The organism is Streptomyces sp. NPDC057950 (assembly GCF_042887295.1).
GTDB classification, from domain to species: Bacteria; Actinomycetota; Actinomycetes; order Streptomycetales; family Streptomycetaceae; genus Streptomyces; species Streptomyces kaempferi.
The window spans coordinates 1-229,669 of sequence record NZ_JBHVPP010000002.1; the positions used below are offsets into that span (position 1 = coordinate 1).

The 229,669-nt window shown below is 71.5% G+C and carries 195 protein-coding genes, 1 pseudogene and 2 riboswitches (1 of these 198 cut by a window edge); of the genes and pseudogenes, 106 read left to right on the top strand and 90 right to left on the bottom strand.

Features of this window, described 5'->3' with window-relative positions; translation table 11 throughout:
• Nucleotides 1–220 precede the first annotated feature (220 nt).
• On the top strand, nt 221–1,207 hold the full coding sequence (locus ACFVTC_RS04250; RefSeq protein WP_390123788.1) for a small ribosomal subunit Rsm22 family protein: 987 nt from the start codon (nt 221–223) through the stop codon (nt 1,205–1,207).
• 138 nt (nt 1,208–1,345) lie between these two features.
• Here the strand turns inward: ACFVTC_RS04250 and ddaH are convergent, their stop codons facing one another.
• Complete coding sequence (ddaH, locus tag ACFVTC_RS04255) at nt 1,346–2,203, bottom strand: dimethylargininase (RefSeq protein WP_390124686.1); 858 nt, start codon at nt 2,201–2,203, stop codon at nt 1,346–1,348.
• 295 nt (nt 2,204–2,498) lie between these two features.
• Here ddaH and ACFVTC_RS04260 point away from each other — a divergent pair, with 295 nt between their 5' ends.
• Entirely contained in the window at nt 2,499–3,146 is a 648-nt protein-coding gene (locus ACFVTC_RS04260; RefSeq protein ID WP_390123790.1) for a TetR/AcrR family transcriptional regulator, read from the top strand.
• Between the two features lie 198 nt (nt 3,147–3,344).
• A complete protein-coding gene (locus ACFVTC_RS04265) occupies nt 3,345–4,073 on the top strand; it encodes a bifunctional DNA primase/polymerase (RefSeq protein ID WP_390123792.1) in 729 nt (242 codons plus the stop codon).
• Nucleotides 4,074–4,172: 99 nt separating this feature from the next.
• Here the strand turns inward: ACFVTC_RS04265 and ACFVTC_RS04270 are convergent, their stop codons facing one another.
• The 5 genes and pseudogenes from ACFVTC_RS04270 to ACFVTC_RS04290 all read right to left on the bottom strand — a co-directional run bounded on the left by ACFVTC_RS04270 (nt 4,173) and on the right by ACFVTC_RS04290 (nt 9,511).
• On the bottom strand, nt 4,173–5,225 hold the full coding sequence (locus tag ACFVTC_RS04270; RefSeq protein WP_390123794.1) for a hypothetical protein: 1,053 nt from the start codon (nt 5,223–5,225) through the stop codon (nt 4,173–4,175).
• Nucleotides 5,182–6,057 carry an iron uptake transporter permease EfeU gene (efeU, locus tag ACFVTC_RS04275; protein ID WP_390123796.1) on the bottom strand — a complete coding sequence of 292 codons (876 nt, stop codon included), beginning with the start codon at nt 6,055–6,057 and terminating at the stop codon, nt 5,182–5,184. Before efeU ends, ACFVTC_RS04270 begins: the two co-directional genes overlap by 44 nt.
• A gap of 3 nt (nt 6,058–6,060) precedes the next feature.
• A complete protein-coding gene (gene efeB / locus ACFVTC_RS04280) occupies nt 6,061–7,326 on the bottom strand; it encodes an iron uptake transporter deferrochelatase/peroxidase subunit (RefSeq protein ID WP_390123798.1) in 1,266 nt (421 codons plus the stop codon).
• Between the two features lie 11 nt (nt 7,327–7,337).
• Nucleotides 7,338–8,486, bottom strand: coding sequence for an iron uptake system protein EfeO (efeO, locus tag ACFVTC_RS04285; protein WP_390123800.1), 1,149 nt, complete (start codon nt 8,484–8,486; stop codon nt 7,338–7,340).
• A gap of 209 nt (nt 8,487–8,695) precedes the next feature.
• A pseudogene (locus ACFVTC_RS04290) lies at nt 8,696–9,511 on the bottom strand (heme ABC transporter ATP-binding protein).
• Between ACFVTC_RS04290 and ACFVTC_RS04295 the strand changes: the two are divergent.
• The 3 genes from ACFVTC_RS04295 (at nt 9,510) to ACFVTC_RS04305 (ending at nt 10,860) form a co-directional block, all read left to right on the top strand.
• The gene (locus ACFVTC_RS04295; protein WP_390123802.1) at nt 9,510–9,734 is read left to right on the top strand and encodes an HtaA domain-containing protein; all 225 of its coding nucleotides are present in this window, start codon (nt 9,510–9,512) and stop codon (nt 9,732–9,734) included. The pseudogene ACFVTC_RS04290 and the gene ACFVTC_RS04295 sit on opposite strands and share 2 nt — an antisense overlap.
• On the top strand, nt 9,731–10,060 hold the full coding sequence (locus tag ACFVTC_RS04300; protein WP_390123804.1) for a hypothetical protein: 330 nt from the start codon (nt 9,731–9,733) through the stop codon (nt 10,058–10,060). The genes ACFVTC_RS04295 and ACFVTC_RS04300 overlap by 4 nt, the downstream gene beginning before the upstream one ends.
• A 155-nt stretch (nt 10,061–10,215) precedes the next feature.
• Nucleotides 10,216–10,860 (top strand): PhzF family phenazine biosynthesis protein, encoded by a 645-nt coding sequence (locus tag ACFVTC_RS04305; RefSeq protein WP_390123806.1) that lies wholly within the window; start codon nt 10,216–10,218, stop codon nt 10,858–10,860.
• A gap of 113 nt (nt 10,861–10,973) precedes the next feature.
• On the opposite strand, the gene ACFVTC_RS04310 is transcribed toward ACFVTC_RS04305, so the two are convergent.
• On the bottom strand, nt 10,974–11,621 hold the full coding sequence (locus tag ACFVTC_RS04310) for a heme oxygenase (biliverdin-producing) (RefSeq protein ID WP_390123808.1): 648 nt from the start codon (nt 11,619–11,621) through the stop codon (nt 10,974–10,976).
• A gap of 252 nt (nt 11,622–11,873) precedes the next feature.
• A complete protein-coding gene (gene map / locus ACFVTC_RS04315) occupies nt 11,874–12,731 on the bottom strand; it encodes a type I methionyl aminopeptidase (protein WP_390123810.1) in 858 nt (285 codons plus the stop codon).
• Nucleotides 12,732–12,790: 59 nt separating this feature from the next.
• Here map and ACFVTC_RS04320 point away from each other — a divergent pair, with 59 nt between their 5' ends.
• A complete protein-coding gene (locus ACFVTC_RS04320; RefSeq protein ID WP_390123812.1) occupies nt 12,791–13,021 on the top strand; it encodes a hypothetical protein in 231 nt (76 codons plus the stop codon).
• 55 nt (nt 13,022–13,076) lie between these two features.
• Here the strand turns inward: ACFVTC_RS04320 and ACFVTC_RS04325 are convergent, their stop codons facing one another.
• Nucleotides 13,077–13,679 carry a hypothetical protein gene (locus tag ACFVTC_RS04325; RefSeq protein ID WP_390123814.1) on the bottom strand — a complete coding sequence of 201 codons (603 nt, stop codon included), beginning with the start codon at nt 13,677–13,679 and terminating at the stop codon, nt 13,077–13,079.
• A 79-nt stretch (nt 13,680–13,758) separates the two neighbouring features.
• On the opposite strand from ACFVTC_RS04325, the gene ACFVTC_RS04330 reads away from it, so the two are divergent.
• From ACFVTC_RS04330 to ACFVTC_RS04340, 3 genes are all read left to right on the top strand, one after another.
• Nucleotides 13,759–14,844 (top strand): exo-alpha-sialidase, encoded by a 1,086-nt coding sequence (locus tag ACFVTC_RS04330; RefSeq protein WP_390123816.1) that lies wholly within the window; start codon nt 13,759–13,761, stop codon nt 14,842–14,844.
• Between the two features lie 47 nt (nt 14,845–14,891).
• Nucleotides 14,892–15,596, top strand: a complete 705-nt coding sequence (gene npdG, locus ACFVTC_RS04335; RefSeq protein WP_390123818.1) for an NADPH-dependent F420 reductase — start codon at nt 14,892–14,894, stop codon at nt 15,594–15,596.
• 180 nt (nt 15,597–15,776) lie between these two features.
• A complete protein-coding gene (locus ACFVTC_RS04340) occupies nt 15,777–15,992 on the top strand; it encodes a hypothetical protein (protein ID WP_385083563.1) in 216 nt (71 codons plus the stop codon).
• Here ACFVTC_RS04340 and ACFVTC_RS04345 read toward each other — a convergent pair.
• The gene (locus ACFVTC_RS04345) at nt 15,982–16,782 is read right to left on the bottom strand and encodes a site-2 protease family protein (protein WP_390123820.1); all 801 of its coding nucleotides are present in this window, start codon (nt 16,780–16,782) and stop codon (nt 15,982–15,984) included. The genes ACFVTC_RS04340 and ACFVTC_RS04345 overlap by 11 nt on opposite strands.
• A gap of 203 nt (nt 16,783–16,985) precedes the next feature.
• Between ACFVTC_RS04345 and ACFVTC_RS04350 the strand changes: the two genes are divergently transcribed.
• Nucleotides 16,986–20,384, top strand: a complete 3,399-nt coding sequence (locus ACFVTC_RS04350; protein WP_390124688.1) for a BTAD domain-containing putative transcriptional regulator — start codon at nt 16,986–16,988, stop codon at nt 20,382–20,384.
• A 36-nt stretch (nt 20,385–20,420) separates the two neighbouring features.
• On the opposite strand, the gene ACFVTC_RS04355 is transcribed toward ACFVTC_RS04350, so the two are convergent.
• The 3 genes from ACFVTC_RS04355 to panB form a co-directional block, all read right to left on the bottom strand.
• Nucleotides 20,421–21,245, bottom strand: coding sequence for an ABC transporter permease (locus ACFVTC_RS04355; RefSeq protein ID WP_390123822.1), 825 nt, complete (start codon nt 21,243–21,245; stop codon nt 20,421–20,423).
• A complete protein-coding gene (locus tag ACFVTC_RS04360) occupies nt 21,242–22,270 on the bottom strand; it encodes an ATP-binding cassette domain-containing protein (RefSeq protein WP_390123824.1) in 1,029 nt (342 codons plus the stop codon). The genes ACFVTC_RS04355 and ACFVTC_RS04360 overlap by 4 nt, the downstream gene beginning before the upstream one ends.
• Before the next feature lie 229 nt (nt 22,271–22,499).
• Nucleotides 22,500–23,387 carry a 3-methyl-2-oxobutanoate hydroxymethyltransferase gene (gene panB / locus ACFVTC_RS04365; RefSeq protein WP_390123826.1) on the bottom strand — a complete coding sequence of 296 codons (888 nt, stop codon included), beginning with the start codon at nt 23,385–23,387 and terminating at the stop codon, nt 22,500–22,502.
• Between the two features lie 382 nt (nt 23,388–23,769).
• Here panB and ACFVTC_RS04370 point away from each other — a divergent pair, with 382 nt between their 5' ends.
• From ACFVTC_RS04370 to ACFVTC_RS04385, 4 genes are all read left to right on the top strand, one after another.
• Nucleotides 23,770–25,362 (top strand): DHA2 family efflux MFS transporter permease subunit, encoded by a 1,593-nt coding sequence (locus ACFVTC_RS04370; protein WP_390123828.1) that lies wholly within the window; start codon nt 23,770–23,772, stop codon nt 25,360–25,362.
• A gap of 102 nt (nt 25,363–25,464) precedes the next feature.
• Nucleotides 25,465–26,085, top strand: coding sequence for a TetR/AcrR family transcriptional regulator (locus ACFVTC_RS04375; protein WP_390123830.1), 621 nt, complete (start codon nt 25,465–25,467; stop codon nt 26,083–26,085).
• Nucleotides 26,086–26,305: 220 nt separating this feature from the next.
• Nucleotides 26,306–27,343, top strand: coding sequence for an endonuclease/exonuclease/phosphatase family protein (locus ACFVTC_RS04380; protein ID WP_390123832.1), 1,038 nt, complete (start codon nt 26,306–26,308; stop codon nt 27,341–27,343).
• A 203-nt stretch (nt 27,344–27,546) separates the two neighbouring features.
• A complete protein-coding gene (locus ACFVTC_RS04385) occupies nt 27,547–28,770 on the top strand; it encodes an MFS transporter (protein WP_390123834.1) in 1,224 nt (407 codons plus the stop codon).
• 4 nt (nt 28,771–28,774) lie between these two features.
• Here ACFVTC_RS04385 and ACFVTC_RS04390 read toward each other — a convergent pair whose 3' ends face one another.
• From ACFVTC_RS04390 to ACFVTC_RS04405, 4 genes are all read right to left on the bottom strand, one after another.
• Nucleotides 28,775–30,820, bottom strand: coding sequence for an NAD(+) synthase (locus ACFVTC_RS04390; RefSeq protein WP_390124690.1), 2,046 nt, complete (start codon nt 30,818–30,820; stop codon nt 28,775–28,777).
• A gap of 181 nt (nt 30,821–31,001) precedes the next feature.
• Nucleotides 31,002–32,942: a protease pro-enzyme activation domain-containing protein gene (locus ACFVTC_RS04395; protein ID WP_390123836.1), complete on the bottom strand. Its 1,941-nt coding sequence runs from the start codon at nt 32,940–32,942 to the stop codon at nt 31,002–31,004.
• A gap of 338 nt (nt 32,943–33,280) precedes the next feature.
• Nucleotides 33,281–33,904, bottom strand: coding sequence for a DUF305 domain-containing protein (locus ACFVTC_RS04400; protein WP_390123838.1), 624 nt, complete (start codon nt 33,902–33,904; stop codon nt 33,281–33,283).
• A 14-nt stretch (nt 33,905–33,918) separates the two neighbouring features.
• Entirely contained in the window at nt 33,919–34,590 is a 672-nt protein-coding gene (locus ACFVTC_RS04405) for a DUF3105 domain-containing protein (protein ID WP_390123840.1), read from the bottom strand.
• Nucleotides 34,591–34,769: 179 nt separating this feature from the next.
• On the opposite strand from ACFVTC_RS04405, the gene ACFVTC_RS04410 reads away from it, so the two are divergent.
• Nucleotides 34,770–35,204, top strand: coding sequence for an RrF2 family transcriptional regulator (locus tag ACFVTC_RS04410; RefSeq protein WP_390123842.1), 435 nt, complete (start codon nt 34,770–34,772; stop codon nt 35,202–35,204).
• Between the two features lie 102 nt (nt 35,205–35,306).
• Here the strand turns inward: ACFVTC_RS04410 and ACFVTC_RS04415 are convergent, their stop codons facing one another.
• Nucleotides 35,307–36,500 (bottom strand): globin domain-containing protein, encoded by a 1,194-nt coding sequence (locus ACFVTC_RS04415; RefSeq protein ID WP_390123844.1) that lies wholly within the window; start codon nt 36,498–36,500, stop codon nt 35,307–35,309.
• 331 nt (nt 36,501–36,831) lie between these two features.
• Here ACFVTC_RS04415 and glnA (ACFVTC_RS04420) point away from each other — a divergent pair, with 331 nt between their 5' ends.
• Together glnA (ACFVTC_RS04420) and ACFVTC_RS04425 are read left to right on the top strand one after the other, a co-directional pair.
• The gene (gene glnA, locus ACFVTC_RS04420) at nt 36,832–38,193 is read left to right on the top strand and encodes a type I glutamate--ammonia ligase (RefSeq protein WP_390123846.1); all 1,362 of its coding nucleotides are present in this window, start codon (nt 36,832–36,834) and stop codon (nt 38,191–38,193) included.
• Between the two features lie 261 nt (nt 38,194–38,454).
• Complete coding sequence (locus ACFVTC_RS04425; protein WP_390123848.1) at nt 38,455–39,063, top strand: GNAT family N-acetyltransferase; 609 nt, start codon at nt 38,455–38,457, stop codon at nt 39,061–39,063.
• Between the two features lie 193 nt (nt 39,064–39,256).
• Here ACFVTC_RS04425 and ACFVTC_RS04430 read toward each other — a convergent pair whose 3' ends face one another.
• Nucleotides 39,257–39,811: a DUF4760 domain-containing protein gene (locus ACFVTC_RS04430; protein WP_390123849.1), complete on the bottom strand. Its 555-nt coding sequence runs from the start codon at nt 39,809–39,811 to the stop codon at nt 39,257–39,259.
• Between the two features lie 469 nt (nt 39,812–40,280).
• On the opposite strand from ACFVTC_RS04430, the gene ACFVTC_RS04435 reads away from it, so the two are divergent.
• The gene (locus tag ACFVTC_RS04435; RefSeq protein ID WP_390123851.1) at nt 40,281–40,631 is read left to right on the top strand and encodes a peptidase inhibitor family I36 protein; all 351 of its coding nucleotides are present in this window, start codon (nt 40,281–40,283) and stop codon (nt 40,629–40,631) included.
• Between the two features lie 123 nt (nt 40,632–40,754).
• Here ACFVTC_RS04435 and ACFVTC_RS04440 read toward each other — a convergent pair whose 3' ends face one another.
• From ACFVTC_RS04440 to ACFVTC_RS04450, 3 genes are read right to left on the bottom strand one after another with little or no spacing between them, the layout of a single operon-like run.
• Nucleotides 40,755–41,789 (bottom strand): TolB family protein, encoded by a 1,035-nt coding sequence (locus ACFVTC_RS04440; protein WP_390123853.1) that lies wholly within the window; start codon nt 41,787–41,789, stop codon nt 40,755–40,757.
• Entirely contained in the window at nt 41,786–43,198 is a 1,413-nt protein-coding gene (locus ACFVTC_RS04445; protein ID WP_390123855.1) for an MFS transporter, read from the bottom strand. The genes ACFVTC_RS04440 and ACFVTC_RS04445 overlap by 4 nt, the downstream gene beginning before the upstream one ends.
• Before the next feature lies 1 nt (nt 43,199).
• Nucleotides 43,200–44,087, bottom strand: coding sequence for an alkaline phosphatase family protein (locus ACFVTC_RS04450; RefSeq protein ID WP_390123857.1), 888 nt, complete (start codon nt 44,085–44,087; stop codon nt 43,200–43,202).
• 468 nt (nt 44,088–44,555) lie between these two features.
• On the opposite strand from ACFVTC_RS04450, the gene ACFVTC_RS04455 reads away from it, so the two are divergent.
• Entirely contained in the window at nt 44,556–47,552 is a 2,997-nt protein-coding gene (locus ACFVTC_RS04455) for a bifunctional [glutamine synthetase] adenylyltransferase/[glutamine synthetase]-adenylyl-L-tyrosine phosphorylase (protein WP_390123859.1), read from the top strand.
• Nucleotides 47,553–48,004: 452 nt separating this feature from the next.
• On the opposite strand, the gene ACFVTC_RS04460 is transcribed toward ACFVTC_RS04455, so the two are convergent.
• Both ACFVTC_RS04460 and ACFVTC_RS04465 read right to left on the bottom strand, forming a co-directional pair.
• Nucleotides 48,005–48,865, bottom strand: a complete 861-nt coding sequence (locus ACFVTC_RS04460) for a phosphatase PAP2 family protein (protein WP_390123861.1) — start codon at nt 48,863–48,865, stop codon at nt 48,005–48,007.
• A 110-nt stretch (nt 48,866–48,975) separates the two neighbouring features.
• Nucleotides 48,976–50,010 (bottom strand): LacI family DNA-binding transcriptional regulator, encoded by a 1,035-nt coding sequence (locus ACFVTC_RS04465; protein ID WP_381919864.1) that lies wholly within the window; start codon nt 50,008–50,010, stop codon nt 48,976–48,978.
• A 467-nt stretch (nt 50,011–50,477) separates the two neighbouring features.
• Between ACFVTC_RS04465 and ACFVTC_RS04470 the strand changes: the two genes are divergently transcribed.
• The 8 genes from ACFVTC_RS04470 (at nt 50,478) to ACFVTC_RS04505 (ending at nt 64,946) form a co-directional block, all read left to right on the top strand.
• The gene (locus ACFVTC_RS04470) at nt 50,478–51,752 is read left to right on the top strand and encodes an extracellular solute-binding protein (protein ID WP_390123863.1); all 1,275 of its coding nucleotides are present in this window, start codon (nt 50,478–50,480) and stop codon (nt 51,750–51,752) included.
• Between the two features lie 109 nt (nt 51,753–51,861).
• A complete protein-coding gene (locus tag ACFVTC_RS04475) occupies nt 51,862–52,866 on the top strand; it encodes a carbohydrate ABC transporter permease (protein ID WP_390123865.1) in 1,005 nt (334 codons plus the stop codon).
• A 13-nt stretch (nt 52,867–52,879) separates the two neighbouring features.
• Complete coding sequence (locus tag ACFVTC_RS04480) at nt 52,880–53,788, top strand: sugar ABC transporter permease (RefSeq protein WP_390123867.1); 909 nt, start codon at nt 52,880–52,882, stop codon at nt 53,786–53,788.
• Between the two features lie 230 nt (nt 53,789–54,018).
• A complete protein-coding gene (locus ACFVTC_RS04485; protein WP_390123869.1) occupies nt 54,019–55,698 on the top strand; it encodes a glycoside hydrolase family 13 protein in 1,680 nt (559 codons plus the stop codon).
• Nucleotides 55,699–55,928: 230 nt separating this feature from the next.
• Nucleotides 55,929–57,311, top strand: coding sequence for an alpha-amylase family protein (locus ACFVTC_RS04490; protein ID WP_390123871.1), 1,383 nt, complete (start codon nt 55,929–55,931; stop codon nt 57,309–57,311).
• Nucleotides 57,312–57,455: 144 nt separating this feature from the next.
• The gene (gene pulA, locus ACFVTC_RS04495; protein WP_390124693.1) at nt 57,456–62,852 is read left to right on the top strand and encodes a pullulanase-type alpha-1,6-glucosidase; all 5,397 of its coding nucleotides are present in this window, start codon (nt 57,456–57,458) and stop codon (nt 62,850–62,852) included.
• Between the two features lie 105 nt (nt 62,853–62,957).
• A complete protein-coding gene (locus ACFVTC_RS04500) occupies nt 62,958–64,562 on the top strand; it encodes a SpoIIE family protein phosphatase (RefSeq protein WP_390123873.1) in 1,605 nt (534 codons plus the stop codon).
• Between the two features lie 27 nt (nt 64,563–64,589).
• Nucleotides 64,590–64,946 (top strand): 5-carboxymethyl-2-hydroxymuconate Delta-isomerase, encoded by a 357-nt coding sequence (locus tag ACFVTC_RS04505; protein WP_329287448.1) that lies wholly within the window; start codon nt 64,590–64,592, stop codon nt 64,944–64,946.
• A gap of 20 nt (nt 64,947–64,966) precedes the next feature.
• On the opposite strand, the gene ACFVTC_RS04510 is transcribed toward ACFVTC_RS04505, so the two are convergent.
• The 5 genes from ACFVTC_RS04510 to ACFVTC_RS04530 form a co-directional block, all read right to left on the bottom strand.
• Nucleotides 64,967–65,668 carry a TetR/AcrR family transcriptional regulator gene (locus ACFVTC_RS04510; RefSeq protein ID WP_390123875.1) on the bottom strand — a complete coding sequence of 234 codons (702 nt, stop codon included), beginning with the start codon at nt 65,666–65,668 and terminating at the stop codon, nt 64,967–64,969.
• 56 nt (nt 65,669–65,724) lie between these two features.
• On the bottom strand, nt 65,725–66,783 hold the full coding sequence (locus tag ACFVTC_RS04515) for a PDR/VanB family oxidoreductase (RefSeq protein WP_390123877.1): 1,059 nt from the start codon (nt 66,781–66,783) through the stop codon (nt 65,725–65,727).
• Nucleotides 66,780–67,691, bottom strand: coding sequence for a metal-dependent hydrolase (locus ACFVTC_RS04520; RefSeq protein ID WP_390123879.1), 912 nt, complete (start codon nt 67,689–67,691; stop codon nt 66,780–66,782). The genes ACFVTC_RS04515 and ACFVTC_RS04520 overlap by 4 nt, the downstream gene beginning before the upstream one ends.
• 114 nt (nt 67,692–67,805) lie before the next feature.
• A complete protein-coding gene (locus ACFVTC_RS04525; protein ID WP_390123881.1) occupies nt 67,806–69,722 on the bottom strand; it encodes a hypothetical protein in 1,917 nt (638 codons plus the stop codon).
• 49 nt (nt 69,723–69,771) lie between these two features.
• Complete coding sequence (locus ACFVTC_RS04530; RefSeq protein ID WP_168527797.1) at nt 69,772–70,272, bottom strand: tetratricopeptide repeat protein; 501 nt, start codon at nt 70,270–70,272, stop codon at nt 69,772–69,774.
• 156 nt (nt 70,273–70,428) lie between these two features.
• On the opposite strand from ACFVTC_RS04530, the gene ACFVTC_RS04535 reads away from it, so the two are divergent.
• Nucleotides 70,429–70,866: a hypothetical protein gene (locus ACFVTC_RS04535; protein WP_390123883.1), complete on the top strand. Its 438-nt coding sequence runs from the start codon at nt 70,429–70,431 to the stop codon at nt 70,864–70,866.
• Nucleotides 70,867–70,959: 93 nt separating this feature from the next.
• Here the strand turns inward: ACFVTC_RS04535 and ACFVTC_RS04540 are convergent, their stop codons facing one another.
• From ACFVTC_RS04540 to ACFVTC_RS04565, 6 genes are all read right to left on the bottom strand, one after another.
• On the bottom strand, nt 70,960–72,522 hold the full coding sequence (locus tag ACFVTC_RS04540) for a DUF1996 domain-containing protein (RefSeq protein ID WP_390123885.1): 1,563 nt from the start codon (nt 72,520–72,522) through the stop codon (nt 70,960–70,962).
• Between the two features lie 303 nt (nt 72,523–72,825).
• Nucleotides 72,826–73,830 carry an NAD-dependent epimerase/dehydratase family protein gene (locus tag ACFVTC_RS04545; protein WP_390123887.1) on the bottom strand — a complete coding sequence of 335 codons (1,005 nt, stop codon included), beginning with the start codon at nt 73,828–73,830 and terminating at the stop codon, nt 72,826–72,828.
• A 109-nt stretch (nt 73,831–73,939) separates the two neighbouring features.
• Nucleotides 73,940–74,527, bottom strand: a complete 588-nt coding sequence (locus ACFVTC_RS04550) for a winged helix-turn-helix domain-containing protein (protein ID WP_390123889.1) — start codon at nt 74,525–74,527, stop codon at nt 73,940–73,942.
• Nucleotides 74,528–74,954: 427 nt separating this feature from the next.
• Nucleotides 74,955–75,992: a glutamine synthetase gene (glnII, locus tag ACFVTC_RS04555; protein ID WP_390123891.1), complete on the bottom strand. Its 1,038-nt coding sequence runs from the start codon at nt 75,990–75,992 to the stop codon at nt 74,955–74,957.
• Between the two features lie 591 nt (nt 75,993–76,583).
• Entirely contained in the window at nt 76,584–77,276 is a 693-nt protein-coding gene (locus tag ACFVTC_RS04560; protein WP_390123893.1) for a hypothetical protein, read from the bottom strand.
• Nucleotides 77,277–77,457: 181 nt separating this feature from the next.
• Nucleotides 77,458–77,817 (bottom strand): arsenate reductase family protein, encoded by a 360-nt coding sequence (locus ACFVTC_RS04565; protein ID WP_390123895.1) that lies wholly within the window; start codon nt 77,815–77,817, stop codon nt 77,458–77,460.
• Nucleotides 77,818–78,035: 218 nt separating this feature from the next.
• On the opposite strand from ACFVTC_RS04565, the gene ACFVTC_RS04570 reads away from it, so the two are divergent.
• Nucleotides 78,036–78,344, top strand: coding sequence for a hypothetical protein (locus ACFVTC_RS04570; RefSeq protein ID WP_390123897.1), 309 nt, complete (start codon nt 78,036–78,038; stop codon nt 78,342–78,344).
• A gap of 293 nt (nt 78,345–78,637) precedes the next feature.
• On the opposite strand, the gene ACFVTC_RS04575 is transcribed toward ACFVTC_RS04570, so the two are convergent.
• Nucleotides 78,638–79,834, bottom strand: a complete 1,197-nt coding sequence (locus ACFVTC_RS04575) for a winged helix DNA-binding domain-containing protein (RefSeq protein WP_390123899.1) — start codon at nt 79,832–79,834, stop codon at nt 78,638–78,640.
• 144 nt (nt 79,835–79,978) lie between these two features.
• On the opposite strand from ACFVTC_RS04575, the gene ACFVTC_RS04580 reads away from it, so the two are divergent.
• Both ACFVTC_RS04580 and ACFVTC_RS04585 read left to right on the top strand, forming a co-directional pair.
• Nucleotides 79,979–80,518: a hypothetical protein gene (locus tag ACFVTC_RS04580; protein ID WP_390123901.1), complete on the top strand. Its 540-nt coding sequence runs from the start codon at nt 79,979–79,981 to the stop codon at nt 80,516–80,518.
• Nucleotides 80,519–80,523: 5 nt separating this feature from the next.
• Complete coding sequence (locus ACFVTC_RS04585; protein ID WP_390123903.1) at nt 80,524–81,882, top strand: DUF2252 domain-containing protein; 1,359 nt, start codon at nt 80,524–80,526, stop codon at nt 81,880–81,882.
• A 24-nt stretch (nt 81,883–81,906) separates the two neighbouring features.
• Here ACFVTC_RS04585 and ACFVTC_RS04590 read toward each other — a convergent pair whose 3' ends face one another.
• The 3 genes from ACFVTC_RS04590 to glnA (ACFVTC_RS04600) all read right to left on the bottom strand — a co-directional run bounded on the left by ACFVTC_RS04590 (nt 81,907) and on the right by glnA (ACFVTC_RS04600) (nt 85,181).
• Nucleotides 81,907–82,536, bottom strand: a complete 630-nt coding sequence (locus ACFVTC_RS04590) for a hypothetical protein (RefSeq protein WP_390123904.1) — start codon at nt 82,534–82,536, stop codon at nt 81,907–81,909.
• 36 nt (nt 82,537–82,572) lie between these two features.
• On the bottom strand, nt 82,573–83,496 hold the full coding sequence (gene htpX, locus ACFVTC_RS04595; protein ID WP_390123905.1) for a zinc metalloprotease HtpX: 924 nt from the start codon (nt 83,494–83,496) through the stop codon (nt 82,573–82,575).
• 275 nt (nt 83,497–83,771) lie between these two features.
• Entirely contained in the window at nt 83,772–85,181 is a 1,410-nt protein-coding gene (gene glnA / locus ACFVTC_RS04600; RefSeq protein ID WP_385088741.1) for a type I glutamate--ammonia ligase, read from the bottom strand.
• 200 nt (nt 85,182–85,381) lie between these two features.
• Here glnA (ACFVTC_RS04600) and ACFVTC_RS04605 point away from each other — a divergent pair, with 200 nt between their 5' ends.
• Nucleotides 85,382–85,849, top strand: a complete 468-nt coding sequence (locus tag ACFVTC_RS04605; RefSeq protein WP_390123907.1) for an RDD family protein — start codon at nt 85,382–85,384, stop codon at nt 85,847–85,849.
• 232 nt (nt 85,850–86,081) lie between these two features.
• On the opposite strand, the gene ACFVTC_RS04610 is transcribed toward ACFVTC_RS04605, so the two are convergent.
• The 4 genes from ACFVTC_RS04610 to lipB form a co-directional block, all read right to left on the bottom strand.
• Nucleotides 86,082–86,783: a DUF4191 domain-containing protein gene (locus tag ACFVTC_RS04610; protein WP_168527782.1), complete on the bottom strand. Its 702-nt coding sequence runs from the start codon at nt 86,781–86,783 to the stop codon at nt 86,082–86,084.
• A gap of 112 nt (nt 86,784–86,895) precedes the next feature.
• The gene (locus ACFVTC_RS04615) at nt 86,896–87,093 is read right to left on the bottom strand and encodes a hypothetical protein (protein WP_148013661.1); all 198 of its coding nucleotides are present in this window, start codon (nt 87,091–87,093) and stop codon (nt 86,896–86,898) included.
• Nucleotides 87,094–87,411: 318 nt separating this feature from the next.
• Nucleotides 87,412–88,377, bottom strand: coding sequence for a lipoyl synthase (gene lipA / locus ACFVTC_RS04620; protein ID WP_168527781.1), 966 nt, complete (start codon nt 88,375–88,377; stop codon nt 87,412–87,414).
• Between the two features lie 156 nt (nt 88,378–88,533).
• Entirely contained in the window at nt 88,534–89,328 is a 795-nt protein-coding gene (gene lipB, locus ACFVTC_RS04625) for a lipoyl(octanoyl) transferase LipB (RefSeq protein ID WP_390123909.1), read from the bottom strand.
• A gap of 287 nt (nt 89,329–89,615) precedes the next feature.
• Here lipB and ACFVTC_RS04630 point away from each other — a divergent pair, with 287 nt between their 5' ends.
• Nucleotides 89,616–91,097, top strand: a complete 1,482-nt coding sequence (locus tag ACFVTC_RS04630; RefSeq protein ID WP_390123911.1) for a regulator — start codon at nt 89,616–89,618, stop codon at nt 91,095–91,097.
• Nucleotides 91,098–91,105: 8 nt separating this feature from the next.
• Here the strand turns inward: ACFVTC_RS04630 and ACFVTC_RS04635 are convergent, their stop codons facing one another.
• Together ACFVTC_RS04635 and ACFVTC_RS04640 are read right to left on the bottom strand one after the other, a co-directional pair.
• Nucleotides 91,106–92,497 (bottom strand): NAD(P)/FAD-dependent oxidoreductase, encoded by a 1,392-nt coding sequence (locus tag ACFVTC_RS04635; RefSeq protein WP_390123913.1) that lies wholly within the window; start codon nt 92,495–92,497, stop codon nt 91,106–91,108.
• A gap of 439 nt (nt 92,498–92,936) precedes the next feature.
• Nucleotides 92,937–93,854, bottom strand: coding sequence for a TIGR01777 family oxidoreductase (locus ACFVTC_RS04640; protein WP_390123915.1), 918 nt, complete (start codon nt 93,852–93,854; stop codon nt 92,937–92,939).
• Nucleotides 93,855–93,925: 71 nt separating this feature from the next.
• Between ACFVTC_RS04640 and ACFVTC_RS04645 the strand changes: the two genes are divergently transcribed.
• Nucleotides 93,926–94,414 (top strand): GNAT family N-acetyltransferase, encoded by a 489-nt coding sequence (locus ACFVTC_RS04645; RefSeq protein WP_390123917.1) that lies wholly within the window; start codon nt 93,926–93,928, stop codon nt 94,412–94,414.
• Nucleotides 94,415–94,450: 36 nt separating this feature from the next.
• Here ACFVTC_RS04645 and ACFVTC_RS04650 read toward each other — a convergent pair whose 3' ends face one another.
• Nucleotides 94,451–95,635 (bottom strand): MarP family serine protease, encoded by a 1,185-nt coding sequence (locus tag ACFVTC_RS04650; RefSeq protein ID WP_390123919.1) that lies wholly within the window; start codon nt 95,633–95,635, stop codon nt 94,451–94,453.
• Between the two features lie 556 nt (nt 95,636–96,191).
• Here ACFVTC_RS04650 and ACFVTC_RS04655 point away from each other — a divergent pair.
• Nucleotides 96,192–96,968, top strand: coding sequence for a peptidoglycan recognition protein (locus ACFVTC_RS04655; RefSeq protein WP_390124695.1), 777 nt, complete (start codon nt 96,192–96,194; stop codon nt 96,966–96,968).
• Between the two features lie 310 nt (nt 96,969–97,278).
• On the opposite strand, the gene ACFVTC_RS04660 is transcribed toward ACFVTC_RS04655, so the two are convergent.
• From ACFVTC_RS04660 to ACFVTC_RS04695, 8 genes are all read right to left on the bottom strand, one after another.
• Entirely contained in the window at nt 97,279–97,797 is a 519-nt protein-coding gene (locus ACFVTC_RS04660; RefSeq protein ID WP_390124697.1) for a DUF4240 domain-containing protein, read from the bottom strand.
• A gap of 115 nt (nt 97,798–97,912) precedes the next feature.
• Nucleotides 97,913–98,884, bottom strand: coding sequence for a helix-turn-helix transcriptional regulator (locus tag ACFVTC_RS04665; RefSeq protein WP_390123921.1), 972 nt, complete (start codon nt 98,882–98,884; stop codon nt 97,913–97,915).
• A gap of 103 nt (nt 98,885–98,987) precedes the next feature.
• Nucleotides 98,988–101,690 carry a pyruvate dehydrogenase (acetyl-transferring), homodimeric type gene (gene aceE / locus ACFVTC_RS04670; protein ID WP_390123923.1) on the bottom strand — a complete coding sequence of 901 codons (2,703 nt, stop codon included), beginning with the start codon at nt 101,688–101,690 and terminating at the stop codon, nt 98,988–98,990.
• Between the two features lie 259 nt (nt 101,691–101,949).
• Nucleotides 101,950–102,573 (bottom strand): GntR family transcriptional regulator, encoded by a 624-nt coding sequence (locus ACFVTC_RS04675; RefSeq protein WP_168527773.1) that lies wholly within the window; start codon nt 102,571–102,573, stop codon nt 101,950–101,952.
• A gap of 357 nt (nt 102,574–102,930) precedes the next feature.
• On the bottom strand, nt 102,931–104,745 hold the full coding sequence (gene sucB, locus ACFVTC_RS04680; RefSeq protein WP_390123925.1) for a 2-oxoglutarate dehydrogenase, E2 component, dihydrolipoamide succinyltransferase: 1,815 nt from the start codon (nt 104,743–104,745) through the stop codon (nt 102,931–102,933).
• Between the two features lie 130 nt (nt 104,746–104,875).
• Nucleotides 104,876–106,264 (bottom strand): dihydrolipoyl dehydrogenase, encoded by a 1,389-nt coding sequence (gene lpdA, locus ACFVTC_RS04685; protein WP_168527772.1) that lies wholly within the window; start codon nt 106,262–106,264, stop codon nt 104,876–104,878.
• A 290-nt stretch (nt 106,265–106,554) separates the two neighbouring features.
• Complete coding sequence (locus ACFVTC_RS04690) at nt 106,555–108,084, bottom strand: leucyl aminopeptidase (RefSeq protein WP_390123927.1); 1,530 nt, start codon at nt 108,082–108,084, stop codon at nt 106,555–106,557.
• A gap of 512 nt (nt 108,085–108,596) precedes the next feature.
• The gene (locus ACFVTC_RS04695) at nt 108,597–109,379 is read right to left on the bottom strand and encodes an adenosylcobinamide-GDP ribazoletransferase (RefSeq protein ID WP_390123929.1); all 783 of its coding nucleotides are present in this window, start codon (nt 109,377–109,379) and stop codon (nt 108,597–108,599) included.
• 74 nt (nt 109,380–109,453) lie between these two features.
• Between ACFVTC_RS04695 and ACFVTC_RS04700 the strand changes: the two genes are divergently transcribed.
• The gene (locus ACFVTC_RS04700; RefSeq protein ID WP_390123931.1) at nt 109,454–110,221 is read left to right on the top strand and encodes a hypothetical protein; all 768 of its coding nucleotides are present in this window, start codon (nt 109,454–109,456) and stop codon (nt 110,219–110,221) included.
• Here ACFVTC_RS04700 and ACFVTC_RS04705 read toward each other — a convergent pair.
• From ACFVTC_RS04705 to cobT, 3 genes are all read right to left on the bottom strand, one after another.
• Nucleotides 110,158–110,877 carry a hypothetical protein gene (locus ACFVTC_RS04705; protein ID WP_390123933.1) on the bottom strand — a complete coding sequence of 240 codons (720 nt, stop codon included), beginning with the start codon at nt 110,875–110,877 and terminating at the stop codon, nt 110,158–110,160. The genes ACFVTC_RS04700 and ACFVTC_RS04705 overlap by 64 nt on opposite strands.
• Nucleotides 110,874–112,670 (bottom strand): phosphatidylglycerol lysyltransferase domain-containing protein, encoded by a 1,797-nt coding sequence (locus ACFVTC_RS04710; RefSeq protein WP_390123935.1) that lies wholly within the window; start codon nt 112,668–112,670, stop codon nt 110,874–110,876. The genes ACFVTC_RS04705 and ACFVTC_RS04710 overlap by 4 nt, the downstream gene beginning before the upstream one ends.
• Nucleotides 112,671–112,963: 293 nt before the next feature.
• Entirely contained in the window at nt 112,964–114,082 is a 1,119-nt protein-coding gene (cobT, locus tag ACFVTC_RS04715) for a nicotinate-nucleotide--dimethylbenzimidazole phosphoribosyltransferase (RefSeq protein WP_390123937.1), read from the bottom strand.
• 137 nt (nt 114,083–114,219) lie between these two features.
• Between cobT and ACFVTC_RS04720 the strand changes: the two genes are divergently transcribed.
• Nucleotides 114,220–115,284 carry a class I SAM-dependent methyltransferase gene (locus ACFVTC_RS04720; RefSeq protein ID WP_390123939.1) on the top strand — a complete coding sequence of 355 codons (1,065 nt, stop codon included), beginning with the start codon at nt 114,220–114,222 and terminating at the stop codon, nt 115,282–115,284.
• Between the two features lie 19 nt (nt 115,285–115,303).
• Here the strand turns inward: ACFVTC_RS04720 and ACFVTC_RS04725 are convergent, their stop codons facing one another.
• Nucleotides 115,304–116,503 (bottom strand): bifunctional adenosylcobinamide kinase/adenosylcobinamide-phosphate guanylyltransferase, encoded by a 1,200-nt coding sequence (locus tag ACFVTC_RS04725; protein ID WP_390123941.1) that lies wholly within the window; start codon nt 116,501–116,503, stop codon nt 115,304–115,306.
• Nucleotides 116,504–116,616: 113 nt separating this feature from the next.
• On the opposite strand from ACFVTC_RS04725, the gene ACFVTC_RS04730 reads away from it, so the two are divergent.
• Nucleotides 116,617–116,829, top strand: coding sequence for a hypothetical protein (locus tag ACFVTC_RS04730; protein WP_168527766.1), 213 nt, complete (start codon nt 116,617–116,619; stop codon nt 116,827–116,829).
• A gap of 55 nt (nt 116,830–116,884) precedes the next feature.
• Here ACFVTC_RS04730 and ACFVTC_RS04735 read toward each other — a convergent pair whose 3' ends face one another.
• Nucleotides 116,885–117,586 (bottom strand): bifunctional 2-polyprenyl-6-hydroxyphenol methylase/3-demethylubiquinol 3-O-methyltransferase UbiG, encoded by a 702-nt coding sequence (locus tag ACFVTC_RS04735; protein ID WP_168527765.1) that lies wholly within the window; start codon nt 117,584–117,586, stop codon nt 116,885–116,887.
• Nucleotides 117,587–117,669: 83 nt separating this feature from the next.
• A complete protein-coding gene (locus ACFVTC_RS04740; protein WP_390123943.1) occupies nt 117,670–118,296 on the bottom strand; it encodes a DUF3043 domain-containing protein in 627 nt (208 codons plus the stop codon).
• 269 nt (nt 118,297–118,565) lie between these two features.
• Between ACFVTC_RS04740 and ACFVTC_RS04745 the strand changes: the two genes are divergently transcribed.
• The 5 genes from ACFVTC_RS04745 (at nt 118,566) to ACFVTC_RS04765 (ending at nt 125,339) form a co-directional block, all read left to right on the top strand.
• Nucleotides 118,566–119,357 (top strand): PspA/IM30 family protein, encoded by a 792-nt coding sequence (locus ACFVTC_RS04745; protein WP_390124700.1) that lies wholly within the window; start codon nt 118,566–118,568, stop codon nt 119,355–119,357.
• Nucleotides 119,358–119,412: 55 nt separating this feature from the next.
• Entirely contained in the window at nt 119,413–119,691 is a 279-nt protein-coding gene (locus ACFVTC_RS04750) for a hypothetical protein (RefSeq protein ID WP_153291000.1), read from the top strand.
• A gap of 344 nt (nt 119,692–120,035) precedes the next feature.
• On the top strand, nt 120,036–121,256 hold the full coding sequence (locus ACFVTC_RS04755) for a sensor histidine kinase (protein ID WP_390123946.1): 1,221 nt from the start codon (nt 120,036–120,038) through the stop codon (nt 121,254–121,256).
• A complete protein-coding gene (locus tag ACFVTC_RS04760; protein ID WP_390123948.1) occupies nt 121,253–121,936 on the top strand; it encodes a response regulator in 684 nt (227 codons plus the stop codon). Before ACFVTC_RS04755 ends, ACFVTC_RS04760 begins: the two co-directional genes overlap by 4 nt.
• Nucleotides 121,937–122,207: 271 nt before the next feature.
• Entirely contained in the window at nt 122,208–125,339 is a 3,132-nt protein-coding gene (locus tag ACFVTC_RS04765; protein ID WP_390123950.1) for an efflux RND transporter permease subunit, read from the top strand.
• A gap of 97 nt (nt 125,340–125,436) precedes the next feature.
• On the opposite strand, the gene nadA is transcribed toward ACFVTC_RS04765, so the two are convergent.
• The gene (gene nadA, locus ACFVTC_RS04770) at nt 125,437–126,621 is read right to left on the bottom strand and encodes a quinolinate synthase NadA (protein ID WP_390123952.1); all 1,185 of its coding nucleotides are present in this window, start codon (nt 126,619–126,621) and stop codon (nt 125,437–125,439) included.
• A 308-nt stretch (nt 126,622–126,929) separates the two neighbouring features.
• Between nadA and ACFVTC_RS04775 the strand changes: the two genes are divergently transcribed.
• Nucleotides 126,930–127,286: an iron-sulfur cluster assembly accessory protein gene (locus tag ACFVTC_RS04775; protein WP_148013634.1), complete on the top strand. Its 357-nt coding sequence runs from the start codon at nt 126,930–126,932 to the stop codon at nt 127,284–127,286.
• A gap of 119 nt (nt 127,287–127,405) precedes the next feature.
• Here ACFVTC_RS04775 and ACFVTC_RS04780 read toward each other — a convergent pair whose 3' ends face one another.
• Both ACFVTC_RS04780 and ACFVTC_RS04785 read right to left on the bottom strand, forming a co-directional pair.
• On the bottom strand, nt 127,406–128,962 hold the full coding sequence (locus tag ACFVTC_RS04780; protein ID WP_390123954.1) for a hypothetical protein: 1,557 nt from the start codon (nt 128,960–128,962) through the stop codon (nt 127,406–127,408).
• 202 nt (nt 128,963–129,164) lie between these two features.
• A complete protein-coding gene (locus ACFVTC_RS04785; protein ID WP_390123955.1) occupies nt 129,165–129,374 on the bottom strand; it encodes a hypothetical protein in 210 nt (69 codons plus the stop codon).
• Between the two features lie 134 nt (nt 129,375–129,508).
• On the opposite strand from ACFVTC_RS04785, the gene ACFVTC_RS04790 reads away from it, so the two are divergent.
• Nucleotides 129,509–130,483: a carbohydrate kinase family protein gene (locus ACFVTC_RS04790; RefSeq protein WP_390123957.1), complete on the top strand. Its 975-nt coding sequence runs from the start codon at nt 129,509–129,511 to the stop codon at nt 130,481–130,483.
• A 22-nt stretch (nt 130,484–130,505) separates the two neighbouring features.
• Here the strand turns inward: ACFVTC_RS04790 and ACFVTC_RS04795 are convergent, their stop codons facing one another.
• Entirely contained in the window at nt 130,506–131,888 is a 1,383-nt protein-coding gene (locus ACFVTC_RS04795) for a cysteine desulfurase/sulfurtransferase TusA family protein (protein WP_390123959.1), read from the bottom strand.
• A 336-nt stretch (nt 131,889–132,224) separates the two neighbouring features.
• Between ACFVTC_RS04795 and coxB the strand changes: the two genes are divergently transcribed.
• The 4 genes from coxB (at nt 132,225) to ACFVTC_RS04815 (ending at nt 136,733) form a co-directional block, all read left to right on the top strand.
• Nucleotides 132,225–133,184: a cytochrome c oxidase subunit II gene (coxB, locus tag ACFVTC_RS04800; protein ID WP_390123961.1), complete on the top strand. Its 960-nt coding sequence runs from the start codon at nt 132,225–132,227 to the stop codon at nt 133,182–133,184.
• Nucleotides 133,181–134,917, top strand: coding sequence for a cytochrome c oxidase subunit I (ctaD, locus tag ACFVTC_RS04805; protein ID WP_168527752.1), 1,737 nt, complete (start codon nt 133,181–133,183; stop codon nt 134,915–134,917). Before coxB ends, ctaD begins: the two co-directional genes overlap by 4 nt.
• Nucleotides 134,914–135,312: a cytochrome c oxidase subunit 4 gene (locus ACFVTC_RS04810; RefSeq protein ID WP_168527751.1), complete on the top strand. Its 399-nt coding sequence runs from the start codon at nt 134,914–134,916 to the stop codon at nt 135,310–135,312. The genes ctaD and ACFVTC_RS04810 overlap by 4 nt, the downstream gene beginning before the upstream one ends.
• Before the next feature lie 155 nt (nt 135,313–135,467).
• Nucleotides 135,468–136,733 carry an Ig-like domain-containing protein gene (locus ACFVTC_RS04815; protein ID WP_390123963.1) on the top strand — a complete coding sequence of 422 codons (1,266 nt, stop codon included), beginning with the start codon at nt 135,468–135,470 and terminating at the stop codon, nt 136,731–136,733.
• Nucleotides 136,734–136,831: 98 nt separating this feature from the next.
• On the opposite strand, the gene ACFVTC_RS04820 is transcribed toward ACFVTC_RS04815, so the two are convergent.
• On the bottom strand, nt 136,832–137,233 hold the full coding sequence (locus tag ACFVTC_RS04820; protein WP_168527749.1) for a hypothetical protein: 402 nt from the start codon (nt 137,231–137,233) through the stop codon (nt 136,832–136,834).
• Nucleotides 137,234–137,426: 193 nt separating this feature from the next.
• On the opposite strand from ACFVTC_RS04820, the gene ACFVTC_RS04825 reads away from it, so the two are divergent.
• The 6 genes from ACFVTC_RS04825 to ACFVTC_RS04850 all read left to right on the top strand — a co-directional run bounded on the left by ACFVTC_RS04825 (nt 137,427) and on the right by ACFVTC_RS04850 (nt 144,693).
• Nucleotides 137,427–138,047, top strand: a complete 621-nt coding sequence (locus ACFVTC_RS04825) for a heme-copper oxidase subunit III (protein WP_168527748.1) — start codon at nt 137,427–137,429, stop codon at nt 138,045–138,047.
• A gap of 64 nt (nt 138,048–138,111) precedes the next feature.
• The gene (locus ACFVTC_RS04830; protein ID WP_266698637.1) at nt 138,112–138,921 is read left to right on the top strand and encodes a c-type cytochrome; all 810 of its coding nucleotides are present in this window, start codon (nt 138,112–138,114) and stop codon (nt 138,919–138,921) included.
• The gene (locus tag ACFVTC_RS04835) at nt 138,918–139,982 is read left to right on the top strand and encodes a Rieske 2Fe-2S domain-containing protein (protein WP_390123967.1); all 1,065 of its coding nucleotides are present in this window, start codon (nt 138,918–138,920) and stop codon (nt 139,980–139,982) included. Before ACFVTC_RS04830 ends, ACFVTC_RS04835 begins: the two co-directional genes overlap by 4 nt.
• Nucleotides 139,979–141,616, top strand: a complete 1,638-nt coding sequence (locus ACFVTC_RS04840) for a cytochrome bc complex cytochrome b subunit (RefSeq protein WP_390123969.1) — start codon at nt 139,979–139,981, stop codon at nt 141,614–141,616. The genes ACFVTC_RS04835 and ACFVTC_RS04840 overlap by 4 nt, the downstream gene beginning before the upstream one ends.
• Before the next feature lie 136 nt (nt 141,617–141,752).
• Complete coding sequence (trpD, locus tag ACFVTC_RS04845) at nt 141,753–142,817, top strand: anthranilate phosphoribosyltransferase (RefSeq protein ID WP_390123971.1); 1,065 nt, start codon at nt 141,753–141,755, stop codon at nt 142,815–142,817.
• A gap of 206 nt (nt 142,818–143,023) precedes the next feature.
• A riboswitch (SAM riboswitch) is annotated at nt 143,024–143,140 on the top strand.
• 191 nt (nt 143,141–143,331) lie between these two features.
• On the top strand, nt 143,332–144,693 hold the full coding sequence (locus ACFVTC_RS04850; protein ID WP_390123973.1) for an aminotransferase class V-fold PLP-dependent enzyme: 1,362 nt from the start codon (nt 143,332–143,334) through the stop codon (nt 144,691–144,693).
• A gap of 159 nt (nt 144,694–144,852) precedes the next feature.
• Here ACFVTC_RS04850 and ACFVTC_RS04855 read toward each other — a convergent pair whose 3' ends face one another.
• On the bottom strand, nt 144,853–145,134 hold the full coding sequence (locus tag ACFVTC_RS04855) for an Lrp/AsnC family transcriptional regulator (protein ID WP_148013620.1): 282 nt from the start codon (nt 145,132–145,134) through the stop codon (nt 144,853–144,855).
• A complete protein-coding gene (locus ACFVTC_RS04860; RefSeq protein WP_390123975.1) occupies nt 145,131–145,862 on the bottom strand; it encodes a rhomboid family intramembrane serine protease in 732 nt (243 codons plus the stop codon). Before ACFVTC_RS04860 ends, ACFVTC_RS04855 begins: the two co-directional genes overlap by 4 nt.
• A gap of 130 nt (nt 145,863–145,992) precedes the next feature.
• Here ACFVTC_RS04860 and ACFVTC_RS04865 point away from each other — a divergent pair, with 130 nt between their 5' ends.
• The 5 genes from ACFVTC_RS04865 to ACFVTC_RS04885 all read left to right on the top strand — a co-directional run bounded on the left by ACFVTC_RS04865 (nt 145,993) and on the right by ACFVTC_RS04885 (nt 151,635).
• Nucleotides 145,993–146,232 carry a hypothetical protein gene (locus ACFVTC_RS04865; protein WP_168527743.1) on the top strand — a complete coding sequence of 80 codons (240 nt, stop codon included), beginning with the start codon at nt 145,993–145,995 and terminating at the stop codon, nt 146,230–146,232.
• A gap of 34 nt (nt 146,233–146,266) precedes the next feature.
• Complete coding sequence (locus ACFVTC_RS04870) at nt 146,267–147,616, top strand: NYN domain-containing protein (RefSeq protein WP_390123977.1); 1,350 nt, start codon at nt 146,267–146,269, stop codon at nt 147,614–147,616.
• A gap of 493 nt (nt 147,617–148,109) precedes the next feature.
• Nucleotides 148,110–149,150, top strand: a complete 1,041-nt coding sequence (locus ACFVTC_RS04875) for an NlpC/P60 family protein (RefSeq protein ID WP_390123979.1) — start codon at nt 148,110–148,112, stop codon at nt 149,148–149,150.
• 224 nt (nt 149,151–149,374) lie between these two features.
• Entirely contained in the window at nt 149,375–150,406 is a 1,032-nt protein-coding gene (locus ACFVTC_RS04880) for an NlpC/P60 family protein (RefSeq protein WP_390123981.1), read from the top strand.
• Between the two features lie 32 nt (nt 150,407–150,438).
• Nucleotides 150,439–151,635, top strand: a complete 1,197-nt coding sequence (locus ACFVTC_RS04885; RefSeq protein WP_390123984.1) for a hypothetical protein — start codon at nt 150,439–150,441, stop codon at nt 151,633–151,635.
• Between the two features lie 31 nt (nt 151,636–151,666).
• On the opposite strand, the gene ACFVTC_RS04890 is transcribed toward ACFVTC_RS04885, so the two are convergent.
• Nucleotides 151,667–152,899 (bottom strand): glycosyltransferase family 87 protein, encoded by a 1,233-nt coding sequence (locus tag ACFVTC_RS04890; RefSeq protein WP_390123986.1) that lies wholly within the window; start codon nt 152,897–152,899, stop codon nt 151,667–151,669.
• Nucleotides 152,900–153,051: 152 nt separating this feature from the next.
• Here ACFVTC_RS04890 and ACFVTC_RS04895 point away from each other — a divergent pair, with 152 nt between their 5' ends.
• Together ACFVTC_RS04895 and ACFVTC_RS04900 are read left to right on the top strand one after the other, a co-directional pair.
• Complete coding sequence (locus tag ACFVTC_RS04895) at nt 153,052–154,194, top strand: glycosyltransferase family 4 protein (RefSeq protein WP_390123988.1); 1,143 nt, start codon at nt 153,052–153,054, stop codon at nt 154,192–154,194.
• Nucleotides 154,195–154,393: 199 nt separating this feature from the next.
• Nucleotides 154,394–155,977, top strand: coding sequence for a GMC oxidoreductase (locus ACFVTC_RS04900; protein ID WP_390123990.1), 1,584 nt, complete (start codon nt 154,394–154,396; stop codon nt 155,975–155,977).
• Nucleotides 155,978–156,016: 39 nt separating this feature from the next.
• On the opposite strand, the gene ACFVTC_RS04905 is transcribed toward ACFVTC_RS04900, so the two are convergent.
• Nucleotides 156,017–157,813, bottom strand: a complete 1,797-nt coding sequence (locus ACFVTC_RS04905) for an AMP-dependent synthetase/ligase (RefSeq protein ID WP_390123991.1) — start codon at nt 157,811–157,813, stop codon at nt 156,017–156,019.
• A gap of 296 nt (nt 157,814–158,109) precedes the next feature.
• On the opposite strand from ACFVTC_RS04905, the gene ACFVTC_RS04910 reads away from it, so the two are divergent.
• The 6 genes from ACFVTC_RS04910 to ACFVTC_RS04935 all read left to right on the top strand — a co-directional run bounded on the left by ACFVTC_RS04910 (nt 158,110) and on the right by ACFVTC_RS04935 (nt 163,444).
• Entirely contained in the window at nt 158,110–158,907 is a 798-nt protein-coding gene (locus ACFVTC_RS04910) for a metallophosphoesterase (protein ID WP_390123993.1), read from the top strand.
• 107 nt (nt 158,908–159,014) lie between these two features.
• The gene (locus ACFVTC_RS04915) at nt 159,015–159,461 is read left to right on the top strand and encodes an SRPBCC family protein (protein WP_266698619.1); all 447 of its coding nucleotides are present in this window, start codon (nt 159,015–159,017) and stop codon (nt 159,459–159,461) included.
• 313 nt (nt 159,462–159,774) lie between these two features.
• Complete coding sequence (locus ACFVTC_RS04920; protein ID WP_390123995.1) at nt 159,775–160,944, top strand: ArsA family ATPase; 1,170 nt, start codon at nt 159,775–159,777, stop codon at nt 160,942–160,944.
• A gap of 57 nt (nt 160,945–161,001) precedes the next feature.
• The gene (locus tag ACFVTC_RS04925; protein ID WP_390123997.1) at nt 161,002–161,472 is read left to right on the top strand and encodes a DUF5304 domain-containing protein; all 471 of its coding nucleotides are present in this window, start codon (nt 161,002–161,004) and stop codon (nt 161,470–161,472) included.
• Between the two features lie 54 nt (nt 161,473–161,526).
• Complete coding sequence (locus ACFVTC_RS04930; protein ID WP_390123999.1) at nt 161,527–162,480, top strand: ROK family glucokinase; 954 nt, start codon at nt 161,527–161,529, stop codon at nt 162,478–162,480.
• Between the two features lie 211 nt (nt 162,481–162,691).
• Nucleotides 162,692–163,444 (top strand): endonuclease/exonuclease/phosphatase family protein, encoded by a 753-nt coding sequence (locus ACFVTC_RS04935; RefSeq protein WP_390124001.1) that lies wholly within the window; start codon nt 162,692–162,694, stop codon nt 163,442–163,444.
• Nucleotides 163,445–163,564: 120 nt separating this feature from the next.
• Here the strand turns inward: ACFVTC_RS04935 and ACFVTC_RS04940 are convergent, their stop codons facing one another.
• Both ACFVTC_RS04940 and ACFVTC_RS04945 read right to left on the bottom strand, forming a co-directional pair.
• Nucleotides 163,565–164,269, bottom strand: coding sequence for a hypothetical protein (locus ACFVTC_RS04940; RefSeq protein ID WP_390124002.1), 705 nt, complete (start codon nt 164,267–164,269; stop codon nt 163,565–163,567).
• A complete protein-coding gene (locus tag ACFVTC_RS04945; RefSeq protein WP_390124004.1) occupies nt 164,262–165,071 on the bottom strand; it encodes an alpha/beta hydrolase in 810 nt (269 codons plus the stop codon). The genes ACFVTC_RS04940 and ACFVTC_RS04945 overlap by 8 nt, the downstream gene beginning before the upstream one ends.
• Before the next feature lie 227 nt (nt 165,072–165,298).
• On the opposite strand from ACFVTC_RS04945, the gene ACFVTC_RS04950 reads away from it, so the two are divergent.
• The 4 genes from ACFVTC_RS04950 to ACFVTC_RS04965 all read left to right on the top strand — a co-directional run bounded on the left by ACFVTC_RS04950 (nt 165,299) and on the right by ACFVTC_RS04965 (nt 169,198).
• Entirely contained in the window at nt 165,299–166,066 is a 768-nt protein-coding gene (locus tag ACFVTC_RS04950) for a lysophospholipid acyltransferase family protein (RefSeq protein ID WP_390124007.1), read from the top strand.
• A 33-nt stretch (nt 166,067–166,099) separates the two neighbouring features.
• The gene (gene macS / locus ACFVTC_RS04955; protein WP_390124010.1) at nt 166,100–167,293 is read left to right on the top strand and encodes a MacS family sensor histidine kinase; all 1,194 of its coding nucleotides are present in this window, start codon (nt 166,100–166,102) and stop codon (nt 167,291–167,293) included.
• 83 nt (nt 167,294–167,376) lie between these two features.
• Nucleotides 167,377–168,024, top strand: a complete 648-nt coding sequence (locus ACFVTC_RS04960; RefSeq protein WP_390124702.1) for a response regulator — start codon at nt 167,377–167,379, stop codon at nt 168,022–168,024.
• A gap of 145 nt (nt 168,025–168,169) precedes the next feature.
• Nucleotides 168,170–169,198, top strand: a complete 1,029-nt coding sequence (locus ACFVTC_RS04965; protein WP_153291037.1) for a 6-phosphofructokinase — start codon at nt 168,170–168,172, stop codon at nt 169,196–169,198.
• A gap of 74 nt (nt 169,199–169,272) precedes the next feature.
• Here the strand turns inward: ACFVTC_RS04965 and ACFVTC_RS04970 are convergent, their stop codons facing one another.
• The gene (locus ACFVTC_RS04970) at nt 169,273–171,177 is read right to left on the bottom strand and encodes an anthranilate synthase family protein (protein WP_390124012.1); all 1,905 of its coding nucleotides are present in this window, start codon (nt 171,175–171,177) and stop codon (nt 169,273–169,275) included.
• Nucleotides 171,178–171,272: 95 nt separating this feature from the next.
• Entirely contained in the window at nt 171,273–171,329 is a 57-nt protein-coding gene (locus ACFVTC_RS04975; RefSeq protein WP_148014101.1) for a trp operon leader peptide, read from the bottom strand.
• 292 nt (nt 171,330–171,621) lie between these two features.
• Between ACFVTC_RS04975 and ACFVTC_RS04980 the strand changes: the two genes are divergently transcribed.
• A complete protein-coding gene (locus ACFVTC_RS04980; RefSeq protein WP_266698605.1) occupies nt 171,622–172,974 on the top strand; it encodes a class II 3-deoxy-7-phosphoheptulonate synthase in 1,353 nt (450 codons plus the stop codon).
• Between the two features lie 170 nt (nt 172,975–173,144).
• On the top strand, nt 173,145–173,414 hold the full coding sequence (locus ACFVTC_RS04985) for a bacterioferritin-associated ferredoxin (protein ID WP_390124014.1): 270 nt from the start codon (nt 173,145–173,147) through the stop codon (nt 173,412–173,414).
• Nucleotides 173,415–173,439: 25 nt separating this feature from the next.
• Here the strand turns inward: ACFVTC_RS04985 and bfr are convergent, their stop codons facing one another.
• Nucleotides 173,440–173,919, bottom strand: coding sequence for a bacterioferritin (gene bfr, locus ACFVTC_RS04990; protein WP_390124016.1), 480 nt, complete (start codon nt 173,917–173,919; stop codon nt 173,440–173,442).
• A 157-nt stretch (nt 173,920–174,076) separates the two neighbouring features.
• Between bfr and ACFVTC_RS04995 the strand changes: the two genes are divergently transcribed.
• Nucleotides 174,077–174,709 (top strand): sulfite oxidase-like oxidoreductase, encoded by a 633-nt coding sequence (locus tag ACFVTC_RS04995; RefSeq protein WP_390124018.1) that lies wholly within the window; start codon nt 174,077–174,079, stop codon nt 174,707–174,709.
• Nucleotides 174,710–174,729: 20 nt separating this feature from the next.
• Here the strand turns inward: ACFVTC_RS04995 and ACFVTC_RS05000 are convergent, their stop codons facing one another.
• The 5 genes from ACFVTC_RS05000 to thiO all read right to left on the bottom strand — a co-directional run bounded on the left by ACFVTC_RS05000 (nt 174,730) and on the right by thiO (nt 180,116).
• A complete protein-coding gene (locus tag ACFVTC_RS05000; protein ID WP_390124019.1) occupies nt 174,730–175,599 on the bottom strand; it encodes a deoxyribonuclease IV in 870 nt (289 codons plus the stop codon).
• A 100-nt stretch (nt 175,600–175,699) separates the two neighbouring features.
• Nucleotides 175,700–177,646, bottom strand: coding sequence for a Stk1 family PASTA domain-containing Ser/Thr kinase (gene pknB / locus ACFVTC_RS05005; RefSeq protein WP_390124021.1), 1,947 nt, complete (start codon nt 177,644–177,646; stop codon nt 175,700–175,702).
• A gap of 296 nt (nt 177,647–177,942) precedes the next feature.
• A complete protein-coding gene (locus ACFVTC_RS05010) occupies nt 177,943–178,737 on the bottom strand; it encodes a thiazole synthase (RefSeq protein ID WP_390124023.1) in 795 nt (264 codons plus the stop codon).
• Between the two features lie 3 nt (nt 178,738–178,740).
• Nucleotides 178,741–178,941, bottom strand: a complete 201-nt coding sequence (gene thiS, locus ACFVTC_RS05015) for a sulfur carrier protein ThiS (RefSeq protein ID WP_168527718.1) — start codon at nt 178,939–178,941, stop codon at nt 178,741–178,743.
• On the bottom strand, nt 178,938–180,116 hold the full coding sequence (gene thiO / locus ACFVTC_RS05020) for a glycine oxidase ThiO (protein WP_390124025.1): 1,179 nt from the start codon (nt 180,114–180,116) through the stop codon (nt 178,938–178,940). Before thiO ends, thiS begins: the two co-directional genes overlap by 4 nt.
• Nucleotides 180,114–180,225: riboswitch (TPP riboswitch) on the bottom strand. Its footprint overlaps the gene before it by 3 nt.
• Before the next feature lie 287 nt (nt 180,226–180,512).
• On the opposite strand from thiO, the gene ACFVTC_RS05025 reads away from it, so the two are divergent.
• From ACFVTC_RS05025 to ACFVTC_RS05045, 5 genes are all read left to right on the top strand, one after another.
• Entirely contained in the window at nt 180,513–181,745 is a 1,233-nt protein-coding gene (locus tag ACFVTC_RS05025) for an NAD(P)/FAD-dependent oxidoreductase (protein WP_390124027.1), read from the top strand.
• 385 nt (nt 181,746–182,130) lie between these two features.
• Nucleotides 182,131–182,496: an Rv2175c family DNA-binding protein gene (locus ACFVTC_RS05030; RefSeq protein ID WP_153291051.1), complete on the top strand. Its 366-nt coding sequence runs from the start codon at nt 182,131–182,133 to the stop codon at nt 182,494–182,496.
• Nucleotides 182,497–182,591: 95 nt separating this feature from the next.
• Nucleotides 182,592–183,236, top strand: coding sequence for a thiamine phosphate synthase (gene thiE, locus ACFVTC_RS05035; protein ID WP_390124030.1), 645 nt, complete (start codon nt 182,592–182,594; stop codon nt 183,234–183,236).
• A 183-nt stretch (nt 183,237–183,419) separates the two neighbouring features.
• Nucleotides 183,420–184,343, top strand: coding sequence for a methylenetetrahydrofolate reductase [NAD(P)H] (metF, locus tag ACFVTC_RS05040; RefSeq protein ID WP_390124032.1), 924 nt, complete (start codon nt 183,420–183,422; stop codon nt 184,341–184,343).
• A gap of 56 nt (nt 184,344–184,399) precedes the next feature.
• Complete coding sequence (locus ACFVTC_RS05045; RefSeq protein WP_390124034.1) at nt 184,400–185,410, top strand: hypothetical protein; 1,011 nt, start codon at nt 184,400–184,402, stop codon at nt 185,408–185,410.
• A 110-nt stretch (nt 185,411–185,520) separates the two neighbouring features.
• Here the strand turns inward: ACFVTC_RS05045 and ACFVTC_RS05050 are convergent, their stop codons facing one another.
• The 5 genes from ACFVTC_RS05050 to ACFVTC_RS05070 all read right to left on the bottom strand — a co-directional run bounded on the left by ACFVTC_RS05050 (nt 185,521) and on the right by ACFVTC_RS05070 (nt 191,743).
• Nucleotides 185,521–187,044, bottom strand: coding sequence for a phytoene desaturase family protein (locus ACFVTC_RS05050; protein WP_390124036.1), 1,524 nt, complete (start codon nt 187,042–187,044; stop codon nt 185,521–185,523).
• 53 nt (nt 187,045–187,097) lie between these two features.
• Nucleotides 187,098–187,712 carry a DUF4126 domain-containing protein gene (locus ACFVTC_RS05055; protein WP_390124038.1) on the bottom strand — a complete coding sequence of 205 codons (615 nt, stop codon included), beginning with the start codon at nt 187,710–187,712 and terminating at the stop codon, nt 187,098–187,100.
• A gap of 428 nt (nt 187,713–188,140) precedes the next feature.
• The gene (locus tag ACFVTC_RS05060) at nt 188,141–188,767 is read right to left on the bottom strand and encodes a helix-turn-helix domain-containing protein (protein ID WP_329526161.1); all 627 of its coding nucleotides are present in this window, start codon (nt 188,765–188,767) and stop codon (nt 188,141–188,143) included.
• Between the two features lie 11 nt (nt 188,768–188,778).
• Complete coding sequence (locus ACFVTC_RS05065; protein WP_390124040.1) at nt 188,779–190,863, bottom strand: YhgE/Pip family protein; 2,085 nt, start codon at nt 190,861–190,863, stop codon at nt 188,779–188,781.
• Complete coding sequence (locus ACFVTC_RS05070; protein WP_390124042.1) at nt 190,835–191,743, bottom strand: ATP-binding cassette domain-containing protein; 909 nt, start codon at nt 191,741–191,743, stop codon at nt 190,835–190,837. Before ACFVTC_RS05070 ends, ACFVTC_RS05065 begins: the two co-directional genes overlap by 29 nt.
• Nucleotides 191,744–191,909: 166 nt before the next feature.
• Here ACFVTC_RS05070 and ACFVTC_RS05075 point away from each other — a divergent pair, with 166 nt between their 5' ends.
• The 3 genes from ACFVTC_RS05075 (at nt 191,910) to ACFVTC_RS05085 (ending at nt 194,083) form a co-directional block, all read left to right on the top strand.
• The gene (locus tag ACFVTC_RS05075) at nt 191,910–192,449 is read left to right on the top strand and encodes an SAV_6107 family HEPN domain-containing protein (protein ID WP_390124045.1); all 540 of its coding nucleotides are present in this window, start codon (nt 191,910–191,912) and stop codon (nt 192,447–192,449) included.
• A gap of 192 nt (nt 192,450–192,641) precedes the next feature.
• The gene (locus ACFVTC_RS05080) at nt 192,642–193,412 is read left to right on the top strand and encodes a methyltransferase (protein WP_390124047.1); all 771 of its coding nucleotides are present in this window, start codon (nt 192,642–192,644) and stop codon (nt 193,410–193,412) included.
• Nucleotides 193,413–193,687: 275 nt separating this feature from the next.
• Nucleotides 193,688–194,083 carry a DUF3040 domain-containing protein gene (locus tag ACFVTC_RS05085; RefSeq protein ID WP_390124050.1) on the top strand — a complete coding sequence of 132 codons (396 nt, stop codon included), beginning with the start codon at nt 193,688–193,690 and terminating at the stop codon, nt 194,081–194,083.
• 413 nt (nt 194,084–194,496) lie between these two features.
• Here ACFVTC_RS05085 and ACFVTC_RS05090 read toward each other — a convergent pair whose 3' ends face one another.
• From ACFVTC_RS05090 to ACFVTC_RS05105, 4 genes are all read right to left on the bottom strand, one after another.
• Entirely contained in the window at nt 194,497–196,887 is a 2,391-nt protein-coding gene (locus ACFVTC_RS05090; RefSeq protein WP_390124053.1) for a DUF3488 and DUF4129 domain-containing transglutaminase family protein, read from the bottom strand.
• The gene (locus ACFVTC_RS05095) at nt 196,884–198,251 is read right to left on the bottom strand and encodes a DUF58 domain-containing protein (protein WP_390124056.1); all 1,368 of its coding nucleotides are present in this window, start codon (nt 198,249–198,251) and stop codon (nt 196,884–196,886) included. The genes ACFVTC_RS05090 and ACFVTC_RS05095 overlap by 4 nt, the downstream gene beginning before the upstream one ends.
• On the bottom strand, nt 198,251–199,294 hold the full coding sequence (locus ACFVTC_RS05100) for an AAA family ATPase (protein WP_390124058.1): 1,044 nt from the start codon (nt 199,292–199,294) through the stop codon (nt 198,251–198,253). Before ACFVTC_RS05100 ends, ACFVTC_RS05095 begins: the two co-directional genes overlap by 1 nt.
• Nucleotides 199,295–199,557: 263 nt before the next feature.
• Nucleotides 199,558–200,121: a beta-class carbonic anhydrase gene (locus ACFVTC_RS05105; protein ID WP_390124060.1), complete on the bottom strand. Its 564-nt coding sequence runs from the start codon at nt 200,119–200,121 to the stop codon at nt 199,558–199,560.
• A gap of 433 nt (nt 200,122–200,554) precedes the next feature.
• Between ACFVTC_RS05105 and rsmH the strand changes: the two genes are divergently transcribed.
• From rsmH to ACFVTC_RS05185, 16 genes are all read left to right on the top strand, one after another.
• Nucleotides 200,555–201,511: a 16S rRNA (cytosine(1402)-N(4))-methyltransferase RsmH gene (gene rsmH, locus ACFVTC_RS05110; protein ID WP_390124062.1), complete on the top strand. Its 957-nt coding sequence runs from the start codon at nt 200,555–200,557 to the stop codon at nt 201,509–201,511.
• A 120-nt stretch (nt 201,512–201,631) separates the two neighbouring features.
• Nucleotides 201,632–202,306, top strand: coding sequence for a septum formation initiator family protein (locus ACFVTC_RS05115; protein WP_390124064.1), 675 nt, complete (start codon nt 201,632–201,634; stop codon nt 202,304–202,306).
• Nucleotides 202,307–202,311: 5 nt separating this feature from the next.
• Nucleotides 202,312–204,264 carry a peptidoglycan D,D-transpeptidase FtsI family protein gene (locus ACFVTC_RS05120; RefSeq protein WP_390124065.1) on the top strand — a complete coding sequence of 651 codons (1,953 nt, stop codon included), beginning with the start codon at nt 202,312–202,314 and terminating at the stop codon, nt 204,262–204,264.
• 210 nt (nt 204,265–204,474) lie between these two features.
• On the top strand, nt 204,475–205,995 hold the full coding sequence (locus ACFVTC_RS05125) for a UDP-N-acetylmuramoyl-L-alanyl-D-glutamate--2,6-diaminopimelate ligase (protein ID WP_390124067.1): 1,521 nt from the start codon (nt 204,475–204,477) through the stop codon (nt 205,993–205,995).
• A 4-nt stretch (nt 205,996–205,999) separates the two neighbouring features.
• On the top strand, nt 206,000–207,406 hold the full coding sequence (gene murF / locus ACFVTC_RS05130; RefSeq protein ID WP_390124069.1) for a UDP-N-acetylmuramoyl-tripeptide--D-alanyl-D-alanine ligase: 1,407 nt from the start codon (nt 206,000–206,002) through the stop codon (nt 207,404–207,406).
• A complete protein-coding gene (gene mraY, locus ACFVTC_RS05135; RefSeq protein WP_153291070.1) occupies nt 207,403–208,476 on the top strand; it encodes a phospho-N-acetylmuramoyl-pentapeptide-transferase in 1,074 nt (357 codons plus the stop codon). Before murF ends, mraY begins: the two co-directional genes overlap by 4 nt.
• On the top strand, nt 208,458–209,900 hold the full coding sequence (gene murD, locus ACFVTC_RS05140; RefSeq protein ID WP_390124071.1) for a UDP-N-acetylmuramoyl-L-alanine--D-glutamate ligase: 1,443 nt from the start codon (nt 208,458–208,460) through the stop codon (nt 209,898–209,900). Before mraY ends, murD begins: the two co-directional genes overlap by 19 nt.
• A gap of 185 nt (nt 209,901–210,085) precedes the next feature.
• Entirely contained in the window at nt 210,086–211,447 is a 1,362-nt protein-coding gene (ftsW, locus tag ACFVTC_RS05145) for a putative lipid II flippase FtsW (RefSeq protein ID WP_329287268.1), read from the top strand.
• Between the two features lie 6 nt (nt 211,448–211,453).
• Nucleotides 211,454–212,545 carry an undecaprenyldiphospho-muramoylpentapeptide beta-N-acetylglucosaminyltransferase gene (murG, locus tag ACFVTC_RS05150; RefSeq protein WP_168527698.1) on the top strand — a complete coding sequence of 364 codons (1,092 nt, stop codon included), beginning with the start codon at nt 211,454–211,456 and terminating at the stop codon, nt 212,543–212,545.
• A 25-nt stretch (nt 212,546–212,570) separates the two neighbouring features.
• Nucleotides 212,571–213,365, top strand: a complete 795-nt coding sequence (locus tag ACFVTC_RS05155) for a cell division protein FtsQ/DivIB (RefSeq protein ID WP_390124074.1) — start codon at nt 212,571–212,573, stop codon at nt 213,363–213,365.
• A gap of 275 nt (nt 213,366–213,640) precedes the next feature.
• Complete coding sequence (gene ftsZ / locus ACFVTC_RS05160; protein ID WP_168527696.1) at nt 213,641–214,834, top strand: cell division protein FtsZ; 1,194 nt, start codon at nt 213,641–213,643, stop codon at nt 214,832–214,834.
• Entirely contained in the window at nt 214,831–215,568 is a 738-nt protein-coding gene (gene pgeF / locus ACFVTC_RS05165; RefSeq protein WP_390124076.1) for a peptidoglycan editing factor PgeF, read from the top strand. The genes ftsZ and pgeF overlap by 4 nt, the downstream gene beginning before the upstream one ends.
• A gap of 6 nt (nt 215,569–215,574) precedes the next feature.
• Nucleotides 215,575–216,294 (top strand): YggS family pyridoxal phosphate-dependent enzyme, encoded by a 720-nt coding sequence (locus tag ACFVTC_RS05170; RefSeq protein WP_390124078.1) that lies wholly within the window; start codon nt 215,575–215,577, stop codon nt 216,292–216,294.
• Nucleotides 216,295–216,425: 131 nt separating this feature from the next.
• Nucleotides 216,426–217,067, top strand: a complete 642-nt coding sequence (locus tag ACFVTC_RS05175; protein WP_153291078.1) for a cell division protein SepF — start codon at nt 216,426–216,428, stop codon at nt 217,065–217,067.
• 50 nt (nt 217,068–217,117) lie between these two features.
• Nucleotides 217,118–217,402, top strand: a complete 285-nt coding sequence (locus tag ACFVTC_RS05180) for a YggT family protein (protein WP_028803186.1) — start codon at nt 217,118–217,120, stop codon at nt 217,400–217,402.
• Nucleotides 217,403–217,448: 46 nt separating this feature from the next.
• Nucleotides 217,449–218,729 (top strand): DivIVA domain-containing protein, encoded by a 1,281-nt coding sequence (locus ACFVTC_RS05185; protein ID WP_390124080.1) that lies wholly within the window; start codon nt 217,449–217,451, stop codon nt 218,727–218,729.
• Between the two features lie 313 nt (nt 218,730–219,042).
• Here ACFVTC_RS05185 and ileS read toward each other — a convergent pair whose 3' ends face one another.
• Complete coding sequence (gene ileS, locus ACFVTC_RS05190; protein ID WP_390124082.1) at nt 219,043–222,180, bottom strand: isoleucine--tRNA ligase; 3,138 nt, start codon at nt 222,178–222,180, stop codon at nt 219,043–219,045.
• Between the two features lie 630 nt (nt 222,181–222,810).
• On the opposite strand from ileS, the gene ACFVTC_RS05195 reads away from it, so the two are divergent.
• From ACFVTC_RS05195 to ACFVTC_RS05215, 5 genes are all read left to right on the top strand, one after another.
• Nucleotides 222,811–223,764: a TraR/DksA C4-type zinc finger protein gene (locus tag ACFVTC_RS05195; protein WP_390124084.1), complete on the top strand. Its 954-nt coding sequence runs from the start codon at nt 222,811–222,813 to the stop codon at nt 223,762–223,764.
• A gap of 92 nt (nt 223,765–223,856) precedes the next feature.
• The gene (gene lspA / locus ACFVTC_RS05200; RefSeq protein ID WP_390124086.1) at nt 223,857–224,513 is read left to right on the top strand and encodes a signal peptidase II; all 657 of its coding nucleotides are present in this window, start codon (nt 223,857–223,859) and stop codon (nt 224,511–224,513) included.
• Between the two features lie 143 nt (nt 224,514–224,656).
• On the top strand, nt 224,657–225,601 hold the full coding sequence (locus ACFVTC_RS05205) for an RluA family pseudouridine synthase (protein ID WP_390124089.1): 945 nt from the start codon (nt 224,657–224,659) through the stop codon (nt 225,599–225,601).
• Nucleotides 225,598–226,065: a GNAT family N-acetyltransferase gene (locus tag ACFVTC_RS05210; protein ID WP_390124091.1), complete on the top strand. Its 468-nt coding sequence runs from the start codon at nt 225,598–225,600 to the stop codon at nt 226,063–226,065. Before ACFVTC_RS05205 ends, ACFVTC_RS05210 begins: the two co-directional genes overlap by 4 nt.
• A gap of 106 nt (nt 226,066–226,171) precedes the next feature.
• The gene (locus ACFVTC_RS05215; protein WP_168527688.1) at nt 226,172–227,758 is read left to right on the top strand and encodes a Na+/H+ antiporter; all 1,587 of its coding nucleotides are present in this window, start codon (nt 226,172–226,174) and stop codon (nt 227,756–227,758) included.
• 175 nt (nt 227,759–227,933) lie between these two features.
• On the opposite strand, the gene ACFVTC_RS05220 is transcribed toward ACFVTC_RS05215, so the two are convergent.
• Nucleotides 227,934–229,076 (bottom strand): mechanosensitive ion channel family protein, encoded by a 1,143-nt coding sequence (locus tag ACFVTC_RS05220; protein ID WP_390124093.1) that lies wholly within the window; start codon nt 229,074–229,076, stop codon nt 227,934–227,936.
• A 108-nt stretch (nt 229,077–229,184) separates the two neighbouring features.
• On the opposite strand from ACFVTC_RS05220, the gene ACFVTC_RS05225 reads away from it, so the two are divergent.
• Nucleotides 229,185–229,669, top strand: the 5' portion of a protein-coding gene (locus tag ACFVTC_RS05225; RefSeq protein ID WP_390124095.1) for a dienelactone hydrolase family protein. The gene runs 91 nt beyond the window's last position; only the first 485 of its 576 coding nucleotides appear in the window; the start codon lies at nt 229,185–229,187; its stop codon lies beyond the right edge, outside the window.

Here is a 229,669-nt window from a genome sequence, read left to right on the forward strand (position 1 = left end):
CGAAGCTCGTCCTCGAACGCCGGACGGGCTGAAATGCCCGCCCTGGGCGTCAGCCTTTCAGGGCGGGCCCGCGCCATCAGCCCGTCCGGCGTTCGAGGACGAGGCCGTTCAGGTCGGAGCGGGGGTCTGGGGGCGGCAGCCCCCAGGTACGGGACGGGTCGGGCAGGGGCGGCGGGGGAGAGGATACGGGCGGGTCGCTCCACCCCCGTAGAATCACCGCGTGAACGCCGCCGACACCCTGCGCACCGCCCTCGCCGGCCTTCTCGACGGGCTGCCGCCGAAGGCCGCCGCCCAGGCCGTCGAGCGGCTGATCGCGAACTACCGGGGGACCACTCCGACCCACACACCGATCCTCCGCGACCGCTCGGATGTGGTCGCCTACGCCGCCTACCGGATGCCGGCGACGTTCGAGGCGGTGCGCGCCGCGCTGGAGGCGTTCGCGGACGCGGTGCCGGACTGGGCACCGACCAGCCACGTGGACATCGGCGGCGGCACGGGCGCAGCGACCTGGGCGGTGAACGCGACCTGGCCGGGCGCCCGCCCGGTGACCGTGCTCGACTGGGCCGAGCCCGCGCTCGCGCTGGGCCGTGAGATCGCCGCCACGAACCCGGAGCTGAAGCCCGCGGAGTGGCACCGCACCCGCATCGGAGCGGCGCTCACTCTCGAGAGCACTGATCTCGTGACGGTGTCGTACGTCCTCGGCGAGCTCACCCCCGCCGACCGCGCCTCCGTCGTGACGGCCGCGGCCGCCGCCGCACGGGCCGTCGTGATCATCGAGCCGGGCACCCCCGACGGATACGCTCGGGTGATCGAGGCCCGCGACCGCCTGATCGGCGCGGGGTTCCACGTCGCCGCCCCCTGTCCGCACAGCGCGGCCTGCCCCATCGTGCCCGGCGAGGACTGGTGCCACTTCTCCGCCAGGGTCAGCCGTTCCTCCCTGCACCGGCAGGTCAAGGGCGGCTCCCTGGCGTACGAGGACGAGAAGTTCAGCTACGTCGCCGCCACCCGCCTCCCGGCGGACCCGGCCGCCACCCGCGTGGTGCGCAAGCCGCAGATCCGCAAGGGCCAGGTGCTGCTGGACCTGTGCGGCCCGGACGAGTCCCTGCACCGTGAGACGGTGACCAAGCGCCACGGACCGCTCTACCGTGCGGCCCGGGACGCGGACTGGGGCGACGCCTGGCCGCCGCCCCCGGCCGACGAGGACTGACACCCCGTACGTTCACGGCCGACGAGGACTGACACCCCGTACGTTCACGGCCGACGAGGACTGACACCCCGTACGTTCACGGCCGACGAGGACTGACACCCGTACGTTCACGGCCGCCCGGTTCCTGGTCCCACCGCCTCACCTCAGTTCCTGCGTGCAGCACTTCACGCTGCCGCCGCCCTTGAGGAGTTCGCTCAGATCGATGCCGACGGGTTCGAACCCCCGGTCGCGGAGCGGCTCGAACAGGCCGGTCGCGGCCTGTGGCAGCAGCACGTGCAGGCCGTCCGAGACGCCGTTCAGACCGAACGCCGCGGCGTCCTCGTCGCCGGCGGTCAACGCGTCGGGGAACAGCCGGCGCAGCACCTCGCGGCTGCCGGGGGAGAACGCGGGCGGGTAATACATGATCTCGTCCGTCGTGTCGTCGAGGACGGTGAGGGCCGTGTCGAGGTGGTAGTAGCGGGGATCGACCAGGTCGAGCCCGAGCACCGGGCGGCCGAAGAACTCCTGGGCCTCGCCGTGCGAGAGCGGGCTCGCCCGGAAGCCGCGCCCGGCGAGCAGGTACGAGGCGGTGACCGCGAAGTCGCCCTCGCCCTCGTTGATGTGCACCGGCTCGCGCACGGACGGGAAGCCGTGGGCGCGGAACCACTCCAGGTGCGCCGCCGCCTCCGCCTCCCGTTCCCGGTGCGCGAACCGCGCGCCGAGCACCCGGCCGTCCACGACCGTCGCCCCGTTCGCGGCGAACACCATGTCCGGCAGGCCGCGGCGCGGGACGAGCTCGTCGACCGTGTGGCCCAGTGAGCGGTAGCGGTCCCGCAGGTCCTCCCACTGGGCGACGGCGAGCGCCACGTCGACCGGCTTGGCCGGATCCATCCAGGGGTTGATGGTGTAGGTGACGCCGAAGTGCTCGGGCGGGCACATCAGATAGCGCCGGGGTGTGGCGCTGCGCAGAGGGTGCAAGGAGGGCTCCTCACGTACCGCGGGGCAGATGATGCCCATGGTGCGCCGAGCGGCACCGTCCGGCGCGGTGGCGAACGGGTGGTCCTCCCGCGAGCCGCCCGCGAACCACTCACGAGCCGCCGTCCGCGAACCACTCACGAGCCGCCGCCCGCCAGCCACCCGTGAGCCGCCCGCGAACCACTCATGAGCCGCCGCCCGCCAGCCACCCATGAGCCGTCCGCGAACCACTCATGAGCCGCCGTCTCCCCGGCGACGACAGCACAGCCCCGCACGCCACCCGTCGGGCCGAACGGCAGCGAGACGCCCCGTCTTGCCGACCTGTTAGGTTCGCCCCATGGCCCCGACGTCTCCCCAGCCCGCCCCGCCCGCCGGCAGGTCCGCACCCGACTCCTCGCGCCGCAGCGAGAAGTCCCGTCGCGCGATCTTCGACGCGGCCCTCGCCCTCGTCGGCGAGGTCGGCTACCCCCGGACCACGATCGAGGGCGTCGCCGCCCGCGCCGGAGTCGGCAAGCAGACGATCTACCGGTGGTGGCCCTCGAAGGCGGCGGTGCTCCTGGACGCCTTCATGGACCTCGCGGAGCGGGCGGCCCGGGAGGCGGGACAGGAGTCGTACGAGATCCCGGACACCGGCGACCTGGCCGCCGACCTCAAACAGGTCCTGCGCGCTACCGTCGACGAGCTGCTGAACCCCGCCTTCGAGATCCCCTCGCGGGCCCTGGCCGCCGAAGGTCTGGTGAACGAGACGCTCGGCGCCGAGTTCGTCACCAAGCTCCTCGAACCCCAGCTCCAGCTCTACGTGAAGCGGCTCGGATCCGCCCAGGACGGGGGCGAGCTGCGGCCCGACCTCGACCTCCGGATCGCCCTGGAGCTCTTCGTCTCGCCGCTCGCCCAGCGCTGGCTCCAGCGCACCGGCCCGATTTCGTACGCGTACACGGACACCCTGGTCGACTACGCCCTGTACGGGCTCGCTCCACGGAGATAAATCACACCAAAATCGCCCGTCCTGCCTGATTCCGGCGGGTGGAGTCCTGGTCCCACCCACCCCGGATGCGAGCTCTGTCCACCCGGGGCGCAGGATGGTGGGACCATAGGGCTTGTCGGATGCCGGTCGCGAAGGCGTCCGCCGGTACGACCGCATCGACACGACCGCTGTCGGCACCACTGGTAGGCGAGGAGATTGATGAGCGCAGAGTTCGGCCGCCGCTCCGGCGCGCAGGGCAGGATCTCCCAGTGGCTGCGTGGTCGCCGTCCCAAGGAGATCGCCGACGACGGCGGGCGTGAGGGCCTGCTGCTCGCCGCTGCCGCCGCTGGGCTGCCGCTCGCGCAGGCCGCGTACCCCTCCGGCTACCGATGTTCCTGTGACCGCGTCGGCTGTCCCACCCCCGCGCGCCATCCCGTGTCCTTCGCCTGGCAGACCCAGTCCACGACCGACCGCGCCCAGATCGAGCGGTGGGTACGGCATCAGCCCCAGGCCAACTTCATCACCGCCACCGGCATGGTGCACGACGTGCTCGACGTGCCGGTCGACGCGGGCCGCGAGGCCCTGGAGCGGCTGCTCGCCTCCGGCGTCGAGGTCGGACCCGTCGCGGAGAGCGGTGACGGACGCATGTTCTTCTTCACGCTCACCCGCGGTACGCCCGAGGACGAGGACGAGTGGTGGCCCTGCGAGCTGGACTCGCACCCCGAGACGACGGACGAACACCCGGGCCTGCGCTGGCACTGCCGCGGTTCCTATGTGCTCGTCCCGCCGGCCCAGCTGCCCGGTGACCTGACCGTCGACTGGCTGCGCGGCCCCGAGCACCCGCTGCCCGACCCGCTGAGCCTGCTCGAGGCCCTGACGGACGCCTGCGCCCGCTACGTGGGAGACAACGAGTCCGACCAGCTGGCCGCCTGGCCCCACCGCGGCTAGGCACCATCGCCCGACCCGCCGCGGCGGAACCCGCCGGGGCAGGACCCGCGACGGCCGAACCCGCCGGGGCGGCCCCGGCGGGTGCAGCGGGCCGAGCCGTCAGCCGCCCTTCGCCGCCGTCAGCCCCTCGACCCGGCCCAGCACCGTCACCCGCTGGTCCTGGGCACCCTTCGCCGGGTCCAGGGCCGCCTGGTTGGAGACGAACCCCAGGGTGAGGGACTGCTTGACGTCACCGGTCGTCAGCGCCTTGACGTCCGCGCTCTGCGCGGGAAGTTCGGTGCCCTGTGCGGCGGTCAGCTTCTCGTAGCGCTGCGTGACGAAGAAGACCAGTGCCCCGCCGTCCGCGGTGCGCAGCCCGACCGGGGCGTAGTCGTGCGAGGTCAGCGGCTCGTCGATGTACTGCCGGGCGAGACCGGGTCTGCTGGCGTTCCTGCCGCGCAGCGCCCGCCACTGCGAGGTGTGGATGCCCGGGGCGAAGGCATCGCCGCCACTCCTCAGATATGTCGCGTAGGACTGGCTCAGCTTCCCAGGACCCACGGCGAGCGCCGCGTCGTCGGCCGTGACCGGCTGCGCCCAACCGTCCTCGCCCTGCTGGAACTTCGGCACGTCGGTACCGGCCAGCACGGTCAGGTACGAGGCCTGCCACACGTCGTTCGCGCTGCCGCGCGTGAAGACGAGAAGCCAACGGCTGCCCGCCAGGCCCTTGTTGGCCGCGGTGTCCGCCACGAACCAGCGCGGCCAGCCCGCCTTGGCGGGTATGGCGAACTTCGCGTCGCTCAGTTCCAGCGGCGAGTACCCCGGGTTGCCGCCCGGGTTGTTCTGCCGGCCGGCCCTCAGCTTCGCGCCGTCGATGGCCCCGAGGGCGCCCGTGACGCGGTCCGCGTCCAGGGAACGGTCGTTGGCCTTGTCCGCCTTGTTGTACGCGGTGGTGAAGTCCTCGAGGGCGCGGGCGGCCTCGCCCCGCGTGGCCGCCGGGACGACCTCCCGCTCCCCGTGCACCACCACGCAGCCGCTCGCCGCCACGGACAGCGCGGTCACCGCGCCCGTCGCCAGGGCGAGTCGGTGGCGACCAGCAGATCCGGGACGGCGAAGAGCCGCCCGTGCGAGGCTAAGAAGTCTTCGAGGGCTGCGACCCGTGCGATCCCTGCTCATCAGGTACCTTCACCTTCCCCTTCCCGGAGGCGAACCCTACCGGGGCGAGGAAGATCGCGAGGGTCGGCACCAGGTAGAGCGCCCACACCGTGATCTGCAGGACGGTCGGATCGGGCTGGAAGTTGAAGACGCCCTTGAGGAGAGTGCCGTACCAACTGTCCGGCGGAATCGCTCCGCTGATGTCGAAGGCCAGGTTCCGCAGCCCCGGGATCCAGTCGGCCTCCTGCAGGTCGTGCACGCCGTACGCGATCACGCCCGCGGCGACCACGACCAGCATGCCGCCGGTCCAGGTGAAGAACTTGGCGAGGTTGATCCGCAGGGCACCCCGGTAGAACAGCCAGCCAAGGAGCACCGCGGTCGCCAGCCCCAGCGCGACACCGATCAGCGGGCGTGGCGTGCCGTCGCTCGCCGCGTGCACCGACGCCCACACGAACAGCGCGGTCTCCAGGCCCTCCCGGCCGACCGCCAGGAACGCGGTCGCGACCAGCGCGCCGGTACCCATCGCCAGCGCGGCGTCCAGCTTCCCGTGCAGTTCGGACTTCAGATGCCGGGCGGTGCGCCGCATCCAGAAGACCATCCAGGTCACCAGGCCCACCGCGACGATCGACAGCGAACCGCCGAGCGCCTCCTGCGCCTCGAACGTCATCTCCTGGGAGCCGAACTCGAGCGCGCAGCCGAAGCCGAGCGCCAGCAGGACCGCGACGGCGATGCCGATCCAGATGGGCCGCAGGGCGTCCCGGCGGCCCGTCTTCACCAGGTAGGCGATGAGGATGCAGACGACGAGACTGGCTTCCAGCCCCTCGCGCAGGCCGATCAGATAGTTGCCGAACACGGGCTACGCCTCCTTGGCGAACAGCGTGCGCCCCCACCAGTCGTCCTTGTCGCGGACGCCGGGCGGGGCGGCGAAGACCGCCGAACTCACGTGCTGGATGTACTCGTTGAGGGCGTCGGAGTGCGAGAGCCGGCGCTGCACGGGGATGAACCCCTTGCGTACGTCCCGCTGGTAGGCGAGGAAGAACAGCCCCGCCTCCAGCCGGCCCAGACCGTCGGTGCCGTCCGTGAAGGAGTAGCCGCGGCGCAGCAGGGTGATCCCGTCGTTGGACTCGGGGTGCGCGAGCCGGACGTGCGCGTCCGGCTTCATCGCCTTCAGGAACGGCTTGTCGCGCTCCTTGGCCTTGCCGGCCGGCGCGCCCTCGCCCTTGTCCCGGCCGAACACGTCCTCCTGCTCCTGGAGCGAAGTGCGGTCCCAGGTCTCGATGTTCATCCGGATACGGCGCGCCACGAGGTACGAGCCACCGGTCATCCAGGCCGGACCGTCGCCCTCACCCACCCACACGAACTTCTTCAGCCGCTCCGGCTCGGTGCCCGCGATGTTGCGGGTGCCGTCCTTGAAGCCCATCAGGTTGCGGGGGGTCTGCGCGTCCGGCGTCGTCGACGAGGTCTTGCCGAAGCCGAGCTGCGACCAGCGGATGGCGACCTTGCCGAAACCGATCCGGGCCAGGTTGCGGATGGCGTGCACCGCGACCTGTGGATCGTCCGCGCACGCCTGGATGCACAGGTCGCCGTTGCTGCGCGCCGGCTCCAGGTTGTCGCCCGGGAACTTCGGCAGGTCGACGAGTGCCTGCGGCCGCTGCTCCGCCAGGCCGAACTTCTCGAAGAGCGACGGCCCGAAGCCGATGGTCAGCGTGAGCCGCGACGGCTTGAGACCCAGTGCCTCCCCGGTGTCGTCCGGCGGCGCCTCGGCCAGGCCGCCGTAGGCGCCCTCGCCGACCGTGTGGCCGCCGGTCATCCGGCGGGCGGCGGCCGTCCACTCCTTCAGCATCTGGACGAACTCGGCGCGGTCGTCGGTCTTCACGTCGAACGCGGCGAAGTGCAGCCGGTCCTGCACCGGCGTGGCGATGCCCGCCTGGTGCGTGCCGTGGAAGGCGACCGCGGCGCCGGTCTCGGCGCCCGCCGGGTCCACGTCGTTCCCGGTACGGGTCATCGCCACCGCGCCCCCGGCCGCGGCGGCACCGAGCGCGAGCCCGGCACCGCCCCAGCCGATCAGTGAACGCCGTGACGGTGTGGGCCCGTCGGTGGATTCGGTCCTGTCGGTCGTCACGATCGCCTCGCTTACTTGACCACGGCCGCGGCGAGCTTGGAGAGCGGCTCGGCGAGCGCGTTGACCGCGTCCGAGAGCTCCTTGCGCTGGTCCTTGGTGACCTTGTCGTAGGACACGAAGCCGTTCTGCGCCTTGTCCTTCGCATCGGTCGAGCGGTACTTGTCGAGCACCGTGTTCAGCGCCGTGAACTGCTTGTCGAGTTCGGCGGTCAGGGCCTTGTCGTTCTCCTGCGCGACCGGCTTGAGCAGCTCGTACGACTTCTGCGCACCGTCGACGTTGCCCTTGAAGTCACTGAGGTCGGTGTGCGAGTAGCGGTCCTCCTCGCCGGTGACCTTGCCGGTGGCGACCTCGTCGAGCAGCTCCTTGGCGCCGTTGGCCATGGAGGTCGGGGTGATCTCGGCCTTGCCGACCCGCTTCTGCCAGTCCTTCAGGTCGGTGACCAGCTGGTCGGCGAGGGTCTTCTGCTCGGCGCCGATCTTCTTGTCCGCCCAGAGGGACTTCTCCAGCGCGTGCCAGCCGGTCCACTTCTGGCCCTTCTCCAGGCCGTCGGCGCGGGTGTCGGTCTTGGGGTCGATGTCGCCGAAGGACTCGGCGATCGGCTCGGTGCTCTCCCAGCCCACGCGCGAGGCGGCGAAGGTGTTCTTGGCGGCCTCGATGTCACCGGCCTTGACGGCGTCGGCGAACGTCTGCACCTTCGGGATCGTCGCGTCGGCCTGCTCCTGCGCGTACTCGCGGTAGGCGGCGACGGCCTTGTCCAGGCGCGGGTCGCGCTTGGCGACCTTGCCGCCGGTGACCGCGAGCTTCTGGCGGACGCCGAGGCCCTTCATGCCGGGGCGGCAGGCGATCTGGTACGAACCGGCCTTGACCTCGGCGGTCAGCGTGTACTTGGTGCCAGGACCGATGTTCTCCTTCTCGGAGACGATCCGGTCGTCCGGGAAGAGGATCTCGACCTCGGTGGCCTGCGAGCCCTTGTTCTCTATCTTCAGCGTGACCTGGCCCGCCGGGACCGACTTCGTCGAGGTGGTGCACTTCGAGTCGGCGGCGGTCACCTGGATCGCGTCGCCGTTCCCGGCTTCACTCTTCTCTGTGCAGCCCGTGACGGCGGCCAGAGCCGCCGCGGTGGCGGCGGCGGTGACAACTGAGAGTCGGACGGCTCGCATTCAGGCTCCAGGAGAACGAGGGACGAACGCGCGGAAGGGACCGCGCCATTTGGGTAGGCTGGCCTAACTTACCTGAGGCTTACCTCAGTGATACCCACCCGTCCAGTGATTCAGCTCTCACGTTTGTCCCACTGGCACGGCCTGATCACGATGGCTCAAAGCAGTTGCCACCGAGGGGTCAAGGGGCGGTCAAAGGTCGCGGCGGGGGGTCACAGGACGGCGCCGGTCCGCGGATGCGAGAGCACGTCGACCGGCCGGCGATAGACCCCGCTCAGCAACTCGCCGGTGAACACCGCGGCCGGCGGGCCGCCCGCCGCGACCCGGCCGGCGCTCAGCACGGCCACCCGGTGCGCGTACGCGGCGGCGAGTCCGAGATCGTGCAGGACCACGACCACCGCGTCCCCGGCGCGTGCTCTCTCCCGGCAGACCCGCAGCACCAACTCCTGGTGTCCGAGGTCGAGGGCGGCGGTCGGCTCGTCGAGCAGCAGCAGCGGAGCGTGCTGGCGAGCACCCGGGCGAACGCCACCCGGGCCCGCTCACCGCCGCTGAGCGCGGAGAAGGGCCGGGCGGCGAACTCCGCGACCCCCGTGGCCGCCACGGCCCCGGCGACGGCCGCGTCGTCGTCCACCCCGGCGCCCCCGGCCCAGGGCGCGCGACCCATCCGTACGACCTCCTCGACCGTGAACGGGAAGGAGAGCGAAGCGGACTGGGGGAGCGGACTGGGGGAGCACGGCCCGGCGCAGGGCGAGTTCCGGCGCCGTCCAGTCCGCTGCCGGACGCCCGTGGATCCGTACGACTCCCGCACTGGCGCGCAGATCGGCGGCGAGGGCGGCCAGCAGTGTCGACTTCCCCGCCCCGTTGGGGCCGACCAGCGCGAGGACCTCGCCCGCGCGAGCGCTGACGTGCACCCCGCGCGGCACCTCCCGGGTGCCGAGGCGGACATGGAGCCCCTCCGCCTGCGCGAGCACGTCCCCGGCGGTGGCCGGGGCGGGAGGCGCGGCGCGCGCCGTACGCGGGAACCTCATGCCGCCTCCCTGTCGCCACGAGAGCGGCGGCACTTATGGTCTCGACCTCACCCTCAGCGATCTCAGGGCGAGGCTGGACGGCGGCACGGGCGAACCGACCGCCGACGTCGACAGCCTCGGGGAGAAGTCCGACAACGTGGTCCTCGCCGACCTCAGGGTCGCGTCAGCCGTTCTGACGGTGAAGGACGACGTGATCACGCTCGACGACGCACGGCCACCTTGACCGAGGCGGGGGCGGAGGCGTTCGGCGGGTTCTACGCGGCAGGCGCCGAACGGGACCCGGTGGACCTCTCGGTCACCGTGAGCGAGGACGCCCAACTGCCGGGCGGGAACGGCGGGTCGGACACGGGCGGCGCGCCAGGCCCGGGAGGTTCGGGCACCGCCGGTGGCGCGGGCACGACGGGCTCCACGACCGGCGGCGCCGACGGGGCGCTGGCCTCCATCGGCTCCGGCGCGCCTCTCGGCGCGCTCGGCGCGGCGGCCGCGGTGACGGCCGCCGCGGGCGCGGGAGTCGTCGTCGCGGTACGCAGGCGGCGCGCTCTGGGCTGACGCCCGTCGTGGGGTCCGCGGCAGAGGACGGGACCGGAGCCGGTGCCGGAACGCGCGGCCGCCGTCGGGACCGACGCCGGCCGCGCGGCTGTCGTGACCGCCCGCAGGGTCCGGCCCACGGGCGATCGCCGTTCCTATGATGTTTCAATGCCCGCGTGACTGATTACGACGTGCTGCGGGTGTTCTGCGGACCCGACGGCGGATACGGCAACGAACTCGGTGTCGTGCGTGAGGGCTCGGTGCTGCCGGACCCCGACGACCGTCAGGCCCTCGCGGCCAAACTCGGTTTCAGCGAGACCGTCTTCGTCGACGACCCCGAACGCGGGGTCGTCGACATCTACACCCCGACCCTGCGGCTGCCCTTCGCCGGGCATCCGTGCGTCGGGACGGGATGGCTGCTGGACGTGCCCGAACTGGTCACACCCGCCGGAGTGGTGGGGGTCAGGCTCGACGGCGAGTTCAGCTGGATCGAGGCGCGGCCCGAATGGGCGCCGCCCCGCACCCTGCGCCGGTACGCGTCGGCGGCCGAGGTGGACGCCCTGCCCGTCCCGCCGCCGGGCGAGTGGATCTACGCCTGGGCCTGGGAGGACGAATCGGCGGGACGGGTGCGCGCCCGCGCCTTCCCCGGCCGTGACGACGGCATCGACGAGGACGAGGCGACCGGGGCGGCGGCCCTCCTGCTGACGGCCCGGCTCGGCCGCGCGCTCAACATCGTCCAGGGCAGGGGCTCCCAGATCCTCACGGCGCCGCAGCCGGAGGGATGGGTGGAGGTCGGCGGCCGGGTGTTCCTGGAACAGTGATACGACCGGCCCGGTGACCCCGGTGACCCCGGTGACCCCGGTGACCCCGGTGACCCCGGTGACCGCACGGCGGACCCGCCCGGTGACCTGGTGGGCGGGCCCGTACGCGAGGGTCAGGCGCTCAGCCGGAACTCCTCGCCCAGCGCTGCGAACACCGCCGAGTTCAGCGCGAACGCCCGCTTGCACTCCGCGATGATGCGCTGCCGCTCCAGGTCGTCCGCGGGGACCGCGTCCAGGAGTTCGCGGTATCCGCGCTTGAACGCGGCCGGGTTGGCGATGTCCTCGAAGACGTAGAAGCGGACTCCGTCGCCCTTGCGGGCGAAGCCCCAGGTGCGCTCGGCCCTGTCGCGGATGATCTGGCCGCCGGAGAGGTCGCCGAGGTAACGGGTGTAGTGGTGGGCGACGTAGCCGCCCGGCCACGCGCGGGCGCATTCCGCGACACGCGCCGCGTACGCCTCGGTGGCCGGAAGCGCGGTGAGCGTCGAGCGCCAGCCGGCGCCCCGCAGATGTGTCAGGTCCCGTTCCAGCGCGGCGCGGCGCAGCAGGCCGGGCTGGATGAAGGGCCCGGCGACCGGATCGGCGGCCAGTGTCCCGGCGTCCGCCTCCAGGGCCTCGTACACGAACCACAGCTGCTCGGTGTAGCGCGCGTACGCGTCGACGCCGAGCCTGCCGCCGAGCAGGTCACTCATGAACGTCGAGGTCTCCGCCTCCGTGTGCTGCTCGTGCGAGGCGGTGCGGATGAGCGTCGAGAAAGGGTCCATGGGACCTCCGGGGCCGAGGGGGCGCGGAACGAGAGCCACTCGGATTTTGTATGGTTAGCCTTACCTAAGTCAACGACGTTGTCGACTCCCTGTCGGTAAAGTTTCCGACACGCTGTCGGTAAAACCGTACACCGGATCCGGACGGGCCCCCAGGTGAGGCCCGTGGCGGCACGCACACGAAAGCCCGCCCTGTCCGGCGGGACAGGGCGGGCTTCACGGAAGAGGGCCGACGGGGGCGGCGGGGCGGGCGGACTACGGCAGCGTCAGGATCTCCGCGCCGGACTCCGTCACCACCAGGGTGTGCTCGAACTGGGCCGTCCGCCTGCGGTCCTTCGTCACGACCGTCCAGCCGTCGTCCCACTGGTCGTACTCGTGCGTGCCGAGCGTGAGCATCGGCTCGATCGTGAAGGTCATCCCGGGCTGGATGACGGTCGTGGCGTGCGGGCTGTCGTAATGCGGAACGATCAGTCCGGAGTGGAACGAGGAGTTGATCCCGTGCCCCGTGAAGTCCCGCACGACCCCGTACCCGAAGCGCTTGGCGTACGACTCGATGACGCGGCCGATGACGTTGATCTGGCGGCCGGGCCTGACCGCCTTGATCGCACGGTCGAGAGATTCCCGGGTCCGCTCGACCAGCAGCCTCGACTCCTCGTCAACGTCGCCGACCAGGTACGTCGCGTTGTTGTCGCCGTGCACCCCACCGATGTACGCCGTCACGTCGAGGTTGATGATGTCGCCGTCCCGCAGGACCGTGGAGTCGGGGATGCCGTGGCAGATCACCTCGTTGAGGGAGGTGCACAGGGACTTGGGGAAACCGCGGTAGCCGAGGGTCGAGGGGTAGGCGCCGTGATCGCACATGTACGCGTGCGCGACGCGGTCCAGCTCGTCCGTGGTGACGCCGGGCGCGATCAGCTTGGCGGCCTCGGCCATCGCCTGCGCGGCGATCCGGCCGGCGATCCGCATCGCCTCGATCGTCTCGGCGTTCTGCACCTCCGGACCGGTGTACGGCGTCGGGGCGGGCTTGCCCACATACTCGGGACGCCTGATGTTTCCCGGGACGGGACGGGTGGGAGAGAGCTCTCCTGGTACGAGCAGCGACTGGCCAGACATGCCAGCGAGTCTAACCAGCGGGCATGGGGGCACTATGTCCGTGGCGAAAGGAGCAGGTCATGGCCCTCTTCAAGAAGCGGACCGTCGGCAAACCCGGCGAGTGGTACTACTGCCTCGTCCACCAGAAGGTCGAGGAGGGGCCGGACTGCCCCGCCAAGGACCGTTTCGGGCCCTACACCACCCGTGCGGAGGCCGAACACGCGATGGAGACCGCCCAGGAACGCAACCTGGAGTGGGAGACGGACCCCAAGTGGCACGACGCCCAGGCCCAGAATCCGGACGACGACTGATCCCGGCCGCCGAGGGCGACGGCCTCGGATCGGCGCGAGCACGGCAGGGCGGCGGCTACCACCGTGCCGCGGGCGGGGCCGTCAGCTGGTCCGCGAGCCGGGAGAGCCGGTCGCGCAGACGGCGGCGCCCCCGCTGCGCGGGCAGGGTGTTCTCCCCGGCCGCCGCGCTGACGAGGTGCTGGACGGTGTCCAGGTCGAGCTCGTGCTCGGGCGGCACGGTCAGGGCCTCGTGCGCCATCGCCCCCAGTTCACGGTCGCCCGTGTCGAGCGCGAGCACGGTCGCCCCGGCCCGCCGGGCGTCGTGGACCCGCTCCAGGAGCGGCGCCCCGGGAGCGGACGGCGCCACCACGAGCAGGGTCTCCCCGCGCCGCGCGGCCTCGATACGGCCGAGGCCCACGGCGAGGTGGGCCGGGTCCGAGGCCCGCGCCCCGTGCCTCACCAGCGTCGGGGACAGCTCCGGCGTGCCCGACCACGCGGCCTCGTCCACCAGGTGCGCGGCCAGGTGCCACGGCTCGTACTCCGCCGTGCCCACGAGCAGCAGCCCGCCCCCGTACGGCACCACGGACCCCCGCAGGGCCCCCGCGAACCGCCGGGTGGCCCCCGGCCACTCCGTCCCGGCCAGGACCTCGCGCAACAACGCGACCCGTACGGCATCCATGCGCAGGCATCCTGCCGCAACCGACGACTCGTCAGGCGGAGTTCACCATGAATTCGCCCGAGTGGGGCAGAGCCCGCCCATGACCGAACCGAACGCGGCGACCAGCGTCCCCTTCCGCGCCGGTGGTGAAGGCCGGGCGAGCTACCGGATTCCCGCCCTCGTCGTCACCCAGGCGGGCACCCTGCTCGCCTTCTGCGAGGGCCGGGTCGACTCCGCCCAGGACCACGGCCGCATCGCCGTCGTCCTGAAACGGTCCACGGACGGCGGCCGCACCTGGGGCGCCCTGCGGACCGTGGCCGAGAACGGGGACGACCTCGCGGGCAACCCCGCCCCCGTCGTCCTCGACACCGGCCGCATCCTGCTCGTGCACGTCCGTGCCGCGGCCACCGCCACCGAGGACGCCGTCCTGCGCGGCAGGGTGAGCGCCGCCGACGGCCGTCGCGTGTGGGTGCAGTACAGCGACGACGACGGCCTCACCTGGTCCGCGCCGCAGGAGATCACCTCGCGGGTGAAGAGAGCGGGATGGCGGTGGTACGCGACCACGCCGGGGCACGCGATCCAGCTCACCACCGGCCGGGTGGTCGTGCCCGGCAACCACACCCTGCCGCCCACCGGCACCGACAACGGCACCGAGGCCAGGTACAACAGCGGCCACTGCCTCCTCAGCGACGACCGCGGCGCGAACTGGTACCTCGGCTACCTCGACGAGAACACCGACGGATACGTCAACGCGAACGAGACGACGGCCGCCGAACTCCCCGACGGGCGGGTCTACTTCAACACCCGCAACGACTCCCCGTCGCCGGGCTGCCGCGCCGACGCGCACTCCGCGGACGGCGGGCGGACCCTGCTGAAACCCTTCCGTCCGCAGGCGGGGCTCGTCACCCCGGTGGTCCAGGGCAGCGTCCTCCAGCTCCGCGATCCCGACCTGCTCCTGTACGCGGGCCCGGCCGACCCCGCCGCCCGCGCCCTGATGACGGTCCGCGCCTCCGCGGACGGCGGCACCACCTGGCGGCCCGTCCACACCGTCGACGGACTGCCCGCCGCGTACTGCGATCTGGCCCGCGTCGACCCGCAGACCGTGGGACTCCTCTACGAGACCGGCGACTTCGGCCCGTACGAGACGATCACCTTCCGGCGCATCCCGGTGACCGCCCTCACCTGAGCCCCCGCGGCCCCCCGGGGCGGGATCCGCGCACGTAAGGTCGGCCCATGACCTCTACTGACAGCGCACAGAAGGCCCCCGCCAAGGACCCCTGGGACCTGCCCGACGTGTCCGGGCTCGTCGTGGGCGTGCTCGGCGGCACCGGTCCCCAGGGCAAGGGCCTGGCCTACCGCCTCGCCAAGGCGGGCCAGAAGGTGATCATCGGTTCGCGTGCCGCGGAGCGGGCGCGGGCCGCCGCCGCGGAACTGGGGCACGGTGTCGAGGGCGCCGACAACGCCGAGTGCGCCCGGCGCAGCGACCTCGTGATCGTCGCCGTGCCGTGGGACGGGCACGGCAAGACCCTGGAAGCCCTGCGCGAGGAACTGGCGGGCAAGCTCGTCGTCGATTGTGTCAACCCGCTCGGCTTCGACAAGAAGGGCGCGTACGCCCTGAAGCCGGAGGAGGGCAGCGCCGCCGAGCAGGCCGCGGCCCTGCTGCCGGACTCGCGGGTCACGGCCGCCTTCCACCACCTCTCCGCGGTGCTCCTCCAGGACCCGGAGATCGAGGAGATCGACACCGATGTGATGGTCCTCGGCGAGGAGCGCGCGGACGTCGAGCTCGTACAGGCGCTCGCCGGGCGCGTCCCCGGCATGCGCGGGGTCTTCGCGGGCCGGCTGCGCAACGCCCACCAGGTCGAGTCGCTGGTCGCGAACCTGATCTCGGTGAACCGGCGCTACAAGGCCCACGCGGGCCTGCGGGTGACGGACGTATAAGGGACGGACGTACGGATGGCGGCCGTACGCATGGCGGACGTACGGGTGACGGACGCGTGGACGCGCGGCGGCCGCACAGGCCCGGGTCGGGCGTGGGGCAAGGGGCAGGGGGACACGGACATGAGGGACACTGGACGCCGCAGCACCAGCGATCCGTCCGTCTGTCAGGAGCCGTCCCCCATGTCCGCCTCGCCCTCCTCCGACCCGACCCGGCGCCTCGCGTTCTACGCCCTCGCGGTCTGCGTCCTCTCCGTCGCCGCGGCCGTGGTCTCCTTCGTCCAGGGCAGCTGGCTGGGGATCGTGTGGGTGCTGCTGGCCGGTCTCTCGTCCAACATGACCTGGTACTACGCGCGGCGCGGCCGGCTGCGCCGCCGGTCCGGGTCCGTCACCGGCTGACGGTGCAGAACTGGTCGGCGCTGTCCCAGAAGCGGTAGAGGTTCTGGCCGCAGTAGCGGTGCAGGTCGTCGATGCCGAGGCCGCCCAGGACGGAGTAGATCGCGTCGAAGAACACGGTGTTCACCGACGGGATCCACAGCACCGCGAACACGGCGAGCAGGCCGAACGGCGCGAAGGGCTCCACCTGACGGCGGACGCCGTACGACAGCCACGGCTCGATCACGCCGTAGCCGTCCAGGCCCGGGACCGGCAGGAAGTTCAGGATCGCGGCCGTGACCTGGAGCAGCGCGAGGAACGCCAGCGCGTACTGGAAGGCGACCGGCACACCGTCCAGCGCGTGCAGCCAGAACGGCGCCGTGCACACCACCGCGAACAGCACGTTGGTCAGCGGGCCCGCCGCCGAGATCAGGCTGTGCTTCCAGCGGCCCTGGATACGGCCCCGCTCGATGAAGACCGCGCCGCCCGGCAGCCCGATCCCGCCCATGATCACGAAGATCACCGGCAGCACGATGCTCAGCAGCGCGTGCGTGTACTTCAGCGGGTTGAGCGTCAGATAGCCCTTCGCGCCGATCGAGATGTCACCGCTGTGCAGGGCGGTGCGCGCGTGCGCGTACTCGTGCAGGCAGAGCGAGACGATCCACGCGGCCGTCACGAACAGGAACACGGCCACACCGGGCTGCTCGGCGAACCCGGTCCAGGTCGCCCACCCCGTCACCGCCGTCACGGCCACGATCCCGACGAAGACGGGGCTGATCCTCCGGTCGCTGCGACGGGACGCGGCGGTGGTCATGGGACTCCCTGGACTGGTACGCGTGTGCTGGGCCTGCCCGACCGTACCGGGCTCGGACGGAAAACGTCTCGCGATCGGCCGTTGGTTCCGGAGAGGGTGGGGCCGTCGCCGTACGGGGACGACGGAGCCCCGACTCCCGGACTGGGCCGGAGTCCCGGCCGGCTCGCGGTACCCGACACCCGCACTTGATGTCACCGGAGACAATGGACCCCGTGCGCTACCGCATCCTCGGAACCACCCAGGCACTCCGCACCGACGGCACGGCCGTCCCGGTCGGCGGGGCGCGACTGCGTGCCCTGCTGACCGTGCTCGCGCTCCGGCCGGGCCGGACCGTGCCCGCCGCCGTCCTGGTCGACGAGGTGTGGGACGCCGACCCGCCCGCCGACGCGCCCGCGGCGCTGCAGGCGCTGGTCGGGAGGCTGCGCCGGGCGCTCGGCGCGGGCGTGGTGGACTCGGTGGGCGGGGGCTACCGGCTCGTCGCGTCCGCGGACGACATCGACCTGCACCGTTTCGAGCGGCTCGCGGGAGAGGGCGCACGCGCGCTCGCCGACGGCGACCCGGCGAAGGCGGCCGTGATCCTCGACGACGCCCTCGCGCTGTGGCACGGGCCGGCCCTGGCCGACCTCCCGGACCGCACCGCCGAGTCGGCCCGCTGGGAGACCCGCCGCCTCGACGTGCGCCGCGCCCGCCTCGGCGCGGCCCTGGCACTCGGCGACGCGGAACAGTCCCTGCCCGAGCTCACCGCCCTGTGCGACCTCCACCCCCTGGACGAGCCACTGCACGTCCTGCGGCTGCGCGCCCTGCGCGACGCGGGCCGCCCCGCCGAGGCCCTGGCCGCCTACGAGTCGCTGCGCGCGCTGCTGGCCGACCGGCTGGGCTCCGACCCCGGCCCGGAGCTCCGGGCGCTGCACGGAGAGCTGCTCCGCTCGGACGGCCCGACGGCGTCCCCCCGCCCGACGGCGCACACGGACGGCACCGAGGCCCGTACCGCACCCCCACGACACACCCCGGCGCCGGCCCCGCACACCTCCGTGTCCGCGCCGCTGCCTCCTCCGGCCGGGGGAGGCCCCGGTGCCCCCGTCGCGTCCGCGCCCCCCGGCAACCTCCGCGCCCGGCTCACCTCGTTCGTCGGGCGTCAGGCCGACATCGACACCATCCGGGGCGACCTCGCCTCGGCACGGCTGGTGACACTGCTCGGCCCAGGCGGCGCCGGGAAGACCCGGCTGTCGCAGGAGGCGGCGGAGGCCGTCGCGTCCGGGGCCAGGGACGGGGTGTGGCTGGCCGAACTCGCGCCCGTCGACGATCCGTTGGCCGTGCCCGACGCCGTGCTCACCGCGGTCGGAGCCCGGGAGACGGTGCTGCGCGGCGCCGGCGCCGAGGAGATGCGGGCCGCCTCCGACCGGCACGACGATCCCCTCCACCGGCTCGCCGAGTACTGCTCCAAGCGCAGCATGCTGCTCATCCTCGACAACTGCGAGCATGTCGTGGACGCCGCGGCGCAGCTGGCGGAGGAGCTTCTGGAGCGGTGCCCGGGGCTGACCGTACTGGCCACCAGCCGTGAACCCCTCGGCGTGCCGGGGGAGTTGCTGCGGCCCGTGGAGCCGCTGCCGGAGCCGTTCGCGCTGCGGCTGTTCGCCGACCGCGGGGCCTCCGCCCGGCCGGGCTTCCGGATCGACGCCGACGCCGGGACCGCCGAGGCCGCGGCGGAGATCTGCCGCCGGCTGGACGGCCTGCCGCTCGCCATCGAACTCGCCGCGGCCCGGCTGCGGATGCTCACCCCGCGGCAGATCGCCGACCGGCTCGACGACCGGTTCCGGCTGCTGACCTCGGGCAGCCGCACGGTGCTGCCGCGCCAGCAGACCCTGCGGGCCGTCGTCGACTGGTCCTGGGACCTGCTCGACGGGGACGAGCGGGACGTCCTGCGGCGGCTGTCGGTGTTCGCGGGCGGCTGCGACCTCGCCGCCGCCGAGGCCGTCTGCGGCCCGGTGGCCCTGGAGTCGCTCGGCTCGCTCGTCGACAAGTCCCTCGTCGTCGCGGCCCACTCCGGCGACGGCGCGATGCGCTACCGGCTCCTGGAGACCGTCGCCGAGTACGCCGGTGAACGGCTCGACGAGTCCGGGCAGCGCTCCGCCGCCGAGCGCGACCACCTGACGTACTACCGGGAACTCGCCCGTACCACCGACCCGCAGCTGCGCGGCACCGGTCAGCGCGCCGCGATCGAGCGGATGGAACGGGAGTCGGAGAACCTCAGAGCCGCCCTTCAGCGTGCCGTCGCCACCGGCGACGAACAGGAGGCGCTCTGCCTCGTCCTCTCGCTGGCCTGGTACTGGCAGATGCGCGACCTGCGGCTGATGGCCCGCCACTGGTCCGGTGAGGTCATGGCCCTCGGCCCGGACCCCTTCGCCGAACCCCTGCGGCCGGTCCCCCCGCTGGCCGAGAGCTGCACGGACGCCCCGCCGCCGATGCGCCCCGAGATCCTCGACGAGGCCCGCCGCGGCCTGCACCTCGTGCACCTCGCCTGCATGGACATGGACATGGGCGCCTGGGAGACCCCCGAGGCCCAGGAGAAACTGCGCGCCATCAGCCGGGCCTACAGCCCGGGGCTGCCGCAGACCTGCCGCAGCCCCGGCAACCTCTGGTTCTACGCCGTGATCATGACGGGTGACATGGACCGGATGCGCGCCGTCATCGACGAGACCGTCCGCACCTGCCGCGGGCTCGGCTACGCGTGGGAGCTGGGCGTCGCCCTCCAGATGCGCGCCAACGTCCTCGCCAACCGGGCCACCTGGGCGGGCGACGCGGTCCGGGACGCGGACGAGGCGCTGGAGATCTTCACCCGGATCGGAGACGCCTGGGGCGCCGCCGAGGCGCTCTCGGCGCGCGGCGAGGCCCATGAACGGCGGGGCGCCTACCGGCTCGCGGCCGACGACTACGCCGAGGCGATGGAGCACGCGGAAGGGCTCGGGGCGCACGCGCAGACGGCGGTGCTGAGCACCCGGCTCGGCGGCGTCCTCATCGAGTCCGGCGAGAGCGAGCGCGGTGAGCGGATGCTGAGGGAGGTGCTGGCCAAGGGCGAGGGCACACTGAACGAGGCCATGCCCGCCTCCCGGCTCTTCCTGTCGATGTGGCTGGCCCGAAGCGGCCGGGTCCCGGAGGCGCGCGAGCAGATGCGGCTGCTGCGCGCGGACTTCGAGGCCGTCACCTTCGTGGTCTTCGACGGCTTCGTGCTGGGCATCGAGGCATGGCTGGACGCGCTGGAGGGACTGTACGAGGCCGCCCTGGTGAAGGTGCGCAAGGCGCTTGAGCGGGCGGGCGATCCGCTGTCGCAGGTCATCGCGCCGCACATGACCTCCGCGCATCTGACCACCGCCGCTGTCGCCCTCACCGGTCTGGACGGCGGCCGTCGGGTGCGGGACGCGGCCGTGCTGCTCGGCGCGGCCGACCGGCTGCTGCCGCCGGGCCACTTCGTGGGCCCGATGGAGGACGAGGTGCGGGTCCGGGCCGAGGCCGGCGTACGGGCCCTGCTGGACGAGCGGGCGTACGAGGCCGCGTACGCCGAGGGCGGCGCGCTCTCCGTGGAGGAGGCCGCCGCCCTCGTGTGACGCGAGCCGGGGTCCCGGTCATGACCCGGGCGGACGTCAGCTCTTGGTACGGAACTTGTGGATCGCGATCGGCGCCATGACCACGGTGAGCCCGGCCGTCCAGGCGAGGGTCACCCACAGGCTGTGGGTGACCGGGCCGCCCACCATCAGGCCGCGCGTGGTGTCCGCGAGCGAGGACAGCGGGTTGTAGTCGGTGAAGGCGCGCAGCCAGCCGGGCATGGTGCCGGTCGGCGAGAAGATCGACGAACCGAACTGCAGGGGCATCAGGACGAGGAAGCCCATCGCCTGTACCGACTGCGCGTTCTTCATGGTCACACCGAGGACCAGGAAGATCCACATCAGGGCGGAGCCGAAGAGGACGGAGAGCCCCACCGAGGCGAACAGGCCCGGCCAGTTGGTGATGTCGAAGCCGACCAGCACGCCGACGACCAGGAGGATCGTCGTCGCGACGAGCATCCGCATCAGCTCCACCACGATCTTGGCGAAGAGCACGGAGCCCTGGCCGATCGGCAGGGTGCGGAAGCGGTCCATCACACCGGTCTGGAAGTCCTGGTTGAAGCCGGTGCCGACGGCCGTCGCGATGTTCATGGCCGTCATCGCCATCAGACCGGGCACCACGTACTGCACGTACCTGTCCTGGCCGCCGCCGAGCGACTGCCCGATGGAGCCGCCGAAGACGTACACGAACAGCAGGGTGAAGACGACCGGCATCAGGACGGCGTCGAACATCGACTCCGGGTCCTGACGGATCCACAGCAGGTTGCGGCGGACGAGGGCGCCGATGTGGCGCGCGTGCGCCCGGGGCGAGATGCGCGGGTCGCCCTGGGCGGCGAGGGGGGCTTCGGCGACAGCGGTGGTCATACGGAGACCTCCTCGTAGGCGCGGGCGGGGGCCTGGTCCTGCGGGGCACTGGCCTTGTGGCCGGTGAGGGACAGGAAGACCTCGTCCAGACTGGGCAGTTCGGTGGAGATGGAGGCGATCGTGATGCCGCGCGCGCTGACCGCGCCGACCACGGCCGTGAGCTGTTCGTCGCTGAGGATCGGCACCACGACGGTGCCGGTCTCGATGTCCACGGCCGAGGAGGCGAGACCGGTGAGGCCCAGCTCGTCGAAGAGGGCGGCCAGCGGACGCAGCTCCAGCGGGTCCAGCGGGCGGATGCGCAGCGTACGGCCGCCGACCCGTGCCTTCAGGTCGTCGATCCGGCCGTTCGCGATGACCTTGCCGCGGTCGATGACCGTCAGTTCGGAGGCCAGCTGCTCCGCCTCCTCCATGTACTGGGTGGTGAGCAGCACGGTCGCGCCGTCCGCCACCATCCGCTTGACCTCCTTCCACACCTCGTTGCGGGTGCGCGGGTCGAGGCCGGTGGTCGGCTCGTCCAGATAGAGGACGGACGGGTGGCCGATCATGGAGGCGGCGAGGTCGAGACGGCGGCGCATGCCGCCGGAGTACGTCGACGCGGGGCGCTTGGCGGCGTCGGTGAGGGAGAAGCGCTCCAGGAGCTCGTCGGCGCGCCGGCGGGCCTCCTTGCGGGGCAGGTCGAGCAGCCGCCCGATCATGTACAGGTTCTCCCAGCCGGGGAGCTTCTCGTCGACCGAGGCGTACTGGCCGGTGAGGCCTATCACCCGGCGGAGCTGGCGGGGCTGGGTGAGCACGTCGTAGCCGGCCACCGTCGCCCGGCCGGCGTCGGGGGTGACCAGGGTGGACAGGATGCGGACGAGGGTGGTCTTGCCGGCGCCGTTGGGTCCGAGCACGCCGAGGACGGTGCCTTCGTGGACGTCCAGGTCCACGCCGTCCAGTGCCTTGGTCTCGCCGTAGTGCTTGACCAGTCCCCGCACGGTGACGGCGCTGCGGGCGCCGGTGCCGGGGTTCTTGTCGATTCGCGTCATGCCCACAAGATGTCAGTGCCCACCGACAAACCGCCTACAGGGTGCCTACAGTCCTCCGCGGTCACCGACAGGCCGCCGACAGCGGCCGCCGGGTCGCTGACGGGCGTGCGCACCCCGCCGTCCGTCCCCGCCGTCCGTCCCCGCCGTCCGGGAACGGCGACAGCCCGCCGACGGGGGAAGTTCGGCGGGCTGTCTTCGTGCCGCAATGGCTCGGTGGGGCCTGGTGACGCTAGTGGACGGAGTGCTCCTCGACGGGGAACGTTCCGCCGACGACGTCGTCGGCGAACGCGCGGGCCGCGTCACCCATGACCGCGCGCAGATCGGCGTACTGCTTCACGAACTTCGGCACCTTGCCACCGGTGAGGCCGAGCATGTCGGTCCACACCAGGACCTGCGCGTCGGTCTCCGGTCCGGCGCCGATACCGACGGTCGGGATGTGCAGGGTGCGGGTCACCTCGGCGGCGAGCTCCGCCGGGACCAGCTCCAGGACGACGGCGAACGCGCCCGCGTCCTGGACCGCCTTGGCGTCGCGCAGCAGCTGCTGGGCGGCTTCCTCGCCGCGGCCCTGGACGCGGTAGCCCATGGAGTTCACGGACTGCGGGGTCAGGCCGATGTGCGCCATGACGGGGATGCCGGACTCCACGAGCAGCTCGATCTGGCGGTGCGAGCGCTCGCCGCCCTCCAGCTTCACCGCGCCGACCCCGGCCTCCTTGACCAGCCGGGTGGCGGAGCGCAGGGCCTGGACCGGGCCCTCCTGGTACGAGCCGAAGGGCAGGTCGCCGACGATGAGGGCGCGGCTGGTGCCGCGGACGACCGCGGCGGACAGCATCGTCATCTCGTCGAGGGTGACGGGCACGGTCGTCTCGTACCCGAGGTGGCAGTTGCCGGCCGAGTCGCCGACGAGCATCACCGGGATACCGGCCTCGTCGAAGACGGACGCGGTCATCGCGTCGTAGGCGGTGAGCATGGGCCACTTCTCGCCGCGCTCCTTGGCCGCGGTGATGTCGCGGACCGTGATGCGGCGGGTGCTCTTGCCTCCGTACAGCGCCCTGCCGCTGTCGGTGGTGGCCCGCGCACCGTCGGCGGGCTGGTTCGGGGCAGCCGAGAGCTGCGTCATCGCAACGGCTCCTTCTGTCATCTCGAGGCGCCCTGACGGCGTCCCCGGATCCCCTCCATGGTGGCACCTCGTGCCAACGGGGGCCAGACCAGGTCGAGCGACACGCGTCTCATCCTCCGCCCCGGGGGTCCCCCTCTCCATGGATTCGTCCCCCGCGGCCCAGCGCTCCGGGGCCGGTGACAGGGGGCCGGGGGCCGGTTCCCGGGGGTTCGGCTCTCCGGGCCGGACTCGCGCCGGCCGCCCGCCGTCCCGCCCGCCGGTTCACCCGTCAGGCGGTGCGTACGCCCCATCCGTCCGGTTGGTCCGGATCGCTTCGCAAGGTCTCCGTAAAGGATTTACGATACGATACGGTTCCGTATCGAATTTCGTTAGGCTCCCGCACATGACAACTCCCGCTGCCCCCGCCGAACGGCGTGTGCCCGAAGCGGTGCATCGGCGCCGCTGGGCCATTCTCGGCGTGCTCATGCTCAGCCTGTTGATCGTGGTGCTGGACAACTCGATCCTCAACGTCGCGATCAAGACGATCTCCACCCCGGCGCCCACCGGACTCGGCGCCACGCAGAGCGAGCTGGAGTGGGCGATCAACGCCTACACGCTCGTCTTCGCCGGGCTGCTCTTCACCGCGGGCCTCCTCGGTGACCGGCTCGGCCGCAAGAAGGTCCTGCTCGCCGGTCTGGCCGTCTTCGGCGTGGGCTCGGCACTGGCGGCGGAGTCGGGCTCGCCCGTACAGCTCATCGTCTTCCGTGCCGTCATGGGCTTCGGCGCGGCCTTCGTGATGCCCGCCACCCTCGCCGTCCTCATGAACGTCTTCGAGCGCGAGGAGCAGCCCAAGGCCATCGGCATCTGGGCCGGCGGCGTCGGTCTCGCCATCGCCATCGGCCCGATCACCGGCGGTGTGCTGCTCGCCCACTTCTGGTGGGGCTCGGTCTTCCTGATCAACGTGCCGATCGTGATTCTCGCGCTCGTCCTGATGTTCTGGCTGGTCCCCGACTCCCGCGACCCGAGCCCCGGCCGCGTCGACCTGGTCGGTGTCGTCCTGTCCGTCATCGGGCTCGTACTGCTCGTCTACGGCATCATCAAGGGAGGCCAGCTTGCCTCCTTCACCGACGCGACGGTCCTCGCCACGATCGGGGCCGGAGTCGCCGTCCTGGTCGCCTTCGTCGTCTACGAGAAGCGCAGCGACCATCCGTCCATCGACGTCACGTACTTCAAGAACAAGGTCTTCTCGGCCGCCATCGCCGCCATCGCGCTCGTCTTCTTCGCGCTGATGGGCGTGACCTTCTTCTCCGTCTTCTACACGCAGAGCGTGCGCGGCTACTCGCCGCTGAAGACCGGTGTGCTGATGCTGCCGCTCGCCGCCGCCCAGCTCATCTTCGCGCCGCGCGCCCGCCTGGTCGTCGACCGCATCGGCAACCGGGCCACATGCACGGGGGGCCTGCTGCTGCTCGCCGCGATGCTCGGCGCGTTCGCGACACTGAAGGCGGACACCCCGATCTGGCTCCTCGAGGTCATCTTCTTCCTGATGGGCACCGGTATGGCGCACATCATGACCCCGACGAGCGTCGTCATAATGCAGGCCCTGCCGCGCGAGAAGGCCGGCTCCGCCTCCGCCCTCAGCAACGTCTTCCGCCAGGTCGGCGGCGCCCTGGGCATCGCGGTCCTCGGTTCGGTCCTCTCCTCGGCCTACCGCAACGGCATCGAGGACAAGCTCTCCCTCCTGCCGCCCGGCCTGCGCCACACCGCGGGCGAGTCCATCGAGGCCACCCTCGGGGTCGCCGCCAAACTCGGCCCCCGGGGCGACGCCCTGGTCACCCCGGCCAACGACGCCTTCCTGCACGCCATGCACGTGACCGCCCTGTGCGGCGCGGGAGTGGCGATCGTGGGCGCCGTCGTCGTGGCCCTCTTCCTGCCGGGCCGTCCGCCCACCCCGCAACAGGACGAGGACCGGACGGAGTTGGTGACCGCGGAGCACTGACGGAGGGACGCGGCGGGGCACCCCCTTGCATCGGCACCGGGTGCCCCACACGCCGTGGGCCGGCAAGAACCACCAGGGCAGGACGAAGGAACGGAGCGACACGTGAACCTCGCTGACAGCCGGGAAAGGCAAGAGGGTTCCCCCCGGGGGCGCCCCCGCAGCGAGGCCGTGGAACGCTCCATCATCGAGGGCGCGGTGAAGCTCCTGGAGGACGGTGTCCCGCTCGCGGACATCTCCATCGAGCGTCTGGCGCGCACCGCGGGCGTCGGCAAGGCGACCATCTACCGCCGTTGGAGCGGCAAGGAGGAACTCTTCGTCGACGTCATGCGCGCCACCGAGCCGCCGGACGCCGAACTCCCGGGCACCTCCATGCGCGACGATCTGATCGCCCTTCTGGAGCCGCTGCGCCGGCGGGGCCTGGCCAGCCGCTCGTCGGCGCTCCTGCACAACGTGTACGCCCAGATAAAGACCAGCCCGAAGATCTGGGCGGCCTACCAGGCCACCGTCATCGAACCGCGGCGCCGGACCACCTTCGAAGTCCTGCGCCGCGGACAACGCGACGGCGAACTCCGCGACGACGTGGACATAGAGGTCATCAACGACCTCTTCGTCGGACCCATGCTGGTGCGCGCCGTGATGCGCCCGGAGGCCGAACTCCCCGAGGACCTCGCGGAGCAGATCGTCGACGCGGTGCTCACGGGGCTCCGCCCGCCCGGACGTTAGCCCATCTGTTCGGCGTTGGTTCACCTGGCCGACCCGTAGGCCGAATGTGCGCGTTTCGTCACAGAGGGCGCGCTTCGCTCCCGATTCGGAACTCCGGACACCGAGTTGTTCGTCCTCGTGCCCGTACGGCCGTCATGGGACGGCAGGAACGGCACCGATCATCCCCTAGGGTCGTAACCGCGGGGCTGACGGTGTGCACGGCAGGTTGTGAGGCGACGGTATGGCGCAGGCGTATATGACGGAGACGGGCAGTGGCGACTCGGGGCCCGAGCGCCGAGGCCCCCGTTTTCGGCGCCTGCTGGACAGATGGCGCGGCGACCGCGGCATCTGGCGCCGGGGCCTGATCCTCGCCGCGCTCGCGCTGCTCCTGGCGCTGGTGATGCTGCTGCACGCGCAGATCCCCAACCGGATCGGCAACCTCGGCAGCCTCACAGAGACGTTCCTGCCGTGGCTGGGCCTGTTCGTCCCGGTCCTGCTCGCTCTCGCGCTGGTACGGAAGTCCGCGACCGCCCTGATCGCCGTGCTGCTCCCCGCGATCGTCTGGCTGAACCTCTTCGGCGGACTGCTCGTCGACAGGACCGGAAGCGGCGGCGACCTCACCGTCGCCACGCACAACGTCAACGCGGAGAACCCCGATCCGTCCGGCACCGCACGCGACGTGGCCGCCTCGGGCGCCGACGTGGTGGCCCTGGAGGAACTGACGGCCACGGCGGTCCCGACGTACGAGAAGGCGCTGGCGGCCACGTACAGGTACCACTCCGTGCAGGGCACCGTCGGGCTGTGGAGCAAGTACCCGCTGACCCGGGCCAGGCCCGTGGACATCAAGCTGGGCTGGACGCGGGCGATGCGGGCGACGGTGACCACGCCGGACGGCGCCGTCGCCGTGTACGTCGCCCACCTGCCCTCGGTACGGGTGAAGCTGGAGGCCGGGTTCACCGCCCGCCAGCGCGACCGCAGCGCCGACGCGCTGGGCGAGGCGATCGCCGACGAGCCGCTGAAGCGGGTCGTCCTGCTCGGCGACCTGAACGGCACGATGAACGACCGCGCGCTGAACGGCGTCACCTCGCAGATGCGCTCCACGCAGGGCGCGGCGGGCAGCGGCTTCGGGTTCAGCTGGCCGGCGTCGTTCCCGATGGCCCGGATCGACCAGATCATGGTCAAGGGCGTCGAGCCGGTGACCTCCTGGACGTTGCCCGGGACCACCAGCGACCATCTCCCGATCGCCGCCCGTGTAAAGGTCGCGGCAACCGGGTCTTAACCTGCTGGAATACTGGGCCTGAGAGACTTTGTTCCATAGTTGAACTTACAAAGCCCGTGCACACCGGTGTGCACGGGCGTCTCCGTGCGTGCCGAACGGCCCGCCGGCCGGTCCGGTCTCGTCCGCGCCACGCCGCCCGTAGGCCCGCCCCCGTTCCACTCGGCCCGGCTGTCGCACCCTCCGCTCCATTGAAAGGCCCCTTCATGCCCCTGGCCCTGCTCGCCCTCGCCGTGGGCGCCTTCGGCATCGGCACCACCGAGTTCGTGATGATGGGCCTGCTGCCCGACATCGCGGACGACCTCCACATATCCGTCCCCGCCGCGGGACACCTGGTCTCGGCGTACGCGCTCGGCGTGGTGGTCGGCGCCCCGCTGCTCGCGGCGGCCACCTCCCGTATGTCCCGCCGCAAGGTCCTCATCGGCCTCATGGTCCTCTTCGTCGCGGGCAACGCGCTCTCGGCGCTCGCCCCCGACCAGCACTGGCTGCTCGCCGCCCGCTTCCTCAGCGGTCTGCCGCACGGCGCCTTCTTCGGCGTCGGCGCCGTCGTCGCCACCGGCCTCGTCGCCCCCGAGCGCAAGGCGCGCTCCGTCTCGCTGATGTTCCTCGGGCTGACCGTCGCGAACATCGCGGGAGTGCCGGCGGCCACGTTCATCGGCCAGCACTTCGGCTGGCGGGCCGCCTTCCTCGGGGTCGGCGTGATCGGTCTGGCGGCGATCGCCTCGCTGGCGCTGCTCGTCCCGCACGACCACACCCATGCCGCCACCGGCGGCCTGCGCGGCGAACTGGCGGCCCTGCGTTCACTCCCCGTCTGGCTTGCCCTGGGGACGACGGTGGCCGGCTTCGGCGCGCTGTTCTCCGCGTACAGCTACGTCACGCCGATGCTCACCGGGTCCGCCGGGTACGCCGAGTCCAGCGTCACGCTGCTGCTCGCGCTGTTCGGCGTCGGCGCGACGGTGGGCAACCTGGCGGGCGGACGGCTGGCGGACCACTCCCTGCGCGGCACGCTCTTCGGCGGTCTCGCGTCCCTGGTCGCGGTGCTCGCCCTCTTCCCCCTGCTGATGTCGGCGCAGTGGAGTGCCGCTCTCGCCGTCACCCTGCTCGGCACGGCCGCCTTCGTCACCGGCTCGCCGCTCCAGCTGATGGTCATGGAGAAGGCATCCGCTGCCCCGTCGCTGGCCTCGTCCGCGAACCAGGCCGCGTTCAACCTCGCGAACGCGGGAGGTGCGTGGATCGGGGGGCTCGCGCTGGCCGCGGGGTTCGGCGCCACCTCCCCGGCGCTCGCCGGAGCCGCCCTCGCCGTGCTCGGCCTGGCCGTCGCCGGGACGGCGTACACGGTCGACCGCCGCCGTGTGACCGCCCGGGTGGTCACCCCCGGCCGTCTGGTCGCCGCTCACGTCCCCGACCGGCCGGAGGCCCTGCGCCGCTGAACGGTCAGCCCTGCGTCTCCGGCGGGTCGAAGCGGGCCAGGTCACGCAGCCAGGTGCGGGCCGAACCGTCGGACGGCGCGCGCCAGTCGCCGCGCGGCGAGAGCGAACCGCCCGCCGAGACCTTCGGCCCGTTCGGCATCGCCGAGCGCTTGAACTGCGCGAACCCGAAGAAGCGGCGGCAGAACACCTCCAGCCAGCGCCGGATCTCCGGCAGGTCGTACGCGACCCGCTCGGCCTCGGGGAAACCGGGCGGCCAGGCGCCCGCGTCCGGGTCGTGCCACGCGTGCCGGGCGAGGAAGGCGATCTTCGACGGCCTGAACCCGTAGCGCAGCAGGTGGAAGAGCGTGAAGTCGTGCAGCGCGTACGGGCCGATCTTCGACTCGGTCGACTGCATCTCCTCGCCCGGGACCAGCTCAGGGCTGATCTCCGTGTCGAGGATCGCGGCGAGCGTCCGGTCGGTGTCCTCGCCGAACTGACGGCTCGCGATGACCCAGCGGATCAGATGCTGGATCAGGGTCTTGGGCACACCCGAGTTGACGTTGTAGTGACTCATCTGGTCGCCCACGCCGTACGTGGACCAGCCGAGCGCCAGCTCCGACAGGTCGCCGGTCCCGAGCACGATGCCGCCGCGCTGGTTGGCGAGCCGGAACAGGTAGTCGGTGCGCAGTCCGGCCTGCACGTTCTCGAAGGTGACGTCGTACACGGGCTCGCCGGACGCGAAGGGATGCTCCATCTCCTTCAGCATCAGCCGGGCGGTCGGCGTGATGTCCAGTTCGGCCGCGGTGACGCCGAGGGAGCGCATCAGCTCGTGCGCGTTGCCCTTGGTGTGGTCGCTGGTGGCGAAGCCGGGCAGGGTGAAGGCGAGGATGTCACTGCGCGGGCGGCCGGCCCGGTCCATCGCGCGGGCCGCGACGATCAGCGCGTGCGTGGAGTCAAGACCGCCGGACACCCCGATGACCACCTTCGGGCCACCGATCGCGGCGAGCCGCTGCTGGAGTCCCGCGACCTGGATGTTGTACGCCTCGTAGCAGTCCTGGGCCAGCCGGTCGGGGTCCGCGGGCACGAACGGGAAGCGCTCGACGCGACGCCGCAGGCCCAGGTCGCCGGCCGGCGGGTCGAGCCGGAACGCCACCGTCCGGAAATCGGCGGTGCGGGGGGTGTGGGTGCGCCGGTTGTCGTCGAAGCTGCCGGTCCGCAGCCGCTCCTGCCGCAGCAGGTCGAGGTCGACGTCCGCGACGGCGCACTGGTCGTCGAGCGGGAAGCGGTCGGACTCGGCCAGCAGCGTCCCGTTCTCGTAGATCATGGTCTGTCCGTCCCAGGACAGGTCGGTGGTCGACTCGCCCAGGCCGGCCGCCGCGTAGACGTACGCGGCGATGCAGCGCGACGACGCCGAGCGGCACATCAGCTTGCGGTCCTCGGCCCGGCCGACGGTGATCGGACTGCCGGAGAGGTTGGCGAGGACGGTGGCGCCCGCCAGCGCCGCCTCGGCGCTCGGGGGCACCGGCACCCACATGTCCTCGCAGATCTCCGTGTGCAGGACCAGGCCCGGGACGTCGTCCGCGGCGAACAGCAGGTCCACACCGAACGGCACGGACTCCCCGTCGACCCGGATCGTGCCACCGCGCTCGTCGTCGCCCGCGGCGATCTGCCGACGCTCGTAGAACTCCCGGTAGTTGGGCGGGTACGACTTGGGTACGACACCGAGGACCCGGCCGCGGTGCACGATCACCGCGCAGTTGTAGACCCGGTTGCGGTGGCGCAGCGGGGCGCCCACGACCAGGACCGGCAGGAGTTCCGCCGACCCTGCCACCACGGTCCGGAGCGCCTCCTCGACCTGGTCGAGCAGCGCGTCCTGGAGCAGCAGGTCCTCGATCGAGTAGCCGCACAGTCCCAGCTCCGGGAAGACGGCGACGGCGACACCCTCCCCGGCGCACCTGCGCGCCTGGCGCAGGACCGCCTCGGCGTTGGCGGGCGGGTCCGCGATGACGGTGTGGCCCGTGCAGGCGGCGACGCGTGCGAAGCCGTGCTGATAGAGCGACCGGAAGTTCAGAGAAGGCACCCGCCCAGTGTAATCGTCAGAGCGACACGATGGGGTGCGGGGCGCCCCACGGGCCCACCCCGCGAGAGACGGGGAAGGGCCGGGCCCACCCCGCGCGAGACGGGGAAGGGCCGGGCCCACCCCGCGCGAGGCGGAGCGGGCCCGGCCCCTCAGGCCAGAGCCGGGATCGGGCTCAGTGGCGACGGTACGACTCGACGTAGCCGGGGGCGGGCGAGCCCACTCCGGTGACGTCGTCGTAGCCGCGTACGGCCGACAGCGAGCTGTCCTTGCCGAGGCTGCGCACGGAGATCAGCAGACCCCCGGACGCGTCGAACGAGTTGGCGAAGTCCACACGCGCCACGGCGAGTCCGGAACCCTTGGGGTTGTCCGTGACGTCGTGGTACGCCTTGGAGCCGTACTTCGCGTAGATCGACGGGTTGGCGAAACCGATCGCCTTGCCGCCGCGCGCCTCCTGGGCCAGGGCCTGGACGGCCGCGATCACCGGCGCGGCGAGCGAGGTGCCGCCGATCCGGTACTCGCTGTACTGCTGCGACCCGTCCGGGAAGGTCTGCGTCTGGCCGACGCGGAAACCGGTGTTGGGGTCGGCGATCGCCGCGATGTCCGGCACGGTGCGCATGGCCGTGGTGCCGTTGGCCTTGGCGAGCGCGCCCGGTACGACGCCCTTCTGGTAGAAGGGCTGCGCCACGGTCTTGCTGGTGCCGCCGCCCGCGCCCGAGGTGAACGCGCCCGGGAAGCCGGTCCAGCTCTTGCCGTCGGCCGCGAGGGCGGCCTTCTCGGTGCCCCAGCCGGTCTCGAACTGGTACTTGTCACCCTTGCCGACCGCCAGCGAGGTACCGCCGACCGCCGTCACCCAGGCCGAGTTGGCCGGGGTGTCGACCTGCTTCGTACCGGTGTTGGCGACCTCGTCGCCGTTGTCACCGGAGGAGAAGTAGAAGCCGATGCCCTCGACCGCGCCGAACTGGAAGACCTGGTCGTACGCGGCGGCGAGGTCCGGGGTCTGGTTGGCCTCGATGTCGCCCCACGAGTTGGAGACGATGTCGGCCAGGTGCCCGTCGACGATCTTGCTGAGCGAGTCGAGCAGGTCGTCGTCGTAGCAGGAGGCGGCACCCACGTACGTGATGCTCGCCCCGGGCGCGACGGCGTGCACGGCCTGGACGTCGAGGGTCTCCTCGCCGTACCAGCCGGCCGCGCCGCACTCCTCGGTCTTCGTGTAGGTGCCGGGCAGCACCTGACGCAGCTGACTGGTGGAGTACTTCGCGTCACCGTGGTTCTTGGCGTACTTCGCCGCGTCGTACGCGATGGTCGGCGAGGCGTACGCGTCGGTGATGGCGACGCGGACACCCTTGCCGGTGCGCTTGCCCGCACCGTAGGCGGCGCGCAGCTGCTTGCCGGTGTATCCCTGCACCGCGTACGGGATCTTCTTGCCGTACGCGTTCGGCAGCGTGCTCGCGGTGTTCGAGCCGTAGTACGAGGAGAACGGCCCGGCGTTGCGGAACACCGCGTCCGGAGGCGGCAGGGTGTCGCTGTGCGTCGCCTTGTGCGGGGCGTTGTCCAGGCCGGTGACGGTCAGGACGGCGCCGTTCAGGGCGGACGGGACGGAGGCCGACCCGGCCGGAGCCCGGTAGGTCTTCCCGCCCTTGGTGTAGTTGTGCAGCTGGGTGCCGAACGCCTTCTCGGCGGCGGCGACGTCACCGGTGACGGAGACGTAGTGCTGCGTGCTGCCGGTGACCTTCAGGCCGGCCGACTTCAGCCACGAGGTCACCTCGGTGACCTGTGCCTTGGTGGCGCCGAAGCGGGCCCGCGTCTGCTCGGCGGAGAGGTACTTCCCGTACGAGGCAGACGCCGGGTCGGCGACGGCCTTGGCATACGCGGCAAGGCCGGCGGCGTCGCGGCCCGCGAAGTAGACCCGGGCGGAGACCTGGGAGCCGTCGGACGTGGCCCCCTTGTCCGCCTTCGGCGTGGCCCACGCGGGCTTGGTGCCCGCGAGGGTGTGCCGGCTCGGGCCCGTCGCGGCGTGGGCCGCGGGTATGCCGAGCGCCAGCGCGCCGGCGAGCATCGGCAGCGCCGCTGCCATGCTCACTCCGGCGCGTACTGCAGCGCGATTGGATCTCATAAAACCCCCTGCGATGCGGTTCGTCGCATGTGCGGTCGTCCGTGATGTGCGAGACCGTGCGCCGAACGCAGGGCACACGGAATGGATCACGCTGGGGTCACTCTGGCGATGAACCGTTCATGCAAGGGGAATGAGAAGGCCAAGGAAACGCCAAGTGGCTGTGATTGAAGGTCATTTGGGCCGGTTTGGAGAGAGCCCTCCGACGGCCGTAGGGATATCCCTCGACTTCGCGCGAAGGGGTTCCCCGCCCCGGGTGCGGCGCTGGGGCGTGTTACGGGAGCCCCGCCTGCCGCCTGCCGCCTGCCGCCGGGCGGCCGACGGGGCTTCCGCAACACGCCCTAGTCGCGCGCCTTCGCGCCGCGTGCCTTCAACAGGTCGGCCATCAGCTTGATTTCGGACTGCTGCGCGTCGACCATGCCCTGCGCGAGCTTCTTCTCCACGCCGACCGTGCACTTCTGGACGCAGCCCTCGGCCATGTGGATACCGCCCTTGTGGTGGTCGGTCATCAGCTGCAGGTACAGGATCTCGGCCCGCTTGCCCTTCAGCGTGTTCAGCTTCTTCAGCTCGGTGTTGGTCGCCATGCCCGGCATCAGCGCGCCGTCCTTGCCGGAGGCCATGTCGCCCATGCCCATCCAGGTCATGGGCGGGTCCGCGGACACCTTCGGCAGCTCCCACAGGTCGAGCCAGCCCAGCAGCATGCCGCGCTGGTTGGCCTGCGTCTGCGCGATGTCGTACGCGAGCCGCCGTACCTCCTCGTCGCCCGTGCGGTCGCGCACGAGGTAGGACATCTCGACGGCCTGCTGGTGGTGGACCGCCATGTCCCGCGCGAAGCCCGCGTCCGCGGAGTCCGCGGCGGGCGTCCTGGTCCCGGGGTCGTCGCTCTCGGCGACCGCGTACGTGATGGCGCCGGCGGCGACCAGCACCGCCGCCGTGGTGCCCGCGATCCAGCCCACCTGCCTCATCTGCCTCAACCGGCTCACTGCGCCAGGCCGTTGGTGCAGGCGGCACCCGGCTCGGGCGTCTGCTTGCCCTGCACGAACTCGGAGAAGAACGTGTCGACGGCCGGGTCGCTCGCACTCGTCACCGTGCGCTGCTTGCCCCAGGCGCTGAGCATGATCGGGTCCTTCTGGTCCTCGACAGGGCTCATCAGGGTGTACGGGGTCTTCTTGACCTTCTCCGAGAGCGCCTTCACGTCGGCGTCCGAGGCCTTGCCGTTGTACGTCACCCAGACCGCGCCGTGCTCCAGCGAGTGCACGGCGTTCATGTTGCCGACCGGCTTGGCGTAGACGTCGCCGTTGCAGTTCATCCACACCTGGTTGTGGTCACCGCCGACCGGGGGCTCCATCGGGTACTTCACGGTCTTGGTGACGTGGTTGCGGGACAGCTTCCCCGACCACGTCCGCACGCCGTCCTTGCCCGAGACGAAGTGCCCGGAGCCGCCGCCCTTGGAGTCGCTCGCCGAGGTGTCGCTCTTGTCGGACTGCGACCTGACCAGGACGACACCGCCGACCACGAGACCGACGACGACGACCGTGCCGGCCGTGATCGCGAGGATCCGGTTGCGACGCTCCCGGGAACGTTCGGTCTTGCGCATCTCTTCTATGCGCGCCTTGCGCTGCGCGGAGGTGGTGTTCTTGGCGGAACCCATGGCGAGTCCTTATGGGGATGGGACGGTCGGGTCCGCTGATCGTAATGGGGAGAGGGTGCCCCACAGGCGATCAGGGCACAGAATGTCCGAACGCGGGCGCTCCGCGACAACGGCGCCGACGGTTCCGTGCGCCCCGCAGATAATTTGAACCTCGGATGCGCATTATTTACGCTGGCGTCATGAGGCTGCTCCGCTCCACCGACCTGGCCCTGCGTGTGCTGATGCGGCTCGCCGTCGCGGGCGACTCGACGCCCACGACCCGGGAGGTCGCGGCGGACATGGACGTCCCCTACACGCATGCCGCGAAGGTCGTCGCCGAGCTCCAGCACCTCGGGCTGCTCGCGGCCCGCCGAGGCCGGGGCGGGGGTCTCACCCTCACCGAGGCGGGCCGTACGGCCTCGGTCGGCGCCATCGTCCGGACCTTCGAGGGGGACGGTGACGTCGTCGACTGCGAGGGTGCCGCGCCCTGCCCGCTGCACTCCGCGTGCCGGCTGCGGGGTGCGCTGCGGCGGGCCCAGGAGGCGTTCTTCGCCTCGCTGGACCCGCTGACGGTAGGGGACATGGTCGCGGCACCGACCGGCCCGCTGCTGCTGGGAATCTCCAGCCGGCCCTGAGGGTCCCGTCTCCTTGCCGGTGCCCGCGAGTGCCCGCGTGTGCCCGCGTGTGCCTGCCGGTGCCTGCCGGAACGGGACCGGCGGTCCTGCCGCGCGCTCCGTTCAGTCCTGTGCGAGCCAGAGGTCGGGTCCGAACACCTCGTAGTGGATGTCGGCGGCGGCCACGCCCTTGCCGAGGAGCTGGGCGCGCACCGCCCGCATGAAGGGCAGCGGGCCGCACAGGTACGCCCGGGTGCCCGAGGCGACCGGCACCGAGGAGAGGTCCGCGCGGCCGGGCAGGCCGGTTTCCACCCTCTCGGAGTCCCGCTCGTACCAGAAGTGGACCGACGCGTCGGCGAGCTTCGCCGCGTACGCCTCGTGGTCGGCGCGCAGCGCGTGGTCGGCGGGGGAGCGGTCGGCGTGCACGACCGTGACCGGGGCGCGGTGTCCGGTGAGCACGAGCTGTTCCAGCATGGCGATCATCGGGGTGACGCCGATGCCGGCGGAGGCCAGCAGCACGGGGGCGTCGAGGTCGTCGAGCACCAGATCGCCGTACGGGGCGGAGACCTCCAGGGTGGAGCCGACTCCCACGTCGGTGTGCAGGTGGTTCGAGACCTCCCCCTCGGGGCTTCCGGCGTCGCGCACCCGTTTGACACCGATCCGGCGGTCCGGCGAGCCCGGGGCGCCGGCCAGGCTGTACTGGCGTATCTGGCGGGCGCCGTCCGGCAGCGTCACGCGGACCGAGACGTACTGGCCCGCCCGGAAGTCCGGCAGCGGCCCGCCGTCTGCCGGGCGCATCCGGAAGGTGGCGACATCGGCGGTCTCCTCGTCGCGGCCCACGACCTCCCACGTCCGCCAGCCGGAGCGACCGTCCGCGTGCTGGGCGTACAGCCGCTTCTCCAGGGCGATCAGGGCGTTCGCCATCAGCCAGTAGACCTCGTCCCAGGCGGCCGCGACCTCGGGGGTGACCGCGTCGCCGAGGACCTCGGCGATGGCCGCGAAGAGGTGTTCGTGCACGACCGCGTACTGCTCGGGAGCGATCCCCAGCGAGGCGTGCTTGTGCGCGATGCGGCTCAGCATGACGTCGGGGCGCTCGTCCGGCCGCTCGACGAGGTGGCCGGCGAAGGCGGCGATGGATCCCGCCAGTGCCTGGCGCTGGATGCCCGAGGCCTGGTTGCCACGGTTGAAGAGGTCGCGCAGCAGTTCCGGGTGGGCGGCGAACAGCCCCTCGTAGAAGCGGTCGGCGATCTCGCCGATGGCCGCGCCGACCGCGGGGAGGGTGGCGCGCACGGTGATGGTGGACTGCTCGGACAGCATCGGAACTCCTCGAGGTCATGACGGAAGCGGAGGGCCGCGGTCGCGGCTCCCTGGTCCTGTGAGGCACGGTAGTTAAAGTTGCATCTGAGATGCAAATTAAAGTGCGGAGAGAGCGCGGAGGCGGGGCATTACAAGGAGGCGGGTGAGCAGGCAGTATGGGCAACGGAGCGGGACACCTTCCGTATGCGAGGCGTTCACTCCGTGGTCGGCGGGCCGATCATGGTCGGCAACGCGCACGAAATGGTGTTGTGGTGGGATGCTCAGGTGCGCCGACCGTCTTCGAGGCGTGGGAGCAGGCGGCCTGACCAGCAAGGATGGGTGGAAGCGGAAGATGGACAAGCAGCAGGAGTTCGTGCTCCGGACACTGGAGGAGCGGGACATCCGGTTCGTACGGCTGTGGTTCACGGACGTGCTGGGCTTCCTCAAGTCGGTGGCCGTCGCCCCGGCCGAACTCGAGCAGGCCTTCGACGAGGGCATCGGCTTCGACGGCTCGGCGATCGAGGGCTTCGCCCGCGTCTACGAGTCCGACATGATCGCCAAGCCCGACCCGTCGACGTTCCAGGTGCTGCCGTGGCGCGCCGAGGCCCCCGGCACGGCGCGCATGTTCTGCGACATCCTGATGCCGGACGGCTCCCCGTCCTTCGCCGACCCGCGCTACGTCCTCAAGCGCGCCCTCGCGAAGACCTCCGACCTGGGCTTCACCTTCTACACCCACCCGGAGATCGAGTTCTTCCTGCTGAAGGACCGCCCGCTGGACGGCTCCCGCCCCACCCCCGCCGACAACTCGGGCTACTTCGACCACACCCCCCAGAACGTCGGCATGGACTTCCGCCGCCAGGCGATCACCATGCTGGAGTCGATGGGCATCTCGGTCGAGTTCTCCCACCACGAGGGCGCGCCCGGTCAGCAGGAGATCGACCTCCGCTACGCCGACGCCCTCTCCACGGCGGACAACATCATGACCTTCCGCCTGGTCATGAAGCAGGTGGCGCTGGAACAGGGCGTGCAGGCGACCTTCATGCCCAAGCCCTTCTCCGAGCACCCCGGCTCCGGCATGCACACCCACCTCTCGCTCTTCGAGGGCGACCGAAACGCCTTCTACGAGTCCGGCTCGGAGTACCAGCTCTCCAAGGTCGGCCGCTCCTTCATCGCGGGTCTGCTCAAGCACGCCGCGGAGATCTCGGCCGTCACCAACCAGTGGGTCAACTCCTACAAGCGCATCTGGGGCGGCTCGGAGCGCACGGCGGGCGCCGGCGGCGAGGCCCCCTCGTACATCTGCTGGGGTCACAACAACCGCTCCGCCCTCGTGCGCGTGCCGATGTACAAGCCCGGCAAGACCGGCTCCGCGCGGGTGGAGGTCCGCTCCATCGACTCGGGCGCGAACCCTTACCTGGCGTACGCGCTGCTCCTGGCCGCGGGCCTGAAGGGCATCGAGGAGGGCTACGAGCTCCCGCCGGGCGCCGACGACGACGTCTGGGCCCTCACCGACGCCGAGCGCCGCGCGATGGGCATCGAGCCGCTGCCCCAGAACCTCGGCGAGGCCCTCGCGCTCATGCAGCGCAGCGAACTGGTCGCCGAGACCCTCGGCGAACACGTCTTCGACTTCTTCCTGCGCAACAAGAAGGCGGAGTGGGAGGAGTACCGCTCCGAGGTGACCGCCTTCGAGCTGCGGAAGAACCTGCCGGTGCTGTAAGGGCAGGTCAGGGACGTCCGCGGGGACGTCTTCCGGTGTGCGGAACGGGGGCCCGCGGTCGTCGGCGGAGGGCCCCATGGCTGTCCTCACTGGCCCTGGGCCGTCCGGGAGCAGGGGTGTCGGTGCTGCTCCGGACACGTACGGGCTTCTCGTCGTTCGTCGGGCAGGCCCATTCGATGCACCACCACGACGTTCCGGGGGCTTGAGTCAGATGAACCACGAGATCGCCGACCTGTCCGCCCGAAGTGAGAACGAGCCCCGGTGAGGATCGTCCCCGCCCGACCGGGCGACGTGGCCAAGCTGCTGGCCTTCCGATCGGAGGCCGCGGCGTGGCTCTCGGGCCTCGGAACCGACCAGTGGCAGTTGCCTTACCCGGCGGCCAGGCTGCTGGAGACCATCGAGGACGGCACTGTCTTCATGGTCCTGGACGGTTCGGTGACGGCAGCGACCATCACCGTGACCCCGGACGCGGAAGCGGGCCTCTGGGCGGAGCGAGAACTCTCCGAGCCGTCCATGTTCATCAACAAGCTCTCCGTCGCACGGACGCACGCTGGGCGGAACATCGGTGGCCGGCTGCTCGACTGGGCCGGAGACCGGGCCCGTCGAGCCGGGGCCGAGTGGCTCCGGCTCGACGCGTGGACGACGAACAAGGACCTGCAGGCGTACTACCTCCGTCAGGGCTTTGAGCACGTCCGTACGGTCCTCGACGGGGGAGCGGTCAACGGAGGCCCACGGGTGTCGGGTTGGCTGGCGCAGCGGTCGACGGAACGGACCGAACACGGCTTCGTGGACGAGACTCCGGAGCCGGAACGACCAGGTGGTGTCCAGGGCGTGTCGCGAGGCGGGCGGGACTTTCGCGACACGCGCTAAGGGCTGTCCCGTAATCCCCGGTGGATCAGCGCGCGGCGTCAGATGCGGCGCATCGCAAGGCTGAGGGTCGTCCTCATACTGGGCGTATTCGGGCGATCCGACAACGCGGCGAGGTGCCGTAGCTGTCGTCGTGCGCCCGCCGGGGATTACGGGACAGCCCTTAGGACGAGCAGTGCCCCCGTACGGGAGCTCCCTACCGCACCGGCTGTCCCTGCGAGGGCAGCGGTCCCGCGTCGCCGTCGGGGGCGATGTTCCGGCGCGGGGTCATCTCGGCGGCCAGCCACTCCAGGTTCTCCCACACGCGGGGCTCACCGTGCCGGCGCCGCTGTTCCACGACCCAGGGCCGGTAGTTGTTCCAGACGGAGATGATGAGACCGCCCCATGCTTCGTCGATGACATGCCGGTCGAAGGCGTCCGTCTGCGCACCGACGGCGAGGAAGTTGAACGTGGTGAGGTAGGACGCGACCAGCTTCGTGGCTCGGTCGTCGCCGGACAGCGAGAGACCGACCAGGGTCGTGATGGCCCCGTGATCCCGCTCGTGCGGTATGCCCTCGTCGAACAGAGCCTTCCGGCGATCCATGTTGGCCGTGAGGTACTCCATGGTTGCCTGCTTGCGACGTCTGTCGTGGTCCTGGTCCGTGCCGCGCGACAGCATGAGGAGCTGCCACGCGACCGCGCCGAAGGCGACGACGCTGACGAGCAGGGAGCCGAACGAAGCAATCAGGGACCACCGCTCATACGACGTCACGGCCGGATACGTTACGGAAGACACGCTGCCGGCGGGGGCTGATTCCGACATCTCGGTGCACGTGCGGAGGTGTACGGCCGGGCAGTCCGCGCTTGCTCATGGGTTCCACGCGATCTGACGGTCGTCACCGCATCTGGAACTCCACCATGAACCCGGTCGTAACCCGGTCGGACCGAGGAAGCGGGGGCGGCGTGCGCCGGCATCTGGGCCCGCGAGGGCAGGATCGACCGGGACCTCTTCCCCGAGCCCCGCGGGACGGTCCTGGACGAGGTGGCCGGCCTCCTCGGAGCCCGGGGCGACGCGCTCTCCGAAGAACTGCTGCGGGCCGCGCGTACGGCCCTCGCCGGCGTCCTGTGCCTGCAAGTGCCGTGCGCTGCTTGGTAGATGACGGCACGTCAAGCACTGGTGCGACCGTGTCCCGCGGGTTAGCATCCCGAAGTCTGTCGATCAAGGATTGAGGGAGCCTCACATGAGCGTGCTCAGGAAAAGCCTGACGACGGTGGCTGTGGCCGGTGCGTTGCTGGGCGGTGCCTTCGCCACGCCTGCTGCGGCGGCTGACCCCAATACCTGCCCGAAGGGAAAGGTCTGCGGATGGTCGGGGACGAACAGGACCGGAACCAGGACCGTCTACTCTGAAACGCCCGGCTGCGACACTTTCACCCCTGCTCGCTCCGTCTCGAACCAGACGTCCTACCGCATAGTGTTCTGGCACGTCACCACCGGCTGCGGCTACGGCACCAAGCTGCTCACCCTGGATCCGGGCCACTACTCCGACAACCCCGGGGGCACCGTCACGGGGATCGAGGTCTACAAGATCTAGCGCCGTGTCCTTCGCGGCTGCGGCCGAGCCCAGGCGTGCCGGCCAACACGGAGCAGGGGCAAGCCCGTCGTCGTGCCCGGCGGACGGTCCGTCGCCGGTCCGCGGGCGGTGGTTCCGTGGGGTTCAGCCCGTCGGCCCGTTCACGTACGCGGGGGACACCGCCGCGGTGCTGATGCGCCGCGGCTTTCCCGTGCCGTCGGACGGGACGGTGTACAGGTCGGCTCCGTAGTCACCGGGGAGGGCGTAGACGAGGGTGTGGTCGTCGCGCCAGACGGCCTGGTCGTCGACGCTGCGGGGCTCGGCGAGAGGGGTTTCGCGCAGGGTGCGGAGGTCCAGGACGTACAGACGCCAGGGGGCGTCCTTCGGGAGGCCCTTCACCCGCTTCTTGTAGGCGACGCGGGTGCCGTCGGGGGAGAGCGAGGGGCACTCGACGTTCGGGTGGACGGTGGTCAGGGTGCGGGCGCGCAGATCGCCCCGGACCAGGTACGTACTGCCGTGGGTGGCGAGCGTCGCGTAGAACGTGCGGTCGTCGGCGGCGAAGGTGACACCCCAGAAGTTGGCGTCCGCCGCGTGGTAGGCCCTGCCGTCCTTCACGACGCGGAACGCCTCCAGGGACGGGGTCAGCCGCCCCGTGCGGGTGTCGACGACCGCCGCGCGGGTCGAGAAGTTCGTGCCCGCGTACGAGTCGCCGCCCACGAACGCGGTCCAGGCGGCGTAGCGGCCGCTGGGGGAGACGCGGGCGCGGGACGGGATGCCGGGGACGTCGTAGCGGGCCGTCACCCGGAGGCGGGAGTCGAGGACGACGGCTCGGTAGGTGTCCTGGACCGGGCCGTGCTGCGACTGCAGACAGACCCCGGTGCCCCCGGCCGCGTAGAAGCGCAGGCACTTCACCTTCGAAGCCGTCCGCGGGCCCGACGGGTCCGACGCCGGGACCGACGTCAGTTCGTCGCGGTGCGGTCCCCACGCCATGTTCCGGAAGATCATGCGGCCCCGCGTGCTGAGCGCCACCTGCCCCGCGGCGATCCGCGGGCCACCCGGTACGGCATGGTCGCGGCGGTCGGCGCGGGCCGAGGCGTGCAGGACGGACGCCGTGCCGACGCCCGCCAGCACGACGAGGGCCGAGACGAGCACCAGGAGACGGGTACGGAGGGTGGTCATGCGGGGCCTTCCGAGGGGGCGGGACGCAGGGCGAGCGAGACCAGGACCCCGAGCGCGAGCAGCACGGCCGACACGGTGAGGGCCGTACGGTCGCCCCAGGCCGTCCAGACGGCGCCGAAGCCGAGCGAGCAGACGAAGCGGGCCAGCGCCTGGCCGGTCTGGACGAGGGCGAGCCCGGACGAGCGCAGCGCCTCCGGCACGCTCTCGGAGGCCGCGGCCATCAGCACGCCGTCGGTGGCCGCGTAGAAACCGCCGTGCAGGAGCAGGACCACGTACGGCAGCGCCGTGCCGTGCCAGGCCGAGAGCAGCAGGGCGTACACGAGCAGCAGGGCGCCGTGGCCGGCCAGGAACAGCCGACGGCTGCCGATCCGGTCGGCGAGGCGGCCCAGCGGGACGGCCAGCAGGAGGAACGCGGCGGCCGTACCCAGGGGGAGGAGCGCGAACCAGCGGTCCGGTACCCCCAGGCGCCGCTGGAGGAGCAGGAAGACGAAGGCGTCGCTGACCGTCGCGAGACCCAGCAGGAGGGCGCACAGGGTGATGCGGCGTACGGCCGGAGTGGCGAGCAGGGACAGGGCCGCGCGGAGGGTGGGGGGCGCGGTGGTGCCCGCGGGGTTCTCGCCGGACGGGGGGTTCTCGCCGGACGGCGGCGGCCCGGACTCGGACTCCGTCGCCTCCCCCGTGGACCGCCGCGTCGTCCCGCCGGGCCGCGTGGACCTCGTCGCCTCCGCGGACCGCGAGGACCGTGCCCCGGCCTTCGTGCGGGTGTCTCCCGGCACGAACAGCACCAGCACCAGTACTCCCACCACCGCCACGCAGAAGCTCACCGTGAACACCGCGTCGTAGCCGTCCACCGTCGCCCGCAGGATCAGGAAGGCGACCAGCGGGCCCAGCAGCGCGCCCGCCGTGTCCATGGCCCGGTGCACGCCGAAGGCACGGCCGCGCGTCGCGGGAGTGCTGGACAGGGAGATCAGCGCGTCGCGCGGGGCGGTGCGCAGGCCCTTGCCGGTGCGGTCGGCGGCCAGGACGAGGCCGATCGGGGTGAGCGAGTGTGCCAGCAGGAGCAGGGGTTTGCAGGCCGCCGAGAGCGCGTAGCCGAAGCCCGCCACCCACTTGTGGCGGCCGCCGCCGCGGTCGGCCAGATGGCCCCCGACCAGCCGGACGAGCGCCGAGAAGCCGTTGTAGACGCCGTCCAGCAGACCGAAACCCAGCGGTGACAGGCCGAGGCCCGCCACCAGGTACAGCGGGAGCACCGCGGTGACCATCTCGGACGAGACGTCGGTGATCAGACTGACCGTGCCGAGCGCCAGCACCGTGGGCGCGACCGCGGCGCGGCGCCGCCCGGCACGGGGCCGGGCGGCGCCTTCCGCGGACGCCGCACGCGCACCGGCGCGGCTGTCCGCCACGTACATCTCAGGACGTCCAGATGCCGGTGATGTCCTTGCCGGAGGCGGCGTTGCCGGCGTGCGGCAGGCCGTGCATGTCCTCCAGGGTGCGCAGCAGGTCGTAGTGGTTGTAGGTGGTGGAGGAGGAGGATCCGGCCGTCACCTGCTGGCCGTAGAGCACCGTGGGGATCTTGTTGCCGCTGAGCCGGTTGTCCTCGTCGAAGGTGACGACGAGCAGGCTGTTGTGGGTCTTGGCCCAGGTGGCGTAGGCACCCAGGTTGTTCTTCAGCCAGGTGTCCCCGGAGGACACCGAGCAGTCGTGCATGTCGCTGCACAGGTTCGGGACGACGAAGGAGACCTGCGGCAGCGTCGTGTAGTCGGCCGGGAACTGCGTGAAGGTCTTCGCGCTCGACGTCGGCACGTTGCCGAAGCCGAACCACGGGTTGTGCTTCTGCGCGTACTTGCCGCTGCTGCACGTCGTGGAGCCCTGGCTGGGCAGCGTCTCGTTGTAGCTCGCCCAGGTCTTGCCGGCGGCGATCAGTTCGGAGGCGAGGTTCGGCGCGGAGGAGAAGCCGGGCCTGACGCAGCTGTCGTCCGTGACGCCCTGGGTGGACCCGGAGAACAGGGCGTAGTAGTTGGGCTGGCTCGGGTGCGTCTGGGCGTAGGACTGGGAGAGGTTGGCGCCCCCGGTCTTGAGCGAGTTGATGTACGGGGCGCTGGAGGAGCCGATCACCTGGCTGTACGCGTGGTTCTCGAAGACCACGACGACCACGTGGTCCGGGGTCGGGACCCCGGCCGCGGCATGTGCGGTGGTGGATCCGCCGAGCCCGGTCCACAGTCCCACCGCGGCCGCGGTGAAGGCGAGGGCGGACGCCACGACGGCACGGCGGCGGCGGTACACGTTTCTGCCGGACACTTCAGACCTCCGGTGGGGGAGAGGCGACGGTGACGATAACAGTGCGAACAGAGCATGTACACGCCAGCGTTCGACCGCCTCACAGCACCCGGCCCGGGGGGTGAAGACCTGGTGAACTGCCCGCTTCGCCGACCCTTCAGCGCCCCCCTTGCGCCGGTCCCGCTGCCCTTGCCCTCCGCCGCCCGACGCACGTCAGGTGAAACACCGGCGCGTCTGGCCGAACGGCTCGCCCTTCCCGAGACCGAACTCCGTCACGGGCTCCACTCCTGCGACGGCCATGGGCGGTCGCCCCGCGACGGCCACGGGCTCTCGTCCCACGACGCCATGGTCCCGCCCGGGAGGAGTCACCGCACGCCCCGGCGCTTCCGCACGCCTCTCCGGCTAGGCTCGGGCTCGTACGACCTTGATCGGACCGGCTGTGCGACGCTGACCGGACCGGGTGCGACTTCGATCCGAGGGAGGCCGAGGATGACGGCGCCGGGGCGCAGAAGCAGTACCTTCACACGGCTGCTGCGGCACGGCTTCACCGATCCCTCGGCGGCCGAGCGGCTCCTGGAGAGCGACCAGCTCGCACCCATAAAAGCCGATCCGGTCCTCCTCGAGGCACTCGGGACGACCGCCGACCCGGATCTCGCACTGCTCGGACTGGTCCGGCTGGTCGAAGCGCAGGACGGGCACACGGCCGAGCGCGAACTCCTCGACACACTGGTCGCCGCCAAACCGCTGCGCGACCGGCTGCTCGGCGTGCTCGGCGCCTCCGCCGCCCTCGCCGACCACCTCGCCCGCCACCCGGGCGACTGGCAGGAGCTCGTCACCTACGAGCCGCAGGACCTGCACCCCGGAGTGGCGGAGTTCGAGCGCGGCCTCGCGGAGGCGGACGACCCCGTCTCGCTGCGCGTCGCCTACCGGCGCTGTCTGCTGTCCATCGCCGCACGCGACGTCTGCGGCACCACCGACCTCGCCCAGACCGCCGCCGAACTCGCCGACCTCGCCACCGCCACCCTGCGCGCCGCGCTCGCCATCGCCCGGGGCGCCGCGCCCGGCGACGCCGCGCTGTGCCGGCTCGCCGTCGTCGCGATGGGCAAGTGCGGCGGACACGAGCTCAACTACGTGTCCGACGTCGACGTGATCTTCGTGGGGGAGGCGGCCGACGGGGCCGACGAGGGCAAGGCGATCCAGGCCGCCACCCGGCTCGCCGCCCACATGATGCGGATCTGCTCCGAGACGACCGTCGAGGGCAGCATCTGGCCCGTCGACGCCAACCTGCGGCCCGAGGGGCGCAACGGCCCCCTGGTCCGCACGCTCAGCAGCCATCTCGCCTACTACCAGCGATGGGCCAAGACCTGGGAGTTCCAGGCGCTGCTCAAGGCGCGCCCGGTCGCCGGGGACATCGAACTCGGCACGGAGTACGTGAACACGCTCGCGCCGCTCGTCTGGCACGCCGCCGAGCGCGAGAACTTCGTCGCCGACGTGCAGAAGATGCGGCGCCGGGTGGTCGAGAACATCCCCGTCGCCGAGGTCGACCGGGAGCTGAAGCTCGGGCCGGGAGGGCTGAGGGACGTCGAATTCGCCGTGCAGCTCCTGCAGTTGGTACACGGTCGGGCCGACTCCTCGCTCCGCAGCGGCACCACGCTCGACGCCTTGAAGGCACTCGCCGCGGGCGGGTACGTGGGGCGTGCCGACGCCGTCCAGCTCGACGACTCCTACCGGTTCCTGAGACTGATGGAACACCGCATCCAGCTGTACCGGCTGCGGCGCACCCATCTGGTGCCCGAGGACAGCGCCGATCTGCGCCGCATCGGACGGTCGTTGGGACTGCGCGTCGATCCGGTCGTCGAGCTGAAGCGCGAGTGGAAGCGGCACCGGGCCGTGGTGCGGCGCCTGCACGAGAAGCTCTTCTACCGGCCGCTGCTCGACGCCGTCGCCCAACTCGCCACCGGCGAGGCCCGGCTGAGCGCGGACGCGGCCCGGGAGCGGCTCGTCGCGCTCGGATACGCCGACCCGGCCGCCGCGCTGCGGCACCTGGAGGCGCTGGCCTCCGGCGTCTCGCGCAAGGCGGCCATCCAACGGACCCTGCTGCCCGTGCTGTTGGGATGGTTCGCGGACTCCGCCGAACCCGACGCCGGCCTGCTCAACTTCCGCAAGGTGTCGGACGCGCTGGGCAAGACCCCCTGGTACCTGCGCCTGTTGAGGGACGAAGGCGCGGCGGCCGAGAACCTCGCACGCGTGCTGTCCGCGGGGCGGCTCGCCCCCGACCTGCTGATGCGCGCCCCGGAGGCGGTCGCGCTGCTCGGCGACGGGGACGGCGGCGGGCTGGAGCCGCGCGTCCGGGCGCATCTGGAACAGGAGGTGCTCGCGGCGGTCGGGCGGGCCGCCGGGGGTGAACAGGCGGTCACCGCCGCGCGCGGGGTGCGGCGGCGGGAGCTCTTCCGTACCGCCGCGGCCGACATCGTCGCCTCCTACGGCACCGAGGAGACGCCCGTCGTCGCCGACCAGGGCGCCCTGGTGGATCAGGTCGGCGGAGCGGTCTCCGACCTGACCGCGGCGACGCTCGCGGGGACGCTGCGGGCCGTGGTGCGGGACGGATGGGGGGACACCCTGCCCACCCGGTTCGCGGTGATCGCGATGGGACGGTTCGGGGGGCACGAGCTCGGTTACGGGTCCGACGCGGACGTACTGTTCGTGCACGAGCCCCGGGAGGGCGTGGACGAGCACGAGGCGTCCCGGGCCGCCAACGCCGTGGTGTCCGAGATGCGGCGGCTGCTCCAGGTGTCCAGCGCGGATCCGCCGCTGCTGATCGACGCGGATCTGCGGCCCGAGGGGAAGTCCGGGCCGCTCGTACGGTCGCTGAAGTCGTACGAGGCGTACTACCGGCGGTGGTCGCTGGTGTGGGAGTCGCAGGCGCTGCTGAGGGCCGAGTTCGTGGCCGGGGACGAGGACCTGGGGCGCCGGTTCATCGAGCTCGTCGATCCGCTGCGGTATCCGGCGGAGGGGCTGGGCGAGGACGCCGTACGGGAGATACGGCGGCTGAAGGCCCGGATGGAGTCGGAGCGGATGCCTCGCGGGGCGGATCCGACGCTGCACACCAAGCTGGGGCGGGGCGGGCTGTCCGACGTGGAGTGGACGGTGCAGTTGTTCCAGCTGCGGCACGGGTGGGACGAACCGGGGCTGCGGACCACGCGGACGCGGGAGGCGCTGGCGGCCGCGTGTGCGGCGGGGCTGGTGTCGGGGGAGGACGCGGCGATCCTCGACGAGGCGTGGGTGCTGGCTACGCGGGTGCGCAACGCGGTGATGCTGGTGCGGGGGCGGGCCGGGGACACGTTTCCGTCCGACGGTCGGGAGCTGGCTGCCGTGGGGCGGTACCTGGGGTACGGGCCCGGCCATGTGGGCGACATGCTCGACGACTATCGGCGGACCACTCGGCGGGCTCGGGCCGTGGTGGACGAATTGTTCTACGGAGCGTGAGATCGCCCGGGTGCGGGTGCGGGGGCGTCCGCGGGCTCGGGCGTGCGGGTGGCGCGGTGCGGGCGTGCGTGCGGCGCGGTGCGGGCGTGCGGGTGGGGCGGGGCTGTGCCGGTACGTCGAGCCCGTCGCCGTTGGATCAGGCGTGGGACTGGTGGGGAGCCGTTGTTCGATCCGGGCGTAAGCGACGGGCTGTGACGTACCGGCACGGCCCCTCGCGTGCGTCGCCGGGTGCGGGTATGTGGTGGGTCGGGGCCTGGGCGGCTTCGGGCTGCGACCTACCGGCACGGCCCCTCGCGTGCGTCGCCTGGTGCGGGTACGTGCTGGGTCGGGGCGGTGGTGGGGCGCCCCTCGCGTGCGTCGCCGGGTGCGGGGGCGTGGTGGGTCGGGGCCTGGGTGGCTTCGGGCTGTGAGGTACCGGCACGGCCCCTCGCGTGCGTCGTCGGGTGGTGTGGTCAGGCCTTCAGGGGGAGCATCGGGGCGCCGCGTGTTCCGGGGACCCAGCGGGGCAGCTCGTACGGCAGGGCGCCGTACCAGAGGCGCGTCATCGTGAAGCCGAAGGCCAGGCAGAGCAGGCCGCCCACCGCGTCGAGCCAGAAGTGGTTCGCGGTGGAGACGATGACCAGCAGGGTGGCCGCCGGGTAGAGGAGGCCCAGGATGCGGGCCCACGGTGCCGAGGCCAGGGCGAAGATCGTCAGGCCGCACCAGAGCGACCAGCCGATGTGCATCGACGGCATCGCGGCGTACTGGTTCGACATGTGCTTGAGGTCGCCGGAGGCCATCGAGCCCCAGGTGTGGTGGACGACGACCGTGTCCACGAAGTGGCCGCCGTTCATCAGGCGGGGCGGGGCGAGCGGGAAGAAGTAGTAGCCGACCAGGGCCACCGCCGTCGTGGCGAACAGGGCCAGGCGCGCCGCCGCGTAGCGGCCTGGATGGCTGTGGTAGAGCCAGACCAGGACGGCCAGCGTCACCACGAAGTGCAGCGTCGCGTAGTAGTAGTTCATCCCGACGATCAGCCATGTCGCCGAGTTGACGGCATGGTTGACCGACTGCTCGACCGCGATCCCGAGGTGGTGCTCCGTGCGCCAGATCCAGTCCGCGTTGCGCAGCGCCTTGCCCCGCTGTTCCGGCACGGCGTTGCGGATCAGCGAGTACGTCCAGTAACTCGCCGCGATGAGGAGGATCTCGAACCAGAAGCGGGGGCGACGCGGAGTCCGCAGACGGTGCAGGAAGCCCTTACCCGCACGGTCCTCCGCGACGGGGCGTGGAGCGGCCCGGTCCTGGCCTTCCAGTGTCGTCACGGTCGTCTCACCCATAGGCGCAAAGTCTGCCAGAAAAGCGTTCCGCGACCGATCATCCCTTGGTCGGGTCCTGGCCGCACGTTCTACACCGAACGGACCGCTACGAGTGGCGCGGGGAATCCTCCCTAGGGACGATTCCGGTCCCCAGGGGCCGAAGCGGTCGAACCGCGCACCACCAGTTCCGGCATGAACACGAACTCACTGTGCGGTGCGGGAGTCCCCCCGATCTCCTCCAGCAGCGTCCGCACCGCCGCCTGGCCCATGGCCGGCACCGGCTTGCGGATCGTCGTCAGGGGCGGGTCGGTGAAGGCGATCAGCGGCGAGTCGTCGAAGCCCACGACGGATATGTCCTTCGGTACGTCCAGACCGCGTCCGCGAGCCGCCCGTATCGCCCCGAGGGCCATCATGTCGCTGGCGCAGACGACCGCCGTGCAGTCCCGTTCGATGAGCGCGGCCGCCGCGGCCTGCCCGCCCTCCAGGGTGTACAGCGAGTGCTGGACCAGTCGCTCCTCGACGTCGGCGGGAGCGAGTCCCAGCTGCTCCTGCATCGTGCGCACGAAGCCCTCGATCTTGCGCTGCACGGGCACGAACCGCTTCGGACCGAGGGCGAGCCCGATGTTGGTGTGCCCCAGCGAGACGAGGTGCGTGACCGCCAGGTCCATCGCCGCGCGGTCGTCGGGCGAGATGAACGGCGCCTGCACCTTCGGCGAGAACCCGTCGACCAGGACGAAGGGGACCCCCTGCGCGCGCAGCTGCTCGTAGCGCTGCATGTCCGCCGAGGTGTCCGCGTGCAGTCCGGAGACGAAGATGATGCCCGCGACGCCGCGGTCCACCAGCATCTCGGTCAGCTCGTCCTCGGTGGAGCCGCCCGGGGTCTGGGTCGCGAGGACGGGGGTGTACCCCTGGCGGGTCAGGGCCTGCCCGATGACCTGCGCCAGCGCGGGGAATATCGGGTTCTCCAGCTCGGGGGTGATCAGGCCGACCAGGCCCTCGCTGCGCTGCCGCAGCCGGACCGGGCGCTCGTAGCCCAGTACGTCGAGCGCGGCCAGGACGGACTGGCGGGTCGTCGCGGCGACACCGGGCTTCCCGTTCAGGACGCGGCTGACAGTCGCCTCACTGACCCCCGCCTGGGCTGCGATGTCGGCAAGCCGTGTGGTCACGGGATGGGACTGTACCTGCCGGTTCTCGCCCTGCCCACCAACCAGACGCCGTGTGCGGGCGGTTGATCGGCCCGCTCCGGGCTGCTGCGTCATCGCGCTCCCTCGTGTTCTGGTCGGCTCGGCGTCCCGTGCGTGCGCCGCGGGAAGGGGTGGCTCCTGCAAGGCGCTGACGGGCCGATGATCCCCGTACCGGGCGGGTATGGCAAGAGCTTGCAGAGTCTTGCACAGGGGCCTCGCCGCCCGCTGAGCGGCCTCGGACAAGGGTTTCCGTACCATCGCCCCCGGGTCACGGGCGAGTAACTCTCGGCAGTCCTTGCACTTTTTTGCTGCAAGGTCTTTCGCGTCGCTTTCAACGCTGTTACGTTCACGTCGCCCGGCGGACGCAACGGCGCAGTCGGCAAGTCGGCAAGGGGAGCGGGCGGGACCGCTTCCTCACCCACTCGGGCTTTCACCCTCAAGGAGATCTCATGCGGCGTGGCATAGCGGCCACCGCGCTGGTGGCGTCCCTCGCCCTCGCGGCGACGGCCTGCGGCGGCAGTGACAGCGGCAGCGACAAGTCGGACGGCCCCACCACCATCACCTGGTGGGACACCTCCAACGCCACCAATGAGGCGCCGACGTACAAGGCACTGGCCCAGCAGTTCGAGAAGGCCAACCCGGACATCAAGGTCAAGTACGTCAACGTCCCCTTCGACCAGGCGCAGAACAAGTTCGACACGGCCGCCGGCTCCAAGGGCGCCCCGGACATCCTGCGCTCGGAGGTGGGCTGGACCCCGGCGTTCGCGAAGAAGGGCTTCTTCCTGCCGCTGGACGGCACCGAGGCCCTCGCGGACCAGGCCAAGTTCCAGCCCAGCCTGATCGAGCAGGCCAAGTTCGACGGCAAGACGTACGGTGTCCCGCTGGTGACCGACACCCTCGCGCTCGTCTACAACAAGGCGCTGTACAAGAAGGCCGGCATCACCGAGGCCCCCAAGACCTGGGACGACCTGAAGAAGGCCGCCGCCACGATCAAGCAGAAGACGGGCTTCGACGGCTACTGGGGCTCGACACAGGCGTACTACGCGCAGTCGTTCCTCTACGGCGAGGGCACCGACACCGTCGACGCCTCCGCGAAGAAGATCACCGTGAACTCGGCCGCGGCGCAGAAGGCGTACGGGACCTGGCAGGGCCTGTTCTCCGGCAAGGGACTGCACAAGGCCGACACCACCGCCGACGCCTACGCCCACATCCAGGACGCGTTCGTCAACGGCAAGGTCGCCTCGATCGTCCAGGGCCCCTGGGAGATCACCAACTTCTACAAGGGCTCGGCCTTCACGGACAAGACCAACCTCGGTATCGCCACCGTCCCGGCCGGCTCCACCGGCAAGGCGGGCGCCCCGACCGGCGGCCACAACCTCTCGGTCTACGCCGGGTCCGACAAGGCCCACCAGACGGCGTCGCTGAAGTTCGTGAAGTTCATGACCTCGGCAGCCTCGCAGGCCACGATCGCGCTCAAGAACTCCACGCTGCCGACCCGTGACGACGCCTACACCAGCGCCGTCAAGGCCGACCCGGGCATCGCCGGCTACCAGACGGTGCTCGCCGCCGCCCAGCCGCGGCCGGCGCTGCCCGAGTACAGCTCGCTGTGGGGCCCGCTCGACACCGAGCTGCCGAAGATCGCGGGTGGCAAGGAGTCCCTGGACAAGGGCCTGAGCAACGCCGAACTGGCGATCGCCAAGCTGGTCCCGGACTTCAGCAAGTGAGTCCGTGTGGCCGTCGGGTTCCCTCCCGTCCCCCGGGGTCCGGGAGGGAACCCGACGGCCACCGGCGTGCGCACGGCCCCAACCCTGATCTTCCAGAAGGTGTCGAACCATGACAGTCGCCATCGACCGAGCGACCGGAAAGCGTGTCGGTGACCGCGGGTCACGCCCCGGTCCGCTCCAGCGTCTCAAGCGCGGGTACCAGAAGTACTGGTACGCGTACGCGATGATCGCCCCGGTGGTCGTCGTGCTCGGCGGACTGGTGCTGTATCCGCTGGTGCGGGGCCTCTACCTGACGCTCACGGACGCCAACAGCCTCAACTCCGCCCGCACGATCGGCGTCAACCACATCGACGCCACCTACAAGTTCATCGGCCTCGACAACTACAAGGACATCCTGTGGGGCCCGACGTCGTACGACCGCTTCTGGTCGCACTTCATCTGGACCATCGTGTGGACGGCGCTCTGTGTCGCCCTCCACTACTGCGTGGGGCTCGGCCTCGCCCTGCTGCTCAACCAGAAGCTGCGCGGCCGTACGTTCTACCGGCTGATCCTGGTGCTGCCGTGGGCCGTGCCCACCTTCGTCACCGTCTTCGGCTGGCGCTTCATGCTCGCCGACGGCGGCATCATCAACTCCATGCTCGACGCGGTGCACCTGCCGTCGCCGCTGTGGCTGGAGGACACCTTCTGGCAGCGGTTCGCGGCGATCATGGTCAACACCTGGTGCGGTGTGCCCTTCATGATGGTCTCGCTCCTCGGCGGCCTGCAGTCCATCGACGGCACGCTGTACGAGGCCGCGGAGATGGACGGCGCGAGCGCCTGGCAGCGGTTCCGCTACGTCACCCTGCCGGGGCTGCGGTCGGTCAGCTCGACCGTCGTGCTCCTCGGCATCATCTGGACCTTCAACCAGTTCGCCGTGATCTTCATCCTGTTCGGCAACACCGCGCCGGACGCGCAGATCCTCGTCACCTGGGCCTACTACCTCGGCTTCGGACAGCAGCCGCGCGACTTCGCGCAGTCGGCGGCCTACGGCATGCTGCTGCTGGCCATCCTCGTCGTCTTCACCTCCTTCTACCGCCGCTGGCTGAACCGCAATGACCAGCAGCTCGCGATCTGAGGCGGGAGTCTCCATGAGTACCAGCACCCTTCGGACGTCTCCGGCCGAGCAGGTCCCCGTACCCGCGGAGCCGTCGGTCCGGCCCCGCCGGCGCGGGGAGCGCGGGCTCCTCGGCTCGCTCACCTCCCACGGCGTCCTCATCGTCGCGAGCCTGATCGCGCTGTTCCCGATCGCCTGGCTCGTCTTCCTGTCCCTCGGCCCGGACAAGGACGACTATCTGCACCCCGGACGCATCTGGCACACGATGACGTTCACCAACTACTCCTTCGTGCTCCAGCACACGAACTTCTTCGAGTGGATGAAGAGCTCGCTCATCGTGTCGCTCGGCACCACGGTGGTCGGTGTGATGATCGCGGCCACCACCGGCTACGCGGTCTCGCGCATGCGCTTCCCCGGGTACAAGAAGTTCATGTGGGTCCTGCTGGTCACCCAGATGTTCCCGATCGCCGTACTGATCGTGCCGATGTACCAGATCCTCTCGGACCTGCAGCTCATCGACTCCTACCTCGGCCTGATCATCGTCTACTGCTCGACGGCGGTGCCCTACAGCGCCTGGCTGCTCAAGGGCTACTTCGACACCATCCCGTTCGAGATCGACGAGGCCGGACGCGTCGACGGACTGAGCCCCTTCGGCACCTTCTTCCGGCTGATCCTGCCGCTCGCCAAGCCGGGCCTGGCGGTCGCCGCCTTCTACAACTTCATCACCGCGTTCGGTGAGGTCGCGTTCGCCTCCACGTTCATGCTCGACGACTCGAAGTACACCTTCGCGGTCGGCCTGCAGAGCTTCGTCAGCGAGCACGACGCGCAGCGCAACCTGATGGCCGCCACGGCGGTGCTCATCGCGATACCCGTCTCGGCGTTCTTCTACCTCGTGCAGAAGAACCTCGTCACCGGTCTCACCGCCGGCGGAACGAAGGGCTGACCGCGCCCGGACAGCCCCCAGGCTCCCGCGCGCTCGTCGCGCGCGGGTGGCGGCCGCGGTGCCCATCCGACCCCGCCGGCACCGCGGCCGCCTCGTTCCGCCGACCCGACGACGCACCTCCCTCCCCGAGCCCCGGGCCCCGCCCGGACGGAGGGGGAGATCCCACCTCGAACTCCTCTCCCACTCTCGGCCTCGCCCGAGCGGGGGACCCCCACCGCATCAAGGACGCCATGAGCCAGCACTCCGCCGACCAGGCCCCGAACTCCGCCCTCGCCACCGTCGCCACCCGTCGCGACTGGTGGCGCGACGCGGTGATCTACCAGGTCTATCCGCGCAGCTTCGCCGACAGCAACGGCGACGGCATGGGCGACCTGGAGGGCGTACGTTCCCGACTGCCCTACCTGCGCGACCTCGGTGTGGACGCCGTGTGGCTCAGCCCCTTCTACGCCTCGCCGCAGGCCGACGCCGGATACGACGTGGCGGACTACCGGGCCGTCGACCCGATGTTCGGCAGTCTCCTGGACGCCGACTCCCTCATCCGTGACGCCCACGACCTCGGCCTGCGGATCATCGTCGACCTCGTTCCCAACCACTCCTCCGACCAGCACGAGTGGTTCAAGCGCGCCCTGCGGGAGGGCCCCGGCTCCGATCTGCGGGACCGCTACCACTTCCGCCCCGGCAAGGGCGCGGACGGCGAACTGCCGCCCAACGACTGGGAGTCGATCTTCGGCGGGCCCGCCTGGACCCGGGTCACCGAGCCGGACGGCACCCCCGGCGAGTGGTACCTGCACCTCTTCGCGCCCGAGCAGCCGGACTTCAACTGGGAACACCCGGCCGTGGGCGACGAGTTCCGCTCGATCCTGCGGTTCTGGCTCGACATGGGCGTCGACGGCTTCCGTATCGACGTCGCGCACGGGCTGGTGAAGGCGGAGGGCCTGCCGGACCTCGGCGACCACGACCAGCTGAAGCTGCTGGGCAACGATGTCATGCCGTTCTTCGACCAGGACGGCGTGCACGACGTGTACCGGCAGTGGCGCACGATCCTCGACGAGTACTCGGGCGAGCGCATCTTCGTCGCGGAGGCGTGGACCCCGACGATCGAGCGCACCGCGAACTACGTCCGCCCCGACGAGCTGCACCAGGCCTTCAACTTCCAGTACCTGGGCACCCACTGGGACGCGGCCGAGCTGCGCTCGGTGATCGACCGCACCCTCGACGCGATGCGCCCGGTCGGCGCCCCCTCCACCTGGGTGCTGTCCAACCACGACGTGACCCGGCACGCCACGCGGTTCGCCAACGAGGCCGGCCTCGGCACCCAGATCCGCACGGCGGGCGACCGGGAGCTCGGGCTGCGCCGGGCCCGCGCGGCGACCCTGCTGATGCTGGCGCTGCCCGGCTCCGCCTACCTCTACCAGGGCGAGGAGCTCGGCCTGCCCGACGTCGTCGACCTGCCCGACGAGGTGCGCCAGGACCCCGCCTACTTCCGGGGCGCCGGCCAGGACGGTTTCCGCGACGGCTGCCGGGTGCCGATCCCGTGGACCCGGGCGGGTTCCTCGTACGGCTTCGGTGACGGCGGCAGCTGGCTGCCGCAGCCCGCCGAGTGGGCGGAGCTGAGCATCGAGGCGCAGTCCGGCGTGGCGGGCTCCACGCTGGAGCTGTACCGCGACGCGCTCGCCGTGCGGCGCGAGCGGTCCGACCTCGGGGCGGGCGACACCGTCGACTGGCTGGACGCGCCGGACGGTGTGCTCGCCTTCCGCCGGGGCGCGTTCGTCTGCACCGCGAACACCGGGAGCGAGTCCGTGACCGTCCCGGCGTACGGCAGGGTGCTCGTCGCGAGCGGCGAGGTGACCCTGTCCCGGGACGGCGAGGCGAAGCTGCCCGCCGATACGACCGTGTGGTGGGCAGCCTGACCCTCCCGCCACGACGGCTGAGCGGTGCCCCGGTCCTTCTGGACCGGGGCACCGCTTTTTTACGCGTTGAAATCCCTTACGACATCTTGCTGAAACTTGGCGGCAAGGGATACGTTCCGGCTCACGCCCGACTGATTCACTGGGCAACTTCCTTCCAGGGCCCCCCACTTGCACCCCGGAGCCCCGGTCACCCGCACACCCCCACCGCACAATGACGTGCAGGAGATGACATGGCCAAGAGAACTCTTGCCACCGCGCTCGCGCTCGCCGCGGGCATGGCGGCCTCGGTGGTCCTGCCCACCGGCACCGCCCAGGCATCCCCGCCCGGGACCAAGGACGTCACCGCCGTTCTGTTCGAGTGGAAATTCGACTCCGTCGCCAAGGAGTGCACCAACACCCTCGGCCCCGCCGGATACGGCTACGTCCAGGTGTCCCCGCCCGCCGAGCACGTACAGGGCTCGCAGTGGTGGACCTCCTACCAGCCCGTGAGCTACAGGATCGCCGGGCGGCTCGGTGACGCCACCGCCTTCAGGAACATGGTCGGCACCTGCCACGCGGCCGGCGTGAAGGTCGTCACGGACACGGTGATCAACCACATGTCGGCCGGTTCCGGCACCGGAACCGGCGGGTCGTCGTACACGAAGTACAACTACCCGGGCCTGTACTCCTCCTACGACATGGACGACTGCACGGCGACGATCAGCGACTACACCAACCGCGCCAACGTCCAGAACTGCGAACTCGTCGGCCTCGCCGACCTGGACACCGGTGAGGAGTACGTCCGGTCCACCATCGCCGGGTACCTGAACACCCTCCTCGGGTACGGCGTCGACGGCTTCCGCATCGACGCGGCCAAGCACATACCGGCGGCCGACCTCGCCAACATCAAGTCCCGGCTCGCCAATCCGTCCGTGTACTGGAAGCAGGAGGTCATCTACGGCTCCGGCGAGGCGGTCCAGCCCACCGAGTACACGGGCAACGGGGACGTCCAGGAGTTCCGGTACGCGTACGACCTCAAGCGGGTCTTCAACAACGAGAACCTCGCCTATCTGAAGAACTACGGCGAGGGCTGGGGCTACATGAGCAGCTCCGTCGCGGCCGTCTTCGTCGACAACCACGACACCGAGCGCAACGGCTCGACCCTGAACTACAAGGACGGGGCGAACTACACGCTCGCCAACGTCTTCATGCTGGCCCACCCGTACGGCGCACCGGACATCAACTCCGGCTACGAGTGGTCCGACGCGGACGCGGGACCGCCCAACGGCGGCACCGTCAACGCGTGCTGGCAGGACGGCTGGAAGTGCCAGCACGCCTGGCCGGAGATCAAGTCGATGGTCGCCTTCCGCAACGCCACCCGCGGGCAGGCGCTGAGCAACTGGTGGGACGACGGCAACGACGCCATCGCCTTCGGGCGCGGCAGCAAGGGCTTCGTCGCCATCAACCACGAGACCTCCACGCTGAGCCGGACGTACACGACGTCCCTCGCGGCGGGCACCTACTGCAACGTGCAGAACAACACGCAGGTCACGGTGAACGGTTCGGGGCAGTTCACGGCGACGCTGGGCGCCAACACGGCACTCGCCCTCTATGCGGGCAAGTCCAGCTGCTGAAAAGACTTTCCGCATGTTGCAAGACTCTTGCTGTAAACCTTGCGTGAGCGATACGGTCACGCGGGCGTTCGGCACCGGAGCCGGAACGCAGCGCGGGGTCGGACCCATATGCGCCGTAATCGCTAGGAGTTCACACCGGTGGACCTGATACCGAGAGGGCCGGCGGTTCGCCCCGGCCGTTCCAGGCTGCGCGCGGCGGTCCTCGCCGCCGCGCTCGCCGTATCGCTCGCGCAACCCCTCGCGGCGCGGGCCGAGACCCCGCCCGCGCCCCCGTCCGACGCGAAGCTCGCGGCCGAGCCCGCGCGGCACGACGCCACCCGCGACCAGTTCTACTTCGTGATGCCGGACCGCTTCGCCAACGGCGACACCTCCAACGACGAGGGCGGGCTGACCGGCTCACGGCTGTCGACCGGATACGACCCGACCGACAAGGGCTTCTACCAGGGCGGCGACCTCAAGGGCCTCACCAAGCGGCTCGACTACATCAAGGGCCTCGGCACCACCGCCATCTGGATGGCGCCGATCTTCAAGAACCAGCCCGTGCAGGGCACCGGCAAGGACGCCTCGGCCGGCTACCACGGTTACTGGATCACCGACTTCACCCGCGTCGACCCGCACTTCGGCACCAACAAGGACCTGGAGACCCTCATCTCCAAGGCCCACGCCAAGGGCATGAAGGTCTTCTTCGACGTCATCACCAACCACACGGCCGACGTCGTGGACTACCGGGAGAAGTCCTACGACTACCTCTCCAAGGGCGCCTTCCCCTATCTGACCGAGGACGGCCGGCCCTTCGACGACGCGGACTACGCGGACGGCACCCACGGCTTCCCGTCCGTGGACACCGACTCCTTCCCGCGCACGCCGACCGTGCCCGCCGCGAAGAAGAACGCCAAGGTCCCGTCCTGGCTCAACGACCCGGCCATGTACAGCAACCGGGGCGACTCCACCTACGCGGGCGAGTCCACCACCTACGGCGACTTCTCCGGTCTCGACGACCTGTGGACCGAGCGTCCCGAGGTGGTCGGCGGCATGGAGAAGATCTACGAGCGGTGGGTGCGGGACTTCGGCGTCGACGGCTTCCGGATCGACACCGTGAAGCACGTGGACATGCCGTTCTGGACGCAGTGGGCCACCGCCCTGGACCGCTACGCGGCCGAGCGCGGCCGGAAGAACTTCTTCATGTTCGGCGAGGTCTACTCCGCCGATACCTCGGTCACCTCGCCGTACGTCACCCAGGGCCGGCTCGACGCGACCCTCGACTTCCCCTTCCAGGACGCGGCGCGCTCCTACGCCTCCCAGGGCGCCAGCGCGAAGAAGCTGGCGTCCGTGTTCGGGGACGACTACAAGTACACGACCGACAAGGCCAACGCGTACGAGCAGGTCACCTTCCTCGGCAACCACGACATGGGCCGCATCGGATCCTTCCTGAGGCAGGACGACCCGAAGGGCACGGACGCGGAGCTGGTGAAGAAGGACCGGCTCGCCAACGAGCTGATGTTCCTCAGCCGCGGCAACCCCGTCGTCTACTACGGCGACGAACAGGGCTTCACCGGCGCCGGCGGCGACAAGGACGCCCGTCAGACGATGTTCGCCTCCAAGGTCGCCGACTACCTCGACGACGACGAGCTCGGCACCGATCGCACGCACGCGAGCGACGCCTACGACACGAGCGCACCGCTCTACAAGGAGATCGCCGCTCTCTCGAAGCTCCGCAAGGACAACCCGGCCCTCGCGGACGGGGTGCAGACGGAGCGGTACGCGGCCGACGGGGCGGGCATCTACGCCTTCTCCCGTACCGGCGGCGACAGGACCGAGTACCTCGTCGCCCTCAACAACGCGGGCGAGGCGAGGACGGCGACCTTCGCGACCGGCTCCGCGGGCACGACCTTCCGGGGGATCTACGGGACCTCCTCCCATCCGACCAGCGACGCCGACCGGAACGTCACCGTCACCGTCCCGGCCGGTTCCGCCGTCGTCCTCAAGGCGGGCCGTCCACTCGGCGCCCCCGCCGCGAAGCCCTCGCTCACCCTGAAGGCGCCGGACGCGGGCGCGACGGGCACCGTCGAGCTCGGCGCCGACGTCACCGGCGGTCAACTGGACCGGGTCGTCTTCGCCGCCCAGGTCGGAGACGGAAAATGGCGGACCCTCGGCTCCGCCGACCACGCCCCGTACAAGGTCACCCAGGTCATCGGCGAGAACGTACCGGCCGGAACGACCCTGCGCTACAAGGCGGTGGTCGTCGACTCGGCCGGGCGGACCGCCAGTGCGACGGCGACGACCACCACCGGGACCCCGCCCGCCCCGGAGGTCCCCACCGCCTCCTCGCGCGACTACGCGGTCGTCCACTACAAGCGCACCGACGGCGACTACACCGACTGGCGGCTGTACGCCTGGGGCGACCTCGCCGACGGCGAGGCCACGACCTGGCCCGTCGGCCACGACTTCGTCGGCCGCGACGCCTACGGGGCCTTCGCCTACGTCAAGCTGAAGCCCGGTGCCTCCAGCGTCGGCTTCCTCGTCATCGACAAGGACGGCAACAAGGACGTAGCCACCGACCGCACCATCGACGTCACGAAGACCGGCGAGGTCTGGCTCGAGCAGGGCAAGGAGCCGGTCCTCACCGAACGGCCCGACCACCCCGCCCAGGACAAGTCCAAGGCGGTGCTGCACTACCACCGCGCCGACGGCGACTACACCGGCTGGGGCCTGCACACCTGGACCGGGGCCGCGACGCCCACGGACTGGACCAAGCCCCTGCAGCCGGTGCGCACCGACGCCTACGGAGCCGTCTACGAGGTGCCGCTCGCCGAGGGCGCGACCAGCCTCAGCTACATCCTCCACAAGGGCGACGAGAAGGACCTGCCCACCGACCAGTCCCTCGACCTGACCGCGAACGGTCACGAGGTGTGGCTGCTGAACGGCCAGGAGAAGTACCTGCTCCCGCAGCCCGCGGGCAGCGCGGCCGCACTCGACCCGACCACCTCCAAGGCGGTCTGGATCGACCGGGACACGGTCGCCTGGAACGGCTCCGACGCCGCCGTGTCCACCCAGCTCCTGTCCTCCCGCGACGGCTCGATCGCCGTCAAGGACGGGACGCTGACCAGCGACGACGAGCGCTGGCTGCGGCTGGAGAAGACCACCCTGACCGACGCCCAGAAGGCCGCGTTCCCGCACCTGAGGACGTACACCGCCTGGTCGGTCGACCCGCGCGACCGCGACCGGGTCCGCGCGTCGCTCGGCGGCCAGCTCGTCGCCACGCAACGCGCGGCGAACGGCGCCGTGCTGGCGGCGACCGGCGTGCAGACCGCCGGCGTCCTGGACGACCTCTACGACGCGGGGAAGGCGCGGCTCGGGCCGGTCTTCCACGACGGAGTCCCCACCCTGTCCGTATGGGCCCCGACCGCCCAGTCGGTGAGCCTCGACCTCGACGGCACCACCGTCGCGATGCGACGGAACGACACCACCGGCGTCTGGTCCGTCACGGGCAGGCGGTCCTGGACGGGCAAGCCCTACCGCTACGTCGTGAAGGTGTGGGCGCCGACCGTCGGCGAGGTCGTCACCAACAAGGTCACCGACCCGTACTCGGTCGCCCTGACCACCGACTCCGAGCGCAGCCTGGTCGTCGACCTGGACGCCAGGTCCCTCGCCCCGTCCGGCTGGTCCTCGCTGAAGAAGCCGAAGGCCGTGCCGCTGCGGGACGCGCAGATCCAGGAACTGCACATCCGCGACTTCTCGGTGGAGGACAAGACCGTCCCAGCCAAGGACAAGGGCACCTATCTCGCCTTCACCGACAAGAACAGCGACGGCTCGAAGCACCTGAGGAAGCTGGCCGCGTCCGGCACCTCGTACGTGCACCTGCTACCCGCCTTCGACCTCGCGACCGTTCCCGAGAAGAAGGCGGACCGGGCGAGCACCGACTGTGATCTGGCCTCCTACCCGGCCGACTCCGAGAAGCAGCAGGAGTGCGTCGCGAAGACCGCCGCGAAGGACGCGTACAACTGGGGCTACGACCCGTACCACTACACGGTGCCGGAAGGCTCGTACGCCACCGACCCCGACGGCACCGGACGCACGGTCGAGTTCCGGAAGATGGTCAAGTCACTGAACGAGGACGGCCTCAGGGTCGTCATGGACGTCGTCTACAACCACACCGCCGCGAGCGGCCAGGCCGACACCAGCGTCCTCGACCGGATCGTCCCCGGCTACTACCAACGGCTCATGGCCGACGGCAGTGTGGCCACCTCCACCTGCTGCGCGGGCACGGCTCCCGAGAACGCCATGATGGGCAAGCTCGTCGTCGACTCGATCGTCACCTGGGCCAAGGAGTACAAGGTCGACGGCTTCCGCTTCGACCTCATGGGACACCACCCCAAGGCCAACATCCTGGCGGTCAGGAAGGCCCTCGACGCGCTCACGGTCGCGAGGGACGGCGTCGACGGCAAGAAGATCATCCTGTACGGGGAGGGCTGGAACTTCGGTGAGGTCGCCGACGACGCCCGCTTCGTCCAGGCCACCCAGAAGAACATGGCCGGGACCGGCATCGCGACCTTCTCCGACCGGGCCCGCGACGCGGTGCGCGGCGGAAGCCCCTTCGACGAGGACCCCGGCGTCCAGGGCTTCGCGTCGGGTCTGTTCACCGATCCCAACTCCTCCACCGCCAACGGCACCCCGGCCGAGCAGAAGGCCCGCCTGCTGCATTACCAGGACCTCATCAAGGTCGGTCTGACCGGCAACCTGGCCGCGTACCGTTTCACCGACTCCGCGGGCAAGGAGGTCACCGGCTCCGGGGTCGACTACAACGGCGGGCCGGCCGGGTACGCCGTGGCGCCGGGCGACGCGCTGGCCTACGCCGACGCGCACGACAACGAGTCCCTGTACGACGCCCTCACCTACAAGCTGCCGGCCACCACGAGTGCGGACGACCGGGCGCGCATGCAGGTGCTCGCCATGGCGACGGCCACCCTCTCGCAGGGCCCGTCCCTCTCCCAGGCAGGATCCGACCTGCTGCGCTCCAAGTCCCTCGACCGCAACTCGTTCGACAGCGGCGACTGGTTCAACGCCGTCCACTGGGACTGCAGGGACGGCAACGGATTCGGGCGCGGGCTCCCCATGGCCGCCGACAACCAGTCCAAGTGGCCCTACGCCAAACCCCTGTTGAGCACCGTCAAGGTCGGGTGCGGACAGATCGAGGGCAGCTCGGCCGCGTACCAGGACCTGCTGAGGATCCGCACCACCGAGAGCGTCTTCTCGCTCGCCACGGCCGGCCAGGTGCAGTCGAAGCTGTCCTTCCCGCTGTCCGGGAAGGACGAGACACCCGGGGTGATCACCATGAAGCTCGGCGGCCTCGTCGTCGTCCTCAACGCGACACCCCAGCGCCAGGAACAGCGGATCGGCTCGCTGTCCGGGACGCCCTACGCGCTGCACCCGGTGCAACGGGCGGGTGCCGACCCCGTCGTCAAGTCCGCCGCCTACCAGAAGGAGACGGGAACCTTCACCGTTCCGGCACGGACTGTGGCCGTCTTCTCCCTGACCTCCTGAAAAGGGCATTACCTTGGTGGGGCGGACCGGGCACCCGGTCCGCCCCACCGGCAGGCCCGAGGCTTTCAGTTGGACGGCAACAGCAGAAGGAACGGGTCGACCACCGTGCTGGTCGTCGACGACGTGGCGGACGACCGGCTCGCCATGAGCGCGCTGCTGCGCGGCGCCGGTCACGAGGTCCTTCCCGTCGCCACCGCCGCGGACGCGCTGCGCGAACTCGGCACCCGGCTGCGCGAGGGCACCCTGCCGGACGTGCTTCTCGTCCGGGTGGATCTGCCGGACATGACCGGCTTCGAACTCTGCCGCCGGCTCAAGACACATCAGGTGCTGGGCGATCTGCCCGTGGTGCACCTCTCGGGCGCCGGTACGGCCCCGGGCGACCGACGCCGCAGCCTGGACTCCGGCGCCGAGGCATGTCTGAAGGTGCCGGCCGAGCCGGAGGAGATCCAGACCGTCGTACGGGCCGTGGTGCGCGCGGCCCGGCTGCGCACGGACGACCAGGCGCTGATACGGCGGCTGACGCTGCTGTCCGAGACGATCGTCACCGTGCAGGCCGCGCGCAGCCTCGACGAACTCGTCGACGCGGCCGCCGAGGGCACCGCCCGGCTCACCGGCCTCCCGGCCGTCGTGTTCGTCCTCGGCCCGGAGGGCGAGCTGTACCGGGGCATGTCCCCGAAGCGGATCGCCCTCGCGCTGCCCGACCGCGGCGCGCACGAGGCCGTGGCCCGGCTGATCGGCAGGCTCGGGGCGGACCGGGCCGTGGTCCACCGCACCGTCGTCCACTCGCCGCTGTGGCCCGCCGGGTTCTTCCGGCCCGGCGTCCAGGACGACGCCCGGCTGGTGTTGGCCCAGGGCGGCAAGGCGCCGGTGTGCCTGGCGACTCCGGTACGCGACTCACGCCCCCAGAGCCCCGCCGACGAGGCCGGGGTGGCACGGCTCGCCCAGGCCACCGCGCTCGCCGCCGAGCCGCTGCTGATGTACCAGGTCGAGCGCCATGTCGCCCTCACCCTGCAGCGCAGCTTCCTGCCCGAGCCGGACAAGCTGCCCGACCTGCCCGGTGTCGACATCGCGGTGCGCTACGAACCCGCGTCCCAACAGGCCGAGATCGGCGGCGACTTCTACGCGGCGCTGCGCGCCGGCGACGGTGTCCTCGCCGCGGTCGGCGACGTCGTCGGTCACTCGCTGGAGGCGGCCACCGTGATGGTCGAGATCCGGCACGCGCTGCGCGCCTACTGCGTCGAGGACAGCGACCCGGCCGTCCTCGCCGAGCGCCTCGACCGGATGCTCCAGCGCTACCACCCCGAGGTCACCGCGACCGTCTGCCTGATCCTGGTCGAGCCGGAGACCGGGCGGGTACGCGTCGCCAACGCGGGCCACATCCCGCCACTGATCGTGCACGGTGCGGGCGGCGCCGAATACGCCAAGGTCCACGGGCCGCTGCTCGGCCTCGGTCTCGCGGTGAACCGGCCGACGCCCACCGAACTGTTCCTGGAGCCCTCGGACCGGCTCCTCGTGGTCACCGACGGCCTGATCGAGACCCGCGGCACGGACCTCGCGATCTCCATGGAACGCCTGCGCGCGGCCGTCGCCGACGCCCCGCCCGGGGTCCGGCCGCTGTGCGACATGCTCCTGGACCGCTTCGGGCAGGACCGGGAGGACGACGTCGCGATGCTCGCGCTCCAGCTCAGGCCGGGGCAGGCCCTAAGGTGAGTTCGTTGACCTAGAACAGGAGTGCTCATGCCGCAGATCACCGTCGACTACTCCGCCGCCCTCGACGAATCCTTCGACCGGCGCGGATTCGCGCTCGCGCTGCACCCGGTGGTGGTCGAGACGGCGGCCGCACGGATCGAGGCGTGCAAGACGCGGTTCCGGCCGACCGGGGACAACGTGGTGGGAGCGGAGGCGGACGGACACGCGGTGGTGCACGTCACGCTCGCCCTGCTGGCGGGCCGCAGCGAGGAGACCAAGGTCCGGCTCACCGAGTCGGTGCTGGAGTTGCTGCGCAAGTACGTCGAGCCCGTCGCCGGTCTCGCCCTGCACGTCTCGGCCGAGGTCCGGGATCTCGACCCGTCGTACCGCAAGTTCGAGGAGTAGGACAGCGCGGGAAGGGGCGCCTACGCCTTCGGGGGCGTGGCCAGCGCGATGAGCCGGACGGCGAGGTCGGTGAACGGCCCGTCGCCCGGCTCGCCCTCGAGCGCACCGCGCAGCAGCGCGCCCAGCTCCTCGTCCCGGGCGGCGCTCACCGCGGCCAGCGCCGCGAAGTCGTGCACGAGCTGCACCTCCAGCTCGCCGCGCGGAATCCGCCGGCCGTCCAGCCAGATCAGCGCCGTCGACTCCACCAGCGAGATCCACGAGCGGATCACCAGCTCCAGCCGGACGGGCGGGCTCTCGACCTTCAGGTGCGACAGGATCTGGACATACGCGGCCTGCCGCACCGCGTCGACGAGCGCGTTCGTCTTCGAGGAGCCGACCGCGGGACCGCCCCGCATCAACGCCGAGAAACCGGGCCCGTGGTCGTCCACGAAGTCGAAGAACCGGCGCATGACCCGCAGCAGCCGCGCGCCCAGAGGTCCCTGGGGCGGCTCCACGAACCGACTCGCGAGATCGTCGGCGGCGCGCTGCAACGCGGCTTCGTACAGGCTGAGTTTGCCGGGGAAGTAGTGGTAGACCAACGGCCGTGAGATGCCCGCCGCGGAGGCTATCTCGTCGATGGAGACCTCGTCGGGCGAGCGTCGGCTGAACAGCTCGAGGGCGACGCCGATCAGCTGCTGCCGCCGCTCCTCGACACCCATCCTGCGGCGTACCCCGGTTGTCATGCGAACACCTTACCGATCGGATCCGGCCGGGAACGGGCCGGAGCGACCATGGTCGTTCACATGTCGAGGACGAGGCGGTCGCCGCGCGCCCGTGACACGCAGATCAGCATCGAGTCGCCACGTTCCGTGTCCGTGAGCAGTTCGTCCCGGTGGTCGATCTCGCCCTCCAGGACGCGTTGTTGGCAGGTCCCGCAGAAGCCCCGCTCACAGGAGTAGAGGGTGTCGGGCAGTTCGGCCCGTACGGCGGCGAGCAGCGTGGAGCCGGCCGGCACGGTCACGGTCCGTGCGCTGCGGCGCAATTCGACCTCGAAGGCGCTGTCGCCGTCACCCGCGGCCGGGGTGCGAGGGGTGAAGCGCTCCAGGTGCAGTGCGGCCCCCTCCGGCAGCCGCTCCTCGACCGCCGCCATCAGCCCCTCCGGCCCGCAGCAGTGGACCGCCGTTCCCTCGGGCAGGCCCGCGAACAGCGTGCCGAGGTCGGGCCGCCCGTCCACGTCCTCGGCCACGACGGTGACCCGCGCCGGGTCCAGCCGCTCGATCTCCTCCAGGAACGGCATTGACGCCCGGGTGCGCCCGCCGTACAACAGCCGCCAGTCCGCCCGGCCCTGGACCGCCCGCAGCATCGGCAGGAGGGGTGTGATCCCGATGCCGCCGGCGACGAAGACGTACCCGGGCGCCTGGGCGAGCGGGAACCGGTTGCGCGGTCCGCGCGCCTCGACCGCCATGCCCTCCCGCAGCCGTTCGTGGACCTCGCGCGAGCCGCCCCGCCCGTCCTCGGCCAGGCGCGCCGCGACGGTGTACGACGAGGTGTCCGCGGGATCGCCGCACAGCGAGTAGTGCCGGACGCGTCCGGACGGCAGCACCAGTTCGAGGTGGGCGCCGGGTTCCCAGCGCGGCAGACCGTGTCCCTCCAGGCGCAGTTGTACGACACCGTCGGCGATCCGCTCGTGTCCGGTGACCGTCAGCCGCAGAGCACGGGAGCGAGGGCGGCCGGAGACCGGCTCCTCCAGGGCGGGCAGCGGCCACAGCGGTGAGGCCCCGATCCGGCGGCGCAGCGCGCGCCGGACGAGCAGGGCCGTACCCGCGACGGCCGCGACGGTCCGCAGTCGGGGCGTCACACGCCCTCCCCGGCCGTGGCCGCGGCTCTCGCGGCGGGGGAGCTGGCCAGATAGGCGACGGCCTGCGCGGTGGACCCTTCCTGGGAGGGGTGGTAGGAGCGGCTGAGGTAGCGGGGGATGGACTTGAGCATGTCCCCGGTCGCCGGCAGCACGCCCTGCTGTCCGCTCCGGTAGAAGTCCTTGAAGCCGGCCCGGCCCGCCGGCAGGGTCGGGTCGTTCTCCATGAAGAAGCGCGCCCCGCGCTGCCACAGGAAGACGAGCGCGGTGAAGGCGGTGGCCCAGGTCCGCGCGCGCCGCCGGTAGCCCCCGTCGACGTGCATGAACAGCTCGAAGGCGACCGAGCGGTGCTCGACCTCCTCCGCGCCGTGCCAGCGCAGCAGGTCCAGCATGGTCGGATCGGCGCCGCGCCGGTCCAGCTCCTCGGCGTTCAGCACCCAGTCGCCGAGGAAGGCGGTGCAGTGCTCGATCGCGGCGATGATCGCGACCCGCTCCATCAGCCACCATCTGCGGGCCCGGCCCGGGGGGAGGGTGCGGTCGCCGAGCAGCTTCTCGAAGAGCCAGTCGACCTGCGCGGTGTAGGGCGTGGGGTCGAGCCCGAGTTCCCTGAGGTGGGGGAGGACCTCGTCGTGGGCCTGTGAGTGCATCGCCTCCTGCCCGATGAACCCGATCACGTCCTCGCGCAGCCGCTCGTCCGTGATGCAGGGCAGCACCTGCCGGTAGACGTGGACGAACCAGCGTTCACCGGCGGGCAGCAGCAGGTGCAGCACGTTGATCGTGTGCCCGGCGAACGGATCTCCCGGGACCCAGTGCAGCGGAGTGTCGTCCCAGGAGAACGACACCTTCCGCGCCTTGAGCGGGGTCCGCTCCGACGCGACCGGCCGGGGCGGTCGGGCATGCGTGTGAGACATGGCGTCAATGTACTGACGAGTAGGGCAGGGGGAGAACCCCTCGGCGCCCACTTGTTGACATGAACGTCAACTAGGGCCTTCCCCCTGTCCGCCGGGCCGCCCACTGGTCCGGCACTAGCGCAGCCCGGTGACCGACCTGCCGTCCGTCAGGTCGCCCCGCAGTCCGGCCTGGGCACCCTGCCTGGTCCGTACGGCGAGCAGGGGACCCTGGGCAGATCCGGTCACCCCGCCGGTGGCGGTGACCGACGCGGTGCCCTTGCTGCCGGCCGCGAGCAGATACCAGGCACCCCTCCCCGACTTCCACAGCACGCCCGCCAGCACATGGGAGTCGCGGGCGCCGCACGCGGGCGAGTTCTCGGCCTTCGCCGCGACCGCCCCGTACGTCCCGCCCGGGGTGTGGAACTGGGCCAGCACACGGGTGCCGTCGCCCCGCCAGGTGTCGGCCCGCGTGCACACCCACGCCGCTTCGCCGCCGGCGTCCGGCAGCGGCTGGCGCGCGTACTGCCACGCGTTCACCGACCGCACGCCCTCGGAGCGCATGGCGGTCAGGGAGCAGGCGAACGGCGCCCAGTTCGCCAGTGCCGCCGCACCCGTGGCCTCGTGGGGCGCCGAGGGCGGTCCGGAGGTCAGATGGGCCGGGACCAGCTCGCCGAGGTCGGTCATCAGCCGGGTGCCGGTGGCGTCGGTCAGCTGCAGCGCGTTCCACGACGTGCACGCGCCCGTCCGGGCGGGACCCGCCAGCGGGGAGGTGGCACCGTCGGCCGACAGGGTGAGGGCGGTCGAGCCCGCGGCCGGCTTCATCAGGTCGCGCTCGGCGGCCCCGGTCACCCAGGGGGCGGTCAGGTAGCGGACGTTGCCGTCGGCACGGTCCAGGACGACCGCGCTCGCCTCGGCCCCCCGCGCGCCGTCGACCCGCGCGAAGTCGAGGGCCGCCCCGCCGGTGCCGTCGCGCGGCTCGGCGTACCGGGCGATGCGCAGCCCGTCGTGGAACAGCACCACCCGGGCCTGGTCCACGTCACCGGCGTACAGCAGCTGGGGCGGTCCCGGCGGGGCGCCCGCCGGGGTGCCCGGGGTCGCCGAGACCTGCACGGACCCGCCGGGGCGGGCCCAGACGGCGAGGGCGCGGCGCAGCAGCGCGCTGTCCCCGGCGAGGTTTCCGCGCGCGGGCCACACCGAGAGGTCCGTGCGGGCGGACGTCCGCCAGGCCGCCGGGGGGACCCGGGTCACCTTCCCCGGGTCGAGCGCGGCCACGGCGGCCGGGTTCTGCGCGTACGAGGGGGCCGCGGGACCCTCGGGGCCCCAGCCGTCGCCGGGCAGGGCGAGCAGCGCGCCGCAGACGACGACCGCCGCACCGGCGGCGAGCGCGGCCTTCATGTGCTGTCTGCGCCGCATCAGATCGGTGGGCCGGGCGTGCAGCGCGCAGGGGTCGAACTCCGGGGAATGGAGCAGCGGGTCCCGGGCCTCGACCCGATCGGCCTCCGCGAGTGCCGCTCGGGGATCGCCGACTCCCGCCGCCGCGAGCACCCTGCGCACGTCGGCGTCGGCCAGCTTCTCCAGCCCGCGCAGCACATACGCGGCGCGGGCCGCCCCGGACAACGCGGACAGCCGCTGGTCCAGGGCGAGTTCGTCGGCGCCGCCCGAGCGCGGGAACAGCCGCAGGCCCCACACGTGGGGCAGCAGTGGCGGCAGCTGGGACCGCTTCGGCCACGCGGTGCGCCGCAGCGGCAGACCGGCCTCCAGTGCCGTACGCACGACCGTGAGGCGTACGAAGGCGTAGCCCGGGTCGCCGTCGCGGCCGGTGGCCTGGGCCGGGATCACGGACGAGGGAGTGCGGCGCCGGGGCAGCGCGCGCTGCGTGAGGGCGTGCGCCGTCAGCACCCGCCGGTTGCGGCCGAGGCTCGGCGGCAGTACCAGGTAGGCGAGCCGGACGAGCCGCGGGTAGTGCTCGACGAGCGCGGCCTCGGCCTGGGCGACGTCGACGACCGGTCCGGAGGAGGCGGTGGGGCGCGGGGCTACATCCTGTGACTGCACATTCAGCAGAACGAGCGAATCGGTGGATGGTCACCTCGGTCCGGCGGACTCAGCCCTCGGGCTCGACGAGCAGCCGCGCGTAGTTGGCCATCGACCGCTGGTAGCGCGGCAGATGGGGCGCGAGGGCGCCGATCACCAGCGCCAGACCCTCGCGTTCGCGGCCCAGGTCGGCCAGGCACAGCGCGAGGCAGGCGCGTACGGCGTCGTCCAACTCGTCCGACGGGGCGACGAGTTCGGGGGTGAGGAGCTTCACGCCTTCCTCGGCCTGCCCGATGTTCCGCAGCGAGCTGGCGAGTTGGATCCTGGTGCGGCGCCCTCGGTAGCCGTCGAGTCCGCGGGACAGCGCCTCCCGGTACAGCGGCACGGCCTGGTCGGAGTGGCCCGTCGAGTCCCAGGCGCAGGCCCGCTCGAACGGGCCGAGCGGACTGTCCGCGGGCAGCTCGGCGACCAGTGCGTCGATCACCGCCCGGAAGTCCGCCGCGTCCGCTTCCTCGTAGTCGTCGAAAGTGGCCCAGGCCGCCGCCGTACGCTCTTCCCAGTCTTCGTTCACGCGGCACACTTTCGCATACGTGTACTGGTGACGGCATCGGCTTTCCCGCGCCCCGCGGTGGCCGATTGAGTGCTGAGCGCCTCGGAGCCGTATCGAAGACCAGGGCCCTCGCCGGGGCTCTCCATGGCGCGGGCGCCGACGGTACCGGAGGAACGTATGAGGTTGACACGCGAAAAGCTCGTCGCGGGAGCCGCCGTGGCGCTGTTGGCGCTGACCGGCTGCGGAGGGTCGGACGACGGCGGGACCAAGGCCGGCACGGCGGACAGGGTGCCCGCCACGGCGACCGGCAGCCTGGAGGATCTGGCGGCCGAGGTGAAGTGCCGTCCGGACATCCAGACCGACGCGGACGAGATCCGCCAGGGGGTCTGCAAGGTCGATGCCGGCAAGTTCATCCTGGCGACCTTCGCCACCGACCGCGGTCAGCGCGAGTGGCTCAACGGTGCGAAGGACTACGGCGGCTCGTACCTCGTGGGCGCCAAGTGGGTGGCCGTGGGCGACCAGAAGATGGTCACGTCCCTGCGCGGCCGTCTCGGCGGGACCCTGGAGGAGGGGGCCTCGCACGGCGCGCACGCCGGTCACGAGCACAGCGGCTGAGCGCGCGAAGCCTCCCCGTCCGGCGGGCCGGGGACGTGAGGACACAAGAAAGCCGGTGGCGGGAGAATCCCGCCACCGGCTTCCTCATGGGGGTCACTTACAACGCTGGCCCTTGTTGATGCAGTTGACCATCTTGTTCATCAGGTTCTCGTCGAAGACGTTGATGAAGTCGTCGTGGTCGGTGGCCGCCTTGTGCAGCTGCTCGGGGAATCCGTCCACCGCGTAGGCGTTCTTGATCTGCCCGTTCTGCAGGGTCGGTGCCCGGAAGCCGTAGACGAGGCGCATCGTCAGCTGCGGAATGGCCTTGAAGCCATTGGCGCAGTTGCCCTGGGCGTCCGCGAAGGCCACGTGCGTACGGTGGTTCGCGCTGTCGATGTTCACCCCGTCCCAGCAGCTCTGGAAGGCGAAGGTGCGTACCACGGTGCTGCCCCGCGGGCAGATCGGGTACTGCTGCGTGAGCTGCACCTTGTTCTCGAAGCCGGTGCAGGACCAGTGGGCGTTGGCGTTCGCGAGACCGTTGGTCGTGGTCTTCGCGTCACCCGTGATGATGCGCAGGAACTTCGGCATCGCGACGACCTGGCTCTTCGCGCTGCCGACGAACTTGATCTGCGCCTGCTTGACCTGCTGGATCTGGCCGACGTTTCCTTCCTTGCCACCGCCGTCGTTGTTCTGGTCGAAGTCCTGCGTACCGTTCTGGATACGCACGACCGGCCAGTAGTACGTCGACTTGTCGCCCTGGTTGGCGCAGGTGGTCTTGGCCGCGGCGAACGTGTCGTTGTTGGCGAACGCGTCGTTCGACTGGTTGCCGACGTAGTCGTGCAGGTGGTGCGCGCCGTTGCTGACGCCGGGCGCCACGATCACGTTGTCGGTGTTGAACTTCTTGTTCGCGTTCACGCCGCAGGACGTGGTGAACGTGCCCGTCGAACCGCCGGCCCGGGTCCGTGCCTTGCGGGGCACGTTCGCCTGGACCTTCGTGATGTCGACGAAGTCCGAGGCGAGCGGACCGTTGCCGGCCTGACCGCCGTTGCCCGTCTGCTGGCCGCCGCCCTGCTGGCCGCCGCCCTGCTGGCCGCCGCCCTGCTGGCCGCCGCCCTGCTGGCCGCCGGCGCTCGCGCTGGCCGAGGGAGCCGGACTGGCCGTCCCGCCGTTGTTCTGACCGCCGTTGTTCTGACCGGCGTTGGTCTGGTTGGCGGGCGTCCCCGTGCAGGAGGACAGGCCGTCGAGCGAGGACGGTGTCGAACCGCCGACCCGGCTGATCTCCAGCTTGATCCGGTCGATGATCACCGCCCGGTTGTTCTTCAGCGGTCCGAGGATGGAGTTCTGGACGAAGCTCGGGTCCCTCGTCTGCGCGTCACGGGTCGTGGCGAGCCGCTGGTAGGCGGCGGTGATCTGCTGGTCCAGCGTGGCGAGTTCGCCGTCGACCTCACTGCGGGCCTTGTCCGGCACGTTGGTCAGCTTCTGACCGACGTCCGGACAACTGATGGTGGCCACCTGAGCGGTGGCGGCCTTCGTGGTGTTGGGAGACGAGTTCTCCTCGTGCGCCGAGGCGTAGAAGTTCGCCCAGACCAGTCCACCCCCGCCGATCGCGAGTGCTGCCGACGCGGCGATGGCCCGAACGGCCAGCGGCGAACGGCGTTTTCGTACGTTGCGTCCCATGGAACTCCTCTGACTTCCTTGCGGGGCATCGAGGGCGCCCGACAGGAGTGAAGCGGCTCCCATCCATACGCAGGTGACGTGTGAGGCGTTCAGAAACCTCGGAAAATCTTAGAAGTTCGTGAGGCCATTTCCGGCACAATGGGCTCAGAAGCGCACGATTTTCGGGGAGTTGATCTCCGAAAACGGGTTTGAACAATATTCAGTGCGCTCTGAAGGGGTTTCTTTCCCGGGCGTCGGCACGACTCTCGGGGCTCCGCCCCGAACCCCCGCCAGGGGGCGCGGCCTCCAGGAGGGCGGGACCGGTCACCGGGAGAGCAACCTGGCCTCCGCTTCCGGAGGCAGCCCGACCGGTGGGCGGTCCGGACGCCGCGGAGCCGTACCGCCCACGGCCTGGAGCCACGCCCACGTGTCGGCGACCGTCTCCGAGACGTCCCGGCACCGAAGCCCGGCCTCCACCGCCCGCGAGACATCCGCTCCGTACAGCGCATCGTGCAGGTCACTCCCCGGCGGCACCCACACCGGCAGCTGCGTCCACGGTTCGACCCCGGCGCCCAGAATCACCTCCGGCTCGATCCACCGCAGTTCCGCGCCGCTCCCCGTCACCCGCACGCACGCGTCGAGCAGCTCCCCCATCGTCGCGTGACCCGGCGGACCCGTCAGGTTGTGGGCCCCGCTCGCTCCCCGCTCCACCGCCCCGAGGATCCACTCGGCGAGGTCACGGACATCGAGGTACCGGAGGGGAAGGTCCCGGGGTCCGGGCGCCGGCACGGGCCCGCCCCGCGCGATCCGGCCCAGCCACCACGGCAGGCGGCCGATGTTCTCGTACGGCCCGAGGATCAGCCCGGACCGCACGAGCAGCGAACGCTCCGCGCCGAACGCGGAGACGGCGGCCAGCTCGCCGCCCAGCTTGTCCCGCGCGTAGTCGGTCCGCCCGGCGTCCTTCGCCGCCCCCGTCACGAGCGGCGCGTCCTCGGTGTACCCGGCGGGCGGAGCCCACGCGTAGACCGAGCAACTCGACACGTACACATGGCGCGCGGCCCGGTCCGCCAGCAGCCGGGCCGCGTCGAGGACGGGCCGCGGCGCCGCTGACCAGGTGTCGACGACGACGTCCCAGTCACCTTCGGCGGCGGCGCCCGCGAGCGCGGCGAGCCCGTCCGGAGCGGTGCGGTCACCGAGCAACGACCTCACCCCGGAGGGAGGTTCATGCCGTCCCCGGTGGAAGACGGTCACCTCCCAGCCGCGTCGCACAGCCGCCCGCGCCACGGCGCGCCCCGCGAACTCCGTACCGCCCATCACCAGAAGTCTCATGGTGACGACTCTGCACGGTCGGCGCACCGGACGGAACGGGAATCTGCTGACAGAAGATCCGCCCGAAGGTGTCGCGGACGCGGGACGGGCCGACCGGCCGACGGACCGGTCAGCGGCCGGTCGGGGGCGCGTACTTGTAGCCGACTCGTCGTACCGTCTGGATCGACTGCCGGTGCTGCACCCCGAGCTTGCGGCGCAGCCGCGCGACATGCACGTCGACGGTCCGTCCGTCGCCCACGTGTCCGTAGCCCCACACGGTGGTGACCAACTGGTCCCGGGTGTGCACCCGGTGCGGGTGCGCGACGAGATGCGCGAGCAGCTCGAACTCCAGGTAGGTGAGGTCGAGCGTCCGCCCGTCGACCTCGGCGGTGCGCTGCACGGAGTCGATACGGACGAGCGCGTCGCCTCCGGCGGGGGCGGGCGTCCCCGCCGGGTCAGGGGCGACGGCGACCGGCAGCAGGGGCTGCTGGTCGGCCGGCACGAGGAGCAGGTAGCCGATCATCGGCGGCCGGCCGGGCAGCACCGGCAGCGTGTGCGGGGGCGCGGGCAGCCAGGTGGCGCCCGGCGGCAGGAAGTCCGCCACGTTCACCACCTCGTCCCGGTCGACGGCACGGAGCCGGTGGCGCCCGGTGCCGGGCGCGGGCGTGGCCGGGGCGGGGGAGGTCGCGACGGAAGTGAAGGAACGTGTGTTCGCCATGAGGGGTCAGCTCTTTCGCGCGAGGAGTTCGTCGGGAGGGTCGACGACCGCGAGTTCGTGGTCGGGGCCGTCGAGGACGTACGTCGTGCGCGCTGGCCGAAGGCCGGGGTGTACGGCTTTAGAGGGCCGGCGCGTTCGTCGCGCGGCAACACACCCGGTCGAAGTCGTGATGCTGACGGGAAGGCCAGAAGGGCTCCAGGTCGTGGCGACCCGTCGCGGTGCACTTCTGGTGGCTGGCCATGTCTCCATTGAAGCAGAAGCCGGGGCCGGGCAGGAGTCCTGGTTCAAAGGTCGGACGCGCCCTTGACGCGAACGAGGGCGCGCAGCGCCCGCCCGGGGTCCGCACGCCGGGCCGACGTACGGGGCGCGCCACGCCGAAGGGGCGCCCACCGGAATGGTGGGCGCCCCTTCGCGGGCAGGGGGTGGGTCAGACCTGGCCGGCCTTGTCCAGCGCGGCGCAGCAGGTGTCGACGAGCAGCCGCGTGACCACGTACGGGTCGACGTTGGCGTTCGGACGGCGGTCCTCGATGTACCCCTTGCCGTCCTTCTCGACCTGCCACGGGATACGGACCGAGGCACCGCGGTCGGAGACGCCGTACGAGTACTCGTTCCACGGAGCGGTCTCGTGCAGGCCGGTCAGGCGGTCGTCGATGCCGGCGCCGTAGTTCTTGACGTGGTCGAGCGGCTTCGAGCCCTCGCCCAGTGACTCGCACGCGGTGATGATCGCGGCATAGCCCTCGGGCCCTTCGCGCATCGCCCTGGTGGAGAAGTTGGTGTGCGCGCCCGCGCCGTTCCAGTCGCCCTTGACCGGCTTGGGGTCGAGGGTGGCGGAGACGTTGAAGTCCTCGGCGGTGCGGTAGAGCAGCCAGCGGGCCACCCACAGCTGGTCGGAGACCTCCAGCGGGGCGAGCGGGCCGACCTGGAACTCCCACTGGCCGGGCATGACCTCGGCGTTGATGCCGGAGATGCCGAGGCCCGCCTTCAGGCAGTTCTCCAGGTGCGCCTCGACGATGTCACGGCCGAAGATCTCGTCGGCGCCGACACCGCAGTAGTAGCCGCCCTGGGGGGCCGGGAAGCCGCCGACGGGGAAACCGAGCGGGCGCTCCCCGTCGAAGAAGGTGTACTCCTGCTCGATACCGAAGATCGGCTCCTGAGCGGCGAACCTCTCCGCGACCTCGGCCAGCGCGGCACGGGTGTTGGACTCGTGCGGCGTCATGTCGATGTCGAGGACCTCGCACATGACGAGGACGTGGTCCCCGCCGCGGATCGGGTCGGGGTAGCTGGCGACCGGCTTGAGTACGCGGTCCGAGGCGTGGCCCTCGGCCTGGTTCGTGGAGGACCCGTCGAAGCCCCAGATCGGCAGCTCGGCACCCTTGGCGTCGTCGGCCAGAATCTTCGTCTTCGAACGGAGCTTGGCCGTCGGCTCGGTGCCGTCGATCCAGATGTACTCAGCCTTGAAGGTCACGGGCCACATCCTTCGGGTGGGTCTCCAGGCGCACCGCGGGTGCTGCGGCGCTCGCGGCACCTTGGCGCCGCGTCATGCCAGGCAGCCTGTCAACAGGCGATTTCCCGATCATTGCCCGAGCATGAACCCCGTGTTACCTGATGCCCCTGTGTCGCACCTCACCGGCCGAGAGCGATGCGCGACCGCCGGCAGGGGCCCCTTCGCCAAGGCCGCGAGTGGGGCGCGCCGGCCACCGTGATCCGCCCGGGGTGGCCGCGGCGGCTCGTATGCGATGGGTTTGCGCGCGCGGTCCGTTTGCCGGCCGCCGCGGCCCCTGTCCCGGCGGGGAGGCCGAGTGCCCGTGGCACGGCTCTCCGCTCGATACCGGGGCGCCGGGTGCGCCGGGTGTTCTGGAGGTGCCGGTCCTGCTGCTCGTGGCCGCGAACAGCAGGACCCATGACCCGTGCCGGGTGGCGGCACGGGCCCCGCCGCGGTGCTGCCGCGCGTACGGAGCCGTCCTCCCGGACGTCTCGCCGCAGGCGCCGCCCAACACCGCGTCGGCCGAACTCACCTTCGGGCTCGTGGAGTTCCCGGATCGTCAGCCGTCGGCCCTCACCCCACCTTCTCGATCAGGGCCCGGCGGATCAGGAACTTGCCCGGCTCGCGGACCTGTTCGAACGCGGCGTTGTTCAGCAGCGCGCAACTGCCGGACACTGACGTGACCTGCACGGTGGTGGACTTGTTGTTGTCCAGGTTCGTGACCTTGAGCTTCGTCCCGGCGGGGAACTGGTTGCTGGAGGCGGCCGGTGCGCCGCCCTCGCCGGAGAGGGTGACGGTCGAGCCGGCACAGACCTGCCGGCCGGTGGCCGCGCCGCCACCCGCCCCCTGCGCGGGCGGGGTGGTCTGCTGCTTCCCCGGCGCGCTCGGCGCGGGCTTTGCGGGCTGGGCGGGCTGGGCGGGCTGCGCGGGCTGCGCGGGCTGGGCGGCCTGGGGGCCCTGAGCCGACTCCCCGACCTGGCAGTTCGACGCCGCCTGCTGGACCTTGATCTGCGCGATGACCGCCTCGCGGTTGGCGATCCGGGCCTGCGACTGGGCGTCGGGCTTGGCCCGCTGCCCGTCGATGAACGTCTGGTTGTTGCCCAGCGCGGTGGCCAGTCCCTGGCAGACCGTCGAGTTGGACGCGTTCTGGACCGGGGCCGCGTTGGAGGTGGTCGCCATGACGAAGGCGCCGCCTCCCGCCACGGCCGCGGCACTGACCAGCAGCGCGAGCTTCTTCTTGGGACTGAGAGTTCTCCTACGCGACATGCGCGCCTCCTGTCCCCGGCCGCCGCCATGGGCGGCCGGATGCGATCCGTATGCCGCTATGTACGAGATACCGAACGGGGCTGCTCAACAGTTCACCCAAGTCACTGAAGTGACGTGTGTCACGCGGGAGTTGGGGGAGGGGTCGGACAGCCGGGACGTGAGGTGGCCGGGGAGGCAGGCCCTAGCGGGACAGGGCCTCGCGCACGGCGTCGTCGGTGCGCGCCACGACGGCCGTGCCGTCGTCCGCGGTGATGATCGGCCGCTGGATGAGTTTCGGGTGCTCTGCCAGCGCCGTGATCCAGCGTTCCCGTGAGTCGTCGTCCCGGGGCCACGACTTCACCCCGAGCTCCTTGGCGTCGGCCTCCTGGGTGCGGGTGATGTCCCACGGTTCGAGGCCGAGCCGCTCCAGTACGGCCCTGATCTCGTCCGGCGTCGGTACGTCCTCCAGGTAGCGGCGCACGGTGTAGTCCGCGCCCTCCGCGTCGAGCAGGGCGACGGCGCCGCGGCATTTCGAACAGGCCGGGTTGATCCAGATCTCCATGCCGGACACGGTACATCGATGAGTCTGTTCGAATTTCTGGCGTCACACGCGCACCGCTGGAACCTGGTGTGACAGGACGTCAATTATGGCCTTCACCTCGGTGTTTGTCGGGCCTCACGCTCTCCCCGGATGTCAGTGGCGGGCAGTAGACTGGAGGAAGTGTTCGAGGGGGTCGCCGGGAGGGCCGGCGGTGCCCCGACCGCGACAGGAGGATGCCGGTGCCCGCTGCCGCACTGAAGCCGCTGCCCACCCAGTCCACATCGAAGAGGGCGGTCCTGATGGACCTGCCGTACGAGCCCGTGGCGAAGCGCCCGCTGCCGCCGGGGCGTCCCCGCGAGTGGTACGTCACGCACAACCGTCGGCTCAAGGCGATGCGTCTTGCGATCGCTCTGCTCGACTCCGGTGTGTACGTGCCGAATCAGGCCCGCAACGACGTGATACGCGACACCGCCGCGGTCATCGGGGTGCATCCGCCGTCGGACACCACGTGTCACATGGTGCGGGCGTTGTTGCGGTACGCGCGCTGAGCGGGGGATGCCCGGTGCCGGGACTCTCGTTCCCGGCACCGGCGTCTCTCGTCCCCGCCGTCCCCGTTCCCGGAGCTCCGCGCCCAGACCCCCGTATCGGCCTTGAGGGCCTTGTCCTCGAACGCCGGACGGGCTGATGGCGCGGGCCTGGGGTGCGGATGTTCAGCCCGTCCGGCGTTCGAGGCCGAGCCTTTCGGGCGATGCGGGGTCCAGGGGGCGCGGCCCCTTGGCGGAGCCCCAGGCAGAGGACGGGCCGGGCAGGGGCGGCGGGGGCGGGAAGCGGGCCGGTGACCTCACGGAGTGGTCAGTTCGCGTTCCAGCGGTGTGCGGAAGCGCGGGGTGACGCGGGTCGGGCCCAACCAGCCCCGCAGACGCGCGGCCTCCGCCTCGATCGCCGCCATCCCCTCCCGCCCCACTCCCTCCGGCTCCAGCACCCGCCACACCACCTCACCGTCACCCCGCTGAGCCCACCCCCCGACCACCCGCCCGTCCCACCACACCGTCGGCCCGACATTCCCGCTGCGGTCGAACAACGCGGGCCGCATCGAGGGCGCGAGATACCAGTCCCGCTCCTGCCATCCCATGGCCGTCGGGTCGAGTGCGGGCAGCAGCGCGGCCCACGGCGCGCCGGGGTCGTCGACCGGACCGGCGTCGCCGGCCATGACGTACCCGCTCACCCCGCCGTCGAGCGACACGGCCTCCGCCCCGATCGCCTCCAGCGCCCGCCGCACGTCCGTCACCTTCCACCCCGTCCACCACTTGAGGTCCGCCTCCGAGGCGGGCCCGCACGCCGTGAGCCAGCGGCGCAGCAGCTCGCGCTGGGCCTCACCGGCCGGGAGCTCGGGGTACGGCGGGGCGACGGCCCAGCGGAACTGCGTCGAGGTCCAGGAGCCGAGCGGACGCCCCCGCACGACCCGCCCCTCGATGCCGAGCACCCGCATCAGACGTGAGGACACGGTCTGCGCACTCTCGTACCCCCGGCCCGCGCCGTAGGTGAACTGCTCCTTCAACCGTGGCTCGTCGCCCGTGAGTTCGTTCACGGTGGCCTGCCCGCGCCGGGCCAGTGCGGCGAGCGCGGACGCCTCGACCTCCGTGAGCCACTCCTCGGTCAGCCGCCCGTCACTGCCGGTGGTCACGTCCTTGATCAGTCCGGTCCGCGCCTTCGCCGCGATCGCCAGGCCGGTCGATGCGTGCACCACGGCGGCCAGTTCGGTGGGGAACACGAACACGGTGTGCCGCATGCCGTGCATCCGCACCAGGGTCCGGTCCCCGTACAGCGCCCGGTCGAGCTCCCCCACCGTCCGCCCGGCCTCCGCGAGGCGCGCGCCCACCGCCAGGTACACCGTCGCCGGATCGGTCCCGTGCAGCGCGACCAGTGACCCGGCGACCTCCTCGGGGCCCGCCGCGCGCCGTGGCCCCGCGAGCCGGTGCCGCAGCGCGAGCCGGGCCCGCCGCTCCGTCACCCCGATGTGCCGCCGCTGCTCGTCCACGCCGCCTCCGCCTCATAGCCGTCGTTCCCGGCATCCTCTCGCGCCTCACCCGATTGCCGCCTCCCACATGCGTATGCCCTGCTCAGAATCTTGACTGTGGAGAACGCGAGGCAGCGAATCCGCAGCGGAACGCCGGGAGGCGAGATGGCGAGGAACGGGATACGGGGGCTTCGGGTACGGGGGCCGCTGCTGCGGCCGGCCGGTGCCGTGCTGCTGGGCGCTCTCTCCCTCACCGGCTGTTCGGGCGACGGAAATCCCGCCGGTACCGCCTCGCAGGCCGCCTCCGCCGCCGCCTCCCTCGCCTCGGCGGCGAGCAGCGCCCTGGCCTCCGCGACCGCCGGGGCCGGCAACTCCCTCGCCTCCGCCACCGCCGAGGCGGGCCGGCGGTTCGACGAGTTCAGGAGCGGCCTGAACGCGAAGGGCGAGGTGAAGGCCGGCGACCGGGTGCGCACCGACTCCGACGGCCGTTCGATCATCGAGGTCACCGCCACCAACCCCACCTCCACGTCCCGGACGTACGTGGTCCAGGTCGATTTCCGCGACGAGGGAGGCACCCTCCTCGACACGGTCGTCGTCAAGGTGGACGACGTTCCGGCGGACGGCTCCAGGAACGCCACGGCCCGCAGCACCCGTAGCCTCTCCGGAGCCGTCAGCGGCGACGTCGCCCGCGCAGTGCGGACCTGACGGCCGTGGCCCCGACCGGCGCCACCGCCACCCCCGCCGCACGGGCCGCCCACGGCAGGGCCGCCCGCAAGCGCGCCCCCCGTTCCTCGCACGCCGTCTGGATCCCCGGCGTCGACCGCCCCGACCCCGTCGCCGTCCTGGAACGGCAGGGCAGGGACCGACTGCAGGAACTGCTGCCGATCCGGTACGGGCGGATGACCGCCTCGCCGTTCGCGTTCCTGCGCGGAGCCGCCGCCGTGATGGCCGCCGACCTCGCCTCCCAGCCCCACACCGGCCTCACGGTCCAGCTGTGCGGTGACGCCCACCTCCTCAACTTCGGCCTGTTCGCCTCACCGGAACGCGCGCTGCACTTCGACCTGAACGACTTCGACGAGACCCATCCGGGCCCCTTCGAGTGGGACGTCAAACGGCTCGCGGCCAGCGTCGCGGTGGCCGCCCGCGAGAACGGGTACGCCGAGACGCGGGTGCGCCGCGCGGCGGAGGCCGCCGCGGCCGAGTACCGCAAGGGCATACGACGGCTCGCGGACCGGGGCGAACTGGCCGTCTGGTACGAGCGCATCGACCCCGACCGGCTGCTCCCGCTCGTCCGCTCCGCCGGCCGGCGCCGACGCGTCGAGTCGAGCCTCACCCGCGCCCGGCGCCGCACCAGCCTGCACGCCCTCGGCAAACTCACCGAGACCGTCGACGGACGGCGGCGCATCGTGCGCGACCCACCGCTCCTCGAACCGGCCGGAGCCTCCGACATGGCGGCCCTGCGCAAGATCTTCAGCGACTACCGCTCCACCCTCGCCGAGGAGCGCCGCCTGCTGCTGGACCGCTACCGTTTCGCGGACGCCGCGCGCAAGGTCGTCGGCGTCGGCAGTGTCGGCACCCGCTGCTTCATCGTGCTGCTCACCGGCCGGGACACGGACGACCCGCTGTTCCTGCAGATCAAGGAAGCCACCAGATCCGTACTGGAGGAGCATCTGCCCGGCGGTCCGTACGTCCATCCCGGCCACCGGATCGTCGCCGGGCAGCGGCTGCTGCAGTCGGCGAGCGACATCTTCCTCGGCTGGATGACCGGGCCGCAGGGCCGCGCCTTCTACTGGCGGCAACTGCGCGACATGAAGGGCTCCGCGAACGTCTCCGGAATGACGCCGGACGAGCTGGTGGCCTACGCCCGGCTGTGCGGCACCGCGCTGGCCCGCGCGCACGCGCGCTCCGGCGACCGGGTCGCCATCGCCGCCTACCTGGGCGGCGCCGAGACCTTCGAACACGCCGTCGCCGACTTCGCCCTGCGCTACGCGGACCAGAACACGAAAGACCACGCGGCACTGGAATCGGCGGTGGCGGCCGGAGTGGTCACGGCCGCACGCGGGGTCTGAGGCCGCGGACGGCCCGCGGGGGCGTCACAGACCCGGGGCGCCCCACACGGGGAACCACCGGCCGAGATCCTGCTCGATGCGCAGGTCGTCGCCGAGAGCGGCCTTGATCCGCAGTTCGAGCGCGTTGTCGCGTCGCCCGCCGCCATCCGCCGACGGCGCGAACGGGTAGAAGGTGCCGCGCTTGTAGAGATACACGAGCCCGAGCCGCCGCCCGGCCTGCTCGGGGTCCTCGGTCTCCGCGAAGGCCACCACCGAGCACAGCAGTTGAGGGCCGAAACCGCTGCCCTCCAGCGTGCTGTTGACCGCGTGCAGATCGCTCACCAGCGCGGCCAGGTCGTCCGGCGCGCGCCGCGAGACCAGCCAGGAGTACCCGTATTCGTCCCGCGTCACCTCCACCGGTGGCCCCGCGCCCGGCTGCCCGGAGGGCGCGGACTCCGCACGGGCCGTGTCCGCCTCCAGCAGCTCCCGTACCTCGCGGTGGGCCTCCGCGAAGGCCGCGCCCTCTACGGAGGCGAAACACACCGCGCCCGTCCCGGTCGGGGTGAACCCGGCGGCCGCCTGCAGGGTCACGGCGGCCGACGGCAGCCCGAAGAGCTGGTCGAGATCGGGTGCGACGGCCTTGGTGCGCCCGAGCAGGATGTCCAGGAACCCCATGCGGACGGCTGCCTTTCGAAGAGCGGCGAAGTACGGTCAGGTGATTGTGCCGGGAGTCGCCGCCTCGCCCAACTCGGCCGAGATACGGCCCAGTTGTTCGAGCCGCTGTTCCAGGCTCGGGTGGGTGGAGAAGAGCTTGCCGAGACTGGGCCCGGCGCCCAGGGCGGGCGTGAAGTAGAAGGCGTTGAATGCCTGTGCCGTCCGCAGGTCCTTCGTCGGGATCCGCGCGATGTCCCCGGAGACCTTCGTCAGCGCGGAGGCGAGCGCCGAGGGCCGGCCGGTGAGCAGGGCCGCGGACCGGTCGGCGGCCAGTTCGCGGTACCGGGACAGGGCCCGGATGAGCAGGAAGCTGATCGTGTACACGGCCGCGGAGACGGCCATCACCGCCATGAAGATCGCCAGCGTGTTCTGGTCCTTGCGCCCGCGCCCGCCGAAGAGCTGGGAGTAGAAGGCGAACCGCACGATGAGCCCGGCGATCACCCCGAGGAACGAGGCCACGGTGATCACGGCGACGTCCTTGTGCGCCACGTGCGACAGCTCGTGCGCGAGGACGCCCTCCAGCTCGTCGGGCTCCAGCCGGCGCAGCAGCCCGGTCGTCACGCACAGCACCGCGTGGTCGGCGTTCCGTCCGGTCGCGAACGCGTTGGGCATGTCCAGGTCGGAGACGGCGACGAGCGGCTTCGGCATGTCGGCGACGGCACACAGCCGGTCCACGACCCCGTGCAGCTGCGGATGCTCCTCCCGCTCCACGATCCGCCCGTGCATCGCGTACAGGGCGATGCGGTCCGAGAACCAGTACTGGGCGCCGAGCATCGCGGCGGCGACGACCACGACCAGGACCCAGGACTTCAGCAGCACGATCAACGCGGCGACGAAGGCCACGTACAGCAATCCGAGCAGGAACAGCGTGACCGTCATCCGCACGGTCAGGCGCCGATCGCTCCGGAACCGGCTCTGCATTCTGCATCACCCCGAACTCAGGCACTCACGCACTCCGGCACTCGTCCCGCTTCCATTGTGCGCCCGTGCCCGCCCAAGAACCGGTGCCGAACGGCCCCGCGGGAGGCAAAGAACAGCCCTGTCGAACGTCACCTCCTTATGCGCCGCACACACCGTCCAGCACCGCGCGCGACGGCCCACCCGCCGTGTACGACGACCCGGGTGCCGGGCATCACGACGGAGCCCCGCCACCACCCGAGGGCGGTGACGGGGCTCCGTACGGAAGCCGGGCCGGCTCACACGTCGTAGTACAGCTCGAACTCGTGCGGGTGCGGACGCAGCTGCAGCGGCGCGATCTCGTTCGTGCGCTTGTAGTCGATCCACGTCTCGATCAGGTCGGACGTGAAGACGTCACCCGCGAGCAGGAACTCGTGGTCGGCCTCGAGACGGTCGAGGACGGCCGGGAGCGAGGTCGGGACCTGCGCGACACCCGCGTGCTCCTCGGGGGCCAGCTCGTACAGGTCCTTGTCGATCGGCTCGGCCGGCTCGACCTTGTTCTTGATGCCGTCGAGGCCCGCCAGCAGCAGCGCCGAGAAGGCGAGGTACGGGTTGCCGGAGGAGTCGGGCGCGCGGAACTCGACGCGCTTGGCCTTCGGGTTGGAGCCCGTGATCGGGATGCGCATGGCCGCGGAGCGGTTGCGCTGCGAGTACACCAGGTTGACCGGGGCCTCGAAGCCGGGGACCAGGCGGTGGTAGGAGTTCACCGTCGGGTTGGTGAAGGCGAGCAGGGAGGGGGCGTGCTTGAGGATGCCGCCGATGTAGTAGCGGGCGGTGTCCGAGAGGCCCGCGTAGCCCGCCTCGTCGTAGAACAGCGGGTCGCCGTTGGCCCACAGCGACTGGTGCACGTGCATGCCCGAGCCGTTGTCACCGAAGATCGGCTTCGGCATGAAGGTCGCGGTCTTGCCGTTGCGCCAGGCGACGTTCTTCACGATGTACTTGAAGAGCTGGAGGTCGTCGGCGGCGGCGAGCAGCGTGTTGAACTTGTAGTTGATCTCGGCCTGGCCGGCGGTGCCCACCTCGTGGTGCTGGCGCTCGACCTGGAGGCCGGACTTGGCCAGCTCCAGGGAGATCTCGGCACGCAGGTCGGCGAAGTGGTCGACCGGCGGGGTGGGGAAGTAACCGCCCTTGTAGCGGACCTTGTAGCCGCGGTTGTCCTCGATCGCACCGGTGTTCCAGGCGCCCGCCTCGGAATCGATGTGGTAGAACGCCTCGTTCGCCTTGGTGTCGAAGCGCACGCTGTCGAAGACGTAGAACTCGGCCTCGGGGCCGAAGAACGCGGTGTCGGCGATGCCGGTCGAGGCGAGGTATGCCTCGGCCTTCTTCGCGACGTTGCGCGGGTCACGGGAGTACTGCTCGCCCGTGATCGGGTCGTGGATGAAGAAGTTGATGTTGACCGTCTTGTCGCGGCGGAAGGGGTCGACGCGCGCGGTGGACAGGTCGGCGCGGAGCGCCATGTCGGACTCGTGGATGGCCTGGAAGCCGCGGATCGAGGAGCCGTCGAACGCGAGCTCCTCGGCCGGGTCGAAGGCCTCGGCCGGGATCGTGAAGTGCTGCATCACACCCGGCAGGTCGCAGAATCGTACGTCGACGAACTTGACGTCCTCGTCCGCGATGAACTTCTTGGCCTCGTCGGCGTTCTGGAACATCCAGCTCCTCCTACTCCCGCCCACTGTGGACCGGGGTGGTAGTTCGTTCGTGCGGCCAGTGCGGTGGCACACGCTGGGGCCTGACCATAGGGACGGGGGATTTCTCCAGCGTGACCCATTTGTTTCGCCCAAGTTAACCGACCGGGGCTGCCCGGGCCCCTCGTGTCCGTATGCCAAAACGGGCGCAGTACCGTTGACGGGTGGACAACAGGCAAGCAATCGGATCGTGGCTCTCCGGACCCCGGGCGGCCATGGAGGACTCCGGCGCGGAACTGGGGTACCGGGGCGAGCAGCTCGGTCTGCCGGAGCACGGGCCCGGCTCCATCGCCCGTCCGGGACGCCGCCTCGGCGCCCTCGCCGTCGACTGGGCCCTGTGCATGGTGATCGCATACGGGCTGCTCACCGACGGCTACGGCCAGGCGACCGGGAACTGGGCACTGCTCGTCTTCTTCGCCCTCGGTGTCCTGACCGTCGGCACTGTCGGCTTCACGCCGGGCAAGCGGCTGTTCGGCCTGCGCATCGTGCCCGAGGGCGGCGGGCGGCTCAACCCGCTGCGCGCCCTGCTGCGCACCGCCCTGCTGTGCGTCGCCGTCCCCGCCCTGATCTGGGACCGCGACGGCCGGGGCCTGCACGACCGCCTCGCCCGGACCGTCGAGGTCCGCGCCTAGCCGTCCGGCGGCCTCGGTACACCTCGGGGCACGACGTCCGGACGGACGGACGGGTGCACGGACGGTGGGACCGACCCGGGCACGGACCCGGGGCACGGGCACGGCGTTCGGACCCGGGAAGCCGGACACGCCGTTCGGACCAGGGAAGCCGGGCACGACGTCCGCAGACGACGAAGGGGGCGACCGGAGAGATCCGGTCGCCCCCTTCGTCGTACGCACGTAGGAGGGGTGTTCAGCGGGCCTTCGGACCGCCGCGCGGCATCCGCATGCCCTTGGGCATCGGGCCCTTCGGCAGCGGCATGTTGCTCATCAGGTCGCCCATCGCCCGCAGCCGGTCGTTGGTGGCGGTCACCTGCGCGCCGGTCAGGACGCGGGGGAACTTCAGCATCGTGGTGCGGAGCTTCTTGAGCCCCACCTGCCCGTCGCCGGTGCCCACCAGTACGTCGTGCACCGGTACGTCCGCGACGATCCGCGCCATCTTCTTCTTCTCGGCCGCCAGCAGGCTCTTCACCCGGTTTGGGTTGCCCTCGGCCACCAGCACGATGCCGGCCTTGCCGACCGCGCGGTGCACCACGTCCTGGCTGCGGTTCATCGCCACCGCGGGGGTGGTGGTCCAGCCCCGGCCGATGTTGTCGAGCACGGCCGCGGCGGCGCCGGGCTGGCCCTCCATCTGTCCGAACGCGGCCCGCTCGGCCCTGCGCCCGAAGACGATCGCCGTCGCGAGGAAGGCGAGCAGAAGGCCGAGAATGCCCAGATAGACCGGGTGGCCGATCAGGAAGCCGATCGCGAGGAAGACACCGAGGGTGACGATTCCGACTGCCGCGAGTACAAGACCGATCTTGGAATCGGCCTTGCGAGTCATCTTGTAGGTCAGGACGATCTGCTTGAGTCGCCCGGGGTTCGCAGCGTCCGCTGCAGGTTCCTTCCTCGCCATGCCCCGAAGTCTACGTGGCCCGGCAAGGCCCGACGACGGCAGTGTCCGGGCGGACGGCGGCAGCGCCCGCGGCCGGGGCACGCGGCGAGGCGTGCGACGGGTCGTGCGACGGCTACGGACGCGTCGCCACGGACTCCAGCACGCGCTGCGCCTCGACCCGGTCCTTGGCGCGACGGCGGTCCTCCAGGACGGAGGTCCAGGCGTTGCGGCGGGCGGTGCGCTGGCCGCTGCTCATGAGCAGCGACTCGACGGCACGGAGTGCATCGGTGAACGACGGGATCGCGGTGGCGCGTACGGGCGCGGCCTGCATGATGGGAGGTCCCCCCTCGGGATGACGGCTCGTGGGACGGGGCGGTACGTGGTGCAAGACCAGGGTCACTGATTGGTGTTACCAGGGCGTGACCGACCGGTCAAACACCAATGAAGCCTTGATGCAGCAGGTCTCCAGCCTGACGCGATCCTGACGGGGGTCCCCAACTGCGCGGACGGCCGTGAGGGTGCCGAATTGGCCACTACCGGGCGGTAGTTGCTTGTGCGCCGACTCACACGCGAGCGGTGGCACTCAGTGCCACCGCTCGGGTCGAACCGTTTTCCCCCGACTGCTCCGTCCGGGGGTGCCGCGCGTCGGTCAGACGGCCTGCGAGGCGACGTACGCGCCGCGCTTCTCGACGGCCATCCGGTACAGCCGGCCGGCGCGGTACGAGGAGCGGACCAGGGGGCCCGACATGACGCCGGAGAAGCCGATCTGCTCGGCCTCCTCCTTGAGCTCCACGAACTCGTGCGGCTTGACCCAGCGCTCCACGGGGTGGTGGCGCACGGACGGGCGCAGGTACTGGGTGATGGTCACCAGCTCGCAGCCCGCCTCGTGCAGCTGCCGCAGCGCCTCACCGACCTCCTCGCGGGTCTCGCCCATGCCGAGGATCAGGTTCGATTTCGTGACCAGACCGTAGTCCCGGGCCTCCGTGATGACCTTCAGCGAGCGCTCGTAGCGGAAGCCGGGGCGGATGCGCTTGAAGATCCGGGGGACCGTCTCCACGTTGTGCGCGAAGACCTCCGGCCGCGAGGAGAAGACCTCGGCGAGCTGGGCGGGCTCGGCGTTGAAGTCCGGGGCGAGCAGTTCGACCTTGGTGCGGCCCTCCGCGCGCTCGGCGGTCTGGGCGTGGATCTGGCGGACCGTCTCCGCGTACAGCCAGGCGCCGCCGTCCTCCAGGTCGTCGCGGGCGACGCCGGTGATGGTGGCGTAGTTCAGGTCCATGGTGACCACGGACTCGCCCACGCGACGGGGCTCGTCACGGTCGAGGGCCTCCGGCTTGCCCGTGTCGATCTGGCAGAAGTCACAGCGCCGGGTGCACTGGTCCCCACCGATCAGGAACGTGGCCTCCCGGTCCTCCCAGCATTCGTAGATGTTGGGGCAGCCCGCCTCCTGGCAGACCGTGTGCAGCCCCTCGCTCTTCACGAGGCTCTGCATCTTCGTGTACTCGGGGCCCATTTTCGCCCGGGTCTTGATCCACTCGGGCTTGCGCTCGATGGGGGTCTGGGCGTTCCGGACCTCCAGGCGCAGCATCTTGCGTCCGTCGGGTGCGACTGCGGACACATCGGCTCCCTGTAGCTTCGATTCTTCGGCGTACACCAGGGTACGCCCGTGCGGTGCTTGCTCCCCGGGGTGGGCAACCTTGGGGAGCAAGGGTGCATTCCCGGGGCCGGTCGAGCGGTTCCCCGCGCTGCGGGGGGTCCCCCGGAGGGGGACGCGTCAGGCGGACGCCCGCTCCACCTCGCGCGGCCTGAGGTCGGCGTTCGCCAGTACGTCGCCCAGGTGCTTCTCCACGACGGGCAGTACCTCGTCGATGGTGAGCTCGCGGCCCAGCTCGTACGCCAGTGACGTCACGCCCGCGTCCCGGATGCCGCACGGGATGATCTTGTCGAAGGACGAGGTGTCCGGGTTCACGTTCAGGGCGAACCCGTGCATGGTGACGCCCTTGGCGACCCGGATGCCCATGGCGCAGATCTTGCGGTCCTCGCGCCGCTGGCCGGCGTTGGAGGGCGCGTACTGCGGTCCGTCCAGCCGCGGGTCGAACTCCTCGTCGGCGAGGCGGGGGTCGAAGTCGAGGGAGAGCCCGCCGGAGGGGCGCTGCTCGACCGGGTCGCCGAGGACCCAGACGCCCGCCCGGCCCTCCACCCGGCTGGTCCCGACGCCGAACTCCGCGCAGACCCGGATCATCGCCTCCTCCAGGCGCCGCAGGTGCGCCACCACGTCCACGGGGCGCGGAAGCTTCTGGATGGGGTAGCCCACGAGCTGGCCCGGTCCGTGCCAGGTGATCTTGCCGCCGCGGTCCACGTCGACGACGGGCGTGCCGTCGAGCGGGCGCTCGCTGTCCGCCGTGCGCCGGCCCGCCGTGTAGACCGGCGGGTGTTCGAGGAGCAGGCAGGTGTCGGGGATCTCGTCCAGGAAGCGGGCGTTGTGCACCCGGCGCTGCTCGTCCCACGCCTCCTGGTAGTCCACGGCATCGGCACCGAATCCCATGCGGACGAACCGCAGCTCACTCACGGCAAGCGCCTCCCTCGAAGTCCACGACCGCGGTCCGGCACATCCGCGGAACCGTTGTCCGGTACGCGAAAGAACCTTTCGTCAGGTACGTAACGCGCCCACGCCACTGTACGTCCGGGCCCTCCGCGTCAGCCCAAAGGGCAATCCTCACACGATCGGATGAATGTATGGCGAAAGGTGCGATCGAGTGCTCACGCTCAGCTACATTCGCGCCGTTCACGAGGCCATAAGGGCTGCTCACAGACGGGCACGCACTGGTGCCCGAAAGGCAGGAGACCGCACCGCAGATGACGGAACGACCCGCGCAGCGCACTCCCAACCGCCAGCTCGCCGCGCTCATCGCAGAAGCGGGGTTCTCCAACGCCGGTCTCGCCCGCCGCGTGGACCAGCTCGGCCTCGAACACGGACTCGATCTGAGATATGACAAGACATCGGTGACCCGGTGGCTGCGCGGGCAGCAGCCAAGGGGCACGACCCCCGCGCTCATCGCCGAGGTGTTCACCCGCCGCCTCGGACGACGGCTCACCGCGCAGGACCTCGGGCTCGACGCCTGCGCTCCCGTCTACGCGGGACTGGAGTTCGCGGCGACCCCCGAGGAGGCCGTCGACATCGTCAGCGGGCTGTGGCGCAAGGACTCCGGCAGCCACGCCGAGCTGCGCAAGATCGCCTTCACCCCGGCGGGACTCGTCGTCCCCAGCCGGGACTGGCTGATCGGCCGGGCCGACGACCGGGTCGGCCGCGGCGACCAGGCCGCCGGCGCGCGCATCCCCGCACAGGTGCGTCCCGCCCCTCCCAGGTTCCCGGCCCCGCTGGAACCGGGAGATCCGCCGGCCCGCCGGCGCAACCAGACCGAGCGCGGCCCCGGCCAGCGGGTCACCGGCGGCGACATCGCCGCGCTGCGCTCCGTCGGCGAGCTGTTCCGTGCCCTCGACCACGCCTACGGCGGCGGCCACGCCCGGCAGGCGCTGGTCCGCTACCTGGAGCACGAGGCCGAGCCGATGCTGCGCGGTGTCTACGGCGAGCAGACCGGACGGCGTCTGTTCGCCGCCGCGGCCGACCTCACCCGCCTGGCCGGCTGGACCTCGTACGACATCGCCGCGCACGGGCTCGCGCAGCGCTACTTCGTTCAGGCGCTGCGGCTGTCGCAGGCGGCCGGGGACCGGGCGTACGGCTCCTACGTGCTGGTGACCATGAGCCGGCAGGCCGTCTATCTCGGCCACGGGCGCGAGGCCGTACAGCTCGCCCGGGTCGCCCAGCAGGGCGTCGGCTCCTCCGCGCCGCCCGTCGTGCAGGCTCTGCTGCACTCCGTCGAGGCGCGCGGGCACGGAGTGCTCGGGGAGGTGCGGGCCTGCACGGCGTCGCTGGTGCGCGCCGAGCGGGCGCTCGAGACCGCCCGGCCCGGGGACGACGCGCCGCACTGGGCGCGGTTCTTCGACGAGGGGCAGCTCGCCGACGAGTTCGGGCACTGCCACCGGGATCTGCAGCAGTACCGGGCCGCGGCGCAGCACGCCGAGCGCTCGCTGCAGTTGCGGGCGCCCGGGTACGCGCGCAGCCGGCTCTTCTGCCGGGTCGTGCTCGCCACCGCGCGGCTCGGGCTCGGAGAGCTCGACCAGGCCTGCCAGCTGGGCGCGGAGGCGGCGGGGCAGGCGGCGGAGATGCGTTCGGTACGGGCCGTCGAGTACGTACGGGACTTCGAGCGCCGGCTCGAACCGTACCGGGACGCCGCACCCGTGCGCGGCTACCGGGACCGGGTGGCCGCGCTCGGGTGACCCGGGGGTCAGGCGGCTTCCTCCAGCGGTTGCTCGGCCCCGGCGGTCCGACGGGCGCCCAGGTCCGCGATCAGGGCGCGGGCGGCCCTGCGGCCCGAATGGAGGGCGCCCTGGAGCGTTCCGGTGTCGCGATGGTCCCCGCAGACGTACAGGCCCGCCAGGAGGCGTACCGGGCGCCGCAGATCGTGCGGCGGGGACATCGCGGGGACGGCGTCGGGGGTGTGGTGGACGGCGAGGAGTTCCCAGCGGCCCGTCGGCGTCCCGTACAGGCGGGCCAGCTGGGCGCGGACCGCCGCGTCCAGGGGGGCGTCGGACGGGGGGACTCCCAGCACCGTCGAGGAGATCAGGACGCGCCCGGCCGGGGCACGGCTCGGATCGACCTGGCTCACCACGGCCGTGTGCGCCACCGGGCCGCCGCGGTCGGCGTCCAGGAGCAGGGCGGGCTCGGCGAGCGGCGGCTCGTCCGTGGTGTGGTGCAGGACCGTCACCGGGTGGAAGGCCGGGACGCGCAGTCCGGGCAGCAGCCGGGCGGCGTCGCGGGCCCCGGTGGCCAGGAGGATGGCGCGGCAGGTGAGCCGGCCGTGGTCGCGTGTGGTCACGGTGGTCGTGGAGACCGCGGTGACCTGGACGCCGGTGCGGACGGTGCCCGGGGGGAGAGAGGCCGCGAGGAGCTCCGGCAGGGTGTCCGCGCCGCCCTCCGGCAGGCAGAGCCGGCCCGACGCGAACGAGTGCAGGGCCAGGTCGGCGGCCCGGCTGGAGGCGGTGAGGCCCGGATCGCACAGGAGCGCGGCGAGCAGGGGGCGCAGGAAGCCGTCGACCGTACGGGGCGACAGCCCCCGGGCGGCCAGTGCCCGCGCGGCGGGGAGCTCGGGGCGGGCCAGGAGACGCTCGGGCGGGGTGGCCGCGAGGCGGGCCAGGGCGGCGGTGAGACGGGTCTGGTCGAGGGGACCGCCCAGCGGGCCGGGACGCGGGACCCCGCCGTGGCTCCGGGAAGGGCGCGAGGAACCCCGGGTGGCGGCCCGGGGGAGTCGGGGGGCGCTTGCGAGGGCGCGCGCTGCGGTGAGTGCGCCCCTTGCGCTCCGGGGGGTGAGGGCGCCGGCGCGGTGGTGGCGGCCGTCGCTGTGCAGCAGGACGCCCGGGGAGAACGGGCGCAGGGTCAGGCCGTCCAGGCCGGGGGTGCGGCGTAGTTCCGGGTACGACGTGGACAGCAGCCGGCCGATGCGGTCGAGCCGGAATCCGTCCACTTTCTCCGTCGACATGCGGCCGCCCACGGTGGGGGCGGCCTCCAGGACCACGGTGGTGAGCCCCGCCCTGGTCAGGTGCTGGGCGGCCGCGAGGCCCGCGGCTCCGGCCCCGACGATGACGACGTCCACGTCCGCTTGACATACGGGCTCTAGCACATGCCCCTCCTCGAGGTTGTGCGGCCGGTGGGGACGTCATGCCCCCAACATGCCCTGGGAATACCCGAGTTCGGGTCGAGAGTAGGGGTGTGGGCGGCGTGGGGGAGTCGCGCGTCGGGTGTGCACGGTCGCATGGGGGTGCATACGGTTCCGTGTCCGACCGGGTGTTCCTCGCCCCCGCCGCCCGTACCCGACCCGTCCTGTCCCTGGGGCTCCGCCCCAGACCCCGCCAGGGGCGCTGCGCCCCCTGGACCCCCGCTTCGCCCGAAGGGCTCGTCCTCAAACGCCGGACGGGCTGAAAACCCGCAGTCCAGGCCCGCACCATCAGCCCGTCCGGCGTTTGAGGACGAGGCTGTTCAGGCCGATACGGGGGTCTGGGGGCGGAGCCCCCAGGTACGGGTCGGGTCGGGCAGGGGCGGCGGGGGCGAAGAACCGCGGGTCAGCGCAGGGCCGCTCGGAGCGTGTCCTCGATCGACGGGAACGTGAAGGCGAAGCCGGACTCCAGGAGGCGGCCGGGCAGGACCCGCTGACTGCCGAGGATGTCCCCGGACATGCCACCGAGAGCCACCCGCAGCACCCCCGCGGGAGTGGCCAGTACCGTGGGCCGCTGCATCACCCGCCCCATGGCCGCCGTGATCTCACGGTTGGTCAGCGGCTGAGGCGCGGTCAGATTGACCGGTCCGGACAGCGACGGCGTGTCGATGAGGTGCCTGATCGCGGCCACCTCGTCGTGCACGGAGATGAAACTCCAGTACTGACGGCCGTCCCCCATACGCCCGCCGAGCCCCGCCCTGAAGAGGGGGAACAGCCTCCCCCACGCCCCGCCCTCCCGCGCCACCACCAGCCCCGTACGGGCGAGCACGGTACGGACACCCGCCTCACGCGCCGCGGCGGCCGCCCCCTCCCACGCCACGCACACGGAGGGCAGGAACCCGTCCCCGGCCGGCGCCGACTCGTCCACCGCCCGCTCGCCCGTGTCGCCGTAGAACCCGATCGCGCTGCCGTTGACGAACACCGCGGGCCGCTCGTCGAGGGACGCCACCGCCTCGGCGAGCACCGTGGTCCCGCGCACCCGGCTCTCCCGGATCGTCCGCTTGTACGACTCCGTCCACCGTCGCGAGGCCACGCCCGCCCCCGCGAGGTTCACCACCGCCGCGCACCCGGCGAGCGCCCCCGCGTCCACCCCGCGCCCCTCCGGATCCCACCGCACCTCGTTCGGGGTGCGGGGGGCCCGCCGTACCAGGCGGACCACCTCGTACCCGTCCGCGGTCAGGGAGCGCGTCAGCGCCGAACCGATCAGGCCGGACGCACCGGCGATCACCACGCGGGAACCCGGAGCAAGCGGTGAGTCGTTCATGCGCCCATCCTGCCCCGCGACCCGCGAAAAGTCGGGCGGGAGCTCCGTGGCGCCGCCGTACAGTGATCCTCATGCCGGTACCGCACATACGCTTCGCCACCCCGGACGACGAGGACGCACTCGGCCGTCTCGACCGCGCGACCTGGTCCACGCTGCACGCGGTGATGCCCCGCCCCCAGCCGCCGTACGAGCCCTTCTACAACGACCGGTTCGGACCGCGCGACCATCTGGTCGCCGAACTCGACGGCGTCCTGGTCGGTTACGTCAGGCTCGGCCACCCGACCACTCTCGCCTGCAACTCCCACGTCCGGCAGATCCAGGGACTCGCCGTCTCCGACGCGGCCCGCGGCACCGGCGTCGGGCGGGCGCTGCTCCGGGCGGTGCAGGACGAGGCCCGCCGACAGGGCGCCCGGCGGATCTCGCTGCGGGTGCTCGGGCACAACACCCCGGCGCGGAAGCTGTACGAGTCCGAGGGGTTCGTGGTGGAGGGGGTCCTGCCCGAGGAGTTCCTGCTCGACGGCGAGTACGTCGACGACGTGTTCATGGGCCGCGGTCTCTGACCCCGCTGCCGCGCCCCCGACCGGGCTCGGCCCGCCTCACGAGGTGACCAGGTCCCCCGTGTCCACCGGCGTCGTCGCCCGCGCCGCCCGCCGCGCGTCGCCGCCGACCTCGTCCGCCGTCAGGACGTAGCCGGTCTCGTTGTCCGAGGTCGAGCGGGCGAAGACCACCCCGTACACCCTGCCCTCGGTGGTGAGGAGCGGACCTCCGGAGTTGCCGGGGCGGACGGTGGAGCGGATCGAGTAGATCTCCCGGGTGACGGTGCCGGTGTTGTAGATGTTCTGGCCCCGCGCGTTGATCTGGTTCGCGACCGTCGCCGCCTGGAGGTCGAGACCGCCGTCCTGCGGATAGCCCGCGACGACGGCCGAGTCGCCGCGCGCGGCGCTCGTGTCGAAGCGGAGGACCGGCGCCCGGAGACCGGGGACGTACAGGACCGCGACGTCCTTCCGCGGGTCGAAGAACACCACACGAGCCGAGTACACCCGGCCCACGCCGCCCACCCGCACCGTCGGGTTGTCGATGCCCGCCACCACATGGGCGTTGGTCATCACGTGCTGCGCCGCGTACGCGAACCCGCTGCCCTCCCGGCCCTGGGTGCCCGCCGCGCCCTCGATCTTCACCGTGCTCAGCTTGGCGGCGGTCGACGCGGACTCGGTCACGCTGTCCCCGGAGGGCTTGGCGACACCCGCCGTCGGCTCGTTCTCGAACGGGTTGAAGACCTGCGGGAAGCCCGCTTCCGTGAGCGCCGAGGTCGCCCGCGAGAACCAGGTGGGCGTGGTGTCCGGCATCGCCTTCTGCACCGCTCCCAGCAGGGCCGAACCGCGGATCGACTGCGTGATCAGGGTGGACGAGGAGGCGCCCAGGACGCTCGCCGCCACCCAGGCCACCAGCAGCACGGCCAGTGTGTTCGCCGCGGCGCCGCCGATCCCGTCCGCCACCCGCAGTGGTCCCCGGTCCAGCTCGCGGCGCAGTTTCAGCGCGAGCCGGCCCGCCAGCTCGTGGCCCGTCACGGCCGGTACCAGCACCGTCAGCACCGCCGTCACCGTCGCCGCCGACGTCCCCGGCGTCACCAGGTCCATCATCCAGGGCAGCACCCATACGCCGATGACCGCGCCGCCCACGAACCCGGCCAGCGAGACGCAGCCGGCGACCAGGCCGCGCCGGTAGCCGGACGCCGCGTAGGCAAGGATCACCAGCATCAGCAGGATGTCGAGCAGGTCCACGGAGCCGCCTTTCTCTAGGGCCCCTTAGTACGCGCGGGGCGGGCTCAGTGATCAGGCACGCGCGCGTGGTCCCGCGAGGGGACCACGCGTGCGTCGGACTGTGAAAACGCTCCGGACCAGGGAGATGGTTCCACCGGGTGGCACAGTGCACATCGCGAGGCGGGCGGATCCGGGCGAGGGTGAGGGCATGCGTGTCGTCCGGAGGGCGCGAGGGGCATCGCGGGAATCAGGCGGGGAGCGACTTCGCCATGTGCTGGGGTGGGTGCCGCTGTGGCTGCGGTGGTGGCTGCCGCGGCGACCGGTGTGGACCGGGAACTGGTGGGCCTGGTGGGTGACGTGCCGCCCGGTGCGGGGCCTGGCCGTGACGGGGCGAGCGGTGTGGGTGCGGGGCCTGGCGGTGACGTCGCGGACGGTGTGGGTACGGGAACGGTCGGTGAGGTCGCGGGCGGTGTGGGTGCGGGGCCTGGCGGTGATGCGGCGAGCGGTGTCGATACGGGGACAATCGGTGACGTCGCGGCCGGTGTGGAGCGGGAACTGGTGGGCGACGTTCCGCCCGGTGCGGGGCCGGTGGGCGACACGGCCCACGCTGATCGTGCTCGGGTGTGTCTCCGGGCTGCTCGCCGTGCTCGCACTCGTCCTGTGCGCCCTCGGAGTGGACGGCGCGGTGGGCCGCTCCCGCACCGCCGCGCCTCCGGCCGCCGTGCGGCCCGCCGCCCACACAGCCGTGCGGCCGACCATCGTGCCGCGGTGGCGCTGGCTGGACGCCCGGACCGCGCACAGCCAGCCGCCGCCGCGTTACGACGACCGGGTCGTCGCGGTCTTCGTCCACCACACCGACTCGCCGAACGCGTACGACTGCGCCGACGTGCCCCGCATCATCCGGTACCTCTACGCCGGGCAGACCGGCGCCCGGAACTGGGACGACATCGGCTACAACTTCCTCGTCGACCGGTGCGGGACGATCTACGAGGGGCGCGCGGGCGGGGTCGACCGGGCCGTCACCGGTGCCCACACCCAGGGCTTCAACCACCGGACCGCGGGGATCGCGGCCATCGGTACGTTCACCGAGGGGGCGGTGGTGCCGCCGGCGATGACCGAGGCGATCGCCGCGCTCGCCGCGTGGAAGCTGGGGCTCGCGGACGTGGATCCGCGGGGCACCGTGCGGCTGGTGTCCAGCAACAGTCTCAGTCGGTACGCCGTGGGTACCGCGGCGGTGCTGCCGACGCTGGCCGGTCACAACGCCGGGTTCATGACCACGTGTCCGGGTGCGGCGCTGACGGCTCGCCTGCCGGCGATCCGTACGAGGGCCGCCGTTCTGCAGGGCCGGCGCTGAGGCTCCGCCGGGTTTCCTCGCGCTTGTTGCTTGTTGCTTGTTGCCCGTTGTCCGGCCCGTCCGTTCCCGGGGCACCGCCCCGGACCCCGCCAAGGAGCTGCGCCCCCTGGACCCCGCATCGCCCGAAGGGCTCGTCCTCAAACGCCGGACGGGCTGGATGTGCGGGCCCGCGCCGGATGGTTCCGGTCCGGGGGGCCGGGGGGCCGGGGGCGGCAGCCCCCAGGTACGGCGGGTACGGCGGCTGTGGCGGGTACGGCAGGTATGGCGGGTACGACAGGTACGTCGCAGGCAAGCACCCCCACCCTGCCGCTCACCCCCTGAAGCGCTCCCACAGCCTGGGATACCGCTCGGCGAGAATCCCCTCGTTCTCGAAGTCGAGCGGCGTCCCCTCCGGCTCCGGCGACGCCGGAGGAATCCCGAGGTCGGGCGCGACGACCCCGGTGAGCTGCTCGTACGCCTCGTCCGCCGCGTACCCCAGCTCCTCGCCGTCCCCGTCGAGATCCTCGTCGAAGTCGTCCAGCAGCTCGGCGAGGGTGTCCGGGTCGTGCATGGCCCCCTCGAAGACCTCACGTCCCTGGCCGATCAGCCAGCACCGGAAGAAGTCGAAGGCGTCGTCGCTCGCCCCGTCGAGCAGCACCCACGCCGCGCCCCACAGATCCCAGCGGTAGGCGCGGTTGTAGCGGGCCTCGAAGTGACGGGCGAAGTCGAGCACGACGTCCGGGTCCCGCTGGACGAGCCGTTCGACGATCAGGTCGGCGTGGTCCTCGGGGTCGCCCTCGACGGCCTCGCGGGTCGTGTCCACCAGCTCCCAGAACTCCGTCTCGTCCATCACGGGTCAAGCATCGGGCCTGAACGGGAGTGACGCACGCGGAGTGCCGCAGATTGTTATGCGCGCACATGCCGACGGTAAAACCGGCAGGTGCGGCGTGCTTTCGCGGGCCCCGTCACGCGTAGAGCGCCGCCAGCCGCGCCGCGTCCGCGGTGAAGCGCTCGCGCAGGGCCGCGGGGGCGAGCACCTCCACCTCCGGCCCGAGCCCCGTGAGCTGCGTATGGGCGACCTCCTCGGACTCGACGGGGAGAGTGACGGTCACCCACCCCCGTTCGTCGGGGGAACCGCACCCGCCCAGGGCGGCCCTCGCCGCCGTGGGATCGACGGCGTACGGCAGACGCCGTACGCCGTCCGGGGAGAGCCGTACGACGGCCTCGGCCCGCAGGATGGACCGGGCGAACTGCTCGGCCCGCTCCTCCCAGAACGCGGGCAGGTCGAAACCCTCGTCCCGCCGGAACCGCTCCTCGCCGGGACGGACCTCGGTGAACCGGTCGATCCGGTACACCCGGAAGGTCCCCGCCTCCGGCACCCGCGCGCACAGGTACCAGACCCCCGCCTTCAGCACGAGCCCGTACGGCTCCAGCGTCCGCTCCACCTCCGCCCCGGCGCGCCCGTAACGCGCCACGACCGGCCGGTCGTCCCACACCGCGTCCGCGACCGGCGGCAGCAGCTCGGGCGCCCTGGGCTCGCTGAACCAGGCGGGCGCGTCCAGATGGAAGCGCTGCGCCGCCGTCCGTGAGGCGTCCCGCAGGGAGGGCAGCAGGGCCGCGGAGACCTTCAGGCGGGCCGCGGACGCGGTGTCCTCCAGACCCATCTCACGCAGCGCCCCGGGTACCCCGCTCAGGAAGAGCGCCTCCGCCTCGCCGCGTGCCAGGCCGGTGAGCCGGGTGCGGTAGCCGCCGATCAGCCGGTAGCCCCCCGCCCGCCCCCGGTCCGCGTACACCGGGACGCCCGCCTCCGAGAGTGCCTCGGCGTCCCGCGCGACGGTCCGCTCGGACACCTCCAGCTCCCGCGCCAGCTCGGCGGCGGTCATCGACGCCCGTGACTGGAGCAGCAGCACCATCTTGATCAGGCGGGCAGCACGCATGGGTTCATCATGCCGGGCGCCACCGACAGCGAGCCGGGGGCGGAAACGACGGCGAGGGGGTACGGCGTCCGCCGTACCCCCTCGCCGGGAGGAACCACAGGTCCTACAGGCCGTAGCGCTCCCGGGCTTCCTTCACCGCGGACGTCTTGACCTCACCGCGGCGGGCGAGCTGCGCCAGGGCCGCGACGACGATCGACTGCGCGTCGACGCCGAAGTGACGGCGGGCCGCCACCCGGGTGTCCGAGAGACCGAAGCCGTCGGCACCGAGCGAGGACCAGTCCTGCTCGACCCACTGCGCGATCTGGTCCGGTACCTGGCGCATGTAGTCGGAGACCGCGAGCACCGGGCCCTCGGCGCCGTGCAGCGCCTGGCGGACGAACGGCACCCGCTCCTCGCCGCGCAGCAGCGCCGCGTCGGCCTCCAGCGCGTCGCGCCGCAGCTCGGTCCAGGACGTCGCGGACCACACGTCCGCGGCGACGCCCCACTCCTCGGCGAGCAGCCGCTGCGCCTCCAGGGTCCAGTGGATCGCCGTGCCGGAGGCCAGCAGCTGGACGCGCGCGGCGTTGGCGGCCGGGGACAGGCCCGCCGACTCGGCCGTGTTGAAGCGGTACAGACCCTTGACGATGCCCTCGTCGACACCGGGCCCGGACGGCTTCGCGGGCTGCGGGATCGGCTCGTTGTAGACCGTCAGGTAATAGAAGACGTTCGGGTCCTCGCCCGGCGCGGTCTCGCCGTACATACGGCGCAGACCGTCCTTGACGATGGCCGCCACCTCGTACGCGAACGCCGGGTCGTAGCTGAGCGCCGCGGGGTTGGTCGCCGCGATGACGGGCGAGTGGCCGTCGGCGTGCTGAAGGCCCTCGCCCGTCAGCGTCGTACGGCCGGCCGTGGCGCCGACCAGGAAGCCGCGGCCCAGCTGGTCGCCGAGCTGCCACATCTGGTCGGCCGTGCGCTGCCAGCCGAACATCGAGTAGAAGATGTAGAAGGGGATCATCGCCTCGCCGTGCGTGGCGTACGCGGTGGACGCGGCGATGAAGTCCGCCATGGAGCCGGCCTCGGTGATCCCCTCGTTGAGGATCTGGCCGTCCTTGGCCTCCTTGTAGTACATCAGCTGGTCGCGGTCGACCGGCTCGTACGTCTGGCCCTTGGGCGAGTAGATGCCGAGGGAGGGGAAGAGGCTCTCCATGCCGAAGGTGCGCGCCTCGTCGGGGACGATCGGCACCCAGCGCTTGCCGCTCTGCTTGTCGCGGACGAGGTCCTTGACCAGCCGGACGAAGGCCATCGTCGTCGCCACGTTCTGCGTGCCGGAGCCCTTGTCGAAGGACGCGAACGCCTTGTCGGCGGGGGCGGGCAGCGGGGCGAGCGGGTGCGTGCGGCGGGCGGGGGCCGGGCCGCCGAGGGCCGCGCGGCGCTCCTGGAGGTAGCGGACCTCGGGGGCGTCGGCGCCCGGGTGGCCGTAGGGAACCACACCGTCGACGAACTGGCTGTCGGAGATGGGCAGTTCGAGCAGGTCACGCATCTGCTTGAACTCGTCCGCGGACAGCTTCTTCATCTGGTGGTTGGCGTTCTTGGACGCGAAGCCCGTGCCGAGCGTGAAGCCCTTGACCGTCTGGGCCAGGATCACCGTCGGTCCGCCCTTGTGGGCCAGCGCGGCGCGGTAGGCGGCGTACACCTTGCGCGACTCGTGGCCACCGCGGGAGAGGTGGAAGCACTCGGTGATCTTGTCGTCGCTCAGCAGCTTCGCCATCTCGACGAGCGCCGGGTCGGCGCCGAAGAAGTCCTGGCGGATGTAGGCGGCGTCGCGGGTCTGGTACGTCTGCACCTGGGCGTCGGGTACCTCGCGCAGCCTGCGTACCAGCGCGCCGGTGGTGTCGAGCCGGAACAGCTCGTCCCAGGCGTTGCCCCACAGGGACTTCACGACGTTCCAGCCGGCGCCGCGGAACTGGGCCTCCAGCTCCTGCACGATCTTGAAGTTGGCGCGGACCGGGCCGTCGAGGCGCTGCAGGTTGCAGTTGATGACGAAGGTCAGGTTGTCCAGGCCCTCACGCGCGGCCAGGGCGAGTGCGGCCGTCGACTCCGGCTCGTCCATCTCGCCGTCGCCGAGGAACGCCCACACGTGGGACTGCGAGACGTCCTTGATGCCACGGCTGGTGAGGTAGCGGTTGAAGCGCGCCTGGTAGATCGCCGACAGCGGGCCGAGGCCCATCGAGACCGTCGGGAACTCCCAGAGCCAGGGCAGCCGGCGCGGGTGCGGGTAGGACGGCAGGCCGTTGCCCCCCGCCTCCTGGCGGAAGTTGTCGAGCTGCGTCTCGGAGAGGCGGCCGTCGAGGAAGGCGCGGGCGTAGATGCCGGGGGAGGCGTGGCCCTGGATGTAGAGCTGGTCGCCGGAGCCGTCCCCCTCCTTGCCCTTGAAGAAGTGGTTGAAGCCCGTCTCGTAGAGCCAGGCCGCGGAGGCGAAGGTGGCGATGTGACCGCCCACGCCGTGCTTCGCGCCCCGGGTCACCATCGCGGCCGCGTTCCAGCGGTTCCAGGCGGTGATCCGGCGTTCCATCGCCTCGTCGCCGTCCACGACGGGTTCGGCGGCGGTGGGGATGGTGTTGACGTAGTCGGTCTCAAGCAGCTTGGGCAGCGCGAGGCCGTTGCCCTCGGCGCGCTCCAGCGTGCGGCGCATCAGGTAGGCGGCACGGTGCGGCCCGGCCGCCTTGGTGACGGCGTCCAGTGAGGCCTGCCATTCGGCGGTCTCCTCGGGGTCGCGGTCCGGGAGCTGGTCGAGCTCGCTCGGCTGGATTGCGGTGGGGTCGGTCATTGCGCCGCCTTCCGGAGTCGAAGGGGGTTCCCTCATCGGTAAGGGTTCGGGGTCGCCCTTGGTCTTTGGCAGGACAGGGCTCAAGGGCTCTGGTGTGAGCCCGCGACGACTCTAACTCCCTGATCGATGATCGATCAAAGGAAACCGGCCGAAAACCTCTTCGTCGGGCGAAAGTCGGCACGGGGTGCCTCGGTGACAGGCACCGGGTGCCTTGAATTCATGGGATTCTCGCAGGTGAGCATGGCCGCGCTCCCCTGTGTCAGGGCCGCGGCGCGCAGCCGAGGACGTGCGCCTTCACCAGTTCCGCGATCAGCGGGTCCCGGCGCCGGAAAGCGTCCACGAGGGCCTCGTGCTCCTCCGCGTAGGACTGCTGGACCGTCCCCAGCCAGCGGATCGACAGCGCCGTGAAGACCTCGATGCCCAGGCCCTCCCAGGTGTGCAGGAGGACGGAGTTGCCGGCGGCACGCACCAGCTCCCGGTGGAAGGCGACGGTATGACGGACCTGGCCGGTTCCGTCCGACAGCCGGTCGGCCTCGTACAGCGCGGTGACGTGCGGCTCCAGCGCCGAGCAGTCCTGGGCGAGCCGCTCCGCCGCCAGCTCGGCCGCGATGGCCTCCAGACCGGCCCGTACGGGGTAGCTCTCCTCCAGGTCGGCGGCCGTGAGGTTGCGCACCCGCACGCCCTTGTTGGGCGCCGACTCGATCAGCCGCAGGGACTCCAGCTCTCGCAGCGCCTCCCGGACCGGGGTCTGGCTGACCTCCAGCTCGGTCGCGATCCGCCGCTCCACGATCCGCTCGCCCGGCTTCCAGCGCCCGCTCACGATCCCCTCCACGATGTGCTCGCGGATCTGTTCGCGCAGCGAGTGGACGACGGGCGCGGTCATGAGGGCTCCTTCGGCGGGGGCTCTGGATCCAATAGTGCGGCCCGAAGGGCCTCGTTGAGGGGGTGGTGACCGGGCGGCGAGCGGGACCCAAGGGCGTTTGACGTTTAGACAATAAGGCCGCACCGCTGCCGGAGAGAGGCGCACGGGGGCGCTTTCGCGCAGGTGAGACGAGACTTACACGGCCTCGGCCCGCCAGGCTCCCGCTTCGCCCGAACGGCTGGTCCTCGAACGCCGGACGGGCCGGGGATGCGCGCCCGCGGCCGTCCGCGGCCGTCCGCGGCCGTTCGCGTAGGACACACGCGCGACGCCCTCGTCCGGAAGGTTCCGGACGAGGGCGTCGCGTGCGCCGGGGTGGGACTACAGGCCGAGCTCGACCTCGAACTCGCCCGCCTCCAGGATCGCCTTGACCGCGGTCAGGTAACGGGCCGCGTCGGCGCCGTCCACCAGACGGTGGTCGTAGGAGAGCGTCAGGTACGTCATGTCGCGGACGCCGATGACCGTGCCCTCCTCCGTCTCGATGACGGCCGGACGCTTGACCGTCGCGCCGATGCCGAGGATCGCGACCTGGTTCGGCGGCACGATGATCGTGTCGAAGAGCGCGCCGCGCGAGCCGGTGTTGGAGATGGTGAAGGTCGCGCCGGACAGCTCGTCCGGGGTGATCTTGTTGGCCCGGACCTTGCCCGCCAGGTCGGCGGTCGCCTTGGCGATACCGGCGATGTTGAGGTCGCCCGCGTGCTTGATGACCGGAGTCATCAGGCCCTTCTCCGAGTCCACCGCGATACCGATGTTCTCGGAGTCGAAGTAGGTGATCGTGCCCTCGTCCACGTTGATCCGGGCGTTGACGGCCGGGTGGGCCTTCAGCGCCTGGGCCGCCGCCTTCACGAAGAACGGCATCGGGGAGAGCTTGACGCCCTCGCGGGCCGCGAAGGAGTCCTTCGCCTGCGCGCGGAGCTTCATCAGGCGGGTGATGTCGACCTCGACGACCGAGGACAGCTGCGCCTGCTCGTGCAGGGCCTTCACCATGTTGTCGCCGATGACCTTGCGGATGCGAGGCATCTTGACGGTCTGGCCGCGCAGCGGGGAGACCTCGAGGACCGGGGCCTTCCTGGCGGCGGGAGCGGCGGCCGCGGCGGGAGCCGGAGCGGCGGCCGCGGCCTTCGCGGCCTCGGCGGCGGCGATGACGTCCTGCTTGCGGATGCGGCCACCGACGCCGGTGCCCTTGACGGCGGCCAGGTCGACACCGTTCTCGGCGGCGAGCTTGCGCACCAGCGGGGTCACGTAGGCGCCGTCGTCACCGGAGGTCGCGGCGGGGGCCGGGGCCGGGGTGACGGGGGCGGGCGCGACCGGCGCGGGAGCCGGAGCGGCGGGCGCGACCGGAGCGGCGGCCTGGACCGGAGCCGGAGCCGGAGCGGCGGCCTGGACCGGAGCCGGAGCGGCCGGAGCGGCGGGGGCCGGGGCGGGCGCCGGAGCCGCGGGGGCGGCCGGGGCCGGGGCGGCAGCGGCGGGTGCCGGAGCCGGAGCCGCGGGAGCCGGAGCGGCGGCCGGAGCCGCGCCCGGGGCGCCGATGACGGCGAGCTTGGCACCGACCTCGGCGGTCTCGTCCTCGCCGACCACGATCTCCAGCAGGACGCCGGCGACCGGCGCGGGGATCTCGGTGTCGACCTTGTCCGTGGAGACCTCGAGCAGCGGCTCGTCCTCCGCGACCTCCTCGCCGACCTGCTTCAGCCAGCGGGTGACGGTGCCCTCGGTGACCGACTCGCCCAGCGCGGGCAGCACGACGTCGGTACCGGTGGCGCCACCGGCCGGAGCGGCGGGGGCGGCAGGGGCGGCGGGCGCCGGAGCCGCGGGGGCCTCGGCGGCCGGGGCCGGAGCGGCGGGGGCCGGGGCGGCCTCGGGCTCGGCGGCCGGAGCGGCGGCGGCGGCGGGCGCGCCCGTGCCGTCGTCGATGACGGCCAGCTCGGCGCCGACCTCGACCGTCTCGTCCTCGGCGACCTTGATGGAGGCGAGCACACCGGCGGCGGGGGAGGGGATCTCGGTGTCGACCTTGTCGGTCGACACCTCGAGCAGCGGTTCGTCGGCTTCGACGCGCTCGCCCTCGGCCTTCAGCCAGCGGGTGACAGTGCCCTCGGTGACGCTCTCGCCGAGCGCCGGAAGGGTTACGGAAACCGGCATGGTTTCTGTTGCTCCTTACGAATGGGTCTCCCCTGCTGCCCGAGCGGAGTCGAGAGCCTGGGGAAGGTGCGGAAGTCTGTGGTCGTCGCGCCCAGGGGCGACGCGGTGACTGAGTACAGCCGGGGCGGAATCAGTCGTGCGAGTGCAGCGGCTTGCCCGCGAGGGCCAGGTGGGCTTCGCCGAGCGCCTCGTTCTGCGTCGGGTGGGCGTGGATGAGCTGGGCGACCTCGGCGGGCAGCGCTTCCCAGTTGTAGATCAGCTGAGCCTCGCCGACCTGCTCGCCCATGCGGTCGCCGACCATGTGGACGCCGACCACGGCACCGTCCTTGACCTGGACGAGCTTGATCTCGCCCGCGGTCTTGAGGATCTTGCTCTTGCCGTTGCCGGCGAGGTTGTACTTCAGGGCGACGACCTTGTCCGCGCCGTAGATCTCCTTGGCCTTGGCCTCGGTGATGCCCACGGAGGCGACCTCGGGGTGGCAGTACGTCACCCGCGGCACGCCGTCGTAGTCGATCGGGACGGTCTTGAGACCGGCCAGCCGCTCCGCGACCAGGATGCCCTCGGCGAAGCCGACGTGGGCGAGCTGGAGCGTCGGGACCAGGTCGCCGACGGCGGAGATGGTGGGCACGTTCGTGCGCATGTACTCGTCGACCAGGACGTAGCCGCGGTCCATGGCCACACCCTGCTCCTCGTAGCCGAGACCGGCCGAGACCGGGCCGCGGCCCACGGCGACGAGCAGGACCTCGGCCTCGAACTCCTTGCCGTCGGCGAGGGTGACCTTGACACCGTTCTGGGTGTACTCGGCCTTCGAGAAGAAGGTGCCCAGGTTGAACTTGATGCCGCGCTTGCGGAACGCGCGCTCAAGAAGCTTGGAGGAGTTCTCGTCCTCGAGAGGGGCGAGGTGCTTGAGCCCCTCGATGATCGTGATGTCCGTACCGAAGGACTTCCACGCGGAGGCGAACTCGACGCCGATGACGCCGCCGCCGAGCACGATCGCGGACTGCGGGACGCGGTCCAGGACGAGCGCGTGGTCGGACGAGATGATGCGGTTGCCGTCGATCTCCAGGCCCGGCAGCGACTTCGGCACGGAGCCGGTCGCCAGCAGGACGTGGCGGCCCTGGACACGCTGGCCGTTGACGTCGACGGAAGTGGGGGAGGACAGGCGGCCCTCTCCCTCGATGTACGTCACCTTGCGGGACGCGATGAGTCCCTGCAGGCCCTTGTACAGGCCCGTGATGACCTCGTCCTTGTACTTGTGGACGGCCGGGACGTCGATGCCCTCGAAGGTGGCCTTCACACCGAACTGCTCGCTCTCGCGGGCCTGGTCGGCGATCTCGCCCGCGTGCAGCAGGGCCTTGGTGGGGATGCACCCCCGGTGCAGGCAGGTACCGCCGACCTTGTCCTTCTCGATCAGGGCGACGTCCAGGCCCAGCTGCGCTCCGCGCAGGGCCGCGGCGTAACCACCGCTACCACCGCCGAGGATCACTAGGTCGAAAACGGTGCTGGCGTCGTTCGCCACGTCACGTCCTCCATGCATGTGCGCCACGCCGGTCTCCAGTGACCGGTCGGCGGCTGGTGTCCGGCCGCTCTTCTTCGGCCCTGTGGTTCGGGCCCTGTCCTGCCGAGAACCCATCTTCGCACTTGTCGGAGGCGTTCGAGACGCCGGGCCGGTGTGTGAGACGTCCCACTGTCCGGTTTCCTACGGACAAAACGGCCCCGGGCGACACGTCGCCCGGGGCCGTGGGGTTCCCGGCAGGGGCGCGGGGCCCTGCGCGAGCGGCCACGGATCACCCGTGGCCGCGGAGCGGACTAACCGAGGTCGCCCGCCGCGGTCAGCTCGGCGAGACGCACCAGCGTCCGCACCGCCGACCCCGTACCACCCTTCGGGGTGTAGCCGAACGGCCCGGACTCGTTGAACGCGGGCCCGGCGATGTCCAGGTGCGCCCACGTGATGCCCTCGCCCACGAACTCCTTCAGGAACAGACCGGCGACCAGGCCGCCGCCCATCCGCTCGCCCATGTTCGCGATGTCGGCGGTGGGGGAGTCCATGCCCTTGCGCAGGTGCTCCGGCAGCGGCATCGGCCAGGACTCCTCGCCGACCTCCTCGGCGGCCTCCACGATCGAGGCACGGAACGCGTCGTCGTTGGCCATGACACCGAAGGTGCGGTTGCCGAGGGCCAGCACCATCGCGCCGGTCAGCGTCGCCACGTCGATGATCGCGTCGGGCTTCTCCTCGGACGCCTTCCACAGCGCGTCGGCGAGGACGAGGCGGCCCTCGGCGTCCGTGTTGAGGACCTCGACGGTCTTGCCGCTGTACATGCGCAGCACGTCACCGGGGCGGGTGGCGGAACCGGACGGCATGTTCTCGGCGAGCGCCAGCCAGCCGGTGACGTTGACCTGCAGGCCGAGACGCGCGGCGGCGACCACGGCGGCGAAGACCGCCGCCGCGCCGCTCATGTCGCACTTCATCGTCTCGTTGTGCCCGGCGGGCTTGAGGGAGATGCCGCCCGAGTCGTAGGTGATGCCCTTGCCGACGAAGGCGAGGTGCTTGGCCGCCTTGGGGCTGGTGTACGAGAGCTTCACCAGGCGGGGAGCGGCGGCCGAGCCCGCGCCGACGCCCAGGATGCCGCCGTAGCCGCCCTTTTCGAGGGCCTTCTCGTCGAGCACCTGCACCTTGATGCCGTGCTCCTTGCCGGCGGCGGCGGCGACGGCGGCGAAGGCCTCGGGGGTGAGGTCGTTCGGCGGGGTGTTGATGAGGTCGCGGGCGCGGTTCAGCTCCTCGGTCACGGCGGTGGCGCGCGCGAGCGCCGCCTTGTGCGCCGCGTCACGGGGCTTGCCGCCGAGCAGCGCGACCTCGACGAGCGGGGCCTTGCCGTTCTTGGCGGCGCTGCCGGACCTGCCGGTCTCCTTGTACGCGTCGAAGGCGTACGCGCCGAGCGCCGCGCCCTCCGCGAGGGCGCCCACGTCGGCGGCGTCCGTGATCGGCAGGGCGAGGACGGCCTTCTTGGCACCGGCGAGCGCGCGGGCGGCGACACCGGCGGCGCGGCGCAGCACCTCGGCGCCGAACGCCTCGTCCTTGTCCGGGACCGCTCCCAGGCCGACGGCCACGACGACGGGCGCCTTGAAGCCGGACGGCGCGGGCAGCTTCGTCACCTCGCCCTCGCCGCCGGACGCGCCGAGGGTCTCCAGGATGCCGGCGAGCGCGCCGTCATACCCCTTGTCCACGGCCTCGGCGCCCGGTGCGAGGACCGGGCCCTTGGCGCCCTTGGCTACACCGACGACGATCGCGTCGGCCCGCAGGCCGGACGCTGCGGCGGTGCTGAGAGTCAGAGCAGTCACGGTGGTGAATTCTCGCTTCCATTGAGTTTCAGTGGCCGATCTGGGTGGGTCGACCGGGCCCGGCATCGATCCTTAGCTCTGGCAGCGGAGGGGTGCCTGCGGTGGGGCCGGGAGGGCATTCGACAAGAGCCTACGCGGGGGAGACCGCCCCTGCGTCGTGGGGTGTTCACCCTTCCGTGGCGCGGTGGCCGTCCGCCGCTCCTGCGCCCCGGAGATCCGGTGCGCGGGTGGAGGCTTTCGGCCCGTGCGTCGCGTGCGGCTCCACAGTAACTTCACCGGTCGTCCACCCGATGCCGACGGGTGCGCCCGGTCGGCCCGGCCCCGCTAACCGGCGCAGGCCGCGCGTGCCGCGGAGCCCGCCCGGAGAAACGCGCCCCCTCCCTGCTGTTCGCCCCCGCGAGCGGCACAGGGGGGTGGTGGGGGCCGGCCCGTCGGTCAAAACCCCCGGGGCGCCGGGGACTTCGGCCTCGTGGTCGGCGGGGGCCTGCCGGGAGCGGCCTCGTGACCGCCGGTCAGCCGAGGCAGAACACGACCAGGGCGGTGGTCGCCGCCGTCTCGGCGAGGCCGCCGAAGACGTCGCCCGTGACACCGCCGAAGCGGCGCGTGCAGTGGCGCAGCAGGAGTTCGGCCGCCGCGCAGGCGGCCGCCACCGCCACCGCGGCGCGGACCAGGTCGTACGTCCCCAGCAGCGCGCCCGCGCCGGCCGCCGCGGCGACGACCGCGAGCGCCACCAGCAGGGCGCCGCGCACCGGCACCGTGCCCGCGACCGCCGCGCCCAGTCCCTCGGGGCGGGCCGGGGGCACCCCGGTGCGCGCGGCCAGGGTGAGGGCGAGCCGGGCCGCGGTCGCCGAGACGACGGTCGCGAGCACGCCCCGCGCCCACGAGGACTCGTAGGCCTGGTGGAGCGCGGCCACCTGGGCGAGCAGGACGAAGAGCAGCGTGATCACGCCGAACGGGCCGATGTCGGACTGCTTCATGACGCGCAGCGCGTCCTGCGCGGGCTTGCCGCTGCCGAGGCCGTCGGCCGTGTCGGCGAGCCCGTCGAGGTGGAGGCCGCGGGTGAGCGCCGCGGGTACGGCGGCGGTGGCGACGGCGGCGAGCAGCGGGCCCCCGCCCGTCGCGAGCAGCGCCACGCCCACCAGGGCCGCGCCCGCCCCGACGACCAGTCCGGCCACGGGGGCGCACAGCATTCCGGCGCGCGCTGCCTCGCGGTCCCAGCGGGTCACCTCGACGGGGAGCACGGTCAGGGTGCCGAAGGCGAAGCGCAGGCCGTGTGAGACAGGGGTCGGGGACACCGGCGCAGGTTACCCGGGAGGGCGGCGGGCGGGTACGGCGGCCGGGGACAGAAGGCATGGATAAAGTGCCCGATATGGGTCATTGGCTGCACCGGAACATCATCGAGCCGGGGAAACTGCCGCTGTTGCTGGCGCTCGGCTCCTTCGTGCTGACCTTTGTGATCACCCGTGTCATCGTCCGGCTCATCCGCGCGGGCAAGGGGCCGTTCGGCAACGTGAAGGCGGGCGGACTGCACATCCACCACGTCGTCCCGGGTGTCGTCCTGACCGTGGTCGGCGGCTTCGGCGCGGTGGCCAGCGTCCGGCCGGGTTTCGGTGCGTCGGCGTTCGCCGTGGTGTTCGGGATGGGCGCGGGGCTCGTGCTGGACGAGTTCGCGCTGATCCTGCACCTGGACGACGTGTACTGGACGGAGGAGGGACGCAAGAGCGTCGAGGTCGTGCTGATCACGGCGGCCCTGGTCGGGCTCGTGCTCGGCGGATTCCTGCCGTTCGGCGTCAACGACCTGAGCGAGCAGGAGGTGCAGGACCGCGGCGGTGTCATCGTCAGCGTCGCGGTGAACTTCCTCTTCGCCCTGCTCGCCCTCGGCAAGGGCAAGGCCCGGATGGCGATCTTCGGCGTGATCGTCCCGTTCCTCGCCCTGATCGGAGCGGTCCGGCTGGCCCGGCCGTCCTCGCCGTGGGCCAGGCGCTTCTACCGCGCACGGCCGCGTGCACGGGCCAGGTCGATGCTGCGCGCCTACCACCACGACCGCCGCTGGGCGGGCCCGCGTCGCAGACTTCAGGACCTGATCGGCGGGAAACCGGATCCGTTGCCCGCCCGGCTGCCTCCGGGGCGCCGGTGACGCCGCCGGCGTCGGCGGCGCAGCGCGGAGATCCCGCAGAGCACGAGGGTCGCGGCGAGTGCGGCGATGTGCTCCCGGCCCGCGAGGTTCCCCTTGACCGTCACCTCGACGGCCATGGACACGATCACCACCGCCGCCGTCCCGTACGCGCGATAGCGCCAGGCCACGAAGACGGCGAGACCGACCACGGCCGCGGAGGGCCCGGTGTCCACGACCCGCGCGTCCGTCGCGGGCAGTCCCAGCGGGTGGTCCGGGCCGAGCATGACCGCGACACGCGCGTAGAGCGTGCCGGCCAGAGTGGCGGCGTACGCGATGACCAGCATCCGCCACCAGCCCAGGCAGATCTCGGCGATGCCGAACACCACGAGGATCTGGATCAGCGCACCCCATACCGGAAGGTCCAGGGCCGGTACGAAGAGTGAGAGCGGGGTGCGCAGCAGAGCGAGCCCGAGTGGTTCGTCTGCCTGTACGGAGCCGATGTCCTGGACGAACCCGTAGCCCCAGGGCTGGTTCTGCGCGAACTGCAGGAGAGCCGTCAGGAGAACGGCTCCCAGGGTCACCGGGATCGCTCGCAGGCGCCTTGCCTCCAGGGCCCCGCGGACGGTGAGGAACAGCGGTCCCCACTCCGCGCGGGCCAGGCGGGCGAGTGTGTTCATCTATGCGACTCGAGGTGCTTGCGGTGCAGCCACTTCGGCAGTCCCGGAGCTTCCAGGAACCCTTCCGCGCGGGCCGACGCGACACCGATGCGCAGCAGGTCCGCGCTCTTCTCGAAGAGCAGGAACCGGGGTTCCCAGATCGGCCTGTACTTGGCGTTGGCGCGGTAGAGCGACTCGATCTGCCACCAGCGCGAGAAGAAACTGAGCAGGGAACGCCACAGCCGCAGCACCGGGCCCGCGCCCAGTCGCGCGCCACGTTCGAAGACGGAACGGAACATGGCGAAGTTGAGCGAGACCTGGGTGATCCCGATGTCCCGGGCGCGGCGCAGGAGTTCGATCACCATGAACTCCATCAGCCCGTTCTCGGAGTCGCGGTCGCGCCGCATGAGGTCGAGGGAGAGCCCGCGCGGGCCCCAGGGCACGAAGGACAGCAGCGCCCTCAACTCGCCCTCGCCGTCCGTGCATTCGAGCATCACGCACTGTCCGTCGTCGGGGTCGCCGAGCCGTCCCAGGGCCATGCTGAACCCGCGTTCGGTGGCCCCGTCGCGCCAGTCGTCGGCACGCTCCAGGAGGTGGGCCATCTCGTCCGCCGGGATGTCGTCATGGCGGCGGATGCGCACCCGGTACCCGGCTCGCTTCACCCGGTTGTATGCCTGCCGGACGGTACGCATGGCCCGTCCTTCGAGCGTGAACTCGGCGGTCTCCACGATGGCTTCGTCGCCCAGCTCCAGAGCGTCGAGGCCGTGCCGGGAGTAGATGGTCCCGGCCTCCTCGCTCGCGCCCATCACCGCCGGGATCCAGCCGTGCGCGCGGGCCTCGGCGAGCCAGGGCTCGATGGCGCCGGGCCACGCCTCGGGATCGCCCAGGGGGTCGCCGGAGGCCAGCGAGACCCCGCCGACGACCCGGTACGCCACCGCGGCCTTGCCGGTCGGCGACCAGACCACGCTCTTCTCCCGGCGCAGCGCGAAGTATCCGAGCGAGTCCCGGTCGCCGTTCCTGTCGAGCAGGACCCGCAGCCGTTTCTCGTCGTCCTCGGTGAGCGGGTCGACGGCGCGGCGGGACCGGAAGGCCGCGTAGAAGACGGCGAGGACCAGCAGGGTGCTGAGCACGTTGATGGTGACGTTGACCCAGTTGGCGATCTCCAGCCCGTGGAAGCGGGAGTCGTCGGCGGCGACCGAGACCAGCCGCAGGGTGCCGTAGCGCCAGCGTTCCGCGAACGTGGAACGGGACGCGTCGTGCGCGCTGTTGGTGACCGTCACCAGCAGCGCGGCGAGCAGTGAGCAGACGAGCAGACCGCCGGTGGCGACGGCGGCGGCGAGCTTCGGGTTCGAACGGTCGCCCTTCGCGTAGAACTCGCGGCGGCCCACGACGAGCGAGGCGACGAACGCCGCGGTCAGTGCGAGCGAGATCCAGTTCTGGGCGTACTGACGGATCTCCGGGAACGCCATCGCGACGGCGAACAGCAGCAGGAAGAGCCCGCTGAGGACGAAGTTCAGGATCCATGCGGCCCGCTTGCGCCGGCGCATGGTGATGGCGAGGAACATCGTGAACACGCCCGAGGCGAATCCCGCCGTCAGCAGGTACGGGGTGAAGAGGTTCTCGGTGTTGTGGCGCCGCACGTCCTGGCCGAGCGTCAGCCACGCGGCGCTCAGGAAGTTGATGAACGTGACCGCACGCAGGTACCAGACGGTGAAACCGGCGGCTCTGCGTGAGGCCCCGGTGGACCCGCGGTCCCCTTCGACCTGACGGGCCGGGGGCCGCTCCTGCGCGACGGCAATTCGGGCATCTCCCATAATGCGCGATGATATGGGGCGGTGTGCTCCGCGCGGGGGAAGGTCGGTGCGGGGGCTGTTGCGGGGTGGGTTCACGGGAGGCGGGCGCGGCCGGGCGCGATCGCCCCCACCCGCGGCCGGCCGACTGGCGCCCACCCGGCAGCGCGCCCCTCAGGGACCGCGGGGAACCGCGCGAGCACCCCACGCCGGCCGTCAGCCGAACGACTGCGCCCTCCCCACACACATCCCCTCGGGGTGCCCGCGCCCTCAGGGGTGACCGCTGGAGGGCAGGGGGTTGCGTGGCCCCCGGCGGGTCACTCCTCGCCGGAGGGTGCGGACTCGGACTCGAGGGCGGACTCGGGCTCGGGCTCGGGTTCGGGTGTGGGCTCGGGCGTCACGGGAAGCTCCGCGGCGAGTGCGGCCGCGGACTGGACGAGGGGCAGGGCCAGCAGCGCCCCCGCGCCCTCGCCGACCGTGACCCCGTGGTCGAGCAGCGGTTCGAGCGCCATCCGGTCCAGCGCCTTCGCCTGGGCCGGCTCGCCGCTGTTCTGCCCGGCCAGCCACCAGTCCGGCGCCCGGAAGGCGACCCGCTGCCCGACGAGGGCGCACGCGGCCGAGACCACCCCGTCGAGCACGACGGGCATCTTGCGTACCGCGCTCTGCAGCAGGAACCCGGTCATCGCGGCGAGGTCCGCCCCGCCGACCACCGCGAGCAACTGCAGCTGATCCCCGAGCACGGGCCGCGCCCGCCGCAGCGCGTCCCGCACGGCCGCGCACTTGCGCATCCACGCGAGGTCGTCGATGGCCCGCCCGCCCCGCCCGGTGACGACTGACGCGTCGGTCCCGCACAGCGCCGCGACCAGCACGGCCGCAGCGGTGGTCCCGCCGACGCTCACATCGCCGAGCACCACCAGGTCCGTACCCGAGTCCGCCTCCTCGTCCGCGACCGCGACACCCGCCAGGAACGCGGCCTCGGCCTCCTCCGCGGTCAGCGCGTCCTCGACGTCGATGCGTCCCGAACCGCGCCGCACCCGGTGCCGTACGACCTCGGCGGGCAGTTCCGCGGGGTCGCAGTCCAGCGCCATGTCGACCACGCGGACGGGGACGCCGAGCCGGCGCGCCAGCACCGCCGCCGGGCTCGCGCCCTCCAGGACCGCCCGCACCAACCGGTCGGCGGTGCCCGCGGGCCGCGCGGACACACCGAGTCCGGCGATCCCGTGGTCGCCCGCGAACAGCACCACGCGCGGACGCTCGATCGGCCGCACGGGCACCGCGCCCTGCGCCGCCGCCAGCCACTCACCCAGGTCGTCGAGGCGGCCCAGCGCTCCGGGCGGCACGGTCTGGCGCTCCCGGCGCGCCTCGGCGTCGCGGCGCACCCCGCCGTCGGGGCGCTCGATCAGATCGGTGAAGTCGTCGAGATTAAGCGAGCTCATTCGCCGAACAGTACCGGCACCGATCGAACACGTCCGCGCCACGTCGTTGCGCCCCGGAACGCCATCCGATACGTACCGTTTGTGTCGGATTGTCGTATGCCCGGTCCGTCGCCCCGCCTCCCCTTCCAGGAGCGCCCATGCCCCCCACACCGCCCCCGACCGACGACCACCGCGCCGCCTACGCGGCCGAACTCGCCCGGGGCACCGACCGGTTCCACGAACCGCGCCGGGAGGACTGCCCGTGGTGCGGTTCGAACCGGCTGCGCACCCGGCTGCGTACGCCGGACCTCGTCCAGCGCAAGCCCGGCACGTTCGTCGTCGACGAGTGCGGGGACTGCGCCCACGCCTTCCAGAACCCCCGGCTCACGGCGGAGGGCCTGGCCTTCTACCACCGGGACTTCCACGAGACGCTCGACAGCCTCACCGACCGGCTCCTCGGCGCCCGCGGCAGCAGCGGGCGGCACCGCGCCGCCGCCCGCGCGCTGCTGCCGTACGCCGAACCGGAGAGCTGGCTCGACGTCGGCACCGGGCACGGCTACTTCCCGGCCGCCGCCAAGGAGGTCCACCCGTACACCTCCTTCGACGGACTGGACCCCACCCGCCGCGTCGAGAAGGCGAGGGCGGCCGGGCGGGTCGAGGAGGCCCATCGCGGCCGGCTCGGCGACCCCCGGATCACCGGCCGGCTGCGCGCCCGCTACGACGTCGTCAGCATGTTCCACCATCTGGAGCACACCCCCGACCCGCGCGAGGAACTGCGCGCCGCCCTGGTGGTCCTGCGGCCCGGCGGACACCTCCTCGTCGAAGTCCCCGACCCCGACTGCGCGTTCGGCGCGCTGCTGGGCAAGTGGTGGGTGTCCTACGGCCAGCCGCGCCACCTCCACCTCATGCCGCTGCCCAACCTGCTGGCCGAACTGGAGTCGCTGGGCTGCGAGATCGTCACGACGGACCGCCGCGAACCGCACATCCCGTACGACCTCGCGGGCGCCCTCGCGCTCGCCCTCGGGCGGGTCGTGCCCGACCTCGACGCCCCCTGGCGTCCGGCGCCGCCGACCGCGCTGCGGCGCCGGCTGCACACCGTCCTGACCGGGGCGTCGGCCCCGCTGCTCGCCTCGGCCTCCGTCCTGGACCACGCCGTCGCCCCCCTCCTCCGGCGCACCCGCTTCTCGAACGCGTACCGGATCATCGCCCGCAGACGGGCATGAGCCCGGGACGCAACCGCGATCAGCCCCGCAGGACCAGCGCCTGCCCCGCCACCACCAGCAGCAGGTGCTCGCACTCCGCCCCGAACCCCGCGTTCAGACGCCCGAGTTCGTCGCGGTAGCGGCGCCCGGAGGAGGTGGCCGGGACGATGCCGGAGCCGACCTCGTTGGAGACGGCGACCAGGGTGCGGCGGGTGTCGCGGACGGCGGCGGTGAGCTCCTCGACCCGGGCGCGCAGCGCGCGTTCGCCGCCGCCGGCCCACTCCGCGTCGTCCCAGGCGTTCACGGAGTCCATCGCGTCCGTCAGCCACAGCGAGAGGCAGTCGACGAGGAGTGGCGGCCCCTCCTCCGCCAGCAGCGGGACCAGGTCGCAGGTCTCGGTGGTGCGCCACGAGCCTGGGCGCCGCTCGCGGTGCGCGCTCACCCGCGACGCCCACTCGTCGTCCCCGCCCCGGGTGCCGCCCGTCGCCACGTACAGCACGTCGGGGAAGGACTCCAGCCGCCGTTCGGCCTCGACGGACTTGCCGGAGCGCGCGCCGCCGAGCACCAGGGTGCGCCGCGGCACGTCCGGTACGTCCTCGTAGACGCCCACGTCCAGCGTCGTCCCGTCCGGCACCGCGCGGGCGCCCGCCGCCGCGAGCCGGCGCCGCAGTTCGGGGCCCGGCGGCACTTCGTGGTCGAGGTGCACCGCGATCACGTCCGTCGTGGGTCCGACGGCGCCCACCGCCCGCAGCTTCGCCAGCGCGTCCGGCCGCCCCACCACGTCGGCCGCCACCATGGCGTACGAGCCGCCGTCGGCGTCGAGTCCGGCGGGGGCCGCGCCCGGCGGCAGATAGAGCAGCCGCTGTCCGTCCGGCCCGGTCACCGCGTATCCCGTGCCCGGCGCGTCCATCGGCACCGCCCGCACCCGGTGCCCGGTCAGCAGGGTCAACTCGCTGCCGTCAGGAACCCGCACGGGCTGGGGCAGTCCCGCGGGCACCTCGACGGCGGGTCCGTCGTGCGGATGCGAGAGCAGTACCTGCCGTACGCCACCGAGCGTGTGCCCGGCGCGCGCGGCCGCGAACGCCGCGCCGGGTGTCAGGTCGAGCAGCAGCGTGCCGTCCACGAGCAGCGCGGTGGCCGCCCGCGCGTCTTCGCCGAGCGCGAGCGCGCAGGACGAGCAGGGGCAGTCGGGGCGGGGCAGGCCCTCAGGGGCGCCGGTGCCGAGCAGAGTCAGTTCCACGGAGATGATTTTTCCGTGTCCCCGCAGGTCTTGCGCGCCCGGCTAGGCTTCGGACGGGAGCCGGATCTTGTCGGGCTCCCGCTGTGCAGTGTGCTCATACCTGGGAGGCGTACATGGCGGCATGGACGTGGCGGTTCGAGAAGGCCGACGGGACAGAGGTCCAACCCGCGGTGGAGCCCGAGGAGTTCACCACGCAGGGGGACGCGGAGTCCTGGATCGGCGAGGTGTGGAAGGACCTCCTGGCGGGCGGCGCCGACCAGGTGTTCCTCTTCGAGGACAGCACGCAGATCTACGGGCCGATGAGCCTGCACGCCGAGCCCGAGTAGGCCGGTAGAGGTCGCCGGGGCCACCGGAACCGGCTCCGGCGACCCGCCCGTGCCCTCAGCCCCGTACGCCGCACAGGTGCAGCAGCGCCGCCACCTGACGGTAGGGATCGGTCCGTCCGGCCCGCTCCTCCGCGGCCAGCAGACTCTCCACGTCCTCGGGAACGGGTGTCCCGTCCGGCGCGCCGTCCGTGAAGACCCGCACGCCGTACCAGGCGTGCAACGGCGCCCCGATCCCCGCCAGCGTCGACGTCAGCGTGGCCAGCCGGTCGGCGCGGACGGCGAGCCCGAGCCGGTTGACGTACGCGTCGGATTCGAACGCGGCCAGTGCCGACGACCAGTCCCCGGCCAGCCCCGGCCGCAGGGCCAGCGCGTCGGCGTTGCGCACCAGCAGCGAGAGCAGCCCGCCCGGGGCCAGCATCCTCGCCAGCCCCGCGACCAGCGGGTCCGGCTCCTCGACGTACATCAGCACGCCGTGACAGAGCACCACGTCGAAACTGCCGGGCAGGAAGTGGACCCCCGTGTCCCGGCCGTCGCCCTCGATGAGCCGGACCCGGCCCTGGATGCCCTCGGGCTCGGCGGCCAGCGCGCGGCGGGCGACGGAGAGCATCCGGCCGTCCTGCTCCAGGCCGGTCACCTGGTGCCCGGCGCGGGCCAGCCGCAGCGCCTGCGTCCCCTGGCCCATCCCGACGTCCAGCACCCGCAGGCGCTGCCCGACCGGGAACCGCCCGGCTATCTGCTCGTCGAGCTGCCGGGCCACCAGCTCCTGTCGTACGACATCACGCAACCCGCCCAGCTTGCTCAGCCAGGCATCCGCCGCGTCGCCGGAGAAGGATGCCGCGCTCAGGGCCGCTCTCCGCGCTTGACCTGCGGCTTCGGCAGCCGGAGGCGACGCATCTGGAGAGTACGCATCAGCGCGTAGGGAACCGCGCCCTTCTTGGGGAGGTCCGGGAAGCGCGTGGCGAGCTGCTTCTTCAGACGGATCGCGATGCCGATCGAGTCGACCACGATCATCACGATCACGACCAGCCACAACAGCAGCGCGATGTTCTGCAGCGAGCCCACCCGCACCATGCTCAGCACGAGGATGACCACGGCCATCGGCAGGAAGAACTCCGCGATGCAGAAGCGCGAGTCCACGAAGTCGCGCGCGAACTTCCGCACCTGCCCCTTGTCGCGGGCGGGCAGATAGCGCTGGTCCCCGCTGGCCAGCGCCTGGCGCTGCTTCTCCAGCTGGACACGGCGATCGTCGCGCTGGCGCTTGGCGGCCTCCTTGCGCGTCGACGGCGTCTGGGCGACGCTGCGACGCTGGGTCTGGGCCTCACTGCGCTTGGGCGTGGGGCGGCCCTTGGGGGCCTGCGGGTCACGGGTCTGCTTGGAGTCGGTCACCCGCGCCTTGTCGGCGGGGGCCTTCTCTTCCTTGGCACGGCTACGGAACACAAAACCCAAGGGTACGGGGTGCGGCGGCATGGACGTCGATCGAGTGGGGAACGATCCGGCAACACCGTACGTCTGTAGGGGGACACAGGGGACGTTGTTCGCGGGGGGACGTGAAAGGGACGCGGGGGGTCACCCCGGGTTCCACCTACTCCCTACGCCGGAGCGGCACCGTACGCAGTCGTCCTTGGGGATGAGCGCATCCGTCCCCGAACAGTGCGGTAATGGATGCAGGGCCCGTACTGTGGGTTCTGTTGCAGTACCTGGAGCTGGAGTCCGTCAGAAGGGGGCGCGCGAAGCCCATGAGCGGTGTCATGAAGCGTATGGGGATGATCTTCCGCGCGAAGGCGAACAAGGCCCTTGACCGGGCCGAGGACCCGCGCGAAACCCTCGATTACTCGTACCAGAAGCAGCTGGAGCTGCTCCAGAAGGTACGCCGTGGTGTCGCCGACGTCGCGACCTCCCGCAAGCGTCTGGAACTGCAGCTCAACCAGCTCCAGAACCAGTCCACCAAGCTGGAGGACCAGGGCCGCAAGGCGCTCGCGCTCGGCCGGGAGGATCTGGCCCGCGAGGCGCTCTCCCGCCGCGCCGCGCTCCAGCAGCAGGTGACGGACCTGGAGACGCAGCACCAGACCCTCCAGGGCGAGGAGGAGAAGCTCACCCTCGCGGCCCAGCGTCTGCAGGCCAAGGTCGACGCCTTCCGCACCAAGAAGGAGACCATCAAGGCCACGTACACCGCGGCCCAGGCGCAGACCCGTATCGGCGAGGCCTTCTCCGGCATCTCCGAGGAGATGGGCGACGTCGGGATGGCCATCCAGCGTGCCGAGGACAAGACCGCGCAGCTGCAGGCCCGCGCGGGTGCCATCGACGAGCTGCTCGCCTCCGGCGCCCTCGACGACCAGTCCGGACTCGCCAAGGACGACATCCAGAGCGAGCTGGACCGGCTCTCCGGTGGTACGGATGTGGAGCTGGAACTGCAGCGCATGAAGGCCGAGCTGGCCGGCGGTTCCTCGCAGCAGGCGATCGAGGGCGGCACGGGAGAGGGCCAGACCCGGTCCCAGCCGCAGGACACCCCGCGCTTCGACAAGCAGTAGCACGGGCAGGAGCGGCAGCGGTGACCGACCGGGTCCCACGCCTTAGGAGGGCGACATGATCGTGCGGATCATGGGGGAGGGGCAGGTGAGGCTGGACGACGGCCACCTCACCGAGCTGAACAAGCTGGACGACGAGCTGCTCGCCGAGGTGGAGGGCGGTGACGAGGCCGGCTTCCGGCGCACCCTCGCCGCGCTTCTCGACGCGGTCCACCGGCTGGGCGCTCCGCTTCCCGACGACGCGCTGGAACCCTCGGGGCTGATCCTCCCGTCCCCGGACGCCACGCTCGCGGAGGTCCGCGACATGCTCGACGGGGACGGCCTGATCCCCGGCTGAGGGTTTCTCCGCCCCCGTACCTGAGGGCTCCGCTCCCAGCCCCCCGCCAGTGGCGCAGCGCCCCCTGGACCCCCGCATCGCCCGAAGCCCGTCCTCGATCGCGGGACGGGGTGGAGGTGCGGGCCTGGGCCGGGATCTGGGGGTGAGCCGGGGATCTGGGGGTGAGCTGACGGTCCCGGGCGGGGGCATGTCCTCAGCCCGTCCGGCGTTTGAGGACGAGGCCGTTCAGGCCGATGGGGGGGGTCTGGGGGGCGGCGGCCCCCGGTACCGACTCCGGGGACGGGAAACCCCGGGTCGGGCAGCACGCGTTCCGCCCCCCGCAAGGTCCCCGTACCGTGAACGAAGTGAGCACCCTAGAGCGCACGAGGTGCAGACTCCGCGCGCACCCGATGGCCCTGGACGCCGCCCTGGCGACCGGCGTACTCGTGACCATGATGGCCAGCTCCTTCGTGGACCCGCACGGCGGTCACGGAGCGGACTGGGGCGCCCGCACCCCCAGCGCCCTCAGCCTGACCCTGATGGTGCTCGGCGCGGCCGCCCTGGTGTTCCGCCGCCGCGCCCCCCTCCCGGTCCTCGCCGCCACCGGCGCGCTCTCCGTCGTGGAACTGGTCGCGAGCGACCCCCGTACCCCGGTCGTGATGTCCGCCGTCGTCGCCCTCTACACCGTCGCGTCGGCCACGGACCGCCCCACCACCTGGCGGGTCGGCCTGCTCACGATGACCGTGCTCACCGCCTGCGCCATGCTCGCCGGCCCGCTGCCCTGGTACGCCCAGGAGAACCTCGGCATCTTCGCCTGGACGGGCATGGCCGCCGCCGCGGGCGACGCCGTCCGCAGCCGCCGCGCCTTCGTCCACGCCATCCGCGAACGCGCCGAACGCGCGGAACGCACCCGCGAGGAGGAGGCCAGGCGCCGCGTCGCCGAGGAACGGCTGCGCATCGCCCGCGATCTGCACGACGTCGTCGCCCACCACATCGCCCTGGTCAACGTGCAGGCCGGAGTCGCCGCGCATGTGATGGACAAGCGCCCGGACCAGGCCAAGGAGGCGCTGTCCCACGTACGGGAGGCCAGCCGTTCCGCCCTCAACGAACTGCGCGCCACCGTCGGCCTGCTGCGCCAGTCCGGCGACCCCGAGGCCCCCACCGAGCCGGCCCCCGGCCTCGCCCGCCTCGACGAACTCGCCGACACCTTCCGCAACGCGGGACTCCCCGTCGAGGTGGCGCGCGCCGACCACGGCACCACCCTCCCCGCGGCGGTCGACCTCGCCGCCTACCGGGTCATCCAGGAAGCCCTCACCAACGTGCGGAAGCACGCGGGCCCCGAGGCGAAGGCCGAGGTCAGCGTCGTACGCGTGGGCCCGAACGTGGAGGTGACCGTCCTCGACAACGGGCCCGGACACGACGACGGCCCGGAGGAGGGCGGCGGCCACGGGCTGCTCGGGATGCGCGAGCGGGTCGGCGCGCTCGGCGGGACCTGCTCCGCCGGTCCCCGGTACGGAGGCGGCTTCCGCGTCCATGCGATCCTTCCGGTCAAGACCCGCACGCCTGCCCTGGGGGACCCCGCATGACCATCCGTGTCCTGCTCGCCGACGACCAGGCGCTGCTGCGCAGCGCGTTCCGCGTCCTCGTCGACTCGGAGTCCGACATGGAGGTCGTGGGGGAGGCGTCCGACGGCGCCGAGGCGGTGCGGCTGGCCAGGGAGACGCGCGCCGACGTGGTGCTGATGGACATCCGCATGCCGGGGACCGACGGGCTCGCCGCCACCCGGCTGATCAGCGCGGATCCCGGGCTCGCGCAGGTGCGGGTGGTCATGCTGACGACCTTCGAGGTCGACGAGTACGTGGTCCAGTCGCTGCGGGCCGGGGCCTCCGGGTTCCTCGGCAAGGGCGCCGAGCCGGACGAGCTGCTGAACGCCATCCGGATCGCGGCGGGCGGCGAGGCGCTGCTCTCCCCGGCGGCGACCAAGGGACTGATCGCCAAGTTCCTCGCGCAGGGCGACGGCGCGGACGAGGGGCGCGACCCGGGCCGCACGGAGCGGCTGAACGCGCTCACCGGGCGCGAGCGCGAGGTGCTCGTCCAGGTCGCGGGGGGCCACTCCAACGACGAGATCGCCGAGCGGCTGGAGGTCAGCCCGCTGACGGTGAAGACACACGTCAACCGGGCCATGGCGAAACTCGGCGCCCGCGACCGGGCGCAACTCGTCGTCATCGCGTACGAGTCGGGACTGGTACGTCCAAGGGTGGAGTGAACTTCACCGGGCCGTACTGCGCCCGCAGTAGGTTCCCCATAAGGAAATAGACCCAGGGGCGACGGATCACCGCCGGCCGATGGCTCATGGTGGCAGGAGAGCGCTCACCCGTGCGGCGCGGCCGCCGCCCCGGCCCGTCGGGACACGTGCGCGCTCTCCCGCCACCCGGCCGTCATCCCTGCCGTCCCCGCTGCCGTCCCCTGTCGTCCAAGCCGACCACGCCACTCACCACGCACACTCACTCACGCCACGGAAGAGAGACCCCCCACCCATGTCCTGGCTGTCCAGATTCAGCCTCGCGCAACGGGCCCTCATCGGGCTGATGTCGATCGTCGCGCTCGCGTTCGGAGCGATCGCGATCCCCCAGCTCAAGCAGCAGCTGCTGCCCACCATCGAACTGCCCATGGTGTCCGTGCTCGCGCCGTACCAGGGTGCGTCCCCCGATGTGGTCGAGAAGCAGGTCGTCGAGCCCATCGAGGACAGTCTCGAAGGCGTCGACGGCATCACCGGTGTCACCTCCACCGCCGGCGAGGGCAACGCCGTGATCAGGGCGTCCTTCGACTACGGCAACAACACCAAGCAGCTCGTCGCCGACGTCCAGCAGGCCGTCAACCGTGCCCGCGTCCAGCTCCCGGACGCCGTCGACCCGCAGGTCATCGCGGGTTCGACCGACGACATCCCGACCGTGGTGCTCGCCGTCACGTCCGACAAGGACCAGCAGGCCCTGTCCGACCAGCTCGACCGCACGGTCGTGCCGGACCTCAAGAGCATCGACGGCGTCGGCCAGGTGACGGTGGACGGCGTGCGGGACCTCCAGGTCACCGTGGTGCCGGACGACGGAAGGATGGCGGACGCCGGGCTCACCCCCGCCGCTCTCGGCCAGGCGCTGCAGGCGGGCGGCGCGACCGTCCCGGCCGGCTCCTTCGACGAGGACGGCAACAACCGGACCGTCCAGGTCGGCGGCGGCTTCACCTCGCTGCGGCAGATCCAGGACCTGATGGTCACGGGCGGCCAGGGCAAGAAGCCCGTGCGCCTCTCCTCCGTCGCGAAGGTCGAGCAGGAGCCGTCGAAGGCCGACTCCCTCACCCGCACGGACGGCCGGCCGAGCCTCGCCGTGAACGTCACCATGGACCACGACGGCAGCGCGGTCGCCATCTCCGACGCCGTCAAGGACAAGCTGCCCGGCATGCGCAAGGACCTGGGCACCGGGTCGACGATCACCGTCGTCAGCGACCAGGGCCCGGCCGTGTCCAAGTCGATCAAGGGTCTGACCACCGAGGGCGGGCTGGGCCTGCTCTTCGCGGTCCTGGTCATCCTGGTCTTCCTGGCGTCGATCCGCTCGACGCTCGTCACCGCGGTGTCCATCCCGCTGTCGGTGGTGCTGGCGCTGATCGTGCTCTGGACCCGTGACCTGTCGCTCAACATGCTCACGCTCGGCGCGCTCACCATCGCGATCGGCCGGGTCGTCGACGACTCGATCGTCGTCCTGGAGAACATCAAGCGGCACCTCGGCTACGGCGAGGAGCGCGAGGAGGCCATCCTCAAGGCGGTCCGCGAGGTGGCGGGCGCGGTCACGTCCTCGACCCTCACCACGGTCGCCGTCTTCCTGCCCATCGGCCTCACCGGCGGCATGGTGGGCGAGCTGTTCGGCTCCTTCAGCCTGACGGTCACGGCGGCGCTGCTGGCGTCCCTCATCGTCTCCCTGACGGTCGTCCCGGTTCTGTCGTACTGGTTCCTGCGGCCCCCGAAGGACATGCCGGCGGACGCCGACGAGGCACGCCGCACGGCCGAGGAGAAGGAGGCCCGCAGCCGTCTGCAGCGCTTCTACGTCCCCGTCCTGCGCTTCGCCACCCGCCGCCGTCTGACCAGCGTGGCGCTCGCGGCGGTCGTCCTGGTCGGCACCTTCGGCATGGCGCCACTGCTGAAGACGAACTTCTTCGACCAGGGCGAGCAGAAGGTGCTCACCCTCAAGCAGGAACTGAAGCCGGGCACCAGCCTGGCGGCGACCGACACGCAGGCGAAGAAGGTCGAGCGGATGCTCGGCGGCGTCAAGGGCGTCAAGGACTACCAGGTCACGGTCGGCTCGTCCGGGTTCATGGCCGCGTTCGGTGGCGGTACGGACACCAACCAGGCCTCCTACCAGGTCATGCTGGAGGACTCGGCGTCCGCCGCCGACGTCCAGAACCGCATCGAGGACGGACTCGGCAAGCTCTCCGGCATCGGTACGACGACGGTCGCGGCCGGCGACGGCTTCGGCAACCAGGACCTCAGCGTGGTCGTGAAGGCGGCCGACGCGGGCGTCCTGCGCGAGGCGGCGGAGCGGGTGCGGGCCGAGGTCGCGAAGCTCGACGACGTGACGGACGTGACCAGCGACCTGGCGCAGAGCGTGCCGCGCATCTCGGTCAAGGCCAACTCCAAGGCCGCGGCGGCCGGGTTCGACGACGCCACGCTCGGCGGTGCCGTCGCCGAGGCGGTGCGCGGCACCACCAGCGGCAAGGCGATCCTGGACGACAGCGAGCGGGACGTCGTCATCAGGTCGGCGAAGCCGGCCGAGTCGCTGGCCGGGCTCAGGGACCTGCGTCTCGGCGCGGTGAAGCTCGGTGACATCGCGGACGTGAAGCTGGTCGACGGCCCGGTCTCGATGACCCGGATCGACGGCCGGCGGGCCGCCACGATCACGGCGAAGCCGACCGGGGACAACACGGGCGCGGTCAGCTCGGCCCTCACCACGAAGCTGAAGGCGCTCAAGCTCCCGGCCGGGGCGACCGCCGAGATCGGCGGGGTCTCGCAGAACCAGGACGACGCGTTCAAGAACCTCGGCCTGGCGATGCTGGCGGCGATCGCGATCGTCTTCATGCTGCTGGTCGCGACCTTCCGCTCCCTGGTGCAGCCGCTGATCCTGCTCGTCTCGATCCCGTTCGCGGCGACGGGCGCGATCGGCCTGCTGGTCGTCACCGGTACCCCGATGGGTGTCCCGGCGATGATCGGCATGCTGATGCTCATCGGCATCGTGGTGACGAACGCGATCGTGCTGATCGACCTGATCAACCAGTACCGCGGACAGGGCTACGGAGTGGTCGAGGCCGTGGTGGAGGGTGGCCGTCACCGTCTCCGCCCGATCCTCATGACGGCCCTGGCGACGATCTTCGCCCTGCTCCCGATGGCTCTCGGCGTCACGGGTGAGGGCGGCTTCATCGCCCAGCCGCTGGCGGTGGTCGTCATCGGCGGCCTGATCAGCTCGACCCTGCTGACGCTCCTGCTGGTCCCGACGCTCTACGCGATGCTCGAACTCCGCAAGGAGCGGCGGGCGGGGAAGAAGGCGCAGAAGCGGCTGAAGAAGGCCGGGTCCCCGCCGCGGACGCCGTCCGTCCCGGACGACGAGCCGGAACCGGCGAAGGTCTGACGACCTGAGTCCCTGGGTCCCCGTGGTGCCCGGGGTACCGAAACGGCGCGGGCCCGTCCGACACCGATGGTGTCGGACGGGCCCGCGCCGTTCGCGGTTACGGCAGCGCCAGCATCCGCTCCAGCGCCAGCTTGGCGAACCGTTCCGTCTCCCGGTCCACCTCGATGCGGTTGACCAGGTTGCCCTCGGCCAGCGACTCCAGGGTCCACACCAGGTGCGGCAGGTCGATGCGGTTCATGGTCGAGCAGAAGCAGACCGTCTTGTCGAGGAAGACGATCTCCTTGCCCTCGGGGGCGAAACGGTTCGCGAGCCGCCGTACGAGATTCAGCTCCGTGCCGATCGCCCACTTCGAGCCGGCCGGAGCCGCCTCCAGGGCCTTGATGATGTACTCCGTGGAGCCGACGTAGTCCGCCGCCTCGACGACCTCGTGCTTGCACTCCGGGTGGACGAGCACGTTCACGCCGGGGACGCGCTCGCGCACGTCGTTCACCGAGTCCAGGCTGAAGCGGCCGTGCACCGAGCAGTGGCCGCGCCACAGGATCATCTTCGCGTCGCGCAGCTGCTGCGCGGTCAGGCCGCCGTTCGGCTTGTGGGGGTTGTAGAGGACGCAGTCCTCCAGGGACATCCCCATGTCGCGGACGGCGGTGTTGCGGCCGAGGTGCTGGTCGGGGAGGAAGAGGACCTTCTCGCCCTGCTCGAAGGCCCACTCCAGGGCCCGCTGGGCGTTCGACGACGTGCAGATCGTGCCGCCGTGCCTGCCGGTGAACGCCTTGATGTCGGCGGACGAGTTCATGTACGAGACGGGGACGACCTGGCCGGCCACCCCGGCCTCGGTCAGCACGTCCCAGCACTCGGCGACCTGCTCGGCCGTGGCCATGTCGGCCATGGAGCAGCCGGCGGCGAGGTCGGGGAGGACCACCTTCTGGTCGTCGGAGGTGAGGATGTCCGCGGACTCCGCCATGAAGTGCACACCGCAGAAGACGATGTACTCGGCCTCGGGGCGCGCGGCCGCGTCCCGGGCGAGCTTGAAGGAGTCGCCGGTGACGTCCGCGAACTGGATGACCTCGTCGCGCTGGTAGTGGTGGCCGAGCACGAAGACCTTGTCGCCGAGCTTCTCCTTGGCCGCTCGTGCGCGTTCCACCAGGTCCGGGTCGGACGGCGAGGGCAGGTCGCCGGGGCACTCGACGCCGCGCTCGCTCCTCGGGTCGGCCTCACGGCCGAGCAACAGCAGGGCGAGGGGCGTCGGCTGTACGTCGAGCTCCTGGGTCTGGGCGGTGGTCACGACACGCACCCTTTCTGTTCTGCGGCTCGCCGGGTCACGAACGACCCGGCGGGACATGCGGGACAAGCCTTTTCGTCTAAATGACGCTATCTATCATAACCGCTTCACGTCATGTTGACGATGTCCGTCGTGACCATGTGATGAGAATCCCTGACTCGTCCACAGGCCGCTGGGCGCGTTCTCGCCCGTGTGCGAGCATGAGAGGGAAGAGAGAGACAGAAGACAGACTCTCGGCCCGGAATGAATCCGCGGCCCCGGCGGTTGCAATCGTCGGCAAGCAGTCTCCGAACAACCCGGGAGAGAAGCAGATGTCCGTATCGGACGAGACCACCACCGTGAGCGACGGCATCATGCTGTCCGACGCCGCCGCGGGCAAGGTCAAGGCCCTGCTCGACCAGGAAGGCCGCGACGATCTGGCACTGCGTGTCGCCGTTCAGCCCGGCGGCTGCTCCGGCCTGCGCTACCAGCTCTTCTTCGACGAGCGCTCCCTCGACGGCGATGTCGTCAAGGACTTCGGCGGCGTCAAGGTCGTCACCGACCGCATGAGCGCCCCGTACCTGGGCGGCGCCTCGATCGACTTCGTGGACACCATCGAGAAGCAGGGCTTCACGATCGACAACCCGAACGCGACGGGCTCCTGCGCCTGCGGCGACTCCTTCAGCTAGGCCCCCGGCCCCTTCGCCGGGGGCCAGGCCGAGCGCTGGACACGTACGAAGGCGGCGTCCCCACCGACGGGGACGCCGCCTTCGCGTCTGTGTGCCCGCACCCGAGCGGGCCGTTCTCGCTACCGCACCAGCGGCTCCAGGGTGTGCGGCACCTTCGGCACCCTCGGCGTCGTCGGTTCCGTCGGCATGGTGGTCGAAGCGCCCGGTGTCCTCCCCTCCCGGATCTCCCCGCCGTCCGACCCCACGACCTTCCGGTCGCCGAGCGGCTCCTCCAGGCGCACCGTCTTCTCGTAGACCTTGGCGATCAGGATGCAGACCTTGCCCTGCCACGGGGTCTCGGTGACCTCGACCGTCACCTTGTCCGCGCTCCCGCTCGCCGAGACGGAGTAGTCGGCGCACACCCCGCCGGTGAAGCTCACCGTCAGATCCCTGCCGTCGGCGGTGTACCCCTGCACCGTGACGTCACGGGACGCCGACTCGCCGGTCGGCCGAGGGCTCGGCGTCAGGGCCGGCGCCCCGGGGGTCTGCGGCGCGGCCAGGTACTTCGGGTCGACGGCCGGATGCGTCACGGTGAGGCGGGCGGAGGCCCCCTTCGGCCGCACCTCGAACAGCCAGGACGGCACCAGCGTCTGGTGCCCGTCCACGAAGTGCGACGCCAGCCCGAAGGCGGCCTTCTCGACGTTCACCGACTCCCGCCGCGGCAGCGCGGTCGACGCGGCGCACGGCGACTCGTCCCGGTCCTTCAGCGGCACCGCGCTCGCGCAGCCGCCGGGCCCGTTGCGCGCACCACCCGGGGCGGATCCGGAGGCGTTCATCAGATCCAGCGTCCGGCGCGCGCTGAGGACGGGGTACGTGTCCCCGCGCTCCGGCGCCTTCAGCAGGCCGTTGCCGCCCACGACCTGGCCTTCCTTGTCGACCTGGACGCCGGTGGTCCAGCCGGAGGTGGGCAGGCCGCCGACCTCGGGGTCCGCGTTCACCACCCGTACGGCGCCCATGAGCGTGCTCGCGTCGAGCTTCGCGTCGTCCTCGCCGAGTGCCTTCAGCACGGGGGCGGCGGCCTTCTTCGCGGCGGCCTCGCCCACCGCGTGACTGCTCGGCGAGCCGGGGTCGCTGGTGCACACGGCGCCCTTGCAGTTGTCGGTGCCGGGCGCGTAGCGGCTGAACGTCCAGGTGCCGGGGGCCTGCCGGTTCACCTGGAGACTCGGGCCGGAGCCGTCCCCGGCCTGGCCGGCCTGCCAGGTGTCGCCGACCAGCCGCGGGGTGCCGGTGAGCCCCAGGGCCTCGGCGAGGCGGGTCACCTCGGCCGCGGTGACCGTACCCCTCGCCGCGTAGACCGGCGCGGAGTCCGGGCCGTCGGGCAGCTTGCCGTCCGCGCGGTAGACCGTGCCGTAGGGGTTGGGCTCACCGGGCGCGACACCGCCCGTGCCGGCGCCTCCGGTGGCACCGTCGAGGGCGAGTGGCGGGGGAGTGCCGTCGCCGCCGGGGGACTCGGAGCCGCTGTGTCCGCCGCCGTCGAAGGCGGTGGTGGCCAGGTACGCCCCGCCGCCCCCGACGAGCAGAACGGCGGCCGCGACCGAGGCGACGGCCACCCGGGAATGCCGACGGCGTGGCTTCGCCGTCCCGGCACCGTCCTCGGCGGGGTCGGTCGCTTCGTGGTCGGGTCGCTCGGTGCTCACCGCATCGCTCCTTCGGCTCCACTGCTGTCCTCGACGGCCCGGCCCGGTCCGGGATTCCCGGAGCGGGCGCTGAAGGGTCGTACACCGCATCCCCTTTACGGGGGACGGCGATGGGACGCAGCGGGGGAGCGCACGGTTCCCCGCGGGCGCTGTCCGGCCGCCCGCGCACGACACCCTCGCGGACGCCGCGCGAAATACGGGGTCAGTCGCCGTAGTCGGACATCGCGTCCAGCAGGCGGGCCGAGGCGGGAGGCACCCGCACCCCGTGGATGCGGGACGGGGACACGGGCGGGACGGTGACCGGGGCCGGCGCCGCCCAGCGCCGGGCGGTCCGGGCGCAGTCGTCACGCAGTGACGCCAGGCCGCCTTCGAGGTCGAGCGGAGCTGAGCCGTGGACCTTGAGGTTCGTCATAACGGAACCGTATGCACCGGGAGCGTTACGAAGAAAGACCTACTATCGGGTAGTTTTGACCGCTTCAGAGGTCGGGCGCCGACCGGGTAGCGTGAACTGTCAATCCTCTCCCTTCGCAGGAGCGTGTCCTCGCCGTGCGTATCGCAGTCACCGGCTCCATCGCCACCGACCACCTCATGACCTTCCCCGGCCGTTTCGCCGACCAGCTGGTCGCGGACCAGCTGCACACGGTCTCCCTGTCCTTCCTCGTCGACAACCTCGACGTGCGCAGGGGCGGCGTCGGCGCGAACATCGCCTTCGGTATGGGTCAGCTGGGCACCAGGCCGATCCTGGTCGGGGCCGCGGGCTCCGACTTCGACGAATACCGTGCGTGGCTGGACCGCCACGGCGTCGACACCGGCTCCGTGCGGATCTCCGAGGTGCTGCACACCGCGCGCTTTGTGTGCACCACGGACGCCGACCACAACCAGATCGGCTCCTTCTACACGGGCGCGATGAGCGAGGCCCGGCTGATCGAGCTGAAGGCGGTCGCGGACCGGGTCGACGGTCTCGACCTCGTCCTCATCGGGGCGGACGACCCCGAGGCGATGCTGCGGCACACCGAGGAGTGCAGGACCCGCTCCATCCCCTTCGCGGCCGACTTCTCGCAGCAGATCGCCCGGATGAACGGCGACGAGATCCGGATACTGCTGGACGGGGCGACCTACCTCTTCTCCAACGAGTACGAGAAGGGGCTCATCGAGTCCAAGACCGGCTGGAGCGACTCCGAGATCCTCTCCAAGGTCGGCCACCGGGTGACCACCCTCGGCGCGCGGGGCGTGCGCATCGAGCGCGTCGGCGAGGAGCCGGTGGAGGTCGGCTGCCCGGACGAGGAGCGCAAGGCCGACCCGACGGGCGTCGGTGACGCGTTCCGGGCCGGCTTCCTGTCCGGGCTCGCCTGGGGCGTCTCCCTGGAGCGCGCCGCCCAGGTCGGCTGCATGCTCGCCACCCTGGTGATCGAGACGGTCGGCACCCAGGAGTACCAGCTGCGCCGCGCCCACTTCATGGACCGGTTCACCAAGGCGTACGGCGACGACGCGGCCCTGGAGGTCAGGGCCCACCTGGTCTAGGCGGGCGCCACCCCGCAGCGGGTCAGGACACCCGGCGGACCACGTACACCGAGCCCTGGTCCGCCGGCTCCTCCCCGACGTACTCCTGACCCCGCATCTCGCACCACGCAGGGATGTCCAGGCGGGCCGCCTCGTCGTCCGCCAGGACGCGGACGGTGCCGCCCAGGGGCACGTCGCCGATGACCCCGGCCAGTTCGATGACCGGGATCGGACAGAGCTTGCCGAGGGCGTCCAGGACGAGGGACCCGGAGGGGGCGGACGCCGTCCGGGGGGCCGTCGGAGCGCCGAGCTTCTCGCGCACCGCGGAGACCGCCGCCGGAAGGACCGACAGGAACCGGTCCACGTCCTCGGACGGCGTGCCCGGCGGCAGCGACACCCGGACGTTGCCCTCACTGAGTACGCCCATCGCCTTCAGGACATGGCTGGGGGTGAGCGTGCTGCTCGTGCACGACGAACCCGAGGAGACCGAGAAGCCCGCCCGGTCCAGTTCGTGCAGGAGCGACTCCCCGTCGACGTAGAGACAGGAGAAGGTGACGACCCCCGGCAGCCGGCCGACCGGGTCGCCGACCACCTCCACGTCCGGGACCAGTTCCGGGACCCGCGCCCGGATCCGGTCCGTCAGTTCCCGCAGCCGCGCCGCCTCCACGGCGGCCTGCGCGCGCACGGCACGCAGCGCGGCCGCCGCGGCCACCACGGCCGGGATGTTCTCGAAGCCGGCCGCCCGCCCCGACTCCCGTTCGTCCAGCGGCCCTTGAGGGGCGAACCGCACTCCCTTGCGTACGACGAGGAGTCCGACCCCCGAAGGGCCGCCCCATTTGTGGGCGCTTGCCGTCAACAGGGACCAGTCGCCCTCGATCCGCCCCCAGCCCAGCGACTGCGCCGCGTCCACCAGCAGCGGCACCCCCGCCGCCCTGCACGCCTGTGCGACCGCCGCCACCGGCTGCTCCGTACCCACCTCGTGGTTGGCGGACTGCAGGCAGGCGAGCGCGGTGTCGGGGCGCAGGGCGTCGGCGTACGCGGAAGGGGACACCGCGCCCGCGCGGTCGACCGGGACGCGGGTCACCGTGCCGCCCGCCGTCTCGTGGACCTCCGCCGAATGGAGTACCGACGAATGTTCGACGGCTGACACGATCAGGTGGCGTCCGACCCGTCGACGGCCCGCCAGCGCGCCCTCGATGCCGGAGTGCACCGCGCGGGTGCCGGAGCTGGTGAAGACCAGTTCGTCCGGGCGGCAGCCCACCGCGTCGGCGGCCGCCTCGCGGGCCGCGTCGAGCAGAAGCCGGGCCCGTCGTCCCTCGCGGTAGAGCCGGGCCGGGTCGGCCCAGCCCTCGTCGAGCGAGGCCTGCAGGGCCTGTCGGGCTACGGGATGGAGAGGAGCGGCGGAAGCAGCATCGAAGTAGGCCACACCCCCACGCTAAAGCCCCGGTCAGGGCGGCGCCCCGAGGGGGGCGCGAGGAACGGCGCGACGAGCCGCAGCGGACCCGCGGCCGCCGGGATGTCCCGTGTCCCGAGCTCCTGGGCGCCCGAACCACCGTCAGAAGTAGCCCGGAGCAGGGCAACCCACCCCCTTCGGCTGACCCGGCGGCGCGTTGGGCACCCTCCCCGCGCGACCTCAAATAGCGTCCAGTAGGGTTTGGTCCGCATAAACATCCAAACCCCTGCCCGTGTGCCAGGGCGGCGAGCGACCAGCGAGAAGGGCCGTAGCCAACCAGCGCGGGCGAGACTCTCGGGAAGGCGCTACGTGAGTCCCAACGGCTCCGACCGCTCGCCGCGGCGCCCGATGCGGCGGAAGCTGCTGCAGGCAATGACTGCGGGCCTGGTCCTGGTGACCGCCACCGGTTGCACATACAAGGACTTTCCCCGCCTTGGTATGCCCACCCCGGTCACGGAGGAGGCTCCGCGGATCCTCTCCCTCTGGCAGGGCTCGTGGGCGGCCGCGCTCGCCACGGGCGTGCTGGTCTGGGGTCTGATCCTGTGGAGCGTCGTCTTCCATCGGCGCAGCCGCACCAAGGTCGAAGTTCCCCCGCAGACCCGGTACAACATGCCCATCGAGGCGTTGTACACGGTGGTCCCGCTCATCATCGTCTCGGTGCTGTTCTACTTCACCGCCCGCGACGAGACGAAGCTGCTCAGCCTCGACAAGAAGCCCGACCTCACGGTCAACGTGGTCGGCTACCAGTGGAGCTGGGGCTTCAACTACATCGAGAACGTCCCCGGTGTCACCGGTGACGCGAAGACCGACAAGAACCTGGACGCCATTCCGGACCGGTTCAAGACGGACTTCCCGGCGAACGCCGGCGGTGTCTACGAGGCCGGCACTCCGAGTGAGCGGAACCCGCAGACGCACAACCCCGGTCCGACCCTCTGGCTCCCCAAGGGCAAGACGGTCCGCTTCGTCCTCACTTCGCGTGACGTCATCCACTCCTTCTGGGTGGTGCCGTTCCTCATGAAGCAGGACGTCATCCCGGGCCACACCAACTCCTTCCAGGTGACCCCCAACAGGGAGGGCACCTACCTGGGCAAGTGCGCCGAACTGTGCGGCGTCGACCACTCCCGGATGCTCTTCAACGTGAAGGTCGTCTCGCCCGAGCGCTACGAGGCTCACCTCAAGCAGCTCGCGGCAGAGGGGCAGACCGGTTACATCCCGGCCGGCATTGAGCAGACGGGCCACGAGAAGAACCGGGAGACGAACAACCTGTGAGCATCCTCAACGAACCCCAGGGTGCCGCGGACGCCGACGACTCGTACGAGAACGAGCTGCCGGTGCGGCGCAAGCAGCCGGGCAACGTCGTGATCAAGTGGCTCACCACCACTGACCACAAGACGATCGGCACGCTCTATCTGGTGACGTCGTTCGCCTTCTTCTGCATCGGCGGCGTCATGGCGCTGCTCATGCGCGCCGAGCTGGCGCGGCCCGGTCTGCAGATCATGTCGAACGAGCAGTTCAACCAGGCGTTCACGATGCACGGCACGATCATGCTGCTGATGTTCGCGACGCCGCTGTTCGCCGGCTTCACGAACTGGATCATGCCGCTGCAGATCGGCGCGCCCGACGTGGCGTTCCCGCGGCTGAACATGTTCGCGTACTGGCTGTACCTCTTCGGCTCGACGATCGCGGTCGGCGGCTTCCTCACCCCGCAGGGCGCGGCCGACTTCGGCTGGTTCGCCTACTCGCCGCTGTCGGACGCGGTCCGTTCGCCGGGTGTCGGCGCCGACATGTGGATCATGGGTCTGGCCTTCTCCGGCTTCGGCACGATCCTCGGCGCGGTCAACTTCATCACCACGATCATCTGCATGCGCGCTCCCGGCATGACGATGTTCCGTATGCCCATCTTCGTGTGGAACGTGCTGCTCACCGCGGTTCTGGTGCTGCTCGCCTTCCCCGTCCTGGCGGCGGCCCTGTTCGCCCTGGAGGCGGATCGAAAATTCGGGGCACATGTCTTCGATGCGGCGAACGGCGGAGCGCTGCTGTGGCAACACCTCTTCTGGTTCTTCGGCCATCCAGAGGTGTACATCATCGCGCTGCCCTTCTTCGGAATCATTTCCGAGGTCATCCCGGTGTTCTCGCGCAAGCCGATGTTCGGTTACATGGGCCTGATCGGCGCGACCATCGCGATCGCGGGTCTGTCCGTGACCGTGTGGGCGCACCACATGTACGTCACCGGTGGCGTGCTGCTCCCGTTCTTCTCCTTCATGACGTTCCTCATCGCCGTACCGACAGGCGTGAAGTTCTTCAACTGGATCGGAACGATGTGGAAGGGCTCACTGTCCTTCGAGACACCGATGCTCTGGGCCACCGGCTTCCTCATCACGTTCACCTTCGGTGGACTGACGGGCGTCATCCTGGCCTCGCCGCCGATGGACTTCCACGTCTCCGACTCGTACTTCGTGGTGGCGCACTTCCACTACGTGGTCTTCGGCACCGTGGTGTTCGCGATGTTCTCCGGCTTCCACTTCTGGTGGCCGAAGATGACGGGCAAGATGCTCGACGAGCGGCTCGGCAAGATCACCTTCTGGACGCTGTTCGTGGGCTTCCACGGCACGTTCCTGGTCCAGCACTGGCTGGGCGCCGAGGGCATGCCGCGCCGTTACGCGGACTACCTCGCGGCCGACGGCTTCACCGCCCTGAACACGGTCTCGACGATCTCCTCGTTCCTGCTGGGCCTGTCGATCCTGCCGTTCCTCTACAACGTGTGGAAGACCGCCAAGTACGGCAAGAAGGTCGAGGTCGACGACCCGTGGGGTTACGGCCGTTCGCTCGAGTGGGCCACCTCCTGCCCGCCGCCGCGCCACAACTTCCTCACCCTGCCGCGGATCCGCAGTGAATCCCCGGCGTTCGACCTGCACCACCCGGAGATCGCCGCTCTCGACCAGCTCGAGAACGCCGGTCACGGCTCGGCGGCCCTGGCCGGCGGAAAGGAGGCCGGCAAGTGAAGGTCCAAGGCAAGATGTTCCTCTGGCTGGCCCTCTTCATCCTGATCATGGCCATCGTCTACGGCCTCTGGTCGAAGGAGCCGGCCGGCACCACGGCGCTCTTCCTGGGCTTCGGCCTGAGCGTCATGATCGGCTACTACCTGGCCTTCACGGCCCGGCGGGTCGACCAGCTGGCGCAGGACAACAAGGAGGCCGACGTCGCGGACGAGGCCGGTGAGGTGGGGTTCTTCGCCCCGCACAGCTGGCAGCCGCTCTCGCTCGGCATCGGCGGCGCGCTCGCCTTCATGGGCGTCGTCTTCGGCTGGTGGCTGCTGTACTTCTCGGCCCCGCTCATCCTGATCGGCCTGTGGGGCTGGGTCTTCGAGTTCTACCACGGTCAGGACCGCACCCAGTAGGACCCAGCGGCCCGTGCCACGCGCGGGACACCCTTTACACCAAAGAGCCCGGACACTCCGTCAGGAGGGTCCGGGCTCTCTGCGTGTCGCGCCCGATGTCCCCCGGTCGGCTCACCCGCCGTGCCGTCGCGGCCGGCCGTTCATAGCGTGAGCTCATGAACCACGTACCGCGAATCCGCACGGTCGTCAGCTGCGCCACGCTGGTGGTTGCCTTCGGCGCGGCCACCACCGCCTGCGGCTCAGACAGTCATCCACTGGCGGCCAAGCCGTACGACGCGGCGGGCCTGATCTCCTTCAAGGGCCCGGTCGAAGGCGACAGCAGCAAGGTGGACCCGGACAAGCCACTCGAGATCACCGTCAACGATGACGACGAGCGCATCACCGATGTGACCGCCACGGACGCGACGGGCCGCTACGTGTCGGGTGAGCTGGCCGCCGACGGCACCCGATGGCACAGCACCTCGGCCCTGGCCGCCGGGGCCCACTACACGGTGCAGGTGAGCACGGAGGACGAGGACGGCGCCCAGGGCCGTAAGTCCATCGGCTTCGACACCACCACGCCCAAGGCCAAGAAGACACTCGGTGTCACCTTCGGGCCCGACGCCGGCGAGTACGGCGTCGGACAGCCTGTCACCGCCCAACTCAGCGCCCCCGTCAAGGACAAGGCCGCCCGCACGATCGTCGAGCGAGCCCTGCGGGTGGACTCGACGCCCGCGACGGAGGGCGCCTGGCACTGGGTGGACGACAAGACCCTGCACTACCGCCCCAAGGAGTACTGGCCCGCCCACGCCACCATCCAGGCGCACAGCAACCTCAAGGGCGTCAAGGTCGGTGCGGGGCTCTGGGGCGGCGACGCGAAGCCGCTGACGCTCACCACCGGAGACCAGCTCGTCGCCCTCACGGACGCCGGCACGCACGTCATGACGGTGTACGAGAACGGCGCGGTGATCAACAAGATCCCCATCACCACCGGCAAGCCCGGCTTCGAGACGCGCAACGGCGTCAAGGTGGTGCTGAGCAAGGAGTACGTCGTACGGATGCGCGGTACCACCGTCGGTATCGCCGAGGGTTCCTCCGACTCCTACGACCTGCCCGTGTACTACGCGACCCGGGTCACCTGGAGCGGGGAGTACGTGCACGCGGCGCCCTGGTCCGTGGGCTCCCAGGGGTACGCCAACGTCAGCCACGGCTGCACGGGCATGAGCACCAGCAACGCGGCGTGGTTCTTCAACCACGTGCGTGTGGGCGACATCGTGAAGGTCGTCAACTCCAACGGGGCCCAGATGGCCGCGTTCGACAACGGTTTCGGCGACTGGAACGTCTCCTGGGCGAACTGGCGCAGCGGCAGTGCCCTGGTCGGCGGTACCCCCGACGGCCCGCCGGTGGCGGAGAAGGCGCGCCTGCGTCCCGAGTCCGTGTGAGCCGCAGCCGCGGTCCCGCGCCCCGTGGAGGGCGCGGGAAGCGGCATGCGGGGCCCCAGGCGGCCCTCAGCCGCCGCGGCGGCCCGCAGTCCGGGCCCTCAGGCGCCGAGCAGGGCCTTGCGGCGCAGGAGCGAGGCCAGGGACGCGGCGAACTCCACCGGGTCGACCGGCAGGGTCACCGCGGCGTCCGCACGGCTCCAGGTGGCCAGCCAGGCGTCCTGGGGGCGCCCGATGAGCACGAGCACGGGCGGGCAGTTGAAGATCTCGTCCTTGATCTGCCGGCAGATCCCCATGCCCCCCATCGGGACCGCCTCGCCGTCCAGCACGCAGACGTCGATGCCGCCCCTGTCCAGCTCCTTCAGGACCGCGGCGGGCGTCGCGCACTCGATGAACTCGACCTGGGGAACGTCGGAGGCCGGTCTGCGGCCTGTCGCCAGCCGCACCTGCCCCCGGGTGTTGGAGTCGTCACTGTAGACCAGCACCGTGGCGGTCGGCTGCATTGTTCCTCCACGCGTCTGAGAAGCACCGCATCGGTCGGGTACCCCTGGTACCGATGGCGCGGATGCTACTCCTTCAAACACCTCGTCAACACCGGTTCGGACAGGGCTTCGATGGGCCATACGGGCTGGACACACCCCACAGACACCCCGAACGGCACCCCCCGGGGTGAGGGCGGGATAAGCGACCGACATAATGTCGGTCGTGGCGACAGCAACGACAGTAGAAACCGGGCACGCGCACCCGTCGGTCAATCGACCGAACCTCACCAGCGTCGGAACCATCATCTGGCTGAGTTCCGAGCTGATGTTCTTCGCGGCCCTCTTCGCGATGTACTTCACCCTGCGATCGGTGACCGGACCGGATCACTGGAAGGAGATGGCGGGCCATCTCAACTTCCCGTTCTCGGCCTCGAACACCACGATCCTGGTGCTCTCCTCCCTGACCTGCCAGCTCGGCGTGTTCGCCGCCGAGCGCGGGGACGTGAAGAAGCTCCGGATGTGGTTCACCGTCACGTTCGTGATGGGTGCGATCTTCATCGGCGGTCAGATCTTCGAGTACACCGAACTGGTCAAGAAGGACGGGCTCTCGCTCTCCTCCGACCCGTACGGCTCGGTGTTCTACCTGACCACCGGCTTCCACGGCCTGCACGTGACGGGCGGCCTCATCGCCTTCCTGCTGGTCCTCGGCCGCACCTACGCGGCCAAGAGGTTCACTCACGAGCAGGCGACCGCCGCCATCGTCGTGTCCTACTACTGGCACTTCGTCGATGTCGTCTGGATCGGCCTCTTCGCCACGATCTACATGATCAAGTAATCGGGCCCGCAGCCCGAAACATCCAGAAGCATCGACGCAGAAGATCCTGACACCGGGGTAATCCGTGAAAAAGCTCTCCGCACGACGACGCCATCCGCTGGCGGCGGTCGTCGTCCTACTCCTCGCGCTGGCGGCCACCGGGGGGCTGTACGCCGCGTTCGCACCCGCGAGCAAGGCGCAGGCCGACACCACCGCCCAGTCCCTTGCCATCGACGAGGGCAAGAAGCTCTTCTCCGTGGGCTGCGCAAGCTGCCACGGAACCGGCGGTCAGGGCTCCTCCGACGGGCCGAGCCTGGTGGGTGTGGGCGCCGCGGCGGTCGACTTCCAGGTCGGCACCGGCCGTATGCCGGCCCAGCAGCCGGGCGCGCAGATCCCGCGCAAGAAGGTCATCTACTCGCAGGCCGAGATCGACCAGCTCGCGGCGTACATCGCCTCGCTGGGCGCTGGTCCCACGGTCCCGACCAAGAGCCAGGTCAGCCCGGAGGGCGCGGACATCGCCAAGGGCGGCGAACTATTCCGCACCAACTGCGCCCAGTGCCACAACTTCACCGGCAAGGGCGGCGCGCTGACGCACGGCAAGTTCGCGCCGAGTCTTGAGGGTGTCGACCCCAAGCACATCTACGAGGCCATGCAGACCGGCCCGCAGAACATGCCCTCCTTCCCCGACACCACGCTGTCGGAGAAGAACAAGAAGGACATCATCGCGTACCTCGACGCGGTCAACGGTGACAACACCGAGAGCCCCGGCGGTCTCGAACTGGGCGGCCTCGGGCCGGTCAGTGAAGGCCTCTTCGGCTGGATCTTCGGTCTTGGCGCCCTGGTCGCCGTCGCCGTCTGGGTCGCCGCTCGGACCGCAAAGGCCAAGAAGTCATGAGTAGCCAAGACATTCCAGAAGAGAACCTGCCCGCTGAGCAGGTCCACGAGCACGGTCACGGCGCAGTAGCCGTCGCGAACGAGGACAACCCGTTCGCGGACCCGGGACTGCCGCCCCACGAGCACCGCATCCAGGACATCGACGAGCGGGCCGCCCAGCGGTCCGAGCGTGTCGTCGCGATGCTGTTCACGCTGTCGATGCTGGCCACCGCGGCCTTCATCGCCTCGTACGTGACGATCCCGAACGACAAGTCGATCTTCGTCTTCCCGCTCGGGCACATCAGCGCGCTGAACTTCGCGCTGGGCATGACGCTCGGTGTGGCGCTCTTCTCGATCGGCGCGGGCGCGGTCCACTGGGCCCGCACCCTGATGTCCGACGTGGAGATCGCCGACGAGCGTCACCCGATCGAGGCGGAGCCCGAGGTCAAGGCCAAGGTCCTGGCCGACTTCAAGCAGGGTGCCAAGGAGTCCGCGCTCGGCCGCCGCAAGCTGATCCGCACCACGATGTTCGGCGCGCTGGCCCTGTTCCCGCTCTCCGGCGTCATGCTGCTGCGCGACCTCGGTCCGCTGCCGGGCACCAAGCTGCGCCACACGATCTGGGCCAAGGGCAAGCTGCTCGTCAACGTGAACACGAACGAGCCCCTGCGTCCCTCCGACATCGCCGTCGGCTCGCTCACCTTCGTCAAGCCCGAGGGCCTGGAGGAGAAGGACGAGGAATTCCAGCAGGAGATCGCGAAGGCCGCCGTGATGATCGTCCGGCTCCAGCCGGACAACATCAAGGACAAGCGCGAGCTCGCCTGGTCGCACGAGGGCATCGTGGCGTACTCGAAGATCTGCACCCACGTCGGCTGCCCGATCTCCCTGTACGAGCAGCAGACGCACCACGTGCTCTGCCCCTGCCACCAGTCCACCTTCGACCTCTCCGACGGTGCCCGAGTGATCTTCGGCCCGGCCGGTCATGCCCTGCCGCAGCTGCGCATCGGTGTGAACGACGAGGGCTACCTCGAGGCGCTCGGCGACTTCGACGAGCCCGTCGGTCCTGCCTTCTGGGAGCGCGGATGAGTACTACCACCACCTCCGACTCGCGCTCGCGCGAGAAGGCGCCCGCCGGTGAGCGGGTGGCCGACTGGGCCGACGGCCGTCTGGGGATCTACTCCCTGGCCAAGGCCAACATGCGCAAGATCTTCCCCGACCACTGGTCGTTCATGCTGGGTGAGATCTGCCTGTACAGCTTCCTCATCATCATCCTCACGGGTGTGTATCTGACGCTGTTCTTCCACCCGTCGATGAACGAGGTGGAATACCACGGCAGCTACGTCCCGCTGCAGGGTCAGCTGATGTCCGAGGCGTTCAACTCGACCATGCACATCTCCTTCGAGGTGCGCGGTGGTCTGCTGATCCGGCAGATCCACCACTGGGCGGCGCTGATCTTCCTCGCCGGCATGTTCGTGCACATGATGCGCGTGTTCTTCACGGGTGCGTTCCGCAAGCCGCGTGAGGTCAACTGGCTGTTCGGCTTCCTGCTGTTCGTCCTGGGCATGTTCACCGGCTTCACCGGTTACTCGCTCCCTGACGACCTGCTCTCCGGCACCGGTGTCCGCTTCATGGAGGGCGCGGTCCTGTCCGTGCCGATCGTCGGCACGTACCTGTCGTTCTTCCTCTTCGGCGGTCAGTTCCCGGGCGGCGACTTCGTGGCCCGCTTCTACTCCGTGCACGTGCTGCTGCTGCCGGGCATCATGCTCGGCCTGGTCGTCGGCCACCTGATCCTGGTCTTCTACCACAAGCACACGCAGTTCGCGGGCCCCGGAAAGACGAACAAGAACGTCGTCGGCATGCCGCTGCTGCCGGTCTACATGGCCAAGGCCGGAGGCTTCTTCTTCCTGGTCTTCGGTGCCATCGCGGCCATCGCGGCGATCGCCTCGATCAACCCGATCTGGTCGCTCGGCCCGTACCGCCCCGACATGGTGTCCACGGGCGCCCAGCCTGACTGGTACATGGGCTTCTCCGAGGGCCTGATCCGTGTCATGCCGGGCTGGGAGATCAACTTCTGGGGTCACACGCTCGTCCTGGGTGTGTTCATCCCGCTGGTGATCTTCCCGCTGGTCCTGGTCGCGATCGCGGTCTACCCGTTCATCGAGTCCTGGGTCACCGGCGACAAGCGCGAGCACCACATCCTGGACCGCCCGCGCAACGTCCCGACCCGTACCGCCTTCGGCGCGGCCTGGATCAGCTGGTACTTCGTCCTGCTGGTCGGTGGCGGCAACGACATCTGGGCCACGCACTTCCACCTGTCGATCAACTCGATCACCTGGTTCGTCCGGATCGCGTTCTTCGTCGTGCCGGTGCTCGTCTTCATCGCCACCAAGCGGATCTGCCTCGGCCTCCAGCGCCGCGACAAGGACAAGGTGCTGCACGGCCGCGAGTCGGGCATCATCAAGCGCCTGCCGCACGGTGAGTTCATCGAGGTGCACGAGCCGCTCGGCCAGGAGGCCCTGCACACGCTCACCGCGCACGAGCAGTACCAGCCCGCCGAGATCGGTCCGGTGGTCGACGAGAACGGTGTCGAGCGCAAGGTGAACGGCGCGCAGCGACTGCGTGCCAAGCTCAGCAAGGGCTTCTACGGGGAGAACAGCCAGATCCCCAAGCCCACGGTCGAGGAGTACGAGGAGATCACGAGCGGCCACGGCCACCACTGATCCTCCGGCCGGTCCTCACCGGTCCCACTGATCGCCACGGCAGGAGCCCCCGTCCCTTGGACGGGGGCTCTTCGCCGTGCCCGGGCTGGATAGGGTGGACCCTGCTTGTACCTGTCTACGAACCCAGGAGCGGCATATGAGTGCTGTGACCCCCGCTGGAGGCGACATCGCGGCGGGCCGTTCCTGGCCCACCGTGCTGAACGGCCTGCTCGACGGCCGGGACCAGAGCGCGGACGACACGGCCTGGGCGATGGACCGGATCATGAGCGGCGAGGCGACGGACGCGCAGATCGCCGGCTTCGTGGTGGCGCTGCGGGCCAAGGGCGAGACGGTCGAGGAGATCACCGGTCTGGTCCGCACGATGTACGAGCACGCCAAGGTGATCGAGGTGCCCGGGGAGACCGTCGACATCGTCGGTACGGGCGGTGACGGCGCGAAGACGGTGAACATCTCCACGATGTCGTCGATCGTGGTGGCCGGGACGGGTACGAAGGTCGTCAAGCACGGCAACCGGGCCGCGTCGTCGGCGTCCGGTGCCTCGGACGTCCTGGGAAAGCTCGGCGTCAATCTGGAGCTGACCCCGAAGCGGGTGGCCGAGGTGGCCGAGGAGGCCGGGATCACCTTCTGCTTCGCGGTGAAGTTCCATCCGGCGCTGCGTCATGTGGCGGCGGCGCGCGGGCAGCTGGGCATCCGGACGGTTTTCAACTTCCTCGGCCCGCTGACCAACCCGGCGCGGGTGAGGGCGCAGGCGGTGGGTGTCGCCGACGCCCGGATGGCGCCGATCATGGCCGGTGTCTTCGCCGAGCGCGGCAACTCCTCGCTGGTCTTCCGCGGTGACGACGGGCTGGACGAGCTGACCACCACGGCGACGTCGAAGGTCTGGGTCGTGCGGGACGGCAAGGTGACCGAGGAACGGTTCGATCCGCGGGACGTCGGCCTCGATCTCGTGCCCGTGGAGGCCCTGCGGGGTGCCGACGCCTCGTACAACGCGGAGGTCGCCCGCCGTGTCCTGGACGGCGAGAGGGGGCCCGTACGGGACGCCGTGGTCCTGAACGCGGCGGCGGCGCTGGTGGCGTTGTCCCCGACGGACGCGTCACTCGTGGACCAGCTCGGCGCCGCGATGGTGAAGACGGCTCGGGCCATCGACTCCGGGGCGGCGCGCGCCGCGCTGGACCGCTGGGTGGCGGCGACCAACGCGTAGCCCATCGGTGCGGCGGCCCCCGCCGTACCTGGGGGCTGCCGCCCCAGACCCGCGCTCCGGCCGCGAGGGCCTTGTCCCCGAACGCCGGGTGGGCTGAACTCCCAAGCCCGCCCGGCGTTCGGGACGGGTAGGGGCGGCGGGAGCGCGTACCGCTATGTGGACGCCGGGGTTGCGGCCGGAAGATCGTGTGGCAGGATGCGGTATCAGGTCATGAGCGACAGCCATCAGGCCCCGGCCGGCTGTCCGGCAACCCTCCGTCCGTGGCGGGGTGCCCCGGGTGAAGACCAGGCCGTAGGCAGCGAGGTCTGCGGCAAGCGCGGACCCCTCGAGAATCCCAGGGGTCCTGGTCGTTCGAGGGAGCCTTCTGTGAGCAAGCGAATGCGCTAGGGCGTAGAGCCCCGCCGCCGCACACCCTTTTTCAGTTTTCACCCTCACCTGCGCCGGGCCGCGCGCGCGTACCTCCGTACGCCCCCGCCCGCGCGGTGCTCCCGCCTGCCTCTCACAGGAGTGCGCCATGTCTGTCTCCACCGCTGCCGCCGACCAGTCCGTATGTGCCCCGCTGCCCGTTCTGGGCCGTGATGTGACCGTCCCGCTCGTCACCGGCGGCGAGGTCACCTACGCCGCCCTGGACTACGCCGCCAGCGCCCCGGCCCTCCAGCGCGTCTGGGACGACGTCGCCGCGTACGCCCCGTACTACGGCAGCGTGCACCGCGGAGCCGGCTACCTCTCGCAGCTGTCCACCGACCTCTTCGAGAACGCCCGCAGGACCGTCGCGGAGTTCCTTGGCTGCCGCGAGGACGACCAGGTCGTCTTCACCCGGTCGACGACCGACTCGCTCAATCTGCTCGCCGCCGCCCTCCCGGCCGACTGCCAGGTCTTCGTGTTCGAGACCGAGCACCACGCCTCGCTGCTGCCCTGGCAGGACGCCCGGGTCAGCTACCTCGACGCGCCCCGCACCCCGGGGCAGGCCGTCGCGGTCCTGGAGCGTGCCCTCGCCGACCGCGACCCCCGCGGACCCGCCCTCGTCTGCGTCACCGGCGCCTCCAACGTCACCGGCGAGCTGTGGCCGGTGCGCGAGCTCGCCGCCACCGCGCACGCCCACGGCGCCCGGATCGTCCTGGACGCCGCCCAGCTCGCCCCCCACCACCCGGTGTCCGTCGGCGATCTCGACGTCGACTGGGTCGCGTTCTCCGGGCACAAGCTGTACGCGCCCTTCGGCTCAGGTGTCCTCGCCGGCCGCTCCGACTGGCTGCGCGACGCCGATCCCTACCTCGCCGGCGGCGGTGCCAGCCGCAAGGTCGCCCGGCGCGCGGACGGCGGTGTCGACGTCGAGTGGCACGACGGCGCGGCACGGCACGAGGCCGGGTCTCCCAACGTCATCGGCGCCTACTCCATCGCCTCCGCCTGCAAGGCGCTCACCGAGGAGGGCTTCGACCGGATCGTCGCCCGCGAGCGGCACCTGATCCGCACGGTGCGGGAAGGTCTCGCCGAGGTGCCCGCCGTGCGCGTGCTCTCCCTGTTCGGCGACGACGCGCCCCGGGTCGGCGTCATCTCGTTCGTCGTCGAGGGCTGGAACAGCTCGCACTTCGCGGCGGCGCTCTCCGCCGAGTACGGCATCGGGGTGCGCGACGGCCTCTTCTGCGCGCACCCGCTGCTGCGCACGCTGCTCGGCAGCGACCCGCAGGCCCAGGGCGAGTGCGGGGCCCCGGAGGCCGCGCCCGGCGAGAAGTCCCTCAACGCGATCCGCGTCAGCTTCGGGGCGGGCACCCCGGACGAGCACGTGGAGCGCTTCGTACGCGCCGTGAAGGAGCTCGTGCGGGACGGTGCCCAGTGGCGCTACCGGACCGAGGGCGGTCGCTGCGTGCCCGCGGTCTGACCCGGCGGCCGCGGAGGACCCGCGGCGGCACGGAGCGGCGTGCGGGCGTGCGCGGGGTGAGGAGTCCAGGCCGTTCAGGAGTCCAGGCCGGTCAGGAAGCCAGGCCGGTGAGGAGTCCGGGCCGGTCAGGGAGCCGGGCTGGTCAGGGAGCCGGGCCGGTCAGGAGTCCAGGCCGATGGCGAACGCCGCCTCCAGGTCGTGCTGCGAGTACGTACGGAACGCGACGTGGGTGTCGGTCCCCTCGACCCCCGGGATCTTGCTGATGCTGCCGGGGATGACGTCCGCCAGGTCGTCGTGGGCCTTGACCCGGACCATGGCGATCAGGTCGTACGTACCGGTGACGGAGAAGACCTCGCTGACACTGTCCAGCGCGGCGATCGACTCGGCGATCTCGGGGATCCGGTCCACGCTGGTCTTGATGAGCACGATCGCGGTGATCACGGCTGGTTTTCTCCCTCGGGGGCCGCTGCTGGGACTTTCACTCTAGTCGGCCGCCGGAAGCGCACCCACGCGTAGAGGAAGCCCGCCGAGAAGCCCACCAGATGCGCCAGATAGGCGACCCCGGGACCCGAGGGGCTGCGGCCCGCCGCCAGCCACTGCAGCGCCGCCCAGAACGGCAGCACGATCCAGGCGGGGAAGCGCAGTGGCAGGAAGAAGAGGAACGGGAAGAGACTGGTCACCCGGGCCTTGGGGAACAGGTACAGGAACGCTCCGAGGACCGCGGAGATCGCTCCCGAGGCACCGACCAGGGTCTGTTCGGAGGTGGAGTTGGCGATCGCGTAGCCGACCAGCGCGAGATAGCCGCAGCCGACGTAGAAGAGGGCGAACTCGAAGTGGCCCATGCGTTCCTCGGTCATGGCCCCGAAGACGTAGAAGAAGAGCATGTTGCCCAGGAGGTGGAGCCAGCTGCCATGGATGAACAGGGCCGTGGCGGGGGTCAGCAGGGCGCCTGGAGTGCCGCTGAGCAGGTCGGCGGGCACCACGCCCCAGCGCCGGAAGTAGGCGCGCTGCGCGACGAGCAGTTCGTCCCCGGTGCCGTACGTCGGATTGAACCCCGACGCCGGGCCGATCACGAAGATCACGCAGCACAGGACGATCAGCCCGTACGCCACGGGCGCGGACTGGGCCCGCACCGTCCTGCCGACCGTCGTACTCCAGTTGCCGATCATGTTGCAGAGCATGACGTAACCGGACCGATGCACACAGAGTGCCTCGCCGCTGTGGACGGCCGAGCGTCGAGTACCCGCCAGGCCGTAGGGTTACGAGCCACACGGACACCAGAAGGAAAGCGACTGCCACATGACGGTTCCCCTTCCGACCGCCGACACCCGCTGGCGCTGCACGCTGTGCGGCAATCTGACGCGCTTCGACGTGACCCGCTCGTCGAAGGTCGTCGAGTACGTGCACCTCGACCTGGCAGGTGAGCCGAGCGTGGAGGAGCGCGAGGTGGTCAGTGAGACCATCGAGTCGGTGCGTTGCCGCTGGTGCAACGCGGTGGATCAGGTGGAACTGGTGGACAGGCCGGGCGTCGGCTCCTGAGGGAGCGGGCCCCGCACGGACGATGGAGTGACGGATGGCGGAGACCACAGGCGGGGAGCCGGACGACGGCGCCGCCGAGGTGCTCGACCGTCCGCTGCCCGACGGCGTGCGCCGCCGTGTCGTGCAGATCGTCTCCGACGGGTTCGGCGGTCTTACCGTCGCCGAACTGCCGGTTCAGCTGCGGCAGTACGCGCGCTTCGCGCCGAACCGGCGCGCGAAGTTCGCCGGCAACGCGATGGCCGCCGCGCTGGAGACCGACCTGCTCTTCAGGCAGCGTATCGCCGAAAAGCTCAGAGAGGCGCAGCCGGAGCTCGTCGGCGCCCTCGAGTCCGGCGCGCCGCCCCCGGCCGCGGACCCGCTGGACGTGGCGGCCGCGGCCTATGTGCTGCGCCCCACGGGCTGGGTGAAGCTGGTGACCGCGGCGGGCGAGGAGGCCCTGCGGGCGGACGCCGAGCGGGCCGACGACGAGAGCCGCGCGGAGCTGGAGCGACTGCGCGAGGAGCTCGCCGAGGCGCGGACGCACACCCGGACCGAGACCGAACGGCTGCGCACCGAGCTGGAGTCCGCGAGGAAGGAGTCGGAATCGCTGCACCGCAAGCTGCGCGGTGCCCTCAGCGACGTCAAGCGGGGCGAGGCCGCGCTGCGCAAGCTCCAGGGCGAGACGGACACCGCGCGGGCGGAGGGGCAGGCCCAGGTGTCCGCCGCGGAGAGCGAGAGCCGGCGGCTCAAGACACGGCTCTCCGAGGCCGAGGCGGCCCTGGAGGCCACCCGCAAGGCGGCCCGCGAGGGGCGCAGCGTCGAGGACATGCGTGTCCGCCTGCTGCTGGACACCGTGCTGGACGCGGCGCAGGGGCTGCGGCGCGAACTCGCCCTGCCACCGGTGTCCGTACGGCCCGCCGAGACCGTGGACGCGGTCGAACCGGGGCGGATGACCCCCAAGGACATCGCCGCTCGCGCGCTGTCCGAGAACGATCCCGCGATCCTCGACCAGCTGCTCGCGCTGCCGCAGGCGCACCTGGTCGTCGACGGGTACAACGTCACCAAGACCGGCTATCCGCAGATGCCTCTGGAGAAACAGCGGCTGCGGCTGCTGGGGCAGCTCTCCCAGCTCGCCGCGCAGACCGGCGCCGAGGTCACCTGTGTCTTCGACGGGGCGGAGCTGGCCGCGCCGGTGCTGCTCGCGCCGCCGCGCGGGGTGCGGGTGCTGTTCTCCAAAGCCGGGGTCACCGCGGACGAGTTGATCCGCCAGCTGGTGCGCGCCGAGCCGCCCGGTCGGCCGGTCATCGTGGTCTCCACCGACCGCGAGGTGGCCGACGGGATCGCCAAGGCGGGCGCCCGGCCGGTCGCGTCCGTGGTGCTGCTGAAGCGCTTTTCGCGGGGTTAGCCGAACGTTCACCGCGGAGTTGGCCGAGCGTTCACCGCGGGGTTGGGTCGAACGTTCACCGCGGAGTTGGCCGAGCGTTCACCGTGCGGGTCGGCCGAGCGTGTTTCCCGTGGGGTCGGCCGACGGGTGGTCCGCGGGGGCGCGCGAGGGGATTTCGCCCGGTTCGTCAAGTGACTTTCGCCGGGTCGGCGATCTGCGGCCTACGCCTCAAAGGGCTCGTACGTCCCATGTGTAACGTCCGGGCGCAATGGCCCGTTTGGCTGGACCTTCACGCAACGTAGGGTCAATCAGGTATCACTGCAGGTGAGTTGAGTGCAAAGAATGCGCTCGGTAACCGAGATTTTTCAGGTTTGGATTTGAACTGATCACAGGAAGGTCACTAGGGTCGGGGCTCGAACCTCCGCTCGGGTGATCACTCATTGGGAGTGACGGCGGAGGGGCACCGCCCGTCGGCGTCTCGGCAGGCGGCTGAAGGAAGAAGGAGCTCGCCTTCGTGGCGTCCCACCGTCGACCCAAGCAGCCGAGCCGCACCCGTGTGACCGTGCTCACCACCGCCGCCGCGGCCGCCGTGGCCCTCAGCGCCAACGCCGCCAACGCCGCGCCCAGCGAGAAGCCGAGCAAGGACGAGGTCAAGGCGAAGGTCGACGCCCTCTACCAGGACGCGGAGCAGGCCACCGAGAAGCTCGACGGGGCCAAGGAGAAGCAGGACAAGCTGGAGAAGCAGATCAGCACCCTGCAGGACAACGTCGCCCGCGGCCAGGAAGACCTCAACCAGCTGCGTGACGGCCTCGGTTCGATGGCCAGCGCCCAGTACCGCACCGGCGGCATCGACCCCTCCGTGGCGCTGTTCCTCTCCTCGAACCCGGACGACTACCTGGACAAGGCGTCCGCGATGGACCAGCTGAGCAGTCAGCAGGTCGAGGCGCTGAAGAAGGTCCAGGAGAAGCAGCGCGAGCTCGCCCAGCAGCGGCAGGAAGCGTCCGAGAAGCTCAAGGACCTCTCCGACACCCGCGCCGAGCTCAAGAAGAAGAAGCAGGAAGTCCAGGGCAAGCTCGCCTCCGCGCAGAAGCTCCTCAACTCCCTGACGGCCAAGGAGAAGGCGGCTCTCGACGAGGAGCAGTCGCGCGCCACCCGCGCCAGCACGCGCGCGGTCCTGGAAAGCCCCGGCAAGGCCGGCTCCGGACGCGCCGGTGCCGCGTACTCCGCCGGACAGAGCAAGATCGGCACCCCGTACGTCTACGGCGCCACCGGCCCCGGCTCCTTCGACTGCTCCGGGTTCACCTCCTGGTCCTACGCCCAGGCCGGTGTCTCCATCCCCCGCACCTCCGAGTCGCAGGCCACCATAGGCACCCGCATCTACTCGCAGAGCGATCTGCAGGTCGGTGACCTGGTCTTCTTCTTCGGCGACCTGCACCACGTCGGGCTGTACGCGGGCGGCGGCCAGGTGCTGCACGCCCCGCGTACCGGCACGGTCGTGCGCTACGAGTCGATGAGCACCATCGGCGGAGCGTTCCAGTTCGGCGTCCGGGTCTGATCCGGCCCGCCGAACCGCTCCGAGGTTCTCCTCGGCGTGCCGCCCAAACGGGCGAATCACGCTGACTCCCGCTGACCCCACGCCCCGTCGGTGACCTGCGTCTCCGGCGGGGCGCAGCCATGTGCGCCCCCCGAGGTCTTTGGCCGGTGCGTGGTCGCACGGCTACTGTCTGCCGCGTTTCCCCCGATTCAGGGGGACCGTCAGCGGAAGGGAGAGCGGCTACCGTGGGGTCCCATCGCCGCCGTGCACCGTCCGGGTCCGACCGGGGTGCCGGCACCGCGGGCATCACCGGCATCACCGTCACCGTGATGTCCGTGGCCGCAGCCGCCCTCGGTGCCGTACCGGCCGCCGCGGCACCGCAGGACGACACCCGGGCCGAGGTGGACCGTCTCTACACGCAGGCCGAGAAGGCCACCGAGGCGTTCAACAAGGCCGGCGAGCGCGCCGGCGCGCTGCGCAAGGAGGTACGCACGGCGCAGGACCGGATCGCCCGCCAGCAGGAGCGCATCAACACGATGCGGGACGCGCTCGGTTCGCTCGCCGGGGCCCAGTACCGCGCGGGCGGCCTCGACCCCTCCCTCGCGCTGATCTTCTCCGACGACCCGGCCGAATACCTCGACAAGGCCGCCGTGCTGGACCGGATCACCGCCCACCAGGCCGGGGAACTCGAGGACCTCCAGCTCGCCATGCGCGATCTCGCCCAGGAGCGGGAGGAGGCGACCGGGAAACTCGCCGACTTGGAGCGGAGCAGCCGGGCCGTCGCCCACCACAAGCGGACGATCGAGCAGAAGCTCACCGAGGCGCGGCGACTGCTCAACGCGCTGCCCGACGCCATGCGCGACGCCTACGACCGGGCCTCGCGCTCCGGACGCCCCGGCTTCCCCGACCTCGGAAGCGCCGTGCCCTCCTCGGGGCGTGCCGCCGCCGCCCTCGCCGCCGCCCGCTCCGCGCTCGGCCGCCCCTACGTGTGGGGCGCCAACGGGCCCGGCGGCTTCGACTGTTCGGGCCTCATGCAGTGGTCGTACGCGCGGGCCGGGATCGGTCTGCCGCGCACCTCGCAGGAGCAGCGCTACGCCGGACACCAGGTGCCGCTCTCCCAGGCGCGCCCCGGCGACCTGGTCACCTACCGGTCGGACGCGAGTCACGTGGCGATGTACGCGGGCAACGGGCAGGTGATCCACGCGCCCTATCCGGGGGCCGCCGTGCGCTACGACCCGGTGGGCATGATGCCGATCTCGTCCGTGACGCGGGTCTGACCGCGCCGCCGGACCGCCGTACGATCGGGAACGTGGCAGGTCGAGGGCGTGCGTCGCGGGCGGGGTGTTCCCTGGTGCTGCTGTTCGGCGTGCTGGCGGGCTGCGGCGGGCGTCCGGCCCCGGACACCGCCGCCGCCGAGGTGCAGCGGGTCCTCGACCGGCGGGCGAGCGCGGTCCTCGACCGGGACGAGGCTGCGTACCGTGCCACCGAGGAACCCTCCGGCCCGGTCACCGAGTTCCGGCGGCTGCGCGCCGTCCCGCTGGCCGCCTGGGCGTATCACCTGACCGACCTGCGCCGTTCCGGCGACCGGGCCACCGCCGACGCGGAACTGCGCTACCGCGTCGAGGGTTACGACAGGGCTCCCGTCACGGTCGCCCGCACCCTGCGCCTGGTCCACGACGACGGGCGGTGGCGGGTCGCCTCCGACGCGCCCGCGAAGAAGACCGGTCAGCAACTGTGGGAGCAGGGCGCGGTGACGGTCGTACGGGGCGCGCACAGCCTCGTCCTGGGGGTCGGGCAGTCCGGTGAGCGGCTGCGGGCCTACGCGGCTCTCGCGGACCGCGCGGTGCCCGCCGTCTCCGAGGCATGGGGTACGGACTGGGCGGGGCACGTCGTCGTCCTCGTCCCGAAGTCGCTGGAGGGCATGGCGGGACTGCTCGGCGCGTCGGCGTCCGGCTACCGGGGGATCGCCGCGGTCACCACCGGGGAGGCGGGCGGCTCGGCGAAGGCGCCCGCGGACCGGATCATCGTCAACCCCGAGGCGTACGGCGTGCTCGGCGACCTCGGCAAGCAGGTCGTGCTGACCCACGAGACGACGCACGTCGCCACCCGGGTCCACACGACCGCCGCCACGCCCCTGTGGCTGTCCGAGGGGTACGCGGACTGGGTCGGCTACCGAGGAAGCGGGCGTACGGCGGTCCAGGTCGCGCCGGAGCTGCAGCGGGCGGTGCTGGACGGCCACCTCCCGGCCGCGCTGCCGGCCGACGGGGACTTCGGGTTCACCGGGGACGCGGCGCGGCTGGCGCGGGCGTACGAGGGCGGCTGGATGGCCTGCAGGCTGATCGCCGACCGCTGGGGCGAGGTGCGGCTCAACGACTTCTACCGGGCGGTGGGCGACCACGGGAAGCGGGCGGGGGCCGTGGAGGGCGCGCTGCGGGACGTGCTGCGCACGACGCCGGAGAAGTTCACCGCGCAGTGGCGGACCTATCTGCGGACCCGACTCGGCTGAGCGCCTCCCGACGGTGCCCCCGGGCCCGCGGTCAGGAGGGGCTCAGGGGTTCCCTGGCGCGTGCGGCCTGCGCGGGCAGCGTCGGGGCGGGGTGGGTCACCGTGCCCCACCAGAGTTCGCGGGCGGCCAGCAGCGCGGCGGCCACCAGCAGCCCGTCGCGGGCCAGGAGGAGGGTGACGCCCAGCCAGTCGCTGATCACCACGTGCGAGAACCAGACCGGGAACTCCAGCACGGTCGCGGCGCACGCGCCCACCACCATCGCCACCGGCGGCGTCATCCGGCTGCCCCGGAAACAGAGACAGACGGCGCCGGTCCCGACCAGCCACACCATGTACTGCGGGCTGATGACCCGGCTGGTGGCGGTGAACATCAAGGCCGCCGTGAAGGCGGCGTCGGCGAGGGTGTGCGACCGCATGCGTGCGGTGCGCAGCCGCCACAGCAGCAGCCAGGCCAGGGCGGCCGCGGTGAGCGTCAGCGCCGCCGCGCTCACCACGTCCACGTACGGGCCCAGGAATTCCACCGAGCCGTAGTTGAGCAGCACCTGACCGCTCCAGCCGAAGTGCCGGGCCACGTGGAAGACCAGGGAGCCCAGCGACTCCACCTCGGTGCCACGGCCCCGCTGGAAGGCGAGGAAGGAGAAGGCGCCCGGCATCGCCGCCCAGAACAGCAGGGCGATCCCGCCGCCGGTCACCGCCGCCGCGGTCCACGCGCGGCGCTTCACGGCTCCGGCGAGCAGCAGGACGGGCCACACCTTCAACAGCGCCCCGAAGCCCGCGAGAGCCCCCATCACGCGCGGGTGACGGGCTCCCGCGAGCAGCGCCGCGACCGCCACGGCCGTCACCATCACGTCGTAGCGGGCGTAGACGGTCGGTCCGAGCAGCGGGAGGCCGGCCACCCACACCCAGGCGCCGCGGAGCGTCCTGCCGGGGCGCACGCCGGCGTACCGAAGCAGCGCGAACACCACCAGGTCGGCGAGGAGGGCCAGCACGAAGAAGGCGGACGGGTAGTCGAGGAAGGGCAGCAGCCCGGGGGAGAGGATCGCGAGCGACGCGGCCGGCGGGTACTGCCAGGTCACGTCGTCGAGGGGGAAGGTGCCCGTGCGCAGGATCTCGTACCAGCCCTGGTAGATCACCGAGACGTCGCTGGTGACGTCCGGGCCGGGCAGCACGAACACCCTCAGGACGAAGAACAGCAGCAGCAGCCTGGTCAGGATCCAGGCCCCGAGCAGTCCGTACGGGAAGCCCGCCCCCCTTGCGCCCGTCATGCCCACCTGGCCCTCGTCCGTTCGGATCCCGCGCGGTTCCACGTGGAGACATGATGGCGTCCCGGACTGCGCGAGAGCCACGAAGCGGGGCCGTGCGCGGGGGTGTGTGCCGGGCGCGTGCGGGCGTGGGGGTTTCGGTACTGTCGGGCGCGATGGACAAGACCCTGATCGTGACCAACGACTTCCCGCCCCGCCCCGGCGGCATCCAGGCGTTCCTGCACAACATGGCGCTGCGCCTGGACCCCGAGCAGCTCGTCGTCTACGCCTCCACCTGGAAGCGCGGCCGGGAGGGTGCGGAGGCGACGGCGGCCTTCGACGCCGAACAGCCCTTCACCGTCGTACGCGACCGTACGACGATGCTGCTGCCGACGCCGGCCGTCACCCGCCGCGCCGTCGGGCTGCTGCGCGAACACGGGTGCACGTCGGTGTGGTTCGGGGCGGCGGCCCCGCTCGGCCTGATGGCGCCCGCGCTGCGCCGGGCGGGTGCCGGGCGGCTGGTGGCCACCACGCACGGTCACGAGGCCGGCTGGGCTCAACTGCCCGCCGCGCGCGGGATGCTGCGGCGGATCGGTGACTCCGTGGACACGGTCACGTATCTGGGGGAGTACACGCGCTCGCGGATCGCCTCCGCGCTGAGCCCGGCCGCGGCCGCGCGCATGGTCCAGCTGCCGCCGGGCGTCGACGAGAAGACCTTCCACCCCGGTTCGGGCGGCGCCGAGGTCCGCGCCCGGCTCGGTCTGGCGGACCGGCCGGTGGTGGTCTGCGTCTCCCGCCTGGTCCCGCGCAAGGGGCAGGACACGCTCATCCTCGCCATGCCCCGCATCCTCGCCGCGGAGCCGGCGGCGGTGCTGCTGATCGTCGGCGGCGGACCGTACGAGAAGGAGCTGCGCGATCTCGCGTACCGGACCGGTGTCGCCGACGCCGTCCGCTTCACCGGAGCGCTGGAGTGGTCGGAGCTGCCGGCCCACTTCGGCGCCGGGGACGTCTTCGCGATGCCCTGCCGCACGCGCCGGGGCGGCCTCGACGTCGAGGGTCTCGGCATCGTCTACCTGGAGGCGTCCGCGACCGGTCTGCCGGTCGTCGCCGGCGACTCGGGCGGCGCGCCCGACGCGGTCCTCGACGGCGAGACGGGCTGGGTCGTGCGGGGCGGTTCCCCGGAGGACTCGGCCGACCGCGTCGTCACCCTCCTCGCGGACCCGGAACTCCGCCGGCGCATGGGCGAACGGGGCCGTGAGTGGGTCGAGGAGAAGTGGCGCTGGGACCTCCTGGCGGAAAGACTCAAGACCCTCCTGTAGCCCACCCCTCAGGGGCGCGGGGCCGCGCAGGACCCCGACGCTCCCGCGCCTCCCCACCCGCAGCGACCCCCGCCTCCTCGAAATCCGGGCGAAGCCCCTAGGCGGAAGCCAATAATCCGCCGATGCTGCGCACATGACAGAAAATCTGACCCATCATCAGATGACTAACCGTCACCTGACAAGACGTCAAATCCTGGGCATGGTCGCCCTCCAGACGGCCGCCACCGTCGGCCTCACCCGCATCGGTCTCCAGTCGGCGCACGCCGCCGAACCCGCCGCCGTCGACAACGCCCCCGCGATCGTGATCGGTTCCGGTTACGGCGCCGCCGTGGCCGCCCTCCGCCTCGGCCAGGCCGGCATCCGCACGCTCGTCATCGAGATGGGCAGGCTCTGGAACACCGCGGGCTCCGACGGCAAGGTCTTCTGTTCCACCAGCGCCCCCGACCAGCGCTCCATGTGGTTCCGCACCCGCACCGAGGCCCCGCTCGCCACGTTCCTGTGGCTGGACCTCGTCAACAAGGACATCGGCCGGTACCCGGGAGTCCTGGACCGCGTCCACTACGACCACATGTCCGTCTACGTCGGCCGAGGGGTCGGCGGCGGCTCGCTGGTCAACGGCGGCATGGCCGTCACGCCCCCGCAGTCGTACTTCTCCGAGCAGTTCCCCGGCGTGGACGCCACGGAGATGTACAACACCTACTTCCCGCGCGCCCGCACCATGCTCGGTGTCAACACGGTCGACCCCACCTGGTTCGAGTCCACCGAGTGGTACAAGTTCACCCGGACCTCCCGCAAGGCCGCGGCGAACGCCGGCCTGAAGACCACGTTCGTACCGAACGTCTACGACTTCTCCTACATGCAGCGGGAGGCGGCCGGCACCGCCACCAAGTCGGCGCTCGCGGGCGAGGTCATCTACGGCAACAACTACGGCAAGAAGAGCCTCGACAAGACGTACCTCGCCGCCGCGCTCGGCACCGGCAACGTCACCATCCACACCCTGGAGCGGGTCCGGGCCGTCCAGCGCGCCGCCGACGGGACGTACACCCTGACCGCCGACCGGATCGACATCACCGGCGCGGTGGTGGAGACCAAGCAGTACAGCTGCACGTACCTCTTCCTGGGCGGCGGCAGCCTCGGCACCACCGAACTCCTCGTCCGGGCCCGGGAGACCGGCGCCCTGCCCGCCCTGGACGCCAGTGTGGGAACGGGCTGGGGGACCAACGGCAACGTCATGACCGGCCGCGCCAACCACATCTGGGACACGGTCGGCGCCAACCAGGCCACGATGCCCGTGATGGGGATCGACGACTGGGCGAACACCTCCAACCCCGTCTTCGCCGAAATCGCCCCGCTGCCCATGGGGTTGGAACACTGGATCAGCCTGTATCTGGCGATCACCAAGAACCCGGAGCGCGCGTCCTTCACCTATGACGCCGCCACGGACTCCGCGAAGCTCGGCTGGACCGCGGCCCAGAGCGCGGTCTCGGTGAGCATGGCCAAGAAGCTCTTCGACCGGATCAACGCGGCCAACGCGACGATCTACCGCTACGACCTCTTCGGCGGCAACAAGACCTTCGCCGACGACTTCTGCTACCACCCGCTCGGCGGCTGCGTGCTGGGCAGGGCGACCGACAACTACGGCCGGGTGAAGGGCTATCCGCACCTGTACATCACCGACGGCTCACTGGTGCCGGGCTCGATCGGGGTCAACCCCTTCGTGACGATCACCGCGCTCGCGGAACGCGGCATGGCGCGGATCCTCGCCGAGGACACCGCGCCATGAGAGCCGTAGAACCGTGCGCCTGAGCCGCACGCGCCGGGGTCAGCCCCGGTAGATCGCCTCGATCTCGTCCGCGTAGTCCTTCGCCACCACGTTGCGCTTGAGCTTCAGGGACGGCGTCAGGTGGCCCGACTCCTCGCTGAACTGGGAGGACAGAATGCGGAACTTCCGCACCGATTCCGCCTTCGACACCGCGGCGTTGCCGTCGTCGACCGCGTCCTGGATCGTCCGTACGAGATCCGGGTCGTCACGCAGCGACGCCGCGGTGGAACCCGCCGGTTTGCCGTGTTCCGCGCACCAGCGGCCCAGGAACTCCTCGTCGACGGTGATCAGCGCGCCGACGAACGGGCGTCCGTCGCCGACCACCATGCACTCCGCGACCAGCGCGTGCGCCCGGATGCGGTCCTCGATCACGGCCGGGGCGACGTTCTTGCCGCCCGCGGTGACGATGATCTCCTTCTTGCGGCCGGTGATACGGAGGTAGCCGTCCTCGTCGAGGGTGCCGATGTCGCCCGTGTGGAACCAGCCGTCGGCCAGCGCCTCCGCGGTGGCGGCCTCGTTGTTCCAGTACCCCTTGAACAGGTGCTCGCCGTGCAGCAGCACCTCGCCGTCGTCCGCGATACGGATCACCGAACCCGGCAGCGGCTGGCCGACCGTGCCGATCTTCGTCCGGTCCCAGGGGTTGAAGGCGGTGGCCGCGCAGGACTCGGTCAGGCCGTAGCCCTCCAGGACCGTGAAGCCGATGCCGCGGAAGAAGTGCCCGAGCCGCTCGCCGAGCGGGGCGCCGCCGGAGATGGCGTACTCGCCGCGACCGCCGAGCACCGCACGCAGCTTGCTGTAGACCAGCTTGTCGAAGGTCCGGTACTTGATCTTCAGGCCGAGCGAGGGGCCGGCCGGGGTGTCCAGCGCGCGGCTGTAGGCGATCGCGGTGTCCGCGGCCTTGTCGAAGATCTTGCCCTTGCCGTCCGCCTGAGCCTTGGCGCGCGCCGAGTTGTAGACCTTCTCGAAGACACGCGGCACACCGAGGATCAGCGTCGGCCGGAACGCGGCCAGCTCGTCGGTGAGGTTCTTGATGTCCGGGACGCAGCCCAGCTTGATCGGCGCCATCATCGGCGCGACCTGCACGAGACGTCCGAAGACATGGGCGAGGGGGAGGAACAGCAGCACGGAGCACTCGCCCGTGCGGAAGAGCGGACGCAACCGCTCCACGATGTTGCCGCACTCGGCGAAGAAGGCGCGGTGGGTGAGCACACAGCCCTTCGGACGGCCGGTCGTGCCGCTCGTGTAGACGATGGTCGCCGGGTCGTCGGCCTTGGCCAGCGAGCTGCGCTCCTCGACCGTGGCGTCGCTGACGTCCTGGCCGGCACCGCCCAGCTCCGCCACCCCGCCGGCCTCGATCTGCCAGACGTGCTTGAGGGCGGGCAGCTGCTCGCGCACCGACTCCACGGAGGCCGCGTGCGCCGGCAGCTCGACGATGCAGGCGGTCGCACCCGAGTCGCCGAGTATCCACTGCACCTGCTCCGCCGAGCTGGTCTCGTACACCGGCACGGTGACGGCGCCCGCGCTCCAGATGGCGAAATCGAGCAGCGTCCACTCGTAACGCGTACGGGACATCAGAGCGACCCGGTCGCCGGGCTGCACACCCGAGGCGATCAGACCCTTGGCAGCGGCCCGTACCTCCGCGAGGAACACGGTGGCGGTGACGTCCGTCCACGTGCCGCCCACCTTGCGGGCGATGACGGCGACGTCGGGATGCTGCGCGGCGTTTCTGCGGACGATGTCGGTCAGATTTCCGTCCGCAGGGACCTCGTACAAAGCCGGAAGGCTGAACTCGCGCAAGACTGCTGCTCCTCATAGGGCGCCGGCGCCACGACTCTGTGTGATGCGACGGTGCGGTCCAAGGCTCGGGCAGGTACTCGGGAACATCGTTGTTGAAATCCTGAGTACGACTGGACTGCCCGGACGTTACCCACCGGTACGGCTGTTTCGATAGGGGGTCCCGCCCAGATGTTCCCTGCGTCACACAGGTTGGCGTTCCTTCGCGCACAGTAGTCCACGCCCTTCTCGGCGTGCCAGTAACCGCAGGTCCGACCGCCTCTGTTCACGTTTGCCGCACAGGCATACGCTTGATCGCCATGGCACCCACACCAGGCGGCAACCGCAGGACGCGCATTCATGTGGTGAGTGACGTGCACGGCAACGCACGTGACCTCGCCCGGGCCGGCGACGGCGCCGACGCCCTGATCTGCCTCGGTGACCTGGTGCTCTTCCTCGACTACGCCGACCACTCGCGCGGCATCTTCCCCGACCTCTTCGGCACGGAGAACGCCGACAGGCTGGTCGAGTTGCGCACCGCCCGCCGCTTCGCGGAGGCGCGCGAGTTCGGGGCGCGCCTGTGGGCCGGTGTGGGGATGGACCGTCTCGGGGTCATCGAGAAGGCGGTGCGCAAGCAGTACGCCGAGCTGTTCGCCGCGTTCCCGACGCCGACGTACGCCACCTACGGCAATGTCGACATGCCTCCGCTGTGGGCGGAGTACGCCGGACCCGGCACCACCGTCCTCGACGGCGAGCGGGTGGAGATCGGCGGCCGGGTCTTCGGCTTCGTCGGCGGCGGCCTGCGCACCCCCATGCGGACGCCCTACGAGATCAGCGACGAGGAGTACGCGGCGAAGGTCGAGGCGGTCGGCGAGGTCGACGTGCTCTGCACGCACATCCCGCCGGATGTACCCGATCTGGTGTACGACACGGTGGCGCGCCGCTTCGAACGCGGGTCCCGCGCCCTGCTCGACGCGATTCGCCGCACGCGCCCCCGCTACGCGCTCTTCGGCCACGTCCACCAGCCGCTCGTCCGGCGGATGCGGATCGGCGCGACGGAGTGCGTGAACGTCGGACACTTCGCCGGGTCGGGGAGGCCCTGGGCGCTGGAATGGTGAACGCCAGGTGGGGTGGCGATGGTTCGGTCGGCGCGCGGTAGCCTTCACGCTGCACACACGTGCGCACCACCCTCCCTCACCGGACCGCACCTGGAGGAGCCACGGCGATGGCTGAACACACCAGCTCGAGCATCACGATCGAGGCGGCACCGGCTGACGTCATGGCGGTCATCGCCGACTTCGCCCGTTACCCGGACTGGACCGGCGAGGTGAAGGAGGCCGAGGTGCTCGGCACGGACGGGCAGGGCCGCGCCGAGCAGGTACGCCTCGTCATGGACGCCGGCGCGATCAAGGACGACCAGACCCTGGGGTACACCTGGACCGGCGACCACGAGGTCTCCTGGACCCTGGTCAAGTCCCAGATGCTGCGCTCCCTGGACGGCTCGTACCTCCTCGAGCCCGCGGGCACCGGTGCCACCGAGGTCACCTACCGGCTGACGGTCGACGTCAAGATCCCCATGCTGGGCATGATCAAGCGCAAGGCCGAGAAGGTCATCATCGACCGCGCCCTGGCGGGCCTGAAGAAGCGGGTGGAGTCGGGCGACGCGGGCTGACCCCCTTCCGGCGACGCGGGCTGACCCCCTTCCGGCGGCCGGGCCGACTCCGTCCGGCGGCAGGGCCGACTCCTTCCGGCGGCCGGGCCGACTCCGTCCGGCGGCCGGGCCGACTCCGGTCGTCCGTACCTGGGCCGACCAGGGTCCGTCCCGCGGACCCCGCCCCGGTTTCCGACCGGCCGGTCCCTGTCCACGCGGCACGGGCCGGTCCCTGCCCTCGTCCTCACCGAGACGGACGGGGTCGGGGCATCCGGGAGCGGACCGGCGACGGGGCGGGCGGCGGGGACGCCCGGCGCGGGTAGCGTTCCCTCCCATGCGCACCATCCTGATCACCGGCTCCGGCGGCACCGGCCGTACGACCCTCGCGGCGGCCACCGCGCTGAAGGCCGCGGGTGAGGGCACCCGCACCCTGCTGCTGAGCGCCGACCGCACCGACACCCCCGGAGCTGCGCTCGGCACCCGCACGGGCGCGGAGCCCACCGAAGCCGCCCCCGGCCTCACCACCTGGCGTCCCGACGCGACGGAACGCTTCCGCGAGGACCTCACCGCCTTCCAGAAGCGCGCCACCACCGCCCTCGACCTGCTCGGCGCCGCCCGACTGGACGCCGAGGAGCTCACCCCCCTGCCCGGCGCCGAGGAGCTGGCCCTGCTGCGCGCCCTGCGCGACGCGGCGACCTCGGACACCTTCGACCTCCTGGTCGTGGACCTCCCCCCGACCCCGCAGGCCCTCGCCCTGCTGGCGCTCCCCGAGGAGCTCCGCCGCTATCTGCGCCGCCTGCTGCCCGCGGAACGCCAGGCCGCACGGGCCCTGAGGCCCGTCCTCGGCCGACTCGCCGGCGTCCCGATGCCCGCCGAGTGGCTGTACGAGACGGCGGCACGTTGGGACGTCGAGCTGGCCGCCGTGGAAGCGGTCGTCGAGGACCGCGCCACGACCGTACGGGTGGTCGCCGAGCCCGGACCGGCCGGCACCGACGCCGCCCGCACCGCCGTCACCGGTCTCGCCCTGCGCGGCCTGCGCGTAGAGACGCTGCTCGCCAACCGCGTACTGCCCGCGGCCGGCCAGGACACCTGGCTGGCCGCCCTCGCCGCCCAGCAGCGCAAGGCGCTCGACGAGTGGCGGGAGGCGTACACCGTCCACGAGATCCCCCACCTGGGGTGCGACCCGCGGGGCGACGACGACCTCGCCGCGCTCCCGCTGCCCGGTGTCAACGAAACGCCACCCCCGGTCGAGTGGCCCGTCCGCGACCACCTCGCCGACGACGGCGTCCTCGTCTGGCACATCCCGCTTCCCGGCGCGATACGCGAGGAACTGGACCTGATCCGCAGGGGCGACGAACTGGTCGTCACCGTGGGGCAGTTCCGCCGGATCCTGCCGCTGCCGTCCGCGCTGCGCCGCTGCGCCGTGGACGGCGCGGCGCTGCGCGAGGGAGAGCTGCGGATCCGTTTCGCGCCGGACCCGGATCTGTGGCCGCGCACACGGTGAACCGGGTACCCCTGTTCGGGTAACGTCGAAGGGAGGAAACGTAGGCAGGAGTCCGCCATGAGCGAAGAGCGCACCACGTCCGACGCCGCTCAGCACGAGGCGGTGGACGAAGCGCGCGTCAGCGACGCCGACGCCTGGGCGAAGGCGTGCGCCGAGGATCTCGCGGCGGAGAAGGCCCGCCGCCGCACCCAGTACGGACCACCGCCCGGTTCCGCCTCCGAGGAGCTGCGCAAGCTCGTCGACGCGGTCGCCGACAAGCTGTCCGGACTGAACTCACCGCTGTTCGGCGCGATCGCCTCCGGCACCGCCCAGCAGATGGTCAGCCAGGTCGTGCAGCAGGCCAAGGCGGCCGTCGAACCCGTCATGGAACGCAACCCCGACGTCTTCGACCACCTCGCCGCCGCGGGCTCGGAGCTGCTCGCCGCGTACCGCTCGGCCGTCGAGGCACAGGAACGGCGCTGGACGACCCGGGACACCGGCCCTCGCGACGAGGGCACCGGTCCGGGGGAGCGGATTGATTTGGACTAAAGGCCGCTCGGGTACGGTTGGCCGTAGCGGGGCTCGACCGAAACTGAGGGATTCATGGGACTCACCATCGGCGTCGATATCGGCGGCACGAAGATCGCGGCCGGTGTGGTCGACGAGGAAGGCAACATCCTCTCGACCCACAAGGTGCCGACCCCCACCACGCCGCAGGCCATCGTGGACGCCATCGCCGCCGCCGTCGAGGGCGCGCGCGCCGGTCACGACATCGTCGGCGTGGGCATCGGTGCGGCCGGATACGTGAACCGCCAGCGCTCGACGGTCTACTTCGCGCCCAACATCGACTGGCGGCAGGAGCCGCTCAAGGCCGAGGTCGAGGCGCGTGTCGGGCTGCCGGTCGTGGTGGAGAACGACGCGAACGCGGCGGCGTGGGGCGAGTACAAGTTCGGCGCGGGCAAGGGCCACCGGAACGTCATCTGCATCACGCTGGGCACGGGCCTCGGCGGCGGCATCATCATCGGCAACAAGCTGCGCCGCGGGCACTTCGGCGTCGCCGCCGAGTTCGGGCACATCCGGATGGTGCCGGACGGTCTGCTGTGCGGCTGCGGCTCGCAGGGCTGCTGGGAGCAGTACGCCTCCGGGCGCGCCCTCGTCCGCTACGCCAAGCAGCGCGCCAACGCGACCCCCGAGCACGCGGAGATCCTGCTCGCGCTGGGCGACGGCAACCCCGACGGCATCGAGGGCAAGCACATCTCGGTGGCGGCCCGGCAGGGCGACCCGGTGGCGGTGGACTCCTACCGGGAGCTGGCGCGCTGGGCCGGTGCCGGTCTCGCCGACCTCGCCTCGCTCTTCGACCCGTCCGCCTTCATCGTCGGCGGCGGCCTGTCGGACGAGGGCGAGCTGGTCCTCGACCCCATCCGCAAGTCGTACAAGCGCTGGCTCGTCGGAGGCAACTGGCGCCCCGTGGCCGATGTGATCGCCGCCCAGCTCGGCAACAAGGCCGGCCTCGTGGGCGCGGCGGACCTGGCCCGGGAGCCCGACCCGATCATGTGACGCCGCGCCACGCACAGTCACCCGACACCGCCCGCCGCGCCTCGAAGCCGGCGGGCGGTGCCGTACCCCGCGGACACTCCGAGAATTCCGGCACGTCGTGCCGGAATTGGGGCAGGGGAACCGTGCGACCGGCCACGACGCACCCGCACCGGACAGCCCGCCGCCGCGATTTTCCCCCCACCCAGCGGAGTGCACCCGTATCTTGATCCGCATGGCGACGACCCCGCTGCCCCACTCCCACACCGAACCCGACGGCTCCGCCGTGATCCGGGTGCTCAGCTACAACATCCGCTCGATGCGCGACGACACCGACGCCCTCGCGCGGGTGATCAGCGCCTGCGCGCCGGACCTGGTGCTGATCCAGGAAGCCCCCCGCTTCTTCCGCTGGCGCAAGAAGCTGGCGCGTCTGGCGGCGGCCTCCGGCCAGATGATCCTGTCCGGAGGCGCCCCGGCGGCCGGCCCCGCACTCCTGTGCTCCCTGCGGGCCACCGTCGAACGCACCGAGGACGTCCTGCTCCCGCTCACCCCCGGCCAGTTCCGCCGGGGCTTCGCCACGGCCGTGGTCCGCTTCGGCGGCGCCCGCCTGGGCGTCCTGAGCTGCCACCTGTCGCTCGACGCGGACGAGCGTCACGAGCAGGGCGGCATGCTCCTGGACCGCGTCGCCGCCCTCGGCACCCCGCACGTCGTGGCGGGCGGTGACCTCAACGACCTGCCCGACGGCCGCACCTTCGAGCGCGTCGCCGCCTCCCTGCAGGACGGCTGGGCGACCAGCCCCTGGGGCGCGGAGCACACCTGGATCCGCGACGCGCCGCACCGCCGTATCGACGCGGTCTTCGCGACGAAAGGCATCGAGGTCCTGGGGTGCGGGGTGCCCGTGGGCCACCCCGGCGTGACGGAGACGGACCTGAGAGCGGCCACGGACCACCTGCCCGTGCTGGCCGCCCTCAGAGTGCCGGCGTCCTGAGACATCGGTTCCGACACGTCCGGCCCGACACGTCCGGCCCGACACGTCCGTGACACGTCGAGCCGGAGACGCTCGCCCAGGGACACACCGTTCCGGGGCCCTCGCGCGCCCGGGACGGGCTCAGACCACCGCGCCCCGCCCAGGATCGTCCTCGTCCTCGTCGTCGGGGTTCATCCGCATCACGAGGGTGGCGAAGCCGCCGAGGAAGCCGCCGATGCCCACGGTGGCGAGCCACCAGGTCATGTCCCAGCCGAGCAGGATGGCCAGCAGGAGCACGATCGGACCGCCGATGACGGCGAGCCAGGCGAACTTGGCGGTGGTGTCGGCGGCCGGCAGCGGAGGCGGCTCGGGCGGCACGAAATGGCCCTCGTCGTCCTCGTCGAAGTCCTCCTCGGCGGGCTCCGCCGTCCGGTAGTCGCGCGGGCCGCCTACGCCGGGCGCGAAGGAGACGGAGCTGCCGAGAGCCTGGGCCGCGGAGGGCCCGTGCCCGCTCTCGTCGCTCCCGTCGGCCTTGTCGGCGCTGTCCGCCTTGTCGGCCTTGTCGGCCTTCTGGGTGTCGTTCGCGTCGCCCTTGGTCCGCTGCTCCGACCTGCCTCCGCGACCTGCGGGGGTGCCGTTCGTCTCGGGATCGAGGAGGGCCAGGTCCTCGACCGACTTGAACGGTTTCGCGCCGGGCGGGTCCTTGGGCTCCTCGCCGTACCCGTCGACGATCGCCTGCCACGCGGCGTCCTCGTCGAACGGCACGCTCTGCTCGTCCCCCGGGGGCCCGCCGACGGGGACGCCCTTCTCGTCGGGCTCGCCGCGCTCCGCGTCCTGCTCAGCCACCAGTGGCCGTCCCTTCCTGCTGACCCGCCTGAACCGCGTCGGACCGCTCGCCGACGCCGGGCGCGAGCCGGCCGATGAACGCGTAGCTCTCCTCGAAGACCCGGTCCGCGTCATGGTCCAACGTCGCCACGTGGTAGCTCTGTTCCAGGAGGATCTCCGTCACGTCCGTGGAGGACACCCGGCTCAGTACGCGGGCCGAGTCCACCGGCGGCACCACGTGGTCCTGCGGGCTGCGCAGCAGCAGGAGCGGCTGGGTGACCTGGGGCAGTTCCCCGTCGACGATCCGGTAGAAGTTGCGCATGGAGTGCGCGGCCCGCAGCGGCACCCGGTCGTAGCCCAGTTCCGTGACACCCTCCTTGGCGATGTCGCTCGCGATGCCGCCCACGGTCGGTACGAAGTGACGCAGCACGGGGAGGGCGTACGCGGCGGCCCCGTGCACCCTGTTCGCCGGGTTGACGACGACGACGCCGCTCACCTCGTCCCCGTGCTTCGCCGCCAGCCGCAGGGCCAGCGCGCCGCCCAGGGAGAGGCCGAAGACGAACACCCGGGTACAGCGTTCCCGCAGGGCGCGCAGTTCGCGGTCCACCTCCGCGTACCAGTCCTGCCAGCCGGTGAGCTGCATGTCCTCCCAGCGCGTGCCGTGTCCGGGCAGCAGCGGGAGCGCGACGGTCAGGCCGCGCCCGGCGAGGAACTCGGCCCAGGGGCGCAGCGACTGGGGGGACCCGGTGAATCCGTGGCAGAGGAGGACGCCGACCTCTCCGCCCTCGTGGCGGAACGGCTCGGCTCCAGGAAGGACCGGCACCTTCGGTCTCCTGTTCGTCAGGACGGGCGGAACGGGACAAGGCGGGCGGGCGGACCGGAACGAGACGGGCGACCCGAACGGAGGCGGAACACGACCCCGGGAGATCCGGGCGTACTTCACCGTACGCGACCGCACTGACACCGACCAGGGTCGTCGGGTCCTTCGACGGTCCTCCGGGATAAGGTCTGAGCGACGACACAGGAGGCATTCGGTTGATCTACGGCGCCATGAAGTTTTCCATCGGAGGGCCGCTGAAGCTCGCCTTCAGGCCCTGGGTGGAAGGCCTCGAGAACATTCCCGCCGAGGGCCCCGCCATCCTGGCAAGCAATCATCTGTCGTTCTCGGACTCGTTCTTCCTGCCCGCGGTCCTCGACCGCAAGGTGACCTTCATCGCGAAGGCCGAGTACTTCACGACGCCCGGCGTCAAGGGCAGGATGACCGCCGCGTTCTTCAAGGGTGTGGGCCAGCTCCCGGTGGACCGCTCCGGAGCGCGCGGCGCGGGCGAGGCGGCGGTCAAGAGCGGTATCGACGTCATCGAGCGCGGTGAGCTGTTCGGCATCTACCCGGAGGGCACGCGCTCGCCCGACGGACGCCTGTACAGGGGCAAGCCGGGCGGCCTCGCGCGCGTGGCCCTCGCCACCGGCGCGCCGGTCGTCCCGGTCGCCATGATCGACACCGAGAAGATCCAGCCGCCGGGCAAGGTGATGCCCAAGCTGATGCGTCCGGGCATCCGCATCGGCAAGCCGCTCGACTTCGGCCGGTACGCCGGCATGGAGCACGACCGCTTCGTGCTGCGCGCGGTGACCGACGAGGTCATGTACGAGATCATGAAGCTCTCCGGCCAGGAGTACGTCGACATCTACGCGACCGCCGCCAAGCGGCAGATCGCGGACGCGGCGAAGGCCGAGAAGCAGGCGCAGAAGGAAGTCGAACAGGCGCAGAAGGAGGCCGCGAAGGCGGCCGGGACCGAAGAGGGACGGGCGGGCGGCTCCTAGACGCGTTCGTCGGGGCGGTGGGGTGGGGGGGGCATGGCCAAGCGCGAGAGAGTCATGAGGATGTCGGTCGAGCTGCCGCTGTGGCGTGCGCTCACCGCGTACCGCGTGCTGACGATGCTGTACGCGATCGGGCTCTTCGTCGCCGCGACCGGCAGGTTCGCCCACCCCTGGGTGGCCGTCGGCTACTACGCCGTCCTGTTCGTCTGGACCCTCGCGACCCTGCCCAGGGTCGCGAACGCGGCGAGCTGCACCAAACGCTTCCTCGCCGTCGACCTGGCCGTGGCGCTCACCGGCATCCTGCTCACGCCGGTCGCGGTCAGCCACCACAGCATCGTGGACGGCGGCCCCACACTCCCGTCGATATGGACCGCGGGCTCCGTCCTGGCCTTCGCCATCAAGGGCGGCTGGCGCTGGGCGGCCTTCGCCTCCACGCTCGTCGCGGTCGCCAACCTCGTCGAGCGCGGCGCCCCCACCCGTGACACCGTCCACAACGTGATCCTCGTCTGGGTCGCGTCCATCGCCATCGGCTATGTCGTCGAGGTCGCCCGCGCCTCCGAACTCACCCTCGCCCGCGCCCTGGAGATCGAGGCCGCCACCCGCGAACGCGAGCGCCTCGCCCGGGACATCCACGACGGGGTCCTGCAGGTACTCGCCATGGTGCAGCGGCGCGGCAGCGCCCTCGGCGGCGAGGCCGCGGAGCTGGGCCGGATGGCCGGCGAGCAGGAGGTGGCGCTGCGCACCTTGGTCTCCGGCGGCCTGCTGCCCGTCTCGCGGGTCTCCGAGGACGCCGCGCTCGGCGCGGTCGTACGGGCCGTCGAGGAGCCGGACGACGACGGGAGCCCCGTCGATCTGCGCATGCTGCTCGCCCGGTACGCCACCGCGCGCGTGACGCTCTCCGAGCCGGGCGCCCCGGTGCCGCTGACCCCGGTGGCCGCCAGGGAGCTGGCCGCGGCCGTCGGCGCCGCCCTGGACAACGTGCGCGAGCACGTCGGGGAGAGCGCCCGCGCGTGGATCCTGGTCGAGGACGAGCCGGACACAGTGATCGTCACCGTGCGCGACGACGGCCCCGGCATCCCGGAAGGGCGGCTCGCGCAGGCCGAGGGGGAGGGGCGGCTCGGGGTGGCCCTGTCGATCCGCGGCCGGCTGCGTGAGCTGGGCGGCGCGGCCGAACTGATCTCGGTCCCGGGCCAGGGCACCGAGGTCGAGCTGAAGGTACCGAAGGTCTGACGGGGGAAGGCGGAGCGGCGATGAGGGACATGACGGACACGACGGAGGCGGAGCGGCAGGTGGGCGAGGACCCGATCAAGGTCATGGTGGTGGACGACCACCCCATGTGGCGCGACGCCGTGGCCCGTGATCTCGCCGCGGCCGGTTTCGCCGTGGTGGCCACGGCGGGCGACGGCGAGCAGGCGGTACGGCGTGCGCGGGCCGCCGGCCCGGACGTGCTCGTGCTCGACCTGAACCTGCCGGCCAAGCCTGGTGTCCAGGTCTGCAAGGAACTGGTCGGAGCCAACCCCGCGCTGCGCGTCCTCGTGCTGTCGGCCAGCGGTGAGCACGCCGACGTCCTGGAGGCGGTGAAGTCCGGTGCGACCGGATATCTGCTGAAGTCGGCGTCCACGGAGGAGCTGACCGACGCGGTGCGCCGTACGGCGGTCGGCGACCCGGTGTTCACCCCGGGTCTCGCGGGCCTGGTCCTCGGCGAGTACCGCAGGCTCGCCTCCGAGCCCGTGCCGCCCGCGGGCGCGGGAGAGCCCAAGGCCCCGCAGCTGACCGACCGTGAGACGGAGGTGCTCCGTCTGGTGGCGAAGGGGCTGAGCTACAAGCAGATCGCGGAGCGGCTGGTCATCTCCCACCGCACGGTCCAGAACCATGTGCAGAACACTCTGGGCAAGCTCCAGCTGCACAACCGGGTGGAGCTGGTCCGCTATGCCATAGAACGCGGTCTCGACGAGGCGTAAACCCGGTGTTGTCCACCATCGAGTGAATGATGAGTGATCAACACCCGCATATTGCAACGGAATTGCCCTTCCGCCCCATAACGAAGTGACCTGGATCACTATTAGCGTGAGTCCCCTCAGGCAATCGCGGCGAAGGGACTTTTCCATGCGGGTCGGAGTACTGACCGGAGGCGGCGACTGCCCCGGACTCAACGCCGTCATCCGGGGCATCGTCCGCAAGGGCGTGCAGGAGTACGACTACGACTTCGTCGGCTTCCGCGACGGCTGGCGCGGGCCGCTCGAGAACGACACCGTCCGGCTCGACATCCCCGCCGTACGCGGCATCCTGCCCCGCGGCGGCACCATCCTCGGCTCCTCGCGGACGAATCCGCTCAAGCAGGAGAACGGCATCCGGCGCATCAAGGAGAACCTCGCCAAGCAGGAGGTCGAGGCGCTCGTCGCGATCGGCGGCGAGGACACCCTGGGTGTGGCCGCACGCCTCCACGACGAGTACGGCATCCATGTCATCGGTGTTCCGAAGACCATCGACAACGACCTGTCCGCCACCGACTACACGTTCGGGTTCGACACGGCGGTCGGCATCGCGACGGAGGCGATCGACCGCCTGCACACGACCGCCGAGTCGCACATGCGCGTCCTCGTCGTCGAGGTGATGGGCCGTCACGCCGGCTGGATCGCCATCCACTCCGGGCTCGCGGGCGGCGCGAACGTCATCCTCATCCCCGAACAGCGCTTCGACGTCGACCAGGTCTGTGCCTGGGTCACGTCGCGCTTCAAGGCCTCGTACGCCCCGATCGTGGTCGTCGCCGAGGGTGCCATGCCCAAGGACGGCGACGCGGTGCTGAAGGACGGCACGCTCGACTCGTTCGGTCACGTCCGGCTCTCCGGCGTCGGGGAGTGGCTGGCCAAGGAGATCGAGAGGCGGACCGGCAAGGAGGCCCGCACCACGGTCCTCGGCCACGTCCAGCGCGGCGGCACCCCCAGTGCCTTCGACCGCTGGCTCGCCACCCGCTTCGGTCTGCACGCCATCGAGGCCGTCCGTGACGGCGACTTCGGCAAGATGGTCGCCCTGCGCGGCACGGACATCGTCCGGGTCCCGATCGCGGAGGCCACGGCCAAGCTGAAGACGGTCGACCCGAAGCTGTACGAGGAGGTCGGCGTCTTCTTCGGCTGAGCCGCCCGCCGGAACCGCGCTCGTCGGCACCGGCGCCGGTCCGGGAGCCGGACGCGCGATCCGGGCGAACTCGGCTACCCCGCAGGCCGCCGCTCGGACAACGTGCCGGCGCCGCGCAGCCGAGCGATCAGGTCCCGTACCACGGCGGTCCCGTTCAGCGTCAGCACCGACTCCGGATGGAACTGGACACCCGCGAACCCGGGCCCGCGCAGCGCGTGCACCTCCCCGGCGCCGCTCCGGGCGACCTCGACGCCGTGTGCCGCCAGCTCCGCCGCCTCCTCCTCGTCGCAGCGCGCCACGAAACTGTTGTAGAAGCCGACGGTCTCCGCCCGCCCGAACAGATCGACCGTGGTCTGCGCGCCCTGGTACGGGACCTCCTTGCGGACGATCTCCAGGCCCAGCTCCGCCGCGATCAGCTCGTGGCCCAGGCACACGCCGAGCACCCCGTGCCGGTGCTCCCGGATCACCTCGGACGCGAGGCCGCGCAGGAACCGCATCTTGGGATCGTCCGTGTCGGCGGGGTCACCGGGGCCGGGACCGAGCACGACCGGACCCGCGTGCGCGCGGACCGTCTCCCGCAGCCCCGGCTCGTCGTACCGCCGCACGGTCACCTCCAGCCCCGACGACCGCAGCACGTGCGCGAGCATCGCGGTGAAGGTGTCCTCCCCGTCCACCACGAGGGCATGGCCCTCCAAGGAGTCGGTGCGCTCCTGCATCCGCAGCCAGAACGGCGCGAGCGAGGCCCGCCGGCCGTCGAGCGCGGCCCGCACCCGCGGATCGTCGGCCAGCCCCGGCCGTACCCCCGGTGCGCGCGGACTTCCCTCCACGACCCCCAGCGCCGCCAGCACCCCCGCCGCCTTCGCATGCGTCTCCGCGACCTCGCCCGCCGGGTCCGAGCCCCGGACCAGGGTCGCGCCCACCGGCACCCGCAGCCGTCCGTCCGCGCCGATGTCGGCGGTCCGGATGAGGATGGGGGAGTCGAGGGTCTGGGCCCCGCCGGCGTCCCGCCCGAGCAGGGCCAGCGCCCCCGCGTAATAGCCCCGTGCGACACCGTCCCGCCCGAGGGGCTCGTACCGCTCGATCACCCGGCACGCGTTCTGCACCGGCGAGCCGGTGACCGTCGCCGCGAACATCGTCTCCTTCAGGACCTCGCGCGCGTCCAGCGATGACCGGCCCCGCAACTCGTACTCGGTGTGCGCGAGATGGGACATCTCCTTGAGCCGCGGTCCGATCACGACCCCGCCCATGTCACCGACCGTGCACATCATCTTGAGCTCCTCGTCCACGACCATGGAGAGCTCCTCGATCTCCTTGCCGTCGGCGAGGAAGCCGAGCAGACCCTCGGCGGAGGGTCCCCCGGCGGGGTAGCGGTAGGTCCCGCTGATCGGGTTCATCACCACGGTCCCGCCGGACATCCGCACGTGCGCCTCCGGGCTCGCCCCGACCAGCGTCCGGTTCCCGGTGTGCACGACGTACGTCCAGTACGCGCCGCGCTCGCCGACGAGCAGCCGCCGGAAGAGGGCCAGCGCGTCGGCCTTCCCGAATCCCGGGATCCGCCCCTCGTACGTACGCCTGATGACGAAGTTCGCCCCTTCGCCGCGTCCGATCTCCTCGCGCAGCACGCGCCCGACGATCCCGGCGTACTCCTCGTCGCCGACGTCGAAGCCGCCGCCCTCGACACGCACGTCGTGCGCAGGCAGCTGGGCCAGGGCCCGCTCCAGCGGCAGCTCGTGCGTCTCCTCGGGCGTGAGTGCCACGAGCGGTGTGCCGTCGTCGCGGACGTCGAAACCGCGCTCACGGATCTGCCGGAAGGGGATGAGCGCGAGGGCTTCGTCGGGCAGGTCGGCGAGCCGGTCGTACCCGGCCACGGGCCCGAGCAGCACCTCCACCGTGCCGCCCTCCTCGGTGGAGCGGCCGGGGGTACGGCGGCACAGCAGGGCGAACGGGCGGGGATCGTCGAGCAGGTCGAGCAGGTTCATCGGTCCTGTTCCTTCTCACATCGGAGAGGAACGACCCCGGAAAACGCCGAAGGCCGCCCCTCGGGCGGCCTTCGCGAAGTCTTGCGTACGCGCAGTCAGTGGGCCGCCGGATGAGCGGTCCACCACCAGGTCTGGTGCGAGTGCGCGAACATGCTCGGCACACTACCCGACACCGGGGGACGGACGACAGCGCGACGCGTCCGCGCCTCGTCCACCCCGTACGGGCACGTCACGGCCGACACGGCCGGGGTCCCACGGCGGTCCAGTGATCTCCCTAGACTGCGTCCGGCGCGGCGCGGACCGGCCACCGCCCGAAAGCACCTGCTCCGGGCTGCCGACCCGCAGCTCACACCGCCGGCCGGGCCGTCTCACGGCGGGCGTGACACGTCTCAATCGCTGGGCACCGGGAGAGGACGCAGCGCGCGACCCCGTAGTGTTGTGCAGGTGACCGTGAACGCTAAGTCCAGCGCGAGCGCTGGCAACACCTGGCGAGACCTGCCCGCGGCGCAGCAGCCCGAGTACCCCGATGCCGAGGCTCTGCGCGATGTGATCGCGGACCTCGAGTCGTATCCGCCGCTCGTCTTCGCGGGCGAGTGCGACCAGCTGCGCGCCCGGATGGCATCCGTCGCCAAGGGAGAGGCGTTCCTCCTCCAGGGTGGCGACTGCGCCGAGGCTTTCGACGCGGTGTCGGCCGACCAGATCCGCAACAAGCTCAAGACCCTGCTCCAGATGGGTGCCGTGCTCACGTACGCCGCCTCGGTGCCGGTGGTGAAGGTCGGCCGGATCGCCGGCCAGTACTCGAAGCCGCGTTCCAAGGGCACCGAGACCCGGGACGGCGTGACCCTGCCGACGTACCGTGGCGACTCGGTCAACGGGTTCGACTTCAACGAGAAGGCCCGGGTCCCGGACCCCGAGCGGCTGAAGCGGATGTACAACGCGTCCGCCTCCACGCTCAACCTGGTGCGCGCCTTCGCCACCGGCGGTTACGCCGACCTGCGCCAGGTGCACGCCTGGAACCAGGACTTCGTGAGGTCGTCCCCGTCCGGCCAGCGCTACGAGCAGCTGGCGCGCGAGATCGACAACGCGATGAACTTCATGCGGGCCTGTGGCACCGACCCGGAGGAGTTCAAGACCGTCGAGTTCTACGCCTCCCACGAGGCGCTGCTCCTCGACTACGAGTCGGCGCTGACCCGCGTCGACTCCCGCACCGGCAAGCTGTACGACGTCTCGGGCCACATGGTGTGGATCGGTGAGCGCACCCGGCAGCTGGACGGCGCGCACATCGAGTTCGCCTCCAAGATCCGCAACCCGATCGGCATCAAGCTGGGCCCGACGACGACGGCCCAGGACGCGCTGCAGTACATCGACCGGCTGGACCCCGAGCGTGAGCCGGGCCGCCTGACCTTCATCGTCCGCATGGGCGCCGACAAGGTCCGCGACAAGCTGCCCGAGCTGGTGGAGAAGGTCAGTGCCTCCGGCGCGACCGTCGCCTGGGTGACCGACCCGATGCACGGCAACACCTTCGAGGCGGCCTCCGGCCACAAGACCCGCCGGTTCGACGATGTGCTCGACGAGGTCAAGGGCTTCTTCGAGGTCCACAAGGGCCTGGGCACGCACCCCGGCGGCATTCACGTCGAGCTCACCGGTGACGACGTCACCGAGTGCGTGGGCGGTGGCGACGAGATCTTCGTCGACGATCTGCACCAGCGCTACGAGACGGCGTGCGACCCGCGTCTGAACCGCAGCCAGTCCCTTGACCTGGCCTTCCTGGTCGCCGAGATGTACCGGGACCAGTAGCGGACCGAGGTCTGTTCCGTCCCTCGTGGCGGAGCGCGGTGGGGCGCGGATCACATGCGATCCGCGCCCCACCGCGCTTTTGCGGACTCCGGACGACGGGTAAGGTTAGGTTAGCCTCACCGTCCATCGGGGGGCGTTGCCTGTCGATCCCGTCGAGCCCGCCCCGGGAGGTGAACCGCGTGTACGTCTGCAGCTGCTTCGGTGTCACCGAGGCGCAGGTGAAGAAGCACGCGGAGGACGGCGCCTGCACCCCGCGCCAGATAGCGTCGGTGAGCAAGGCGGGCACGGACTGTGGTTCGTGCGTCCGCCAGATCCAGTCCCTGCTGGGCCGTGGCGCGTGCCCGCGCCGGGAGCTCGCGGACCAGGGCAGGCCTGCCCTCGCGGAGCTCTCCGGCGTCGCGGGCCACCCGGTGCCCGCGGTGACGGCCGAGGCCGCCTAGTTCTCGTACCGGCTCCGCAGCCGGGTCAGCTCTCCGGCTGCTCGATCAGCTGTGCGATGTAGAGCGCCTCACCGAGCTTCTCGACCAGTTCGAGCTGGGTGTCCAGATAGTCGATGTGGTGCTCCTCGTCCTCGAGGATCGACTCGAAGATGTTCGCGGACGTGATGTCGCCCTTGTTGCGCATCACCTCGATCCCGCGCTTGAGGCGGTCGATCGCCTCGACCTCCACCTGACGGTCGGCCTGGAACATCTCGGTGACGGTCTGACCCACCCGGACGTGGAACAGCCGCTGGTAGTTGGGCAGGCCGTCCAGGAAGAGGATGCGGTCGGTGAGCACCTCCGCGTGCTTCATCTCGTCGAAGGACTCGTGCCGCGTGTACTTCGCGAGCTTCGTCCAGCCGAAGTTCTCCTGCATCTTCGCGTGCAGGAAGTACTGGTTGATCGCGGTCAGCTCGCCGGTGAGCTGCTCGTTGAGGAACTCGATGACCTCGGGGTCGCCCTGCATCGCAGAGGCTCCTTCCAAGCGGGGGGAACTGGGCAGGCTGCGCCGCATCCTCGCATCGGCGTTCCGGGCCGTCCAGTAAGTGCATGCTTAGTAGGAGTTGCCCTGATAGGGGTTGTGCTGGTCATGGGCACCGTCCCGGGTCTGTCAGGATGGAGTCATGGGTCAGCCGGTGGAGCGAGGAACGGGAGCGGCGGCACAGTCGGAGCTTCCGCCGGGGCAGCGACTGCAGCGTGGCTGGCCCGTCACGCACTACGGTCCCGTGCCCAAGTTCCGCCCCGAACGCTGGGAGTTCAGGGTCTTCGGCGCCACCGCCGACGGTGAGAAGCACTGCTGGACCCACGAGGAGTTCACGGCCCTTCCGTACACCTCGGTCATGGCCGATCTGCACTGTGTCACGAAGTTCAGCATGCTCGGGGCCGAATGGGGCGGTATCCCGGCGCGCACGATCCTGGACATCGCTCCGCCCTCGCCCGCCGTCACCCATGTGATGGTCTGGGCCGAGTACGGGTTCAGCTCGAATCTGCGCCTCGACGACTTCGTCTCCGACCGCGCGATCTTCGCCACCCACAAGGACGGCGAGCTGCTGACGGCGGAGCACGGGTTCCCGCTCCGCCTGGTCGTCCCGCACCTGTACGCCTGGAAGGGACCCAAGTGGGTCCGCGGCGTCGAGTACATGACGGCCGACCGTCGCGGATTCTGGGAGGAACGCGGCTACCACAACATCGGCGACCCGTGGCGTGAGCAGCGCTACTCGTACCAGGAGGAGCCCGGGGACGGCCCCGAGCTCTGACCCGGCCGGGCCGGCGAGGTTCAGCCGTCGCGCAGCTTCTTCAGGCGCTCCACGTCCGCCGCGTGCCCCTCCTTGCCGCCGGGCGTCTCGATGATCAGCGGTACGCCCTCGGTGGCGGGGTGGGTCATCAGCGCGCGGAACGGGTCCTCGCCGATATGGCCGGAGCCAATGTTCTCGTGGCGGTCCTTGTGGGCGCCGACCACATCCTTGGAGTCGTTGGCGTGGATCAGCCGGAGCCGGCCCTCGCCCACCGTGTCCACCAGCAGATCGAGCGTCCGGTGCATCCCGCCCGGTCCGGTCAGATCGTGGCCCGCCGCGTAGATGTGGCAGGTGTCGAGGCAGACCCCCAGCTTCGGATGGGCGTCCAGCGCCTCGAAGTACGGCCCGAAGTCCCAGGTCCGGGAGCACAGGGAGGCACCCTGGCCCGCGGTCGACTCCAGGAGAAGGTACGGGTCGTCGTCGTGGGTCAGCTCGTCCAGCAGCGGCAGCAGGTGATCGCGCACCTGAGCGAGGGCCACCGCCCGCTCCCGGCCTCCGGTGGCGCTCCCCGTGTGCACGACCACGCCGAGCGCGCCTATCTCCCGGCCCCGGCGCAGCGAGTGCCGCAGGGACTCCACCGACCTCTCGGCCGTCGCCGCGGTGTGCGAACCGAAGTTGATCAGATACGGAGCGTGCACGTACGCGGGGATCGACCCGGCCGCGCAGGCCGCGCGGAACTCCTCGTCCTGCTTCGGGTTCCCGGCGGGCGTCGCCCAGCCGCGCGGGTTGGCGACGAAGACCTGGACGCTCTCCGCGCCCATCTCTCGCGCGTAGGCGAGACCGACGGAGTTGAGGCCGCCGGCCACGGGAACATGGCCGCCGACGGGATTGCGGAGCTGCTTGCTGGTCACACCCTCCAGGGTGTCACGCGCTCCGGTGCGCCCCGTCGGCGGACCTTCGGGTTCCGCTCGGTGGACCGCCCTGGACCGGTTCCGTGGCTTCCGGTCCCGGTCAGCGGATCTCGATGGTGATGGTCGATCCCTTGGGCGCGGTCCTGCCGCCGTCCACCGACTGCTTCTTGACGTGGTCCCCGAAGAGACCGAGCAGCCCACGGTCCTCGTTGACCTCGAACCCCGCGTCCTCCAGGGCCTTCGTCGCGTCGTCCACGCTGTCGCCCACCACGTCCGGCACCGGGACCATCTCCGGGCCCTTGGAGAGTGTCAGGGTGACGGTGTCGCCCGTGGCGGCCTCGCTGCCCGCGTCCGGCGACTGCTGGGCGACCTGGCCCTTGTCGAACTCCGAGGTGACCCGCCGGGCGGCGATCCTCACCTTGAGGCCCGCCTGTTCGAGCTCGGCCCTCGCGTCCTCGACGGACGTCCCGGTGACGTCCGCGATGTCCACCGGACTGCCCTTGCTGACGACGAGGGCGATGGCCGAACCGGCGTGCCGTCGGGTGCCCGCTTCCGGATCCGTACGGATCACCGAGCCGTTGAGCACGTCCCCGCTGAACTCCCGGGTGGTCATGCCCGCGGCGAGTCCGTCGTCCTTCAGCACTTCCCTCGCCTTGGACAGTGTGAAGCCGTTCAGGTCGGGCACCCGCACCGTCTTCGGGCCGTCGGAGACGGTCAGCGACACGGAGTCGTGGTCACGGATCCGCGCGCCGGGGTGCGGATCACTGCTGATCACGGTGCCGCGCTTCACGGTGTCGCTGTACGCGTGCTCGACCTGCCCGACGTCGAGCCCGGCCGCCTCGATCCGTGACCTGGCCTGCGTCTCGGTCTTCGCCAGCAGCAGCGGGACCTTGGTGAACTGGCCGGAATTGATGTACCAGACGCCCGCGCCGAGACCGAGCGCCAGCAGGATCGCGGTGACGATCAGGATCGTTCCGCGCCGGGAGCGAGAGCCGCGCCGCCGTGCGGGGGCGGGCGGCTCGGAGGCGAGCACACTGGTCTGCTCGAACCGGCTGGTCCGGTTGAGCCCGTCGGGCCCTTCGGCCTCGTTCACCGGCAGCAGGCGGGGCACGGACAGGGAGCGCGGGATCACGCTCGTACGGTCCTCGGCGTTGTCGTGGCCCGCGGTGACGGCCTGCGGCGGCACGGCGTCGAGCTGCTCGGCGGTCAGCCCGGCCCGCGCCTCCAGCACCTGGCCGAGCAGCGTCACCGCGTCGTGCGGGCGCAGGCCGGGATCGCGGGCGGTGGCCGCGGCGACCAGCTGGTCGAGCGCGAGGGGCATGCCCGGCACGGCGGCCGACGGCGGCGGCACGTCCGCGTGCAGGTGCTGGTAGATCACCTGGGCGGGGGAGTCACCGGAGTGCGGCTTGCCGCCGGTGAGCATCTCGTAGAGGACGACTCCGCAGGCGTACACGTCGACGCGGGTGTCCGCCGTGCCGTGCTCGATCTGTTCGGGAGCGAGATACGACACCGTGCCGAGCACGGACCCCGTCGTCTGCGTGACGGTGTCCACGGCCCTTACGAGGCCGAAGTCCGCCACCTTGACCCGGCCGTCGTCCCCTATGAGGACGTTCTCCGGCTTCATGTCGCGATGCACGAACCCGGCGCGGTGCGCGGCGCCGAGCGCGGCGAGCACCGGCTCCAGGACGTCCAGCGCGGCCCGCGGCTGGAGCGCCCCTCGCTCGCGCAGCACGTCGCGCAGGGTGCACCCCGCGACGTACTCCATGGCCAGATAGACGTACGACCCGTCCGCCCCCTGGTCGAAGACCTGGACCACATTGGGGTGCGCGAGCCGGGCCACCGACTTGGCCTCCCGTATGAACCGTTCGACGAACGAGACGTCGGCGGCCAGCGTCGGGTGCATCACCTTGAGCGCGAGCACGCGGTCCAGGCGGGTGTCCAGGGCCCTGTAGACCGTGGCCATCCCGCCGACCGCGATCCGGGCGTCGACGCGGTAGCGGCCGTCGAGCAGCTGCCCGACAAGCGGGTCCTGAAGGGTCGTATCCACGCAGGCGAGTCTACGAGCCGTCGCCGTCGACCCTCCTGTCGTGGCCCGTACCGGGGCGGGACTGCAGCCGACCTGTGACGCACATCGCGCCGAACGGGTGACGCGGGCCGCTCCGCCGGCGCCGGCCCTCGGCGCCCGGAACCCCGCCCGCTCCCACTGGCCGGAAACCGCCGCCCCGCGGCCACCGGGAGGAGCCCGTGACGGGACGGCCCGGGGTGACGGCGGGCCGGCGACCGCCCCGTAGTGGCACCCAGGGAGCCCTGAGGCAGACGGGACACTCGCGGCACGCCCTAGAACTAGAAGGCCGGCCTCTCGGGATCCAGCCGCGCCAGGCCCTCCGCGGGCGAGGACGCCGAGGCGAAGTGCCGCCGGGGAATCCGCCCCGCACGCCGCGCCAGACGTCCCGCCTCCACGGCGCGCCGCATGCCCTCGGCCATCAGCACCGGTTCCTGCGCACGGGTGACGGCCGAGGCGAGCATCACACCGGCGCACCCCAGCTCCATCGCCAGCGCCGCGTCCGACGCCGTACCCGCCCCCGCGTCCAGGATCACCGGCACGCGCGCGTGCTCCACGATCAGCTCGAAGTTGTGCGGGTTGCGGATCCCCAGGCCGGACCCGATGGGCGAGCCCAGCGGCATGACCGCCGCGCACCCGACGTCCTCCAGCTTGCGCGCGAGCACGGGGTCGTCGTTCGTGTAGGGCAGCACCGTGAACCCGTCGTCGACCAGCGTCTCCGCGGCGTCGAGCAGCTCGATCGGGTCGGGCAGCAGGGTGCGCTCGTCGGCGATGACCTCCAGTTTCACCAGGTCGGTGCCGAGCGCCTCCCGGGCAAGCCGCGCGGTCAGCACCGCCTCGCCCGCAGTGAAGCACCCCGCGGTGTTCGGCAGCACCCGGATGCCGAGCCGGCCGAGCACGGACAGGACGGAGCCGTGCGCCGCGGGATCCACCCGGCGCATCGCGACGGTCGTCAGCTCCGTCCCGGACGCCACGAGCGACCGTTCCAGCACGTCGAGGCTGGGCGCGCCTCCCGTACCCATGATCAGCCGGGACGAGTAGGACGTACCTCCGAGGACGAACGGATCGTCGGCCATGGGTCAGCCTCCTTGGACAGCGGTGAGGACCTCGACACGGTCTCCCTCGCGCAGGGACGTGGCGGACCACTGGGTGCGCGGGACGACGGTCTCGTTGAGCGCGGCGGCGACGCCGGAGGGCGCCGCCGTGAGGGTGGCGACGAGCGTGTCGAGGGCGGTGCCCGCGGCGACGAGCCGGCGCTCGCCGTTGACGAGGATGTTCATACGGGCTGCTCCGTGCGTGTCGGGCTGAACCGGTGGGGAGTGAAGGGGCGCGCTTCCTCGGGGAGCTCCCCCGAGGCGAGGACGTGCGCCATGACGTCCCCGGTGACGGGGGTGAGCAGGACGCCGTTGCGGTGGTGGCCGGTGGCCAGCAGCAGTCCGTCGAGCCCGGTCGGGCCGAGCAGCGGAGCGTTGTCGGGCGAGCCGGGGCGCAGTCCGGCCCGGGTCTCGGTGAGCGGCAGTTCGGTGATCCCGGGCACCAGCTCATGGGCGTCGCGCAGCAGCTCGTACACGCCGCCCGCGGTCACCGTGGTGTCCCAGCCCAGCTCCTCGCTGGTCGCACCGACGACGAGTTCGCCGCTCTCGCGCGGCACCAGATAGACCTGGCTGCCACGGACCACGGCCCGCACGGTGCGGCTCAGGAAGGGCGCGTACCGCTTCGGCACGGTCAGCCGCAGCACCTGCCCCTTCACCGGGCGCACGGGCGGCCTCACGTCGTCGGGCACGCCCTCGAGCCTCGCGCTGAGGCTGCCCGCGGCCAGTACCACCTGCGTCGCCGCCAGCACGTCGCCGCCCGTGGTGACGATCCCGGTGGCCCGCTCCCGGACCACCGTCAGCCGCTGAGCCCAGGTCCGGTGGAACACCACCCCGGCTCGCTCGCACGCTGTGACCAGGGCCTTCGCCAGGCGGCGCGGGTCGATCTGGTGGTCGCCGTCGACGCGCAGACCGCCACGGACACCGGGCGCGAGCATCGGTTCCAGCCGACGGCACTCACGGCCGCTGAGCCACTCCGACGCGAGCCCCGAACGGTTCTGCAGGGCGTGCAGTTCCCGCAGGTGGGCGCGGTCGTCGGAGTCCAGGGCGACGGCCAGCGTGCCGCACCGGCGGTAGCCGAGATCCTGGCCCGTCGCCTCGGTGAGCTCGGCGACGAAGTCCGGATAGCGGCGCGCGGAGGCGAGGTTCAGGCCCAGCAGGGTCTGCTCGCCGTAGTGGAGCTCGGTGACGGCGGCGAGCATTCCGGCGGCGACCTGCGCGGCCCCGCCGCCGGGTTCCGGGTCCACGACCGTCGTGGTGAACCCGCGCTGGGCGGCCCGCCAGGCCGTGACCAGGCCGATGATCCCGCCGCCCACCACCAGGACGTCGGACGTGACGGACCTCTCCGCCGGTGTACGCGACATGGGCGTCCAGCCCCTCCCTTCGCCGGCATGACCCGGATCAGGTTCGTACGGTCGGAGGCCGCCAGCCTCCCTCTCAGCCCGGTGCGTCCGGGCTCCCGCGAGTGCTCTACGTCGACCACCCTAGCTCGCCGCCGCGTGCCTCAGTAAGGGAGCCTCCGCCCATGGCCCATGCGCGCGACGGCCCCGTCCGGCCGCGGCCGGCGGAGAGCGGGGAGGGGGGGTCGTGGACGGGCGGCGGGACGAACGTGGCGGTCCGGATCGAGCGGATCGACGACCCCGACCAACCCGCACGGACCGCGCGCGCCGGACGGACCCGCCGACACCGGGCCGCATTGTGGAGCAGGTCACTGAGCACGTCCGCTGACTGACGGATTGTCAGGTGTCTATGGTGATCAGGTGAGCGAGCAGACGCAGGGGCAGAAGCAAGGGCCTACGGCACGCCGGGTCGTCATCGCGGGCGCGGGCATGGCCGGCGTGCAGACCGCGGTCGCCCTGCGCGAACAGGGATTCACCGGCGGTGTGACACTGATCGGCGCCGAGCCGCACCAGCCGTACGACCGGCCGCCGTTGTCCAAGGCGGTGCTGCTCGGAAAGGCCGAGCACTCCGCCTTCGACATCGACTTCGAGGCACTGGGCATCGAACTGAGACTCGGCTGCGAAGCGCTGGGCCTGCGCCCCGGGGACCACGAGCTGGACACCGCCGCGGGACCGGTGCCCTACGACCTCCTGGTGCTGGCCACCGGCGCGGAACCGATCCAGCTCCCCGGCGCGGAGGGCATGCCCGGCGTCCATCTCCTGCGCACCCTGGACGACGCCGAACGGCTGCGCCCCGTGCTGGCCCGGCAGCACGACATCGTGGTGGTCGGGGCGGGCTGGATCGGAGCGGAGTTCGCCACGGCGGCGCGCGAGGCCGGGTGCGCGGTGACGGTCGTCGAGGCCGCCGACCGGCCACTGGCCGGGGCACTGCCCGCCGAGGTGGCCGCGCCGATGGCCGCCTGGTACGCGGACAGCGGGGCCTCGCTGCGCACCCACGCGCGCGTGGAGCGCGTCGAGCCCGGTGCCGTGGTGCTCGACGACGGGTCCCGGGTGCCCGCGGGCGCCGTGGTCGTCGGCATCGGCGCCCGGCCCGCCACCGCCTGGCTGGCCGACTCCGGCATCGAGCTCGGAGCCCACCGCGAGGTCGTCGCCGACAGTCACCTGCGCACCTCCCTGCCGGACGTCTACGCGGTCGGCGACTGCGCGTCCTTCCCCTCGGGCCGGTACGAGGAGCGCCTCCTCGTCCACCACTGGGACAACGCCCTGCAGGGACCGCGCACGGTGGCGGCGAACATCATCGGCGAGGCCCCGGTGGCGTACGACCCGGTTCCGTACTTCTGGTCCGAGCAGTTCGGCCGTTTCGTCCAGTACGTCGGCCACCACGCGCCCGCCGACACGACCGTCTGGCGCGGCGGCTCCTCGGGCGCCGCCTGGACGGTCTGCTGGCTGCGCGACTCCCGCCTCGTCGCGCTCCTGGCGGTGGGGCGCCCCCGCGATCTGGCCCAGGGCCGCCGTCTGATCGAGGCGGGCATGCCGCTGGACCCGGAGATCCTGTCGGATCCTTCACGTCCGCTGAAGGACGCCACGGCCTAGGCGGGCACCCAGGCCCCCGTTCGGGCGGCGACGCGAGGGGCCGGGCCTGCCCGGCCCGGTGGGCTCCCTCGCCGGGGGGGCGGCCGGGCGACCGGGGCCGACGAATCCCGCCGAGCCGCTCGCCCGAGGGCGGCCCTGCGGCCCTGCGGCCCTGCGGCCAGGCAACCGGGCAACCGGGCAACCGGGCGGCCGGGCGGCCGGGCGGCCAGACAACCGGGCGGCCGGGCGGCCGGGCGAGTGAACCCGCCGGATCCGCTCGCCGCGTGGCCCGCGCCCGCGCCACCGTGCCGGAATTCGGTGGAATTCCACGAGATTCACGCGCTTCTGACGCGGGACGGGCGGCGCTCGGGTACCGAGTGTCAGTCCGGGATGGCAGGCTTGTCCCGTGACCGAGATTGACGCAAAGATCGATGCTCTCGTCCCCGCCTGGCTCACCCTCCCCGACATCGCCGAACAGTTCGGCGTCGAGGTGACCCGCGTCCGGCAGCTGGTCAAGGAAGGCCAGCTGATCGCCGTACGCCGTGGTGAGAACCGCGCGCTGCACGTCCCCGCCGCTTTCATCGACGAGGACAAGGTCGTCAAGGGCCTCACCGGCACCCTGACGCTCCTGCGGGACGACGGCTTCACCGACGAAGAGATGCTCGAGTGGCTCTTCACCCCCGACTCGACCCTGCCCGGCACCCCCGCGCAGGCGCTGAGCGAGAATCGCGGCACGGAGGTGAAGCGTCGCGCCCAGGCGCTCGCCGTCTGATCCGACAACACGTCCGGCGTACGGACCACGGCCGGCCCCGGGCCACCCCGGCCGCCGTGGCCCGTACGCACCGCCGCACCACGGGGGATCCACGCATGCCCGAGAACGCCGCCCGCCTCGCCGACGCCCGCGTCTACCTCTGCACGGACGCGCGCACGCGCCAGGGCGACCTCGCCGAGTTCCTGGACGCCGTCCTGGCGAGTGGCGTCGACATCGTGCAACTGCGCGAGAAGGGCATGGAGGCCGCCGAGGAGCTGGAACACCTGCGGGTCTTCGCGGACGCCTGCGCCCGCCACGGCAAGCTCCTCGCGGTCAACGACCGGGCGGACGTCGCCCACGCGGCCGGCGCCGCCGTCCTCCATCTGGGCCAGGGCGACCTCCCGGTCCCCGCGGCCCGCGCCATCCTCGGCGACGAAGTCCTGATCGGCCGTTCCACGCACGCGGCGGCTGAGGCCGCGGCCGCCGCCGTCCAGGACGGCGTGGACTACTTCTGCACCGGCCCCTGCTGGCCCACTCCCACCAAGCCGGGCCGCCACGCACCGGGCCTCGACCTGGTCCGCCACACCGCCGCGCTCGACACCGACCGCCCCTGGTTCGCCATCGGCGGCATCGACCTGGGCAACCTCGACGAGGTGCTGGAGGCGGGCGCCCGCCGTGTCGTCGTGGTCCGCGCGATCACCGAGGCGGACGACCCCGCGGCGGCGGCCGCCGAGTTCGCGAAGCGGCTGCGGCAGGCCTGACCGCGCGGAGCCGGCCCGGCCCGTGGCGCGCGACCTGTGGCGTGCGGCCCGTGGCGCGCGGACCGTCCCGCCGCCCGTCGGGTCGTCCCGCGCTCTGTCCGAGGGGTGGACAAGAAGCCGACGAATCGGACAATTCTTTCCGGTTCGGTTGGGGGACCGGCGCCCCCTGGTTAACCTGCGAGTATGGCCCTCGGATCTGCCTCCACCAGGACTGACCGCGCACGCATCGTGAGCGACATGCTCGCGTCCGGCAAGAAGACGTACTCGTTCGAGTTCTCCGCGCCGAAGACCCCCAAGGGCGAGCGGAACCTGTGGAACGCGCTGCGCAGGGTCGAGGCCGTCGCCCCCGACTTCGTCTCCGTGACCTACGGAGCGGGCGGCTCCACCCGCGCCGGCACGGTCAGGGAGACCGAGCAGATCGTCGCCGACACCACGCTCACACCGGTGGCCCACCTCACCGCCGTCAACCACTCCGTGGCAGAGCTGCGCAACATCATCGGCCAGTACGCGGACGCGGGGATCCGGAACATGCTCGCGGTCCGCGGTGACCCGCCCGGAGACCCCATGGGCGACTGGGTCCCGCATCCCCAGGGCCTGACCTACGCGGCCGAACTCGTCCGTCTCATCAAGGAGTCCGGCGACTTCTGCGTGGGCGTCGCCGCCTTCCCCGAGATGCATCCGCGCTCCGCCGACCAGGACGCGGACGTCGCGCACTTCGTCGACAAGTGCCGGGCCGGCGCGGACTACGCGATCACGCAGATGTTCTTCCAGCCCGAGTCGTACCTGCGGTTGCGCGACCGGGTCGCGGCTGCGGGCTGCGGGACACCGGTGATCCCCGAGGTCATGCCGGTGACGAGTGTGAAGATGCTGGAACGGCTTCCGCAGCTCAGTAACGCTTCATTCCCGGACGTCCTGAAAGAGCGGATCCTCACAGCCAAAGAGGATCCGGCGGCTGTACGCTCCATTGGCATCGAGTTCGCGACGGAGTTCTGCGCGAAGCTGCTGGACGAGGGCGTCCCCGGACTGCACTTCATTACGCTGAACAACTCCACGGCGACGCTGGAAATCTACGAGAATCTGGGCCTGCACCATCCACAGCAGGCCTAGACCGGTCGCACCCGCGTACGACACACTGCGTAGCGGCCACTGGGAGAGGGGCGTACATGGGCTTGACGGTCCTCTATATCGCTTTCGGCATCGTCGCACTGTGGCTCCTCGGCGAGGTTCTGCTGCAGTACAAGGCGCGGCTGCGCTACCGGCTGCTCGCCTTCGTCGGCTTCGCCGGTGTGGTCCTCGGTGTGCTGATCCCGTCCGTGATCGTCGTCGGTCTGGGTGCGGCCGCCTTCGCGGTCGGCCAGACGTACGTCACGCTGTCGTTCCGGCGCGGTTTCGCGGCCGGCTGGGCGGTGGGCAACCGCCAGGGAGCCGACCAGGCCCCGGACAAGGTCTCGGGCAGGAGCAAGCGCCGCCGCGGCGAGCCGGACCGCCAGGACCCGGCGCTGGAGGTCTCCGACCTCGAGGCGGAGCAGGAGGCGGCCGAGGGCGCGCGGTATCCGCAGGGCGAGGACGACTACACCCGCGAGGACGACGTCTTCACGCCCGCGCACTCCGACCGGTTCATGCCGGCCGGCTCCGGCGACCTCACGGCGACCGGGAGCACGGCCGTGTACGAGCCCCAGCCCCTGCCCGACGACACCGGCTCCTACGGCGTCTACAGCGACGCGGCCTACGCGGCCGCCGCGGGGCAGTCCGGTCAGTCCTACGCCGCCGCCCCCTCGCAGGACCAGCAGGCATACGCCTACGACGGCTACTCCGGCTACGACCAGCAGCAGTACGGCTACGACAACAACGGCCAGCAGCAGTACGCCGCCTACTCCGACCCGTACATCGGCACACAGACCTACAACGGCGCCGCGTACGACATGACGTACGGCGGCGGCGATCAGCAGTACCCGCAGCAGCAGGGCTACGGCCAGGACCAGTACGCCGCCGGCGGCTACGGCGGCGAGACCCCGGCCGGCGGTGTCTGGGTCCCGCAGCAGCGCAGCACCGACGGCCAGTACGGCGGCGAGCTCCCGCCCGAGCAGCAGTATCCGTACCAGGACAACGGCCAGGGCAACGGCCAGGGCGGCAACGGGAACGGCGCCGGGTTCGACGAGCAGTACCGGTACTGACCGTCCTCGGGGGCGGGAGCGCCTCGGGGTCTGGCACTGGCCGTACGGGCCAAGAGCCTGGTGGTGGCCGTACGGGCCGCCTCCAGGGTGCTCCCGGGGTACCCACGGGCTCACTGCGAGCCGCGGAAGCCCGGTCCCTCCACGATCAGCCCGGACACCAGGGCGCCCGACATCCCCGCGTGCGGAAGGCCGCCGCCCGGATGCGTCCAGCCGCCGACCGTGTACAGCCCCGGCATGAGGGTGCCGTTCGACGGGTGCAGCAGCCGGCCCGCCGCCGCCGCGAGCGCCGGTGCGGGCACCGCGCCGCCCTCCGCACCCGTCGCCTCCGCGATGTCGGCCGGGGTGCGTACCTCGTGCCACAGCAGGCGCTCACGCACGTCCGGCACTGCGCGCCGGGTGGCGTCGAGCACCCGCTCCACGTCCGCCTCCGACACCCGCAGGCCCGAGGGCACCGTGACCGTCACGGTGACCGCTTCGTGCTCGGCGTCGGGCGCCAGACCGGGGTCGTCCGGGCGCGAGACCGTCACCGTGGGCGCGGCGGGGAATCCGGGACGCTCGCCGAAGAGCCGCTCCAGCTCCTCCCCACGGTCGGGCGTGTGCACCACCGTCCGGTGCGCCACCCCCGCCGGGCGCCCGCCGCGCAGCGCCAGCAGCACGGTCAGCCGGCTCGGCGCGCCCCGCTGCGGCGGGACCTCGTCACCGCCGCGCAGCGTCGTCCCGGCGACGAGACGGTCCAGGACCTCGGGCGCGACACCGGCGACCACGAGGTCGGCGTCCTCGACGGGCGCCGCCGCGGAGCCGAGGGCGAGGGAGGGGTCCGCGGCGAGCTCGACGCCCACCGCCCGTCCGTCCTTCTCCACGATCCGCCCGACCGGCGTCCCGAAGCGGAACTCCACCCTGCGGGCCAGGCACCGCTCGTACACCGCACGCGCCAGCTCCCGCATGCCTCCGCGCACGTACCAGGTGCCGAAGGCGTGCTCCATGTACGGAAGCACCGCCGCGCTCGCCGGTGCGACGCGCGGGTCGAGCCCGTACGCGAGGGCGTGGCTCTCCAGGAGGGCGGCGAGGCGCGGCTCGCGCAGCTCCCACGCGCCGACCTCGGCGAGCGTGCCGGCCCGGCGGGTGCGCAGCATCCTTCGGTGGGACACCGCCGGGTAGGGATCGCGGTCGGCGAGCACCTGCCAGTTCGGCCACAGCGGCTCCTCCAAGAGCGGCCGCCGCGTCCGGTCCCAGGCCTCCCGGGCCCGGACCAGGAAGTCGCCCCACCGCTCGCCCGCGCCCGCCCCGAGGGCCTGGTCGAGTGCGGTGACGACACCCGCGCGGGAGGCGTTGGGCAGGGAGACCTCCGTGCCGTCGGCGAAGACATGGCGTGCGGACGGGTCGACCTGGACCAGGTCGACACACGCCTCCAGCGGCTCCTTGCCCGTCTTGACGAACAGATCGCGCGGGACGGCGGGCACCCGCAGCAGGCCGGGGCCCGTGTCGAACGTGAAGCCGTCGCGCTCGAAGCGGCCCAGCGCTCCGCCGTACGTCGACGCGCGCTCGTACACCACCACCCGATGGCCCGCGACGGCCAGCCGGGCGGCGGCCGCCATCGCGCCCATTCCGGCGCCGATCACCGCGATCCGTCCCATGCCCGTGACCTTATCGGCCACCACTGACAGGCCGGGCCAGGGGCCTGTGGCGGTCAGCCGGGTGGTGGCCCGACCTGTGCGGCGAGCCGTCTCTCCTCCCGGCGCTGGGCCCTGCGGCGCAGGAACCGCCGGATCCGGGAGACCAGGAAGAAGAGCGTCAGCAGGCCCGCGAGCAGCAGCACGGCCGCGATGACCGCGGCGGCCACGGGGTGGAACATCGCGAACGTCAGGATCCCGGCGACCCCGAGGTCCTCGGCGATGCTCATGCCGACGTTGCTGAACGGCTCGGGTGAGGTGTTGATCGCCATCCGGGTCCCGGCCTTGACCGCGTGGCTCGCCAGCGCGGTCGAACCGCCGATCGCGCCGGCGGCCAGATCCGGGAGCGAACCGCTGTGCCCGGCGAGCAGCGCGCCGACCACCGCCCCCGCCACCGGCCGGATGACGGTGTGCACCGAGTCCCACACCGTGTCCACGTACGGGATCTTGTCGGCGACCGCCTCGCACAGGAAGAGGACGGCCGCGGCGATGAGGACGTCGGGGCGCTGCAGGGACTGGGGGACGTCGTCGCTCAGGCCGGTCGCGCCGAAGACGCCGAGCAGGAGCACCACCGCGTACGCGTTGATGCCGCTGGCCCAGCCGCTGGTGAAGACCAGGGGGAGTACGGACACGGCAGCGATCGTAACCAGTTGACGACGGTCCGTCCTGGGCATGAGCGCCCAGGACCAGGTATCCGTACCCAGTGACGGAGATGAGTACCCGGACGGATGGGGTCCGGCCCGTGTGGACGGGAGAGTGGAGGCACGGAAGGGGGCGCGGCTCCGGTACCGCCGGCACGGGGCGGCGGAACGGTTCTCGCGCCCTTGGCCGCTCCTTCCGCCGGCCCGGTCGGCGGGAGCGAGGCACGGGGGACCCGGGGGACGGCCGGACGGGGCCCGACGGGGGAAGCAGGGAACGGGGAACACGGGGGAACGCGGGGGAACGCGGGGAAGCAGGGCGAAGCGCCGGTTCGGGGTGGCCCGCGGGGGACGCGGCCACTTCGGACCGGCGCTTTCGCGTGGCGCCGGTCCGCCGCGGTCAGGGGCGGACCGGCGGCGGCCTAGCGGCTGCCGCTCACACGCCCCTGGAGCAGCCGTGAGAGCGCCGCGTGGACGTCGTCCAGGGAACGCTCGGGCTGGAAGGCCTGCCAGTCCAGGGCGGCCACCAGGACCATGCCGACCAGGGCGGCCGCGGTCAGCGGGATGTCGATCTCGTCGCTGAGCTCACCGCCCGCCACCCCCTCGCGCAGCACGTCCTCGACGACCGCGACCGCCTCCCGTCTGACCACCATGAGCGTGGACTGCCAGGCCCGGTTGGTGCGCCACAGCTCGGCCACGTACAGCTGGGTGAAGGCCGGGTACCGGTCCATGAAGACGAGCCCGGCCCGGATCATCGCGTCCAGGGCGTCGACTCTCGTCCCGCCCTCGCGCTCGGTGCGTTCCGCGGCCTCGCGCAGGGAGGCGGTGAGGAGCCCCACGCCGTGCCGCAGCAGCTCTTCGAAGAGGACGGCCTTGCTGGCGAAGTTGTAGTAGACGGTGCCTTTGGCGACCCCGGCCCGCTCCGCGATCTCGTCCACGGTGGTGGCGGAGAAACCCTGTTCCGCGATGAGGGTGACGGCCGCTTCGTAGAGCTTCTGCCGGGTGGCCTCGCGGCGACCGCCGCCTGCCGTGGTGTTGCTGCTTTCCATGGCCCTGATTGTCACAGGCTCAGCTCCGGGTGAAGGCGGTCCAGGGTCCACACCTGCCTGCCGCGTGCCGACAGCGCGGTGAGCGCGAGGGCGCCCGCGGTGAACGCCGTGAGGACGGCGCACGCCTGCCAGACGGGTCCGAGACCGCCGCCGGTGATGAGCCTGCGGAGTGCCTCGACGACATAGCTCATCGGCAGGAAGGGGTGGATCGCGTTGAAGAAGCGCGGACTCGTCTGGACGGGGTACGTGCCGCCCGCCGACGTCAGCTGGAGCATCAGGAGGGCGAGCACGAGGATCCGGCCGGCCGCTCCGAAGCGCGCGTTCAGCCATTGGACGACGGCCGCGAAGCACGCCGTCACCAGGAACAGGAAGCCGACCGTCCCGGCCGCCCGTACCATCTCCAGGCCGATCGCCCAGTGCAGCACGGACATCAGGGCCGCCGTCTGCAGCACCCCGAGGGCGGCCACCGGCAGCCAGCCCGCGAGCGCGATGCGCCAGGCCGGGGCGCCGACCGCGAGCGCGCGCCGGCTGAGCGGCGGGATCAGCATGTAGGCGACCATCGCGCCCACCCACAGCGACAACGGGATGAAGTACGGGGCGAAACCTGTGCCGTAGTTGGGTGCCTTGTGGAGGTCCCTGGAGGCGAGCTGGACCGGGTCGGCCATGACGTGGGTGCGCCGGTCGCGGTCCTGCCGGTCGTAGTCGGGGATCCGGCCGGCGCCGTCGCGCAGGCCGCCGGCCAGCTTCCCGGAGCCGCCGACGAGCTGGTAGATGCCCCCGTCGAGGTCGCTCGCACCCGTCGTCAGCCGCCCTACACCCGTGTCGAGGTCCGCCGCGCCGGTCCTGGCCGTGCCGAGCCCGGTGTGCAGTTTCTCGGCGCCCGTGGCCACCTTCGCGGCGCCCGCGTCCAGTTCATCGATCTTGGAGACGGCGTCGTCGAGGTCCTCGGAGAGGTGCGGCGAGCGGTTCGCGAGCGCACGGGCCTGCTTCTGGAGCGTGCCCAGGTTCCGGTCGAGCGTGTCGAGGTCGCCGCCCTGGTCGTCGATGAGCGTGTTGAGGTCGTCGGCGACCGCGGCCACGTCCGCGGCGGCCTGCCTGGCCTTCTTGAGATCGGGGCACGCGGGGTCGGGGACCGGCAGGGTCTCGCAGCGTGCCTTGTAGACGGTGTCCAGCACGGTGGAGGCCGTGTGCGCGCCCTTGGCGGCGGCCGGCGCCGCGTCCACCAGGGTGCGCAGGTTGTGGCGGACCGCCGAGGCGGAGTCGGCGACGAGACGGGCCGTGTCGCCGATCGACTTCTCGTTGGCCTTCAGGAAGGGGCCCACCTTGTCCGCGACGCCGTCGACCCTGGTGGCCAGTGTCCGGGTGCCGTCCGCGACCTGCCGTGAACCGTCCTCCAGGTCACCCGCGCCCCGGTCGAGCTTCGCGAGGCCCGTGGAGAGCTTCCCGCTGCCCTTCTGGGCCTCCTTCAGACCGTCCGCGAGGTCCTTGGAGCCCTTCTTGGCCTTGCCGATCCCTCCCTTGAGCCGGTCGGCCCCCTTGGCCGCCTTCTCGGTCTCCCCGTGGATGTCCGAGAACGAGATGAAGATCTTGTCGAGGAACGATCTCGACGCCTTGGTGGAGGCCGCGGTGCGCACCTCGCTGAAGACCGTGCGCGAGATCTGCCCGACGATGTAGTTGTTCGCGTCGTTCGTACGCACCTGGAGCGCGCCGGTCTCCGGCGCGTCCCCTGAACTGGACGCGACCCTGCTGCTGAAGTCGGACGGCATGGTCAGCGACAGGTAGTACGTGCCGTTCTCGACGCCCTCGCGGGCCTCGGCGGCACTCACCTCGTGCCACTCGAAGGTGTCGCTGTCGCGCAGCCCCTTGGTGATGTCGTCGCCGGCCCTGATCCTGGTGCCCCCGGCCGTCGCCCCCCGGTCGTCGTTCACGAGCGCGACGGGGATGCGGTCGAGGCGGCCGTACGGGTCCCAGAACGACCACAGGTAGAGGGCGCCGTAGAGCAGGGGCAGCAGGAGAAGCGCGGCGAGTGCGGCACGCGGGAGCCTGCCCCGGCCGAACCGCCTGAGCTCAAGAGCGGCCAGTTTCGGCGAGCGCATCGGCGGTCTCCTTCTCGTGGGTCGGGTGGGCGTCGGCCTTCGGGCGGAGGTCGCGGGCCGCGTGGGGCTCCGTGGTGCCGTCGGGTTCGCCGGCCGGGCGGGGACGGCCGGTCGCGTCGGGTTCGCCGGCCGGGCGGGGATCGCCGGTCGCGTCGGGTTCGTCGCCTGTTCCGGTGGGCTTCCCGGTGCGTCCGGTGGACACGGTGACCGCCCCTTCGGGGGCCTTGCTGCACACCGCGACGACGGTGGTTCCGGAGGCGGCGATCGACGTCAACAGGGCCCACACCTCGGTCCGTTCGTCGTCCGACAACTTGAGGTCGGTGTCGTCGACGCCGAGCAGCCCCGGGCGGCCGACGAGGGCCAGCGCGACGGACAGGCGCAGGCTTTCGAGCCGCTCCAGATCGCGTACGGCGGTCCGGGGCCCCTTGGGCAGCGCCTCCCGGTCCAGCCCCGCGGCGGTCAGCGCGTCGTCGATCCGCCGTTCCGTCTCGGCTCTGCGCTCGGCCCTCGGGCGCCACAGCCCCCGCAGTGATCCCCCGAACCGCCTTTGCAGCAGCGCCCGTTCGAGAAGGTGTTCCCCGACGGTCAGGGCCGGGTCCAGGTCGGTGACGCCCGGGACGTGGGCGAGCGCGCTCACGCGCCGCACCGCGCCCATGTGCTTCGGCAGGGCCGATCCCCCCACGAGGGCACTTCCCTCGGTGGGCCGCATCCGGCCGGTCAGGGCGAGCAGCAGGCATGTCCGGCCTGATCCGGACGGGCCTTCGACCGCGATCAGCGAACCGGGCTCCGCGCTCACCCCCACTCCGCGGAACGCCCAGCCGCGGGGTCCCTCCAGCCCGAAGTCCGTGGCCGTGACACCGAGTCCGCGCGGACCGTCCACAGCGCCCCCATCCCCTGAGCAATATTTAAACTGACTGGTCAGTGCAAAAACTAACGCGAACCTTCGATCGAAGCAAAGGCGCAGGTCAGAACGGATTGTCAGTGGCATACCTCACGATGGGCACATACGGCCACAGTGCCGTCACACAGACGACAGGAGGTTCGTCATGGCCACCTCTTCCGCAGCAGCCGCCCACCGGCGCCGCGCCGCCGGCCCTGCCCCCTCACCGACCGGCCCCGCCAGCGACGTGCACCCCGTGCTCCGCCGGGCCACGGCCCCGCCCGCCGCCCTCGACCTGCTGGCCCAGGCCCGCGCCGGTCTGGAGGAGGCGGCGGTCCTGGAAACGCCCAACGAGCGCTACGCGACGGCCCACTTGGCCGCCCTGCGCACCGCCGCCGCCGTCCTCGCCGCGCGGGGACGACCCGAACCCACCCCCCGACGCCGGGCCCGCATCCGCAGCGCCTGGGAGGTGCTCCCCGAGATAGCGCCCGAACTGACCGAGTGGAGCGCCCTGTTCGCTTCCGGAGCCGACCGCCGCGCCCGGGCCGAGGCGGGCATCCAGGGCGCGGCGGGCAACCGCGACGCCGACGACCTCATACGTGACGTGGCGATGTTCCTGCGCATCGTCGAGCGGATGCTCGTGCTGCAACCCGTCCTGCCCCAGCCACGGCGGGACGGGGGCCGGGAGGTCGCGGACGCCGGCTGATCGCCACGTGATCCGGTGCGTGATCCACCCAGTGCTTCAACGGGTGAATCACCACGTGATCCGGCGTGTGAGACGGAGGATCGGCTACGGCGGCGGAGGCAATAGGGTGGAGACGCCTGATGCCTCCCGCCGGGAGGCCCCCCGATCGCTCCGCCCTACCCGAGGCGGTGCCGCGCCGAGGAGTCAACTTCCGTGTCGGACCCGATGCGCCCCCGCGCTTCTCTCCGTACCGCCGTGGTCTGGGAGGTCCTCAAGGACGCCCTCGACCGCCGGGTCAAGGCGACCGGGCGGGAGTCCCTGGACGTTCTCGACACCGGGGGCGGCAGCGGCAACTTCGCGGTGCCCGTGGCCCGTCTCGGCCACCGTGTCACCGTGGTCGACCCCAGCCCGAACGCGCTGTTCGCGCTGGAGCGCCGGGCCGCCGAGGCCGGTGTCGCCGACCGCGTCAAGGGCGTGCAGGGCGATGCCCATGGTCTCTTCGACGTCGTCGGGCGGGGCGGCTACGACGCGGTGCTGTGCCACGGGGTCCTCGAGTACGTGGACAACCCGGCCGAGGGCGTGCGCAACGTGGTGGACGCGCTGCGCCCCGAGGGCGTCCTCAGCCTGCTCGCCGCCGGCCTGGGCGGAGCGGTGATCGCCCGCGCCCTCGCCGGACACTTCAAGGAGGCCAGGCACGCCCTCGCCGACCCGGACGGACGCTGGGGCGAGGGTGATCCCGTACCCCACCGCTTCACCGCCGAGCAGCTCACCGCGCTCGTCGAGGGCGCCGGCCTGCGCGTCGGCGCGGTGCACGGCGTACGGGTCTTCGCGGACCTGGTCCCCGGAGTTCTCGTGGACACCGAACCGGGAGCCCTCCAAGCCCTCCTGAAGCTGGAGGCGGCGGCCGCGGAACTCGCCTCGTTCCACTCCGTGGCCACGCAGCTTCATGTGCTCGGTGAGACGCAGGGGGCGGTCGGGGGCTGAGTCGTCCGCCGTGGTGCGCCCCTGATCAGGGGCTGGGCGGCAGATGGAGTACGCCACAGGCCACCCGATCGAGCCCTCGGCGCCGTATGATCGAGGGAGACCGTCCGGCATGACGGGCCGGTCGCTGGGGAATGCACGCCTCAGTGGATCGGGGTGCCATGGCGGGTTCCGGTTGGCGAATTGGCGCAGAGGGGCGGGTTTCACGGGGGCGATTCCCTGCCTATCCTGAAGGGGACCCCCGGTCGCCCCGGCGACTGCACGATGAGGAGGACACCGTGCCGCTCTCGGAGCACGAGCAGCGAATGCTCGAGCAGATGGAGCGAGCGCTGTACGCCGAAGATCCCAAGTTCGCGACAGCGCTTGAGGGAAGCGGGCTGCGTACGTACACCCGGCGACGGGTCTACCAGGCGGTCGCGGGCTTTCTGGTGGGTATCGCGCTCCTCATGGCCGGAATGGTCGCAGTACAGATCTGGCTGAGCGTGGTGGGTTTTCTTGTCATGCTGGGCTGTGCGGTGCTTGCCGTCACCGGTTGGCGCAAGGCTCCCAAGCCGGGAGAACAACCGGCGACGCCCGGCGCACCCGCCGCGCGTCGCCAGTCCAGACAGCGCCGCTCCATGATGGACCGCATCGAACAACGCTGGCAGCGACGCCGCGACGAGCAGGGCCAGTAGCAGGAGCAGCGGCGGCCACCGTGGCAGCGACGGGCCGGCCGCGGCCGTAAGCATCGTGAGGGGGTGTCCACCCGGTCCGGGTGGACACCCCCTCACGCGATGCCACCAGCACCCGCCTTCGGCCGAGTCCACCCACGCAGTCCACCCACGCAGTCCGACCGGGCCCAGTGCGGCCGGGCCCAGTGCGGCCGGGGCCGGACCGACCGGGGCACGGATGGACGGACCGGGGCGCCGGGACCGACCGGAGCACCGTCCGACGGGTGGCGCGGCTCGACCGGTGGCGCGGGTCGCCCCGGCGTGCTGTCCGGGCGCTGCCCGTCTCGTGGTGGGCCCGGCTCGCGAAACCCGTGTGGCCCGCACCCCCCGGCCGGGAGGTGCGGGCCACACGTGGTGTCCCGGCGTGGTGACCGACGTCAGCCGTTCTGCTCCGAGGGGCGTCGCAGCAGAGTCTCCTTACGGGCCGCCATCCGAGCCGTCACGGTCGCCCGGCGGGCCGACGCGGCCCAGGCCACTCTGATGGCTGAGCGGGGTGCGAATAGCGCCCGCAACCGGGCGATCCGGCTCGCCGGAGTGCGCAGGGCATCCGCGACCCGGCGGGCGTCCTCGGCGAGCCCCGCGGTCTGCCGGGGACGCGGAGCGTAGAGAACCTGCTCCAGCGCCGCCGCGACCCGGTGCACCGCCTCCGCGGCCTCGCCGTCGAGAGGCCCGAGCCGCACGATCCGCGCCGCCGCGTTGCGCGGCGTCAGGGACTCGTCCGGGACGATGCCGTAGTCCCACGCCGTGTCGGTCACCTCCAGCCAGGCCGCCAGCGTGTACGCCGCCGCGTCCTGCTCACCACGGCCGTGCGCACCGAGCCGCAGGGACCGCACCCGCGACCGCCACAGCATCGGCAGCAACGGCAACACCAGCACCAGGAGCGCCAACAGGGTCAGCCCCAGGATCTGGAACCACGGTGTGCCGTCGTCCTTGGAGCCCACCGCGGCCGCCGCGGACTCGCTCGCGCACGCCTCCCGCCTCTCCTGCCGGGTCGAGCAATTGTTGCCGGCCGACGGTGCGGTGGACGGCCCCGCGGACGTCGAGGTCGTCGGCTTCGGCAGTGCCGGCGTGTCCAGGCCGGGGGTTGCCGTCTGGGTGTAGTCCGGCACCGAACCCCGGTTGGGGGTCGGCTCGAAGCGGGTCCAGCCCACCCCCTCGAAGTACAGCTCGGGCCAGGCGTGCGCGTCCCGCAGCCCCACCGACATCGAACCGTCGGCCTGCGGGCTGCCGGGTGTGAAACCCACCGCGACCCTGGCCGGTATCCCCAGCGTGCGGGCCATCGAGGCCATCGCGAACGAGAAGTGGACGCAGAAACCCTGCTTGTCCCTCAGGAAGCGCGCGATCGCGGCCGAGCCACTGCCGACCTGTACCTGGGTGTCGTAGGTGAATCCGCCGTTCACCGCGAAGTAGTCCTGGAGCTTGACCGCCTGCTCGTAGTGGTTCGCCGAGCCCGCGGTGACGTCGCGCGCGGTGCGGGCCACCACCGCGGGCAGCGACTCTGGCACCTTGGTGAACTCGCGCTTCAGGGCCGTCGGCGGCTCCGGCGCGTCCGCGAGCTGTGCCGCGGTCGGCTGGACGACCAGGCTGGTGACGTCGTACTGCACACCACGCGTGTTCTGGCCGTGGTCGCCGACGAGCGTGCGGCCCACCGGTTCGTAGCGCCAACTGCCCTTGATGCTCACCCTGCTCGCGGGGTACGGCATCGGAAGCCAGTCCTGCGCGTACCAGTCGGCCGCCACGATGCGGGTGCGGATCTCGCTGCGGTGGACGTCCGACCCGAGGCCGACCGGTGTCGGGAACGTGTCGGGCACGTCCTGGATGTGCCGCTGGGCCGGTTTCCACGCCGTGCCGTCGAAGTCGTCCAGGGACACGATCCGCAGATACATGTCCTGGGTGTCTTCGGTGTTCGTGCGGTAGGACATGACCTGCCGGTCCTCGTCCACGTTCAGGCTGTCGCGGAGGGAGACCAGCGGGTTCACCGCGGAGATCGTGCCGCCGCCGCCCGAGCCAGGACCGACGCCCGCACCGGCGGCGTCCAGCAGACCGCCGTCGAGCGCGGGCAGGCCGAGCGGCACCACCAGCGCGACACCCAGCGCGACCGCGCCGATGCGCCGACCCGTGCGGACCGGTGCGGTCGCGCCCGACGAGACGTCCGGCCCCTGGGAGCGGGCCGCGCCGCCGAAGACACGCCCCCACTGCGAGAGCCGGTCACGGCCCTCCGCCAGAAGCAGCATCAGATAGCCCCCGGCCGCGAGCAGGAACCACAGCCAGGTGGCCCCGCCGCCCGAAAGCCCCGCGGCGACCGAGTACAGCGCGAGCAGCGGCAGTCCCGCGGGGGCCGCGCTGCGGAACGTCACCGCGAGCGCGTCCACCGCGAGCCCGATCACCAGGACACCGCCGACCAGCATCAGCCGGATGCCGTCGGACAGCGGTGCGGGTATCGCGTACCGCCCGACGTCGTCCGTGCCCGTCTGGAGGAGGTCGCCGAGGTGCTGGAACGCCTCCGGCCCGGGAACGAACCCGAGGAGTGCCTGCTGCCGGGCGAAGACCAGGGTCAGCAGCATCAGCGTCACCAGCGCCTGCGCCGCCACGGTCAGCGGCCGGGCCAGCGGCGCCCGCCGGGTCAGCGCGCCCACCCCGGTCTGCAGCGCCAGCAGGAACACCGCCTGGAACAGCCAGGTCACCGGATCGACCAGCGGCAGCAGGGCGCACGCCGCCATCAGCGTGGCCGCCGCCGAGCACAGTGTCAGTCGCGCCCGCCCGCTCATCGGAGTCCACCCCCTCCCGTACTTGCCGTACTCCCCGTGGACGCGGCGTCCGTGCGCTGCCGGTCCGCCAGCCGCCACAGGCCCGCGAGGTCCGCGCCGCGCGGCACCGTCACGGCGGTCCAGCCCGCCTCGCGCAGCATGCGCAGTCGATCCTCGCTCCTGTCCAACGGGCCGGGGACGTCGGTGGGTTCCCGGACCCATGCCTCGCTGTCCAGCAGGAAGGCGACGGCTCCACCGCTGCGCTGCCGCATCTTGGCGAGCACCGTCGCCTGCTCCTCGTCCAGGTCGCCGAGGAAGGCGATCAGCAGCCCCTCGTTGCCGCTGCGCAGCACGTCGTAGGCGCGGGACAGACCGGTGCCGTCCGAGTGGTCGATGACGGCGAGTGTGTCCATCATCAGCCCGGCGGCGTCCGCCGACTGCTGGTTCGCGCCCGCGAACCCGTCCGAGCCCTCACCGGGGACCGAACTGCCGTCGTCCGTCAGCAGCCTGACCGAGAAGCCCCGCTCCAGCATGTGCACCAGCGACGACGCCGTGCCCGAAACCGCCCACTCGAAGGCCGAGTCGGGGCCCGCACCCCGGTAGGCGATGCCCCGGGTGTCGAGCAGCACCGTGCAGCGGGAGCGCTGCGGCTGTTCCTCGCGACGGACCATCAGTTCGCCGTAGCGCGCGGTCAGACGCCAGTGCACCCGGCGCAGGTCGTCGCCGTAGCGGTAGCCGCGCGGGATGATGTCGTCCTCGCCGGCCAGGGCCAGTGAGCGCTGCCGTCCCTCGCCGTACCCCTTGGCCTCGCCGGTCAGCCGCACCGGCGGCAGCGGCTCCACGCGCGGGATGACGGTCAGGGTGTCGTACGTGGAGAAGGAGCGCGTCAGCTCGCACATGCCGAAGGGGTCCGTCAGCCGCAGTTGCAGCGGTCCCAGCGGATAGCGGCCACGCAGGTCGGAGCGCACCCGGTAGGACACCTCGCGGCGGCCGCCCGCCTCCACCCGGTCCAGGACGAATCGGGGGCGCGGCCCGAGGACGTACGGCACCCGGTCCTGGAGCATCAGCAGTCCGGTGGGCAGCCGGGAGACGTTGTCCATCCGCAGATGGACCCGGGCCTCGGAGCCGGCGGGTACGCGCCCGGGGGAGAGCCTGCGGCTGCCCGCGACGCGGTACCGGGTGCGGTACAGCACGGTCGCGCAGACCAGGGGAAGCGCGGCGAGCAGCAGGCCGACCCGGAGCAGATCGCTCTGCCCCAGGACGTACGCGCAGATCACGGCGGCGATTCCGGCGGCCAGGAAGGAGCGTCCGCGTGTGGTGAGACCGGCGAGCGCGGTACGCAGTCCGCCCTTCTCGTCCTCGGCGTCGCCCGGCCCCCCGGACATCACAGCCTCCGGGGCGGCTGCTGGCCGAACGCGGGCGCGCCGCGGCCCATGGTGAAGCCCGAGCCGGCCTGCTGCTGGGGTGCTGCCGGAACGGGGGTGCGCTGCAGGATCTCCTGGACGACCTGCTCGGCCGTACGACGGTTCAGCTGCGCCTGGGCGGTGGGGAGCAGACGGTGCGCCAGGACCGCCACGGCGAGTGCCTGGATGTCGTCCGGCAGCGCGTACTCCCGGCCGCTGAGGGCGGCGGACGCCTTCGCCGCGCGCAGCAGGTGCAGCGTGGCACGCGGCGAGGCGCCGAGTCTCAGATCGGGGTGGACGCGTGTGGCGGCGACCAGGTCGACCGCGTACCGCCGGACGCTGTCCGCGACGTGGACCGTGCGGACGGCGTCGATCAGCTTCACGATCTCGTGCGCGTGCGCCACGGGCTGGAGGTCGTCCAGCGGGTTCACGCCGCCGTGGATGTCCAGCATCTGCAGTTCGGCCTCCGCGCTGGGGTAGCCGATGGAGACACGGGCCATGAAACGGTCGCGCTGGGCCTCCGGCAGCGGGTAGGTGCCCTCCATCTCGACGGGGTTCTGCGTCGCGACCACCATGAAGGGGCTGGGCAATTCGTAGGTCGTCCCGTCGATGGTGACCTGGCGCTCCTCCATCGACTCCAGGAGCGCGGACTGCGTCTTGGGCGAGGCGCGGTTGATCTCGTCGCCGATCACGATCTGCGCGAAGATCGCGCCCGGCTTGAACTCGAAGTCCCGGCGCTGCTGGTCCCAGATGGACACACCGGTGATGTCCGAGGGCAGCAGGTCGGGTGTGAACTGGATACGCCGCACCGAACAGTCGATGGACCGGGCCAGCGCCTTGGCGAGCATGGTCTTGCCGACGCCCGGGACATCCTCGATCAGAAGATGCCCCTCGGCGAGCAGCACGGTCAGCGAAAGCCGTACGACCTCTGGCTTGCCCTCGATCACTCCTTCCACCGAACTGCGGACTCGCTCCACAGTGGCGGTCAGATCCGTGAGGCTCGCTCGATCGTCATAGGTCGTCACCCGGCCCTCCTCGGCCCTTTCTCGGGCCGACGCCCTGTGCGGACCGGCCCACCCCGAAAAACGGACACCACGCGCGAAGTTCCGCGTGACGCCACACCCGCATTCTTGTTGCCGTTACCGGTTCGTGTCACTCGCCTGTGGATAACTGGCCGCGATATGTCGGGTCTTACGGGCTTTTGGGCGCCGGAAGGTCGGGGTTGTTTCGTGAAGCGAGGGTCCCACGAAGGCCCCCTGCGGTTGTACGAGGGGGCCGGTGGGAGCGTTCAGGCGGGATCGATCTCGCGCAGCAGACCCGTCGTCACGTCGAAGACGAAGCCGCGCACGTCATCCGTGTGGAGCAGGAACGGGGAGGTGCGCACCCGTTGCATCGACTGCCGTACGTCCTGTTCGACGTCCCGGAAGGCCTCGACCGCCCAGGCGGGACGCTGGCCGACCTCCATCTCCAGGTCGTGCCGGAACTCCTCGGTGAGGGACTCCAGGCCGCAGCCGGTGTGGTGGATGAGCACGACGCTACGGGTGCCGAGCGCCCGCTGGCTGATCGTGAGGGAACGGATCACGTCGTCGGTGACCACGCCGCCCGCGTTGCGGATGGTGTGGCAGTCGCCGAGCTCCAGGCCGAGCGCCGCGTGCAGGTCGAGCCGGGCATCCATGCAGGCCACCACGGCCACGTGCAGCACGGGCCGGGCGTCCATCCCAGGGTCGGTGAACGCGGCGGCGTACAGCCGGTTCGCGTCGACGAGACGATCGGTCACGGTGCCGTCGTGGGCGGCGCCGCGGACCGATATGGCGTCTTCGGGCTCTGTGGGTACGGATGCAGAAGTCGTCATGGGTACGACGTTACTGGTCACGTATGAAGTAGTCCTGCTGTGAGGGTGGACAAAGAACGTCATCGTCTCTTGTTGTGAGGTAACCCACATGGGCTCCCGGTATCGTCTGTATGGGTGATCTTTGCCGATTCATGGCGTCGCCCGGGGCTTGATCGAGGAGCGGTCCGCGACGCGCAGGCCGGTTGATTGACCGCGAGACGGCGTGGACTAAAGTGGCGCGAAGCGGGAGTCGAGACTCCCTGCTGGACTGTTTTCCCCCGGAGACCCGGCGATTTTCCGGCGTCTTCCCCGCGTGCGCGGCGCGTACGTACGGCTCGGCCTCCTCCCGCTCCCGGTCGGCTGACGCCACTCACCCGGCGGCAGCGGGCCTCCCCTTCCCGAGCGGGCGGGGACCCGGCGGTGCGTGCGACCGTGCCGGATCTGAGAGGGCCCCTTGAGCCAGAGTCGACACGTCCCGGTGATGCTCCAGCGGTGCCTGGACATGCTGGCCCCGGCCCTCGCCGAGCCGGGAGCCGTCGTCGTCGACTGCACGCTCGGACTCGGCGGCCACAGCGAGGCGCTGCTCGCCCGCTTCCCCGAGGCCCGTCTGGTCGCCCTGGACCGTGACAAGGAAGCGCTGCGCCTCTCCGCGGAGCGGCTCGCGCCCTTCGGCGAGCGCGCCACCCTCGTGCACGCGGTCTACGACGAACTGCCGGACGTGCTCGCCCGCCTGGACGTCCCGCGTGTCCAGGGCGTCCTGTTCGACCTCGGCGTCTCCTCCATGCAACTCGACGAGGCCGACCGCGGGTTCGCGTACGCCCAGGACGCCCCGCTCGACATGCGCATGGACCAGACGACCGGGATCAGCGCGGCCGAGGTGCTCAACACCTACGCGCCGGGCGAACTGGTGCGGATCCTGCGCGCATACGGCGAGGAGAAGCAGGCCAAGCGGATCGTCTCCGCCGTGGTGCGCGAACGCGAGAAGGAGCCGTTCACCAACAGCGCGCGGCTCGTCGAGCTGATCCGCGACTCCCTGCCGCAGGCCGCCAAGCGCACCGGGGGCAACCCGGCCAAGCGGACCTTCCAGGCACTGCGCATCGAGGTCAACGGCGAACTGAGCGTCCTGGAGAGGGCGATCCCCGCCGCCGTGAAGGCGCTCGCCGTCGGCGGCCGGATCGCCGTGCTGTCGTACCACTCGCTGGAGGACCGGCTGGTCAAGCAGGTCTTCGCGGCGGGCGCGGCCACCACGGCGCCGCCCGGCCTGCCCGTGGTGCCCGAGCGCTACCAGCCCCGGCTCAAGCTGCTCACCCGTGGTGCCGAACTTCCCACCGAGGAAGAGGTCGCCGAGAACCGGCGAGCGGCTCCCGCGCGGCTGCGCGGGGCACAGCGCATCCGTGAGGACGCCGAGTGAGGCGCCGGGAGGGGGAGAGCGAGTGAGAGGGAAACCCGAACGCACGACGCGGCCCACGGCCGACGACGCACCCCCGCGACGCGACCGCGGGTCGGGAAGGCGAACCCGCCGGGAGGGCCTGTGAGCCGGAAACCCGAACTCAAGGGCCGGGCCGCCCGGCTCGCCCGGCTTCTCCCCGCCGGCGCGGCCCACGCCGCCCGCACCCCCTTCGTCCTGCTCGTCGTGCTCCTGCTCGGCGGCGGGCTGATCGGCCTGCTCGTGCTGAACTCCGCGCTGAGCGAGGGTTCCTTCCACCTCGACGACCTCCAGAAGGGCACCAAGACCCTCACCGACGAGGAGCAGGCGCTGCAGCGGGACGTGGACGCCTACTCGGCGCCCGACGCCCTCCAGCGCCGCGCCCGTGAGCTGGGCATGGTCCCGGGCGGCGACCCCGCCTTCCTCAACCCGGACGGCACCGTCAAGGGCGTCCCCGAAGCGGCCGCCCGGGATTCCTCCCTGCGGAACCAGGCGACGCGCCCGCCCGAGGTCCTCGCCTCCTCGCCGGCCGCGAGCCAGAGCCCGCGCGCCGGCACCCCGGCCACCGGCACCGCCACCCCGGCCACCGGCACCCCCGCCGCCACGCCCCTCGCCCCCGCCACCGGCATCCCGGCCGCCACCACCCCGGCCGCCATCCCCCGGGCCACCGGTACCCCCAGCACCCCCGTCACCTCCCGCGCACGTTCCCTCGTTTCCGTCACCGCCCCCACCCCCACGCTCACCCCGTCCACGCAGCGTTCCTCGACCCCCGGCAGGTGACGGAAGTGTCCGACAGGGAACCACCGCGTCGCCGTGTGCCCGGCCCCGCCCGGCCCGCACGCCCCGGCGGCCAGCGCCGCCCGGGCCCCGGCGCCCGCCCCGCACGCCGCCCCGGCACACCCAGGCCCGGCGGCTCGCGCCCCCTGCGGCTCGGCAGTCCCCGGCCCCGGCTGCGCATGGTCAGCCTCGCCCTGACGCTGGTGATGGCCGCCTTCGTCGTCCGGCTGCTCCAGGTGCAGGCCGTGGACGCGAGCGCGTACGCGGCCAAGGCCGAACAGAACCGCTACGTCGGCCGCACGCTCGCCGCCACCCGCGGCGGGATCACGGACCGCAACGGCGTCGAACTCGCCACGAGCGTGGACGCGTACGACATCACGGCCGACCCCACGATGTTCACCCGGGCGGCGACGAAGGTGTCGGACGCGCCCGAGCAGGCCGCGGCGCTGCTCGGGCCGATCCTCGATCAGAGCACGGACACCGTCGCGAGGAAGCTGCGGACGAGGAACACCCGCTACACGCTGCTCGCCCACCGCCGGACCCCGCAGGTCTGGAAGCAGATCAAGGACCTGAAGACCACGCTCGCGGCGAAGGCGGAGACCGACAAGAGCGCGGTCAACTTCCTCGCCGGCGTCCTCGCGGTCCCGGCGAGCAAGCGCGTGTATCCGAACGGGGATCTCGCCGCCGGGATACTGGGCTGGGTCAACGCCGACGGCAAGGGCGGCGGCGGTGTCGAGCAGCAGCTGAACAAGGAGCTCTCCGGCAAGGACGGCAAGCTCCGCTACGCCCAGTCGGGCGGCCGTCAGGTGCCGACCGTGGGCTCCACCGAGACGCCCGCCGTGGCCGGCTCCGACGTCGAACTGACCATCGACCGCGACATCCAGTGGGCCGCGCAGAACGCCATCTCCGAGCAGGTGAAGAAGTCCAAGGCGGACCGCGGGTACGTGATCGTGCAGGACACCCGCACCGGCGAGGTGCTGGCGATGGCCGACTCGCCCGGCTTCGACCCGAACGACCTCTCCCAGGCCAGTGCGGCGGCCCTGGGCAACACGGCCCTCCAGGACGCGTACGAGCCGGGCTCCACCGCCAAGGTCATGTCGATGGCCGCCGTGCTGGAGGAGAACGTCGCCACACCCGGGACGCACGTGGTCGTGCCGAACCGGCTGCACCGCGGCGACCGGCTCTTCCAGGACGACGTCGACCACGCGACCTGGAACCTGACGCTCAACGGCGTGCTCGCCAAGTCCAGCAACATCGGCACCATCCTGGCCGCCGGCCAGCTCGGCAAGACGCAGAAGGAGGCCAACAAGGTCCTCTACTCGTATCTGCGCAAGTTCGGCATCGGCGGCTACACCGGGCTCGACTTCCCCGGCGAGACGAGGGGCATCCTCGCGCCCGCGGACAAGTGGTCGACGTCGCAGCAGTACACGATTCCTTTCGGCCAGGGTGTCTCCATCAACGCGATGCAGGCGGCGTCCGTCTACTCGACGATCGCCAACGGCGGTGTGCGCGTGGAACCGACGCTGGTGCGCGGCACGAAGGGGCCCGACGGCCGCTTCGCCCCCGTCGTCCAGCCGAAGAAGACCAGGGTCGTGAGCGCGAAGACGGCGAAGACCCTCGCCCAGATGCTGGAGTCCGTCGTGGACGACGAGGAGGGCACCGGCGCCAAGGCGCGCATCCCCGGCTACCGGGTCGCGGGCAAGACGGGTACGGCCAACCGCGTGGATCCGGCCACCGGCAAGTACCACGGATACACCTCGTCGTTCGCCGGATTCGCCCCCGCCGACAAGCCCAGGATCACCGTCTACTGCGCGATCCAGAACGCCACCAGGGGCAGCTACTTCGGCGGCCAGATCTGCGGCCCCATCTACAAGCAGGTCATGGAGTTCGCGCTGAAGACCCTCCAGATCCCGCCCACCGGGGCCGGGGCCGCCAACCTCCCCGTCTCCTTCACCCCGTGAGCCGCCCCGCCCCGAGCCCGCCCCCGACCGCACGCCCTGATCAGCCCGTACGTACAACGGACCAGGAACCACCTCGTGACAACGATCACCCCGGATCCCCGCAACCAGGGCCCCGCGCGCCCCTCGCTTCGCTCCGGCGGGGGTGAGCCCGGTACGCTCACCGCCGTGCCACACGCTGATCAGTCCCAAATCACCCAGAAGGGCGTTCCTGTGACATATCCGGGGCCGCCGCGACCGGTCCAGAACTCCGCAACACCCCTCGCGGAGCTCGCCGATCAGCTGGGTGCCAACGCCCCGGCGTCGGCCGCGGAGGTCACGGGCATCACCCACGACTCCCGCGCCGTGCGCCCCGGCGACCTCTACGCCGCGCTGCCCGGCGCCCGCCTGCACGGTGCCGACTACGTCACCCAGGCGGCCGGTCTCGGCGCGGTCGCCGTGCTGACCGACCCGACCGGTGCCGAGCGCGCCGAGGCCACCGGCCTGCCGGTCCTCGTGGTCGACGACCCGCGCGGACGCATGGGCGAGCTCGCGGCCACGATCTACGGTCACCCCGGGCGCGACCTGCTCCAGATCGGCATCACCGGAACCTCCGGCAAGACCACCACGGCGTACCTCGTCGAGGGCGGCCTGAAGACGGTCCGCAACACCGGCCTGATCGGCACGGTGGAGATGCGCATCGGCGACGAGCGCATCAAGTCGGAGCGCACCACCCCCGAAGCGACCGATCTCCAGGCGCTGTTCGCGGTCATGCGCGAACGTGGTGTCGACGCGGTCGCGATGGAGGTTTCCAGCCACGCGCTGGTGCTCGGCCGGGTCGACGGCTGTGTCTTCGACATCGCCGTCTTCAACAACCTCAGCCCGGAACACATGGAGTTCCACTCCGACATGGAGGACTACTTCCGGGCCAAGGCGCGGCTGTTCACTCCGGAACGCAGCAAACTCGGCGTGATCAACCTCGACGACGCCTACGGGCGCCGACTGGCCGAGGAGACCGCCGTCCCCGTCGTCACCTTCTCCGCGGAGGGCCACCCGGACGCCGACTGGCGGGCCGAGGAGGTCGAGGTCGGTCCGATGGACTCGGTCTTCGTCGCGGTCGGGCCCAAGGGCGAGCGGATCACCGCCAGGTCGCCGCTCGCGGGCCCCTTCAACGTGGCGAACACCCTCGCCGCGATCGTCGCCCTCGCGGCAGCCGGACTCGACCCGCAGACCGCGGCCGACGGCATCGCCGCCGTCCCGGGCGTCCCGGGCCGCCTGGAGCGCGTGGACGCGGGCCAGCCCTACCTCGCGGTGGTCGACTACGCCCACAAGACGGACGCCGTCGAGTCGGTGCTGCGCGCACTGCGCAAGGTCACCGAGGGCCGGCTGCACGTCGTGCTCGGCTGCGGCGGCGACCGCGACATGACCAAGCGGATGCCGATGGGCGCCGCCGCGGCGCGGCTCGCCGACACCGCCGTACTGACATCGGACAACCCCCGCTCCGAGGACCCCCTCGCGATCCTCGCCACGATGCTCGCGGGCGCCGCCGAGGTACCGGCCCACGAGCGCGGCGAGGTCCAGGTCTTCGAGGACCGGGCCGCCGCCATCGCGGCCGCCGTCGCTCGGGCCCGGCCCGGCGACACCGTGCTGGTCGCGGGCAAGGGCCATGAGCAGGGCCAGGACATCGCCGGGGTGGTGCGTCCCTTCGACGACCGCCAGGTGCTTCGCGAAGCTATCCAGAAGACCCAGGGATGAACTTGTGATCGCCCTCTCTCTCGCCGAGATCGCAGCAGTCGTCGGCGGGCAGACGCACGACATACCGGATCCGGCGCTACAGGTCACCGGACCGGTCGTCAGAGACTCCCGTGAAGTGGAGCCAGGCAGCCTCTTCGTCGCCTTCGCCGGCGAGCGCGTGGACGGCCACGACTTCGCCCGCGCGGTCGTCGAGGCTGGCGCGGTCGCCGTACTGGCCTCCCGGCCCGTCGGCGTGCCCGCGATCGTCGTCGAGGACGTGCAGACGGCCCTCGGCGCCCTCGCCCGCCATGTCGTCGAACGGCTCGGCGCGACGCTCGTGGCCCTCACCGGCTCCGCGGGCAAGACCAGCACCAAGGACCTGATCGCCCAGGTACTGCGGAGCAAGGCGCCGACCGTCTTCACGCCCGGTTCGCTCAACAACGAGATCGGACTGCCGCTGACCGCCCTGACCGCCACCGAGGAGACGAAGTACCTCGTGCTGGAGATGGGCGCCCGCGGCATCGGCCACATCCGTTACCTCGCGGATCTCACCCCGCCGAAGATCGGTCTCGTCCTCAACGTCGGCACCGCCCACATCGGTGAGTTCGGCGGCCGCGAACAGATTGCACAGGCGAAGGGCGAGCTCGTCGAGGGCCTCCCCGAGGACGGCGCCGCGGTCCTCAACGCCGACGACCCCCTCGTCCGCGCCATGGCGTCCCGGACGAAGGCGCGGGTGGTGCTTTTCGGAGAGTCCGGCGAAGCGGACGTACGCGCCGAGAACGTCCGTCTCACGGACCTTGGACAGCCGGCGTTCAGGCTTCACACACCCTCCGGGTGCAGTGATGTGACCATGCGCCTGTACGGTGAGCACCACGTGTCGAACGCGCTCGCCGCGGCCGCCGTCGCCCATGAGCTGGGCATGTCCGCAGACGAGATCGCCCGCGCGCTCTCCGAGGCGGGCTCCCTCTCCCGCTGGCGGATGGAGGTCACCGAGCGCCCGGACGGCGTGACGGTCGTCAACGACGCCTACAACGCGAATCCCGAGTCCATGCGAGCCGCCCTGCGCGCGCTCGTGGCGATGGGACGGGGACGTCGTACGTGGGCGGTGCTCGGTCAGATGGCCGAGCTCGGGGACGAGGCTCTCGCCGAGCACGACGCGATCGGGCGGCTCGCCGTCCGACTCAACGTCAGCAAGCTCGTCGCGGTCGGGGGCAGGGAAGCGTCCTGGCTCCAACTGGGCGCATATAACGAGGGTTCGTGGGGTGAGGAGTCGGTGCACGTGTCCGACGCACAGGCGGCTGTCGACCTGCTGCGCAGCGAGTTGCGCCCGGGGGACGTCGTGCTCGTGAAGGCGTCCCGGTCGGTCGGGCTCGAACGGGTGGCGCAGGCGCTGCTCGCAGGCGGTGCCGAGGGTGAGGTTGCTGCCCGATGATGAAGCAGATCCTGTTCGCAGGAGTCATTGGTCTGTTCCTCACCCTGGTCGGCACGCCGCTGCTGATCAAACTGCTGGCCCGCAAGGGCTACGGGCAGTACATCCGCGACGACGGGCCGAAGGAGCACCACAGCAAGCGCGGTACGCCGACCATGGGTGGTATCGCCTTCATCCTGGCGACGATCGCGGCGTACTTCCTGTCCAAGATCATCACGGGTTACCCGCCCACCTTCTCGGGTCTGCTGGTGCTCGGCCTGATGGCGGGCATGGGCCTGGTCGGCTTCCTGGACGACTACATCAAGATCGTCAAGCGGCGTTCGCTCGGTCTGCGGGCCAAGGCGAAGATGGCCGGACAGCTGATCGTCGGCATCTCCTTCGCGGTGCTCGCGCTCCAGTTCTCCGACAACCGCGGCAACACCCCGGCCTCCACCAAGCTCTCCTTCGTCCAGGACTTCGGCTGGACCATCGGCCCGGTGCTGTTCGTGGTCTGGGCGCTGTTCATGATCCTGGCGATGTCGAACGGCGTGAACCTGACGGACGGTCTGGACGGCCTCGCCACCGGCGCCTCCGTCCTGGTCTTCGGCGCCTACACGTTCATCGGCGTCTGGCAGTTCCAGGAGTCCTGCGCCAACACGCAGACCCTGACCAACCCGGCCGCCTGCTACGAGGTACGAGATCCACTGGACCTCGCGATCGTCGCCTCCGCCCTGATGGGCGCCTGCCTCGGCTTCCTGTGGTGGAACACCTCGCCCGCCAAGATCTTCATGGGTGACACCGGTTCGCTGGCCCTGGGCGGCGCGCTGGCCGGTCTGGCGATCTGCTCCCGCACCGAGCTGCTGCTCGCGCTGCTCGGCGGCCTCTTCGTCCTGATCACCATGTCCGTGGTCATCCAGGTCGGCTCGTTCCGGCTCACCGGCAAACGTGTCTTCCGCATGGCACCGCTCCAGCACCACTTCGAACTCAAGGGCTGGTCCGAAGTCCTGGTCGTGGTCCGCTTCTGGATCATCCAGGGCATCTGCGTGATCGTCGGTCTCGGCATCTTCTACGCGGGATGGGCGGCCGAGAAGTGACCTCCCCGGAGTTCCAGGGCAAGCGCGTCACCGTCGCCGGGCTCGGGGTCTCCGGCATCCCGGCGGCGCGGGTCCTGCACGGGCTCGGCGCGGTCGTCACGGTCGTCAACGACGGCGCCGACGAGCGCTCCCGCGCGCAGGCCGCGGAGCTGGAGGCGCTCGGTGTCACCGTGCGCCTCGGCGACGGCGACACCCTGCCCGGGGGCACCGAACTCATCGTCACCGCGCCCGGCTGGAAGCCGGACAAGCCGCTGTTCGCCGCGGCCGCCGAGGCGGGCGTCCCGGTCTGGGGCGACGTCGAGCTGGCCTGGCGCCTGCGGGAGCTGGACGGCAGGAAGCCCGCACCCTGGCTCGCCGTCACGGGCACCAACGGCAAGACCACGACCGTGCAGATGCTCGCCTCGATCCTGAAGGCGGCGGGACTGCGTACGGCCGCCGTCGGCAACATCGGGGTCTCGCTGCTGGACGCGGTGCTGGGCGAGGAGACGTACGACGTCCTGGCGGTGGAGCTGTCCAGCTACCAACTGCACTGGGCGCCTTCGCTGCGCGCCGACTCCGCGGTCGTCCTGAACCTGGCACCCGACCATCTCGACTGGCACGGCTCCATGGAGGCGTACGCCGCCGACAAGGGCCGTGTCTACGAGGGCAATCGGGTCGCCTGCGTCTACAACGTCGCCGACAAGGCCACCGAGGACCTGGTGCGCGAGGCGGACGTCGAGGAGGGCTGCCGGGCCGTCGGCTTCACCCTCGGCACCCCCGGACCGTCCCAACTCGGCGTGGTGGACGGCATCCTGGTCGACCGCGCCTTCGTCGAGAACCGGCAGAAGAACGCCCAGGAACTCGCCGAGGTCTCCGACGTGCGCCCGTCGGCCCCGCACAACATCGCCAACGCCCTTGCGGCGGCGGCCCTCGCGCGCGCCTTCGGCGTCCCCGCCGGCGCCGTACGGGACGGCCTGCGGGCCTTCACCCCGGACGCCCACCGCATCGCGCACGTCGCCGATGTGGACGGGGTCGCGTACGTCGACGACTCCAAGGCGACCAACACCCACGCGGCGGAAGCCTCCTTGGCGGCCTACGACTCGATCGTGTGGATCGCCGGCGGCCTCGCCAAGGGCGCATCCTTCGACGAACTGGTCGCCAAGTCGGCCCAGCGGCTTCGGGGGGTCGTACTGATCGGCGCCGATCGCGCGCTGATCCGCGAAGCCCTCGCGCGACACGCCCCGGAAGTACCCGTCGTCGACCTCGCCCGCACCGACACTGGGGCGATGCTCGCGGCGGTCCAGGAGGCCGCCCGGCTCTCCGGACCAGGAGACACTGTCCTGCTGGCGCCGGCCTGTGCGTCCATGGACATGTTCACCAACTACAACAAGCGCGGTGACGCTTTCGCGGAGGCGGTCCGCGAACTCGGCACCGCGAGCGCCTGACGGCGGGACCCAGGCGCCCCGGGATCCTTGGGAGGGACGCGTGACGCCAGTGCGGTCGGGGCTTCGCAGGCGGCTTTCGGCAGGCGGAACGGCGCTGTGCCGGCCCGTCCCCGCCGCCGCCCCCCTGCAGGCCGGGAGAACCACCGCGGGGGCGTGCCTCCGCCCCCCGGCGGAGGGAGCCGGCGATGACCGGTAGCCGTACGGGCCGTCCCCCCGTCCAGCGCGCCCCCCGGCGCCCCGCCTCCGCACGCCCCGCCCGCGACAACCCCGTGGGCCGCCTCGTCACGCGCGCGCGCAAGGCATGGGACCGGCCGCTGACCGCCTACTACCTGATCCTCGGCAGCAGCCTGCTGATCACCGTGCTGGGCCTCGTGATGGTCTACTCGGCGTCGATGATCACGGCACTGCAGCTGTCGCTGCCCGGATCGTTCTTCTTCCGCAAACAGTTCCTCGCCGCCTCGATCGGCGCCGTGCTGCTCCTGGTGGCCATGCGGGTGCCGGTGAAGATGCATCGGGCGCTGGCCTATCCGATCCTGGCCGGCGCGGTCTTCATGATGGTTCTCGTGCAGGTGCCGGGGATAGGGATGTCGGTCAACGGCAACCAGAACTGGATCTCCCTGGGCGGCTCGTTCCAGATCCAGCCCAGCGAGTTCGGCAAGCTCGCACTCGTGCTGTGGGGCGCCGACCTGCTCGCGCGCAAACAGGACAAGGCGATGCTGGCGCAGTGGAAGCACATGCTGGTGCCACTGGTCCCGGTCGCCTTCATGCTGCTCGGGCTGATCATGCTCGGCGGCGACATGGGCACGGCGATCATCCTCACCGCCATCCTCTTCGGGCTGCTGTGGCTGGCCGGAGCGCCCACCCGGCTGTTCGCGGGCGTCCTGGCCGTCGCGCTGACGATCGGCTTCGTCCTCATCAAGACCAGCCCCAACCGCATGTCCAGGCTCGCCTGCATCGGAGCCACCGAGCCCGGCCCGAACGACACCTGCTGGCAGGCCGTGCACGGCATCTACGCCCTCGCCTCCGGCGGCCTGTTCGGATCCGGCCTCGGCGCCAGCGTGGAAAAATGGGGCCAACTGCCCGAAGCGCACACGGACTTCATCTTCGCCATCACCGGGGAGGAACTCGGCCTCGCGGGGACACTGTCGGTACTCGCCCTCTTCGCGGCCCTAGGCTATGCGGGTATCCGCGTGGCCGGACGCACGGAGGACCCCTTCGTGAGGTATGCCGCGGGAGGCGTGACCACCTGGATCACGGCCCAGGCCGTGATCAACATCGGTGCGGTGCTCGGTCTGCTGCCGATCGCCGGAGTCCCGCTCCCGCTGTTCTCCTACGGGGGTTCCGCCCTGCTGCCGACCATGTTCGCCGTCGGACTGCTGATCGCCTTCGCACGCGACGAGCCCGCCGCGCGGGCGGCGCTGGCCATGCGGCAACCCCGCTTTGGCAGAAAGCGTGCTGCGGTGAGAGGCTCCGCGGGGGCCGCGGGGCCTCGGAGATGGAACACGATGCGACGGCGCGCCGCGGCGCGTTCGTCCGGAGAGCGGTGAATTTCGGTGCATGTCGTACTCGCCGGCGGGGGGACCGCCGGCCACATCGAGCCCGCGCTCGCCCTCGCGGACGCCCTGCGCAGGCAGGACCCGACCGTGGGGATCACGGCCCTGGGCACGGAACGCGGACTCGAGACCCGGCTCGTACCGGAGCGGGGATACGAACTCGCGCTGATCCCCGCCGTCCCGCTGCCGCGCAAGCCCACCCCCGAGCTGATCACCGTCCCCGGACGGCTGCGCGGCACGATCAAGGCCGCCGAGCAGATCCTGGAGCGCACCAAGGCGGACGCGGTCGTCGGGTTCGGCGGCTACGTCGCGCTGCCCGCCTACCTCGCGGCCAAGCGCCTCGGCGTGCCGATCGTCATCCACGAGGCGAACGCCCGGCCGGGCCTCGCCAACAAGATCGGCTCGCGGTACGCCGCGCAGGTCGCCGTCTCGACCCCCGACAACAAGCTGCGCGGCGCCCGCTACATCGGCATCCCGCTGCGCCGCTCGATCGCCACCCTCGACCGGGCCGCCGTACGCCCCGAGGCCCGCGCCGCGTTCGGGCTCGACCCCAACCTGCCTACGCTGCTGGTCTCCGGCGGCTCGCAGGGCGCCCGGCGGCTCAACGAGGTCGTCCAGCAGGCCGCGCCGTACCTCCAGCAGGCCGGTATCCAGATCCTGCACGCGGTCGGCCCGAAGAACGAACTGCCGCAGGTGCACCAGATGCCCGGGATGCCCCCGTACATCCCGGTACCGTACGTGGACCGGATGGACCTCGCGTACGCCGCGGCCGACATGATGCTCTGCCGCGCGGGCGCGATGACCGTCGCCGAACTCTCCGCCGTCGGGCTCCCGGCCGCCTATGTCCCGCTGCCCATCGGCAACGGCGAACAGCGGCTCAACGCCCAGCCGGTGGTCAAGGCCGGCGGCGGACTGCTCGTCGACGACGCGGAGCTGACGCCCCAGTGGGTGCAGCAGAACGTGCTGCCCGTGCTCGCCGACCCGCACCGGCTGTACGAGATGTCCCGCGCCGCCAGCGAGTTCGGGCGCCGGGACGCCGACGACCTGCTCGTCGGCATGGTGTACGAGGCGATCGCCTCACGCCACCGCTAGGCACATGTGAGGGAAGGCAGGGAGCGTGGCCGGACCGACGACCGCCGAGCGCGGTGAACGGCAGAAGCTGAAGTCCGGCCCGCCCCGGCCGCCCCGTCCGGTGCGGCTTCGCCGCCTTCGTGTGCTCATCGTCCTTCTGGTCACGGCGGTGTTGGCCGGTGGCGGCGTGGTCTGGCTCCTGTACGGCTCGCAGTGGCTGCGGGTCGAGAGGCAGTCGGTCTCCGGGACCCGGGTGCTGACGGCGCGGCAGGTGCGCGAGGCGGCCGAGGTGCCGGACGGAACGCCGCTCATCTCGGTCGACACCGACGCCGTGGAAGCGCGGTTGCTGCGGAGACTGCCCCGGATCGACTCGGTCGACGTCGTTCGTTCCTGGCCGCACGGAATCGGGCTGAAAGTGACCGAACGCACCCCCGTCCTGGTGGTGAAGCAACCGGGAGAGGGGGGCAAGTACGTCGAAGTGGATGCCAAGGGCGTGCGGTTCGCGACGGTTTCGCGGGCCCCGAAGAACGTGGCCCTGCTCGAATTGACGCCGTCCCGCTCGGCCGTCCTGCGCCGCTTCCCCGCCGACCGGCTGGTGCGCGAGGCGGTTCGGGTCGCCGGGGACATTCCGGCCTCCGTGGCCCGTGACACGCGGACGGTCAAGGTCCGCTCGTACGACTCCATCTCGCTGGAACTGGGCGACGGCCGTGACGTCGAGTGGGGGAGCGGCGAGAAGGGCAGCGCGAAGGCGCGGACACTCACCGCTCTCATGAAAGCAGCTCCGAAGGCCCGGCACTTCGACGTGAGCGTCCCCACCGCCCCTTCGTCAGCCGGTAGTTGACGCACATCCGCGCAGGCCAGCACCCTGGTTGGGCAGCGCTACGGCTGATCACATAGGGTGAAAAGAAAAACGGGAGGTTCGGCGTGTTCGTTGAACGTGCGCCACTTGTCGACTTAGTGTCCTGTTCGGAAGAGTCCAAGGAACAGACACACTGGTAACCCTAAACTTCAGCGTTAGGGTTCGGGTCGGCGTTCGGACCGTCCCATTCGGCATCAGTCGTCGGATCGCGAGCGTGCGAGGCGACGACACGTAACTCGAGGCGAGAGGCCTTCGACGTGGCAGCACCGCAGAACTACCTCGCAGTCATCAAAGTCATCGGTGTCGGCGGCGGTGGTGTCAATGCCATCAACCGGATGATCGAGGTCGGTCTCAAGGGCGTCGAGTTCATCGCCATCAACACGGACGCGCAAGCTCTGTTGATGAGCGACGCCGACGTCAAACTCGACGTCGGCCGCGAACTCACCCGCGGACTCGGCGCCGGAGCCAACCCGGCCGTCGGCCGGAAGGCGGCCGAGGATCACCGCGAGGAGATCGAGGAGGTCCTCAAGGGGGCCGACATGGTCTTCGTGACGGCCGGCGAGGGCGGCGGCACCGGCACCGGCGGCGCCCCCGTCGTGGCCAACATCGCCCGCTCGCTGGGCGCCCTGACCATCGGCGTGGTCACCCGCCCGTTCACCTTCGAGGGGCGGCGCCGGGCCAACCAGGCGGAGGACGGCATCGCCGAACTCCGCGAAGAGGTCGACACCCTCATCGTCATCCCGAACGACCGGCTGCTGTCCATCTCGGACCGCCAGGTCTCGGTCCTCGACGCGTTCAAGTCGGCGGACCAGGTCCTGCTCTCCGGTGTCCAGGGCATCACCGACCTCATCACCACGCCCGGTCTGATCAACCTCGACTTCGCCGACGTCAAGTCCGTGATGTCCGAGGCGGGTTCCGCGCTCATGGGCATCGGCTCGGCCCGCGGCGACGACCGCGCGGTGGCGGCCGCGGAGATGGCGATCTCCTCGCCGCTCCTGGAGGCGTCCATCGACGGCGCCCGCGGCGTCCTGCTCTCCATCTCCGGTGGCTCCGACCTCGGCCTGTTCGAGATCAACGAAGCCGCCCAGCTGGTCAGCGAGGCCGCGCACCCCGAGGCCAACATCATCTTCGGCGCGGTCATCGACGACGCGCTCGGCGACGAGGTACGGGTCACCGTCATCGCCGCCGGCTTCGACGGCGGCCAGCCGCCGGCCAAGCGGGACAACGTCCTCGGCTCCACCGCGGCCAAGCAGCGCGAGGAGCCCGCGCCGGTGCGGGCCCCCGAGAGCCGTCCGTCCTTCGGCTCGCTCGGCAGCGTCACGCCGAAGGAGGCACCGGAGCCCGCTCCGGAGCCGGTCAGTGAGATCCAGGTGGCCCCGCCGGTCCCGCCGTCCCGCACCTACTCGGACAGCGCGGCCGAAGAGCTGGACGTGCCGGACTTCCTCAAGTGATAGGACAGCGCTCCGAGACGAGCACCGTGAGCGGCGCGCACTTCGCCTTCACCGACCGGTGGGGCGGGGTGAGCGCCGTTCCGTACGAGGAGCTCAACCTCGGCGGGGCGGTCGGCGACGACCCCGAGGACGTACGGACCAATCGTGAACTGGCGGCCCGGTCCCTCGGGCTGGACCCGGCCCTGGTCGTCTGGATGAACCAGGTGCACGGGGCGGACGTGGCGGTCGTCGACGCACCGTGGGGCTCCTCGGAGATCCCGTCCGTCGACGCCGTCGTCACCGCACGGCGTGGGCTCGCTCTCGCCGTCCTCACCGCGGACTGCACACCGGTCCTGCTCGCCGATCCCGTCGCCGGGATCGCGGCGGCCGCCCACGCGGGGCGGCCCGGCATGGTCGCGGGGGTCGTCCCCGCCGCCGTACGGGCCATGGTGGAACTCGGCGCCGAGCCCGCGAGGATCGTCGCCCGCACCGGACCCGCGGTCTGCGGACGGTGCTACGAAGTGCCGGACGGGATGCGCGCCGAAGTCGCCGCCGTCGAGCCGGCGGCGTACGCCGAGACCAGTTGGGGCACTCCCGCGGTCGACGTGACCGCCGGAGTGCACGCGCAACTGGAACGGCTCGGGGTGCGCGACCGGCAGCAGTCGCCGGCGTGCACGCTGGAGTCGAAGGATCATTTCTCGTACCGACGGGACCGCACCACCGGGCGGCTCGCGGGCTATGTCTGGCTGGACTGATGGGGCATGACGGACCGTAAGGCTCAACTCGCCGCGAACCTGGCGAAAGTGGAAGAGCGTATCGCGGCGGCGTGCACGGCCGCCGGGCGCAAGCGCGAAGAGGTGACCCTGATCGTGGTCACCAAGACCTACCCCGCGAGCGACGTGCGGATCCTGTCGGAGCTCGGCGTGCGCCATGTCGCCGAGAACCGGGACCAGGACGCGGCCCCCAAGGCCGCCGCCTGCTCCGATCTGCCCCTCTCCTGGCACTTCGTCGGTCAGTTGCAGACCAACAAGGTGCGGTCGGTGGTCGGTTACGCCGACGTGGTGCAGTCCGTCGACCGTGCCCGGCTCGTCGGGGCCCTGTCGAAGGAGGCGGTGCGGGTGGAGCGCGAGGTCGGGTGTCTCATCCAGGTCGCACTGGACGCGGAGGAGAGCGGCCGGGGCGAGCGAGGCGGCGTGGGAGTGGGCGGGGTCGAGGAGTTGGCCGGTCTCGTCGAGCGGGCTCCGGGGCTCCGGCTCGACGGTCTGATGACCGTCGCGCCGCTCACCGGGCCGTACGCGGGGCGTCCGGGGGACGCGTTCGCGCGACTGATGGATTTGTCGACTGCTATGCGCCGCACGCATCCGGCTGCGAACATGGTGTCCGCAGGGATGAGTGCGGACCTCGAACAGGCCGTGACGGCCGGAGCGACACATGTGCGCGTCGGTACGGCGGTACTCGGAGTCCGACCCGGGCTCGGGTAACGTCGCCAAGAAGTCGGACCACAGCAGAAAATATGGTCATTACCGCCACACAGGCGGGCATAACGACCTCGTGGATCGCGGGCACTTGGCTATTCGTCAGCCGATCCACCACAGAGCGGAGGACTCAGAGCATGGCCGGCGCGATGCGCAAGATGGCGGTCTACCTCGGCCTCGTGGAGGACGATGGGTACGACGGCAGGGGATTCGACCCCGACGACGAGTTCGAGCCCGAGCTTGATCCGGAGCCCGAGCGGGACCGCCGGCGGCATGAGCCGCCGCACCAGTCACATCAGGCGCACCAGTCCCAACGGGACGAATCGGTACGAGTGGTGCAGCCTCCCGCGCAACGCGACCCCGTGCCGCATTCCGCTTCGCTCTCTGCGGAATCAGGCCGTCCGGCGCGGATCGCGCCCGTGGCATCCATCACACAAGAACGCGCGAGCCTGGAGAAGAACGCACCGGTGATCATGCCCAAGGTCGTGTCGGAACGAGAGCCGTACCGGATCACCACCCTCCACCCGCGGACGTACAACGAGGCCCGTACCATCGGGGAACACTTCCGTGAGGGCACTCCGGTGATCATGAATCTGACCGAGATGGATGACACGGACGCGAAGCGACTTGTCGACTTTGCGGCCGGTTTGGTGTTTGGTCTCCACGGCAGCATCGAGCGGGTGACGCAGAAGGTGTTCCTGTTGTCGCCTGCTAACGTCGATGTCACGGCGGAGGACAAGGCCCGCATCGCAGAGGGCGGGTTCTTCAACCAGAGCTGAGACGCTGGACCGGACAACGCAGGGAAACAGGGGAGAGGGAAGCACGGATCATGAGCGTGGTTGGGCAGGTTCTCTACATCGCGCTGATGTGTTTCCTCATCGTGCTGATCTTCCGGTTGGTCATGGACTACGTCTTCCAGTTCGCCCGCTCATGGCAGCCCGGCAAGGCGATGGTGGTCGTTCTCGAGGCCACTTACACTGTCACCGATCCACCGCTCAAGCTTCTGCGGCGGTTCATTCCGCCGCTGCGTCTCGGGGGCGTGGCGCTCGACCTGTCCTTCTTCGTACTGATGATCATCGTCTACATCCTGATCTCCGTCGTGAGCCGGCTGTGAACGATACGGTCTTGCCGAATGCCGACGACTACGTTGAGGTGAAGAGATGCCGTTGACCCCCGAGGACGTGCGGAACAAGCAGTTCACGACCGTCCGCCTCCGAGAAGGCTATGACGAGGACGAGGTCGATGCCTTCCTCGACGAGGTCGAAGCCGAACTGACGCGACTGCTCCGCGAGAACGAGGACTTGCGCGCCAAGCTGGCCGCTGCCACGCGCGCGGCCGCGCAGAACCAGCAGCAGGGCATGCGCAAGCCGCCCGAGCAGCAGGACCAGCAGCAGGGGCCGCCGCAGGGCATGCGCGGTCCGGGCGCTCCCGTACCCGCCGGCATATCGGGTCCGCCGCAGCAGCAGATGGGTGGCCCCATGGGCGGTCCGCCCCAGCTGCCGAGCGGTGCGCCGCAGCTGCCCGCGGGCCCCAGCGCCCAGGGCGGCCAGCAGGGCCAGGGTCCGATGGGTCAAGGCCCCATGGGCCAGGGTCCGATGGGCCAGGGCCCCATGGGTCAGGGCCAGATGGGCCAGGGCCCCATGGGTCAGGGTCCGATGGGTCAGGGTCCGATGGGTCAGGGCCCCATGGGTCAGGGTCCGATGGGTCAGGGCCCCGGTCAGCAGATGCAGCAGCAGATGCCCGGCCAGATGCAGCAGCAGATGGGTGGCCCGATGGGCGGACCCATGGGTGGGCCCATGGGCGGTCACGGCCCGCAGATGGGACAGCCCGGTCAGGGTCCCGGTGGCGACAGCGCCGCCCGGGTGCTCTCGCTGGCCCAGCAGACCGCCGACCAGGCGATCGCCGAGGCCCGTTCCGAGGCCAACAAGATCGTCGGTGAGGCCCGCAGCCGCGCCGAGGGTCTGGAGCGCGACGCCCGTGCCAAGGCCGACGCGCTGGAGCGGGACGCGCAGGAGAAGCACCGCGTCGCGATGGGCTCCCTGGAGTCCGCCCGCGCCACGCTGGAGCGCAAGGTCGAGGACCTTCGCGGCTTCGAGCGCGAGTACCGCACGCGTCTGAAGTCCTACCTGGAGTCGCAGCTGCGCCAGCTGGAGACGCAGGCGGACGACTCGCTCGCCCCGCCGCGTTCCCCGGCCGCTCCCTCCCTGCCTTCGCCCTCGGCGCCCTCGATGGCTCCGGCCGGCGCGAGCGCGCCGTCGTACGGCGGTGGCCAGGGCATGGGCGGTGCTCCGGCACCGGCGGCGCCGTCCTACGGCGGGCAGCAGCAGATGTCCCCGGCGATGACCCAGCCGATGGCTCCGGTGCGGCCCCAGGGCCCGTCGCCGATGCAGCAGGCGCCCTCGCCGATGCGCGGCTTCCTGATCGACGAGGACGACAACTGACGGCCTCCCGTACGCCTTAGGCGTCGGCCGGCGTTCAGGGCGGGGCCCCCGGATCTTCCGGGGGCCCCGCCCTTTTGCCGTGCTGTTCCGGGCGGGTGTGCGGTTTCCCTGGGGCATCTGTACGGGATGCGCAACGCCGAAAGCCGGGGCCCGCCAAGATCTTTGGCGGGCCCCGGCCGGGTCGTTCTCGGGTTGCCGGGTGGCGGGGGCCGGTCGCGTGGCTCCTCGCGCCCCTGGGGACGTCGTGCCGTCCTCCAGGCCGTCCGGCGTTCGGGGGCGGGGCCGTTCAGGTCGACGGCCCCGCCGCCCGGTGCTACGCCTTGTGCAGACGGAAGGTCAGCGACAGGGACTCGTCGGTGAACGGGGCGCCATAGGTGTCCTCGGCCTGACCCTGGGCGAAGTCCGTGGCGAGGACCTCGTCGGCGATGAGGTCGGAGTGCTCGGACAGGGCCGCGATGACGGCCGGGTCGGTGGACGTCCAGCGCAGCGCGATCCGGTCGGCCACGTCGAGGCCGCTGTTCTTGCGGGCCTCCTGGATGAGGCGGATCGCGTCACGGGCGAGGCCGGCCTGGCGCAGTTCCTCGGTGATCTCCAGGTCGAGGGCGACCGTGGCGCCGGAGTCGGACGCCACCGACCAGCCCTCGCGCGGGGTTTCCGTGATGATGACCTCGTCCGGAGCCAGGGGGACCGTCTCGCCGTCGACCAGTACCGCGGCCGTGCCCTCGCGCAGGGCGAGGGAGAGGGCCGCCGCGTCCGTCTCGGCGATCGCCTTCGCGACGGCCTGGACGCCCTTGCCGAAGCGCTTGCCGAGCGCGCGGAAGTTGGCCTTGGCGGTGGTGTCGACCAGTGAGCCGCCCACCTCGGAGAGCGAGGCGAGACCGCTGACGTTCAGCTCCTCCGTGATCTGCGCGTGCAGTTCGGGGTCGAGGGAGTCGAAGCCGGTCGCCGCGATCAGCGCGCGGGACAGCGGCTGGCGGGTCTTGACGCCCGACTCCGCGCGGGTGGCGCGGCCGAGCTCGACGAGACGGCGGACCAGCACCATCTGCCGCGACAGCCCGGGGTCGATGGCGGACAGGTCCGGCTCCGGCCACGACGACAGGTGTACGGACTCGGGAGCGTCCGGCGTGACCGGCGCGATCAGGTCCTGCCAGACCCGCTCGGTGATGAACGGGGTCAGCGGGGCCATCAGGCGCGTCACGGTCTCGACGACCTCGTGCAGGGTACGCAGCGCGGCCTTGTCGCCCTGCCAGAAGCGGCGGCGCGAGCGGCGCACGTACCAGTTGGACAGGTCGTCGACGAACGCCGAGAGGAGCTTTCCGGCGCGCTGGGTGTCGTAGGTCTCCAGTGCCTGGGTCACCTGGTCGGTGAGGGCGTGCAGCTCGGAGAGGAGCCAGCGGTCGAGGACCGGGCGGTCGGCCGGCGCCGGGTCCGCCTCGCTGGGCGCCCAGCCGGAGGTGCGGGCGTACAGAGCCTGGAAGGCGACCGTGTTCCAGTAGGTCAGGAGGGTCTTGCGGACGACCTCCTGAATGGTGCCGTGGCCGACGCGGCGGGCCGCCCAGGGGGAGCCGCCGGCGGCCATGAACCAGCGCACCGCGTCCGCGCCGTGCTGGTCCATGAGCGGGATCGGCTGCAGGATGTTGCCCAGGTGCTTGGACATCTTGCGGCCGTCCTCGGCGAGGATGTGGCCCAGGCACACCACGTTCTCGTAGGACGACTGGTCGAAGACGAGGGTGCCGACCGCCATCATCGTGTAGAACCAGCCGCGCGTCTGGTCGATGGCCTCCGAGATGAACTGCGCCGGGTAGCGGCTCTCGAAGATCTCCTTGTTCTTGTACGGGTAGCCCCACTGCGCGAACGGCATCGAGCCCGAGTCGTACCAGGCGTCGATGACCTCGGGGACGCGGGTCGCCGTCGCCTCGCACTGGGGGCAGGCGAAGGTGACGGCGTCGATGTACGGGCGGTGCGGGTCCAGTTCCGACTGGTCGGTGCCGGTCAGCTCGGTCAGCTCCGCGCGGGAGCCGACGCAGGTGAGGTGGTCGTTCTCGCAGCGCCACAGCGGGAGCGGGGTGCCCCAGTAGCGGCTGCGGGACAGCGCCCAGTCGATGTTGTTGTTCAGCCAGTCGCCGAAGCGGCCGTGCTTGACCGACTCGGGGAACCAGTTGGTCTTCTCGTTCTCCTCGAGGAGACGGTCCTTGACGGCGGTGGTGCGGATGTACCAGGACGGCTGCGCGTAGTAGAGGAGCGCGGTGTGGCAGCGCCAGCAGTGCGGGTAGCTGTGCTCGTACGGGACGTGCTTGAAGAGCAGCCCGCGGGCCTGGAGGTCCTCGGTGAGCTTTTCGTCGGCCTTCTTGAAGAAGACGCCGCCGACGAGCGGGACGTCCTGTTCGAAGGTGCCGTTCGGGCGGACGGGGTTCACCACCGGCAGCCCGTAGGCGCGGCAGACCTTGAGGTCGTCCTCGCCGAAGGCGGGGGACTGGTGGACCAGACCCGTACCGTCCTCGGTCGTCACGTACTCCGCGTTCACCACGTAGTGGGCGGGCTCGGGGAACTCCACCAGCTCGAACGGACGCTGATACGTCCAGCGCTCCATCTCGGCGCCGGTGAAGGTCTCACCGGTGGTCTCCCAGCCCTCGCCGAGCGCCTTCCCGAGGAGCGGCTCGGCGACGACGAGCTTCTCCTCGCCGTTCGTGGCGACCACGTAGGTGACGGTGGGGTGCGCGGCGACCGCGGTGTTGGAGACCAGCGTCCACGGGGTCGTCGTCCACACCAGGAGGGCGGCCTCGCCGGCCAGCGGGCCGGAGGTGAGCGGGAAACGGACGTACACGGACGGGTCGACGATCGTCTCGTAGCCCTGCGCCAGCTCGTGGTCCGACAGGCCCGTCTCGTCGCGGGGGCACCAGGGGGCGACGCGGTAGTCCTGGACCAGTAGACCCTTGTTGAAGATCTCCTTCAGCGACCACCACACGGACTCCACGTACTCGGGGTCCATCGTGCGGTACGCGTCGTCCAGGTCGACCCAGTAGCCCATGCGGTTCGTGAGGTCGGTGAAGGCGTCGGTGTGACGGGTCACGGACTCGCGGCACCTGGCGTTGAACTCGGCGATGCCGTACGCCTCGATGTCCTGCTTGCCCGTGAAACCGAGCTCCTTCTCCACGGCGAGCTCCACCGGCAGGCCGTGGCAGTCCCAGCCGGCCTTGCGGGCCACGTGATACCCGCGCATGGTGCGGAAGCGCGGGAAGACGTCCTTGAAGACGCGCGCCTCGATGTGGTGCGCTCCCGGCATGCCGTTCGCGGTGGGCGGTCCTTCGTAGAAGACCCATTCAGGGCGTCCCTCGGACCGCTCGAGGCTCTTGGCGAAGATCTTCTGCTCGCGCCAGAAATCGAGCACGGCGTGCTCGAGGGCGGGCAGGTCGACCTGGGCGGGCACCTGGCGGTACGTCGGCGTTGTCATCAGCGAGCTTCCTCCGGCGGACTTTCTGCCTTCCGTCCGGAGGGACGAGAGCCCGTGCCGCTGCCCAGTAGCTGCTGCGGACGCCGTGTGCGGCGTGCTCCCGCGGTACCACCCTCCTTGGCCCCCCGGCACGCGCTGTGCGCCGGTGAACCCCCTCATTGGGGTCGCGATGCCGGGTCTACCGGCCGCCGCCTGTCGGCCACGGCTTTCTTCCGGCGGCTCCGGGGTGATCTTCGCGTCGCGCTCGCCCCCGGGCTTCCACCGTCCCCGGGTCGCTCCTGGCCGCGTACGCCGCTACTCGTCCCCATCCACGCTTCTCGCTGCGCCCAGTGTACGGCGCCGCGCGCACGGTGTCCGACCGGTTTTCCCGACGCCTCGGCCGGTGCGGGCCGGGGTGCCCCGGCGGCTCGCGGGCTGACCCGAATGGGCAGGCGCCGTGGTCCGTGTTGCGGGACGCCGGGCCTGGCGGATTACCCGGCGGGGAGCTGGGCACAACGCATGCAGGCTCGTCAGGCGGAACCTGTGGGGCGGCCGGAAGGTGGGCGTGCCCCGTTGCCGCGGGCCGGAAGTCGATTTATCGTCCCAGAGCGATTTGCGCGCAAGATCACAATATGTGAAGGGGCCGCGGCCATGGTGGCGAAAAAGACCGCCGTACAGCAGTCGGCGTCCGGAAGATCCACGGGTCCGGCGGCCAAGGACGTGGGTGGCAAGAAGAGCGCACAGGGGGCACCGGCGGAGCACGGGAGCGGGCACGGGAGCGGCAGCGCACCGGTGAGCACGGCCGCCGGAAAAACGGGTACCAAGAAGACCGTCGCCGAGAAGACGGCCACCAAGAGGGCGGTGGCCGAGAAGTCCGTCCCGGAGGAACCGGGACCGGCGGGCGCCACCGCGAAGGGCGGCGCCGTGAAGCGGGCCGTCCGGAGCGCGGCCGGGAAGAGCGCCGGGACGGCCAAGAAGGCCACCGGTGCGGCGAAGAAGAGCACGGGCACGACGAAGAAGAGCACGGGCGCGGCGAAGAAGAACGCGAGCAGGGCGAAGAAGACGGCCGCGTCCGCGGCCGAGGATGCGGCCCTGGCCGCGAAGACGACGGGAGCCCCGACGGTGGTTGCGAAGAAGACCCCTGGCACGGCCACGGCGGCCGGGAAGCCCACCGCGCTCCCCAAGGCGCGGATCTCCGCGGTGGAGCCCGGCGAGCTCGCGGTGCGCCCTGGCGAGGACCCCTGGACCCCCGCGGAGGTCGCGGAGGCGCGCGCGGAGCTGCAGTCCGAGGCGCTGCGGCTGAGCACGGAGATCACGTCGTCGGAGGAGTCGCTCGCGGGCCTGATGCGCGACTCCGGGGACGGCGCGGGTGACGACCAGGCGGACACCGGCACGAAGAACATCACCCGCGAGTCGGAGATGGCGCTGGCGGCCAACGCGCGCGAGATGCTCGTCCAGACGGAGCGCGCCCTGGAGAAGCTCGACGCGGGCACGTACGGGCTCTGCGAGAACTGCGGCGACCCCATCGGCAAGGCCCGGATGCAGGCCTTCCCGCGCGCCACGCTGTGCGTCGAATGCAAGCAGAAGCAGGAACGCCGGTACTGAACGGCGTGGGAGGGCTCCTGCGCACGTGAATGCCGGGGGGTGTGACGTACCCTCGTCCTCAGTCAGGCACCTAGGTCGAGGGACTCACTCACGTGGCAGAGGCGGAGCGCATCATCGGTACGCCGGATTCCCCAGGAGCGGCGGGATCCGAGCCGGAGCAGTCCGACGGGAACACGACGCCGGGCGACCGCTCCGGCTCCGGCCTGTCGTCCCCGGCCGAGCGGTCCGGGACGGACGACGGCGCGGCGGCACAGCCGCCGAAGGGCAAGCGCAGGATCGCCGTCCTGTTCACGGTCGCCGTGCTGGCGTACGCCCTCGACCTCGGCAGCAAGCTGCTCGTGGTCGCCAGGCTGGAGCACCACGCGCCGATCGAGATCGTCGGGGACTGGCTGAAGTTCGAGGCCATTCGCAACGCGGGCGCCGCCTTCGGCTTCGGCGAGGCGTTCACGATCATCTTCACGATGATCGCCGCGGCGGTGATCATCGTGATCGCCCGGCTCGCGCGCAAGCTCTACAGCCTGCCCTGGGCGATCGCGCTCGGTCTGCTGCTGGGCGGTGCGCTGGGCAACCTCACCGACCGGATCTTCCGCTCGCCCGGCATCTTCGAGGGCGCGGTCGTCGACTTCATCGCGCCCAAGCACTTCGCCGTCTTCAACCTGGCCGACTCGGCGATCGTGTGCGGCGGCATCCTCATCGTGCTGCTGTCCTTCCGCGGGCTGGACCCCGACGGGACCGTCCACAAGGACTGACGAGCCCTGACGGGTCCCGACAGGCCCCGACGAGGGATGACCCGCGCGAGAACCCGTGCGGACCGGCCGCCGGGGCCCTCTAGGGGGCACTGGCGTTCGGCCTCTGGTCAGGGGGTGTCCGGCCGGTCCGGCATACTCGACGGGTGAGCACCGTTCCCGAGATCCGTACCCTGCCCGTGCCCGACGGCCTGGAGGGCGAGCGCGTCGACGCCGTCATCTCCCGGATGTTCGGCTTCTCCCGCACGAAGGCCGCCGAGCTCGCCGCGGCGGGGAAGGTCACGGTCGACGGTTCGGTGGTCGGCAAGTCCGAGCGGCTGCACGGCGGCGCCTGGCTGGAAGTCGAGATGCCGCAGGCTGCCGCCCCCGTGCAGATCGTCGCCGAGCCCGTCGAGGGCATGGAGATCGTGCACGACGACGACGACGTGGTCGTGATCGTCAAGCCGGTCGGCGTCGCCGCGCACCCCAGCCCCGGCTGGTCGGGACCGACCGTGATCGGCGGGCTCGCGGCCGCCGGCTACCGCATCTCCACCTCGGGCGCCTCCGAGCGCCAGGGCATCGTGCACCGTCTCGACGTGGGCACGTCAGGCCTGATGGTCGTCGCCAAGTCCGAGTACGCGTACACGTCGCTCAAGCGCCAGTTCAAGGAGCGCACGGTCGACAAGCGCTACCACGCGCTCGTGCAGGGCCACCCGGACCCGACGAGCGGTACCATCGACGCGCCCATCGGCCGGCATCCGAACCACGACTACAAGTGGGCCGTCACGGCCGAGGGCAAGCCGTCGGTCACGCACTACGACCTGGTGGAGGCGTTCCGCGCGGCCTCCCTGCTCGACATCAAGCTGGAGACCGGGCGCACCCACCAGATCCGCGTCCACATGTCGGCCCACCGCCATCCCTGTGTCGGTGACCTGACCTACGGCGCCGACCCCACGCTCGCCAAGCGCCTCGGCCTCACCCGGCAGTGGCTGCACGCGGTCCGGCTCGGCTTCGAACACCCGGGGGACGGCCAGTGGGTCGAGTTCGGGTGCGACTACCCCGAGGACCTGCAGAACGCCCTCGACAAGGTGCGTGAGGAGAGCAACGCATGACCGTCCCGTACACGCTGCGGGTGGCCGAGGACACCGCCGACCGTGAGGCGTGCTTCGCGGTGCGCAAGGAGGTCTTCGTCGGCGAGCAGGGCGTCAGCGAGGACATCGAGTACGACGCCCACGACGCCGGGGCGCTGCATGTGCTGGCCGTCCGTGACGACGGTACGCCGCTGGGTACCGGGCGGCTCCTGTCCGGCGAGGACGCGGCAGCGAAGACCGGCGGCGACCCGCGCGTCGGTTCGCTGGGACGGCTCGCCGTGACCAAGGAGGCGCGCGGGCTCGGCGTGGGGGTCGCCCTCGTCGGAGCCATCGAGGACGCGGCACGCGCGCGTGGACTCACGTCGGTGGATCTGCACGCGCAGACGCATGCGCTGGGCTTCTACGAGCGGCTCGGATACGTGGCGTACGGCGAGGAGTTCCTCGACGCGGGGATCGACCACCGGGCGATGCGCAAGACCTTGTGAGAGGTGCGCCCGGCGGGGGCCTGCCGGGAGGGCATCGTCGTAGCGGCGTGGCAGGCTGGAGGTCCGGCCCCTCCTTGATCGCCTAGACCTCGCGGGAGCGCTGACCGTGGATCAGTTGGCCCTGTTGTTCGTGCTGTTGCTCGGGGCCGTGGTGAGCGTCCCGGTGGGGGACCGCTGGGGGTTGCCGGCGCCGGTGCTGATGACGCTTCTCGGGATCGTGCTGGCCGTACTGGACTTCGTGCCCAACGTGGACATCAGGCCGGACCTGATCCTGCCGCTGCTGTTGCCGCCGCTGCTGTACGCGTCGGTGCGGCGGACCTCGTGGAGACAGTTCACCGCCAACAAACGGCCGATCTTCCTGCTGGCCGTCGCGCTGGTGTTCCTCACCACCGCGGCGGTGGCGGTCGTCGCCAACACCATCGTGCCGGGGCTGCCGCTCGCCGCCGCCGTCGCGCTGGGCGCGCTCGTGGCGCCGCCCGACCCGGTCGCCGCGACCGCCGTCGCGGGACAGCTCGGACTGCCCCGCCGACTGGTGTCGATCCTGGAGGGCGAGGGGCTCTTCAACGACGTGACGGCCATCGTGCTCTACCACGTCGCGATCGCCGCCGCCGTGAGCGGGTCCTTCTCACCGTGGCGGGCCGGGCTCGATCTGGTGCTGTCCGCGGTCGTCGCGGTCGCCGCCGGGGTGGGACTCGGGTGGGCCGCGAACAAACTCATGGACATGCTCGGCGACGCCACGCTGCAGATCGGGCTGACGCTGCTGGTGCCCTACGCCGCTTACGTACTGGCGGAGGAGCTGCACGGCTCCGGGGTGCTCGCCGTGCTCACCACCGCCCTGTTCCTGGCGGAGTACGCCACCGACGCCGACGACGTCATGACACGGCTCGCCGGACACACGTTCTGGGACGTGGTGGACACGCTCGTCACCGGCGTCGCGTTCGGACTGATCGGGCTGGAGCTGCACAACGCGATCCGGACGGCGGCCGGACGGTGGGGCGAGATGCTCGGGTGGGCGGCCGCGATCGTCGCCGTCGTCGTGCTCGTACGGCTGGCATGGCTGCTGCCGGCGACCTGGCTGACGAAACGGCTGCACGCGAAGCGGGACTACGACGAGGAGATCCCCACGTCGTGGCGGGAGACCGTGGTGATGTGGTGGTCCGGGATGCGGGGGGTCGCCTCCGTGGCCCTCGCGCTGGCGATTCCGCTGAAGATGGACGACGGGTCGCCGTTCCCCGACCGGGACGAGATCGTGTTCATCGCCTTCGGTGTGATCATGGCGACGCTCGTGCTGCAGGGGCTCACGCTGCCGTGGCTCGTCAGACGGCTCGGGGTGCGGGCCGACGAGGATGTCGAGAAGGCCTTCGAGAAGGAGCTGGCGATCCGGGCGGCCAAGGCCGCGAAGCGGAGGCTGAAGGAGATCGAGGAGGTCGAGGAGCTGTCGGAGGAGGTGTCCGAGCAGTTGCTGCGGCGGGCCTTCGACATCGGGACGCGGATCAGTCCGGACCTGGGGGACGAGGAACGGCGCGAGGCGTACGAGCAGCGGGCGCGGCGGATCAAGCGGATCCGGCGCATCCAGGGGGAGATGATGAGCGCGGCCCGGCACGAGGTGCTGTCCGCACGCAGTGAGCCGGGGGCGGATCCGGAGATCGTGGACCGGGTGCTGCGGCATCTGGACGTGCGCAGCCTGCGCTGACGGTGCGCGGGCCCTGGGAGCGTGCCCGCCCGCCCGAGAGCCGTCGCGCGCCGTCCGCCTCCGGTCCACCGGGTGGTGCGGGTCGCCCGCGGGGATTCCCGGGGGCGACCCCGCGGGGAATCCCCCGCGCCCGCGGGATCTCGTGGTGGGCGGGTGGGGCGGTCGGTCGGTGAGGTCAGCCGCGGCCCGGACCCGTGCGTGGCGGGCCGGAGGTGTGGGCGTGATTGTGGCGGGTGGTCGCCGCGCTGTCGGGCTCGGTGCGGGTCGGGCCGGGGAGCTGCCCCGGCGGCGGCACCGCCTCCGCCGTGTTGACGCGGGGGAGGGCGTAGGGATGCTTCTCGGTCAGCCAGCGGATCATCCGCTCGCGCACCGTGACCCGCACCGTCCAGATGTCGTCCGCGTCCTTGGCCGTGACCAGGGCGCGCACCTGGATGGTGTTGGGCGTCGAGTCGGTGACCGCCAGACCGTAGTCACGGCCGTCCCAGGCCGGGCACTCGCGCAGGATGTCCCGCAGCTTCTCGCGCATGGCCTCCACCGGCGCGCTGTGGTCGAGGTGGAAGAAGACGATGCCGGTCATCTGCGGGGTGCCGCGCGACCAGTTCTCGAAGGGCTTCGAGGTGAAGTACGAGACCGGCATGGTGATCCGGCGCTCGTCCCAGGTCCGGACCGTCAGGAACGTCAGAGTGATCTCCTCGACCGTCCCCCACTCACCGTCCACCACGACCGTGTCACCGAGCCGCACCATGTCGCCGAAGGCGATCTGCAGCCCGGCGAAGAGGTTCGCCAGCGTGGACTGGGCGGCGACACCGGCGACGATGCCGAGGATTCCGGCCGAGGCCAGCAGTGAGGCACCGGCAGCGCGCATCGCCGGGAAGGTGAGCAGCATCGCGGCGATCGCCACGACGCCGACGACTGCGGTGACCACCCGCTGGATCAGCGCGACCTGGGTGCGCACCCGGCGCACCCGCGCCGGATCGCGGTGCGCGTTCGCGTAACGGGAGTACGAGGTGTCGACGATCGCCGTCGCGATGCTCACCACCAGCCACGCGGCGGCACCGATCAGGATCAGGGTCAGGGTCCTGCCGATACCGGTCCGGTGCTCCACCAGCAGCTTCGCCTCGTCGTACGAGCCTCTGAGCAGAGCCGCGAACAGGACCAGCTGGAAGGGGATGCGGCCCCGGCGGAGCAGACCCCACAGGGAGGTCTCGCCGTGACGGTCGTCCACCCGGCGCAACAGGCGGTCCACGGACCACCCGATGAGCAGCGCGAGCACGACCGAGCCGCCGACGACGATCATCGGGCGCAGTACGTTCTCCATGCCTGAGAACGTAACCGGCCACGGGCGGTCATGAACATGTGTTCTCGCGAGGGAACGGGGTACGCCCCGCGCCCGTCACTGTCGGTGCCGGCTGGCACCATGGGACTCATGAACATCATGCTCTTCCACTCGACGTACGGTCCCCGGCCCGCGGTGCGCGCGGCGGCCGACCGGCTGCGGGCCGCGGGACACGAGGTGTGGACGCCCGACCTCTTCGAGGGGCGCACCTTCGAGACCGTGGAGGAGGGCATGGCCTTCAACGAAGGCATCGGCAAGGTCGAGCTGCTCAAGCGCGCGGTCCTGGCCGCCGCGCCCTATTCGGACCGGGGTCTGGTCTACGCCGGGTTCTCCCTCGGCGCCTCCCTCGCGCAGACCCTGGCGCTCGGCGACGAGAAGGCCCGCGGCCTGCTCCTGCTGCACGGCACGTCGGACATCGCGGAGAACGCGTCGGTGGACGAACTGCCGGTCCAGCTCCATGTCGCCGAGCCCGACCAGTTCGAGACGGACGACTGGCTGGGCGCCTGGTATCTGCAGATGCGGAGAGCGGGGGCCGATGTGGAGATCTACCGGTACGCGGGCGCCGGCCACCTCTA

Bases quoted from the DNA above. Each gene is read 5' to 3' on its own strand.
- ddaH (WP_390124686.1), bottom strand. From the start codon at position 2,203: ATGGGCATCATCTGCCCCGCGGTACGTGAGGAGCCCTCCTTGCACCCT.
- ACFVTC_RS04260 (WP_390123790.1), top strand. From the start codon at position 2,499: ATGGCCCCGACGTCTCCCCAGCCCGCCCCGCCCGCCGGCAGGTCCGCA.
- ACFVTC_RS04265 (WP_390123792.1), top strand. From the start codon at position 3,345: ATGAGCGCAGAGTTCGGCCGCCGCTCCGGCGCGCAGGGCAGGATCTCC.
- ACFVTC_RS04270 (WP_390123794.1), bottom strand. From the start codon at position 5,225: ATGAGCAGGGATCGCACGGGTCGCAGCCCTCGAAGACTTCTTAGCCTC.
- efeO (WP_390123800.1), bottom strand. From the start codon at position 8,486: ATGCGAGCCGTCCGACTCTCAGTTGTCACCGCCGCCGCCACCGCGGCG.
- ACFVTC_RS04295 (WP_390123802.1), top strand. From the start codon at position 9,510: ATGCCGCCTCCCTGTCGCCACGAGAGCGGCGGCACTTATGGTCTCGAC.
- ACFVTC_RS04310 (WP_390123808.1), bottom strand. From the start codon at position 11,621: ATGGACCCTTTCTCGACGCTCATCCGCACCGCCTCGCACGAGCAGCAC.
- map (WP_390123810.1), bottom strand. From the start codon at position 12,731: ATGTCTGGCCAGTCGCTGCTCGTACCAGGAGAGCTCTCTCCCACCCGT.
- ACFVTC_RS04320 (WP_390123812.1), top strand. From the start codon at position 12,791: ATGGCCCTCTTCAAGAAGCGGACCGTCGGCAAACCCGGCGAGTGGTAC.
- ACFVTC_RS04325 (WP_390123814.1), bottom strand. From the start codon at position 13,679: ATGGATGCCGTACGGGTCGCGTTGTTGCGCGAGGTCCTGGCCGGGACG.
- ACFVTC_RS04330 (WP_390123816.1), top strand. From the start codon at position 13,759: ATGACCGAACCGAACGCGGCGACCAGCGTCCCCTTCCGCGCCGGTGGT.
- npdG (WP_390123818.1), top strand. From the start codon at position 14,892: ATGACCTCTACTGACAGCGCACAGAAGGCCCCCGCCAAGGACCCCTGG.
- ACFVTC_RS04340 (WP_385083563.1), top strand. From the start codon at position 15,777: ATGTCCGCCTCGCCCTCCTCCGACCCGACCCGGCGCCTCGCGTTCTAC.
- ACFVTC_RS04345 (WP_390123820.1), bottom strand. From the start codon at position 16,782: ATGACCACCGCCGCGTCCCGTCGCAGCGACCGGAGGATCAGCCCCGTC.
- ACFVTC_RS04350 (WP_390124688.1), top strand. From the start codon at position 16,986: ATGGACCCCGTGCGCTACCGCATCCTCGGAACCACCCAGGCACTCCGC.
- ACFVTC_RS04355 (WP_390123822.1), bottom strand. From the start codon at position 21,245: ATGACCACCGCTGTCGCCGAAGCCCCCCTCGCCGCCCAGGGCGACCCG.
- ACFVTC_RS04360 (WP_390123824.1), bottom strand. From the start codon at position 22,270: ATGACGCGAATCGACAAGAACCCCGGCACCGGCGCCCGCAGCGCCGTC.
- panB (WP_390123826.1), bottom strand. From the start codon at position 23,387: ATGACGCAGCTCTCGGCTGCCCCGAACCAGCCCGCCGACGGTGCGCGG.
- ACFVTC_RS04370 (WP_390123828.1), top strand. From the start codon at position 23,770: ATGACAACTCCCGCTGCCCCCGCCGAACGGCGTGTGCCCGAAGCGGTG.
- ACFVTC_RS04380 (WP_390123832.1), top strand. From the start codon at position 26,306: ATGGCGCAGGCGTATATGACGGAGACGGGCAGTGGCGACTCGGGGCCC.
- ACFVTC_RS04385 (WP_390123834.1), top strand. From the start codon at position 27,547: ATGCCCCTGGCCCTGCTCGCCCTCGCCGTGGGCGCCTTCGGCATCGGC.
- ACFVTC_RS04395 (WP_390123836.1), bottom strand. From the start codon at position 32,942: ATGAGATCCAATCGCGCTGCAGTACGCGCCGGAGTGAGCATGGCAGCG.
- ACFVTC_RS04400 (WP_390123838.1), bottom strand. From the start codon at position 33,904: ATGAGGCAGGTGGGCTGGATCGCGGGCACCACGGCGGCGGTGCTGGTC.
- ACFVTC_RS04405 (WP_390123840.1), bottom strand. From the start codon at position 34,590: ATGGGTTCCGCCAAGAACACCACCTCCGCGCAGCGCAAGGCGCGCATA.
- ACFVTC_RS04410 (WP_390123842.1), top strand. From the start codon at position 34,770: ATGAGGCTGCTCCGCTCCACCGACCTGGCCCTGCGTGTGCTGATGCGG.
- ACFVTC_RS04415 (WP_390123844.1), bottom strand. From the start codon at position 36,500: ATGCTGTCCGAGCAGTCCACCATCACCGTGCGCGCCACCCTCCCCGCG.
- glnA (WP_390123846.1), top strand. From the start codon at position 36,832: ATGGACAAGCAGCAGGAGTTCGTGCTCCGGACACTGGAGGAGCGGGAC.
- ACFVTC_RS04435 (WP_390123851.1), top strand. From the start codon at position 40,281: ATGAGCGTGCTCAGGAAAAGCCTGACGACGGTGGCTGTGGCCGGTGCG.
- ACFVTC_RS04440 (WP_390123853.1), bottom strand. From the start codon at position 41,789: ATGACCACCCTCCGTACCCGTCTCCTGGTGCTCGTCTCGGCCCTCGTC.
- ACFVTC_RS04445 (WP_390123855.1), bottom strand. From the start codon at position 43,198: ATGTACGTGGCGGACAGCCGCGCCGGTGCGCGTGCGGCGTCCGCGGAA.
- ACFVTC_RS04455 (WP_390123859.1), top strand. From the start codon at position 44,556: ATGACGGCGCCGGGGCGCAGAAGCAGTACCTTCACACGGCTGCTGCGG.
- ACFVTC_RS04460 (WP_390123861.1), bottom strand. From the start codon at position 48,865: ATGGGTGAGACGACCGTGACGACACTGGAAGGCCAGGACCGGGCCGCT.
- ACFVTC_RS04470 (WP_390123863.1), top strand. From the start codon at position 50,478: ATGCGGCGTGGCATAGCGGCCACCGCGCTGGTGGCGTCCCTCGCCCTC.
- ACFVTC_RS04475 (WP_390123865.1), top strand. From the start codon at position 51,862: ATGACAGTCGCCATCGACCGAGCGACCGGAAAGCGTGTCGGTGACCGC.
- ACFVTC_RS04480 (WP_390123867.1), top strand. From the start codon at position 52,880: ATGAGTACCAGCACCCTTCGGACGTCTCCGGCCGAGCAGGTCCCCGTA.
- ACFVTC_RS04485 (WP_390123869.1), top strand. From the start codon at position 54,019: ATGAGCCAGCACTCCGCCGACCAGGCCCCGAACTCCGCCCTCGCCACC.
- ACFVTC_RS04490 (WP_390123871.1), top strand. From the start codon at position 55,929: ATGGCCAAGAGAACTCTTGCCACCGCGCTCGCGCTCGCCGCGGGCATG.
- ACFVTC_RS04505 (WP_329287448.1), top strand. From the start codon at position 64,590: ATGCCGCAGATCACCGTCGACTACTCCGCCGCCCTCGACGAATCCTTC.
- ACFVTC_RS04510 (WP_390123875.1), bottom strand. From the start codon at position 65,668: ATGACAACCGGGGTACGCCGCAGGATGGGTGTCGAGGAGCGGCGGCAG.
- ACFVTC_RS04520 (WP_390123879.1), bottom strand. From the start codon at position 67,691: ATGTCTCACACGCATGCCCGACCGCCCCGGCCGGTCGCGTCGGAGCGG.
- ACFVTC_RS04535 (WP_390123883.1), top strand. From the start codon at position 70,429: ATGAGGTTGACACGCGAAAAGCTCGTCGCGGGAGCCGCCGTGGCGCTG.
- ACFVTC_RS04540 (WP_390123885.1), bottom strand. From the start codon at position 72,522: ATGGGACGCAACGTACGAAAACGCCGTTCGCCGCTGGCCGTTCGGGCC.
- ACFVTC_RS04545 (WP_390123887.1), bottom strand. From the start codon at position 73,830: ATGAGACTTCTGGTGATGGGCGGTACGGAGTTCGCGGGGCGCGCCGTG.
- ACFVTC_RS04550 (WP_390123889.1), bottom strand. From the start codon at position 74,527: ATGGCGAACACACGTTCCTTCACTTCCGTCGCGACCTCCCCCGCCCCG.
- ACFVTC_RS04560 (WP_390123893.1), bottom strand. From the start codon at position 77,276: ATGTCGCGTAGGAGAACTCTCAGTCCCAAGAAGAAGCTCGCGCTGCTG.
- ACFVTC_RS04565 (WP_390123895.1), bottom strand. From the start codon at position 77,817: ATGGAGATCTGGATCAACCCGGCCTGTTCGAAATGCCGCGGCGCCGTC.
- ACFVTC_RS04580 (WP_390123901.1), top strand. From the start codon at position 79,979: ATGGCGAGGAACGGGATACGGGGGCTTCGGGTACGGGGGCCGCTGCTG.
- ACFVTC_RS04590 (WP_390123904.1), bottom strand. From the start codon at position 82,536: ATGGGGTTCCTGGACATCCTGCTCGGGCGCACCAAGGCCGTCGCACCC.
- htpX (WP_390123905.1), bottom strand. From the start codon at position 83,496: ATGCAGAGCCGGTTCCGGAGCGATCGGCGCCTGACCGTGCGGATGACG.
- glnA (WP_385088741.1), bottom strand. From the start codon at position 85,181: ATGTTCCAGAACGCCGACGAGGCCAAGAAGTTCATCGCGGACGAGGAC.
- ACFVTC_RS04610 (WP_168527782.1), bottom strand. From the start codon at position 86,783: ATGGCGAGGAAGGAACCTGCAGCGGACGCTGCGAACCCCGGGCGACTC.
- ACFVTC_RS04615 (WP_148013661.1), bottom strand. From the start codon at position 87,093: ATGCAGGCCGCGCCCGTACGCGCCACCGCGATCCCGTCGTTCACCGAT.
- ACFVTC_RS04630 (WP_390123911.1), top strand. From the start codon at position 89,616: ATGACGGAACGACCCGCGCAGCGCACTCCCAACCGCCAGCTCGCCGCG.
- ACFVTC_RS04640 (WP_390123915.1), bottom strand. From the start codon at position 93,854: ATGAACGACTCACCGCTTGCTCCGGGTTCCCGCGTGGTGATCGCCGGT.
- ACFVTC_RS04645 (WP_390123917.1), top strand. From the start codon at position 93,926: ATGCCGGTACCGCACATACGCTTCGCCACCCCGGACGACGAGGACGCA.
- ACFVTC_RS04660 (WP_390124697.1), bottom strand. From the start codon at position 97,797: ATGGACGAGACGGAGTTCTGGGAGCTGGTGGACACGACCCGCGAGGCC.
- ACFVTC_RS04665 (WP_390123921.1), bottom strand. From the start codon at position 98,884: ATGCGTGCTGCCCGCCTGATCAAGATGGTGCTGCTGCTCCAGTCACGG.
- aceE (WP_390123923.1), bottom strand. From the start codon at position 101,690: ATGACCGACCCCACCGCAATCCAGCCGAGCGAGCTCGACCAGCTCCCG.
- ACFVTC_RS04675 (WP_168527773.1), bottom strand. From the start codon at position 102,573: ATGACCGCGCCCGTCGTCCACTCGCTGCGCGAACAGATCCGCGAGCAC.
- sucB (WP_390123925.1), bottom strand. From the start codon at position 104,745: ATGCCGGTTTCCGTAACCCTTCCGGCGCTCGGCGAGAGCGTCACCGAG.
- ACFVTC_RS04700 (WP_390123931.1), top strand. From the start codon at position 109,454: ATGGGTCATTGGCTGCACCGGAACATCATCGAGCCGGGGAAACTGCCG.
- ACFVTC_RS04705 (WP_390123933.1), bottom strand. From the start codon at position 110,877: ATGAACACACTCGCCCGCCTGGCCCGCGCGGAGTGGGGACCGCTGTTC.
- ACFVTC_RS04710 (WP_390123935.1), bottom strand. From the start codon at position 112,670: ATGGGAGATGCCCGAATTGCCGTCGCGCAGGAGCGGCCCCCGGCCCGT.
- cobT (WP_390123937.1), bottom strand. From the start codon at position 114,082: ATGAGCTCGCTTAATCTCGACGACTTCACCGATCTGATCGAGCGCCCC.
- ACFVTC_RS04720 (WP_390123939.1), top strand. From the start codon at position 114,220: ATGCCCCCCACACCGCCCCCGACCGACGACCACCGCGCCGCCTACGCG.
- ACFVTC_RS04730 (WP_168527766.1), top strand. From the start codon at position 116,617: ATGGCGGCATGGACGTGGCGGTTCGAGAAGGCCGACGGGACAGAGGTC.
- ACFVTC_RS04740 (WP_390123943.1), bottom strand. From the start codon at position 118,296: ATGCCGCCGCACCCCGTACCCTTGGGTTTTGTGTTCCGTAGCCGTGCC.
- ACFVTC_RS04745 (WP_390124700.1), top strand. From the start codon at position 118,566: ATGAGCGGTGTCATGAAGCGTATGGGGATGATCTTCCGCGCGAAGGCG.
- ACFVTC_RS04750 (WP_153291000.1), top strand. From the start codon at position 119,413: ATGATCGTGCGGATCATGGGGGAGGGGCAGGTGAGGCTGGACGACGGC.
- ACFVTC_RS04760 (WP_390123948.1), top strand. From the start codon at position 121,253: ATGACCATCCGTGTCCTGCTCGCCGACGACCAGGCGCTGCTGCGCAGC.
- ACFVTC_RS04765 (WP_390123950.1), top strand. From the start codon at position 122,208: ATGTCCTGGCTGTCCAGATTCAGCCTCGCGCAACGGGCCCTCATCGGG.
- ACFVTC_RS04775 (WP_148013634.1), top strand. From the start codon at position 126,930: ATGTCCGTATCGGACGAGACCACCACCGTGAGCGACGGCATCATGCTG.
- ACFVTC_RS04785 (WP_390123955.1), bottom strand. From the start codon at position 129,374: ATGACGAACCTCAAGGTCCACGGCTCAGCTCCGCTCGACCTCGAAGGC.
- ACFVTC_RS04815 (WP_390123963.1), top strand. From the start codon at position 135,468: ATGAACCACGTACCGCGAATCCGCACGGTCGTCAGCTGCGCCACGCTG.
- ACFVTC_RS04820 (WP_168527749.1), bottom strand. From the start codon at position 137,233: ATGCAGCCGACCGCCACGGTGCTGGTCTACAGTGACGACTCCAACACC.
- ACFVTC_RS04825 (WP_168527748.1), top strand. From the start codon at position 137,427: ATGTCGGTCGTGGCGACAGCAACGACAGTAGAAACCGGGCACGCGCAC.
- ACFVTC_RS04835 (WP_390123967.1), top strand. From the start codon at position 138,918: ATGAGTAGCCAAGACATTCCAGAAGAGAACCTGCCCGCTGAGCAGGTC.
- ACFVTC_RS04840 (WP_390123969.1), top strand. From the start codon at position 139,979: ATGAGTACTACCACCACCTCCGACTCGCGCTCGCGCGAGAAGGCGCCC.
- trpD (WP_390123971.1), top strand. From the start codon at position 141,753: ATGAGTGCTGTGACCCCCGCTGGAGGCGACATCGCGGCGGGCCGTTCC.
- ACFVTC_RS04850 (WP_390123973.1), top strand. From the start codon at position 143,332: ATGTCTGTCTCCACCGCTGCCGCCGACCAGTCCGTATGTGCCCCGCTG.
- ACFVTC_RS04860 (WP_390123975.1), bottom strand. From the start codon at position 145,862: ATGATCGGCAACTGGAGTACGACGGTCGGCAGGACGGTGCGGGCCCAG.
- ACFVTC_RS04865 (WP_168527743.1), top strand. From the start codon at position 145,993: ATGACGGTTCCCCTTCCGACCGCCGACACCCGCTGGCGCTGCACGCTG.
- ACFVTC_RS04870 (WP_390123977.1), top strand. From the start codon at position 146,267: ATGGCGGAGACCACAGGCGGGGAGCCGGACGACGGCGCCGCCGAGGTG.
- ACFVTC_RS04890 (WP_390123986.1), bottom strand. From the start codon at position 152,899: ATGACGGGCGCAAGGGGGGCGGGCTTCCCGTACGGACTGCTCGGGGCC.
- ACFVTC_RS04895 (WP_390123988.1), top strand. From the start codon at position 153,052: ATGGACAAGACCCTGATCGTGACCAACGACTTCCCGCCCCGCCCCGGC.
- ACFVTC_RS04900 (WP_390123990.1), top strand. From the start codon at position 154,394: ATGGTCGCCCTCCAGACGGCCGCCACCGTCGGCCTCACCCGCATCGGT.
- ACFVTC_RS04910 (WP_390123993.1), top strand. From the start codon at position 158,110: ATGGCACCCACACCAGGCGGCAACCGCAGGACGCGCATTCATGTGGTG.
- ACFVTC_RS04915 (WP_266698619.1), top strand. From the start codon at position 159,015: ATGGCTGAACACACCAGCTCGAGCATCACGATCGAGGCGGCACCGGCT.
- ACFVTC_RS04920 (WP_390123995.1), top strand. From the start codon at position 159,775: ATGCGCACCATCCTGATCACCGGCTCCGGCGGCACCGGCCGTACGACC.
- ACFVTC_RS04925 (WP_390123997.1), top strand. From the start codon at position 161,002: ATGAGCGAAGAGCGCACCACGTCCGACGCCGCTCAGCACGAGGCGGTG.
- ACFVTC_RS04930 (WP_390123999.1), top strand. From the start codon at position 161,527: ATGGGACTCACCATCGGCGTCGATATCGGCGGCACGAAGATCGCGGCC.
- ACFVTC_RS04935 (WP_390124001.1), top strand. From the start codon at position 162,692: ATGGCGACGACCCCGCTGCCCCACTCCCACACCGAACCCGACGGCTCC.
- ACFVTC_RS04950 (WP_390124007.1), top strand. From the start codon at position 165,299: ATGAAGTTTTCCATCGGAGGGCCGCTGAAGCTCGCCTTCAGGCCCTGG.
- macS (WP_390124010.1), top strand. From the start codon at position 166,100: ATGGCCAAGCGCGAGAGAGTCATGAGGATGTCGGTCGAGCTGCCGCTG.
- ACFVTC_RS04960 (WP_390124702.1), top strand. From the start codon at position 167,377: ATGGTGGTGGACGACCACCCCATGTGGCGCGACGCCGTGGCCCGTGAT.
- ACFVTC_RS04965 (WP_153291037.1), top strand. From the start codon at position 168,170: ATGCGGGTCGGAGTACTGACCGGAGGCGGCGACTGCCCCGGACTCAAC.
- ACFVTC_RS04970 (WP_390124012.1), bottom strand. From the start codon at position 171,177: ATGAACCTGCTCGACCTGCTCGACGATCCCCGCCCGTTCGCCCTGCTG.
- bfr (WP_390124016.1), bottom strand. From the start codon at position 173,919: ATGCAGGGCGACCCCGAGGTCATCGAGTTCCTCAACGAGCAGCTCACC.
- ACFVTC_RS04995 (WP_390124018.1), top strand. From the start codon at position 174,077: ATGGGTCAGCCGGTGGAGCGAGGAACGGGAGCGGCGGCACAGTCGGAG.
- ACFVTC_RS05010 (WP_390124023.1), bottom strand. From the start codon at position 178,737: ATGGCCGACGATCCGTTCGTCCTCGGAGGTACGTCCTACTCGTCCCGG.
- thiS (WP_168527718.1), bottom strand. From the start codon at position 178,941: ATGAACATCCTCGTCAACGGCGAGCGCCGGCTCGTCGCCGCGGGCACC.
- thiO (WP_390124025.1), bottom strand. From the start codon at position 180,116: ATGTCGCGTACACCGGCGGAGAGGTCCGTCACGTCCGACGTCCTGGTG.
- thiE (WP_390124030.1), top strand. From the start codon at position 182,592: ATGCCCGAGAACGCCGCCCGCCTCGCCGACGCCCGCGTCTACCTCTGC.
- metF (WP_390124032.1), top strand. From the start codon at position 183,420: ATGGCCCTCGGATCTGCCTCCACCAGGACTGACCGCGCACGCATCGTG.
- ACFVTC_RS05045 (WP_390124034.1), top strand. From the start codon at position 184,400: ATGGGCTTGACGGTCCTCTATATCGCTTTCGGCATCGTCGCACTGTGG.
- ACFVTC_RS05050 (WP_390124036.1), bottom strand. From the start codon at position 187,044: ATGGGACGGATCGCGGTGATCGGCGCCGGAATGGGCGCGATGGCGGCC.
- ACFVTC_RS05060 (WP_329526161.1), bottom strand. From the start codon at position 188,767: ATGGAAAGCAGCAACACCACGGCAGGCGGCGGTCGCCGCGAGGCCACC.
- ACFVTC_RS05065 (WP_390124040.1), bottom strand. From the start codon at position 190,863: ATGCGCTCGCCGAAACTGGCCGCTCTTGAGCTCAGGCGGTTCGGCCGG.
- ACFVTC_RS05075 (WP_390124045.1), top strand. From the start codon at position 191,910: ATGGCCACCTCTTCCGCAGCAGCCGCCCACCGGCGCCGCGCCGCCGGC.
- ACFVTC_RS05090 (WP_390124053.1), bottom strand. From the start codon at position 196,887: ATGAGCGGGCGGGCGCGACTGACACTGTGCTCGGCGGCGGCCACGCTG.
- ACFVTC_RS05095 (WP_390124056.1), bottom strand. From the start codon at position 198,251: ATGTCCGGGGGGCCGGGCGACGCCGAGGACGAGAAGGGCGGACTGCGT.
- ACFVTC_RS05105 (WP_390124060.1), bottom strand. From the start codon at position 200,121: ATGACGACTTCTGCATCCGTACCCACAGAGCCCGAAGACGCCATATCG.
- mraY (WP_153291070.1), top strand. From the start codon at position 207,403: ATGATGAAGCAGATCCTGTTCGCAGGAGTCATTGGTCTGTTCCTCACC.
- murD (WP_390124071.1), top strand. From the start codon at position 208,458: ATGGGCGGCCGAGAAGTGACCTCCCCGGAGTTCCAGGGCAAGCGCGTC.
- ftsW (WP_329287268.1), top strand. From the start codon at position 210,086: ATGACCGGTAGCCGTACGGGCCGTCCCCCCGTCCAGCGCGCCCCCCGG.
- ACFVTC_RS05170 (WP_390124078.1), top strand. From the start codon at position 215,575: ATGACGGACCGTAAGGCTCAACTCGCCGCGAACCTGGCGAAAGTGGAA.
- ACFVTC_RS05175 (WP_153291078.1), top strand. From the start codon at position 216,426: ATGGCCGGCGCGATGCGCAAGATGGCGGTCTACCTCGGCCTCGTGGAG.
- ACFVTC_RS05180 (WP_028803186.1), top strand. From the start codon at position 217,118: ATGAGCGTGGTTGGGCAGGTTCTCTACATCGCGCTGATGTGTTTCCTC.
- ACFVTC_RS05185 (WP_390124080.1), top strand. From the start codon at position 217,449: ATGCCGTTGACCCCCGAGGACGTGCGGAACAAGCAGTTCACGACCGTC.
- ileS (WP_390124082.1), bottom strand. From the start codon at position 222,180: ATGACAACGCCGACGTACCGCCAGGTGCCCGCCCAGGTCGACCTGCCC.
- ACFVTC_RS05195 (WP_390124084.1), top strand. From the start codon at position 222,811: ATGGTGGCGAAAAAGACCGCCGTACAGCAGTCGGCGTCCGGAAGATCC.
- ACFVTC_RS05210 (WP_390124091.1), top strand. From the start codon at position 225,598: ATGACCGTCCCGTACACGCTGCGGGTGGCCGAGGACACCGCCGACCGT.
- ACFVTC_RS05220 (WP_390124093.1), bottom strand. From the start codon at position 229,076: ATGGAGAACGTACTGCGCCCGATGATCGTCGTCGGCGGCTCGGTCGTG.